The following is a 230,191-nucleotide window of genomic DNA, read 5'->3' on the forward strand; positions in this document are numbered from 1 at the left end:
CCAGAACCACGCGGGCTTTGTCCCGATGGCCGTCCAGAATGGCGTCTACGTGGGCAGTGCCGGTGAGGGGAAAATCTCCTGGGCTCCCCGCAAGGACTATGCGGAGGCCGCCGCGGTGGTCCTGACCACGCCGGGCCATGAGGGCAAGATCTACGAGCTGGCCGGTGACGAGGCTCTGACTCTGACAGACCTAGCAGCAGAAATTTCCCGCCAGAGTGGAAAAACGGTCACCTATAAAAATCTGCCTCAGGGCGAGTATGCGAATGCGCTCAAGGACGCGGGCCTGCCGGAAGGTTTGGCTGATGCGCTCGCGGGCTGGGATGCTGGCGCTGAGCAGGGGGCCTTGTACGACGATAGCCGTACGCTCTCGAAACTCCTTGGCCGCCCGACGACACCGTTGGCGGACGTGGTAAAAGACACACTTCAATAACCATGAGCACACACACATTTACCAACACGGGGGCCGGTCCGAAACCGGCCTCCGCCCCTGCCAAGCCCATCGCGCCGGGCACGCGTATCGGCCACGTCCACCTCAAGGTGGCTGACCTCGATCGTTCGCTGGCTTTTTACCAGGGCGTGCTCGGCTTCGAGCTGACGCAGCGTTTTGGCGCGCAGGCAGCGTTTCTGTCAGCGGGTGGTTACCACCACCACATCGGCTTGAATACCTGGGAGAGCGGCGGGGGACGCCCGCCAGAGCCGGATCGGACCGGCCTCTATCATTTGGCGATCCTGTACCCGAGTCCTGCGGCCCTCGCTGATGCCCTGCGCCGTCTGGCTGAGGCAGGGATCGAGCTGGACGGTGCCTCGGACCACGGCGTCAGCCTGGCCCTGTATCTGCGTGATCCGGATGGCAATGGCGTGGAGCTGTACTGGGACCGGCCGATGGAGGAATGGCCCCGGACCGCGAATGGCGAGCTGGATATGTATACGCGCCCGCTGGATTTTCGTCTGCTTTTAGACACAGACAGCGGCTCTTGAGCCGCTTGGGGACGCCACTGAGAATGGGGTCGAAACCCTGCCGGGGGTGAATTGCGGCGGATGGGGGGATATTTATGCGGGACGACTGCCTGAAGATTCCTCTTTGCAAAACGATGATTTGCTGGCATCCTCCGACATTTAACCCATTGACCCCCGGTGCAAATCGCGCATTTTTGTGCGAAATATTCTACTTATTAGTCCCGTGACGTCCGCAGACGATTTTGTACTCCAACTCCTCCAAGACAGAGCTCTCGTAACCAGCGAGGACGTGGCCACAGCACGTGAGCAGGTTGAGGCTAGCGATGAAGGCTCCGTGAGCCCTGACTCGCAGACGCTCGATTTGCTCATCCAGAAGGGCTACGTCACACCTCAGCAGATCGTTGAGGCGATGGCTGACGAGTTCAGCATGGAGGTTGTCGACTTGAACGATATCCGCGTCTCCCATGAGGCGCTGGAAAAAGTGGACCGCCAGATGGCGACCCGCTACAAGGTTTTCCCCATCGAGGTGGACGGCTCCCAGCTGGAGCTGGCGACGGCTGACCCGCTCGACGTGGACTCCATTGATAGCATCAGTCACGTCATCAAGATGACGGTAAATGCCCGGCTGGCTCCGCTGGAGGACATCGAGCATGCCATCCAGCAGTACTATGAGAGCCCGCACGCCGAGGACCTTGGCGAGATGGAGGGCATCTTTAGTGACATGGGTGAAGATGGCGAGATCACCATCGATCTGCCCACCGGCGACGAGCAGGGGGTCAAGGAAGAGGAAGCGCCCATCATCCGCTACGTGCACATGCTGATCACCGAGGCGATCAAGCGCCGTGCGTCCGATATTCACCTTGAGCCGCTTGAGAAGCGTTTCCGTGTGCGCTACCGCATCGACGGGGTGCTCCAGGAGGTGGAAAACCCGCCCAAGCGTCTCCAGCCCTCGATTCTTTCGCGTCTTAAGCTGATGTCCAACATCTCGATCGCCGAGAAGCGTGTCCCGCAGGACGGTCGTATCCAGATGAAGGCCAGCGCTAAGGAGATCGACCTTCGCGTGTCCTCCCTGCCGACCGTGTACGGTGAGTCCATTGTCATGCGTATTCTTGACAAGGAGGGGCTGAACCTCGGTCTGCCACAGTTGGGATTCTTCAGTGACGACCAGGAGCGCTTCGAGCGGCTCGTGGCCATGCCGGACGGCATTTTCCTCGTTACCGGTCCGACCGGCTCGGGTAAGTCAACGACCCTTTATTCCGCCCTGAACTACGTCAACCACCCTGACCGCAAGATCATCACGGTGGAGGACCCGGTCGAGTACCAGATGACGGGTATTAACCAGGTGCAGGTGCGCAAGGATGTGGGGATGACCTTCTCCGCTGCCCTGCGCTCCATGCTGCGTCAGGCTCCGAACATCATCATGGTTGGTGAGATTCGTGACCTTGAGACGGCTGAAATCGCCGTTAACGCCTCGCTGACCGGTCACATGGTGTTCAGTACGCTTCACACCAATGACGCCCCGAGCGCCGTTACCCGTCTGGTCGATATCGGGGTCAAGCCGTTCCTCGTTTCCGCTTCGCTGCGTGGGGTGCTTGCCCAGCGCCTCGTGCGCCGGATTTGCCCGGCCTGTAAGAAGCCGACCATGCTGGAGCCGAAGGAAATCGCCTCCATGGGCATGAACCCGGCCCAAGCCAGCGACGCTACGTTCTACAAGGGCGAGGGTTGCCCCAAGTGCCACGGCACGGGGTACAAGGGCCGCTTTGGTATTTTTGAGATTTTCAACGTCTCCGAAGAGATTCAGCAGATGATCTACGAAGGCCGTACGCTGGTCGAGCTGCGCAGTAAGGCGCGCGAAGCCGGTATGCGCACGATGCGTGAGGACGGCTTCCGCAAGGTCTCTGCCGGTATGACCACCCTCGACGAGGTCCTGCACGTCACTGTCGGCGACGCACCCTGATCCTTTTTACTCTAGCGATACCCCGCAACAATCACCGCTCCATGGGCTACGAAATGAACGATCTGCTCAACCTCATGGTGGAGGAGGGCGCTTCCGACCTGCATCTGCAGGTGGGCCAGCCGCCGACTCTCCGCACGGGTGGGGCTATGGTGCCCGTTGACGGGCCGGATCTTCAGCCCGACGACACCGAGGAGCTCATGCGGGCTATCACCTCTGACGATCACCAGCAAAAGGTGAAAACCAGCGGTGGGGCGGACTTCGGCTTTTCCTTTCAGGACGAATCACGCTTCCGCGTCTCCGTGCTCAAGAGCAAGGGCAACTACGGTATGGTCCTGCGCCAGATCCCCAGCAAGTTCATGGGGCTGCGTGAGATCGGCCTGCCCGATAAAATCAAGGAGCTGCTCACCCGCCCGCGCGGGCTGATCCTGGTCACCGGGCCTACGGGCTCGGGTAAGTCCACCACGCTCGCCTCGATGGTCAACTGGATCAACGAGAACCGGGACGGGCACATCATCACGGTGGAGGACCCGATCGAGTACTACCACGACCACAAAAAGAGCCTCGTGACCCAGCGTGAGGTCGGGGTCGATGTGGCGAGCTTTGCCCAGGCGATCCGCGGCGCTCTGCGCCAGGACCCGGATGTAATCCTGGTTGGGGAAATGCGGGACCTTGAGACGATCGAGGCCGCCGTCTCAGCCGCTGAGACCGGACACCTGGTGTTCGGGACCCTGCACACCACCGGCGCTGCGCGCACGGTGGACCGTATCGTTGACGCTTTCCCGGCCGACACCAAGGACCAGATCCGCACGCAGTTGGCCTCTACATTGGTTGCCGTGGTTTCGCAGGTGCTGTGCCGTCGCGTAGGCGGCGGTCTTGTCGCCAGCTACGAGATCATGCTCACGACCGATTCTATTTCCGCCCTCATTCGAGAAAATAAAACTTATCGCATCATGTCCGACATTCAGACCGGGGGCAGTCAGGGGATGATCACCCTCGATGCGCACCTGCTGAGCCTGTATAACCGCGGCCTGATCACAGCCGAGACCTGCATGGAGAAATCTCAGTTGCCTGCCGAGATGCGAAAAAGTATTCAATCTATCCGGAACCCCGGAGTTGCCAGTTAGCCACCCAAGATGTTCGAAGACCACAACGACACCATCCACGAAATCCTGCGCCAGAGCGAACAGCTCGACGCCGCGCAGCTCGAGGAAATCAACAATGCCCACCTGGCCACCGGTAAGTCGCTGGCCGAGGCGGTCATCGACTCCGGCCTGATCGAGCGCGCCGAGCTGCTCGAAATGATCGCCGACTACCTCCAGTACGAGTACCTGCCGGTGCCGCCGCAGTCGATCCCCGAGGATGTGGCTCGCCTGGTCAAGCCCGCAGTCGCCCGTATGTACGCGGTGGTACCGATCCGGGCCGATGAGCAGTTGGTCGATTTGTTGGCTAAGGACCCCTTTAACAACAACATCATCGACGACCTTACCTTCTCGCTGAGTAAGGACATCAACCTCGTCGTGACGGACCCCGAGTACCTCGACAACCTGCTCGTGGGGACTTATGGGGACGAAGATTCCTCGATCGACGACCTGTTGGAGGAGATCGCCGGTAATGAAACGGACTCGGACGAAGAGGAAGACCTCAGTGAGTCGGCCCTGGCCACGATGGCCAATGAGACGCCGATCATTCGCTTTGTGAATCTGGTGCTTCAGCAGGCCATTCGCGACAAGGCTTCGGACATCCACTTTGAGCCCTTCGAGGACCAGTTCCGCATCCGCTATCGTATTGACGGTGCGCTCTACGAGATGGCCCCTCCGCCCAAGAGCCTGGCTACCCCGGTTATTTCGCGTATCAAGGTTCTTTCGAACCTCAACATCGCCGAGCGTCGTATCCCGCAGGACGGTCGTATCAAGATGACCATCGCCGGGCGCCCGGTGGACCTGCGTGTCTCCACACTGCCCACGCAGTTTGGCGAGAGTGTGGTGCTTCGTGTGCTCGACAAGTCCGTGGTCAACCTCGACCTGGAGCAGCTCTCCATGCCCGAGGATGTCCTTTCGAATATCCGCGACCTGGTTGCCCGCCCGAACGGTATTTTCATCGTGACCGGCCCGACCGGCTCCGGTAAGACCACGACTCTGTACTCCGCTCTGCGCGAGGTAAACAAGACCGAGATCAAGATCCTGACCGCGGAGGACCCGGTCGAGTATGAGATCGACGGCATCATGCAGGTCGCGATCAACCACACCGTGGGGCTCACCTTTGCCGCCGCGCTGCGCTCCTTCCTGCGACAGGACCCGGACAAGATCATGGTCGGTGAGATTCGTGACCTTGAAACTGCGCAGATCGCCGTGCAGGCCTCGCTGACGGGGCACGTCGTGCTCAGCACGCTGCACACCAATGACGCTGCCGGTGCCGTTACCCGTATGATTGACATGGGCCTGGAGCCGTTCCTCATCTCGGCCTCGGTCGAAGGGGTGCTCGCTCAGCGCCTTGTGCGCCGCATTTGCCCGACTTGCCGTACCGCCTACGAGCCGGATCAGGAGCTGATCGAAGTGCTCGGCGCCGATCCTCTCGATATCGCCGACAAGCAGTTCTACTACGGACGCGGTTGCCCCGAGTGCAGCCAGACCGGCTACCGTGGCCGACAGGGCCTCTTTGAGATGCTTAGCGTGACCGACCAGATCCGCGAGCTTATCACCAACAAGGCTCCGACGCTCGTCCTGCGCCAGAAAGCTCTGGAGCAGGGCATGCGTACGCTGCGTGATGACGGTCTGCGTAACATCTTCGATGGTGCAACCACGATCGAGGAAGTGTTAAAGTATACCTAATGTTTCCCCCGGTTCGGAACAGTCTTTCCCATAAATGGGGGCTTGTTATCGGGCCATAAATGGCTTTTTATCCGAACTTTCGCTCGTTTCACCGTAACAGATTCTCCCACCTATCCCATGCCCAAATTCACCTATACCGCCATTGATGCCTCTGGTAAGCAGAAAACCGGCAAGATCGTCGCCAACAGTGAAGACGAAGCCAACAGTAAGCTGAGTGCAAGTGGCTTGATGGTGAGCAAGATAGCCGTCGCAGGTAGCGGTGGTGGTCCCGCAAAAAAGACCAAGGCTCCTTCTCGCTCATCCGGGGGTGCCAAGTCGAAGAAGAAAGCCTCCAGCTTCACCATCGGTAAGGCCATCAACACCGAAGGGTTGACCATTTTCACCCGCCAGCTGGCGACTCTGCTGCAGGCCGGTCTTCCGCTGCTGCGCAGCCTGGAAGTCATGATCCGTCAGGAGAAAAACGCGGCCTTCCGCGACATCCTCTCGCAGATCGCCGACAATGTCCGCTCCGGTAATAACCTTTCCGACGGCCTGGCTCAGCACCCGAAGATTTTTGAGCCCATTTACATCAACATGATCCGTGCCGGTGAGGCCGGTGGTGTGCTGGACGTGGTGCTCTCCCGTCTGGCCAAGTTCATGGAAAAGAACCTCAAGACGAAGAAGAAGGTCAAGTCCGCCATGGTCTATCCGGTCGTGGTTGTCTGCGTGGCCATCATTATCGTGGCTCTTCTGCTCATCTTTATCGTTCCTCGCTTCCAGAAGATCTTTTCGGACATGCTGGGTGGGGCCGAGCTGCCCAAGCTGACACAGATCGTTATTAATCTGAGTAACTTGATCACCCCGAAGAGCTTTGGTAGTGCCGGGATCATGATCGGTGTCATTATCGCCCTCATCATCGGTTTCCGGTTCCTGCTCAAGTCGGGGCCCGGTAGCCTGGCCAAGGACTGGCTGGCCCTGAAGACACCGAAGATCGGTGACCTCGCCAGCAAGGCAGCCGTCTCCCGCTTTACCCGTACGTTTGGGACACTCCTGTCCTCCGGTGTGCCGATCCTGCAGGCTCTCCAGATCACCCGTGACATTATCGGTAATGCCATCCTGAGCAAGGCGCTGGACCGTGTGCATGACCGTGTGCGCGACGGTGAGCCGCTGGCAGCCCCGCTGGAGCAGCAGCGTGTGTTCCCGACCATGGTCACCAGTATGATCGACGTCGGTGAGGAAACCGGTGAGCTTCCCGAGATGCTCAACCGTATCGCCGATAACTACGACGAAGACGTGGATAACGCCGTGAACAGTATTACCTCGATTATCGAGCCGATCATGATCGTTATGCTGGCTGTCATTGTCGGTACGATCGTTATCGCGCTGTTCCTGCCGATCATCGAGATCATCAAGCAGCTGACCAACTAAGACCCGCGGTCAGCTCAAACAACCTTTCATACAAAAGCCGCCCTGTAGACCGGGGCGGCTTTTTTCATCGAAAGAGCTAGAGCCTTAGCGAGGTTTATCGCGGAGTAGGGGCGGGTAGGTTAAACGCCGCCATCAGGCCGCTTCATATGAGCCCGGGTGCGCTTGCAATGAGTGTGGATGGGGAAGGGGGATGAGGTGCAATCCCAGCGGCTGGCCCGGCATGGCCTGCTCTACGCCTGATGAACACACGGGGCACCGCTCTGCACATGGACAGTCTTTACGCCTAACCGGGCGGCTTATCCATTAAGCGCCAGCTTGTAGAGGAGTGAGTGAGTTTCTTTATAAAAGAAAGGAAACGCCAAAACGTCTACGAAGCTCCGCCCCACCTTCAACCAAACGCCAGATGCGATTACGAGCGGATGGAGCGCTGGTTCCGCCCGTCGAGCAGGGTAGCCAGAATGTAGAGGACGACCCCGACCGTGATGCCGCAGTCAGCAATGTTGAAGGACGGATAGCGGTAGGAGCCGAAATGCAGGTCGATGAAGTCCACCACGTGCCCGTAGGCGAAGCGGTCGATCATGTTACCGATGATACCCCCGACGAGTAGGCCGAAGGCGATCTGCATGAGCGGGCGTTTGAGCCCGAGGACTGCCCGGTAGTGGAAAATCGCATACAGGGCGATGATACCGAGCACGCCCAGGATCACGGTGTAGCCCTCCATCATGCCCCAGGCTGCGCCTTCGTTGGTGATGTGGACCAGATAGAAGAATCCGGGGATCACCTCCACGGGCGGCAATACGGAACCGATGAAATAGGTGCCCACCGGCAGCCACTCCACGATCAGCAGCTTTGTCAGCTGATCAAGAATCAGCACGACCAGTGCGATCGTGAGGAGCAGTCGGTAGGGGTGCAGGCGGGTAGGCTTCATGGGGAGACGGCTTTAGTTGTCGCCGTCGTCGTCCGTGAAGCTCATGGCGTCGTCGCTGTCTTCATTGAGGACGCCCACGCGCTGGATCTTGCTGCGGCGCTGTTTCTCCAGTTCACGCTGGCCCTCCAGGGAGTAGCGGGTGAACGGGACAGCCATGAGGCGATCCTTGGCGATGGGTTCACCGGTGATCTCGCAGGTGCCGTAGGTGCCGTTGAAGATGCGCTGGATGGCCTCTTCGATCTCGTAGAGAGCTTCCTGCTCACTGGATACGAGGCTGAGGGCAAAGTCGCGGTCAAAGGTGTCGGTGCCGGCGTCGGCCATGTGCTGACCGTAGCCGGAGAGGTCGCCAGAGTCTTCCTTGTTGGAGCGCTTCAGCGTGTCGGCGGTGTGCAGCTGGAGGCCGTCGTTGACGTGGTCACGCAGTTCCTGAAGCGCCTTATAGTACTTCATGAACTTCTGGGGGACGTTGTCAGAGCTCTGGGCAGCGGCCTTCTCAGCCGGGTTAAAGCCGAGGATGTCGCTGAGGGAGGCGGCGGCGTGGTTGCGCGGTGCGGCCTGGACTTCCTCTTCGATGATCGGTTCGGCTTTCTTCTTCGGCTGGGCCTTGCTGGGGGCAGTCTGCTTGTCGTCACCGCCCTTGCGGTTCTTCAGCATCTCCTCGACATCCTCCATGGTGAAGACCACAGGGGTGTTCTTACCCTTGCGCTGCTTAAAGACAGACGGGGTCACCGTGCGCTTACGCGCGTTGAGCACGAGCTCCTTGGTCTTGGAGTCCATGACGTCGGTTTTGGTGCTATCTTTTTTGTTGTTCTCAGCCTGTTTCATCGTGGTCGAGGGCTTTGCTTTTTTCGTGCCAGTTGCCTTCTTGACGGCTTTTTTGCCGGATGAAGTTTTGGAGGTATCAGCGGCTTTTTTCGGGGCAGCCTTGGTTGCGGTTTTTTTGGCTACGGTCTTCTTCGCCGCAGTTTTCTTTACCGTCTTCTTTTGGGAATTTTTTTTGGCAGGCATGTCCGTATACGAGATTGGTGAGTGATTATTGTGAGAGGAGGGCGTCGCGGTCGCGCGGCGAGACTTCGCCGTACTCGCCCGCATCCACCAGTTCGGGGACCCAGCGCCAACTCCGCGGGCAGCGTACACCGCCCGCATGCTCGGCTGACAGGGTCAGGTCACCTTCGGCAGCTTCTAGGCTGACCTCGGAGACAATAAAAAGTTCCGCCAGGTGTTTTTCGTAACGCTGGAGGAGGGTAAAGGTAGCGTCTGACTTAGCCCCACGGATCACGACGCGTGCGTCGAGGGACTTGCCGATGGTTTTCTGCTCGCGCAGGCCTTCGAGCTGCTCGTTCACGCGGTTGCGGAACTCCAGCAGTTGCTCCAGTTCGGCGGCGACGGCATCCTCGTAGAGGGTGGAGTCGATGATGGGCCAATCCTGCAGGTGGATGCTGTCCTGGGCGAAATCGCCGTCTGCACTGGCGTAGCAGAGGGCCTCATCGCAGGTGAAGGTCAGCACCGGAGCCAGCAGGCGGGTCAGGGCCTTAAAGATCAGGTGGATGGCGGTCTGGGAAGAGCGGCGCTCCTTCCAATCGCGGCCGTAGGTGTAGAGGCGATCCTTGAGGATGTCGTGGTAGATGCGGGACAGGGTCACGCCGCAGAAGCGGTCCACGAGCTGGTACACGCGGTGGAACTCTGCCTGCTCAAAAGCCTCGGTGCAGGCGGCGATGAGGTCGGCGGTCTGCTTGAGGGCCCACTGGTCGAGCGGGTCGAGTTCGCCCTCGGGCACGGCGTCGTTAGCCGGGTCAAAGTCGCTCAGGTTGCCCAGCTGGAAGTACAGGGTGTTGCGGATCGAGCGGTAGGTGTTGGTGACGAGTTTGAAGTGCCCGTCGGAGAGGCGGATATCGCCGCGGTAGTCCTGCGAACAGACCCACAGGCGCATGATGTCCGCACCGTACTTCTCCACCCAGCCGTCCGAGCTCATGGCACCCTTGGACTTGGAAATCTTCTCGCCCTTACCGTCCACGATAAAGCCGTGGGTGATGATCTTCTCGTAGGGCGGTTGGCCCTGCGCGATCATGCCGGTCCACAGGGAGGACTGGAACCAGCCGCGATGCTGGTCGGAGCCTTCGAGGTAGAGGTCGGCGGGCCACTTGAGGTCGGGCGTGTTCTTGAGCACCGCGAGGTGCGAGCAGCCAGAGTCGATCCACACGTCGAGTGTGTCGGTGCCCTTCTTGAGCTTTTTACCGGCAAAGCCTTCGGGCAGCTCAACGCCTTCGAGGAGCTGCTCGGGGTCCTGCTCGAACCAGATGTTCGTCCCGTGCAGGGCGACCTTGGCGGCGATGGCGCGCACGACCTCGGCGTCGAGGAGGGCGTCGCCGTCCTCGGTGTAAAAGGCAGGGATGGGCACGCCCCAGGAACGCTGGCGGCTGATGCACCAGTCCGGACGCGTCTCCACGGCGCTGCGGATCCGATTCTCGCCGCGCTCGGGGATGAAGCCGACTGCGTCAAGGCCCTCAAGTACCTGCTGGCGCAGGCCGTTGTGGTCGAGGCTGACGAACCACTGGTCCATGGCGCGGAAGACCACGGGTGTCTTAGAGCGCCAGCAGTGCGGATACTGGTGCTTGAAGCGCTTGCACTGGAGCAGGGTGCCGTTGTCCCCGATGATGGCGAGCACGGCGTCGTTGGCCGGGCACTTGCCGTTTTGCTCCAGGACGCTGACGCCGACGAGGTTGGCGGGCACCTGCCCGTCGTCCACATAGCAGCCCTTGTCGTCCAGCGGGCAGTAAATTTCGAGGCCGTACTTGAGGCCGGAGAGGTAGTCCTCCAGGCCATGGCCGGGGGCGGTGTGGACGCAGCCCGTGCCCGCCTCGGTGGTGACGTAGTCAGCCAGCACGACAGGAGAGGCCCGGTCGATAAAGGGGTGGCGCGTCTGGACGCCGTCAAAGTCCTTGCCGGTATGGAGGTCGCCGGTGGTGGCGCCTTCCAGCTCGCAGTCCGCGATGAACTGCTCGGCCAGCGGCAGGGCGACGACATAGGTCTCGCCGTTGTGGGCGATCTGGGTGTACTGGAGGTCCGGGTGGACGGCTACGGCGAGGTTGGCCGGAAGGGTCCACGGGGTGGTCGTCCAGATGACGAAAGAGCTGTTCTCGGGCAGGCCGAACTTTTCCGGCTCGCTGACCCGGAATTTGACCCAGATCGAGGGGCTGACGTGGTCCTGATACTCGATTTCGGCCTCGGCCAGGGCGGTCTCGCAAGGGATGGACCAGTAGACGGGCTTCTTACTGCGGTAAACCAGGCCTTTTTCGACAAAAGTGGCGAATGTCTTGAGGATTTCGGCCTCGTAGGCGGGGTTCTTGGTCTTGTACTCGCGCTCCCAGTCGGCCTGGACGCCGAGGCGCTTGAACTGCTCGCGCTGGATGCCGATGTATTTTTCGGAAAATTTGGCGCACTCCTCGCGTAGCTCGGCGGGGGTGAGGTCCTTCTTCTGGGCGCGTAGCTCGCGGCTGACCTTGTGCTCGATCGGGAGGCCGTGGCAGTCCCAGCCGGGGAGGTACGGAGCCCGGAATCCGCGCATGGACTTGTAGCGTAAGATGAAGTCCTTCAGGATCTTATTGAGCGCGGTGCCGATGTGGACATCGCCATTGGTAAAGGGAGGGCCGTCGTGCAGCAGGTACAGGGGACCGTCGGCATTTTTGTCCTGGATCTTCTTGTAGAGGTCCAGTGATTCCCAGTGAGCGAGGCGTTCCGGTTCCCTTTTCACGAGGTTGCCCCTCATGGGAAATTGGGTCCGGGGGAGATTGAGCGTATCCTTCAAATTCATGACGCGGGGGGCGGCTGGCAAACCGCTCGGGAGGCCCGATGAAAAGCCGGGAAGTCTGTCCGAAACCCTCGTCGAGTCAAGCGCGGAAACAGCGGGTGGGTTTTCCGACGAATGGCGGCTGATCATCGGGGGGAGAATGGCAAATTGGGCGTCGAGATTTCGCGAAACAGGGCCTGACCCATTCAATCCGCAATCGGGCTTTACAGGCGGGATACGGTGCCAAAAAAACGGCGCCCCGCAGGGCGCCGTGTCGGTAAAAGTGCTGGTGTGTGAGGCTTATTCGAGGTGGAAGGCCGCCTCACCGTGCTCAGCCTGATCGAGTCCGCCCTGCATCTCCTCATCGGAGGCACGAAGCCCGGTCACGACCCGGCAGATCACTCCGATGATGACGGTCGCCACCGCGCTCCAGGCGATGACGGCTCCGAGGGCGATGAGCTGGACCTTGAGCTGGCCGAGCATGTCGACAACGCCCTGGCCGCTGAAGAGCTCCGTCCCGAGGAACGCTACGAGAATCGTGCCGATGATGCCGCCGACGCCGTGCACCGCGAAAACGTCGAGGCTATCGTCGATCTTGAGCCGCTCCTTGACCAGAACGCACATGTAGTAGCAGACGGACCCCGCGGCCATGCCGATGAGGACTGCGCCCAGCGGGCCGACATTCCCCGAGGCCGGGGTGATCGTCGCCAGTCCGGCCACCATCCCGGTGACGATGCCGACCAGACCGGGCTTACCCGTGGTTTTCCACTCGATCGCCATCCAGGTCAGGCTGCCCACGGCAGCCGAAATATGGGTGACGAGCATCGTCATGCCGGCGGAGCCATTAGCGGCCAGCTGGCTTCCGGCATTGAAGCCGAACCAGCCCACCCACAGCATGGAGGCGCCGATCATGACCATCCCCGGGTTATGGGGCGGGTGCAGGGACTTGGGGAAGCCGATGCGAGGGCCGACCATGATTGCCAGAATCAGCGCGGAGGTGCCTGCTGTGGCGTGGACGACGATCCCCCCTGCCAGGTCGATCACGCCCATCTGCTGGAGCCAGCCGCCGCCCCACACCCAGTGCGTTACCGGTGCGTAGACCAGGATCAGCCAAAGGGCGGTGAAAAGGATCACGGCGCTGAACTTCATGCGCTCGACAAACGCGCCCACGATCAGACCCGGTGTGATAATGGCGAAGGTCATCTGGAACATGATAAAAACCGTCTCGGGGAAGCTCCCGCTTGTATTATCAATGCCGATGCCCCGCAGGCCCAGGCGCGTGAGGTCGCCGATCCAGTCGTTCCCGCCGGAGAAGGCCAGCGAGTACAGGCCTACGATCCACAGGACAGAGGCGACACAGGCGATGGTAAAGCAGTGCATCAGCACAGAGAGGCTGTTCTTACTCTGGACGAGGCCAGAATAGAAAAGCGCCAGCCCCGGCAGGCTCATAAAAAGCACCAGAACTGTGGCGGTCAGCATCCATGCGGTGTCCCCGCTGTTGGTTAATATTTCCGGGCTGTCTGCGGCTCCGGCCCACTGGGGGAGGAGGGCCAGAGCGGCCAGCGTGAGTAGCTTCTTTACGGGTGAGTTAGGGTATAGGGCTTTCATGAAAAAAAGCCTAACGCTGTATGAGTTCCATTTATGACGCGCAAGCCGTTTTTTAGCTCCGTTGATGGACACTGGGCTCCAGCCATACACGACCACCGACGAGACGCGATCGGTGGTTTAAGCGCAGCCCGGACTCGGGCAACTTTTGCGGACGATCAGGGCTTAACCGGTCGCCGCATCCTTTTCGTACACCTTACGAAAGTGATGGCCCACGATGGCCAGGTTGACGGCCAGCGGCAGCAGGGCACGCCTCCTGAATATGACCCACGCCAGCAGCTTCCAGTACTGGAAACGTTCGCGGCCGAGTACGCCGAGGCGCACACAGGAGCGCAGGAAGGCCCGGAACTTGATGTAGTCGAGCGGCTGGGTAACGACGGGGGCCTTGTAGTTACTCAGGAAGGTTTTGACGCGCTTGTAGTAGGGCTTGGGCAGGTAGAGGCCCTTGAAGAGGTTGCGGTAGCCGTCGCGGAGCTTTTCGGGGTGCATCTTCGTCACGAAGTTGCTCACGGCCTTGGTGTTGTTGCCGAGGGAGTTGCCGAGCAGGCGGCCCTCCTCCTTCATGCGCTCGTACAGGGCGGTGCCGACGGGGGCCTGAAGAATGCCCACCATGGCCATGACGATCCCGCTGTGCTGGATAAAGTCGATCTGCCGCTGGAAGATGTTCTCATTATCCGAGTCGAAGCCCACGATAAACCCGCCCTGGACCTGGAGCCCGTGGCGCTGGATCTTATGAACGCAGGCCACGAGATCGCGCCCGACGTTCTGCTTTTTGTTGCAGTCGGCCAGGCCCTCCTCGGAGGGCGTCTCCAGCCCGATAAAGACCGTGTCGAATCCGGCGTGAGCCATCATGTCCATCAGCCCCTCATCGTCGGCCAGATTGATCGAGGCCTCGGTGTAGAAGGGGATGCCGGTTTTGTCCTGCTGCCACTCGATCAGGGCGGGCAACAGCTCGCGCTTGAGCATGCGCTTGTTGCCGATGAAGTTGTCGTCCACGAAAAAGACCGAGCCGCGCCAGCGGGAGGCGTAGATGGCGTCCAGCTCGCTGATGATCTGTGAGACAGACTTGAGGCGCGGGCGGTGGCCGAGCAGGGCAGTGACATTGCAGAAGTCGCAGTTAAAGGGGCACCCGCGCGAGAACTGGATGCTGAGCGAGGCGTAGTCGTTGACGCGTACGAGGTCCCAGCGGGGCACGGGGGTCTCGGCCAGCTCCGGGTAGCGGCTCCCCTCGGCGTAGATCCGCTGGGCGCAGCCAGCGGTGAAATCCTTTAAAAATGGAGCGAGGGTCAGCTCGCCTTCGTTCAGGATAAGGTGGTCCACCTCGGGGAACTTCTCTGGCTCGCAGGTGAACAGCGGGCCGCCCGCGATGACGGTCTTGCCCAGGCTTTTGGCAAGCTTGATCACGTGCTCGGTCGACTCCTGCTGGACCGTCATGGCACTGATCATGACGATGTCGGCTGCCTCCACGTCCTTCTGACGCAGGCGGCGCACATTCATGTCCACCAGCTTGAGCTGCCAGTCTTCGGGCAGCATGGCAGCTACCGTCAACAGCCCCAGCGGGGGGAACGACGATTTCTTTCCGACGAACTTCAGTGCGTGCTTGAAGCTCCAGAATGTGGCCGGAAACTCGGGGTATACCAGAAGCGCATTCATCCAACCATAGCATGTCCCAGAGGCGAGGCTATGAAAAGCGATGACGGCCTTTTTTGACTGATTAAAAGGGCCATTTATGGGGACTATAAACGGGCACGGGTGTCGTGTCGGAGGCTGTAAGCCCCCATTGTCCAGTGTGGTCACACACTGGAGTAGAGCCCCATTTATGCTGCTCCAGCCGGAGTGCCAGAGGGTGCAGTCCGCCTACAGCAAGTCGGCCAGGGAATTACCGAAGCTCTGGTTTTGGCGCGGGCCATTGCTGCGGTTATTACCGCCTCCGTGGCGCGGACCGTTACCACGATTGCCACCGCGCGGGCCGCCGCGATTATCGCGCGGAGCACCGGGCCGGTTGTCGCGGTTGTTCCCGCCACCTGCGCGCTGGTGCGGCTTGCCGCCCTCGCGCTGGGTACGCATGGACAGGGCGATGCGCTTGCGGGCGGTATCGACCTCCAGCACGGTGACGAGCACCTTCTGGTGGACCTTGACCACCTCGGCAGGGTCTTCGACAAACCGATCCGCCAACTGACTGACGTGGACGAGGCCGTCCTGGTGCACGCCAATGTCTACGAAAGCGCCGAAGGCGGCGACGTTGGTCACGATGCCGGGCAGCTGTAGCCCTTCCTTGAGGTCTGAAATTTCGTTAATGCCCTCGGCGAAGCTGAAGGACTCGAACTGCTCGCGCGGGTCGCGGCCGGGCTTGGAAAGCTCCTGCTGGATGTCCTGCAGGGTGGGGAGGCCGACCTCGTCGCTGATGTAGTTGTCGAGCACTACGCGGCGGCGGGCGGAGTCACTGGTGAGCAGCTCGGATACGCTGCAGCCTGCGTCGCTGGCCATACGCTCAACGAGCTCGTAACGCTCGGGGTGGACGGCGGAGCCGTCCAGCGGGTGCTCGCCATCGCGGATGCGCTGGAAGCCCGCGCACTGCTCGAAGCTCTTCGGGCCCATGCCGGAGACTTTCAGCAGCTCCTTGCGCGAGCGGAAGGGCCCGTTCTGCGTGCGGGCGGTGACGATGTTTTCCGCCAGGCGTGTATTCAGCCCGGAGACGTACTTGAGGAGCTGCTTGCTGGCGGTGTTGACCTCGACGCCGACGGAGTTCACACAACTGACGACCACGTCGTCGAGGCTGTCCTTGAGCTTGATCTGATCCACGTCGTGCTGGTACTGCCCGACGCCGATGCTCTTGGGGTCGAGCTTGACCAACTCGGCCAGCGGGTCCATCAGGCGGCGGCCGATGCTGACCGCGCCGCGCACGGTCACGTCCTTGTCCGGGAACTCCTCGCGCGCCACCTCGGAGGCCGAGTAGATGGAGGCACCGCTCTCGTTGACCATGACCACGGCGATGGAGCCGGGCAGGCCGCACTTGCGGACAAAGGCCTCTGTCTCGCGGCTGGCAGTGCCGTTACCGATGGCGACGGCCTCGATCTTAAACTGGTGGCAGAGGCCGAGCACGATGTCGCGGGCCTCGGCGTCCTTGTGGCCGCCCATGCCGGGGTAAATGACGGTGTCATGGAGCAGCTCGCCCTGCGGGCCGAGTACGACGGTCTTGCAACCGGTGCGGAAGCCCGGGTCGATGGCGAGCACACGCTTCTGGCCCAGCGGGGAGGCCAGCAGGAGCTCGCGCAGGTTCTCCATAAAGACACGGATCGCCTGCTCGTCGGCCTTTTTCTTGGAGGCCAGGCGCATGTCGGTCTCCATCGCGGGACCGAGGAGTCGCTTGAAGGAGTCCTCGACGGCGAGAGAAACCTGCTGCCCGGCCTCGCCCTGACCGGTGAGGAAGCGGCGCTTCATCAGGGAGCCGCCGCGCTCCTCGTCGATAGCGATGCGGAAGTACAAAAAGCCCTCGGTGGAGCCGCGGCGTACGGCCAGCAGGCGGTGGGAGGGGATCTCGGTCAGCGGCTCGGAGTAGTCGAAGTAATCTTTGTACTTCGCGCCCTTTTCCTCCATCTCAAACATCACCTTGCTGGTGAGGATGGACTCTTTTTCAAACACGGTGCGCATCTGGGCGCGCATCTCGGTGTCGTCGCTGAAGCGCTCGGCCAGGATGTCGCGCGCGCCCTTCAGGGCCTCCTCCGAGGTGGGGACGGCCTTGTCCTCCTCTTCGGACTCCACCACGAACTTCGCGGCTTCGTCGGCGACAGCGGCGTCCTGATTTTCCAGGATAAAGTCGGCCAGCGGGGTGAGGCCCTTTTCCTGCGCGATCATGGCGCGGGTGCGGCGCTTCGGGCGGTAGGGCTGGTAAATATCCTCCAGGCGCGAGACGGTCTCGGCGGCGTCGATCTGGGCGCGCAGGGTATCGGTCATGAGCTTGCGCTCGTCGAGCGACTTGATGATCGAGGTGCGGCGGGCGTCGAGAGCCTTCAGCTCATCGAGGCGGTCGCGGATAGACGTGATCTGGACCTCGTCGAGCTGGCCGGTGGCCTCCTTGCGGTAGCGGGCGATAAAGGGCACGGTGGCGCCTTCGTCGAGGAGTTTAGCCGTCGCGGTGATCTGACCGGGGGCGAGTTTGAGTTCTTCGGAAAGTTTGGAGAGGTGCGCTGTTTCCATGGGGAAAAGCCGAAGAATGAGGCATAAAGTTTCCGCCGTGGCAAAAGAAAATCCGCGTGAATTCTGTTCGTCGCTGTCTGAGAGCTGAGTGGCGGGTGGCTTGTCGCTTGACGCAGCGCTACGGGGCTGCTCCCATCGGGCATCATGCTGAAATTTTACGGTTACAAGGGCTGCGGTACCTGCCGCAAGGCGAAGAAATTCCTCGACGAAAACGGCGTCGCCTACGAGGAGATCGCTATCCGCGAGACCCCGCCGCAACGGGGCGAGTTCGAGACCATGCTCGGGGCCTATGATGGCGAGCTGAAGCGTCTCTTCAACACATCCGGCGGTGACTACAAGTCCATGAACATGAAGGACAAGCTGCCCGGCCTGTGTACGGAGGAAGCCTGCGAGCTGCTCGGCTCCAATGGTAATCTGGTCAAGCGCCCCTTCCTCATCGGCGATGGCGTGGCGCTGGTCGGCTTCAAGGAAGATGAATGGCGCGAGGCTCTGCTGAGCTAAGCGTGGTGCCGTGGGCGGGTGTGTCTTGTCCGCTCGTTTTGCTTACGCTTTATCCACCTCTTCGACGGTGCGTTTGAGTTTGGCGAGGAAAAGCTCCCCCTGTGGCTTTCCAACGGCCATGATCAGGCGAATAAGCCAGCGCACCGGAGTGGGGATCAGCGCGTCGGGGAACTCTATCTCCTGCTTGACGCGGATGCCCTGCCGCGTCCGCTTCAGGGTGAAGCGCAGGCGGGTGCCGTCGAGCCGGTCGTTCTCGGGGTCGGTGATGTGCCAGCCCAGGCTGGTGGGCGGATCGTAGTCGCTTAGGCGCTGTATGCACCACATCTCCTTACTGCCCATGCGGTAGCAGGCGCGGTAGGTGGCACCTTGCCCGGCTTTGGGGCCCTCGATGTGCTCGCAGTCGAGCAGCTTAGGGTTCCACTCACGCATCAGGTCCGGGTCTTCCAGAAAAACCCAGATAGCCTCCGGGCGGGCGCGGATGGTGATGGATTCCCGTAGCTTCACGGCAGTAGCCTAGACGGGGAGGATTCAGCCATACAAGCGGCAAACGAGGTGCGTTACCGCTTAAGATCCCTTTTCCATTTTAAACCGTAAAAAAATGGTGGGAGTAACAGGGCTCGAACCTGTGACCTCATCCATGTCAAGGATGCGCTCTAGCCAACTGAGCTATACCCCCACTAAAGGGAAACCAATGAACGAATAGATTTTATTTCCGCTGGCAAGGGCTTTTTTCAGAAAAATTCAGGCAAGCCTACGGCAGGGGAGGTGACGCAAGTGCCTTTGACAGGCGAAGGTGGGCACATGATGAACTTACAGGCAGAAACGGCTTCCCTCCGGGCGGAATTTTGCGCAACCTCACGGACATGCTGGAGGAGCTGCATATCCGCGATTTGGCCTTGATGGACGAGGCGGTGCTGGAGTTTGAGCCCGGCTATACCGCCGTGACGGGTGAGACCGGCGCCGGTAAGAGCGTGCTGCTCGGTGCGCTCTCTCTGCTGGCCGGTAACCGCGCGGACAAGACCGTGATCCGCCAGGGGCAGGAGGCCTGCGAAGTCGCCGCCACCCTGCACTTTGCCGAGCCGGAGCGCATCGACGTCGTCCTGGAGGAGCTGGGGCTGCCCGCCTGCGAGGATGGGGCACTCGTCCTGCGCCGGGTCATCCACCGGCAGCGCGCTGCCAAGATCCAGGTAAACGGCGCCATGGCCACGCTCGGGGCGCTTCAGGAGATCGGCGGGCACTGGATCGACTTCCATGGGCCCGGGGAGCCGCAAAAGCTTTTTAAAGGACGCCACCAGCTCGCCATGCTCGATGCCTTCGCAGGGCTCGCTGACGAGCTGGAGACCTACCGTGGCGGCTATGACGAGTGGCAGGCCCTGCTCGATCAGGCTGAGCAACTGCGCACTGCGGACCGGCTGGATGAGGACGAGCAGGAGTTTCTCTCGCGTCAGATTGCCCGCATCGATCAGGTGGAGGCGACGGAGGAGTCCATCGCCGCACTGGAGCGGGACTTTCAGCGACTGGATCGCGCCCAGGAGCTGGCCGAGCTGGCGGGGCAACTGGAGAGCGGTCTCTGTGGGGACGAGGGGGCTGTCGGCCTGCTCGGGGCCATGCAGCGGGCTGCCTATGAGCTGGCTCGTCTCGACCCGGAGTCTGCGGGGCTATCTGAGCGGCTGGAGGCGGCGATCATCGAGCTGCAGGACCTGGGCGGTGAATTTGCTCGACTGGCCGCCGAGGCCGACATCGACCCGGAAAGTGCCGAGGCGCTACAAGTCCGCATGACGGCCTGGCTGGAGATCAAGCGCAAGTATGGCCCCACCGTCGAGGAGGTGCTGGCCCGTCGCGAGGAGATGGCCGCAAGGCTGGAAGCGCAGTCCGACATCGAGGGCACGCTGGAAAAGCTCGCCGCCGAGGCTGCCGCGCTGGAGAAAAAACTTCGTACGCAGGCTGCCGGTTTGCTGAAAAAACGCGAAGCCGCGGCCAAGACTCTTGGCACCGAAGTGCGCGCCCTGCTCAAGCGCCTGGGCTTCAAAAAGGCGGGCTTCGAAATCGCCGTGCATGGCGGTAAGGCACTGGGGCCGGTGGGCGACTCGGACTGCGAGTATCTCTTTTCCGCGAACGCGGGGCAGGAACTGCTGCCGCTCAACCGTATCGCGTCCAGCGGGGAAACCGCCCGCGTCATGCTCGCGCTGAAGGCTGTGCTGGCCCGCGCCGACCATACGCCGCTGCTGGTCTTTGATGAGGTGGACGCCAACGTGGGCGGCGAGATCGGGGCCGAGGTAGGGCGCGAGCTGGCTTCGCTGGCCGGGGAGCATCAGGTGCTCTGCGTGACGCACCTGCCACAGGTGGCTGCGCAGGCGCGGCAGCACTACGTCGTCACCAAGGCGCAGGGTGACGACTCGACCGCTGTATCCATTTCCCCACTACACGCGGACCGCAAGGCCCGCGAAGAGGAGCTGGCCCGCATGCTCGGGGATCGCAGCTCGGCCTCCGCCCGCGAGCACGCCCGCTCGCTGCTGGGCTAGGGGATCGCCTACTCCAGGGTAGGCTCGGCGAGATTCGGGTTCTCGTTTATTTCCGCTTCGTCGACAGCCGGGTTTGTGTAGCCCTCGTCTATGTCCATCTGGTCCTGCTCCTGCTGGTTGTCATAGGCCATCGCGCGCTCATCTGCGGCAGCCTCTTGCGGAGTGGTCGGCTTACCGGTGCAGCCGATGAGCGTAAAGAGGCCGATGGCCGCGAGAAGAGTGATCAGGTTTTTCATAGCGGATGAAGGGAATGCACAGGTTTACCTCCGGCACACTGGCCGGATACAGGATACGAAAACAAGCTCTGGAAGCCTGGTCCGGCTTAGTTGCCGACGTCGTTTTGAATGCCCTGAGGGTTCGCGTCTGCCGGGGCGTTGACGCTACCGGAGCCTTGGTTCAGGGACTGCTGATAGGCTTCTGTGGATTTTTCCATCTCATGTACACGCTCTTCGGTCTGCGGTGTGTTTTGGCAGCCTGCGAAGAGGAGAAGGCCGGTGATGGAGAGGACAGAGAGAATGATTTTCATAGCGTATAGTTTATAAAAACTCATGCCGCTGGCAACCTAAATACACTGCCGCAGGACGTACCCCAGTGAGGTGCGTACACAGATGTGCGCTGCCTGCCTGGATGGACTATCGTTCGACTTCCTGCTCCATCATCTGATTTGTGCGGTTGGCCTGACCGGCATCGTAGGAGTCGGTCGAAGCGCTACCGCAGCCGGACAGCAGGAGTACGAACAGGAAGGGAAGGACGGTGAGAGCAATCTTCATGAGAATGAGTTTAGAGCCCATTCGCCTCGTGGCAATCTGAAGATGCGGCAGGTCAGGACTTGGTGGAGACGGTGGACTTTGCCTTGGGGGTGGGCAGCAGCATGCCGAGGCCGATCAGGGCGCACTGGCTGAGCCAGAAAATGAGCAGCCAGAAGAAGGCCTTGTCCATGAAGCCGTAGGAGTGCAGGCCGACGCCGAGCATATTCGTCCCGAACCACGAGGCAGCGGTCACGATATTCCCGAAAATAGCCAGCAGCATAAAGCCGCGCTCGCCGACGATGCGGCCCAGTCGGGCGTGCAGCATGAGCGCGCACCACAGTACGATGATGAGCGCGCCGTTTTCCTTCGGGTCCCAGCCCCAGAAGCGGCCCCAGCTCTGGTCGGCCCAGATGCCGCCAAGCATCGTCCCGACAAAGGAGAAGAGCAGCCCGAAGCAGGTGATGCCGTAAACCATCCGGTAGAGCGCTGCCTGGCTGTCTGCGGGGAGTCCCTTGGGCTGCGAGCGCACGGCGGGCTCCAGGGCGGCCCAGGCGCGCATCAGCACGTAGACGATGCCGAGCACCCCAGCGAGGAACGTGGCTGAGTAGCCGACGGTGATGATAACCACGTGCGTGGCCAGCCAGAAGTTCGAGTCGAGCACAGCCTGCATCATTTCCAGCGTATCCCCGCTGAGCGCGAGGTTGTGCGCGATGATGAGCGTGACAAAGCCGATGATCCCGGCGGCAAAGGTGCCGATACCGTTACGGAAATACCGCCGCAGGAAGACCGCCAGCAGCACCGAGAACCAGCCCACGAAGATGGCCGAGGAGTAGAGGTTCGTCACGGGTGGACGCCCCTGGATATACATACGCGCGCCCAGCCCGAAGGTGTGCACGAGAAAGGCCAGGACGAGTACCCAGTAGGCGCCGCTCTGGAGCGAGCGGGGCATCCACAGCCAGCTCACGGCCACCAGCAGAAAGACGAGCACGTAGAGGATGGTCGCCAGGTAGAAGGGCTCGAAAGTGTTGAAAAACTCCTCAAAGGCGACGCGCCCGGCGGGCGTATCAGGGGCCAGCTTTTCATGCAGGGCGTCCAGCGCTTCGTTGAAGCCCTCGGGGTTACCCTGCCGCCAGAGGACGGCGAGCTTACCGTAGTCCTCGACGATAGGATTTATTTGGCCGGTGCGAATGGTCAGCAGGAGCGCCTCACCGAGATTGAGCCAGTCGTTCTCCTCCTCACCGGCTTCTGTCATCGGCGGGACGATGCCCATGTCGCCGATACGCGAAAGCTGCAGATAGCGGTTGGTGAGGAAATTAAAGCGCTCCAGGTCGTCCTCGTTAAAGGACTCGCCGCGCTCACTGCGGGCAAAGGCCTCGCGGCCGGGGCCGACGATGCGCTCCCATGCGCCGTACTCGAGCAGGATCTGGTCGAGGTTACCGCCGGGCTGGAGCTCGCGCGAGAGCAGGTCGTAGCGGGTGAGCGCGTTGGTGAGCTTGACCAGTTGTTTTTCGTAGACGGTGCGCTTTTCGGGGTCGGGGTTGATCTGCGCGGACATCTCCTGGATGGTCTGGAAGTGCGGGCGCAACTCGTCGAAGCTGAAGCGCGTGCGGCTCTCCTGCTGCCAACCGAAAAGGCCGAGCACCTGCGGGTTGTCGATGCGGAAGACGGGCATCTTGTCTGCGGCGACGGGGTTAAAGGACAGCTCCATGAACCACGCGATGGCGCTGATCTTGCCGCCCCCATCGGGCAGGTGCACGCTCTGGCGTCCACTGAGGATGCGCAGGCTGTTGCGGGCCACTGAGTCCAGCGGCAGGATGCGCCCACCGGCTTGCACCGGCAGCTCGGCAAAACTCTGGACGTGGAAATCCGTATCGTAGGCGGGCGGCTTAAAACCACGCGCAACGATGAGCAGGCCGATGGCCAGACACAGCGCCGGGATGAGGATTGGGCCGCGCGCGCGCGCGCTGGCCGAGAGTTTCGGGCGCTTGAAGTTGGCGAGGCGTATCAGGAACTGGATACACATACCCAGTCCGACGAGGGCGACGGCGGCATAAGGGAGCAGCCAGCTCGGGTTGCGGACGACCTGGAGGACGGTGGTCGTGTTGTTGTTCCCGAAGGAGGCCTGGTAAAAGGTGTAGCCGCCGTGGCGCAGCGGGTGGTTCATGTAGATGAGCGCGGGCTGCGGGGCGATGCCGGGGGAGTGGATGAGCACGTCGCTGGCAAAGTTCTTGGGGATGTCGGTACCGGGGTACTTGTCGTGCGTGAAGTCGCGCAGCTCCAGCCAGAAGGGCAGGTAGGTCCGCGTGAAGCGCAGGGCGATCTCGTAGGTCTTGCCACCGGTCTCGACGGTTTGCACCGGGAAGCGCTCGTCGATGACATTCGAGACGAGCCACGTGCCCAGCGGACCTTCCGGCCCGTCTACCTCGACCAGTGCAGTGGCGGTGTTGACGGCGTCAGGGCTGTGGTCCATGGCCTTCTCCACGGCAAAGAGTCCCATGCGGGCGGCGGCTCCGCGGTTGGCGCGCGGGGTGGGGCCGTTGGGGTTCTGCATCTTGGTGCCCAGCCCGGAGTTGGGCATGAAGTCGATGATCTTCAGGCTAAGGCCGGACTCGGGCAGATCAATCACCGCCCCGTCCCTGAGCATGCTCTGCGGGATGCTGGTATACTCGTCGTAGTCGGGGTTTGAACGGTCGATCAGGACGAGTTCGTTTGAGAGGGAGTCGATGGCGTAGTTACTGCGTCCGCCCTCGTCGATGGCCATCTGGCTCTCGTGCTGGAGGTAGCTGACCAGAAAACCGCTCACCAGCAGCAGGACCACCCCGAGGTGGGTGATGGCTATCCCGGACTTTTTCCAGCTGGGCCGGTAGTAGCGGAAGTGCGCGCAGCACAGATTAATGATGAGCAGTATCCCCAGTGAAAAACCGCCCGGCATCGGGAGCTTGAACCAGCCGGACTGCCAGACGGCGAGGAAGCTCTCGAAGTAGCGGCGCTGGGTCTCGTGGATGCCGAAGTGGACCTGATCAAGCGTGCCAAAGATGACCAGAACGATGCTGAGCCCCAGCAGGACAACGGTTAACCAGAGCGAACTAAAAATACGGAACAGGGACTTCATGAGGCAGGAAAGCGAACGGAGCGCACGAATGCGAGAAAAGCGGGCGTCTGGGCCTGAACGAGAGCGGTATCGCCCATCATCTTAAAGAACCAGCTCGCACCACCATGGGTAATAATCGCCCCGGCAATGCTCTGGCCGGTCGGGCCGTCGAGGTGGACGTAAAAGCCCTGCTCACCGCTGGCGGTGGTAAAGGAGTGCTTGGCGCGCTCTTCATCGAGACGGGCCTGAGGCATGGCGCCGAGGCCGACTTGCCCGGCCCAGCGGTTTACGTTGGCGAGGTCGCCACCGACGTTACCGGGAAAGACCAGGACGCTGACCTCGGCCGATGTGCCGTTGGGGCCGGGGACTTTCCAGCTGCCTTTGCGCATGGTGCCGAGGGGCTGGGCCTCCCAGTCGGAGGGGGCGTCCCAGGTCGGCGTATCAAAGGCGGCGGCTTGCTCAGCCATGCCTGGGAGGGCCGTCATGCCCATCGAAGGGCCGGAGCCAGACGGGGAGGAGGCCGCAGGAGCCGTTGCCGCTGTGCCGCCGGGGGCGGTGCTCTGGGCGGCAGGCATCATGCTGGGCATGGCCGGTCGCTCCTCTTTGGGGATACGAGTGGTGGTGACTTGTTCGTCCGAACAGCCGCTAAACAGAAGCGCAAGTGAGAGCAGCGCGCCTGCCGTGCAGGGGAAAGGTCGCATGGCCGAACGATTTGCATATTGCGCCCCCGGTCAAGGCTAACCGGAGATAGCCAGTTTTGCTAATGGGGCTTATAAGTTTACATGGGACATTGAAAATAGGCGGGGCCGAGTCGTAGAGCTTGAAAGGCGGGTGCTCCATCGGTAGTGATGAACGGCGTGAGGAGGAGCTTGAGATGAAAGTACAGGTATTGCAGCACGTGCCGTTCGAGTGGATCGGCAGTATGGAGCCCTGGCTGCGTGAGCGCGGGGCCGAAATCACGACTGCGCGGCTCTACGAGGCCGTGGAGCTGCCGGACCCGGCTTCACTGGATCTGGTCATCGCCATGGGTGGGCCGATGAGCGTCAACGACGAGGCCGAGCACCCCTGGCTGGTGCCGGAAAAGGCGTTCCTGCGCGAAGTGATTAAGCGCGGGGTGCCGACGATCGGGGTATGCCTGGGGGGACAGCTCATCGCCAACGCGCACGGGGCAGCCGTCACCAAGAACCCGCACACAGAAATCGGTTGGTTTCCGGTTGAGGCTATGCCCGCCCCGAAGGGCACCTTTACCTTTCCCTTTAAGAAGGCAGTCTACCACTGGCACGGTGAGACCTTCGGGCTGCCGGAGGGAGCGAGCCTGCTGGCCTCGTCGAAGGGCTGCCGCAACCAGGCCTTTCAGATGGGCACAAACGTGATCGGGATGCAGTTCCACCTGGAGACGACACCCGAGACCGCCGCCCTGTTGATCGAAAACTGCGGTAACGAGATCGTGCCCGGCCCCTATGTGCAGAGCGCCGAGGAAATGCTCGCCGCAACGCCCGAGCAGTACGCCTCTATCAACGCGCTCTCAGGCAAGATCCTCGACTACGTGCTCGGTAATACCGGGGGCGAGAAAAAGCGCCCCGAGGACGTGCTGTATTTCTAGAGCAGCCTTGTACGACTGATTAAAACGAAAATGCCCTAGGCTCCGGCGGAGACGCCCATGCCGCTGAGCAGGTTCGAGAAGTAGGGGATGACCTGCTTCTTGCGGCTGACGATGCCCGGCAGCTCAAAGATGTGATGTGAGCTGCCCACCGGAGAGAAGGAAATCTGCTCGATGCAGGCCTCGTCACCCTCGACCAGCAGGAGCGAGTTCTGGGTGTTGATGTCTGTCACCAGCAGGCATGAGAAGGTGAGCCCCTCCTGCTGTTGGTATTCGCCCAGCGCCTTCTGGATTTCGGACGACTTATTCCAGAAGTTATTAAAGCCCAGCTCCTCGACCTGCGAGACCGAGTAGCGGATCTCGCCCTGCTCGTACTGCTTGCAGTCGGAGGTGACGACCTTTCCCGGTGATTCGCTGACTACGATCGAGCCGGCGGTAAAGATCAGGTTGGCGAGGTCCTCGGTGGAGAAGCCCGCGATCTCGGCCAGCCAGGGCAGCAGGTTGGCGTCGCGCTCGGTCGTGGTCGGGCTCTGGAGGTTGAGCGTGTCGGAAATAATCCCGCCCATGAGCACACCGGCTATTTCCGGTGAGGGGTCGATCCCGCGCCCGCGGAACAGCTCGGCAACGATGCTGCAGGTCGAGCCGATGATCTCGTTGCGGAAAAGGATGGGCTGCGCGGTCGGGGGATTACCGAGGCGGTGGTGGTCCACGATCTCGACGATGTTGACCTCGCCTGCACCGTTGACGGCCTGACCCAGCTCGTTGTGGTCCACGAGCACGAGGCGCGTGCTGACGGGCTTGAGCAGGTCGGTCTTGGAAAAGATACCCTCCAGGCGGCCGTTGTCGTCCACCACGCAGTAGAGCGGGGCGTTACTCTGGGCGATACGGCGGCGCACCACGCTGAGCTTTTCCTCGCGGTCAAAGGTGACGACGTTCTTGTCCACCAGCGGGCCGAGCTCGGTGGCGGTGCGGATGATCCACGAGGTGGTGGCCGAGTCAAAGCGGCTGACGATCAGGCCGATGCCTTTCTCCTTGGCCATCTCGATGACGTCCTCATCTACGTCCAGCCCGCCTGTGATGACAAGCAGCCGTACCCCGCTCTGGATGGAGCGCTGCTGGATGTCGTAGCGGTCCCCGACGATGATGATGCTCTGCTCGGGGTTGATGTCCTCGGTCTTGGTGAACTTGCCAAAGGAGCGCAGGTCCATGGCCGCGATACGCACGAAGAGATCCTCCACGCGGTCCGGGTCCACCTGGTTGATGACGTCGGCTTCGAGCGCTTCGATGATGTTCGTGATGCTGGTGTGAACGTGGCGCATCTTGCGCGGCTCAGCGGGCTTGGGGATAAAGAACTCGCCCAGGTCAAAGACCGAGACCACGCCCATGACATGCTCGTGATCATCGACGACGGGCAGGGCGCGGATGTCGTAGCGGTCGATCAGGTCGAGCGCCTCGGCACAGGTGGACTCGACATGAGTCTTGCGGATCTCGCGCCGCATGATGTCCTCCACGCGCGGGATGACATCGCCCACGTAGGTGGGCAGGGGGGTGTTGAATTTATTCAGGATCGCGTCGATGCGGGCATTACTGTTCCCGCAGCGCGCAGCCACGTATCCGGTTTCTCCGACCGCTTCCTTAAAGGCTGCGTAGGCGATGGCTGAGCAGATCGCATCCGCGTCGGGGTTTTTGTGGCCGATGATATAAGTGGTCGCTGACATGTGTATAAGAAATAACGATCCTGACAGTTTCCGGTATTTGGACGGTTTCGTCAATGCCCGGCCCATAAAAAGAGGCCCGGTAAAAACCGGGCCTCTGAAAGGGAGATTGTTTTGCTAAGCGAGTGCTTAGGCACCCGGTGAAGGCGGCTTGAGGATTTCCGTCGAGTTAGTGGTTGCGACTGCCTCAGTGATGCTGCTGGTGGAGGCGGTACCTTCAGCGGCACTGCCGGGGGTCAGCTTGTAGTCGTCATCGGTGAGGTTCGGGAACCATTCAACGTGGGCGTCCATGAAGGCGATGTGGCCACCGTTACCCTGCCAGGGTGAATCGGAGTCCCAGGTACCTGTTGTGGTGTCCAAGCCCTTTGTCCAGAGGAGCGGAGTGGTGGAGGCAGGAGCGTTAGAGCTCATGTTTACGACCACGGCATAGCCCATGGTGTACTCCGGCAGGGAGCCCCACTCGGTGGTTTCGGTAAAGGTTCCGTTGCGCTTGATACCGATGGCACGGGGAAGGGTGCCGTTGTAGTTGGAGAGGTATTCGTCCGAATCGATGAACCACAGGGAGGCGTCCGTAAGGTCGGCATGGTAGGCGAGCAGCTCGGCCCATTCCTTGACCGTGCTGGCTGTGGCGTAGTCAGCATCTTCGCCTTCAGCGGTTTGGCTGATGGTCTTGGTACGTGAGCCAGAGTTGGCGTAGTTATTGTAGGCCGTGGCGATCTGGCGCAGATTGCTCTGTGACTTCGTGCGGGCGGCACGGGTCTGCACCGAGCCCACAGTCGGGATAATAATGGCGGCGAGGATACCGATAATCGCGATAACGGTAAGCAACTCGATGAGTGTAAAGCCCTTACGGGTCAGGGTATGATTTTTGTAGGTCATGATTATTCGGGAGAGGTTTATCGTGGGTTGAGACGACGCCCGCAGGGCGGAGCGAGGGATAACGATCTTTGTATAATTAACCTATATCACCTCGGTGTCGCCTCTGGGTCAATTCTTTCTTGGAATGTGGTTTAAGCGGGATTTCTCTAGCCCTTGTAGGGCAGGGGAAAGCGTTCAGCCAGGGCGAGCACCTTGTCGCGGGCAGCGGTGATCTGGGCCTCGTCCTCCGGGGCATTCAGCACCATGGCGATAGCCTCGGCGATGACGGCCATCTCGGCCTCGCCCATGCCACGAGTGGTGACGGCGGGGGAGCCCAGGCGCAGACCCGAGGTGTAGTAGGGCTTGCGGGTGTCACCGGGCACGGAGCTGCGGGAGGTGGTGATGTTGGCCAGGTCGAGGGCACGCTGGGCCTTGAGGCCGGATAGCTCGGGGTGGCTCTTGCGGAAGTCCAGCACCATCAGATGGTTGTCGGTGCCGTTACTGCAAAGGTCGAAGCCCTTGTCCATCAGGCCCTTCGCAAGTGCAGCGGCGTTGAGGACGATCTGGTGCTGGTACTTCTTGAACTCCGGGGTGGCGGCGTCCTTGAAGCACACGGCCTTGGCGGCGATGATGTGCATGAGCGGGCCGCCCTGGTTCATCGGGAACACGGCCATGTCGATGGCCTTGGCGTGTTCGGCCTTGCACATGATGAGGCCGCCACGGGGGCCGCGCAGGGTCTTGTGCGTGGTCGTGGTGACAAAGTCGGCGTGCGGGACGGGGTTCGGGTGCTCACCGGCTGCGACGAGGCCCGCGATGTGGGCGATGTCGGCCATGAGCAGTGCGCCCACGGAGCGGGCGATTTCGCCCATTTTCTCAAAATCAATCGAGCGCGGGTAGGCCGAGGCACCGACGGTGATCATCTTCGGCTTTTCCTTGGCGGCCATCTCGGCCAGCTCTTCGTAGTCGATCTGGCCGTTTTCCGGGCTGACGCCGTAGTGGACGACCTCGTAGTTCTTACCCGAGAAGTTAACGGGGCTGCCGTGGGTGAGGTGGCCGCCGTCGGACAGGCGCATGGTCAGGATCTTGTCGCCATGGTTGAGCATGGCGGTGTAGACGGCGATGTTAGCCTGGCTGCCAGCATGGGGCTGGACATTGGCGTGGTCCGCGCCAAAGAGGGCCTTGGCCCGCTCGATGGCGAGCGTTTCGACTACGTCCACGTAGTCGCAGCCGCCGTAGTAGCGCTTGCCCGGGTAGCCCTCGGCATACTTGTTGGTCAGCACGCTGCCAGCGGCTTCCATGACGGCCGGGAGAGTGAAATTCTCCGAGGCGATCAACTCGATATGGGTCTGCTGACGGTGGCACTCCTGGCTGATGGCGTTGTAGATCTCAGGATCGTAGTCGGCCAGCGAAGCGGCATTGAGGGTCGAGGACTTGTTTTCGCTCATGGTAAAAGGTCACATCTAAGCGACAGACCGGGCCAGGAGTCAAGCGGGCAGGTGCTCACCGGGTGTTTTTTCCGGTCACGCGGACAGGGGCGTTGACCCTGTTATCAGGGCACAGCATCGCGAGGTCCGGTTGGACCTGCGTTAGTGGGGCAGAGGCCTATCCCGGGGGCGGAAGCACCGGGTGTAAAGGGCAAGCCGCTTTAGCGGCCGTTTTCCTGCTCGATGGCGGAGATTTTATCCAGGCGGACCTGGTGGCGGCCACCGTCATACGGCGTTTCCAGGAAGATCCGGGTAAACTTGGCGGCCTCGTAGGCGGTCTGGTACTTCTGCCCGAAGCAGATGATGTTGGCGTTGTTGTGGCGGCGGGAGAATTCGGCCCCGTCCTCATTCGAGACGACGGCGGCGCGGATGCCGCGTACCTTGTTGGCACTGATGGAGATACCGATGCCGGTCGTGCACACAAGCACGCCAAAGTCGGCCCGTCCGCCCGCGACATCCTCGGCCACGGCCTTACCGTAGTCGGGATAGTCCACGCGCTGGTGGTCGTAGGCGCCACGGTCAATGGCCTCGTGGCCCATGTCCTTAAGCACTTGCAGGACGGCGTTTTTCAAGTCAACGCCGCCATGGTCTGAACCGAGAGAGATTTTCATGTTAAGCTGGAGTCGGGTTTTTCAGCTCGTCGTAATGCTCTTTGAGAAAGGCCACGATAGACGGCACGGCCTCAACCATGCTGTCCCGGGCTGCCTCATAGGCGGGCAAGCTGCTGCCGAAAGGGTCGGGGATTTCCACCGCGGCGCCGCCGCCCATCAGCTCCCGAAACAGGTAGATGTGGGGGGTGGTCCTTTGGAACTGCATATCGATCAGGGAGCGGTGGGATTCGGTCATGCAAAAGATGGCCAGTGAGCGATCGATAATGGACTGAGTCATGCCCTGGCTTTGGTGAGAGGAAGCATCCAGGCCGACTTTTTTCAGAGCACGCACGGAGTTGACCGAGGCCGGTTCCCCCGAAAAGGCGGAAACCCCGGCAGAATCTACCACGATAGCGTTGAGAGGAGCTGCTTCGGCCTGAAGGGCGTGCGCGAGAAGCTTCTCGCCCATGGGGCTGCGGCAGATATTCGCCGTGCAGACGACGGTCACGTGGTTTCGGTCAGCCATGCGTGTTCAGAAAAGTGGCAGCAGACCCACCGCTTGTAAAGCGACAAACGTATCAGGGGCCTTCCGCTGCAGGAAAGAAGACTTACTCGCGGGCGAGCTGACGGTAGCCGATGTCGCGGCGCAGTTGCGCCCCCTCAAAGCTGACCTGATCGCACAGGGCGTAGGTGCGCTCAGCGGCCTCCTTGAGGGTCTTGCCGGTGCCGGTGATCCCGAGCACGCGCCCGCCACTGGTCACGATGGTGCCGTCGTCAAGCTGCTTGGTGCCGGCGTGGATGATCGCCGTGCCGGGCTCCACCTCAGACGGGAAGCTGATCGGCTTGCCCTTTTCATAGCCGCTGGGATAGCCCGCAGCCGCCATGACGACGACCATGGCGTAGCCGTCGCTGATCTTGACCTCAGCAGGCTTCAGGGTGCCCTTGGCGCAGTCGAGCATGATCTTGACCGGGTCATCCTGAAGCAGGGGCAGGAGCACCTGCGTCTCGGGGTCTCCGAAGCGCACGTTGAACTCGACCACCTTGGGCTGGCCCTTGACGATCATGATCCCGATGTAAAGGGTGCCCCGGAAGGTGATGCCGTCGGCGACAAGTCCGGCCAGTGTCGGCTCGATGATCTCCTTGACCACTTTTTCGTTGATCTCGGGGGTGACGACGGCGGCCGGGGCGTAGGCACCCATCCCGCCGGTGTTGAGGCCGGTGTCCCCCTCGCCGATGCGCTTGTGGTCCTGGCTGGGGGGCAGCATGACATAGTCCTGCCCGCTGACCATCAGCATGATGGAGGCCTCTTCGCCGTCCATAAACTCCTCGATCAGGATCTCGTGGCCGCTCTCGCCGAAGGTGTTGCGGATGAGCATGTCGTGTGCGGTGCGCTCGGCGTCTTCGAAATTCGCGGCGATGATCACGCCCTTACCTGCCGCCAGGCCGTCGGCCTTGATCACGATGGGGTAGGACTGGCCCTTGAGGTAGTCGAGGGCTTCGTTCAGGTCGGTGCAGCGCTTACCCATGGCGGTGGGGATATTGTGGCGCAGCAGAAAGTCCTTGGTGAAGGTCTTGCTAGCCTCCAGGCGGGCAGCGGCCTTGTTCGGGCCATAGGCGGGGATGCCGACCTCGGCCAGCGCGTCAACCGCACCCAGGCTCAGCGGGACCTCCGGGCCGACGATGACGAAGTCCACCTTTTCGTCCTGCGCCATCTTGACGGTGGCGGGGATATCCTCCACATCGAGGGGCAGGCAGCGGGCCTCGGCCTGCATGCCGCCGTTACCGGGGGCGGCGAAAACCTCGTCCACCAGCGGGCTGGCGAGACAGGACTTGAGCAGGGTGTGTTCACGCCCGCCGGAACCGATGATCATCACTTTCATATCAACAAAATAGCTGTGGGGTTATTTATGCTTCCCGCCATCGTGGTTATCGGCTTATCCCTTGTCTAGGCCGTTTCTCGAAAAACTCGGGTGAGCGGCGGAATGCTATTTTTTATAACTCACACGGAGGCACAGAGGCACGGAGATAATTATGTAAGCGTCATCCATGGAATACTTTTTCATCCTCCGTGCCCCCGTGCCTCTGTGTGAGCTAATCCCTTAAAAAACTAAAAACTCTCCAATCACTTTGAAAATCTACTTCATGGGAATCTGTGGCACCGCGATGGGTAACGTCGCGGTCCTGATGAAACGCCAGGGGCACGACGTGAGCGGCTCCGACACCGGCATCTATCCGCCGATGTCCGACCTGCTGGCCGGGGCGGAAATCGACGTGATGGAGGGCTTCGACCCGCAGCGGCTGGAGGAACTGGCCCCGGATACCGTTGTGATCGGTAACGCCATGAGCCGCGGCAACCCCGAGGTCGAGTGGCTGCTGGAGACGCGGAAGTTTCCCTTTGTCTCGCTGCCCGAGCTGGTTAGCCGCGAGATTCTCTCGGCGCGCCGGAACATCGTTATCTCCGGTACGCACGGCAAGACCACCACCACGAGCCTCGCTGCCTATTTACTGGAGAAGAACGCCGCCCGGCCCGGCTGGATGATCGGCGGAGTGCCGCGCGATTTGCCCAGCGGCTGCGAGCTGGGCGAGGCAGGCGGCCCCTTTGCTATTGAGGGCGACGAGTACGACTCAGCCTTTTTCGACAAACGCAGCAAGTTCATCCACTACCAGCCGCGTGTGCTCGTGATGAATAACCTTGAGTTCGACCACGGGGACATCTTCCGCGATCTGGAGGACATCGTGCGCAGCTTCCGGCACCTCACGCGCCTCGTGCCGCAGGGTGGGGCCATCCTCTACAACGCCGATGAGCCCACGCTGAGCAGTCTCATGCCCGTGCCGTGGACGCGCTGTATCTCGGTCGGGGTAGGGGAAAACGCCGACTGCCGGATCGCCGACTTTGAGGAGAGCCCGGAAGGCTCACGCTTCACCCTGTGCTGGCCCGGCGGGGCACGCACAGAGATCGCCTGGAGCCTGCCCGGTCTCTTTAATGCCCGCAACGCGGCCATGGCAGCCGTGTCCGCGGGGCTTATACTCGATCCGCTCAAGCCCGAGTCGATCGACCTTTCCGCGCTCAAGGATTTTCAGGGCGTTAAGCGGCGGCAAGAGGTGCGCCTCGACCGACCCGGCCTGACCGTGCTGGAAGACTTTGGACACCACCCGACGGCGATTGCGCAGACGCTTGTTTCCCTGCGGGCACGCTACCCGGAGTGGCGGCTGACCGCCTGCTTCGAGCCGCGCAGCAACACCGCCTGCACCTCACGCTTTCAGCAAGCCTTTACCGACGCTCTTGCCGGGGCCGACGAGGTGTTTCTCGCGCCCGTCCACCGGGCTGATCGCTATGCCGAGGAGGACCGGCTCGACACCGTCCGCATGGCTCGCGCGCTGGCCACCGGCGGCATCGCCGCCCATGCCTGTGATTCCTTTGACGCGCTGCTGGATTCACTCACCGCTGCCACCGTCAACGAAACCGCTCAGCCGCGCTGCGTGGTCATTTTCTCCAACGGTGCCTTTGGCGGTAAACTCCCGCTCTACCTGGCGCAGGTGTGAGTGCGTGACCGCATCGGACACTCCGACTGGAGCAGCATTTATGGGGCTCTGCCCCTGCGCTCACTGACAATGGCAATCCGCCTAAGCGTTTCGCGCCCTACCGGCGTGGGATAAGCGCAAGTGATGCCAAACGAAGTTCGTTTGAGCTGGGGTCAACCGCCGCAGCCCATGGCTCCAATCCTTGTGGAGCCATCAGTGATCCTGCCGCTCCGCGCGTTTAGAACAGGACGCTGATGTCGACAGCACCGAACCACTGGCCGCCGCTCTCACCGTCAAATTCGTTGGAGCGCCAGTTCATGGTAAAGGTGGTTAGGACGGGGCCGAGGCTCATGCCGACGCCACCGTTAAAGTCGCCCACCCAGTTCTTCATGCCGATGCTGGCACTGTTTGCGAAGGTGTTGCCCTGGAGGAAAATGTTGCGGCCCATGATGTACTGCTGGGTGCCGACGAAGCCATAAATACTCAGGTCCATCCCGTCACTCAGACGGGGGTCGCCGTCGTCCACCGGGTTGGCGTAGGTGCCAGCGGAGCGGATCAGCGAGGTGCCGTAGTCGTGGGGGATGTTGTAGCCGGCGCGCAGCATAAAGCCAGCGTTACCGTAGACGTACACGTTACCGGCGGTGAACCCGGCATTACCGACGAAGTCCGCGCCAAAGGTCCGCTTGGTTTCCTCTGTCAGCACAAAGCGCCAGTAGCGCTGCCAGGACAGATTGAAGGCAAATTCGTTGGCGAGCTGGTTGCTCCAGCCCATCGGCTCATGTCCGCCAAGGATGTCCTTGTGGATGAACTTCTGGGCAGCCTCGGCGCCGGAGTAAGAACCCACCACGCCGAAGGAAAGCTCGAACACGTCCATGCGGTTCTCGCCCTGTACGATAAAGGACGGGGCCAGGTAGAGCCAGCCCGCCCATGGGCGCTGCGTCGGCTGCGGGGTGGCGATGTCGATATTCTCGGGCGCGTACATGTTTTGCCCGATGTTGAAGCTCACCCGGTACAGATTATTTTCGTAATCCTCGGAAAAGGGAAGGGTGCTGACCAGGAACTGTGCCCAGCTGGGGAGCTTGGAGGAGAAGCGGTCCTGCGCCCAGTCTTCGCTGCTCAGGGGCGTATCCCACGTACGCACGTCAGCCAGCGTCCAAGCGACCTGCATGCCGTTGGTGTACCATTTATCGGTCCCGGCAAAGACGTCATTCTCCCACTTAAGGGTGAGGGTGTCACTTGAGGCAGCCTTGCCGTTCTTTATCAAGCTATCCTGAGCATTGGCAGTTACGGCCAGGCACAGGAATACAAAAGCAGCATACAGTTTTTTCATGGGAGTCAGACCAATCTAGCGAATTGTAACAATTTAGGTAACTTTATAGATGCCAAGCGGCTACAGGGATGGCAAACGTTTTTTGCAGTGCGTATAGCGGCAAAAAAACCTGTTATTTCTGTGTAAAATATTAAGCGCTTGGAACTCGAGACCAGCTTTATTCAGTCGATAAAACGTCGGATGTCAGAATGTCATTATTCAAATTTTTATTTTATTAATATACCGGACTGTCAAGCAATTGCTTTGGGTTGGCCTAAAAAAAGCGATCAGTTGGAGACCTCTGTTGGGCTCCATACGTGCGGGAAACTTAGGGTGGCATACGTGACAAAAACGACCCTTTCTGTGGATTTATGAGTTGAATCCCTTCATTATGCCCCTATTACGTTACTGCTTTGCGTGGAGAGGTGGCAGAGTGGCCGATCGTGCCTGACTCGAAATCAGGTGTACCGCAAGGTACCGAGGGTTCGAATCCCTCCCTCTCCGCCACTGTTGTGGACATGGTGATATTTAAAGGCTAGGCCTAAGGTATTTAATACCGTTCCCATCACTTCAGCCCCCACAACAGCGACTAACGCTCCCATGATTGAGCAGGATATCTATTCGAACCTGTCAGTGATCCCGATTGGAATCGACGGGCATCAATGGCACTCGGCCGAGCAATACTATCAGGCCGAGAAATTCACTGATGCGGCAATCATCGACAAAATCAAGGCGTGCGAGAACCCCTACCTGTGCGCAGCCCTCGGCCAAACCCGCAACTACCCCCTACGCGCAGACTGGGAGCAGGTGAAAGTCGCCACCATGGAACGCGCGATCCGGGCACGCTTCAAGCAGCACCCTGAGATGGCCGAACGCCTGAAGAGCAGCACTGGTCGGCTCTACGACCATATGGCTGCCGACGACTTCTGGGGCATCGGTGCTGATGGCCGAGGCGAAAACACCACCGGTAGCATCTTGATGCGGATTCGTGACGAGCTGAACCAGGGCTGATCAAAAGCACTCGCTCTGATCAGCTATCGGTCAGCCCCCTGCTACATCTGCAAGTTGATCTATATAATATAGATCAGCAAGGTCGGCCGCTACACCGTAAAAGAGCATAAAAAGAGCACAGCCGTTGGCGTGGCATTCTAGCGTGACGTGCAAACTCTCCCTGCGAGATAGAGGCCACATCAGCCAGGTTCGCAGTCCCGTAGGGGCAACGGCCTCATTCGGATCAAACGCCGAGCGCTTGTGGCTGGACGCATGGTAAGGAAATACGAACAGCTTTGGAGCGATTTATCCCTTCAGAGCAGGATGTAAATCCAAGAAAGCCCTTCGACAGGCTCAGGGCATTGCTTCGCCATCTACACTTCGTTCCGTTGACGCGTTTGATCCCTTCGGGCAGTTCCATGCAAGTGTTGCAAACTTCACGTTGTGGGCCTGCCATGAGCAAGCGCAGCGCGTCGAATGGCGGAGAGGGAGGGACTCGGATAATAATCCCTAACTCATTCATAGTTAATATACTTAGACTTTGATGGCCCCGGAGTCAAGGTATAATTAAGGTCTTTGAGTTGAGGCGAGTTGTACCCAGTGGCATGAGGGGTATGCTTATAATCTCGTCGATGCTCTGGCTAAGTCGTCAATTGGCCTAGCTTTCCGAGTCGAACGTTGCAGAACTTGCCAACAGCAACGGAGTTGTTGATCTCTAGAATCCATCCTATCATGGCTCTCTTAACCTCCCGATGCACGATGGTCGCGACCTTGGTCCCGTTTGTGAAATGAATAGTGACTTTTCTCGAATGCTCCTTTGTTTGCAGCCAATAGACGGATTCAGGCTGATTTATCGCCTTCTCAATGTAATAATGCTGTCGGCCTGCTTTATAGAAACGCATCCCTACCAGCGCCAGGAGAACCAACGACGCAGGTATCCAAATTCGCCCTTCGGGAAGAACGCATAGAAATGCGCTCAGCGTTACACTGGTTAAGAACGTACACAAATAAGCCCGGTTTTCTGCTCTAAACCTCCGCGTCATTGTCTGGAAAATATTATCCATTGTGAACTCACATTCTTACTCCCATGAGATGGTTTTCAACGTTTTTTGGCTGATGAGTGAGTCAGCTAAACCCTAGATGAAGGACAAAAGAGGAACCAGCGAACTAATGTAGCACCGATTAAAGACGGTAAATGTCATTTGGGTCCCAATGAAATAGCCTATCGTGATATTGAGGAAATTCCTCAGAATTATATCCGACGTTGCTTGATCCATCTGCATAATGCTCAGGAGCAAGAGAAGAATCAACAATCCGCCCACATAACATGCTACCCCTTTAAGCTTTCTGATTTCCATGTACTATCTGCTCTTTCGCTTGATGATCTGGACATATGAATAAACGTCGTCGGCCTCTTTCCATTCTTTTAGACCAATCGCTATCCTGACTTGGTTTCTAGTGGGCCATTCTTCATAAATTTCACCGGTCTTTCCTGCGTTTTTCCCACGGATGATCTGTACTATATCCCCCTTGTGAAATGGCCCCCCATTGCACTTTGCGCAAATACGGAAAAGGATATGTAACAACAGGCAGGTAACCATCGTTCCACCGCCCGCAGAAACAGGAATCAAGACAATGAGATGCCCCCATTGGGGATAGGCTGGATAGGCAAGGAGTATTGCAATTAGCAGAGCAGTACAAAGGAACAGCGCCGTCCACGCTACTTCAATGGCAAAGAATTTTTGGATAAGATTGGGCTTCCTGAGAGAAATGCCGGTCGTCTCAACACGTGAAAAGTTCGGCGGACGTGGTGGTTCCACCTTTTTGAATATGGCGATGTGCCTGCCTATTTTTTTGTCGCTCCACCAATCCTGCACTTCTGGAAACAGGCTCATGAGTTCATCCACCGTAGAATCCTCGTTGTTTTTTTGGGGAATAATTCGCCTTAGCAGGCTACCGCCTCTACCAAAGTAGGCCAACATTGCTCCGCTCAGGAGCCTTCCCCTTGATAGGACAAAGTGGTCCGGTAATATTGTGTCGGCAGAAAAGTGCTTACTGCCCCAATCCACTCCCGCTTGGGGGACTTCCGCGAATTCCAAGGTGAATCTTTTGTTTTTGTGGACGTTTCCAAATATGGCAAAAATATGTGTTTTATCTAAAACGCTTCTCCTGAAGGAGATTACATTTTTACAAGATGAAGAATCTCGCACAAATCCCAGGCTTTGCACGTAGGGATAAAAGCGTTCTTCCAAGCACGCTAACAAGCTCTTTTGGCTATTCACGGGGGACTACATATGCGTTTCTCAGAATCGTATGCATCAATGGTTTTTTTTGTGAAAACATAAATCCATTGGTTGGTATTTAACCGATTGGACTTCCACTGATATATCTATTTGCCGTTCTTTTTACCTATTTCTATTATTGCAAGAAAAAGGATTACGACAATCGAGATTCCAAATACTCCTAGAAAAATACTCCCAATCAGGTTTAATGTCTCACTGTGCGTGAAGTAGCTAACGACTAAAAGAAGTATGGATATTCCAAGGAGTGATCCAAGAATTTTTGGAACTAGACCCATTATAAGTTACCTTTTTATTTGAAAGATTCAATAAACCTTGAGCCTGTAAACATTGCGTCAAGCCCATAAAAAACAGACTGTCCATAGTTTAAACCAGTTCTTGCAAGATTTCCCGTAGCAAGATTAAGGGAACCGGCTGCGGTGTAAGCTTGACCTGTTATTGATTGCCAAGTTGTAAATGGTCCAACCGCTCTGACGGCTGTAAACGAATCGGCGGCAGTTGCGGGTATCTGCACGGCAGAATAATTGCCAGGATTCAAGCCCGTTCGAAGAGTGACCCCGATTCCACTGGCTGAAGCGTTAGCAACTGGTCCCGCATAATTCCCTGAACTACTTACAAGTCGCTGGGTCTGATTAATTGTTAAAGCCGTTGCATCATCCGTCAGGTGAACCAACCCTTGTGTGCGGGAAAGCGAACTTGCCATCGACCCCGCTCCAAAAGTTCCGACGACACTAATGCCGGTATCCAGAAGGTTAGCACTATTACGACTTAACCCGGCAGCCTGTAAACTCGTTGAGGTTAGCGTATCGGTTTGTTCTCCGCTGATAGCCTGACGAATGCCCGCCTGAAAAGTATCTAGTCCGTGCACTGCAACTGCTCCACCTGCAATAGCGCCAACGCCAGTCCAACTTGTAGCTGCCCCTAATGCTACACCAGCAGCCACCTCTACGGCGCCTCCAATAGCTTTCAGAACACCGAAGGTTTGATTCCAACTCCACAGGCCAAAGGGGTCCGTATTGGAAATCGGATTCCCGTCCGCATAGGCATACCAGTTCATGCCTCCCGAGAACCCAATCGGGTCGGGATTAATGAAGCGGCGCAGATGCGGGTTGTAATAGCGCGAGCGCATGAAAAGCAGGCCGGTATCATCAGTCATCACACCGAACTTGCCATTGTAGAGGAACGGGGTGTCGGTGGTACCCTCCCGCTTGGTCGTGATGCCATAAGGCGAGTATTCCACCCGGTCCGTTATCTCCAGTCCGTCATCGGCGACGATGGCAACAGTGCTGCCCCGGTTGTCGAAATGGTAGGTCTTGATTTCCTCGGCCTCGGATACTTCGTAAAGCAGGCCGGAGCCATAAACGTAGTAGGTGGTTCCTTCCGGTGTAGTCCGCATGAGCGTGCGGGAAAGCGCGGCATTGGCATCGACGACATAGGTTGTCGTTTCCCCCTGATAGGTACTGGCGATCCGGTTGCCTTCGGCGTCATACGTGTACACGTGACCATCGACTTCGGTCAGCCTGTTGCGGGCGTCGAAGGAATAGCTGACCAAGGTGTCATCCATGAGCGGCCCGCTGGTCATATTGCCATCGAGGTCGTAGGCCAGCGTGAGCCCGTTGAAAACTGAAATCCGGTTGTCCTGGTCGTAAGTGGCGCTGGCGGTCGGCAGATTGAGCGTTTCCGAGATGGGAGCCTTGAACTCGCCCGTGACTTGGCCCGCATCGTCATATTGCAGTATCGTCAGGGCAAACAGGTGGTCATTGGCCTTGCGTTCCTCCATTCGCGTAACGCGGTCGGCATCGTCATAGACGATATGGCGACTGGTCCCATTTGGAAGATCGACCTGCGCCAGGCGTCCGGTCAGGTCATAGGTGTACGTGGTGAGGCGGTTCTGCCAGTCTGTTACCGTCTTTAGCTGATTCCTTTCATTATAGGTATAGGTCACCGTTTTGTTGCCCGGATAGGTCAATGAAGTCAGGTTGCCGTTATCGTCATATCCGTAGCCAATGGTGTTGTCTTCGCTGTCGGTATAGCTGGTGATACGGTTCAGATCATCGAAAACACGTGTGATGGATGCTCCATTTTCAGTAACCGTTTCAACGTTCCCCTCACTATCCAGCGTGTAGCTGGTTGTAGCAACGGGGTCGGTCTTGGTATCCACGCGCCCGCGTTCGTCGTAGGAAAAGGTCGTGGTCTGGCCGGAAGGCTCCTCAATGCTCGCCAGCAATCCCCGGTCATTCCAGATTTGCGTGGTTGTCCGATTGGTCGGGGTCGCAGTCGTCAACAAGCGGTTGTTCGGATCGTAAGTGAACGAGAACGTCGCGTTGCGCCGATTGAGAATGCTGGTTTGATTGCCGTTTTCATCATACCCATAAGTAATAACCTTGTCGTTGGCATCTGTCAGCGTGGTGCGGTTGCCCCTGGCATCATACCCGTAGCCGGTGTCGTATTCCAGCGGGTTGATGCTGGCGGACACACGCCCGTTTGCGTCGAACTGTGTCTGCGCGGTTTCATCGAGTGGATTGGTCGCGGCAATGACCCGTCCGGCAGCATCATAGGTGAAGGTAGTGGTACGGTCCAGCGAATCGGTGGTCGTTTCCAGCCAGTCCCGCGAGTCATACGTGTTGGTAATGATGGCGGCTCCGGCGTCTGTAGTCGGGAGCGTCGTGGTCAACAGTTTTCCGCTGGCACTGTAGGTGTAGCTGGTGACGTTGCCGTTGGAGTCCTGTTCAGAGGCCAAGTTTCCACACCCGTCGTAGGTATTGACTGACGTTGTCGTGTCGGAATAGGTCGTGACAAGCATCTGGCGGCGATTGTTGTAAGTAAAGGTCGTCGTGAAGTTACGAGAGTTGGTATGAGACAGCAGATCGCCTCGGGCATTGTAGATGAAGGTTTCGAAATCATCATTGGGATAGTCGATCCGATTGATGTTTCCGTAAGCATCGTAGGAATACGTCGTGGTGTTGTCGTCAGCGTCCGTAACGGTTTCCAGGTTCCCGTTGGCATCGTAGGTATTGGTCTGGACGACGATGTTTTTGGCATCTGTCACGGTGAGCACCTGATCCTTGTCGTTGTAGGTGTAACTCATCGTGTTGCCCCGGAAATCCGTCGCGCTCTGGAGCCGAAACTCGCCGTCATAGATGTTGGAAGCAACGTTGGTTAAAGGATCAGTGGTTTCGGTCAAGTTGTTGTCCGCGTCGTAAAGGTAAGTCGTCGTTTCCTCCAGCGGGGAGGTACGTTCGACGATATGATCCTGCCCGTCATAGGTGCGCCAATCGGCTTGCCCGAGTGCGTTCTCAACGGACACGGCACGGCCCCGATCATCGTAATGATAGGCGATGTAGCCGCCTTGAGGGTCCACCTCCCAGTTCACGTAGCCGCTGTAGTAGAAATTCCAGGCCATGCTGGGATCGCCCTTATTCTTCTGGATGGAAACACGACTGCGGGCGTCATACTCGTTCTGAGCGATCACCCGGCTCAAGGGGTCACGCAACTCCGTCATCCGGTGCTCGGTATCATAGACATACACCCAATCGTGGGCATCGGCATCCGTGACCGTGACCAAGTCGTCATCCGTATAGGCGTAGTTCACTTCCCGGCCTGTGCTGTCAGAGACACGGGTAATCTTATCCCCGCTCCAAGTCAGCGAGAGTGTGCGGTTGTAGGCATCCGTGACGGTGGTGAGACGGTCATCGGCGTAGGTGAAGCTCAGGGTCTTGCCATACTGATCGCTGATGGTGGAAAGGCGGTTGTCAGCGTTGAACGTATAGGTATTGCCGTTGCGTTCAGTCAGGACGAACGGGTTTTCCCCATCCTTGGTCAGCGAAAGGGTGATCCCTGCGGGCGGAAGGTATTCGCCATCGGGCATCCGCACAAACTCGATGCTCTGTCCACCCATCGTGACAGAGGCGCTGTTGTAGGAAAGCTGATCCACGGCCCATTTGGCGGCAAGGCTGGCGGTCAGCCATTCTTTCGGCGTGGTATGGTCGGTGTATAAATCGACAACGGCGACCACAGCCGCCAGATACGGGGCGGCCTGGTAATGTGTGGTGCTGCCGAGGGAAGCTCGCGGAGCGCTGCGCTCGGTAATGTAGGCGTCGAGATTGTGGGTCCAGCCGTACCCCAGTCCCGCCGACATATCGTAGCGACGGTTGGAATTGTAGCTGCGGGAGAAAACAAGTCCCCGAGGCGCGGACTGCCCCAACTGCAAATCCACTTTGTCCAGCATATAGGCCCCGCTCGCCATATCCACGGGCTCGCGACTGCTATTCTGAGGCGTGGTGACAGGATCACTCACGTAGAAAATATCGGAGGAACCCGTGTCCAGGTAGCCAGACTCGTAGTAGAAATTATCGTAGTACAGGTCGTAGTCGAAATCCATGTCAATGGTGTTATAGCCACCATTGAGGCTGTTGATTTTCATGACGTTTCCGTCAGCCTTCATGATGGCGTAAGCGTAGCCGGTCCATTGGTTCAGCGTGATGGAAGCATCGGCGGGGATCAGGACAATTCCATCCGCACTGGTGACAGCCGTATTGATTTCCGAGGTAACGGAGGCCGGATAGCCCGCGCTTTGAAGCGTGCTCTGCAAGGAGCCGTTCCAATTGCTGCTGTCGATGCGGTAGATCGGAATATTCTGCTCGTTGGCGAGGTGAAGCACCTTGATGGTGGAAACGGCCTCATCGCCGGGAGTCTGCGATTGCTCCAAAATGCCATGCTCAAGGGCGCTGTCAAAAAGCGCAGTCACATGGTTGGAAGTGAGCCGGTCTGCCTCGTTGGTCTTAAAGGACTCGGGACCTGCGGCTTGGAGGAACATATCCACATAATAGCTCTCCTCCTGGGCGACCCTGCCAAAACGGTGAAACGCCATTGGGATAACCCCGAACTGGCTGTTCACGAATTCGTCGCTCATCCGTGTTTGTTCCATGAACGAGGCACCGGTGATATTGAGCAGTTCTGTCCGCACGCGCCAATCGGTCGCGTCAGCCCCGCCCTGAATATACCCCTGCAAGATGTCCTGCCGTTTACGGATCAGGCGCGGCCCGGCCCGGAAGCTGTAGGGAAAGGCATAGGCGTTGGTGTCGTCCTTGGCGTAGCGCGTGACCACGGGCGTACCCGTATCGTTCAAGCCGGTGTCGATAAAATTGCCCACCGCGTCGAATTCGCCGTGGGGTTGATTCACACTCAGGGCAATATCCACCGTTGCGCCAGAAACGCTGACACTGGCAAGGCTGGCTTCATCCAGGCAAAAGTTCGCCTGATTGCCATCGAACCACAGGGAGAGCTTCTGCCCCTGCAAGGAGTTAAGCCGGATGTCACTGTTGGTATAGCCTACGCTCGTGAACTGGCCGGTCGAGTAATTGTACTGGCCGATGGTCACAATCAGCTTGGGCGTCCATTGTGCCGGAATGGTGGTCCATGTCGTCGTCGTCAGCCACGGAAGGCTGGTCAGGTAATCAACACCTTGAGTGAGTGAATAATAGTCCAGAGACGGAACAGTCAGGGGGATGTTGCGCGAGCGGCCCATGATCTCCTCGAAGGACTTGCCGGGATGATTGGTTTTCAGCCATTGAAGCAGGTTCGAGGTATAGCCGGTGAGCTCCTGCCCGATGTTGGTTTCACTCAGTCCGGTAATGGTGCTTCCCGACGCCGTTCCACCCGCCGCTGTCAGCAGTGCGGCGCGGTTGTATTGCGTGGCGGCTTTCAGGTCAATCGCTGTGCCCACTGCCTCTTGAGGCTTAAAGCACGGGTCCAATTCGTAGGGAGTCCCGTCCACGGTGACTTCGACCCAGACGTGAGGCATATCCCAGTACAGCCCATAGCCGAAGGCACTCTCAAAGGCCGGATAACCCCGGAAGATGGAGAAATTGATGCGGTTGAGAATAAACCGCCAATCATAGACATCGGTGGGGTTATTGGGGTCCCAACCTGCCGGGATGCCATACTCCGCAACGAGTTGCGCATTTGTATATTGGTCGAAAGGAAGATCCGGCCCGCCATAAAGGGCCAGTCCCTGCCAGGCTTCAAGATCCCCGTCATACACCCTTCTCACGCCGTAGCGGTAGTTGGCGGTGTAGCCTGATTCGCGCAATAGCGCAATCATCAGCGAGGAAGTATCAAAGCAGTTCCCGCTGCCCTCCAGCAGTGTCAATGTCGCTCCTTTATACGAGCCCCAATAGTGCTCATACTCGATGCGGTTCAGGCAATAATCGTAAATTTTCAGGGCGTCATACTGCAACCCCTTGGCCAATTCCTGAATCTCGGGCGTGATCGCCTCGGGAGCAAAGCCGATTCCGTTCGAGGCCGGAGTGACCGATGCAAGCTGCATCTGCGGGCTGGCAAGAGCCGCCATCGCCTGAACTTCTTCCGGGGAAGGCGGGTTGATGAAGTGCCGTTCGACAAAATCTTTCAGACGGCCCTCCTTGTCGGTGATGGCCCAGGCCGGAGTTTCTGAGGCGTGACTGATGGCCTGGCCGCACAGGAGCAAACCAGCGGTAACGAATAGCTTGAAATTCATCTTGGCTCAATTTGAGGAGTTCAATCAACGAGGGTGATATTGCCTTCCTCATCCAAGGTGTAGGCGATGGCGTTCTGGTTGCCCGAGACGTTGGTCAAACGTCCGAGGGCGTCATACGTGTAAATGAGGGTCGCGTCGCTTTCGTCCTCGTTGGGATCGAGGCCCAGTTGTGACTCTTCAAGATTGTCGGTCAAGTCGCCATCCCCGTTGCCCTCCGGGTCCACTCCCAGATGGCCAAAAAAGTGCATCTGCCACGGGTCAGACAAACCGCTGCCGTCGGTATCCACGCGAATGAAGGGGTTAAAGCCCAAGTCCATCTGAATCCAGTTGGGGACGCCCGACTCTGAAAAGTCCGCAGACAGCAACTCGGATTCAATATCGTCCTCCATTTCGAGGCGGTAAAAAATCATCTGATTTACGTTGTTTTCAATGTCCACACCTTCGAGGCCGTCCTGCCCCTTGACCCCATACGGGAAGCGGGTCCAACTGCCGCTGGTCAGCGATTCACGCATTTGGACAAAATAATAGAGGTTTGGCTTTCCGTACCATTTCAGGGAGAAGGGGTACGTTGGGTTGGCCACGGCGTCGTAGGTCAGGCGCAGCCCCTCGTTGGGGTCGGTGGCGGTCTGGGCGCAGAGGGCGGCTCCGCTCAGCAGGGCCGCCAAACAGGAGAGACGAATCTTCATGGTTGGTAGAGATTAGCGGTTCTGGAGCGATTTACTCTCGGGCGACGGACTGAAATTGATGATCGTGTCCTGCGGTTGGGGAGGATTGGCCGCATCATAGCGGGCCTGTGCTTCTCTGATGGCTTCCGCCCGTTGATAGGCGACAATCATTTCCGGTTCATGCTGGGCATAATAGCTCAACATGGTGTCGATGAGCCCATAAGCGGAATCGTCCCCGGACATCTGATCTTCCAAGACGAGGTATTCGATGCCTTCACCGGAAAAGCTTTCTGCCCCTGGCACCCAAGGACCGGAATCCGTGCGCGTGCCCGCACCGGCAGACAGAAAAACCGAGTAATGGGCACTGTCGGTGACAAATTCGGCCAAGCCTTGGAAATACCGGAAATCCACGTTAGCATAGGCCACGTACTCCTTGCCCTCATATTGCCAGCGCAGTTCGCTGACCGGGCTCGGCCCCTCAAACACTGTGGCTGACAAAAAGGTCGAAAAACTCTCCTTGGCGTCTGCCGGTTGATGCAGTTGGGTGATTTCTGCTTCGGATAGCGCGGGAGAGGCTTTGGCTGTACTCGCTGCGGTAGTCCTTGCAGTCAGTGCAACTTGGCCGGAGCCAGGCACAACCCGGTTGAAAATCACCTTTCGGTCGCCCAAATCGGCCTCAAAGGACTCGATCACGGTGGCCGATTCCAGCGCGGACACTTTGGCCTGCCGCTGCTGCTCCTTTTCAGCCATTTGCTGGCGGACGATGGCGTCGGCCTCGGTGGGGGTGAGCGGGTTGGCAACGGTCTGTTCCTGCCCTGTGCAGGGAAGTGCTGCCATCGCGCATAAGAGAATAAGTAGAGATGTATAATTATTACTCATACACGTAAATAGCTAACACTTGATACGTCACACAAAGAAAGGAGTCTAGAGAATTCTTGGTAAATAATTTGTCACGATTGAGCAGTCGCAACACGACGGATTAACACCGTCTCGGGGTATCTGTCTCCGAAAATAAAAAGTCAACGATAAACCACACCGGTAGGGTCGCTCGTTTACGCCAATTTTGTTATCATCACTGGCTTATGCCCGGACGGCGCACACCACGTGGAGTAAGAAGCCCTTTTGCCATTGCACTTGGAAAGGTTGTCCGCGATTGCCGGGTCGAACGTGGCATTTCCTCGCAGGAACACCTGGCCGAGTTAAGCGGGCTCAGCAAAAACAACATCGGGTGTATTGAGCGCGGCGAAGTTGATACGACCTTGGATTCGTTGCGGCGCATTGCCAAGGCTTTCGGGGTGAATGCCTCAGATTTGTTGCGGATGGCAGGCTCATAAGTGGAAACTCAACGGCCACGCCTTATCCTAACGATTCTTCCACTCCCCCGAGACATCCAACAATCTCAGGGTATTCCTGCCGGCAGGAATACCCTTTGGGGGAAAGTAATTGGGCAAGGATGCACTACTCCCAGTGACATCCTTGCCCACCGCACGCGTAGCGGAGAAACGGGCGTCAACCGTTTCAAGGTCAGCAATGCCTAATTACTGTCGGGGCTGGACGTAATCACCTTCTGAAGGCGGTGTCTAGGAAATTCGTTCACGGGTATGATAGACGACCTTGCAAGACCATCACCAAGCACTCATCAAACGGCTGCGCGAACTGCGTGAGGACGCCGCCTTGACCCAAGAAACCGTCGCGGAACTGGCTGGAATCAGTTACAAGCACTACCAATCGCTGGAGGCAGGAAGAAAGCCGGATGTGCGCTTGACCACCCTGTGCATGATTGCCGCCGCCTACGGGCTGGAGCCTTGGGAATTGCTCTACTCGCAAAAGCCCGTCCTGTCTCCGAAATTCCAGCGGGGAACCCGGCATCTGAAGCGCAAACGCGCCAAGTCCGGCTCGTAGGCTGCGTGGGGCTTGGCCCCGTCCCTACTCCCGGCCCGGAAGCATATCTTTTTATTTGGTTCAGATTCCCCCTTAACGCTTCAAGCGGTAATTATAATGCCGTAGGCCAATTATCTGGAACAAGCTTCAAGCCGCCACGCCATCTCTCTCTGACTTCATTTTGGTACCAGTCCTCGTTTATGTCAGCATGCTCGGTTATTATTATTTGAAAATCAGGCGAGAGGTCTTGGACAGCTTTAAAGACCATTTCGAACATGCGCCGGAGTTCCTGCCGATCATCATCTTTCAGATCGTCTATTGAGCCGTCCCCGGTCGGTTCTGGTGGGAAATAAACCTGCGAAGGTTGATCTAAAAACAGGAATCTTGGTACTGGGCGAGACTGCCGTGAGAACCACTTGTGTAAAGCTAAATGACCAATCAAATGGTAACCTACCCAATTTTCACCGCTCCCCATCCTGCTCATGGGGATTAACCCACTGGGAGTTGCGGCCACGATGGTGAGTTTCTTCAACTGAAAGCGTAAGGGGTATTTGGAATGCTCTAAGTCTAGATGTTTGGCCCACTCGGACATTTCAATGCTCAACAAGGCTACGATTGAGTCTAGCTTATCCTGAATAACCTCAGCAGATAGCTCTTCTTCCAACTTAGATATTTGGTCGGATAATTGCTTTAACCTATCTTCTAATTCTTGTGTCCCTGGAAACTCAGGTACGCTTTCCAAAAATAAACTAATTCTTCCAATTACGTGGGATTTTTTTGCTGCATCATCCTTCAATAGCTGAAGCCTTTCATCGGCTTCCCTGACAGCATTCATTGCATCCCGATTCTCTTGTAGTTTTTGTTGAATAGAGATTAACTTTTCTTTGAGTTCCGATATGGCTTTCTCAACGTGGGGTGCGGTTCTGGACACCTGCTCAAGTTGAGCATTTATGCTCTCAAGCGAAGTCTGAATATCCTTTGCATCGAGTAATTCGCCTTCACTTTCTAAATTGTGAGAGCATAGCGGGCATTTGTGTATATGGCTGTCATCAAATATACCTATGCTTATAAGTCGTGCCTTATGCTCTTTTGCCTCTACTTTAAATCCGGCTTCGGCACTTTCCAATGACCGAGCTGCCGAAATCTGGTTTTGAATGTGTCTTTGCTCTGTGAGCAGTTGCTCACGCATCTCAGATAACCTATCGTATTCTTCAGATCCAGAATCTGGTTCTTCGATTTGCGCTATGGGTGTGGAAGCTATCTCTTTTAGCTTCTGAACTATCGATTCCCATTCGTCGCCTGTACTGGCATAGCTAAGGCCTACATCCCTGGCTTGAGACAATAGGCTGCCCGCTTTTCCTGTCCCAGTACCACGTATGGAGAGTATTTCGTTAACTTTCCTCTCTGCGGCTCTATGCTCAGCTCGCAATTCTCTGAGTTTTTCTTGTTTCCTGATGTAATCGTCCTCTACGGCTCCTAGAAAATAAGGTAGCGTATCCACTAAGCTTTGAGCTTTCCAATTGTCATCGCTCATATGGAACAGTTGATTCCTGCGTATGATTTCATCTTGAGGTTGAAAACATAGCATTAAACCGTGCCGAATATTGGCTGCCAGGGGTAAACGGGTCTGGCCTTCGGGAGGAATGTGCAGGTTCTCGGATATTCCAGTCCAGCCAGATGCAGTGGCAACCAGTCCTTTTGAATTAGTATTTTGTTTGAGAGAATCCAGGCGTGGGAATTCAACTTCGTGTCCCAAAGAAATATAACATTCTTCTGAAGAATCTGAACCTCGATTTGGACACTTCCGAGCAACAAAGGCTTGGCCCTCCGACAATTTCAACTTGATTCCAAACCACGCCACTGAATTGCGGATTATTCCATCGGGAACACGACATGTGCCACTTCCTAGGCAATAATCGACAATGTCTATTAGCGCCGATTTTCCTGTCTTCGACGCACCGGTAATCACGTTCACCCTGCCGGGTTCAAACGTTAAGACACGCGTTCTTCCATCGTGCGAATATAAGATGATGTTCAGTATTTGAATACTCATGGCCTAACTCCAAGCAAAGTAAATATAGTTTCTGGGTTGCCAGTGTGAGCGAACCAGCGACCAATAAATTCAGCTTTTTTTGCGCATTCCCTTACTTCATCGGATGTCTCTCTGAGGAACTTGTTGATGTTAGATTTTAGTGCTTCAATGATAATAATTTCGTTGTTCTCAATCGAGAATAGATTCTTTTGACCGCCAAACGATATGGCCTCTTTTGTGTGCGGGACAAGGGACCTACAACGAGAAGGGAAGCTGGCAACTATTAGCGGTTCTGAGTCAATCCATATAGGCATAGATGTTGTAATTACCTTTGGAATCGAAATCCTCGTTTTTTCGTGCAGCACCAGCGGAAGAATCAAAAATGCTTCTATCAGAGAAAGTGAATTTCTTGGACTGGATGCCTTGCTTGCAGCACCCCGAGCAGCATGCCATAACAAGACAGAGCAAAATGCGGGATTGAGCAGGTTCCGCTCTTCGTAGGGTCGATGAGTCCAAGAGTTCATCTCGCACCTCCTTCCAGCAAGTGGGCGAGGCGCTGTCTAAAGTCAGGATGCCAGCCTATTTTTAGTTCATTCGAAAGTATATGCAGGGAACCGCGCGTAATGAATGGTTCCGTTACATTGGGGCGTATCCGCGCATTCACATTTGCAATTTCAACCCAATCTAGCACCTCTTTTGCAGCCGTTTGTTTGTCTTCATCCGTTGCTTCGTGTCCAATTCGGTCCTCAATGCGTGAAAAGACGAGCTCCCATTCTTCGGTTAATGACTTCTCATATTGGCTTAAGTCACCCACAAACAATAGGTCTTGACGTTGCCATCGTGACCTTTGTTCAAAGGCTCGATAATAGTCACGGATTGCAGCAGCTATGCGCTTCTTATGGGTTGTTGCTAAATGTATCTGCTGAACAAATGGAAGAGATTGATGTGCTTCAGCAGTTTTTCCATCCAACTCATAATTTAGTAGGTCATCCGATATAGGAAGAGAGTCTTGCTTGAATTGGTCACGAAGATCAGACATCTGGGCTTCAATCTCTTCAGATAAAATACGGTCTTGAGAATTAATATTTTGCAGTTGGTGTAGAGCGCGTCGATACCACCAGCCTTCAAGATACTCCAAGAAAGTAGTTTGATGTTCTCTGGACGCAGCATGAAAAATCTCTTTTTTCAGCAGTGCATCTAGATCGTTAATCCCAGGTGAGTTATCTATTATTATGATACGATCGACTAGTTTTTTCCGGTCTTCGTAGGAGATTCCCAGATATGCTTTGTAAGCTTCAGCGTTGCTACTGCTCGTAGATGTTTGCGCAACATTATTCAACTTTGTAACTGCGGCATCTATGTCACGATCTTCTTGTTTTTGTTTCAAGTAAGCAGCGATGCTCCCGGAAGATGCCTGCTCAGTGGTTACTAAATAAAGGAAGGTGCTTTCCTGAACGACATTAGAATTTGATGCTGTAAGCCATACCCGAATGGTCTTCCACAGGTCAGGAGAGGCATCTGTTAGGTTGGCGCTCCGGTTCTTGTGCAGTTTAGTTTGCAGGAGTTCGGAAGCTGTGCCCTCTTTTTCAAACGCAACATCATCGAGTGCTTCAAGGGACACTGAAAAATCGCTTTCATTTCGAAGTCTTTGCAAGCTCCATAGTAACGCACATCTGACTTGGTATAAAAAACCAAGCGCTGAATCCGGCGCAGTAAAACTGGCTAAGCTATCTGACATTCGCAGTTCCTCTGAGAACCTTTAGGGGTTGATACCGTTTGCTGGAAGACTTTACTGCTGAACGCTAGTGTCGCTTCCATTTGGCTGATTAGCAGCACGTTGCCGAATGGAGAAAGTTAAGTCAACGATGATATAATACAATCGGAGTGAATAGACCTTTATTGCTATCGGTGCGGGTGAACATTTGACACGGCCTGTTCCGGCATATGCAGGTAAAGGCGCATTATCAGGCGAAGCGCAAAAGCCCGTGGGAAGCCCGCTGGTGGATCAATGGCAGGATGAAGACGCGGTTTTTCGGCTCAGAAAGGGAGCGGGACCGCTTCATTCGTGAGTTTACCCGGCAACTGACCGAACATGGGACCGATGTCTTTTCCATCGACAAGGCGCGGGTCCGGCGTTGGCAGGAAGCCGACGAACTGACCGACAGAGCCGACCCGGTGGAAATGGCCCGCCTATGGCTGCGTGTGCAGGGGGGAGGTCCCAAGCACACGCTCGATGAAGCCATTTCGGAATACCTGGAACACCTGCGCATGGCTGGCCGGACGCAGGCATACATCGGCCATGTGAAAACCCCCCTGCTCCGGTTCGCCGCCGAGCATGGCGCCCGGAGTGTGGACGAAATCAGTACCGTCCATATCAAGGGGTATCTGGGGCAACTGCCTTTCCAGCCCATTACCGTCCGGCACGAACGCACCCACCTCGCATCGGCCTTCAAATGGTTTTACCGGCAGGAATGGATTTCTCGCAATCCGGTGGACTCTGTGGCGGTGCCTACCGTCGTCCGTGAGGAGCCGGGCATCCTGACCGTGGAGGAAACCGAACGCCTTCTGAGGGCCAGTGAAGGCGTCGATCCGGCCATCTGCGGCCTGCTGGCCCTCGGGGCCTTCGCCGGGCTGCGTTCCTCGGCCATTGAACGCGTGCGCTGGGAGGAAATCAACTTTGCCAACCGGGGCATCCTCATCCCCGCCGACAAGGCCAAGAAGCGCCGCCGCCATTACATCGAGGGCTTGCCGGAGAACCTGTGGGCCTGGCTGGAGCGTACCCCGAAGGCGGCTTTCAGGATGACGCCCCGGCAGATCGCCAAGGCGCGGGAGCGGGCTTACGTGCGGGCCGGACTCCTTGTCACCAAAGCCGCCGCCCGCAAAAAGGGCATCCCGGCGAAGTTTCCCCCGAAGAACTGTCTGCGGCACAGTTTCGTCAGCTATCATGTGGCGCTCCACCGGGACCCCGGCAAAACCGCCCTGCTGGTCAGCCACCGCAACCAGAATATCCTCTGGCAGCATTACCTGGGGTTGGCCCACCAGCACGACGCCGAACGGTATTTTTCGATTCAGCCGGTTTCATAAAGGTGTTTTCCCCACTCTCAAAAGCCCTTCCGCAGGTGCGGAGGGGCTTTTTTGTGCCCCGGTGGAGACGGCCCGAAGGACAAATGGGTTCTGTCCTTCGGACTTTTTAAAGGTTTTTTTGAATGCCTGAATCCAGTGTTTATGCGGGTTTCGGGGATTTGGCGAAGGACAGAACGAAGGACAAAAGGACATTTCGCCAAGGGGGGCGTGAGTAACGACGACACGCAAACCCGAATTGAAGCCAAGCTCGATACCCTGAGCCGACAGGTGGCCACCCTGAGCGAGCTTGTCTCTTCCCAAAGCACTCCGGCAGCCAAATGCACCCTTACGGTGGAGGAACTGGCGCACCGCTGGAGCCTGTGCCCGGAGGCCGTCCGCCGCCTGGTGCGCGACAAGCAGTTGCGCCCGCTGCGGGATTTCCGGCCTTTCCGTTTCACCCTGAAGGAGATTCTCGATTTCGAGAACAATGACGCGCCCCGGATGCGGGGGCTCGGCTCAAAGCGGAAAGGGGGCCGTAAGTGAACCGCCGCAATGAAGAACACCGTCTCCAGGTGGCTCTGTTCAAGTGGGCGAAGTACGCCAGCGCCCGGCATCCGGGCCTGAAACTGATGTTCGCCATCCCCAACGGCGGTGCCCGCGACGCCATCACCGGGGCCATGCTGAAGGCCGAGGGCGTGAAGGCGGGCGTCCCGGACATCTTCCTGCCCCTGTCGGCGGGTGGCTTCCACGGCCTGTTCATCGAATTGAAGACGGATCGGGGCCACCCCACGCCCGAACAGCGCGAATGGCTGATGCGCCTGCGTCATCGCGGTTACGCCGCCGTCCTGTGCCGGGGCCTCGATGAGGCACTTGACACCATCACCCGGTATCTGGGCGGCCAGTTGTCGCCCGAGGACACCGGACACGACCGGTAATTCAACCACCAGTAACCATGCAAGAGAACACTGCAACGGGCCTGCCGCTCATTTCCGGCAAGGTCTCAAAACCCCAGCGGGTCGTGATCTACGGCCCCGAAGGCATCGGCAAGAGCACGCTCGCCGCCGCCTTCCCCGAACCGGTCTTCCTCGACACCGAGGGCGGCACCATCCACCTGAACGTCACCCGCTTCTCCCAGCCCGAGAATTGGGAGGACATTTTGGGCCTCATTACCCAACTTGGCCAGCGTGGGCACAACTTCCAGACACTGGTCATCGACACGGTGGACTGGCTGGAACGCCTGCTCATCGAGCACATCTGCCGCAAGGCCCACAAGGACGGGATCGAAGACTTCGGGTACGGCAAGGGGTACACTTATCTCTCGGAGGAGTTCTCTCGCTTTTTGCAGTCACTCGAAGGGCTCCGGGGCCAGGGGATGCACCTGGTCATGGTGGCGCACTCCACCATTCGGAAGTTTGAGCAGCCCGACGCTGGCGGGGCCTACGACCGCTACGAGTTGAAGCTCTCCAAGCAGTGCGCTCCCCTGCTCAAGGAATGGTGCGACCTACTCCTGTTTGTGAACTACTTCACGAAGGTCACGGAAACCGATGGGCGAAAGAAGGCGGTCGGCGGCAAGGAACGCCGGATCTACACCGCTCATTGCGCGGCCTTCGACGCGAAGAACCGACACGGCCTCGACGATGTGCTCCCGATGGAGTTCGCGTCCATCGCCCATGTCTTTTCGGCCACGGACACGCAACCCGCTGCCCAGTCGCCCACATCGTCGCCTGCGAAATCTGCGGAATCTGCGAAATCGACGCCTGCCGACACCGACAAGCCCGCCACCGGTCAGCAGATCAAGAACATCCAGGCCCTTTGGAAGACGCTTGATTACGGGCAGGAGCAGATGGCCAAGCTGTTTCAGTGGCTCGACGCCGAAGCGCTGGCCGGGGCGGAAAACTGGGATGATCTCACGATGGAGCAGGCTGCCCGCGCCATCGGCTTTCTCTCGAAAAAGGCTTCGGAAGGGGGTGCGTCGTGAAGCTCTACGAAACCCTTCCCGCCATCGAAGAACTGTGGTCGCAGGTAGAGGACATCCTTACCGGTGATCGCACTGAAGGCACTGATGGCCTGCCCGTCAATGCGGACACCGCGCTGGACTGGATCGAGGAAGCCCTCTCCCGGATCGAAGACGAACGCGACCGCAAGGCCCTCAACATCGCCGCTCTCATCAAGAATTTCCGGGCACAGGCCGAGGCACTGAAAACGGAGAAGATGCGTCTGCAACGCCGCCAGCAGGCGGCGGAAAAGACCGTTGAGCGCCTGACCCAGTACCTCGGGGATTTCCTGCCGGACGGCCTCAAGCTCTCCGACGCCCGTAGCGTCATCGGCTGGCGCAAATCCGAGTCGATCAACTGCTGGAGCGATCCGGGCCTGCTCCCGGTTGAGTTCCAGCGGATGAAGGTCGAGGCCGACCTCACCGCCATCAAAACCGCCCTCAAGGCCGGGCAGGAAGTGGCCGGGGCAGAACTTCAAATCAAACAGAACATTCAAATTCGCTGACGATGAAATACACTTCTCAAAACGCAGACAATCTGCCCCGCTTCGTGCCCAACGGCGATTATCTTGTCACTGTGGTCGAGGCTTCGGAGACCCTCTCGAAAGCCGGTGACGACATGATCAAGTTGAAGCTCGAAGTCGAGGGTCACGGCGTCCACCTCTACGACTACCTCGTTGCTGCCGAATCGAGCTTTTGGAAGATCGACACCTTCCGCAAAGCCATTGGGGACCGGGTGGTCGAGGGCGAGGAAGTCGAACTCACCGCTGCCGCTCTCGAAGGGCGTCAGGGCCATGCCCGGCTCCGCATCGAGGAGTACCAGGGCAAAAGGAGCAACAAGGTGGAACTGTGGATCACGGACCGTGTGCCGACTGCCACCCCCAAGGCAACCCAGCCCGCTCCAGCGCAGGCACAACCGGAGGACGACGATGTCCCGTTTTGACCTTCGCCCCTACCAGCAGGAGTTCCTGTCGGCGGTGCGCCGGGACTTCCGGGAGCATGACCACATCCTCGGGGTCGCGGCCACCGGGTCCGGCAAGACGATCCTGGCCTCGGATCTGATGCGTGATTGGAGCGGCAATTGCCTGTTCCTGGCCGACGCGCAGGAACTGGTCCGCCAGAACGCCGACAAGTATTTCGGGTACGCCGGGGAATTCGCCGGTATCGAAATGGCCGACTCCAAAGCCATCCTTGGGGACCGGGTTGTTGTAGCCACCACGCAGAGCATCTGCCGTCGCCTGGACAAATGGCCACGGGATTACTTCGGCCTGGTTATTGTCGATGAAGCCCACCGCAACACACTTGGGGCGATGGCGGCGCAGGTTCTCCTACACTTCGAGTCGGCCAAGGTGCTCGGGGTGACGGCCACGCCGTTTCGCTCTGACCGCCGCCAGTTGGGCAGCTTTTATGAGAAGATTTCCGTCGAGATCGGGCTGGCCCGCCTCATCAAGGAGGGCTGGCTCTCGCGCATCGTCATCAAGAGTGTGCCCCTGCCGGTGGACTTGTCGCAGGTGCGCACCACGGCGGGCGATTATAACGAGGGCGATCTGGGCGATGTTATTCAGCCGCACTTGCGTCAGGCAGCGCGGCTCATTGCCGAGCACGCTGCTGGCCGTCGCACGGTGGCCTTCCTGCCCCTGATTGCTAGCAGCCAAGCCTTCGTGAAGGCTTGCCGTGAGGAGGGCATCCGTGCCGTCCACGTGGACGGGAACGACCGCGAGGGGCTGCGGGCTTACGAGCGCGGGGAGTATGACCTTGTGTCCAACGCCTCCCTCCTGACGACCGGCTGGGATCATCCGCAGACCGATTGTGTCTTCATCCTGCGCCCGACGAAAAGCCTGTCCCTGTTTCAGCAGATGGTGGGACGCGGCACACGCATTGCCGAGGGGAAGGAAAACCTACTCCTGTTGGACCCCTTGTTCCTGAGCGACGACCATTCATTGATCCGCCCGGCCCGTTTGATTGCCCGTTCCGAATCCGAGTCGGATGAATTGAGCGAACGCCTCTCGGGTGGTGGCGAGGTCGATCTGCTGGAGGCAGAGGAAGAGGTGGAGGAAGTGCGCCAGTCTCGGTTGGAGGAACGCCTCGCACGGGCTTCCCGCCGCAAAGCCCGCACGGTGGACGCCATCGAGTTCTGCCTCAGCCTGCACGCGGTGGAACTGGCCGACTACGAGCCGGAGTTGCCTTGGGAAGGCAAGCCGCCGAGTGACCGTCAGTTGATGACACTGGCCAAGGCCGGGTTCGATACCGACTGCGTGAGCTGTCGGGGGCACGCCTCGAAGATCCTCGACCTTTTGTTCATGCGGCGCGAGCACGGCCTGGCCACCCCCAAGCAATTGAACTGGCTGCGGAAGTTTAACTATCCCGAGCCGGAACTGGCCACCTTCGAAGAGGCGCAGGTTTTCCTCGATGGGCAGTTCAACCGAAAGGCGATGTAATGGCATTTCGCTACACATCGAAGGGTATTCCCGAGGTGCCGGACGATTTCCGGCAGGTGGCCGAGGATGTGGTGGGACCGGTGGACTGGACCGATGAGCACTCGGGCTATTGCCAGTGCCCTGGTGCCCATAAGCATACGACGCCGAGCCGCGAACGCGACTGCCGGGTCTATCTCGATGCCGAGAACGGCTACGCCCCGACGATCCACTGTTTCCACGACAGTTGTAAGGAGGAAATCGCCGCTGCCAATTTCGCCCTGCGCTCCACTATTGGTAAAGCCGCGTTTCGGGCGGGCGATCATCATGACTTCTCCCGTCGTCAAAACGGTTTTGACAGCGGGAAAGACCCCTTCGAATCTTTCCTCAAGGCGTGTTTTAAGGCGGATGACATCCTTTCGCTTGCGCCGGGAACGTTGCCTGATGGGGAGACCCGCGCCATCCCCGAGCATGGCGGGATCAACGTCTTCACCCGTGATGAGTGGCTGGAACGGGCGGCGGCCAAGGGCGGCATCGAGCGCCTGTTCTCGACCCGCCACGGCCTCTACATCCGGATCAATCCCGTCTCCCCGAAATCCAATGGCACGGACAAGGATGTGACGGCGTTCCGGCATACCCTGATCGAGAGTGACCGCATTCCCAAGGCGGAACAGGAGCGTATCCTGCGCAACAGCGGCCTCCCCATTGCCGCCCTCATCGATTCAGGCGGCCACAGCATCCATGCCTGGGTGCGGGTGGAAGCGAAGACCCGCGACGAATACCACGCCCGGCGCGAGCGCCTGTGGCAGTCGCTCCCCGAGGGCTTTGTCATCGACAGCCAGAACCGGAACCCCTCGCGCTTTTCCCGCTGCCCCGGCGGGCGTCGCGGGGATGCCGTCCAGCGCTTGCTCGCCGTCAACCTCGGCCCGTCGTCCTTCGAGGCGTGGGAGAGTGAGGGTGACGGGCTGGGTCTGGCGGAACCCCTACGGGTGTCCCAACTCGGGGACTACGACACCGGCAACGATCCGAACAACGTGCTGGGCAATCGCTGGCTGTGCCGGGGCGGGAGCCTCATCATCGTCGGCCAGTCCGGCATCGGCAAGTCGTCCTTCTCCATGCAGCTTGCAGTCATGTGGGCGCTGGGCCTGCCGGTGTTTAACATCCGCCCCGTGCGTCCGCTCAAAAGCCTCATCATCCAGGCCGAGAACGACATTGGCGACTTGGCGGAGATGTACCAGGGGGTGCGTATCGGCATGGGCTTAAACGATGACCATCGTCCCTTGCTGGAGGAGAACATCATCTTTTACCGCGATACCATCCACAGCGGTGCGGACTTCGCCAAGACCGCCGATGTGCTCATCCAGCGCCACAAGCCGGATCTTGTCTGGGGCGACCCGCTGCTCAACTACATCGGGGACGATGCCAGCCAGCAGAAGGTGATTTCCGAATTCTGCGGGCGGCAACTCAACCCCATCTCAGAGCGCACCGGCATCATCTGGTGCTTCATGCACCATACGGGCAAGCCCCCGTCCGACTCGAAGGCCCGCAGCCATTGGACCGGCTCGGACTACGCTTACAGCGGCCTGGGCTCGTCGGCGCTGACGAACTGGGCGCGGGAAGTGGCCGTGCTCATGCGGGCCAAGACGCCCGATGGCCAGCCGCCGACCTTCCGCTTCGAGCTGTGCAAGCGCCGTCGCCGCGCCGGGATGACCGACACGCAGGGCAACTCCACCGAAGCCATCTTCGTTCGTCACGGGCAGACCGGTATCTGCTGGCGGCAGTGCCCGGAGCCGCAGCAAAACGAATCCGGCAGCAAGTATTCCATCGGCAAGCAATCGCCGCGAGGGGGCCGTCCCAAGGCCATCGAAAACACCCTCGTCGAGTTTGAGCGCCTGCGCGAACTCACCCGCGAATGGGAGGCGGAACTGTCGGCCAAGTATGAGATTTCCGCCTCCACCGTGCGCCGTCGCTGGCGCGAATATCAACAGGCCCAAGGGAAAGGACAGGGATGAAAGCCGAAACCCTCAGACAATATTTTGGCGATATGCCGCCATTAGACCATTACCCCCTGCGCGATTACCGCGAGTTTCGCTGGGAGGATTCGGAGGTCGTCGAGTACATCACCAGCCATCCGCAGTTCATGAAGAACCTCTTTTACCAGCTTCGCCAATCGGGCGCTCTCGTGTTCGATCAGGACAGCAAAACGTGGCACGGATTCCGGTATCAGAAAGGCTGCTGTCAAAACTCGTCGTCAAAACCTGACTCCATTTCTCCACCGCCGCCGTCAAAACCCAATACTCCCCCTAGGGGGGAGAGTATTGGGGGTGTTTCTGACGGCAGGCAAACCCCTAACCCCCTTTTGACAGCAGAGGAAGGTTTTGACAGCGGGAAAAAATCGAAAGCGGAGGTGCGCGATGAGCCGTGGTGATTACGCCGACCGTCAGCGCGAGCACAACGCTCAGTACAGCCAGGCATACGCCGAGTGGGTGGCCGGGCTCAGTCCGAAGCAGCGACGCCAGTTGCAAAAGCAGGGCTTGCTCCGGCCCGAGGTGGACAGCTTCGAGACCGGGAAAGCCAGCGACGTGTCGGAACTGCCCATTGCCGCCCCTGATCCCGAGCCGCAGCCGGAGCCGGAGACAGCCCTGCCCGTTTGCGAGGCCGATGCCGAGGAAGTCTGGGCCGCCCTCCGTCGCCTGATCGCGGAACTGTTGGCCGACCACAACCCCGCGCTCGCCGTCGAATGCCTGGCCCTGGTCAGCGGCGTCGGTTTCATGGGCGAGTCCATGACCGGGATTGCCAGACGCCACAGGGTCACGCGGGCGGCGGTCTCCAAGCGCTGCATCCAATTGACCGAACAACTGGACCTGTTGCCGTCACGAGCCATGAAGTCGTTGACAGCACGCCAATCGTATCGAACCGCACAACACAAAAATCATGACCATCGAGAACGCTTTGATCATGGACGGCGCGCCCGTCCGAGTGACTGAAACCGGGCTGTGCATCGACAGCGAACTGACCTTTGAGCAGTGGTGCGATGTGGGCCGCAAGGTGGGCCGTGTCGCCCGCACCTCGCTTTTCCTCGTGGGCGACTGGCTGATCTACGGGCAGAACCGCTGGAACAACGGCGAGCGTTTCGAGAAAATGCCCGAGGAGCAGCGCCAGCGTTACGTCGAGGCCATGCAGGAGACCGGCCTCGAACTTAAAACGTTGCTGGACGCCGCCTACGTCGCCCGGAATGTGCCCTACGAACAGCGCCGCGCCCATCTCACCTTCGAGCACCACAAAACCGTGGCCAAGGTCAAGGATGCCCACGAGCGCGAGGAATGGCTCAAGAAGGCGGACAAGCAGGGACTGAGCACCCGACGCCTGCGCAAGTCCATCATGATCGGCCATGTCGCCCGCGACCACGAGATGCGCAGCCAGGGCGCGTTCCAGCCCCGCGAAACGCACCTGCTGTGGATTCAGCGCATGGTGCAGTGGTGGGCCAAGGTGAAGGACGATCCGGCCCACGACGAAATGGGCCGGGAAGAACTGGAGGCCGTGCTCAAGGATTTTGAACCGGTCCTCGACATCATCGCCCAGATTCGCGAGCGGTCCCGAAACGCCGTCTCCTACCTCGAACCGGACGATAATGCGATTTGAGTAGCACGCAGTAGCATCCAGTCGATTCGTGGCGCCACGAATCGACCAGACACGACTCAATGCTACTCAAATCGTTTTTCAGGCCAATTCATGCCCGCAACATTGACACGCGATCCCCGGTACGCAGAGGGATCAACACCGATCAGGCCGGGGCTGGCCAAAGGAATCTTTTAGGGGCGAACACGGACGGCTGGGTCCCTCAGCAGACTGGTCCGTTTGAGAGACACCTCGATTTTTTCATTTCCCACAAATTTTCGCTCTCAATGACTTGCCCGTCCGCATGACGATTGGGGGATGGTTGAAAAACAGGTGGGAAATCAGGATGGGAAATTCCCAGGCATTATTCGTCAATTCCCCCTGTAGGGCGTTATGACTTCTCCGGTTCCGGGATGATGAGACCGCTGGCGATCATATCCTCAACGAGGGCTTCGGGCGGGCTGTCGCGGTGGGGTTTTCCGGTCTGCATCTTGCAGGCTCGGGCCGTGGCGACACAGTAGGCTTCCTCGCTGTCCTCCGGGTTCCAGCTATCTAGTCTCAGTTGGCGCATCAGGTCGGCGGCATCGGTGGCGGTGAAGCTCGCCCCATCGACGGTTTGGTAGGTGGTGGTTTTCATGGTTGTCTTGGTTGGGATTAAAAGTTCAGGCGGCCTCACGGGCGAGATGTTTCGCCCGCTTGGTATAGAAGCGTCTCAGGGCGACGGGGTTGGTCCGTTGGAAGAACCACTTGTGGCGGACCATTCCGACCTCTGCGTTGCTGGGGCGGACCCGGATGGTCTTTACGGTCTTGGCCGTCTCGTAGAACTCCATCAGGAGCCTGACCCAGTTGACGGCCTTCTCGGCGTTGAGGGTTCCGCTGTGGTGGCGGACTTCGATGGTGCGGTGGCGGAAATAGGCTTGGATGTTCAGCTTCATGAAACGGCTCGGGTAGAGTCTGCCGAGGTCTTCCATCGTGTCGCAGCGGTCGATGGCCTCGAAGGCTTGCTGGCAGCATTGGGCCTGCGTGCGTCCGTTGGCGAGATCCCCGAAGTGTCCGAGATTGGACTGGCAGTAGCAGTTTGTGCTTTTGCGGCGGCTTTGAGGCTGGAAGGTGTCGAAGACATCTTCGAACTTCACCCAGAGCTTCACCAGTTTGCGGGCGTGGTGGATGGTGAAGTCGTCCACGTTCATGTGGACATGGAAACCGGTCTGCTTGTTGACCTGTGCGCCTGCGGCGTCGAGAGCGTCGCAGACCTTGGCGATTTGCCGGAGCCCTTCCTCGCCCTGAAGGATGGGGCTGACGGCTTCCAGCCCGCAGGAGGAGTCGGTGACGACTTTCCACATGGGGCAGGTCCGGTGGTTGTAAGACTGGCGTTCGGTGCTGATCCCGGCGGCGTTCATGGCATCGACAGCGGCTTGCTGGCTGATTCCGGTGAATTCGAGTTCGACCCCGTATTGGCGTTGGCTGGCGGTAGATGTGTTAGTCATTACGTGTCAGTTGGTTATGTTTACACTCTACCAGAGTGAGCACGCAATTATAGGGTAATGTCCAACTTTCGGTCGTTCTGAGCGAACGCCTTACGGGACCGGGACAGATTTTTATGAAAATCCGCGACAGATTGCCGTGGGTGGCGGATATTATGAGCAGTGCATAACCGTTTAAGACATGCTCACAATAGTTTCATGCCACTTCGCAATTGGCACGTATATTGACTCATGGCATTGGCAATAGGCGTCCTTTCGTTGTCAGTATTCGGAGGGTAACAGCGCGGTGGTCACGGAACGGTCGGCTTCCGTGATGATCCAGATGGTGTTCCCCTCCACCGTGTAGGCGGACATCACGCGCCAACCTTCCTTCAAGGCTTCGTTGTTGGCCGTTTTGTCCTCCCGGCAGAGTTCTCCCCAATCGCCGTGCGCATGGCGTAGCAGGAGCGGAATCAGGTTCAGTTCCAGTTCCGCGACACCGGGAGTCATTAATAACGTCCCGAGCCGGAACTTTGGGTTTAGCGGTTCATCATTCGTCATCGTGTGTGTGGGTTAGGCTATCACTCTACCAGAGTGAGCACACGATCATAGGGTGATGTTCAACTATCGGTCGTTCACTCGGAACGCCTTGCGAAAGCGGCGAATATTCACGTCAGCGGTCTTCGTCATACGGGGTCTGAAACAGCACGGCCTCCCTCGCAGTAGTTTCGTGCCAGTTCACGATTGGCACGCATTTTGACTTCGCGCCGAAGGCATCTGTATCCGTGTTTCCAATACAAACAGGGAGACCGTTTTCTTCTAAAAAATTTGGCCTTATCGGGTAAGTCCTTCGATCAGAACGACCGAAAGATCATGAATACCCTGGACGTGATTTGTCACCATGTCAGAGTCTTTATAGAATCAGAAACCACTGGCATACAATGGATAGCAAACCAAACACTCCTGGCAGAGAGGCCATGCGTCAACAGATGAAGACTGCGTTGGACGCCATACACACGATTGCGGAAACCATCCGAGAGTTGGGGGAAGTTCCCTCGGGCGAACTCTACGCCCGCCTGATGGGGAAGATCGAACTGGGCGACTACGACCTGATTATCGACACCCTCAAACGCGCCGGTCTGGTGACGGAAAGCCCCGCCCATCTTTTGAAATGGAACCGCATCGAACGATAACCCTATGAAAACCAATATGAGCGATACAGCCGCCACATCCCAACCCCAAGATTCACGTCGCATTTTCATGCCCCTTTGCACGCGCAAGCCTTCGACATGGGCCGAGTGCCCGCGCCACCGTCACGACGAGTTGTCCCCCTTGCAGCGGGACTTGATCCGCACGCTACCGGTGAAAGGCACTGACGCCGCCAGCCCGATGGATGAGTTCTTGGAGGAAAATCCGCCTCTGGAATGCGTCGTCCTGATCACGGGCGGGCATGTTTTCTACGTCAACACCGAAGGCTACCGCTACGCCCGCTATGCCTTCCACATCCTCGCTTGAAGCCATGAGCATCGACCTGTCCCAAGTTCCCGAACCGATCATGGAAACCGTCCGGCTCTTCGCCGCCGTCGAAGGCGTCACACTCACCAAGCCGGAGGACTACGCACGCTATATTCTGGAAGACGAGGACGCGCTGGAAATCGTTCTGCCCTACATCGACCACGACTTTTGAATCACACGACTCATAACCAAACAACCCATATAAAACCATGAATAAACTATACTGGATCGTCTGCGAAGAAAACGACAACACCCTGTATGAAGGCCGCTTTCTCGGGCGTACGCGAGGAGCCGCCCTCAAGCACTTGAAGGAACAGCTTGGCCGGTCGAACCTGACCGGCCTTGTTTTTGCCATCACTGAGATCCCCGTCACGCTGATCCGCGAGATCGTCACGGAGATCATGGCGGGCAATACCGCCCCGGCTCACGTGAACGGGACCCGTTCAACGGCTCCTGCCGAACCGGAAAGCGATGACACCGAAGATGCTGCCCCGCTGCCGTCCGAGACGGTTACGGACACACCTTCCGGCCATGACTGGGCGGCGATCAAAGCCTGCTACATGGAAGGGCGCGGCCCCAAGGATGTCGCGGAACTGATGAACGTGCCGCTGAACACCTTAAAAGGACGCATCACCCGCGAAGGATGGGCGCGGGAACGCCGAGAGGCATGAAAGGACGGGGAACCGTCCCCATGCCCTCCCGCCGCCGAGGGCAGCCGGAGCCATTTCCGGCAAGTCCTGCGACGGATGATCGAAACCGCCTCTGACTGGCCGAGGAAACCGGACCGCCAGTTGGAGATCACGCCGCCCGGTCACGGCTGGCTCCTGCCGATCCTCTTGGAGGTGGAGAGCCGCTGTTGGGGCCGGTGGGAGCACTGGACGCGAACGATGGAAGCCGGACGCATCTTGGATGAACCGATCCCGCCCATTGCCTTTGAACCACTGTCCCCGCTACCGCGCAAGATGCACGAGAAGTCTCTCGACAGTATTTCACCAAGCGGCGGGTGGCAGGGCTGGGACAGTTGGCGATTGTTCGATTACTATCTGGACTGGTTGCTCTACGCTTTCGGGGACAGTCGCCAGAAAGAGCCGCCACCCGAGCCCGCGCCGGGAGCGTTCAGCCGACTCTATCAGGTATTCTGCCTCGAAGCCATGATTGCCTGGCCCTGCGACACCTTCGGAAAACTGATGGCCGAGAATCGCCACGGGCGCGGGGCCGGGTTCTTCCCCACGCCCGAGCATGTGGTTGGAATGATGGTGCAAATGATGTTCCCTGATGGCGAGGACTACCGCCTCAAAACCGTCTGCGACCCCTGCGTCGGCACCGGGCGCATGATCCTTCACGCCAGTAACTACTCCTACCGACTCTACGCTCAGGACATCAACCCGACCGTCATCAAAGCCTGCCTTGTGAACGGCTACTGCTTCGCCCCGTGGCTCGTCAGGCCGTTTCCCTTTCTTCGGGAGTTGCCCGCCGAGGACGTGAGCCAGCCGCTAACGGTCCCGGAAACTGCGCAGATTTCCCGCCCTGCACGGGTGGAAAAGCCAACTCAAATGATACTGCTTGACGGGATTTGACACCGTTGCCGCAGGCATGAGCAAAGCGGCAACGCCCAAGGCAAAGGGACTGGCGGACGGGATTGAAGTGTGGTGCAGCTTCGACAAGCTGGTTCCGATTGAGGATTTGAAACCCAACCCGCGCAATCCCAATACGCACCCGGCGCGGCAGGTTGAGCTTCTGGCGAAGAACGTCCGCTACTTCGGCTGGCGTCATCCCATCACGGTTTCGAATCGCTCCGGGTTCATCGTGGCGGGACATGGCCGGTTGGAGGCGGCCCGCGAGCTTGGCGTCCAACTGGTGCCGGTGGATTACCAGGACTTTGCCTCGGACAATGACGAGATGGCCGTGCTGGTGGCGGACAACCGCCTGGCGGAACTGGCCAGCCTCGATCTGAATTCGCTCGAAGGCATTATTGACGAATTGCGGGTGGCCGACTTCGACACCCTCCTGACCGGCTTTGACGAGACCGACCTGGCCAGCCTTTTGCAGGGAGATGACGCCGCGCCGGGCGACGATGATGACGATGACGAACTGGACAAAGGCGACGTGACGATTGTGCTCGGTCTGTACCGCTTCAAGTTGACGCAGGAAGACTACCTGGCGTGGATCGACCGCGTCAAGCAGGACGTGGGCTTCGACAAGCAGGCCGTCACCAAGGAACTGCGCCGGAGGCTCGGGGTTTGAACGCGCCGCGTTCTGGGACCAGGCATGATGAGCGCCTATTACAACGAGTATGATTCGGGGGCGGCGGCATGGCTAGGAGAGCTGATCAAGGACGGGCTGATTCCGCCCGGCGATGTGGACCAACGCAGTATCGAGTATGTATCGGCAGACGACCTTGAACCTTACCGCCAGTGCCACTTCTTTGCCGGAATCGGCGGATGGCCCCATGCGCTCAAACTCGCCGGATGGCCGGACGACAAACCCGTCTGGACCGGCAGTTGCCCGTGCCCCCCGTTCTCGTCGGCAAGCAAAGGACAGACGTGCCCTGGATGCGGTGGCAAATACTGTCTGTCGCATCCACTCGTCACAGCCGGATGGATATGTCTCGATTGCGGGGACCAATGGCGGGGTGATGATCGCCATTTACTCCCCGAGTTTCAGCGCCTCATCGGCCAGTGCGGCCCTTCAGTCGTATTTGGAGAGCAGGTTGCGAGCGCGGATGGTCGGCACTGGCTCTACTCTCTACGCGCTACGCTGGAAAAAATGGGATATGCCGTCGGGGCCGCCGATTTGTGCGCTGCGGGCGTCGGCGCTCCGCACATCCGCCAGCGGCTCTACTGGTGCGCTCACCATCTGCGATCTTCCCCTGTCGCCCTGGGCAACGCCATCGAGCCGGGACTGGAAGGATTCGGCGGGCATGGCGACGGAAGCCATCAACCCGGACGGGAGCAGGCGGACCCGGCTCGATCAGTTGCCCAGACTGGTGCAACTGGCGGGATGGTCGACACCGCGCTCGACGGACGACAGATGCGGGAAGCACTACACTCCGGGGTGCAATGGCAGGGATTTGTCGAAAGACACCATGCTGACAGCCTGCGACCGGCCTGTCCGACTGACGGATTCTGGAGAAATGTTGATTGGCTCTTGTGCCGGGATGCCAGGTGGCGGGCAGTTGAGCCCGGCTCATTCCCGCTGGCTCATGGGCTATCCGCCCGAGTGGGACGCCTGCGCGGTTACGGCAATGCCATCGTCCCGCAAGTCGCCTCGGCGTTCATTCAGGCATACGCGGAAGCCTTGAAAAGCTTGGATGGTTTTTGACAGCACGGTGAGGGACGAAAACATGAGCACCCAACTGGAATCCATCGACGCGGTTCAGCCCAGCACCTACAATCCGCGCAGTGCCGACGCGGAGCGTCTGGACCTGATCGAGTTATCCCTCCGCAAGCTCGGCTTTCTCGCGCCCATCTTTGCCGACAGCAACGGGGAAATCCTCTCCGGGCACCAGCGCCATCTGGTGGCCTCGCGCATGGGGGCGACGCAGATCCCGGTTTTCCGCACCAAGCCGATGCCGATTGCCCAGCGCAAGGCGCTCAACATCGTCTTCAACCGGGCCACAAACGATTTCGACTGGCACACCACGCCGGAGAAGGCCACCCGCGAACTGGCCGCGCTCGATGTTCATAAGCTCGCGGAGTCCATCCCGGACAAGGCGGTGGACTCCCCGGAGTTCATCCGTTGCCTGCGCCCGAGTCAGGTCAGCGTGAAGGAACTGTGCCGGGCCAACGCGAACCGCTGGCTCCAGTATGCCCGCAACCTTGCCCGCACCATGCATCGCCAGGGCATCCTCATGCCGCTGGTCTGCCGACGTGACGGCACCGTGGTCAACGGCATCGGACGGCTGGAAATGCTCGCGGAAAAGAAGTTTGAGACCGCGCCGGTAGTCTATGTCACTGATGAAGAGGCGGGGTTCGCCCACTCCATGATGAACCTGCTCTCGATGGACTTCGATGTGCGTACCCGTTACGCCGATTTGCTGCGCTACAATTCCTTCCGGCGCGCCCGTCGCGTGCGGGAGGAATTGGGCAACGGGTTTATCTTTACGGTCCACGGCTCGAAGCCCTGCCACAGCTTCGACATTTTTAATCCGAAGCAGCGGGCCGCCTGGGTGCGTGAGCACGGCACGAGCATCCTCGACTTTGGGGCCGGCCACTTGACCGAAACGAAAATGCTGCGTCGGGCGGGGCTGTCCGTCACTCCCTTCGAGCCCTACCACATCACCCGGTTGGAAATCGACAAGGCCCGCAGTCTCGAACTGGTGCGGGAGTTCTTGCAGGCTGTGGCCGATGGAACTGAGTGGACTTCGATCTTCCTGGCCAGCGTGCTCAACTCCGTGCCGTTCCAGTCCGACCGCGAGCACATCGCCGTTCTGTTAGCCGCCCTCTGCAAACCTTTCACCAAAGTGTACGCCTGCGCTTCCAGCGTGGGCGAAACCGGGTGGCGGCAGGTCAACGGCAAAGCCTTTCTCAACAAGTCGAACTCGGGCAACATCTCTTTTCGGCTCGACTACGAACCGGGCGTTCGCATCGGGGATTTTCAGGAAAAACCGAAGGTCCAGAAGTACCACACACAAAAAGAATTTTATCAGCTATGGACTCCCTTCTTCCGCTCCGTTAGTATCCGGGAGTTGAGCAACAATATCACCGCCAAATGCGAACACGCCCTCCCGGTCGATACCGACCGGCTCCGGGAAGCGGTTGAGTTCGAGTTCGATCTTCCCTATCCTGACGGCTCCCGCATGGGCCTGGTGGACGAAGCCAAAGAAGCCTTTTTCCGACGACTGAAAGTATCCCTATGATTTATTTACTGGACTTGAACTACACGCTGGTGGCGAATTCTCCCGAGCGGGGCACGCCGCCCGTGCGCCCTTTTACCCGCCAACTTGAGCAGGAGGAATACCGCCAATGGCTGGTGGACTTCCTCCGGCCTCACCGGGTCATCCTCATCACCGCCCGTCCGAATCGCTACCGCGAGGCGACGCTGGCCCGGATCAAGGAAAAGTGCCAGTGGGAACCGATGGACGCCTACTATGCGGAAATCTCCTCCTATCCGCACCTGATTAAGGAACACCTCTTGAAGACTCATATCTTCCCAAAGTACGGCAGCGAGGGTTCCGGTTACTTCGGGCTGGAAAGCAACCCCCGCACCCGCACCATGTACGCCCGCTATGGGATTGAGGCCATCCGGGTCTCCGATCACGAGTTGCTGGAGGACGCTTGACCTTGCCGATGGTGCAGGTTGTAATACATGGGAACTTCAGACCGTTGTCCAACGACTGAAACTATAAGCACGCGAGAATACATGGGGCGGCCACAGTGGCCGCCCCATTGTTTTCCCGGTAGGATTGACACCGGCCTGTCGGCATGAACGCCGACATCGAAGCCGACAACGGGATTACCACCGAAGCAAGCAACTGGGTCTTTGACGAGCACGTCGCCCCGCACTTCGACGAGCATGTCCGCAAGAGCGTCCCGGAATACGACCGGGTGCAGGAACTCGCCGCCACCTTCTCGGACTGGTTTACGCATCCCGATTGCACCGTGCTGGATTTTGGAGCGGCCACCGGCGAAACCCTGCGCCTTATCCGTGAGCGCCACCGCAAAGCTCTTACGCTGATCGGCTACGATAACTCGCAAGCCATGATCGCTCAGGCGGCCAACAAGGGCATTGAGGTCACGTTCACCGACCTTGAACGCCTTTCGGATATTCCGCCCTTCGCCTATGGCGTCGCGCTGTACACCCTGCAATTCCTGCGTCCGCAGGCCCGCCAGCAACTTGTGTATCAAATCGCCAATACGATTGAGCGCGGCGGCGGCCTGTTCGTGGTGGAAAAAGTGCTCGGGAGTTACCCCACCACGCAGGACATCATTCAGCAGCTTTATTGGGACATGAAGATAAGTAACGGACTGACCCCCGCCCAGGTCATCAACAAGGCCCACGCCCTGCGCGGGTGCATGTTCCCGAAGACGATTGCCGAAAACGAAGCCGAGTTTCGCGCCGCCGGTTTCTCGCAAATCGAACTTGTTTTCAAGGACCTCCAGTTCTGCGGCTGGCTCCTGATCCGCTGATCCCCGATGAGCATTAACAGCGAGGCGGCGGAAAAGGTTCTCCAGAAGGATTTGGAGAACGTCATCAAAAAGGTCGCCGGGGGCAAGACGCTGACCTCAGCGGAGCGGGCACGGGTCGAGGCATTGGCCGCTGGCTCCCAGGACTCGACGACTTACGCCAAGAACCTTGTCCAGCTTGCGGAAATCCTCGGGGTTACGCGCCGGACCCTGAGTTCCTGGCGGAAGATGGAAGGCGCGCCCGCCCCCCTGCCCAACGGCGAACACGAAGTGGCCCGCTGGCGCGAGTTCATACGCATCCGGGGCTTGAAGGGCTCGAACGACGTTGGCCACCCGACCGAGGCCCTGAAAGCCCGCCGACTGCTAGTGGACATCGAGGAACGCGAGCTTCGTCTGTCGATCAAGCGGGGCGATTACCTGCACCGCGAGGATGTGCGCCGTGCGGTGCTTGAAGGGTTGGCCCGTTTGTTCGCCATTTTGCACAAGCGTCTGGAGGACGAGTTGCCGCCGCTGTCCTGCGGCAAGGATGCGGTGGGCATCCGCGAGGAAAACGCCAGAGCCATCGATGAGGCCCGGCGTGAAGCCTATGAATTCTTTCAGGGCTGGACCGGCTCATGAACGCGGACATCGCCAGCATGTTCGCCGAGGGCGTGCGTCCCCCGGACCGCCGCCCCCCGTGGCAGTGGTGTGAGGACCACATCCCCGCGATTCCGTATTCGCCCATGCCGGGGCGGTTCCGCTCGGATAACTCTCCGTGGGTGCGAGAGGTGATGGAAGTCATCGTCGATCCCCGCGTGAAGCTGGTTTCGATTCTGGCCAGCGTCCAGTCCTCGAAAACCACTATCCCCGAACTGACCCTGTGCTATATCGTCAAGAACCTGCCGGGGCCGTGCCTGTGGCTGGACCAGACCGACGAAGACGCCAAAGACCAGTCCGAGTCACGCTTGCAGAAACTCTTTGAAGAGTGCGAACCGGTGAGGGATCTCTTTCCCCGCGACCGTCACAAGCGGCGCAACCACACGGTTCATTTCTCCAACGGCATGACGTTGTGGATATTAGGGGCGCACAACAAGACGAACCTTCAGCGTCGTTCCATCCGTTGGCTCTTCGGAGATGAAACCTGGCGTTGGCCTGCCGGGAACATGGCCGAAGCCGAGGCCCGTGTGACCGCATTCGGCTGGCTGGGTAAGTGCGTGTTCATGAGCCAAGGCGGCGAGGAAAACGACGACACCCACCGCAAGTTTGAGACGACCGACATGCGCGAGTGGACCTTTGCTTGCCCCCACTGCGGCAAGCGTCAGCCCTTCGCCTGGGAGAATGTCGAGTGGTCAAAGTCGGCTCGTGACGCGGAGGGGAACTGGGATTTTTCCGCCGTGCGCGATTCGACTATCCTGCGCTGCACGCACTGCAACCATTACTTCACCGACTCGGATGCCACCCGCCGTCAGTTGAACGCCACCGGCAAATACATCTGCACCAACACCAACGCCTCCCCGGAGAATGTCGGCTTTCATTGGAACGCGCTGTGCGCCATGAGTTGGGGGAAGCTGGCCGAACTCTACCTGCGGGCGAAAGCCGCCGCCCGGCAGGGCGACACCTCCTTGCTCCAGCAGTTTTACCAGAAGCGTCTCGCGCTTCCTTGGCGCGAATACGTCGAAGACTACAAGATGGAGATTGCCACCTGCGGCTACCGAAAAGGTGAGTCCTGGGAAGAAGAAGGCGGCATCACCCGGCAGGGGAAGGTGGTCGCGCCCCCGTTCGAGGGGGCGGTCATTCCGCTACGCATCCTTACGGTGGATTGCCAGATGGACCACCTGTTCGCTGTCGTGCGTTCGTGGAGCCCGAACGGTTCCTCCCGATTGGTCTGGAATGAACGTCTCTTGACCTTCGACGACATCGAACTCTTGCAGGAGCGGTATGAGATTCATCCGAACCTAGTGTTCGTCGATGCCGGGCACGCTACCTACGACGTGTACCGGCAGTGTTCGAAAAAAGGTTGGGTGGCGCTGATCGGGGACCGGCGTTTGACCTTTCCGCACAAAAGCAAAGAGAAGGGCGGCGTGCAGCGCTTTTACTCGCCCCGGCGCAAAGTCGTGCTCGGCACGCGGCAGTCTTGCTACGTCCATTACTGGTCGAACCTCAACATCAAGGACACGCTGGCCCGACTCCGGCGCAATCAGGACCCGGCCAAAGGCCCGACATGGGAAGTCCCCGACGACATCGACGAGGATTATCTTTCGCAGATGGAATCCGAGCACCGGGCCAAGGAAAAGAATACCTGGATGTGGAAACAAATCGGCAAACGCCCTAACCACTACTGGGACTGCGAATCCATGCAGGCTGCCGCCGCCACCATGCTCAAGATCATCGGGCGGGAGAGCGTTGTTGACACGCCTGCCAGCGGTAATGGCGGACGTGATTGATTACAGCATTGGCTTCACCGTGCCGGAAATCGAGGAGATTCTGGCGGTGCAGAAAGCGGAACTGAAAAAGACGCAGGCGGCCTACGCCAACGACGGTTCCAGCGTGAGCAAGCGCCGTCTGGATGAAATCCATGCCATCATCCGGGCCTGTCAGGACGCTCTCGTGAAGTTGGCCCCTGAGACCCATGCCCGTCCCAAACGTACCGCCATGCAATCTGGCGTCATCGGCCATTTGCCCAAGTAAGCAGGGCTGCCCTGCACCCCGGGATGCTTGTCGCATCTCACTTTGACAATACCTCGTGGCTGTGAATCTCTTTCAACGCATTACCCGGTTCTTTTCCTTCTCTCCCTATGAAGGGGCCAACACGTCACTGCGGCGCGGACGTGTGCCCGGCGCGGCTCCCGCTGACGCGAAAAAAGAACTGACTTCGGCTGTTCGACGCGAGCTGGTCCGGAAAAGCCGCTATTTGCACAAGAACTCCGGCTTCGTGCGGGAGATGGTCAGTGATATGGCCATTTACTCGGTGAGCGACGGGATCAAGCCGCAGGCGCAGACCGCAGACACGGCCTGGAACAAAGCAGCCGAAGAGCTTTTCGCCCGTTGGGCACAGCGGGCCGACATCACGGGCCGGTTCAGCTTTGAGCAGTGCCAGAGTTTGATTTGCCGGGGTGTCGATGTGGACGGCGAATATTTCGTCGTCAAGGTACGGGACCGTTTTGGGCGTCCGCGCATCCAACTCGTGGAATCCCACCGGATCGGGGATGCCACCCTGGGAACGGAAACCATTGATGGCATCGGCTTTGACCGCTTCGGGGCACCCGCCTTTTACCGTGTCCGACAGGATGACGACAGCACACGGGATGTTCCTGCGAGCGCGGTCATGCACGTCTTTGAGCCGGAGTCAGCCAGCGGTGCCCGCAGTGCCCCCACGCTCCAGCACTCGATCAACCATTTGCTCGATGAAATCGAACTGCTGGCGCTGGAAAAGCACGCGGTCAAAGACAACGCCGATATTTCCCGCGTGCTCAAAAGCGAAAGCGGCGAAATCGACGAGTCGGGTGATTTCATCGTCCAGGCCGATGCCGAGGCCGAAGACGGCAGCGATCCGCAACAGGTGCAGCGCATTGTCGGCGGCAAGGTCGTCTCCCTCAAACCCAACGAATCGCTGGAAAGCTATCAGTCGGATCGGCCCAGTCCGGTTTTTACCGGTTTCCTCGAACACTTGAAGCGCGATTCCGCTGCCGGGATGCTGCCCTACGAATTCGTGCTGGACTCGGCAAAAATCGGGGGGGCGGGGGTGCGCCTGGTCGTGGCCAAGGCCGACCGGCGTTTTTCATTCCGGCAGATGATCCTGATCCAGCGCTTCCTCAAACCGACGTGGGGCTACGTGATCGGGGACGCCATCGACCGGGGCGAACTGGAGCCGGTCAAGGGCTGGCACCGGGTGCGCTTCGTCACGCCCCGGCGCATCACCGTCGATGCCGGACGCGAGGCCCAGCAGAACCGGGCCGACGTGGAAACCGGCTTGAAAACGCTGGCGGAGCACTACGCCGAACTCGGACAGGACTTCGATGAGCAGTTGGAAATTCGTGCCCAGAACGCCCGGCGTATCCTCGATGCGTCTGAGAAGTACGGCGTGCCCGTCGAAATGCTTTACCGCCCGCAGGGCACACAGCTTACAGCGCTGGTTGACATGAGCGCACAGGCGTCACGCGAGGGTGAATGAGGCAGTCAGCCGGACTCATCCCCCGGAATGTGCAGGTTCGACTCCTGCCCCTCGCTCCCATTTTCCGTCATGCGCTTCGCCCATATCCTTCATGCCGTTTACCGCGAGCCTTGGAACATCACCACTTCCGGCTGGCTGAGTATTCACGAAATCCTCCAAGGCCACCTGTCGGGTGAGGTGCAGAACCTCGACCTGTCGGCCTTCGTCAACCCCCGGCCCGACCTCGAAATCGACTCTCAGGGTATCGGCCATGTCCACGTCACTGGCGTCCTCGGCAAAAACTTGAGCCAGATTGAACGCGCCTGCGGCAACACCGGCTACGAACAGATTAAAGCCGAGATTGCCGATGCGGTGGAATCCGGCGCGCGCGGGATTATGCTGCATGTGAACTCTCCCGGCGGCGCGGCCAGTGGCAACGTCGAGACCTCCCGCTTCGTGGCCGACTGCGGTGTGCCCACCGTGGCCTGGGTGGATGAACTGGCCGCATCCGCCGCCTATGCTATCGCTGCCGGAGCCAGTCGCATTGTCGCCGCGCCCTCCGCGCAGGTGGGCAGCATCGGCACGATCCTGCCGCTGGTGGATACGTCCGGCCAGTGGGAACAGCGCGGTTGGAAACCGGCCTACATCACGCACACGGGTGGCGATTTGAAAGACGCTACCTGGCCTCCGAATTTTTCCGAAGCGCACCGGGCACACCTTCAGGAAATGGTGGACGATTACTTCGGGCAGTTCCGAGAGCATGTCCTCGCCCACCGCGCTGTGCAGCAGTCGGCCATGCGCGGGCAAACCTTTTTGAGCGAACGGGCGAAAGCCGCCAACCTCATTGACCGCATCGGCTCCTACGCCGACGCCTATGAGGAAATCAATCAACGGGTGAATGCCTGATTCTCGCCATGCCTTCGATATACATGGCTTTTTTGCCATATGATGGATGCGGAACGGTCTCAACGTTGATTCCCAAAATACGTTTGCTACACCCTTGTTGAGCACGTTTCCCAACACAGACGATTCGCTGTGGTTGTAGAATATCGAGCACATCGAGTAGATATTGAAGCCCGGTCGTAATCTCGCCGTCATTGGGAGCACGGTTGCTGCGCGGGGTTCCTTTCTTGTGCGGATGAAAGGGGAAAATATTCCAAAACGCATCAAGTACGCCACTGTCGGCCTGCTCATTCCAAATGATTGTAGCAGTAGCTTCTGCCGTATCCCCAGCGGTGGAAATACGAGGGCGAAGTTTTAGCAAAAAGGGATGGTTGGATTGATTGATGATCCGTTCACTCGTGAAAGGAATACCTGTCTTTAGGCAGCCGAGGTACCCTGGAGCCTCCCCCACTAGAAGGTTTCCCGAGTACTTGTGATCAATCAACGCACGAAGGTAGTGCTCAAGGTTATTTTTTTGAAACGTAGATGTGTAGGGGTTATGTGCCCAGCCTCTTATGTGGGCTTGTGAAAGCTTATTCACGAAAGCGGCAATTATCTTACTCATTTTAGCATAGTCTCTATCTTCCTGAGTCTCGTAGTCAACTTTCTCACAGTTGACATCGGACCGTGGGGAAATGAACGACTTCCCCGCACCGGAAACCCTCGGAACGCTCGCGCTCGCCCGCGAGACCTACGGCAAACTCCTGGCCGCTTTCCACGAGAAGGACGGCCAGACCTCGCAACTGGAGGCCGACCTGGGAGCGGCCAACGAACTGGTGGACGAGAGCGCAACCGCTCTCGCTCAGGCGCAAACCGACCTGAAAGCGAAAGCCACCGAAACGGACCAGGCCAAGCGTGACCTCGCCACGGCCAAACAGACCATCCAGTCGCTGGAGACTCAGGTCGGCTCGCTCGAAACGACCGTCAGCGACCTGAAGACCGCCGCCAAGTCGGCGGAAGAAGAGGCCGCCGAAATCTGCGCCAGCGTCGGCGTCGATCCCCTCCAGATCAAGCCTGACGATACGCCTGAGCAGCCGGACCTGATGGCGCAGTACCGGGCCATCGAAGATCCCGGCCAGCGCACCGCTTTTTTCCGCAAACACAAAGATCAACTCCTTTCCCGCCGCTAAGCCATGCCCAACCAACTCAATAACATTCAGGACATCCGTATCGCGGATGTGTTTCTCGAAGCCTTTGTGGCGGCGCTCATGCCGCTGCGTGCTTTCTCCACCGACTTTTCCGCCGAGTTCACCGAACGGGGGAAGACGGTGCATGTGCCGCTTATCGGCGCTGCCGGTAAGTCCTACGACTTCAAGGGCAGCTACTCGCAGAACGCCGACAGTTCCGTGGATACCGTGCCCGTGCAACTGACTCAGCACAAGGTCCAATCGCTCCACCTTACCGACAAAGAATACTCCGAGGCGAGCGTCATCAGCCTCGAACGGCTGGCCAAGAGCAAGGCCCGCCAGCTCGCCCAGGACGTGTTGCAGGACATCTGGGGTGCGATCACGGAGGAAAACTACGGCGCTGCCGCTATCCCTGCGGTGACCGCGACCGCCTTCGATGCGGCCAAGGTTCTGAAGATGCGCGAAGCTTGCGCGGGCGTGAACATGCCCGTGACGGAACGTTCGCTCGTGCTGGACGACTCCTATTACTCCGCGCTGTTGGGCGACTCGAAAATCTCTCAGAGCTACCTCATTCAGGTCAGCCAGCCCGCCTTTCAGGAGGCTCGCATCCCGCGCGTCTACGGTTTCGACATCTTTGAAACGACCATCTTGCCCGAGAATGAAGAAAAGCTGGTCGGCTTCGCCGCTCACCCGCGTGGGCTGGCTATTGCCAACCGCTACCTGATGCCGCTCCGCCCCGAGTCCTACCTGGAGGCCGGTCCCGTCACCGATCCCGCCACTGGGATCACGCTGGGCTACCGTCGCTACTACGACAACGACTCGGGCAAGGAAATCGCCGCCTTCGAGTGCGTGTACGGCTTCACCCGCGCCATCAAGGAAGGCATCCTCCGCATCGTTAAACCCTAACCCTGCTAATTCTCATGACTGACGAAGAACTTCAATCGCTCGGGGCCAAGGCTGCCGCCATGCCCGATGGTCGTAACGAGCTTTCGCCCAAACCGCTGTGTGCGGTGACGGCGCAGGCCGTCGTCGATCCAGAGGGCCGCATCCGTGTTTATAATTCGGAGACAGGGGAGGTGGTCACGATCCGGCAGGTTGACGGAGCGGCCATCGCTGCCGCCAACGACATCGCTGGACTCAAGGCTGCCTTGCAGACCGTCCTCTCGGAGGCGGGTATCGCAGCTTTCGACTAAAACCTTGGTTTTGTTTACGGTTATCGCACAGGCCCCGGCGCCATGTCGGGGCTTGTTTTTATCCCATAAAACAGCCGTAGGCATCTTCGCAAAGAAGGCGTATCCACGCCTCCAGTGTTGGAACCGTCTTGCAGGGGTCGTAACGCTCCCACTGCCCGCTGGCACGCTTCCAATACACGCTCCACGTGCCCGTGCTTTTCACGAACGTGACCTTGGCGAATTCGCGCTCCGTGAATTCCTTGGGATCCCTCCAGTAGGGGCGTTTTTCGATCAGGACAATGCTCTGCCCCTTTATCCGGTAGATAACATCCACCTGGTCGCGCATCTCGACCGGGGGACGAACCGTTTCCAGTAAGCTTACGAGTTCTTGCTCTACCTTGGCGTGCTCAAATTCAGACAGGGCCATTCCCGTATCCTTGAGCATCGACAGCCCTTGACAAGCTCATGCTTCCATCACGCGCATCATAGGCCAGCGGAGTAATGTGGTATAACCGCCCGTCGTTCATGACTCGGAGTCTCCATCGGAAGCGGTGGAGCTATCATTGCATGAAGCTACTAGTGCAGTGACGAACTCTAGGGCAAAACTCCAAAACTGCATGGCATCGCGTTCAGTGCAATCGCGAAGCTTGTATATCTCCATATGGTTCGACTGGCTCACAACTATCAAAGGAATGTATTTTCCTATCGAACTCCGCTCTCTGAGTTTATTCATATAGAGATCAGGGCTTTGGGCGTAGTCGATTTGAGATAACTGGTTATTTGCATCCATCCATTTCTTTTGGTCCGTGTCGGGAACGACGCTTGGAGGACTGTAAATTGGAATTTGGTGTGCTATCGGATTTCTGAAGTCACAGATTTCCTTTAACCACGGATCAAACTTATCCAAGATTTCGACATACTTTGGATTGCGGCCCTTTAGGTTCTTCCGAAAGTCATTGTCTGATTTGGCGGGGAATAGATTGACGCAGCTCTGCTTGCGAGATTCTGAGGCATCTGGGACAACGTTATGGATATGCTGAGCAACCCATGCCATATTATCTATCGCCCCTCGAATACAAATATAAAAGTAATGGAGATAGATATTGATGTGGCAGTTTGCGATCCGATCCTTCGGCGAGTGGTCATGCGGTGAGTGAGCTCCTCTGATGTATATGAGGCACTCTTGAATATAAAGGAATCGTGGACGAAGTCCTTGCCTGATATGGCGCGACGCCATTTCACTCCGACAGGCCGTTTCTAACGATCCCAAAGCTCCATGCGCGCGCTGCTTAAGTTGGTCGACATCTGACTCGTTCATGGTGTGTGGTTCTTGATATTTCACCAGAATGCGAGGGTACTGTTGTTTTGACAAGCCCACTTGGGGATGACTCCCAAGCAATCCGACCAGTCCGAGGGCTTTGCCGAACTACTCGAAATCGCCGGTACCTATCTGAGTTGGAACGGGCACCCCTTCATGGCTCTGATCCGTACGCTTCAGCCGAAAGCGGAGGGCTTTGATCTCACCCCTGGTGACGACAACGCCGTGGGCGTCCGGGGTTTCGTCTCATCTTTTCCTGATAGACTGCCCGTGGTCGGAGATGGCTTCGAGGATGAGCAGGACACCCGTTACCGGGTGACACGCATCGTCCGCACGCCGGGCGATCTCACCATATACTTCGAATGCGAGGTGTCCTACGCATGAACGAGCACGAAGAAATCTTCGCCCGCCTTCGGGAGATCGAAAAGCGCCTGACCGTGCTTGAGGTGACGCTGTGGGGGCAGACCGGCGAGAACGGCCTGCGCTCGGACATCCGCGATCTCAAGGGAAAAATGGATACGCTTCTGCGTTTCTTCTGGGTGACGACGGCCATCCCGCCGCTGGTGGTGGCCGTGCTCGGGGTGCTGCGGTTCCTGGGCAAGCTGTAGGCGCGTTTTGACATTGCGCCAGCGGCATGAACAAAACGCTCCTTCTTGTCATTGTCGGCCTCTGCGCTCTGTGCGTGGGGGCCTGTGTTCACTCCCGTGCCTCCGGGCACGTAACTCGTGACGAGTTGCACGCCTTTGTCGAAGATGCCAAGGCTCACTACGGCGACAACGAACGCGACTGGCCTATCGAGGTCCGGGCCGAGTTCGTGAGTCTGTCCACCCGTTACTTCGAGGGGCGCTGATGGCCGAGGCGGCATCCAGTCGGTCCCTGCGTCAGTTCGACCAGGCCATGCGCGAATACCTGCGGTACAATCAGCGCGAGGCCGGTCCGCTGATCGAGAACCGGGCCAAGAAGGTGCAGTGGGAACTGTACCGGCAGTTCAAGTCCATTGCTCCGACCCGGGACAAGATCGAGCAGGAAGCCGCCGCCCGGGGCTACGCCATTCGTCGCCGTAAGGGCGCGGACGGCAAGTCCCTCTCCGTGAAACAGGAACTTGCTCTGCGCAAGCGCTCCATCCGATACCTGTCCGTGAGCTACCTGTTCCGCGCTTGGCGATCCAACCGCGACGGCCAGAACGCCCGGCACAATGCCACCTCACGGCGTAACCGCAAGATCGGTGAGGCGCTCATCCGCACGGCCAAGGGCCAGCGCCATCCCTCCGTGCGCATCAGCAGCTTCCTCGAAGGGGTGATGGTCCAGAACCGCCAGCGCGGCCTCGTGGACAAGGCGCTACGAGCCCAGTCCACCGACATGAAAACCTACATCCGGCGCAAACAGCAGGAAGCCCTCAAGCGGACGGTTGGCCGCATCTTCGTATGAAGCTCTCTGAAGTCATCCCTGCCGTCACGGCCCAGTTGCGCACCGATGCGTTCCTGAACGCACTGGAAATCATCGCCAACATTTCCGCCGACCACAACCGGCGTCTGGAGTCGGCCTTGAAGGAAAAGGGACTCTGCCTCATGCTGGTGCAATCTTCCGGTTCCACGCCGAAGGCCGACAGCCCCCGGCTTCTCCTGCATAACGAGGTGGTGGTGTCCGCCTTGGAAAATCCCACCCAGAACAAGACGGGCGAGAACGCCCTGCAAGTGGCCGAACGTGTGTTGAACGTACTCCATCAGGCCAGTTGGGCAACCGAGCACGGCCTGCGCCACGTCCTTCAGGTTGACACGCCCGCGTATGAAGCCGGTCCGCTCGACAGCGGACTCATCATTTACTTCTGCAATTTCCAGGTAAAAACCCTCCAGCCCTAAGACCATGCCCAATCCGAATCTTCTCCTCATCGGCAGCGGTGATTTCTCGATTATCACCGGCATCACGGCGGCCCCGGCCAATGAGGCCGAGTATGACGATGCCAATGCCATGTTCGGAAACCTGAAAGCGTTCTCGTTCCAGAATCAGGCCGAGACGAAAGAGCACTTCGGCAGCTACCGGAGCGTGAAAATCCTCGACCGGGTGTTCACCACGCAACTGCGGCTGGGCTACTTGCTCCAGTTGGAGGAAGTCGATGACCGGGCGGTGGAATCCCTCTTTTATGGCGCATCCGGCGAATTGACCGGCTCTAATCCCGACTACCGTGAGATCAACCCGTTCCAGCGACCGCAAAGCCTGACCGGCTTCGCCCGGTTGCGCGTCTGGGATGACAAGAACTCTCAGAGCCCGCGCCTGATGCACAAGGATTTTTGGTGCAATGTGCGCCTGAACAACCAGCCCGAAGTGGGCGACGAATGGTTCGGCTACGAAATGAAGGTGGATGTGCTCTCGCCGGTGGGGACAGTCTTTCTACGGCAGGACGCCTGAGCCATGAGTGAACTTAACGAACTGTTTGGCCCGTCCACGGTGCTTCCCCCCAGCGCTCCGCTCCATCTCGTGGAGCTGGCAGACAGCATCGCTTCGTTCCCCGAGGGTGAGCGTGTGCCCAGTATGCGTATCTGGTGCAATCCGGCCATGACAGGTATCTATCTGAACGGATTGGACGCCCGTGAACTGCAACTGCAAAACCTCGTACATCTGCGCTCCATTACCCTTTATGGCTGTCCACTGGAACGGTTCCCGGCTCTCACGCGCATGACCGAACTGACCTCAATCGAATGTCTCTATGGGGGCCGTTTTCGTTATATTTCCGACCTGAGTGCGCTGGTAAATCTTACGACGCTGCGCGTGGAGGAAGGTCTGCTCGAAGATGCCTATGGCATCAAACATTTGTCCGCCCTTCAAGACCTGAGTCTTGCCTACAATCATCTCGTTCGGATGCCGCCCTTGGATAACCTCGTGGCCTTGAAAAACCTGTCGGTCTCCGACAACCTGTTGACGGACTTACCCGAGCTGGGGGCGCAGCTCTTGCTGGAACAACTCGACTGTGACGGCAATCGGTTGACCGTCTTGCCCCCGTTGAACCACCTCTCTGCCCTGAGTGGTTTGTATTGCAGGAATAATCAACTGACCGAATTGCCCGAACTGAATGGGCTGGTTGCCCTGAAATACCTGTATTGCAATACGAACCAGTTGGCCTCGTTACCGTCTCTGGACGGCTTGAGCGAACTGTTTTACCTGCACTGCTACGAGAACGAATTGACGGTCCTGCCGGACTTAACCGGCTTGAGCAAGCTGCGTTACGTCCGGGCAGAGGACAACCAGTTGAGCGCCGAAGCCATCGACAATGCCCTCATTCAGTTGGCGGGGGCTGGCATGGCAACCAACGGCAGTTTTAATTACTCCGGCAATCCGGGCGCGCCCAACGAGCAGCGTTCCACGGACGCCACCACCGCTAAAACCATCCTGACCAGCCGTGGCTGGGCCATCACCATTTGACCATGACCGAAGAAATCCAGGAAGGAAACCTCCGCTTCAACCGGGCCAGTCGCCCCGAGAGCGGGAAATACGTCTGGCGCTGCATCCATGACGGCCAGCGCGTGCTCAACGTCTTTGAAACCAACGGGGAAACCGATTCGATCCATGAGATGGCGGACTTTGACACCCCGGAGGAACTGAAGGCGGGCATCGAAGCCCTTGGGCTCGAAAACCCGGTCGAAGATTACGACCCTGAACAAGCCGCCCGTTTGGAACGGCAACGGCGCAGAGCCGGTATTCAACAGGATTTAGACCATGAATAAACTCAATGAAGTTTTCGGCCCGGCCAAGACAGTCAGCCCGGCCTCGCAGACAAACGAGCTGGTTTACGAGGGGCGCTTGGGCTTCCCTTACATCGGCGTCGGGATGCCCCGGCTTACCGCCAGTCTCATGAATACCGTGCTCCATTCTTACGGCCCGGTCGATCCCCAGGCGAAGGTTCTCGCTTCGGAAGCTGGGTCATATGAAACGGAAAACGCGAGGCTCACTTTCAGCGGAAACACGATCACCATGATTCAGCCCAGTGGTGGGTCCTATGAGTATGAGGGAGAAGTCGGCAGTGCCAAGTTGCTACGCATCGACTACGACCTGGGCTTCACGCCACAGTCCCCCGAAGTCGCCCGGCTCTCGTTGATAACGGAAGATTCGGGTGTGATTGCGCACTGGTCTTACCTGCTGAACGATGACGAAAACACGGCTTCAACCATTGAGCTTTCAGAACGGTTCGGGACGCTTTGGGTAACCGTTAGTGTCACCGGGTCGGGTAGCCGGGATGAACGCGGAATTGCGCAACGATTGATTCGGGGGCTGCTGTTTGAATCCGTGGATTGTCCGGTTGATTTGGGTGACGACAGCCCGGTTAAGGCGATCTTCAACTGGACGCAAGCAGTCAGTGTTGATGTTACAGCGCTTAGCCGGGTCCTGGGGCTGGAAATGCTGCTGGCTGAACCGGTTATTGTTCAGGCAAGTGTCGTCTCGGAAAACGACGACTGATCGTGCCAACCCCAATTTCCCCCTGAGCACCTGACATATGAGCGAACTCAATAACCTTTTCGGCCCGGCCAAAACAATCAGTCCGGCCTCACAGGTCAACGAACTGCTTTTCGAGGGGCGCTTGGGTTCCCCTTATATCGGAGTCGGCCAGCTCCGGCTCACGGCTGATCGAATGGACGCTGTGCTGCAAAGCTACGGCCCTGCCAACCCGCAGGCCAAGATTATGGGCTCCGAGACAGGCGTGTATGAAACGGAGAATGCGAATGTCAGTTTTGGCGAAGATGCGATCACCCTTACCCAGCCCAGCGGGGAGCCGTATCGCTATTATCGCCCCAGTGGCAGCGCCAAGTTGTTGCGCATCGACTACGATCTGGGCTTTATGCCCCAAGCGCTCGAAATTGTCCGGCTTGCACTTTTGGTTGAAGAATCGGGTGTAGTTGCGGCTTGGACTTCCACACTCAGTAACCGTGACGGCATCAATAGTTTTCCTGAACGGATGGGGACCCTCTGGGCCACCATTGAGGTGACCGGGGCGGGCAATAAAAACGAGGAAGGCACCGCCCAACTGCTGATCCGGGGACTGTTGCTGGAGGCGGTCGAGTGCCCGGTGGATTTCGGTGACGACCAACAGGTTCAGCCCGTGATCAGCGGATTGATCGGGAATCCGCGTGTTGTTGGGCTTATTCGGAACATCGGGGTGGAAATGCTGCTGGACGAGCCGATCACAGTTCAGGCCGAAGTTATTTCCATTAAAGACGACTAACGGACGCGTTCACCCGCACACTTGGATGCGCTTCCGGCGGTCGTGACGAGTACTGGTTGACACCCTCATTTCGGTCATGGAAACACAAAACGCTGACAATTCGATCCTCAACGGTGGCTCGATCCTCAACGTCTGCCTTGTTGACGACAGCGAGGAAACCGTCACCGTCCGCCTGCTTAAAATCCGGGAGTTTCCTGATTACCTGCGCTTTGTTGATCAGGAGGAACGCCTGGCGGAATTCCTCTGCGACAAGCCCGAGGGCTGGGCTGACACGCTCACGGTGGACTCCCTCCTGGACATTTGCGAACAGGGCCACGGGATAAATTTCAAGAATGCCTGCCGCTGGGGCGAACGGCGGGCGCAGGTCAACGAAGCGCTCCTCCCCATCGCCGCCAGCGGGCAGAAAGTGCGGTCAGCCTTGCCGAGCTTTGCGCCGAGTGCGCCTGTCTCCTCGGAAAAGGCGTAAGCGAAGTTGCCGCTACGCTCTCCCTGCCGGAAGCCCTGCTTTTGATCCGACGCGATCAGGTCCGGCGCATGGAATCCCTGTGCTGGCACACCCAGTCCCGCGCTCTGGCTGCATCGGCCATCTGGAGCAAGACCGCCGGGCAGGCCCTCGGACGATTCGAGCGGGCATTGCGCACGGACACGGCCAACCCTTCGGCAACCAAACCCGCCGACCTGCACCGCCTCTACGGCGGTGCAGGCGTGCCCGTTCACCCCTTGCCGGATACTTGAGGGATTTCCGGTCAAGCCTGAGCTTGGCATAGCGGCGTGCATCCTTATTAGAACTGCGGATGGTCCGACGAAAAAACAAACCCCGCAAGAAGAAGAGCCTGCTGTCCCTGCCGTTCCGGTTCGGAAAGATCACGCTCGTGCTCGTTGTGCTGGCGGCGCTGGGTTTCGGTATCTGGTACAGCCAGCAGGATGATGAGACGCAGGAAGCGGTGAACCAGCGGGCGATTGCCGTGCTTGTCTGGGTGCGGGATCGCCGGGAAACCAACCGCAAGACTGACCGCTGGATCGAGTGGGTGATGGACCGCATCCCTGCTTCGCGCGGTATTGTGGTGGACGCGGATGCCCTCGGCGCTGACCGTTACACCCTGGCGGGCCTGCCGGTCGCTGACAAGCGCTTGCAGCTTTTAACCAACAGCGGCTATGTGGTGGGCTACGATGAGCAGATGGAAAATCCGGCCTGGGTTGCCTACAAGCTGACATACACGCCTGAGGGTGGGACGGAAGATCGCCCGGAGTCCTTTGAGACGGACATGCGCACGCGGGCGCGGGTGAGCCACAACGACTACACCGGCAGCGGATTCGACCGGGGACACATGGCTCCCAATCACGCGATCGGTGTCGTCTATGGCCCGCAGGCACAGATGGAGACCTTTCTGATGTCGAACGTCGTTCCGCAACAGCCGCAGCTCAACCAAGGCATCTGGCGGTTGCTGGAGCAGCAGGTTTCCCAGTCCTGGCTGCGCCGCTTTCACGAATTGTGGGTCATCACCGGGCCGGTTTACGAGAAGCCGGTGCGTCGTTTGGCCTCTGGCGTGGCCATCCCCAGCGGCTTTTTCAAAATTGTCGCGGACGTGACGGACCGGGATGAGTTGCGGGTGATCGCCGTCATCATCCCGCAGGGAGCCGGTGAGTCGGACGATTTCAGCCAATATCTGGTATCCGTGGACGAAGTGGAAGCTCTCACTGGTTTTGACTTTTTCAGCCTGCTGGATGATCCGGTTGAGACCCCGCTGGAAGAAACGGTTCCCGCCCGTTTGTGGTAAGCTGTTGTTGACACGCGCCCGGCCTGTAAATGGCCGATTCCCGTGTCAGTGTCCTGATTGATATTCGCTCCAAGCTTGCTGGCTTGGAACAGGCTACGGCGGGCTTTGGACGGCTGATCAAAGGGGTGGCCGGTTTCGCCGCCGCCTACCTGTCGGCTCGCACCGTCATTTCCGGTGCCCGCGACATCATCAAGCTGGGTGCGGACATGGACCACCTGCGCAGCCAGACGGGGGTGGCGGTCAAGGATTTGATCATCCTGCGCCAGGCGTTTGAGGACAACGGCATCAGCGCGGACAATTCCCGACTGGCGATCAACAAAATGCAGAAGTCCCTCATTGAGGCCGGAGAGGGAATGCAGGAGCCCTCCAAAGCCTTTGAATCCCTCAATCTTTCCTATGAGGACCTGTTGCAAAAAAGCCCCTCTGAGCAGTTCAGCGAGATCGGCAATGCGATCCGGAAGATCGAAGACCCGGCTGAGCGGGCGGCGGTTTCCATGCGGATTTTCGGGCGGGCGGGGGCCGAACTGCAAAGCCTGTTCGTCTCCGGCGACATCGACGATGTGACCCGTTCGCTCGGGGCTATGCCGGAGGTGCTGGAGCGCAACGCCCGGCAGTTCGAGCGCATCGACACACTGATGGGCCGCATCCCCAACAAATCGCGGCAACTCTTCGCCGGGATCGGGGACATGCTGGCGGACGAATTGCTGGGACCGCTGGAAACGCTCAATAACATCGATCTGACGGCGGCGGGTCAGCGCATCGGAGGCTTTCTCGATCTGGCACTGGAGTCGTTCCGCGACGGCACCTTTGCCCAGTTCATCGGCCTGTCCATCGAGGCTGGCTTTGAGCAGGGGACGGCGGCGGCCCAACGCATGATCGACGATGCGCTGTCCTGGCTGGGTGAGGATGGCGAAGGCTGGAAGGTGGTGCTCAACGGCGTCATGACCTTCGGCACCAAAGCGGCCACCAGCCTGATTGATCTGTTGGAAAAGCCGGTGGTGTGGATCTCCGCAGGCTTTCGCAAGATCGGGGAGGAAGCGCGGGTCATCTTTCAGGAAGCCGTGAACCTGCTGGGGCGCGCCTTTTCCGCTGTGCTCAACGCGATCACCGCTGGCTTTGAGAACCTGCTCAACGGCGTGATCGAACGGGTCAACGCCATCACCGCTGCCCTGCCGTTTACGGACGGCACCCAGATCGGGACGGTCAGCTTTGGCCGTGTCGATTGGGGCAACAACGCCGTCAAACCTGCGCGGGAGTTCAACGATCTCTTGGCTGAACAGCGCGAGGGCGTAGCGGAACTCTCCGACCTGATCCGGGATCAACTGAATGCCAACCTTGAAGCCAGCCGGGAAATTCTCGGCCTGTCCGCCGATGAGTCCGAGCGCGGCCTGAGCGCCACCGAGCGCCTGAACGCGCTGATCGAGGAACGCATCGCGCTGCGCGAGAGCGAAGCCACACTGGGTGTGGAATCGGCTGAGTTACCCGCCGACAATTTATCCGGCCAGATGGAAGCGCTGGAGTCCACCGCGACGGACACTTTCAGCAACATCGACAACGCCCTCAAATCGGGCCTGTCGAGCAGTATGGAGGGCTTAATTAGCCGCACGGAAACCTGGCAGGGAGCCCTCACCAATGTCACCGGCACGATTCGCGGGGCGCTCATCCAGTCTTTCACGCAGATGGCGACAAGCTGGATTGCCGAGCGCCTGCGCATGTTCGTCATGGGCGAGTCTTTAAAGCAGGCCGACACGTCCAGCACGGTCGTGCAGGAAGCGACCAAACAGACCGCGATGGGGCCCACCGCCATGCTCGCCTCCATCGGCTCGTGGGGGGCCGCCGCCATCATCGGGGCCGCCGTGCTGACCGCCGTGATGGCCTCGGTCGGCGGTTTTGCCGTAGGCGGTTATACGGGATTCGGGGGCAAATACGAACCGGCGGGCATCGTCCACCGGGGCGAGTTCGTCGTGCCCGCCGATGTAGTCGCCCGGCAGGGACCGGCTTACTTTGACAATCTCGTGGGGCAGTTGCGGGTCAACCGGCCCACGCTCCCGAGCCTGCCCGGCTTTGCCGAGGGCGGGCTGGCTGACACCGTATCCACAACGTCCACGCAATCGCAGACCGGTGGGCAAGTGAACATCGCCGTTACCGGCACCCGCAACGACCTGCGCCGTTTTCTCGAAACCACCGAAGGCGAAGCTGTCGTTCTCGACATCATGGGCCGCAACAAGCTCCGACTCGGCATCCCCGGATAACGCCATGCTCATTGATAACCATACCCTGATACCCTTCGCCCCTGACTGGCTGTTCGCCATCAACCACCGGCAGGCGCACCGCTCGTCGGTGGCCGAGAGTGTGACCGGACTGGAGGAACGGGCTGCGTGGTTCACCCAGCCGCGCCGCAGCGGCAACTACACCATTACCACGGACACTGCCGCCCGCACTTTTGAAGTCGAGTCCGTCTTGCGGGCCGCACTGGAGTCGGCCAAGGCCGCCGCCCCCCGCTGGGGACGCGAGCAGATCGTCGCCCAGTCAGCAGGGAACACAATCACGCTCGAACGCAGCGCGGGTAATTTCAGCGCCGGGCAATGGGCCGGAATCGCCCGGCCTCTGGGAGACATCACCGCTGCCGCCAAGATTGCTTCCGTCTCCGGCCCCGTGCTCACGCTGGAGGAAGCGCTCCCGTGTGAGGCGGGCGACATTCTTGTTCCCCTCGATCTGGGCCGTATCGAATCTGTGGATACAGAATTAATCGGAGGCAGCGGACGGGCCTTTGAAATCAGCGTCAAGGGGGCGACGCCGCTGGAAGCGGTCAGCGCAGAGTTTGTCTTCACGGAGACCGATACCAAAAGCAACTGGCTCTCAATTCTGGCGAACCTCTACTTCCTGTTCTTCATCGATACATCAGGCAGCATGGATGCGGACGTGCCCAACGTCACTGCCGCCGCCAACGATTTAAAAGTGCTCCTGCGCGATATGATCTACGGCGGCGATCAAGAGAAGGCCGACCACTTCGTGCGTGTCCAGAGCTGGTCAAGCGAGCGCTGGCTGGACCGTCTAGCTTATCACGTTTCCGGCGAGGAAGCCGCTCGCTACGTCTCACTGGCCTTCATCAACGAGGCCAGCAGTGGTTACCACCGAGTGCCCCGCGTCCCGGAGAACGAGCCCACCAGTTCGTTCTCCACCGACTACAACAACTTTCAGACGGAGTATGCCCGCCGTGAGTTTTCCCGCTGCAAGGTGTATTCGGTCGATCCGACAGCCAGCAGTTGGGAGGACGATAACGAAGCCTTCAATGCGCACCTGGCCGCTGCCGTCACGGGCGCGGGCAACTACGCCGACCTCGGTCCGGCGCTGTCCACGCAGTATGTCCTCTACGAGGTGGGCATCCCTTCGGGACGCACGGCGCAGACCTACCTTAACGACATTTTTACCCTCTTGGGCCTACGATGAACTACCTTGATATACCGGTCTTTCCGCTGGTGGCCGACTTGGGGGAGTCGGTGCGCCGGACGCTCAACTACGAGCCGGAAGTCACCGACATCGGCTTCGGGGCGCACCCCGCTATGCCAGTGCAGGCCAATACACAGGAGCGCCTGCAAATCGTCACGGTGGCACCAGACGCCGATGCCCTCGATGCGGTGGAGGCGTTCTTCGCGGCTCGGAGCGGGCGCTTCAAGGCGTTCTGGCTGGCGACCGGCGCGGAGGATGTGACGGTACTGAGTGCGTCGGTGTCAGCCACCATGTTCATCGAAGCGTCCATCTTCTCCGACTGGTCGCACCTGAAAGGAAAACACCTCGTGTTCTGTTCGTTGGACGGCCAGTGCCTGTTTCGGAAAGTCCTGCTCGTCGAAGCGACTGCCTTTGCCACGCGTTCTCAAGTCACGCTCGATGAAGCTTTGCCCGCGAACGCCGACTGCTGGCAGGTCTCACGCCTGCTCCTAGTACGCCTTTCCAGCGACGAGATCAAGTATGACTTCGAGGCCGATAACCACGCCCGCATCCGCTTCACCGGCATCGAACTGCCCGAGGAGTATACCGCCCCCAACGCGCTCGCCACCCGCCGTCCCGTCTATCTCTACCGCATCACCCGCCGTTACGGGGTGCGCGATATTTACTCGCTCCACCTCACGAGCCACGACACACCGGTCAACAGCGGCGTCACCTGGCACCCGGTCCCCATCGACCACAGCGGCCTGTCCGTCTCGACCGAGGGCGACACCGACAAGCTGAACCTCGAACTCTTCGCCTGGGAGGGGAATCCCTTCGAGGACTGGCTGCCCATCCATATCGGCCAGCCTACCAGTGTCGTCTTGAGCCTCGCCCACGTCGATGAAGCTACCGGCCTCGTGCTGGAGGCCCCGGTCATTCTGTTCCGGGGCATCATCGAATCCGTCACCCGGCAGGGCTACACCCTCAAGGCCAAGTCGGTCAGCCCGCTCTCCTACGGCGAAAAGCGTGTCCCGCGCTTCTTCCTCCAAACCCGTTGCAACTACCAACTCTTCGACGGTTCCACCTGCCGTGTGCCCTCGGCCACTTATCGGCTGAGTGGCACCATCGAGGCCATCGACACGGATGGCGGGAGTATCGACTTCGAGTCCGCCACCCTCGTGGACAAGGCCGCAGACTGGCTACCGGGCGGCTATATCGAAATCGGCACCGCCCCGCAGGTCGAGGTCCGTACCATCCGTTACGCAGAAATCCTCTCCGCGACTCGCCACCGGCTCTACCTGAACGCTTCCCTGCGCATTTCACAAACCGGGGACGCCTGTTCGGCCTGGCCCGGTTGCGACCGCACCCCCGATTGCTGCAAGCAGCGCTTTGACAACTTCGTCAATTACGGCGGGCACCCGTTCATCCCCTACGAAAACCCGACCCTCATGGCCATGCCCCTCGCCAACACGGCCTCCGGCGGCGGCAAGAAATGAAGCTGAGCCAGCTTCACCGCATTCATGGGGGCGATGCCCCCATCGGTGCTGCGCACCTGCCCCCTTTATCACTATGAAGCCATTCTTCAAGAATCCCGAGAGAGTTCGCCAGTTGGAAGCGGAAGCCCGGCGCTGGATCGGCACGCCCTTCGTGCCGTTCCAGGGTGTGTGCCAGGGAGGTTGCGATTGCGTGCATCTTGTGCATCAACTGGCCACCGCCTGCGGCTTTCCCCACGAGTTGAAGCCGCCGCGCTACACGCTGGACGCGACCGCTCACCGGGAGGATTCGCAACTTCGGGAGTATTTGGAGAGCATCTCCAACTGTGTCCGGTTGGATGATGGCACGCGCCTTATGCCCGGCGATCTGGTGACGTTCATCATGGGCCGTGCCCCACATCACCTCGGGATGCTGGTTACGCCACCGGTATTCATTCATTCGATACGCGGGTTGGGAACCACCTTCGGCCAGTTGGACGATCCGACCTATGCCCGGCGTCAAGACGCCGTTTACCGCCTGATGCAGTCATGAGCTTTTTGTTTCGCAGCACGCAGGCGGTACCCGCGCCGGTCCAGAGCCTGACCAACGTGCAGGCCGAGCGCGTCGCCACCAACGAAGAGGCCCGTCCGCTCCCGTGGGCGGCGGGCACCGTGCGCTTGAGCCTGACGTGGATCACGCCCGCCATTAATCCGCAGGCCATTCCCATCACCACCACCTATCAAAGTGGCAAGAATAGCACGTCCACCGCTACGGTGGGCTACACCTATCAGGCGGGGTTGGCCGGGGCGATTTGCAGCGGGCCAGTCGATACGCTTCACGCCATCTACATCGACACGGTGAAGGTCTGGGAAGGCCCCCTTACCGCTGTGGCCGGACAGTTCGCGTTCATCACGCTGCCCAATTACGGGCAGGCCCGGTTCTATTGGGGCAGTGACAGCCAGTTGGCCGATTCGCTGCTGGAACCGCTGGGCCATCCGGCCTACCGGGGGCAGTGCTATGTCGTCTTCGATCCGCTTATCTTTGGACGCGACCGAACGTCCGCCCCGCAGGTAGAGTTCGTGGTCTCGCGCCGCACGGTGATTCCGGGCTACGCCAACCCGGACCTTTCCGGGGATGTGTGCCCCATTCACGCCGCTATCGAACTGGCCACCCACCCGCGCTACGGCCTTGGCATCTACCTGTCCGACTTCGACGGCAGCGGCGAGGAAACGTCCGCCAAACTGGTGGAGGCTGACATGGGTATCTCGCCGCTCATCAACAACGCCCAATCCCTTCCGCAGTCCCTCGCGGAGATGCTGGGGTACTTCGACGGCTTCCTTTACCAGAAAAACGGCAAGTACCGCTTCGGTTCGGCCTCGCTGCCGGTGGACTTTTCCGGGGCTCCCATCATCGACACCGCCGACCAGACCGATTTTCCCGAAATCGACACGGACGCCTTTAGCCAGGTGAGCAGTGAGACACGCCTTGTCTATACCGACCGCGAGCGGGAGTTCAAAGAATCGGTCGCCATCCATCACGATGCTGCCGCGCATGCCCTCAACGGCACACAGGAACCGGTCACGTTTCAGCGGCGCTGGATCACCCGGCAAAGCGTGGCCAACGCCCAGGTCGCCAAAGCGGGACGCCGGGCCGCGCTGCCCGAGGTCGGCGGCAAGGTCATGGTGCATTACTCAAAGGGCATCGGGCTCAATCCCGGCGACCCGATCCGGCTGCGCCCCTTCCCGCAGGCAAACTACCTGCTCAACTGCCGGGTGACGGGCATTGCCCACAGGCGCAGCGACGATGCCGAACTGGAGCTTCAGTTCGTGCTCGATGTGGCGAACCAAGTCTCCGGCGTCACGCCCGCCCCCTACACGCCGCCCGAACAGCCGACCTACGACGCCGACCCGATGCCCTTCGAGGCTGTGTTCATCCTGCCCGCCGCTTTGTCTGGAGTAGCGGAACCAGAGTTGGCTCTCGCACACCTCGGGGTGCGGGCGCACAGCCTCATCACCGGCTACAACGTTTTTCATTCTGCCGACGACCTGAACTACGCCTTCCTCTCACAGGCACGGTTCTTCGCCGTCACCGGCACGCTGACGGCCGAGTTACCCGAAGACGGGGTAGATGCCGTGATCGACGCACACGCCGTTGACCGGGCCACGCTGGCCACGCAGACCCCGGAACAGGCCGATGCTGACGCCATGCTCCTGTTTCTCGGTGATGAACTTCTTTCCGTCGAAGGCTATGTGGTGAATGCGGACGGAACCGTGTCTCTGACCAACCTGCGGCGGGGGCGCTTCGGTACACTGGCGGCGGATCACGAGGCGGGGGAGCAGGCGTTTCTCATCCGCCGTGAGCACCTGCACGTGCTGCGCAAGGACGCCTTTGTTCAGGGCAGCACGCATTACTTTAAAAGCACCTCCTACACTATCGCCAAGGAACAGGACATCGCCACCGCCCCTGTAATACAATTGGAGATCCCTGAGCCCGAGCCGGAGGAACCGGAGGAGTGAGTTGACAACAGACGGTAGGCATGGACCCTATCATCACGGAAATGGCGGCAAGCGCCGTCGCAGGCGGACTCTTTCAGGGAGTCTCGGAAGTCTTCAAGCTCGGTCAGGGCTTCATCACCACGCTGCGCGACGTGGCGATTTCCAATAACGAACAGGCCCGCAAGAACGCGGAACTGGACAATGCGAACGCCAACGCCGCCTCCAAGCGCACCCAGCCCTGGCTCACCGCTACGCTGGCCATCATCGTGATCGTGGCGGCGTTCATATTGCCTTTCATCGCGGGTTGGATCGACATGCCGACCCAGATCGTCAGCGACGAGGAACCGTTCTCCATGCTCTGGGGCCTGATTACCTTCGGGGGCGGCAAGATCGTCACGCAGGCCCAGGGCTTCGTCCAGGGACCGGAGTTCTGGAGCACCGTCCGCATGGTCGCCGGTTTTGTCTTCGGCGTGAAGGCCGTCTCCACCGGCAGTCGGTTGTTTTGAACGGCTGCCGGTTACAATTCTGCAAATAGACGACCGCTTATTGGCTCATGGGCCAAGGAACGATGAAGCCCGAAAAAATCCTCTCGCCGGGCAAAAAAATGGCGTTTATCGGTGGGCTGAAACGCAGGTCTTTCAAGTGCTCACGTATGCGGTGAGTGCCCATTCCGTCAAGGATTTACGCGGAAGGGGATGGTGAAAACGGCAGGAGATTTACGCCCCGTTGAGATCGGGAAAACTCATCGTTGCAAACTTGTAACGTACTTCGACTAGTAAGTGTAGGTCCATTTCGGTGTCTCTTAGGTATAGTCCTGCGTATTGTTTTTCGGATTTCTGATTCGGAAAATCATGCGGGGGCTATGTACGGGACGACTTCGGCCAGAGGGCGGAGCCGTTTTCATGCATTGATAAATCAAAACCTTTACCGCACACGACTATGATACCGAATCTATCACTCGCATTTCTGATGGGGCAGAGCCCGATGGAGTTGTTCACGCACGGGGGGCCGATCATGTGGCCGATCCTCGCCTTGTCCTTCATCGCCGTGACGGTGGTGATCGAACGCACGCTGTTTTTGCTACGCGAGAACAAGCGCCGCCAGCCGGAAGTGGTGGAGCAAATCCTTGAGCAGATTGAGGCCAGGAACGTGGACAAGGCTGTCGAGTTGAGCGGCAGCACTCGCGACTACATCGCCCGCATCCTGCACTACGCGCTGACCAACCGCGAACACTCGCTCAACAATGCTTTCACCCGCGCCGCCGACAAGGAACTGACGCGCTTCCAGCAAGGCATGGCCGTGCTGGACACCTGCATCACGGCGGCCCCGCTGCTGGGCCTGCTGGGGACCATTGTCGGGATGATGGGAACCTTCGCCTCGCTCGGCGGGGGCGACATTTCCGGCAACACCGGGGCGATCACCGGGGGCGTGGGCGAGGCCCTCATCGCGACGGCCTGCGGCCTCGGGATCGCCTTGATCGGCCTGTTACCATACAACATCCTGAACGCCCGCATCGAGCAGGTGAAGCACGACATCACCGATGTGTACTCGGCGCTGGAACTGCTGATCAAGAAAAACAAGGGCAAGTCCAATGCCCCCCACGCGCACAATAGCGAGTCCGTGAGGGAACGGTTCCCCGAGGGCTTTGAGCCGCAGCCTGATCCGGCCTGAGTAGCCTCCCGCCATCCACCGTTCAACCCATAAGCCCCAGCCGCTGCTATGGACGAACCCGTTCAGGTCTTTGCCGCCTCTCCCCCGAAGCGCGCCCGCATTGAGATTATCCCGTTGATCGACGTGATTTTCTTCCTGCTGGCGACCTTCATCCTGTTCACCCTCTCGCTGCAAAAAAGCGGCGGGCTCCCGGTGTCGCTGCCAAAGGCCGATTCGGGCGAGGGGCGCATTGCCGAGGATGCTGTCACCGTCACCCTGACCAGGGAGGGCACGCTGGCCTGGGACAAGGAGCCGGTCACTCTCGATGAGTTCATTGCTCGCTTGCAGGCGTACAAGGCGATTGAGCCAGACCCGAAAATCCTGCTCAACGGCGACGAGGACGCCTCCTTTGTGCAGGCCCGCTATGTGATTGACGAAATCCGCAAGGCCGGGGTGAACAAGATTCTCTTCGAGACCAAGCTCAAGCCCAAATAACCGGACCCGCGCCACCCGTATCCACTTTTCGCTACACGCTACGCTATGACACCCGCTTTTTCAGAGCCGTCCAAAAAGAAAGCCCGCATCGAGATCATTCCGCTGATCGACGTGATCTTCTTTTTGCTGGCGACGTTCATCCTGTTCACGCTCTCGCTGGACAAGCTCCAGACGGTACCGGTGGACCTGCCGCAGGTTTCGCCCAACGCCAGCGCCGAAGCGCCCAAGGACGACGAGATCGTCGTCTTGCAGGTTTCCGAGGGCGGCACGGCCTACTGGAACCGTGAACTGATTGCAGCGGCGGAAATCCCGGCCCGCCTGACGAACTACAAGAACAGCGCCGAGGTGCCGACCGTGCTCATCTCCAGCGACACGCTGGCCCGCTACGGCGACGTGATTGGCGTGCTTGATCAGGTACGGCTGGCGGGCATCGAACGCATCTCCATCGAGACTATTGACCGGCCCGCTGGCCGCTGACCGCCATGAGACGCCTGTTTCCCTTTTTACGTTTCGATTTGATTCTGGCCGCCGTGTTGTCGCTGCTCATCCACAGCGGTATCGCGCTGGGCGGTGAGTGGCTGAAAGCCGCCCCGGCCCCGCCCGAGACGGAGCCAGAGTCCGACCCCATCGAGGTCATGATCCAGCCGGTGATCGAACCGGACGAGGTCGTCGTGACCGACATCGAAATGACTGAGAGCGCCGGGGCCGAGGAGTCCGCCGAACCGGCCCCGCCCATGCAGGCGGACATGCCCAGCGTGCAGATTGACTCGCCTTTCGTGCAGCAGATGCAGCCTCCGCCTCCGCAGGGCCTGAGCGCCGACGCCGCCGGGGCCATCCGCATCCCCACCACCACGACACGGGCGGGTCTGCAAAAGCGCAGTGCGCAGTTGTTTGACCTGTCCGACCTCGACCAGCCGCCCGTGCCGACTTTCCGCAGTCGCCCGGTCCACCCCTACGAACTGCGCCGCGACGGCATTGAGGGCAAGGTGCTGGTGGAGTTTTCCGTGGACAGTGGCGGGGACGTGATCGACGCGCACGCGGTCAAATCCAGCCGCCGCGAGTTTGAGAGCCCAGCCGTTCAGGCCGTGCTCAAGTGGAAGTTCCGGCCCGGCAAGAAGGGCGGTGTCCCGGTCGGCACGCAGCGCATCCAAGTGTGGATCAACTTCAACCTCAACTAGCTCGACGCCATGCACTTTCTTTTCCTCATACCGTTCAACCGCCTTTTCACCTTCGCCTGTATGTGCCTACTGGTCTTTCTGGCCGGGGTGACCGGGGCGCAGGCGCAGAATGACGCGGCCCCACCGGAGATTTCCGAAAAGGTCGGGCGGGCCATTACGAAGCTCGCTCCCATGATCGAGCAGAAGCAGTACCCGCAGATTCTGCAAACCGTCGAACCGCTGCTGGCTGGGGACGACTTGACGCCCTATGACCGGGCCGTGCTGCTCCAGATTCAGGCGCAGGTGCTGCTCAATCAGGGCAACCTGACCGCCGCCATCACGCCGATGGAGGGCTCGCTGAAACTCTCGGACCAACACGGCTTTTTCGACGAAGCCCTGACGCGGGAGTTTTTGTATTTCCTGTGCCAGCTTTACTATCAGCAGTCGGCGGAAGCAACGGACGCCACCACGCGCACCGCCGCGATGGACAAGGCTTACACCTACCTGCACCGCTGGCTCGACGCCCTGCCCAAGCGCACGGAGGAGAGCCAGATTTTTGCCGCCTCGCTCATTTACGCTCGGGCCACGCTGGATGAGGAGCACCCCGACATGGACCTGATCGCGGAGGCCGATACTGAGGCGCAGCAGGGACTCCTGCTCGAAGTGGAGCCGAAGGAACAGCTTTATATGCTCTTGCTGGCGACGGCGCAATTGAAGGGCGACTGGGCGAAAATGGCCGACTGGCTCGAACTCATGGTCAAACGCCGCCCGGACAACAAGACCTACTGGCAGCAGTTGCTTGGAGTGTACCTGACGCTGGCCGGGCAGAGCGAAAACGAAGCCCGCGTGAACGATTTGCAGTTGCGGGCCATTCTCGCCATCGAGCGGGCGCAGGCGCAGGGCTTCATGACCGAGCCCAAGGACTGGTTCAACCTCGTTGGGCTCTACCTGAACGTGAAACGCTTTGGTGAGGCCGCCACGCTCCTGCAAGCCTGCCTCGACGATGGGCGCATCGAGAGTTCCCGCCAGAACTGGGAACTGCTGGCTTCGGCCTGGCAACAGGCCCACGCGCCGGACAAGGCCGTGGCCGCACTGGAGCACGCCGTCGAGGTGTTTCCGCAGGAGGGGCAGCTTGAGTACCAGCTTGCGCAGACGCTCTACGCTCAGGGCAAACCGGCGCAGGCGTATCAACATCTTGAGGTCGCCGTGCGTAAGGGAAATCTCGATACAACCGGGCAGGCGTACCTTTTCCTCTGCTACCTGGACTACGACAAGGGCGACTTTGACCAGGCCGCGCAATGGCTCGTTGCCGCCCGCGAAAGCGGGGACGCCGCCGAGGACGAAATCGCCCGTCTGGAGGGCGCGATCAAGGACGCCCGCCAAACCGCTGTTCAATAACCCACACTTTTAAAATTCCATCCATGAACAAAGCATACTGGATCATCCCCCTTGTGGCCTTGCTGGGCTTCGGCTTTATGCAGCGGTCCTTTCAGCATGACTACGCCGTACAGCAGGCCATTGAAAAACAGGAGGCCGAGGCCGCCCGGCAGGCCGAGCTGGAGGCCCAGCGTCAGGCCCGTGAACGCGCCATGCAGGAAGCATTGGAAGCGCAGGCCCGCCGCAAGGCCGAACGCGAGGCTCGCGAGACCGAGCGCGAACGCGAACGCGAGGAGCGCCGCCTAGCCATCGAGGCCCGCGACGAAGCCTTCCGCGAACAGGAAAAACTCGCCCGGCAGGCCGACCGTCTGAAGAAGCAGATCGCCGCTCTCAACGAGGAACTGGCCCTCGCCAACGCCAGCGTCGAATCCCTTCAGAGTGAACTGGAGTTCCTGGGCAAGTTCGTCACGCAGGCCGAGGAAAACACCGAAGACATGACCGATCTGCTCAACCGCCTGAACGCCCAGCCGCTCCCGCCCGCCCCGACCGTGTCCCGGATGGACTGACCCTTTAATCCTCGACGCCCCTTTTGTCATGAAACGTTTTTACATCATTGTTCCCGTCCTGCTGCTGGCCACCTTTGGCGGGTTCTACTGGAATTACAGCCGCAATGCCGATGTCATTGCCGAGCAGAAGGCTGCTGCCGCCGCCCGTCAGGAAATGGAGGACGCCGCGAAAAAAGAAGCCGTCGCCCGAAAGGCCCGCGAAGATGCCGAGAAGCGTGCCGCCGAACGCGATGCCGCCGAACTCGCCAAGGAGGCAGAACGCAAGGCCGCCTGGGAGGCCGACAATGAAAAGATCGCCGCCGACACCGAACGCTATCGCCAGCAGTTGACGGAGAATCGCGAAGAGGTCGAACGCCTCGAAGCCGAACTGGCCGCCCGGCAGGAGCAACTGGACAAGGCCAAGGCGGACGCGTTCTCCCTGCGGCGCGAGATCGAACTGCGTAAGATCAGCCGCCGCAATGCCGAACTCGAACAGCAGCGCCTCCTGACGATGGTCGGGGATCGCTACGAAACCCTCCTGCTCACGCCGCGCACTCCCGCGCCCCAGCCCTGATGATGGCCCGCTAAACCGGGATACCACCGAGCGCCAATCCGCCATGGACACCTCCCGCCAAATCGACCGTTTTCGCCGGTCGCGAGGCTGTGCCCTGCACCCGCTCAACCTCCCGCCAGATTTTATCTTTCCTTTACATTCATCGTTATCATTTCACTTCCATGTTTTACTATGCCTGCTACGCCCTGCGCCGGATGCTAAAAAACCGGCGCCCACTTCCCTTTAAAATCCTGACGACGGCGTTCACGCTGTCGATGGCAGCTACCGGCCTGTCCGCCGAGGTCATCAACTACGCGACCTATCCGCAGTTGACGGAGGTCCCCGTTACGATCCCCGAAGGAGAAATGACCCTGGAGTCCGCCCTCAAGTCCATCGAGTCGCAGACTGAATTCCGTTTCATGTATCTGGCTTCGGATATTCCGGTCAGCGATCCGGTCAAGTTTACCGGGGACACGATCAGCCTCTCCGATATGCTGTTCAAAATCACTGAGGCAGCGGGCGTGGTCTTCACCCCGACCGGCAATGATAACATGATCGCCATCCGGATGCAGACCGCCGACGACGAGATCGACTACGGCGGGGCGATGGCCATGAACCTCGAAGACGGCCCGGGTGGCGAGGTTATCATGCTGGATAGCTTCGATGTGGACAGCCAGGAGTTCAAAAGCGGCAGCGACCAGCTTACGATGGAGCGAAAGGTCTCCACCGGCATGATGAACTTTCTCTCGCTGGAGGATATGTCGAAGTTCGGCGGATCGGACCTCTCCGAAGTTATCAACCGCATGGTCGGGGTCAATGTCGTGGAGGGGCGCTTCGCCGTGGTGCGCGGGCTGGGCGACCGCTACGTGAGCACGCTGGTCAACGGTCTGCCCATGCCCAGCCCGGACCCGATGCGCCAGGGGGTGCAGTTGGACCTTTTCCCCACCTCGATTATTGAAGAGGTGGTGGTACATAAGAACGCCCTGCCCAACATGCCCATGAACTCGGCCGCCGCCGCCTTTGATCTGCGCACCCGGCAGTTCAGCGAGGATTTTACCGCGTGGTTCGAGGCCGGCTACTCGGTCAACTCCAATGCAACGAATGACTACCTTCGTCTGGACAATGACGCCGCCTACAGCCTGTGGCCTTACAGCATTGACGGGTTCGATCCTATGCCCGGAAATTTTGGGCAACCCTACGACAAAGATAATGCCAACCAGGAGATCGGCATCAACTTCGGCGATACCCCCGTTACGCCGAGTTTCAAATTCGGCTTCTCGGATACCTTCGAAGTCCTCGATCACAGCAAGCTTAAGGTTGTTTTTGCCACCAGTTACGATACGGGAGCAACGACTGCGACCGGTTGGGAGCAGGAGAGAATAGCGACGGTTGGGTCCGGTATTTATAATAAAACGCTGGGGGCCTGGATTCCCGCCGCTGGTGTGCCCGGCTCTGTCTATTCCGATTCTCTGGAGGCTCGGGGGCTTTACTACGACCTGACCCGTTCGGACTACGAGGTTCTCTTCGGCGGCTTGGTGGGACTGGCCTTCCAAATCGATGAAGACGGTGACCACGAAATTTACTTTAATACCCTCTATTCCCAGAGCACGAATTCCCGCGCCCAGCGCCTGGCTAATGGCCACTATCCTGCCGGGCAGGCACAAGTGACCTATGATCTGATTTTCGGCCAGCCTGCGACCGGTCACTATCACCCGATAAACTATACGCCAGGGATGGCGGTTCCGGGGCAGATTAATACCGGGACCGTAGAGGGAGGGTATTTCCCGAACATCATCGGACTGGGTAACGGAGAACTTTATTATCTCAACGAGGATATTTCAATTTTCGAGGAGCGCAACCTGACCGCCTTTCAGTTGGGAGGTGATCACACCTTCGAGGAACTGGGTGGCCTGCGGGCGAACTGGGGGCTGACCATGAGTTCGACGACCAGTGATGTTTTCCAGAGCGTGCTGAACTATTTCACCGAGCCATCCACCGGCGAGTATGTCTGGGCGGATAGTACAGCGTTGGAATCTTCCGGTACTGCGAGTGAGCTTGCCATGGAGCAGACCTGGAGGGATCTGAGTGAGGACACCTACGGGGCTCGGCTAGACCTGGCCTACGACTTGCCCTTCTGGGGAGGACGTGAATGGACGCTGGAAGGCGGTGCTTTTTTCCAAGATGCCAAACGCACGGTCACGCAGGCAGACGTTTTCTATTCGGTGGACCAGGAAATCACCGGCACAACCTTGGAAGAGTATATCAACCAAGTCGTGGAGCACGGGGTGTACGGAATTGGGGCAGGGCAGGTCACCCCGCCGGTTAAGCCCTCCTGGGCGGATGTTTCGCGCACACAGACGGCAGGCTATCTCATGGGAACGTTCCCGCTGCTGGAGCAGCTCAGTTTCACGGGCGGGGCGCGGCTGGTTGACTTGCAGATGAGTGCCAAGGGCGGGTTCAATCTCATCAGCGGCATAGACCTTGAGGATCTGGTCAATTACGAGTACTACATTAGCTCCACCCAGCAGGTCAGCTTGGCCGACTACATCGGCTATCCGGACACGGGGGAGGGAAACATCCATAAGAACTATATCCTCCCTTCCGGGGTGATGACTTGGGACGTGACTGACGACTTCATCATTCGCGGTGGCGGCTCCATGACGGTGGTACTGCCCTCCATGCGTGAGCTTTCACCCTACTTCTCTCTCGACGACGACTTTAACTCTGTGCTGGGTAATCCCGGTCTGAAGCCCTCGGATGTTTACTCGGTCGATCTGCGCTTTGAGTACTACTTTAATGAAAGCGCTCTGGTCGCGTTGAACTTTTTCTACAAGTGGATTCAGAACCCTATCGAGAAAATAGCCTGGTATAACGACTACGAAGGGACTTTTTACACCTACTTTAACAACCCGGTCACTGCCACCACGCGGGGGGTGGAGTTCGAGTTCCGCACCGACCTGGATATTATCGACGACGAGCTGAGCAACTTCAACCTCGGCATCAACCTGGCTTACATCGACGCCCGCGTGCCCCTCTCCGAGTACACCCGGCTGGCCTATTACAATGCTGTTTCGAATCCGGGGATCGATGTGGACCAGGGGCCGGGGGCGGGGCCTTACGGCACCAACAACATTCCTGAGTACAACCGCATGCAAGACCAGCCGGAGTGGACGGTCAACGCCGACCTGACTTGGATAAACCCGGACTGGGGCAGTCGTCTGAGTCTTATCCTTTATGCCCAGAGCGATGTGCTCTCGTCGCTTGGAAGCCCCGTGCTCCCCACCTTAGACGAGTACTACCTGCCCTTCTACGAGCTGAAGTTCGTTTACGCGCAGGAGCTCTGGGACGGTTTTACCATGAAGTTCTCCGTCTCCAACATCACCGACACCGAGCGAGGCATGAAATACTCCAGCGAGGTCTTCTCCAGCCCTCCCACCTATCAGTCCTTTCACGTGGGCCAGACTTATGAGCTGAAGTTCAGCTACGAGTTCTGAGGGAGGGGACTACCTATGCCTGACTTCTCTACTAAACAACGCTCCCAGTTCCGGAGCATCACTCCACAAACTAAGCCATATCATGAAAAAGAACTTATTCCTCCTAAGCCTGATTAGCAGCGTCGCTGCCGGTTCGGCCTTCGGTATCACCGTCGTTGACGAAAATATACCTGGTATCATCAAGAACTCGGACAATTCATACTCTATCACTGGAGATGTGACTTTGTCTTATACAGGTGACGCTGACCATACCTATATTCTTGAGAATTATACCTTCGTAGCCAATGGCGGTTCGCTTACGATTGAGCCCGGAGTGATCATGCGTGGGCAGCCCGCCGTGTATGATGGTGAGGGTGAGGTTGTTTCCGAGCCGGGCAGCCTGGTCGTCAGCCGTGGCGGTCAGATTTGCGCCGACGGGACGGCTGAAAACCCGATTATCTTCACGACCGCCGCCAACACCAACCGTGAGCGCTGGTCCACGGGCCAGAGCTTCCTCGACGCCAATCCCGCCACTTTTCCGCTGCCGCCGATGTCGGGCTCGGGTGCCAACCAGGTGGACAACGTCAGCCTCTGGGGCGCGGTGACCCTCCTCGGTTACGCTCCCATCAATACCTCGAAATACGAGACCGGTACCTCTGGTGAATCCTATATTGAAGGCTTCGGCCCTCACTACGAGGATGAGCGCACTCTTTACGGTGGCCGCAACACGACCGACAGCAGCGGTGTCCTGCGTTATGTTTCCATTCGCCATACCAGTATAGCCTATGAACAGAATGAAGAACAGCAGGGGCTGACTCTGGGTGGCGTCGGTTCCGGCACGATCTTGCAGTACATTGATGTCTACTGTTCCGACTCGGACGGTATTGAGATCCTTGGCGGCACAGCGGAGTTGTCCCACCTTATGATCAGTTACGTGAATGACGATAGCCTCGCGCTAGACCAAGGCTACACGGGGACGATTCAATTCGCCTTCGTTCTGGGGAGCGATCTTGAACCTGATATTAGGAGTTATGCGACAGGTTTGTGGTCCGACAATCTTGGTGAATGGGAAGGCGATGATGATAACTCTGAGGAGGATTACAACGTCAGCGCGACAGGCGCCCCCTACGCCCATCCAGCTCTCTACAACCTGACATTCATGGGCCCGCGTGGCGGCTCTGCCACGCTGAGCAACATGATTCGTGCCCGTCAGAGCTTCGGTGGCGATGTGCGCAACTCGATCTTCATCAACGCCCCTGCCAGCCATGCCAGCTTCCGCATTGACGGCACGGCCACGGATAACACCACCAACCCTAGATCGACAATCGGCCTCATCGAGTGGGATTACCCGAGCGTGAATCCTCGCACTCAGGCTGAAGTTGGTACGCTGACCTTCGCCGGTACCATGTGGTACAACGTTTCCAACAACACCGCCGCTACCGTCGGTGTTGACAGTTGGGCCATCGATGTCCTCAACAACGGTTCCGCTCAGTTGGTCACCGGTTCCTATCTGAATCAGGTCGGCAACAATCCCTATGTCGGTGGTACGGACCAGACCACGACCAATGGTCTCAATCCCCGTCCGCAATTCTCCGTGCTCGTGGACGATGTCGCCTACGACGCCTGCGGCGTGCCGCCCTCCATCGAACCGGTGGAGTACATCGGTGCCTTCGACCCGGATACCGACAACTGGACGGCTGGTTGGACCGCCATGAGCCTGCGCGGCATCCTGGCGGATTGATTCATTCTAGATAAACCCGGACTGGGGCAGCCCGGTTGGCCAGTCTGCACGGAACACTATCCGCCCTTCTACGAACTGAAGTTCAGCTACGAGTTCTGAGGGAGGTTACCGGGCTGGAAGCTCGAATGTTAGGAATGCGTTACGAATTGAAAACCGACTAGTAAGTGGGGGTCGATTTCGGTGTCTCTCCTATGTAAGGCCGGATTATGCCCCGATCTTACCCACCGGGAGACGGTACTGCCGTTCCCCGTTCCCCCAGCAAAAAAATCAGGCACGGGGCGTCTCCCATGCCTGACTCTCTAAGAAACAATTCTCCCTTACCGGGAGAGCCATTCCATATAGCAAAGCCTAATACTATGAAAAAGAACTTGTTCCTTGCAAGCCTGATTGGCAGCGTCGCTGTCGGTTCGGCCTTCGGTGTTACCGTTGTTGACGATAACATCACGGGTATCACCCAAAACATGGACGGGACGTACTCCATCACCGGAGATGTGACCTTGTCGAATTCGGGAGATGCCACCTACATCCTGGACACCTACACCTTCGTCGCTGCCGGTGGTTCGCTTACCATCGAACCCGGCGTCATCGTGCGCGGCCAACCGGCGGTGTATGACGGTAATGGTGATATCGTTTCCGAGCCGGGCAGCCTGATCGTCAGCCGTGGCGGTCAGATTTGCGCGGACGGTACGGCTGAAAACCCGATTATCTTCACTACCGCCGCCAACACCAACCGCGAGCGCTGGTCCACAGGCCAGAGTTTCCTCGACGCCAACCCCGCCACTTCTCCGCTGCCGCCGATGTCCGGCTCGGGTGCTAACCAAGTGGACAACGTCAGCCTCTGGGGCGCGGTGACTATCCTCGGTTACGCTCCCATCAATACCGGCCAGGTTGACACCGGTATCGACGGGGAAGCCTATATTGAAGGCTTCGGTCCCGACTTCGAGGACGAACGCATCACCTACGGTGGTCGTAATCCGTCCGACAGCAGTGGCACCTTCCGTTATGTCTCCATCCGCCACACCGGCCAGACTTACCAGCAGGACGAAGAGCAGCAGGGGCTGACCCTGGGCGGCGTCGGTTCCGGCACGATCTTGCAGTTCCTCGACATCTACTGCACGGACGATGACGGTATTGAGATATTCGGTGGCACCGCTTGCCTTGATCACGTCATGATCAGCTACGCCACCGACGACGGTCTCGACCTCGACCAGGGCTATGCTGGTACCGTCCAGTTTGCCTTCGTGCTGGCCAGTTCGCTGGAGCCTGATATGGGCAGCAGTGCTACGGGTCTGTGGGCCGACAACCTCGGGGAATGGGACGGCGATGACGACATCACCGACGACGAGTTCAACATCAGCCCGACCGGCGCTCCCTTCACCCACCCGGCGCTCTACAACATGACCTTCATGGGTCCGCGTGGCGGCTCTGCCACGCTGAGCAACATGATTCGTGCCCGTCAGAGCTTCGGTGGCGATGTGCGCAACTCGATCTTCATTAATGCCCCTGCCAGCCAGACCAGCTTCCGGATTGACAACACGGCCACGGATAACACCACCAACCCTGTCGCCACAACCGGCATTATCGAGTGGGATTACCCGAGCGTGAATCCTCGCACCCAGGCTGAAGTCGGTACGCTGACCTTCGCCGGTACCATGTGGTACAACGTGGCCAACAACACCGCTGCCGGTATCGGTAACGATGCTTGGGCCATCGATGTGCTCAACAACGGTTCCGCTCCGCTGGTCACCGGTTCCTACCTGAATCAGGTCGGCAACAGCCCGACGATCACCGGCTTCTCCCAGACTGCGACCAATGGCCTCAACCCGCGGCCTGTCCTTCCCGCGGCGGTGGACGATGTCGCCTATGACGCCTGCGGCGTGCCCTGCACCATCGATCCGGTGATCTACATCGGCGCCTTCGAGCCGGGAGCAACCAACTGGACGGCCGGTTGGACCGCCATGAGCCTGCGCGGCATCCTCGCCGACTAAGTGACTTCTTGTACGCAGGCAAGAAAACAAACCCGGAAAGGATTCTGAATAACGATCTGATTCGCGCTCATTTCCGGTAAACCCCGGCAGGCGGAGGAAATCCCTCCGCCTGCCTCTGGGTTTATCCGCACCCGTAAATCTCAAAACAAACCCACTAAACAACAAGGTTACAAAATGAAAAACGCACATAAACTCATTCTCGCCGCCGCGGCTTTCGTCTTCGCCGGTTCTTTCGCCCAGGCTGAGGTCCTCGCCGGCTGGGGCTTTTCGACATCCTGGACTGGAACCAGTACGCCCCCGAGTCAACTTGCCAACAGCAGCATTGGCACACCCGGCGGTACGCTCAGTTTTCCTGAGTCCTGGTTCGGTTCGACGCTCGCCAATGCCGTGGGCACGAGTTCGTCCAATTATGACCCGGAGGAGTTGTTTCCCGGTTCCACCAGAAGCATTTATTTCCAGAATGTGGATTTGACGGGCCTGGGGGTACCGGACAGCGCCAATGACGCTAATGACAAGCCCTTCTACTTTACCCTGAATAATCCCGGGGCAGGGATGGCCTTTGAGGATATTACGCTGAGCTATTATGCGCAGATTACCTATGCGGCGGGGAATCCGGCCTACGGCAGCGCGACGATCACCTGGGCCTACAGCCTGACGGGGATTGACGGGGTTTATACCGACTTTGCCACCGACACAGTGGACGAGAACAACGTCTGGCAGACGTTCCTGTCGGGGTCCGATATTCTGGACGGGGGACAGGCTGAATCGCTCACGCTCCGTGCTATCGTCAATGGTCTGGATTTAAACGATGGAATCAATACAGGTGAATTAATACGCTTGGACAGCCTGACCATCAACGGCACGGTGGCCGAAGCCGTGCCCGAACCCTCGACCTACGCGCTGCTGGCCGGAACGCTTACCCTCGCGGGTGTGATTATTCGCCGTCGCCGTAACCGCGCCTAACTCATCAATCGACTACTGCGCTACTGTCTCAACCTGTTAAACGTGTCATGTGCTGGCGGGGCGGCTTTCGAGTCGCCTCGCTTTTTTGTGTGTAACGGCTTTGGCGCAACAATGACCGTACCTGTCAGGGAAGCCGTTTGCGCAGTTGCTCTCTTGCCTTGAGGATATGGTTCTTAATCGTGTGCGGCGAGATGCCCAGACGGTGGGCAATTTCGCGGTAACTCAGGCCCTCGAAGGCAAAGAGCCGGAAGACTTCCCGTTGCTGATCGGGAAGCGAAGCGACCTCCTGATGAACATCGCAGAGCAGTTCACGATTCTCCAGAAGCTGCGGGGTGCCGGGCGTATCCACGGCGACCTCGTAGCCGTTCAGGTCGCCGTGATCAAGCAGGCCACCGGTACGACGTTCTTCACGGCGAATAAGATTCTTGGCCTCGTTGCGGACGGCGCTGACCAGGTAGGCGTTTACGTCGGAACGCAACTGGATCTTCTGCCGGTTGCGCCAGAGCTTTTCAAAGAGGCGATTCACGACATCCTTCGCCAAGTCGTCACTGTGCACAATACTGCGGGCGACCCGCCGCAACGATTCAAGATGACGGCGGATAAGAAGCTTCAACGCCACCTGATCGCCCTGCTGAATGAGGGCAAATAACTCTTCGCTGGAGCGTTCGTCATTATACATGATCGCTGAGCTTATGACACGGGCACGGAAGGCCGGATTAAAACGGAATGGCGGAGCATTAATCTGACCATTTCCCCTCATACGATCAAGGATGATTTCCCTCGCAGGCGCTTTTAAATGCTAACGTTTTACGGGTTTGAAACAGTCGAAATGCAACGATACGGTATGTTTCTTTAGAAAAATGAAAAAAAGTGCATATCGGACTAGTAAGTGGGTACCAATTTTGGTGTCTCTATAGTGAAGGACTTATTAAATGGACCTATACGACAACGACTTGGACTTTCTGGACCTGTGTATCCGGGTGCTTTCCGACAAGGCGACGGACGAGGACAAGCAGACGCTCAACCGCCTGATGGCGGTGCCGGGCAGGCGCGATTTTTTCCTGGATGTCAAGAATGCCTGGGAAGTCAGAAAAGCCCCGCCTTATAACGAACGCTATGAAGCCGAGGTCGATGCGGCGTACAGGGAAGTGTGTGAACGGGTCGGGCTCGATCCCGACCTTGGAGCAGAGGAACCGGCGCTCGTTCCCGGATCGCAGGAGCAGGTCAGTCCCGCTCATCTGGTCGAATTCGACATCGGCAAGCCGACCGGCTCGCGTTGGAGCCGCGTGATGCGTAACCGCGCCGTGGCCGTCACGCTGACAGCCGCCGCCGCCTGTTTCGCCCTTAGTGCGATTGTTTCCTCTCTCTGGTTGGAACGGCCTCAGCCGGACGCCCTTGTGGCCGGACTGCCGCAGGAAATTCTCGTCACCGGCAGCGGGCAGCAGTCCAGCTTTACCCTGCCTGACGGAACGAAAGTCCGTCTCAATGCCGCGAGCAAGCTGGTCGTGGCAGACGATTTCGGAGACGGAGAACGGCGCGTGGAATTGATCGGGGAAGGTTTCTTTGAAGTTACGCATGACACCGAACGCCCCTTTACCGTAGAGGCACGCGGCATTGAAACCCGCGTACTGGGAACGCGCTTCAACGTGCGCGGCTATCCCGAGGACAGCGAAACGGAGATTACGCTCGCACAGGGGCGGGTCGAAGTACGCTCCGGCGAGAACGACGGCGTACCGACCGTCCTTTCGCCCGGTCAGCAGTACGATTACGACTGGGCGACGCACAGGCAAAACGTCCAGCCGGTCAACCTCGATCATGCCCTGGCCTGGATGCAGAACCGCATCAGCTTCGACAAGGAGCCGCTGCCACAGGCGCTACGTGAGCTTGGCCGCCACTATGGGGTGGACTTCCAACTGATGTCCCCGGAACTGGACAGCCAGACCCTTTCCATTTCCTTTAACGACGCATCGCTGACCAACGTTCTCGACGGGTTGGAATTGACCGGACGCCTACAGTTCGAGCGCCACACCGAGAACGGCAAGCTGATGCGAATAGAAGTTTTTTCCGTCAAATAAACGGGTGGTAAAATGACTGACGCCTCTGGAATTGGGATGTTATTGGTATTTTTTATACTATAAAGTATTAATAAAAATGATAAACGCCATCTCCGAAACGGCTGCGCCGCCGCAGCCCTCCGTCTCACCGATACCCGATCCCGAAGTCCTCGAACTGCCCAAGGGTATCGAAGTGGTTCTGCGCGACTATGCCAAACGGGTCATGCGGATTTACTACTTCCGCAAAATGAAGGAAGACCGAAGCGGACCGCTCATCTTCTTTCATGCGCACACGCCGACAACGCCCTACGTGTTTGATGCCTGCTGGTGTTTCAGAACCCAGCAGACGCTCACCTCCCTGGGCGAATGCCACCTGTCCGACCGCGACAGGCTGGACAAGGTTCTCTACAGCACCGTCGTCGCGGGCTGATAGGAGCCTTTGATCTGTCGATTCCTTTATTACTCCCTCCGAAGATCGCTCCCGGTCTTCCCACGTGGGTCCTGCCCGGCACCCATTTTTATGTTTCAACTACTCCCATGCCATTACGTTTGCGTCGCTTCACGCGGCCAGAGATCTTGTCGTCGATACGCCCCGACCTGCTGCGCCGTTTTCTCGTACCCTATCAATCCTTTTTTCATGAGCAGGCATTTGACCTGTCCTGCCTGGATGAAAACGCCGGAGCCGAAGCACTGGCGAGTTTGTCGGGTGTCCTCCTGAATCCAGCGCAGGAATTCCCGCACGCGCTCGTGGACGCGCTATTTTGCATCCATGAGGTGGCGGTGCCGGAGAACGCCGACCTGCTGGAAATCACCGCCGCCAGCGAGAGAATAGCCCTTGAGCCGGAATCGACCCTGCTGGAGGTGGCTCTGGCAATTTGGATGGCCGTACCGGAGGCCCTGAAATGGATGCACCGGCGACAGTCCACCACGCGCTTGCGCTCATTCGAGTATTTCAGTTCGGAGGACGGCGTATCGACCGATTTTTCCCTGAACGAAGAACGTATCCGGCAGTTGGAGCACAGCCTGGCCCTTTACTTCGAAAAGCGTGACCGGGGATACGGCTGCCAGATTCACCATTACCCGCAGGAGCACGAGCACTGGTTCCTCATCAGTCACGGCGAACGTTACAAGCGAAAAACGACGTGGGAAAAGGGCAAGCTGGGTACGATTGGGTTTCGGCCCGAGAAATACGACCTCGTTATCTACGACTCTCTGACGGAGGAACTGAGGATCAACGCGAAAACCGACGCCCAGCGGGAGCATTACCGCAAGCAGTTCGGGTTTTATCTCTTTGGCCGCGAAAATCATTTCCCCGGTCGCAACAAGTACACGCTGGCCCCGTTGCTGCGGGACGGGGAAGCGGCGCTGTTTTCCGGCGACATCCCCGAGATCGAATCGGTTCGGCTGGTGGAATTGAGCTATTACCTGGATGATGACAGCCCCGAGGTACGCACGCACAAGGCCAATGATGTCTTTGCCGCGTTGGCCCGGCACCGGCAAGAGATACCGAAGAATATAAGACCGCTGAAAGCCACTTTTCGCCTGACCTTTCGCGGGCATGACAGACCGCGAACTGTAACCATCAAGCCCTCCAACGTGGCGCTCTATACGCGAGACGGCGACGAGCGGATCATCCAGGACTGGCTGAATCGGCGGGAATTCATCATCCCGGACAAAGTAAAAGGACATGAACAGTTCGAACATATTCTGGAAGTCTGTTGAGGCCATTGGGCAAGGGGCGCGGGAGGCTGCGCTCAAGCGCTATCTGAGTGAAGCCTATGGCCTGATACGACCCTACCTGATGCCTTGCCCCAATTTGGCCTCCCAAATCGCCTGCCCGCGAACGCTGGAAGGCCACGGTTGCCAGTACCGGATCGTTGAGGAACCGGAGCCGGATGGCACCCATGCCGCCGTCTGCGATCAGCATCATTGTCCGACAAGATTCCATACCCGCGAGGAACTGGTGCGCTATACCGTCAATCCGCAGCTCATCATTCCGGCCATCGCCCGTTGCCTGGGCCTGCATCCGCAGATCGGCCCGATGGCGGACGACGCCTGGCAAATCGGCCATATACCGGGCTCCGCGATGATCGTGCCGGTACTGTTCACTCGGGTTAAGGAGGAAATTTCCATGAGGCGGGTGCTCCAGTCGCTCATCCTCAAAGGGAGCCGCCGCTTTGTGCTGGTGACGCCTTCGGTCCGTTATCTCGGAAATCCCTGTTCGCCCTTGCACGCCCAGATCAACGGCCAAACCCTGCCCCTGGATGAAGTGACGGAAATGAACGGCCATGAGCCGGTCCTAACTGTCGCGGGGCGCGTGCGCTGGAAAAAGCTCAAGGAAACCATCGGAGGGCCAGCGGTATTGGGGGTGACTTTCCCGACGCCCGCCAACGCCGCCTGGCACGATCTCACCCTCGTGTTCAGGGACGGGCACACCGTGGTGGCGTCCATAGGCCACATCAAGGCGGCCTACACCTTTCAGGATATGGGAATGGTCAACCGGAAAAATCTGGCCCCCGACGAACAGTGGCAGTTGCTCTACCAATTTGCGGAGGAAATGGGGGTATTCACGTGGTCCAGCCAATACGCCGATCACCGCAACAAGAAACGGAAAGGACGTTTGGCGGCTCGTCTCAAAGCGTTCTTCGGCATTCCGGGCAGTCCCTTTTCATTCCGCCAGGAAGACGGAGGATGGGAGACTGTCTTCAACATCCGCATCGCCTGATGCTAAGGCGACAAGTTACAATTCGTTTTTTATTCAATAACGTATAAATAAGAGTGAAAGAAATCATGAATATAGAGAATGAACTGAAGCGTATCGAAAAGTCCGAGAGAAATCTGGCCATGCAGAAAAAGAAGCTGCTCGGGCTCAAGAAAAGAAAGAAGGCCAACCAAGCCAAGCTCGCCACCATCGTCAAGTTGAGCGAGTTCGATACGCCGAAGGAACTTGTCGAGGCTCTGATTGAGAAGTATGATATTCAACTGAACGGTCGCCGGGCTTTAAACGGCCATACGTCCCCCAGCCGCCGCTCGCGGACGAAAGTCACGCCTGAGTTGCGCGACCTGATCAAGGCCAAGTTGAAAGACCAGTCGGTGAACCGGGTGTCGAAGGAACTGCAAATCAGCTACCCGGTCATCTCCAAGATCGCCAGAGGCCAGTACGATCAACTCTAGCTGCGGGGCAGGAGGCGGGATAAATGCGTCCCGCCTCCCGCCATTGACCGAGCGACTCGAAGGGTTTCTCTATGCCCTCAGTCCGATTCCGCCAGTGTGGCGGCAAGCCGGGTGATCTGCTGCGTCGTTGCAACAGACAGTTTCGTGTATGCCTGATTCAACTTCTTGAACGGGGCGGAAAGCTCGGGCTCCACGCCCTTGCCTTTGCCTGTCTGATAGCCGACATAGAGGTAGTAGGCCATTTGGATACTTTGAAAATCGGAAGCCAGAGCGTTGCTGGCGGTGGCCAGGGCAGGAATGGCTCCGGCCCGAAAGCGTCGGCTTTTGCCTTCCTTTTGGGCGCCTTCGAGCACGACAATCATGCTCCGCAAAGCCAGTGGCTCGTTGAAGTCAATGTTCAGTCCGCTGCCCGATCTTGCAGCAAAACCTTTTTCAAAGGATGCCGCTTCCTGATAGAAGGCCGCGTACTGATGGCCGAGGCTTACCGTCCAGTCTTCGGCAGCTGACACCGGCGTTATGGACAGCAGGAGGATGATAACCAGTAGAATATTTCGTTTCATGGCGATTCGTTGTTGGAACACATGGTTTTTCCATGGGATGGAAAGGCATTCGATGGCTGTTGCCTTGGGAGCGATTCAAAGACCGCACGGTGAGTGCGGCCCGTTCGGTAGCGTGTTTTTAGATCGTTGCGGAACGGGCCATATCCCATGTCCCGTTCCGCAGCAATGGTTTCAGTTGTCCCCAACGATCTTAATCATCTCAGTGGAGATGAAATTACTCCGGTTGCGATTCACCGTGTCCGCCATCTGGTCGATCTTGTCGAGCAAGTGCGTCGGCAGGCTGATGGAGATTTGCGTCTTACCCGGCGCACGTCTCGTCTTATTCGACTTATTAGTACGAATTGGTTTTTTAGATCTTCTTTTATACATAATGGATACCGCTATTTGGATTCGGATTCTGATGCAAGGATAGTTTTAGCATTAGCTATTTTATTTCTTTATTGCTTGGATATATGTCGAAGTAACGTTCGGCATTTTCCTTGGTGGCTATGCCTAGGTAATGTCGAAACATGACATCCTGATTCCGGTGGCTTATAATGAGGGCCGTTTTGCCCGGATTTCGATGCAGGGCAACATGGTATGTGACGAAGCTGTGACGAAAACAGTTTTTCGGCGGGCATTTGGGTTTGGACTCCACCGGCGGCAAGCCCTCGGCTTCCCGCTGGCGTTTTCCGCGGGCGATGTCGTCGGCCTCGATCAGCAGGCCCGCCCGTTTCAACGCCTCGCTGCGACGGTGCAGGTATTGCCGCTGGGTCATGGCAAAGGCTTCCTTCGGGGTGCGTTCCAGCCATGCCCACAGGTTGTCGGGCAAATCCTCGATCCACTGGCGGCGGCGCTTCTTCGTTTTCTCGGCGGGGGTGTGGATGCCGCGCTGTTCAAAGTCCAATTCGGCGTAGTCGAGCCGGGAGATGGCAGAGGAGCGCATCCCAGCGAACAGGCCCAGAGCCAACAGGCCGCACACCCCCGGATCAACGTGCTCGTTAGCCCGCAGGAGGCGTTCGGCTTCCTCGACGCTCAGGATGCCCGGCTCCGGGGCGATCACCGGCGGCGTGCGCACCTTGCGCACCGGGTTCTCCATCGCCCATTCCTGTTCGATCCACCATGAATAGGCTCCCTTGAGGTCACGCCGGTAGTGTCGCTTCGTTACCGCCTGATAGGGGAGGTTCAGGACGTAGTCCGCGATCACCTGATGCGTGATTTCATGCACGTGGCGGTCGCCGCGCAGCGACGAGGAAAAATCCTCCAGATGCCGTTTGATGTGCTTGCGGTACTCCGGGTCGCGTTCGATGCCCGCCAGGTGTTTCAGGTAGGCCGGGATGGCCTCGGACAGTTTCCGGGGCCGCAGGACCGGGCGGTTCGAGGCCAGCCAGAAACGCACGACCTCCACCGGGTCCGCCTCAGGAGCCAGCCGCGTGGCCTCCTGCCACCGGCGCATTTTGGCGGCGTCGAAGCCCAGCAGCAAGTCACGCCCGTTGCGCTCCAACTGCTCCGAGAAGTTCTCCACGAACTTCTCACGTTCGTTCTCGGTGGCGAAGAACCGGCATTTCAGCCGTCCCCCCACATACCACCGCGCTTCATATTTTTTAACTCTCTCGGGACGGTAGTGCCGTTTGATTTCCATCTCACTCTAACTCTAGCAGAGCGAGCGGACAATCATAGGTCTAAGTGTCTTATTTTTAACGCTTTCTCAACTCCTCAACGTGTAGGTTCCAAAAGCCCATGACGGTGCTTAGTATGGTATCGAAAGAGATTTCCTTCCCGTGATCTATGATAACGATTAACGGTCGTTGATAGGCATCACTGAACGCCGAAGAAAAGCCGTTTTGTTTGCGTGTTTCCACTTTTACCTTGGGGTTGAAGTGTTTACTGCCGTTAGCCAACAGTCTGGCGTATTCCAAACACTGGGCTTCACATCCATGCTTTGGGTATCGCTCTAGGAACTTGCCTTTGTCAAAAGCTTCCTGATGAGCCCATTCGTACATATGATACGCCAGTATGATAGCTACAAGCGCATGCCTTGGGCATCCATTGCGGGATAGGAAGTCCTGGTAGGCAGGGAATGCCAATTGGTCGTAAAAATCTATGGCATTCCTAATTCCGAGAAGTGAGCTGGGTTCTCCGTCAGGTGTTGTATGGGGGGACATGCTGAAAACTGTGAGTTATTGCTTATTACTGGAGCAATACCCAACTTTCAATTTTCTCACGATCCCCCCAAAGGAATCAGCTTGATCATGGGAATCCTCAGTTTGGCGAACAGAAAAAATATTCCACTGTCAGCACGGACACCGAGCCAAAGCCGGAGCCAAGCCGAATCGGTGCTTATGATTTCCCTCTTTTTCGACCAGAGACAGGTTCTTCTACTTTTGGGGTATTAGTTCCTGACACTGGGCTTGGGCATCGATTAGGGCAATGGCTGCTTCTGCGTGGCGGGTGGCCTGTTTCAGATTCACGGCCCTCTGAATTGAAATTTCGACATCGGGGCGGAACCGATCCAACCGTTTCAGTCTGTGGAAATTACGTAATCCGAGTGTTATCCATTCCCCATACCGTAAAGATCATAGATCGTATAATTCGCTGGGCGATTTTCCCTGAATAGCGTTACATAGAAGTATGGCCTCGAAAAAAAAAGCAAAGAAGAAGTTTCAGCCTCTACCCCCGGTGAAGCTTACCCCGGAACAGACGCAGTTATTCCAAAAGCAAGATTTCATCGGCTTAAAATATGATCACGTTGCCCACATTCGCCGACTCAGAAAGCACACTCCAGAGCAGGAGAAAGCACTGATGGAGCATGACGAGGACGAAAGGTTAATCAGAGATCATCCAGAGGATGCGCTCACAGAAGCATACAATGCCATCGACAGGGGTTCGACCCTTCTTCTCAAGTTGATACGTGCACGATCGTTGAGGCACGACTATCCGCACAAACAAGAGCGTAGCGGCTACTACAGTCGTGATCGGGCGTTTGATTGCTTGTCCTCCAGAATCGACTACTTGAATCGTCAACTCGTTCGATTGGCTGAAGAAAATGTTCCACGGGCTTGCCCTGAGCTATGGTATCAGGCGAAAGCGCTCACGGAAGCGACCATGCGGCTCGCACTCGTTCACCCTGAGCAGTTTCGCACCGCTGCCGAAACCTCGCTAACCATGCCTTCCGTTCGTGCCCGAAATCCGGAATATACTGCGGACGCTTCTACAATAGCAGAAGCTATCCATCTTGGCGAAAAGCATCCAGCCCCAGATATTTCGGACAATCGCTCCAGGGCCGGAGCCTATTCCCACCTCCTTGTTGCCCGAATTTTTGATGACATACACCGGTACCGCAAGGAGTATGAATTTGAAGTGCAAACCCTAGAAATGCTACAAGGATTTTATGAGACTGCGGATGAATACGAGGGCGTTACAATCGCTCAGTTCATTGGCCACTCCATGCACCCAAGCCGTGTGGAGATTATCCTGCGTTGCGCGGATCTTCCCGACTGGTTCGATGATCCAGACTCATGGTGGAAGCAGGGAATACTGCCTCTTGTTCGGAAGGAATTTGATTTGTTGGCTAACGACCCCAATCGCAATCCAGGTCTATGGCAGGAATTGAGCAACGGAGGTGAACGCGAGGGGGATAAGGATGCCCGACGGTACTTAGAGAAACTCTGTCGCAACAAATTTTCTCAGTTGCGTAAGCACTGCCCGTAAAAGCTCTTCCTATGGGCAGGCAGGCCATGGGCATGTTCTATAGACCCGAAAGTTACGGCTATCTGAGCTTCCCGCAGAACAGTACAGCGGTATGCTCTCATACATGAACCGCACACCTTCGATATGGCTGTTTTTCGGCCATCACTTCAATTGATCACGCCCATGGATACATCCCTCACATTTGCAGCTTACTGTTTTGTTTTTGCATCTATCGGTCCTGTCGTTGCGTTTGCCCTCGGTGTCCGGGCAATTCGTAGTGCAAAATCGCCCGCCGAACGAAAAGCCATCTTGCGGATGTTCGAAGTTCTTGTGTCTTCGCTCCCCATTTGGGGGCGGGGGCGTCAGCAAAGACACACGATGTCCAAAAGCAATGAACGAGTTGGCGAATGAGGCAAATGCCCATGCGCTCATCAGGCACGAGGCCTTCTTTTATCGCGGTCTTTCTCTTTCCTTCCTTCTCAACCTTCCCAATCCCAGTCGTCGTGGATCCTTATCGCTGATTGATGTATTGTGAAAGATCGTCGGCAGGTATCACCTGTTCAGTCGGGAATTCCATTTCTTTAAAAAACTGCATTGGTACAATTTCACTGGTTACAAGTAGAGGAGTCAGTTGGATGCTCTCTGTCGGAATATCGGTGATCCTTGAAAGAGAGTTTAAATGCTGTCTAATCCAATCGACTCGTCGAAGGTGACGACCGAGAGAATCCTTCACTTTCTTATTTCCACGAAAATCCTCAAGCCGCTGAAGCACCTCCCGAATGGTTAGTGCCGGGAGAAGGCGTTTGCATTCAGCTGCAAAAACTCTTCCAGTGGATGGGTTCCAGGCTAAAACGTCTATATCACCAAGCCCCAAGCTTTTTGAAGCCCCTATTTCGGTCATTTCTATTTCAAATCTAGATTCAAGACCATGATCATTAAATATATTGCGAATGCGCTCTGCAAAATCATGCCCACGCCGATTCACCTCGTGCCCAAGATATGAACGCATATTTGCAGATGAGAAAAAGCGTTCGGGGAAGTTCGCGCTTTCGATATTTCCCAACAAATAGGATAAGCTTTTCTCAATGAATGGTGCAGAAATAACCCAAGTGCGTGGTGATATGGCTACTTGGACCAAAGGCCGAGCTAGGAGAGATAAATGTCTGCGAAAACGCCATGGATAGACATCTTCTTTCTTACAATTGGGTGGAAGGTTCTCATCCCATGCTGGACGGATTGGAAGGGTTAGTCGCACAAGAAACGCCTCAGCCTCTGAGGTGGAGAACTCGCAGCCCTCTTGAAGAATTTTGAGCATCTCTCGCTCCTTAACTAGCCGGCATGGTACACCCGATTTAATAGCAAAATCCCTAAAGACATCCATAATCTTAAGTATTTTCTCGATTGAAACCCCAAACTCAGGCTCAAAGGCAGCATTTAGTTTTGATATCCTACAGTCTATGGCCTTTGACTGATCGTCCGAAAATACTTCTGGTGCCTCAAAGTATTGTTCATAAGCTTTTGCGGCCTTATTTGAGTCGTTGTCTGATCGGTGTGACAAATATTTAAAGAATGTCTCGTTATAAAAACTATTATCTACATCAATCTCACCGTTGGGATAGATGGTGATTTCTGGTTTCATAACGCCGAATGCTATGGCATCACGATGATGTGCAAGTTCTATTAATAACTTAACTTCAGAAAGTAATAGTGCATGATCTGCTCTGAAAAAAGCCTCTTTCGCATCATCTAGACAAGCGTATTGTGCCGTTTCTATTAGAATTCGGTTTGCGAGATGAGCTATAGACTGTTGACTTCGACGATTTCGTAATACTTCCCTGGTATTGTCATGATCATTATGTAGAGCGAATACTGATCGCGTAGTCATGTGCCAAACAGTTTGATCGCGACTAATTTCGTCGATTGCCCGAAAGCACGCTTGAACAAGATAAGTTCTATCGAATCTCTCAAGCCGCTTCTCTAGTCGCTCCCAGACCTTCTCAACTATTTTTTGGAGAAAGGTCCTACAACTCTCTTGACCAATGATTTGATTCCCTTCAGCAGGCCGGCCGACTAAATCGGCAAGGCCAAGTGTTGCCAAGTTCGTGTCCTCGTCGGCAACGAAAAGCGGATGTGGTTTATGCTCAGCCTTATAAAAATGCTCTATTTCATGCATTTCCACTACGTGAAAGTAACGTGTGTCGTCATTTCGAACGACTTCATGAGTCATGCATGAAATGGCTTCTTCTGAATCCCGTCTCCCAGATAGATGAGCGGCTCCTCTAAAAATTGACGCTACGATTTTTTGTTCAGCGATATTTTTAGGTGCGTTAAATTGTAAGAGAAATCCCTCTGGGATTGTAAGTGTAATGCGGCTCTTTTGCTGATCTGTCTTAATTGAAATTTCCTCTGGTTCGGAAGGTAGAGTGTTGGCATCTCCATATGACCATTGCTCAAAATTCGGCAAGACCAAGTGTACTTCGATATCCCGCCTACGGATTTCCGGCCACTCTCGCTCCACGACTGCGACCAGATGGTCTGTCCATTGGAGCACGCAATCCCAAAGCTGATATAGCAGATCTCGTAGTTCTGGACGATCGGGGCGATATTCTGCAACAACCCACCACACGGCGCAACCACGCTTTGTACAACCAACCAAGCGTTCTTGAGCCTCATTAATCGCACCATAAATCGGGGCGTGGTTATCTTCTAGGAAAAAGGTTCGTGAATTCTGTCTGACGATTCGGGAAAAACTATCGCTACCTGGCCTTTCAATACAGTGCTCGTCAAGCTTTTGGGCTTCCAATACACGAATTAATTGAGAATGGGCGCAGTCGATATAGATGATTTTACGAATTTCTTGAATGTCCAATTGTTTAGGCACTAAACGGAATTCGGAATTCCTCCAGAATGAAAACAGATTGAGCAATCCTGCTGGGTTTACTAGTTCCACACCAAGGCTCTCGCAATGGTCTTTATGTTTTCCGAGTTTCCATAATTGTACCGCAGTGCATCCAGCACCCGTTAAGGCCATCCAATCCCGTAAGGTAGCGCTATAAACCCTCCATTTCGGACTCCAATGATTCCACTTTAGTTCACACGACCTTCCATAGCCTGCGATGCAAATGAGAACCATTCCTCCGTTGAAGTGAGGAAGTTTTTCGAGCTTATTAGCACAAGACTGTATGTAATTTTGGAATTTTTCTTGCTCTACCTTTGAGAATGTATCGACTCCAGAAAAATTGTTTATCGCACCTTGTATGGATGGTGTATATGTTAGCATGACAACCGGCATTCCAACGTCAAACAGACCAAAACATGGCATCAAATGTGGCGTTCCCTCCTCCGCCTCTGGTGGAGTGAACTCAATTGGATTAATTCCAAGTCGGCTAGCAACGTCATTAACGAAAACATCTGCACTTTCAGCCCGATAGAATATATCAGCAAATCCTGCTATAAATTTTAGCCGTTCAACCATATAGCGAACTACTGTCCTAGAAAGCGTACTAGGCTCAATAACCAAAATGCCTTTCTCCACCCGAAGAAGCGGATGCCGTTCCAATGTCGAGGCCCACAATGTCTCTAGATTAATGTTTGTAAGCAGAGGTTTGCTTAAAATGAAATCGTCAAGGAGGGCTTCCGGAGCCCCTAATTCCTTGAGGTCTTGATGAGTAAAGATAATGCTTTTGATTCTTGACTCCAAAACCTTCCTACTCGGGATTATAAGCCTCTGCGCATGATTTCCGCTTCCCTCATCGTAGCGTTGCAAGCCTGCTTTCTCTGCTAACGCATCTGCTATTTTGAGTATGGCTATGACTCTATCTATCGTCTCTTGAAATGTTGGAGCATCGGGTTTCTTCCCATAAAAATCAAGGAGCCGTTCTACCAGAAAGGCTCCGTCACTGAAATTTCCTTGGAATATTCGAAAACTTCCATACCTAGAGTTGGCACACCCAATGAACTGATCTTCTACCGGATCTTCCAAGTGCGCCGCAGTAGAACTTGCCATAAGCCTAACCCATTCGGATAAGTCTTTGAACTTTGGCATTGCGCTGCCACGACAGCATGTGACGACTAGATGCGTAAGTATTTCAATACGTATGGTATTTGCTTGAAGCTCAGGAATTAGTCCGAGCGCACCAACCAATCGTGCTGCTGCGGGAAGAGAGAAGCGCTGAAGCTTCATGACTAACTTGGGATGCGTTTCAATTATTTGCGATATCGGAATCATACGATCTTTTAGTCTAGAATCTCCCTTAATAGTACTAATACATAAACGCCACAAGTTTCTTGATTTAAACGAGTTTGATTGGCGAATGACAGGGTTCACGTGTGGATACTGTGGGTCTGGCTAGAGTGTAATCGTGGCTGGAGAACATCATCATATTTTGCTGCTAAATGCGCTCAGCGCGTGCCTTGAGGGCCATGGCGAGGAGTTGCTCGCCGTTTTTCAGGAGGTTTTCGCGTAGCATCTCCTTACTGTGGTGTAGATTTTGATTTCCCCCCTGCCCATGAGATGGTCACGTTCCATTTACTTCCAATTGGTGGCGGCCAGATTCTGCGTGTCACTGAACAGAATAGTTTTCTGCCCTTTAGCAGTACTAGATGAATGATATTCGATGATCTGTTGCGCAGGATAAAAGCAGCCTGAAGGGGGCTCGGTTAAGCCTCAGTTAAGGCAATTCGGGCGATTTTAGTAGTACTGAGTAGTATTTAGTCGTATTAAATACTTCAACAAATGCTCATATTAAGGCGTTGTTGATTCGTAACTTACTGAAAATTCGAGGCTTCCACGCCGGGCACTGAAAAGTCAGTGGCGGAGAGGGAGGGATTCGAACCCTCGGTGCAGTTTCCCGCACACATCCTTTCCAGGGATGCACAATCGGCCACTCTGTCACCTCTCCTTTTTGAAGAAACGGGGAGTCAGCCAGCAGGTCGGGGGGGAGTCAATCCCAAAGCATGTATTTTGTCGAAGTTCACCTCTGCCGCTTGAGTGAGGTATAAAATGGCCTTATGATCGGCTTGTATCTTGCTCAAGATGCACAAAATTTTTAATTAGGTTTGATTCCGGGGGGACTGCTCCCTAGGCAAGTAAGGGTTTTTTATGAGTTCGGAGGCTTCATACGGCTACAACAGCAAAATTGAGGGGGAAGTTGTCGTGTCCAGACTGGACGCGGTGATCAACTGGGTACGCAAGAATTCGGTATGGCCGATGCCTATGGGGCTGGCCTGCTGCGCCATTGAGTTCATGGGTACCGCCGCCTCGCGATTTGATATTAGTCGCTTCGGCATGGAGGTGACACGTTTCTCTCCGCGCCAGGCAGACTGCATGCTGGTCGCCGGCACGGTCACTTATAAGATGGCTGAAGTTGTGCGCCGCATTTACGACCAGATGCCCGAGCCCAAGTGGGTTGTGGCGATGGGCGCGTGCGCTTCCTCCGGCGGGATGTACCGCTCCTACGCCACTCTGCAAGGGGTGGACCGGATTGTACCGGTGGACGTTTACATCAGCGGTTGCCCTCCGCGCCCGGAAGCCCTGCTGGACGGCCTCATGAAGCTTCAGGATAAAATCATGCACGAGCATTCGGTCTCGAACCTGCTCAAGCGTGACATGCACCCGGCCCCCCAGGCCACTGCACCTACGGCTGCTCACTAATGACGCAAGATACTCTTCTTCAGGACCTGCTCAAACGCTTTGACTACGCGACTGAGCGCTCGAGCGCAGACGCGCCGGCTATTAATGTGCCGGCGGATAAATACGTCGAAACTTGCCGCCAACTGCGCGACGAGATGCATTTCGACCTGCTGACCGACTCCACCGGTGTTGACTGGGGGCAGGAAGCCAGCCCGCGCTTCAGTGTGCTGGCCCAGCTGTTCTCCACCCGTGACAAGCGCTACGTGCGCGTCCAGACCGAGTGTGAGGGCGACGAAAATCCCGTGGCTCCGACCCTGACCGGACTTTTTGGCATCGCCAACTGGATGGAGCGCGAGACGTACGATTTGCTGGGTATCCGCTTCAGCGGGCACCCGGACATGCGCCGCATCCTCATGTGGGACAGCTACCCGTACCACCCGCTGCGCAAGGAGTTTCCGCTGGCGGGCATCGAGGTGGAACTCCCGGCCGCTGATGTGACCGAGGCTACCGGCGGAACCAAGGTTATCGCCGCGCCGATGGCGGGTGGGCCTTTCCACTCTCCGCAGACCGGTGAAATGTCTGACCGCGAGCCGCGTGCCGCTGACCAGAGCTGGAACGAAAAGAAGGAGAAGCCCTCCGAGAGCTGAAGACACCATGCCGACTCAAATCAAAGAACTTTCCGTGGGCGACGCCGCCCGCCGTGCCGCCGACCACGAGGACGAGCTGCAGGGCGAAACCATGAGCCTGAACATGGGTCCCTCGCACCCGGCCACGCACGGGGTGCTGCGGCTGAGGCTCGAGCTGGACGGCGACTACATCCTCAAGTGCGACCCGGTCATCGGCTATCTGCATCGCGGGGATGAAAAGATCGCCGAGAACATGACCTACAACCAGTTCGTACCCTATACGGACCGGTTGGACTATCTCGCTCCGCTGGCCAACAACGTTTGCTACGCCATGGCGGTTGAGAAACTCGCCGGGCTCCAGATGCCGCCGCGCTGTGAGACGATCCGCCTCATCTGCTGCGAGCTGGCCCGCCTGTCCTCCCACCTGCTGGGTGTCGGGGTGTACGGGATGGACTGTGGCGCGATGACGGTCTTCCTTTATACTTATACGCAGCGCGAAAAGCTCTACACGCTCTTTGAAGAGCTGACCGGCGCGCGCTTCACCACCAGCTACACCCGTATCGGTGGGCTTGCCCGGGATATCCCCGACGGCTGGCTGGGCCGCGTGAACGACTTCCTCAATCAGCTCGGGCCGGCTATCGACGAGGTTGATAACCTGCTGACCCGCAACAAGATATTTCTCGACCGCACGAAGGACATCGCGCCGATCTCCAAGGAAGACGCGATCAGCTACGGCTTTACCGGGGCCAACCTGCGCGCCTCCGGGGTGGACGTGGACCTGCGCCGCGACTGCCCGTACCTCGGGTACGAAAACTACGAGTTTGAGACCCCGATCGGCTCCGTCGGTGACTGTTACGACCGCTACCTCGTCCGCATGGAAGAGATGCGTGAGAGCGTGAAGATCGTTCGCCAGGCCATCGACAAGATGCCCGACGGTCTCTGGTACGCCGAAGAGGCCAAGAAGATTTTCAAGCCGCAGAAGGACAAGGTGCTCACCAGCATGGAAGAGCTCATCCAGAACTTCATGATCGTGACCGAAGGGCCGCAGATCCCGGCTGGAGAAGTCTATTTTGAAACGGAAAACCCGAAGGGGGCTCTCGGCTTCTACATCGTCTCCAAGGGCGGTGGCGTGCCGTTCCGCCTGCGCATCCGCGGCGGCAGCTTCTGCTCGCTGAGCATCCTTCCCAAACTCCTGCCCGGCATGATGATGTCGGACATCCCCGTCGTCCTGGGCTCCTTTGACTTCGTCATGGGCGAGTGCGACCGCTAATTTCTGATTTGTGACCATGGACCTGGCTCCCGAAACCCTTAAAAAGATCGAATCGCTCTTTCCGAAGTACCCGGACAAGCGCAGCCTGACGCTGCCCCTGTGCCATCTGGTGCAGGAAGACCAGGGCTACCTCTCGGACGAGGCCATGAAGTGGATCGCCGCCAAGCTCGAGATCGAGCCCATGAAGGTGCTCGAAGTGGTGAGCTTCTACCCGATGTTCCGCCGCAAGCCCATCGGCAAGGTGCATATCAAGGTCTGCCGCACGCTTTCCTGCGCCCTCAATGGTGCCTACAAGGTCTGCGAACAGCTCGAGGACGCGCTCGCCTGCAAGCGCGGAGCCACCTCCGAAGACGGCAACTACACGATCGAGTTTGTCGAGTGTATCGCTGACTGCGGTAAGGGCCCGGTCGTCCAGGTCGATGATCGTCTTTACGAGAACTGCACGCCCGATCAACTCGAGGACTTGATCGCCCGCATCAAGGAAGCCGCTTCCGCCGAGCCCGGCGCCGCCTGCAAGGCCGCGCCCGAGCCCGGTACGCCCGCCTACAAAGGCTAGGGGACACCAACCTGTAACCACGGATAGATTTTTTCAGACAAGATCATGGCCATTCAGGAACGCCGAATTATTTACAAGCACGTCGATGAGCCGGGCTACACCGCCGATATCGACTGCTACATGCGTCACGGCGGTTACGACGTGCTCAAGAAAGCGCTCCAGGCCAAGCCCGAGGACCTGTGCAAGGAAGTTTTCGACTCGGGGCTGACCGGACGGGGTGGGGCAGGGTTCCCCACCGGCATGAAGTGGAAGTTCCTCGACCGCAAGTCCGGCAAGCCCATCTACCTCGTCTGCAACGCTGACGAATCCGAGCCGGGCACCTTCAAGGACCGCCAGATCATTTATCAGGACCCGCACCAGCTGATCGAGGGCATGATGATATCGGCCTTTGCCACGCAGTGTAAGCAGGCATTCATCTACATCCGCGGTGAGTTTATCAACGGCGCCCGCATCCTTGAAAACGCCATTGAGGAGGCCCGTGAAAAGGGCTTCGTCGGCGAGGACATCGGCGGCTCAGGCTACTCCTGCGACATCGTGGTGCACCGCGGAGCCGGGGCCTACATCTGTGGTGAGGAAACCGGCCTGATCGAGTCTCTCGAAGGCAAGCGCGGCTACCCGCGCATCAAGCCCCCGTATTTCCCGGCTGTGCTCGGCCTGTACCAGTGCCCGACCATCGTGAATAACGTGGAGACCCTTTCGCAGGTGAAGCACGTCATTGAGATGGGCGGCGCCGAGTTCGCCAAGATCGGTGTCAAAGGCGACACCGGCACGCATATTTTCGGCGTCAGCGGCCATGTGCAAAAGCCCGGCTACTACGAAGTCGAGGCCGGTTCGGCCACCTTCGGCGAGCTTTTGTACGACCTGTGCGGCGGACCGCTGCCGGGCCGCAAGTTCAAGGCCCTGATCCCCGGTGGTTCCTCCACCAAGATTCTCCGCTTTGGCGAGCGTTTCACCGGTAAGCATCCGAACACCGGTGAGGAGTTTGACTGGGGCGTTGAGGACATCCCGCTGGACGCCGTCAGCCTGCGCTGCTGCGGTACCTTTATGGGAACCGGCGGCGCCATCGTGATGGACGACTCCACCGACATGATGGAGGTCATCGCCAATCTCATGGCTTTCTATGGTCACGAGAGCTGCGGCCAGTGCACGCCCTGCCGCGAGGGCTCCCTGTGGCTGAACAAGATGACGACCCGCATGACCTGCGGCCAAGCCCGCCCCGAGGACGTCGATCTGATGAAAAACATCGCCGACCAGATCGAAGGCCGGACCATTTGCGCCCACGGTGAAGCCGTTGCCTGGCCGACGCAGAGCCACTATAACAAGTTTAAGGACGAGTATCTGGACAAGATCGCCCACCAGGGCAACGGCCGCTACAACCCGAACGGATACCCGCTCATCTAAGCGCTATACTTTTCCCATGTCAGAGAACGGACAGCCCAAAACGGTAGCCATCAACATCGATGGCAAAGACTTCGAGGTTCCCGAGGGGATGAACCTGGTGGACGCCTGCGAGAGCGTAGGCGTGGAGATCCCGCACTACTGCTACCATTCGCACCTCTCGGTCGCTGGTAACTGCCGTATGTGCCTGGTCGAGATGGGGATGCCGATGCGCGACCGCGCCACCGGTGAGCCCATCATGGACGACGACACCGGCCAGCAGAAGATCGGCTGGATGCCCAAGCCCGCCATCGCCTGCGCCAGCAAGGCCACTCCCGGTGTCCACATCAAGACCCAGAGTGAGCTGACCAAGAGCTGCCGCGAGGGTGTGATGGAGTTCCTTTTGGCGAATCACCCGCTGGATTGCCCGATTTGCGACCAGGCCGGTGAATGCCGTCTGCAGGAGTTTGCCACTGACTATGGGCGCGGATTCAGCCGCTACCACGAGGAGAAAAACGTCAAGCCCAAGCGCACCGTGCTGGGGCCGCGTGTCACCCTCGACGACGAGCGCTGCATCCTGTGCTCGCGTTGTGTGCGTTTCTGCTCCGAGATCGACAAGAATCCGGTCCTGGGCTTCACCGAGCGCGGCAGCCACTCCACACTGACCTGCTATCCCGGCACCCAGCTCGACAGCAACTACTCGCTCAACACCGTGGACATCTGCCCGGTGGGCGCGCTGACCAGCACGGACTTCCGCTTCAAGATGCGCGTGTGGTTCCTCAAGCCGACCAAGTCCATCTGCACCGAGAGCAGCGCGGGCGTGAATACCGAGGTTTGGAGCCGTGAGGGTAAGCTTTACCGCGTGACGCCGCGCCGCAACGACGAGGTCAACGACTCCTGGATGACCGACTCTGGCCGCGCGCTTTACAAGCTCGTCGAGCGTGAAGACCGCATGCAGCGCTTCCGGATCGACGGCCAGGTGGCCTCGCTGGGTAACGCCGTGCTGCGCGCCCGAGAGCTGATCCAGCTCGGTCCGGTGGCCTATGTCGCCTCCGGCCACCTCAGCGTTGAAGAGCAGGCCATGCTCCGCAAGCTGGTGGAGAAGGAGCCCGGCTCCGTGACTTTCGTCAGCCACACCGAGGAGGGGGATGGCCGCCTCATCACCAATGACCGTACGCCCAATGTGCGTGGCGGTCTCGTGACGGGCTTGATCAACGAGCTGCCGGTGGCCTCTCTGGATAAGCTGCGCGGTCAGCTCGAAGCCGGTGAGCTCAAGACCATCGTCAGCTACGGTGAGGATCTGGTGGCTGCGGGTCTTCCGCCCGAGTTGCTGAAAAAGGCGAACGTGGTTTACCTCGGTACGCACCGTAATGCCACGACCGACCTTGCGCGGGTGCTCCTCCCGACGCTGACCGTCTTTGAAAAGACCGGCAGCTTTATCAACCAGCAGTTCCGCCTGCAGAAGTTTTACCAGGCAGTTCCCGGCCCCGCCGGTCTTCTGCCCGACGTCTATGTGCTCGACGCCCTGCTGGCCGAGTGCGCCGGAGGCACTCCCTGCCATCCCACGATGGAGCAGATCTGGGACTACCTGCATGAGAACGTCGAACTGCTCAAGGACGTATACTTTAACAAGATCCCCGAAACCGGCCTGCTGCTGGACGGGTCTGCCTATCAGGGGCTGCCGTTCTGCGAAGGTGCCAGCTGGCACTACGAGCCGCAGGGTGAAGCTGTCGCTACCTCGAAATTCTAAGTCATGGACTGGATCGATATTTTACTGAAAGTCGTTTACGCCGTCCTCGTGGTCGTCGTCACGATGACGATCGCGGGCTACTCCGTCATGGCGGAGCGCAAGATCGCCAGTTGGATTCAGGGTCGTATCGGCCCGAACCGTGCCCGTATCCCCGGCATTGCGGACATTCCCGTGCTCGGTAAGATGCTGGTGCAGCTCGGTATCTTCCAGCTCCCGGCCGACGGCCTGAAGTTCCTCTTCAAGGAGGAGCCCGTCCCGGCGCACGTGAAGAAGGTGTACTACAACATCGCCCCGTGCCTGTCATTGGTTCCGGCACTGGTGGTGCTCGTGGTGCTGCCGTTTGGTGTTTACTATGTGGACGGTCAGGCGCAGCCGCTCGTCCTCGCCAACCTCGACATCGGCATCCTCTTCATCCTGGCGATCAGCTCGCTCGGGGTGTACGGGATCGTGCTCGGTGCCTGGGCCGGTAACAACAAGTACTCCTTCTTCGGCGGGGTGCGCTCCAGTGCGCAGATGATTTCCTACGAGCTGGCGATGGGGATGGCGATTCTGCCCGTCTTCATGTGGGCCAACGGCCCAACCGGCAGCCTCGGTGACCTCACGCTCTTTAACGTGGTGGAAGCTCAGAAGGACCTTTGGCTGGTTTTCTGGATGCCGCTTCCGGCCTTCATTTACCTGACCGCTCTTTTCGCTGAAACGAACCGTCTGCCCTTCGACATGCCCGAAACCGAGACCGAGCTGGTCGGCGGTTTCCACACCGAGTACGGCGGCTTCAAGTTCGGTCTGTACTTCACCGGTGAATACGCGCACATGGTCATCGGCTCGGCTATCTTCACTCTGCTGTTCTTCGGCGGGTGGCAGTTCCTGCCGACCTTCGGGGTCCTGCCGGACTGGGTTGCCAACCCCTGGGCCTCTTGGGGCTGGATTGGCGCCGTCATCAGCGTGATTTTCTTTATCGTCAAAATGTATTCGCTGATGGTCTTCTTCATCTGGATCCGCTGGACGCTGCCGCGCTTCCGCTACGACCAGGTCATGACCATCGGCTGGAAGTACCTCGTGCCCATGGCCCTGGCCTGCATCATCTTCTACGCGATATTCATCGCCGCTTGGGATACTTTCTGGACCATTGAGAATATCCCCGCCGTCATCGACCAGGCCGCTCCCTAACCACCCAGGAACTTCTCACTGCCATGTCAAAAGTCGTCGAACGCAAACCGCTTACTTTCCTCGAGAAGACTTACCTGCCGCAGATCATCGGCGGGCTGAAGATCACGTTGAAAAACTTCTTCCGCCCCAAGGTCACGCTGCAGTACCCCGAGGAGCGCCCGCCGATCCCGGTCGGCTACCGTGGCGTGCCCACGCTGGTGCGCGACCCCAATGGGCGCGAGAAGTGCGTCTCGTGCCAGTTGTGCGAGTTCGTCTGCCCGCCCAAGGCCATCCGCATCACCCCCGGTGAGATCCCCGAGGCCGAAACCGAGCGCGCCCACGTGGAAAAGGGCCCGGAGGACTTCGAGATCAACATGTTGCGCTGTATTTACTGCGGCATGTGCGAGGAAGTCTGCCCGGAGGAGGCGATCTTCCTGCAGGACATTTACTCCGTCGTGGGCACCTCGCGCGAGGAGTTCGTCAACCACAAGGACAAGCTCTACGAGCTGGGTGGCACACTGCCCGACCAGCACTACAAGTGGGACAAGAAAAAAACCGCCGAGGAACGCGCTGCTGCCGGTGGCCATCATTAAACCTTATTAACTGACACTGAAGGGATTTTGACTTGAAAGGGCCAAGCCGATACTGAGACTTTTACCGCTTTGCCGGCTTCCAGCTGGCAGGCGACTGGGACGCATACGCTATGCAAGACTTCTTCTTTTATCTGTTTTCCGCGCTGACGGTACTCTCCGCCTTTTTGGTGGTGGTCAGCCCGAATGCGGTCAACAGCGCCGTGTTCATGATCGTTAGCTTCGTGGGGACAGCTGCCATGTTCCTGCTGCTGGACGCCTTCTTTCTGGCGATTCTCCAGGTGCTTGTTTACGCGGGCGCGGTCATGGTTCTGTTTCTGTTCATCATCATGCTGCTCGACGTCGAGCGCAGCAGTAAGGTGCGCCCGGACGTACTGACGGTAGCCGCCTCCTCGGTCGCTACGCTGCTGCTGATCTTCGGCATGGTTTACCTTTTCCTGACCGGGAACGACGCTTCCGGCCCCGCGCTGGCGGCTGTGCCTGAGGTACCCGGTGGTGCCAGCCCGATGGAGTTTGCCACGGCGGCGCGTTCCTTCGGCTACGGTCTGTTTACCAAGTACATGCTGCCGTTCCAGGTGGCTGGCTTTCTCCTGCTGGTGGCCATGATCGGTGTCATCGTGCTGAGCAAGCGTACCGCCGGGACCCGTGCAGGTGCTCCCGACGCCAGTGAAATTCGTGAATCGGAAGTGAGGGAATCATGAGCGGGATTGGTCTGAACGCATACCTTTTCGTGGCGGGGCTGCTGTTTGCCCTCGGATTTTTCGGGGTGCTGCTGCGCCGCAACACGCTGGTCATCTATATGTGCATGGAGCTGATGCTCAACGCCGTGAACCTCGCCCTGGTGGCGTTCTCGCGTTTTAACCGCACGATGGACGGCAACATTTTCGTCTTTTTCATCATCACGGTGGCAGCGGCTGAGGTCGCTGTCGGGCTGGCGATCATCGTCGCCCTCTACCGCAAACGCCGGACCGTTCAGGTCGAGGAACTCAACGCCCTCAGCAACTAGATGAACCCTCTGCAACTGCTCGCGATTATTTTGCTCACCCCGCTGGTTTCAGCGGGTGTCATCTGCCTGTTTCTGCGGCGTGGAGGCTACTGGGCCTCGGCCGTATCCGTGGTGGCGGCCTTCGTCATCATGGTGCTCAGCTTTGTCTTCCTGATCCAGTGGGACGGGCAGACGCTGACCGGCTCGCTGACCTGGCTCCAGCTGGGGCAGGACTACAGCTTTGACCTGGGCTTTCTCTTTAACCACGAGGCGGCCACCATGCTGGCGGTCGTCGCCTTTGTCGGGTTCTGGATCCACGTCTTCAGCGTGGGGTACATGGACGACGACAAGGACAAGGGCCGCTTCTTCGGCGGGTTGTCGATCTTCATGTTCTCGATGCTCGGCATCGTGCTCTCGGACAACCTGTTCATGGTCTTCGTCTTCTGGGAGCTGGTCGGCTTCAGCTCGTACATGCTGATCGCCCACTACTGGGACAAGGACTTTGCCGCCGCCGCCTCGAAGAAGGCCTTTATCGTGAATCGCATCGGGGACTTTGGCTTCCTCGTTGGTATAGCCTGGGCCTACCACTACTACGGCACGGCCGACATTTCCCAGATCACCGCACAGATCGCCAGTGGGCAGAGTGGGGCGGTCACGGGCATCGGCCTGCTGCTGATGTGCGGCTTTATCGGTAAGAGCGCTCAGTTCCCGCTGCAAGTGTGGCTGACGGACGCCATGGCTGGCCCGACGCCGGTCTCTGCGCTCATCCACGCCGCTACGATGGTTGCCGCCGGTATCTATTTCATGGTCCGCGTGTTCTTCCTGCTCACGCCTTTCGCGCTGGAGTGGATCCTGTGGTCTGGCGCGATCATGACCGTTTTTGCCGGTTTCTGCGCTCTGGGCCAGAACGACATCAAGAAGACCCTCGCGTACTCGACGCTGGCCCACCTCGGCTACATGGCCACGGCCATCGGTCTGGGCTTCCCGGGGCTGGCCATCATGCACATGGCCATGCACGCCTGCTTCAAGGCCACGCTGTTCCTCTGCTCCGGCTCAGTCATCCACGCCTGCCACCACGAGCAGGATATGTTCAAGATGGGTGGCCTCTGGAAGAAGATGCCCGTCACCTTTATCGCTTTCCTCGTCGCCACGCTGTCAATCTCCGCGGTTCCTTTCACCGCCGGTTACTACAGTAAGGACACGATCATCGCCGGGGCCTGGGGCAAGTTTGCCGCCGGTCACGGAGACGCCTACGCGTGGGCCTTTGGGCTCACGATGCTGGGTGCGCTGCTGACCGCCCTGTACATGGGCCGCATGCTCTTCGTCGTGTTCTTCGGCAAGCCCAACTCCGAAAAGGCCTCCCACGCGCACGAAAGCAGCCCGTGGATGTCGGTGCCGCTCGTCGTGCTCGGTTGGGTCCTCTCGCTGGGTGCAGGCTGGTTCGTGTACCACTGGGGCTGGGCTGATGGCGTGATGAACGCCCTCGTCCCTGCCGACGTGGCGCAGTTCATGATCGAGGGCTACTCGCACGCCGCTCCCGGCTGGGAAGGCGCGCACCACCTCTTCGAGGAGTCCGGTGCGCACTGGGTCGAGTACCTGAGCATCGGCTGCATCATTGGTGGCTTCCTGTTCACCTTCTTCTTCTACGGTCGCGGTCCTGCGCAGGATCGCCTCCAGGTCAAGGCTCCTGGGCTCTACCATGTGTTCGAGCGCCACGGCTGGTTTGACGATATTTACGATTTCTATGTCACCCACATCCAGCAGCGTTTCGCTGACTTTGTAGCGTTCATCGACACGGCCGTCATCGGCGGTCTGGTCGTGCGCGGTTCCGGCGCGGTCGCCGGGCTGGTCGGGATGGTTTCACGCTCGCTCCATGTGGGCAGCATTCACGGTTATGTTTATTGGTTTATCGCCGGCGTTCTTCTCTTTGGCGCCTTTGCTCTGGGACTGCTACGATGACGGACTTTAATTCCTTGCTGCTAATCCTCGCCATCGTGATTCCGCTGGCGGCTGCGGTGCTTCTGCTTTTTACGCAGAAGAGCTGTGACTGCATGGCGAAGCTCATCGCCGGGATCGGTTTTCTGGCCCCGACCGCCATCGCGCTATGGCTCTGGGGTAACTTTGGTGACGCCGCCCATAACGCCGCCGGCTACGCCTACCTGAGCCAGTTTGACCTCGGGATGAAGGAAACGCTCGGCATCAGCCTCTATCTGGGGCTGAACGGCATCTCCGCGCCGCTGTTTCTGCTCTCCGGGATCGTCGGCCTGGCCGCCGGTTGGCACGCCATCAACTCGAAGGCCGAGCGCCTGCCGCAGTACCTGCTGCTCCTGCTCGTCATGCAGGGTGGTCTGATGGGCGTCTTTGCCTCGGTGGACATCTTCTTCTTCTACTTCTTCCACGAACTCGCTCTCATCCCGACCTTTATCATGATCGGCATCTGGGGCGGGGCAGGGCGCCGCTCGGCCGCGATGGAGATGACGATCTACCTGACGCTGGGGGCAATGCTCTCGCTGCTCGGCCTGATCTACATCTACAAGGCCACCGACTGGACCGGCTTTGACCTGATCGCCCTGCGCGAATACGTCGCCGCCAATGACATCTCCGACGTCATCCAGCACAACATCTTCGGCCTGCTGCTGTTCGGCTTCGGGATTCTGGTTTCGCTCTTTCCGTTCCACTCGTGGGCGCCACGCGGTTATGCCGCCGCCCCGACCGCGAACGCCATGCTGCACGCCGGGGTGCTGAAAAAGTTCGGCCTCTACGGTCTGGTGCAGATCGCTGTGCCGCTGATGCCGGTGGGCGCGCTGGAGTGGAATCCGCTGCTGATCTGGCTGGCGCTGGGTAACATCCTGTTCATCGGGCTGGTAACCATCGCCCAGCGCGACCTCAAGCTCATGGTCGGGTACAGCTCGGTCATGCACATGGGCTACATCTTCCTCGGTATCGCCACTCTGTCCGTGGCAGGTGTCGGTGGTGCGGTCATCCTGATGTTTGCGCACGGTCTGTCCGTGGCGCTGATGTTCCTGCTGTCCACCGCCGTTTACCAGCGTACCGGTACCTACGATATGCGCGATATGGGCGGCCTCGGGATGAAGACCCCGATTCTGGCCGGATTCTTTGTGGCTGCGACGATGGCGAGCGTTGGCCTGCCGGGCTTCGCCAACTTCTGGGGCGAGTTCACGATCTTCATGGCCCTTTGGCAAAGCCACGCCTGGGCCGTTGCTCCGGCAGTGATCGGGATCATTATTTCTGCCATCTACGGGCTGCGCGCCTCGGCTGCGATCTTTATGGGACCGCAATCGGAGGCCTTCAAGGCAGCCTCTGCGGGTAAGACCATTACCGACATCACGCGGGCCGAGCGTATCCCCGCGATCATCCTTATCCTCGGGCTGGTGCTGGTCGGCTTCTGGCCGCGCTCCATCTCCAACTCGATCGACAACCAACTGATGGACGACGCCGTCTATCAGCCCCGCGTCCTTTCCACGGCCCACACTCCGGCGGCTCCTGCTACGACTGCCGCTGGCCATGAACACGAAGAGCCGGCATCATGAACAAGGAACTTCTGACACAGCTCTCCGAGCAGTTTGTATCGACTAACCAGTGGTGTGTCCTCTGGCCGGAAATCGCCATGGCGCTACTGGCTGTGCTGGTGCTGCTGATTGACCTTTTCGCCACGCGCCTGCGTGACCGCGCGGTGCCCTTCGCGGCCATCGCCGGGCAGATCGTGATCTTTGTCATCCTGCTTGGGCAGATGAGTGGCGGAGCCGGTGACGGGCAGATGTTCTTCGGCGGGATGATCCTGCCGACCACGCTCTCCGGCGTGATGCGGGTGTTTTTCCTGCTGGCCTCCATCCTGGTCTCCTGGCTGGGCGTGATCTATCTGCGCAAGCAGACGCTGCCTCGCATGGAGTTCTATTGCCTGACACTGATGGTGACGGCGGGTATGATGCTGCTGGGACAGAGCTCGAACTTTGTCATGCTCTTCGTCGCTCTGGAAACGGTGACGATTGGCTTCTACGTACTGGTCAGCTACGGGCGTAACAGCATCTTCTCGCTCGAAGGCGGCCTCAAGTACCTCGTCCTCGGGGGTACGAGCACGGCTATTTTGCTGTTCGGTATCGTGCTGCTCTACGGGGTGGCCGGTGATCCGAGCCTGCCTATGCACAGTGGCGATTCACTGAATTTCCTCGCACTGGAGCAGTTCCTCGCCGCTAATCCGGACAACATGCTGGCCAAGATTGGCGTGGTCATGGTCCTGTGCGGTATCTGCTTCAAGATAGGTGCTGTTCCTTTCCAGATCTGGATCCCCGACGTCTATCAGGGTGCTCCGACCCCGGTAACGGCTTTCCTCGCCGTTTCCTCGAAGGCCGCTGGTTTCATCGTCCTGATCAACCTGATTACGGGGCCCTTCGGCCCGATGCAGGGCATGATCGTGCCGCTGCTGTCGGCCATCGCCGTCGTGACGATCCTCTTCGGCAACTTTACCGCGCTGGGCCAGCGCAACGTCAAGCGCGTGATGGGCCTGTCCGGGATCGCGCATGCTGGCTACCTGCTGCTGGGCGTGATCGCTCTGGCGCAGGGCGTCGAGCTGGGCGCTTGGGCCGTGATCTTCTACCTTTTCACCTACCTGTTCGGTTCGTTCGCGGTCTTCGGCGTGATGTCTCACGTTGCCGGGCCTGATGACGAAAATCAGCAGATCGACCACTACGTGCATCTCGCCCGCCGTAATCCCTTCCTCGCAGGCGTACTGGCCGTGGGGCTGGGCTCGCTGGCCGGGATTCCGCCGCTGGCCGGTTTCATCGGGAAGGTTTTCCTCTTTGTGGTGGCCTACCAGGCCGACCTCTACCTGCTGCTGGCCGTGGCCATCATCGGGGTGGTCATCTCGATCTACTACTACTTCGGATGGATGCGTGAAGCGTTCTTCCAGGAGCAGAGCTGGCCCGAGGACAAGGAAGACGAAACGCCCGCGATCAAGGTTTGCCTTCCGCACAAGGTGGCGCTGGCCGCACTGGCCATCATCACCGTGCTGCTTGGCGTCTATCAGGGTGGCTTTGGCGGCGGCTTCTAGCCGAGTTGCACCCGGTGGCAATGATGGGCTCTGACCCATCGCTCACTGCGTTCGCTGCCCTTTCATATTGCTGGTCGAGGCATCAAAACTGGACCGTCTCTTGGTCCCGGCGCGAAGCGCCGAGAATAAAGTTTTTTGGGAAGAGCTCGAGAAACCTTTTGTTCACAAAAGGGTTTCTCGCATTTACTGCCATCTTCTTCATCTCAAAAAGATGGAAAGAACCATCTGAGTGCCAAGGAGTTTGACAAAGGGGCCAGGGGTGCGCACGGTTAGCCACGCATGAGCGAAGAAGGACCGATTGTTACCGTTATTGACCCGGAAATGGGTAATCTGCGCAGCGTTTGCCGCGCGTGGGAGCATGCCGGTGCACGTATCCGGCTGGCGGCGACACCCGATGGGGTAGAGGAGTCCGCAGCGATTATTTTTCCCGGTCAGGGGGCGATCCCGCACTGTATGGCCCGCCTGGAGCAGACCGGCTGGGCGCAGACCCTGCGCGACTGGATTGCCCAGGACAGGCCCTTTTTCGGCATTTGCCTCGGCATGCAGACCCTTTTTGAGCACTCCGAGGAGGGCGACACCAAGGGGCTGGGCATCTTTCCCGGCCGCGTAAAGCGTTTTGTCCTCGGGCCGGAGTACAAGATCCCGCACATGGGCTGGAATGCCGTGAGCTTCTGCGGTGAGAACCCGCCGCTGGTGGACGGTATCGACCGCGCGCGCGACCAGTTTTACTTTGTCCACAGCTATCATGTGATCACCGATGAGCGTGATCTGGTCTGGGGCGAAACCGTGTACGGATACCCCTTTACCAGTGCCATTGCGCACGGAAAGTGCTTCGCTACGCAATTTCACCCGGAAAAAAGTCAGGCCAAAGGCTTGCAAATTTATACGAACTTCGTGAAATCCCTCTAAGGAGGGGTATTAATTCCCCTACGTTATCAACCTTGATCTAACTTCAGGACCTCTCATGGAAGACTCCGCCACTATTCGAATCGCTAATGAAAATTATACCTTCCCCCTCATGGAGGGCAGCGAAGGCGAAAAAGCGATCGACACTCGCACCCTGCGCTCGAAGAGCGGTTACATCACCTACGATGAGGGCTACGGCAACACCGGTTCGTGCGAAAGCGCGATCACATTTATCGACGGCGAAAAGGGCATCCTTCGCTATCGTGGTTACCCGATCGAGCAGCTTGCCGAAAGCTCCACCTTCATCGAGGCCGCATATCTGATTATTTACGGCGAGCTGCCCCAGCGTAAGCAGATGACCGAGTTCTCCGGTCGCGTCCTGCGCAATGCCCGTATCGACGTGGGCATGCACCGCATCTTTGAAGGCTTCCCGCACAGCTCCCACCCGATGGCCATGCTCTCGGCCATGCTGAACTCCCTGGGCTGCTACTATCCGGAGATGGCCACGAACAACCGTGAGCGCGACCTGGAGTACTTTGATGAGGCGGCCTCGCTGCTGCTCTCAAAGGTCCGCACCCTCTCGGCCATGACCTACCGCATGAAGAACGGCCTGCCCTTCGTCTACCCGAAGCACAGCATGGGCTACTGCCAGAACTTCCTGCACATGCTTTTCTCCGAGCCCTACCATGACTACGTCCCGCACGACGATGTGGTCAAGGCGCTCGACCTGATCCTGCTCCTCCACGCCGATCACGAGCAGAACTGTAGCACCTCGACCGTTCGCATGGTCGCCAGTGGTGGTGCCAACCTCTTTGCCTCGGTCTCGGCGGGAGTCTGTGCCCTGTGGGGTCCGCTCCATGGCGGTGCCAACATGGCCGTGGTCAGCATGCTTCAGAAGATCCACGACGCCGGGGACGACGGCAGCCGCTTCATCGAGGCCGCCAAGCGCGGCGAGGCCCGCCTGATGGGCTTTGGTCACCGTGTCTACAAGAACTACGACCCGCGCGCCCGCATCCTCGGTAAGACCTGTGAAAAGGTGCTCGCTGCCCTCAAGCAGAACAACCCGCTGCTGGACATCGCCCGCCGCCTCGAAGAGAAGGCCCTGAGCGACCCGTACTTTGTCGACCGCAAGCTGTACCCGAACGTCGACTTCTACAGCGGCATCATCCTCGCCGCTATCGGCCTGCCGCTCGACATGTTCACGGTCATCTTCTCCATCGGTCGTATGCCTGGCTGGATCGCCAACTGGAAGGAAATCGCCGAAGGGGGTGGCCGTATCCACCGTCCGCGTCAGATCTACGTCGGTAAGAACCAGCGCGACTACGTCCTGATGAAGGACCGCGCCAAGAATCTGGCCCCGGCTGAAGGCCCGCAGATCACCGAGTAAGATCCCGGCCAACTGCTTTAAACAAAAACGCCGCCCGATGTGGGCGGCGTTTTTTCGTATCCGTCAATGACTACGCGAGTAGCTTTCTTTATTCGTCGGAGGAGGGCGGGGCCTTGGCGTCCTTTTTCGCGTCAACGACCAGATCGTCCATCGTCAGGCCGGTCAGCTCGCGGATGTTCTTAAAGAGGACCCACATGGCAGCGATCATGAGGGGGAGGGTGAGGACCGTCATGACGACCCAGGTGATCCAGGTCTGCGTCCCCAGCTCGGCGTTAAAGGCGGCCTGATCGATATTGGGGTCGGTTTTGACGACCATACGCGTGACGGTGAAGTTGACCGCCGCGCTGACCAGAAACGACGAGGCAAAGATCCAGGTGCAGCGCACCAGCACGCGCTCAAAGGCGCTCTTCTTCTCCGGGCTGTCAAGGTGCGACTCCAGCTTCTGCGTGTCCATGATCGAGGGGTTGAGCAGAAACATCTTGATGACGGGCTTCCGGGTCTTGAGGGAGGAGACGACGGCCACCCCGATGATGAGCGGGAGCAGGGTCTCCTTGATCGCGAAGACCAGCGGGCTGAGCTTGAGCAGGCCGATGCCACCGGTCAGCAGCACGCTGATAAAGCCGAGGATGGACAGGCCGTTGACCTTTTTACGCTTCTTCAGGTCGTAGAGAAAGTAGCCGATCGGAAAGAGTAGGGCGACGATCAGGACCTGACTCTCCGTGAGGAATGAGAACCATTTGTCGCCCTTGGTCAGGAAGAGGATCGGGGCGGCCAGGTTAAAGGCGAGGTTCAGCCAGAGGTTTTCCCGGGGTTCGGAGCTTGGCTTTGGTGTAGACTCTTGGCGGCTGTTGTTCATTTTGGGACCTACACTCTGCCACCCACTCATGAACGCAAGCCCTATCCGCTGTCTGATCACCGCTGGCCCGACCCGGGAGTTTTTCGATCCCGTGCGCTACATCAGTAATCCCTCCAGCGGTAAGATGGGCTACGCGCTGGCCGCTGCCGCGCGTGCGGCAGGCTGGCAGGTGGAGCTGATCAGCGGGCCGGTCGCGCTGCGCCCCCCGGAGGGAGTGGAGGTCATCCCCGTCATTACTGGTCGCGAAATGCTTGCCGCCGTAAAGGGGCGCTTCCCCGCCTGCGACATCCTGATCAAGGTGGCGGCGGTCTGCGATATGCGCCCGAAGCATTACTCGCACAACAAGGTGAAAAAAGACGCCATCACCCTGACGGTAGAGTTTGAGCCGGTGGAGGATATTTTAAAAACCGTGGCGGCTACGAAACGGCCGGATCAGGTCGTGGTCGGATTCGCGGCTGAGACGCAGGACGTGGAGGCCTACGCCCGCCGCAAGCTGGAGGAGAAGAACCTCGACTGGATCGTGGCCAATCAAGTCGGTGGCCCCGAGAGTGCCTTTGAGTCCGACCGCAATGCCGTGCAGCTGATCGGCAGCGGGGGCGAGGCGCTGGACTTCGGCCCCGGTTCGAAAACCGATGTCGCCCACCAGTTGATCGGCTACCTCAAAGCTTTTCACTTCGCCCCGTAACTTTCCCCTATGCCCGACAAAAGCACGCACCTGGACCGCATTCTGGGCCGTATCGATGCCCTCGACTCGGATAACCTGGCCACGCTCGTGAGGCGTCTTGTCCGTGAGCGCACGCTGCTGGAGACGGTTTTTAACACCATTCAGGAGGGCATCCTCGTGGTGGATAAGGAGGGGCGCGTCGAGTACGCCAACGCAGCCGCCGGGAACCTGATCGGCCTGAAGGAGAAAGACCTCGGCCAGGTCGTGCTCTGGAAGGTCATGCCGGATCTGGGGCAGATACTGGACCTCGACAGTGAGGTCAGCCCGGCGATGATGCCCGCCTCTTCACGCGAACTGGAGATCACCTACCCGGAGCCGCGATTCGTCCGGCTGTACGTTGTGCCCTTCGAGACCGAGGAGGACGAGGAGACGCGCCAGCTGCGCTACGCGATCATCATCTCCGACATCACCGAGGAGAAAACCTCGACCGAGGAGCGCATTGCCAACGAGCGCATCTCGTCGATCTTCGACCTCGCCGCCGGGGTGGCCCACGAGCTGGGGAACCCCCTCAACTCGATCAACATTCACCTCCAGCTCATGCGCCGCCAGCTCGCGCGCGTACGCAGCGAACCGGCTACGGACAAGATCAAGTCCTCACTGGAGGCCTGTACGAATGAGGTGCAGCGGCTGGACGGGATCATTACGCACTTTCTCCAGGCGATCCGGCCCCAGCCACCGGATTTGCGCGAGGTGGACCTGCTGCAGATTCTGGAGGAGGTCCTTACGCTGCAGGGGCCCGAGTTGCAGAACCTCAACGTCAGCGTCGCTGTCGAGGTCCGCGATGACCTGCCCCCCGTGATGGGCGACCCCGAGCAGATCAAACAGGTGTTTTTCAACATCACGAAAAACGCCATGGAGGCGATGGATGTCGGCGGCGACCTCACCATCACCGCGCACAGTGACGATGATTTCGTGACGCTCGTCTTTGCCGATACCGGAGTGGGCATCTCCCAGCAGGACCTGCCGCGTGTCTTCCAGCCCTACTACACGAGCAAGTCCACCGGCCACGGTCTGGGGATGATGGTCGTCCAGCGCATCATGCGCGACCATGGTGGCCAGATCGGGATCGACAGTAAGCCCGGCACCGGCACCGTGATCAGCCTGCGCTTCCCGCAGCGTCACCGCCGCATGCGTATGCTGGAGAGCCGGTAATTTTTGGGAACAAACAGCCTGCCTTTCATCGCGGGACAAAAAGTCACTCTGATGGGCGGTTTAGAGTGGTTTTGCTGGAGCGGCTTGCCGTAGAGTAGCGGTTATGCCCGAGAGCATCCTGATCGTTGATGACGAGAAGCACACCCGCGAGGGCTTGGCCGCCGCCCTGGAGGACGACTATGATGTCTATCAGGCGCGTGATGCGGACGAGGCCTTCCGGCTGCTCGACGAGGAGCCCTTTGACGTGGTGCTGACGGACCTGCGCATGGCGGGTAAGTCTGGCCTCAAGGTGATCGACCACGCCCTGCAGCTGCCGCAGCGACCGGTCTGTATCATGATGACCGCCTACGGTAATGTGCAGACCGCGGTGGAGGCGATGAAGCACGGGGCCTTCGATTTTCTGACCAAGCCGCTCAACCTCGAAAAGCTTGAAATTCTGATCAAGCGTGCCATCCAGTCGCGCAAGCTCGAAAGCGAGAACAAGGAGCTGCACCAGCGACTGGACCGCAAGTTCAGCTTCGAGGGGATCGTCGGTAATTCGGCTGCGCTGAACCGTGTACTTGACCAGGTGCGGCAGGTTGCCCCTTCGCGGGCCACTGTCATGCTCACGGGTGAAACCGGCACGGGTAAGGAGCTGGTCGCCCAGATGGTTCACCAGAACAGCGACCGCTCACGAGGCCCGTTTGTGCCGGTACACTGCGCGGCCATTCCGGCCAACCTGTTGGAGAGCGAGCTGTTCGGGCACGAGAAGGGAGCCTTTACGGGCGCTGCCGAGCGGCGCATCGGGCGCTTTGAGGCGGCCGATGGCGGGACGCTCTTTCTGGATGAAATCGGTGAGATCGACGCCCCCACGCAGGTCAAGCTCCTGCGCTTCCTGGAGACGCGCTCGTTTGAGCGCTTGGGGAGCCTCAAGGCGATTCAGGTCGATGTGCGCCTGGTCTGCGCCACTAACCGCGACCTCAAGGAACTGGTCGATAAAGGCGAGTTCCGCGAAGACCTTTACTACCGGCTGAATGTCGTCCCCATCCGCCTGCCCGCGCTGCGCGAGCGCCCGGATGACATCCCGCTATTGTTGAGCCACTTCATGACGGTCTTTTCCGAGGAGAATGCCACCCCACCGGTCCAGCTCACCGCAGGGGCGCTGGAGGTGCTCCAGCGTTATAACTGGCCGGGTAACATCCGCGAGCTGCGTAATTTCTGCGAAAACACCGTGGTGATGAAGCGGGGTGGGGAAGTGACCGAGTACGATCTGGATGCCCGTTTCTATCAGTCAGGAGAGCCTGTACGCAGTGCGCCTGCGTCCGGGGCTGCCGCCCGCACGGAGCCTGCCCTGTCCAATCCGCTCTCCAAGGAGGAAAACGAAAAGCGGCTCCTGCGTAATGCCCTGATTGAGGCCCGTGGGAACCGTACCCGCGCCGCCGAGCTGATGGGAATCAGCCGCCGGACGCTTCACCGAAAACTTGCTCAATGGCCGGAACTGGATGTCCAGGGCTGATGTCGGTAAAGACCCTAAAAAGATTGAATGCGGGGAATGCCCCCCTCTATACTCAGCGCCCATTCTCATGAAATCTACGTTACTCTCTCTGCTAGCGGTTACCACAGCTGCTTTAACTATCCACGCCGAAGAAATTGAGGTGGTCGGTTCCGACTTGCTCAGCGATGCGGTGGTCCAGCCGTTGCAAGACTTTGCCGAGACCAACAAGCTCGATGTAAACATCGACCTGTATGGCAGTATCCCTGCCATGTCGCAGCTGCACAACGATGATGCGCAACTGGCCTTCGTCGCCCGCCCTGACGGCGAAAAGTTTGAAATGAGCGGTTACAAGGCGATACCGTTCGCCTATCAGGTGGCTTTCATCGTGGTAAACAGCAACAACCCGCTGACGGAGCTGTCCCTGCCGCAGCTGGGGGGCATCTTTGGCAGTGGAGCCGAGCAGTACTATGGCCGCTGGGGTGAGCTGGGGGTTGCCGGTAATCTCGCCGCCCGCTCCATCCAGCCTATTGTTGTCGAGGTCCCGGGCTCGGTGACCCGTGAGATGTTCAAGTCCATGGCCCTGAAGGATGGTAACTTTAAGTCCAACATGGTTACGGTGGAGGATTTCAGTAAGGACCCGAATGCTATCCTCAGTGATAGCGGCGCGATCGGTGTTTTTCCCTTCATGCCCAAAGGTAACAACCTGAAGGCGATTTCGGTTTCCACGGGTGAGAAGGACTCATTCGCTTATGGGCCCAGCCGCGATAACGTCTATTACGACTCTTATCCGCTGCGTTTGCCGTTTTATCTCGTCTATAAAACAGAAAATTTTGAAGAAATTAGCAAAATTCTCCGTTTTATGCTCAGTGAGGAGATGTCTAAGTCGTTGGAATCCAATGGGTTTATGCCTCTTCCAGAAAATGTTCGAAAACGTGCTATTCTGGAACTTGACATTGGCTCCTGAAATCCCCAATTTACTGCACTTTCAACGCTAAGCGAGCGTAGCTCAGTTGGTAGAGCACTACCTTGCCAAGGTAGATGTCGAGAGTTCGAACCTCTTCGCTCGCTCCACTTTTTAATCCCTCGGAAGTCATTTTCCGGGGGATTTTTTTGTGCCCGCTAGAGTGGTGGAGGCGGGGAGTGAATGAGGCTGGAGTATCGGCACTTTCTTGGGCGCAGACGTATTTGGATGTTGGGAATGACTTATGAGTTGATGGCCGCGTGAGGGACCGTCACACTGTTTCGATTGGGTGAAGGAAGTATTATTCACGATCTGACTCTGGTCGTCCTGTGTGCGGCAGTAGTCACGGTTATTTTCTATAAGCTGAGGCTGCCTGTCATCCTTGGTTATCTGCTGGTGGGCGTGCTCGTGGGGCCGTACACGCCGGAGCTGCCGACCTTGCACAACTCGGGTGCGATCGAGGAGCTGAGCCAGCTCGGGGTGATCTTCCTGATGTTCTTTATCGGGCTGGAGTTCGATATTGAGCGACTGCGGCGGGTCTTCTGGCCGGCGTTTATCGCGGCGGTCCTCCAGTCGATCATCGTATTTATCATCGGTATCCTCTGTGCGCCGCTGGTGGGCTACTCGCCGCTGGAGGGGATATTTCTCGGTGCGCTGCTGACGAACTCAGCCTCGCTGTTGTGTATTAAAATCCTCAAGGACAAGGGACGCCTCAAGCATGCCGATGCTCACATGGCGGTGGGCATCCTCGTTTTTGAGGACATGGTGGCGATCCTGCTGCTGGTGGTGCTCGGTGAGCTCGGGGGGGCTGAGAGCTTCCAGATTAGCGCGCTGTACCGGGTGGTCTTCCTGCTGGGGGTGTTTGCGGCAGGGGTATATATTTTGGGGCGCGTGCTGGCTCCTTGGCTCAGCCGCCAGCTAAAAGGCTCTAACTCGGGCGAGATCATCACCCTGGTGTCGGTCGCACTGGCGCTCGGCTTGGCCGAGTTGGCGCAGCTGTCGCGTTTTTCGATCTCGCTGGGAGCGTTTCTGGCCGGGGCGATTATGGCCCAGACGCAGATCGTCGGGGACATTCAGCGCATCACTGACCCCTTCCGGAACCTGTTTTGCGCGATCTTCTTTGTCACGATCGGGATGCTGATCGACCCGAGCTGGCTGCTGTCGAACTGGCTGGCGGTGGTCTTTATCGCCGTGCTGGTGGTCGTCGGTAAGCTCATCACGTGCTGGCTGGGGCTGTTTGTTGGTGGGCAGAGCGCGGAGACGGGCTTCCGTGCCTCGATCTCAAAGGCCAGCATCGGTGAGTTCGGCTTTATTATCGCAGCGATGGGGACGGCGACCGGAGCCACAGGCGAGAGCCTGCCGAGTATGGCGGTGGGGCTTGCGCTGGTCACGTACATGATCATCCCTGTGCTAAATGCCAACCCGGCTCGCCTGTTTGGCTGGATCGCGGAGAAGACGCCTGATCAGGTGCGAGTCGCCGGACGTATCTACGAAAAGATGCTCGATGCCATCGCGAGGCGGGTGGGGCGTATTACATTTTTCCGGCTGGCGCGGCGACCGCTGCTTCAGATTCTGGCAAACTTCTTCCTGCTCAACGCCATTCTGATCGTGGCCTATGTCGGGGCCAAGTACTGCGTGCGTGTGCCCAGCCTGGCCGAGCACATGAAGTGGGTGCACGTCGGCGTCTGGCTACTGGCGGCGGCACTGTGTCTGCCTTTCCTCTCCTCTGTCATCCGCAATCTCGATGTCCTGATCCAGCTGGTGACCTCCACCGTGTTTGGCAGCAGCCGTAATCCGCAACTGCTCAGCGGCCGCATGGCCAATCTGGTGCACACGATCGTGCTTTCGCTCATGATCGTGCTGTTTGGCGGGGTTTTCCTGTCAGCAGCTTCTCCGTTTTTCCCCTCGGGGGTGACGCTGGGGATGTTTATCGTGGTCGGCTGTATCGCGCTGGCGATTTTCTGGAAGTCGATCATCAACATCAACAGCCGGATGGAGTACCTCTTCCTGCAGAGCTTTCAGGAGCAGAATGTCGAGAACGAGGAGCAACTCCGCCAGGCCACGCTGCGCGAGCTATCGCATGTGCATCGCTGGCAGATCGAGGTGGAGACGGTCACCATCGCCGATGACTCGATCGCCTGCGGCATGCTGCTGCGTGAGATGCATCTGCGTAAAAAGACCGGTGCCTCCATCGTGGCCATCAGCCGTGGAGGCAGGACGCATTACGATCCTTCGCCAGAGGTGCCGATCTTTGCCGGGGATAACCTCGTCCTGATCGGCTCCAAGGAGCAGCTCGAGAACGCCCGGCGGACCCTGGCGACGCGCTCGCCGAACCAGCGTGCCGAGGAGAAGCCCTTCCGCATCGAGCGTGTCTTTGTGCGCGCAGACGCTTTTCTGGCCGGTCAGACGCTGGCTGGCTGCGATGTGCGCCATCGCTTCCGGATCAGCGTGCTCGGTATCCAGCGCGGTAAAAAGCGCATCGCGCCGCCCCCGCCGGACGAGATCATCCATGTCGGGGACATCCTGCTTGTCGTCGGTAACGACGAGACGATCGACGCCTTTAAGCTCTCTCTCGAAGCCGATGCCGAGCCTCTGCCGGAGGAGCCGCCCGAGGACGAGGATGAGCTGGCCGCTGATGAAACCGAACCGGAAGCGGACGCCTCTGGCGACGGGGATGGGCCGGAGCCCAAGCAGCCGTAGGGTGAGCCTCCCGCGCAGATATGGGCTCCACTCGGATCTTTTCGCTAGCAGGGCTATGTTATATCAGTGTGATTAGCTCAGTGAATTTTAAATATTCACACTATTCGAAAAAATTATTGTAAAGGCGCGAGGTTTTAGGCTTAACAATCGGGCAAGCTACTGCCACATTAGCTGCCTTTATGAACACGCTTGCCGAGAGTCAGACTGAGAGTGCCGCCCGCCTGGATGCGGCCCATGCCTGGCATCCGTTTACCCAGATGAGCGAGCATCTGGCGCATCCGCGGCTTTTCATCGAGCGCGGGGAGGGCTGCTGGCTCTACGACACGGACGGTAACCGCTACCTCGACAGCAACGCCTCCATCTGGACCAATGTCCACGGCCACAACGACCCGGAGCTAAACGCCGCCCTCATCGAGCAGGTCAACAAGATCGCCCACAGCACGACGCTCGGGCTCGCGCACCCGACCGGGGCCGCCCTGAGCGAGAAGCTCGTCTCTATCGCTCCTGACAACCTCTCGCGTGTCTTTTACAGCGATAACGGCTCCAATGCGGTTGAGATCGCCCTGAAACTTTCCTTCCAGTACTGGCAGCTGACCGGTAAGCCCGAGAAAACCGGCGTCATCGCCCTGACCAGCGCCTACCATGGCGATACCTTTGGCACGATGTCGGTGGGCGACAGTGGCGGCTTCCACAGCCGGTTCGCGCCCTGGTGTTTCCCGGTGGAGCGCATCCCCACGCCGGTTAGCGACGAGGCAGCCGGGGTGATTCACTCCGAGGACATGAGTGCCAGCCTGAAGCGGCTGGATGAGATTTTAGACGAAAAAGCCAGCACCACCGCCTGCCTGATCATGGAGCCCTGGGTACAGGGATCGGCGGGTCTGCGCCTGCAGCCGCGCGGATTCCTGCGCGAGGTGGCCGACCGCTGCCGCCGGGCCGGGGTACACCTGATCCTCGACGAGGTTTTTGTGGGCTTCGGGCGTGTCGGGCCGATGCTTATCTGCCGTGAAGAAGGCGTTGAGCCAGACTTCCTCTGCCTGGCCAAGGGCCTGACTGCCGGTTATCTGCCGCTGGCTGCGACTCTCACCACCGAGGCTGTTTTCGAGGCCTTCCTCGGGCGTTTCGAGGAGTACAAGGCCTTTTACCATGGCCATACCTTTACCGGCAACCCGCTCGGGGCCGTCGTCGCCCTCAAGAGCATCGAAAAGCTTGAAGCGCGTATGGCTGACGGTCGCCACGCCGAGACGTTGGCCGCCTTTGAGGCTGCTGTGAAGCAGTACGGCGCGGACTCGGAGCTGTACCCGGTCGTGCGCCAGCGGGGCATGCTGGCCGCGCTGGAGCTGCCGGAGCATCCGATCGAGCAGCGCACCGGCCTGAAGGTCGCGCTGGAGGCCCGTAAGCACGGGCTGATCTGCCGGGCCCTCGGGGACACACTGCTGGTGGTGCCGCCTCTGGTGATCTCGCCCGAGGAGATCGACTTTCTCTTTAAACAACTGACCCGCGCGACGCAAATCGTGCTCAACGACTCCGCCTCGGCCTGAGGCTCAATGACTGAGAACATGACCACACTCGAAGAACTCAAGGAAATCTATAACCTTCCGTTGACGACGCTGATCCTGCGGGCTCAGGAAGTCCACCACCGCTACCAGGACCCCTCCGGCGTCCAGCTGTGCACGCTGAAGTCCATCAAGACCGGTAAGTGCTCCGAAGACTGCAAGTACTGCCCGCAGTCCGCGCACAACGACACGGGCATCGAGCCCGAGAAGCTGCTCGATACCGACCGCGTCATGATCGACGCTCGGATGGCCAAGGCCGACGGTGCCACGCGCTTCTGCATGGGCGCTGCCTGGCGCAAGGTCTACACCGACAGCCAGTTTCAGAATATCCTGGAGACCGTCTCGGCGGTCAAGGCGCTCGACCTCGAGGTCTGCTGCACCCTCGGGATGCTGGACGTTAACCAGGCTCAGCGCCTGAAGGAAGCCGGCTGCGACGTGTATAATCACAACATCGACAGCTCGCGCGAATTTTACAGCAAGATCATCACCACCCGCACCTTTGACGACCGCCTGAACACGATCAAGAACGTGCGCGAGGCCGGGATGGAAGTCTGTTGTGGCGGCATTCTCGGGATGGGAGAGAGCGTTGAGGACCGCCTCAATATGCTCCTGGAGCTGGCCAATATGGACCCCCCGCCGGACTCTGTGCCGATCAACGCTCTGGTCGCCGTCAAGGGCACCCCGCTGGAGGACCAGCCCTTTGTGGACAGCATCGAGTTCGTCCGCACCATTGCCACGGCCCGCATCGCCATGCCGTACTCCATCGTGCGCCTCTCCGCCGGCCGCAGCCAGATGTCCGACGAGATGCACGCCCTGTGCTACCTCGCCGGTGCCAACAGCATCTTCCTCGGTGACCGCCTGCTCGTGACCGAGAACCCGCGCCAGCACGAGGACCGCAAGCTCCTCGACAAGCTCGGCCTGCACGACATGCACCCGGACTCCGCCCGCGAGATTCATGCCCGCGCCAAGGCCGATATGGCCGAAGACGAAGCCTGCAAGGCCGTCAAGGCTGAGGCAGCTTCCGCTGAGCCCGCACTCTCGTAACTAAAGGAAGCCAAACATGGCCGTCATCGTCATCACCGGTAACGATACTGGCGTGGGTAAAACCCGCGTCACCGCTGCGCTGGCCCGGGAGCTTTCCCGGGAGGGCGGGGCGGTGCAGATCGTGAAGCCGGTGGAGACGGGGATCGCCCCCGGTGGACATGGCGATGCCGAGATCGCGTTGAGCCACGCCACGGGTAAGGCCGAGGCGCACACGCTCTTCCGCTTTTTGGAGCCGATGTCGCCCCCTGACGCCGCCGCGCGTGAGGGGCAGACGCTGACGCTGGAGGCGATGCTGGACCGCTACGCGAAGCTCCCGCCTGCCGCCTGGCGGCTGGTGGAGGGCGCGGGCGGTATCGCCTCGCCGCTCGATGCCGAGGGCAGAGACGTGTGTGATCTGGCTGCCGCCCTGCAGGCGGACCTGATGATCCTCGTCGTCGAGGACCGCCTAGGCGCCATCTGTCAGGCCCGCATGGTGCATGCCTATGCGGCCCGTGCAGGTGTCCCGGTCTGGCTCTGGTTGAATGAAATCCGGCCTCAGTCGGAAATCATCCGCCAGTCCAATCGCGACGCGGTCAAGGCCTTTAACCTGCCCCTGTGTGCCCTGCTGAGGCCGGACGCATCGGAGCCCGAATGGCTGGAGCGGCCATGGCTGGCGACGCACGCAGTGTGAACACGCCAGCGGCACTGTCCGCACGCCTGAGTGGGGCGATGGAGGAGCGCCATGCACAGGGCCTGGAGCGTACGCTGCGCGTACGCCGTGCCGATGAGCCGTTTCTCGATCTCGCCAACAACGACTACCTACGCCTGTCGCAGCATCCGGATGTCAAGGCTGCTGCGATCGCGGCGACGGAACGCTGGGGCTGCTCCTCGGCAGCTTCACCGCTGATCACGGGCTACACAGAGGCGCACGAGTCGCTGCTTGAGACCCTTAAGCAGTGGTGTGGGTTTCGCCACGGGCTGCTCTGGAATACAGGCTTTGCGGCTAACTCAGCCGTGCTCAGTGGCCTGCCGCGTCGGGGGGATCTCGTCCTCGCCGACCGGTTGATCCACAACAGCATGGTCAACGGCCTGCTCGCCTCCGGGGCACGTTTGCAGCGCTATCGCCACCTCGACCTGGACCATCTAGGTGAGCTGCTGGAGCAAAACGCAGGTAAGTACGAGACGCTCTTTGTTGTATCGGAAACCGTCTACAGCATGGACGGGGACTATCCAGAACTGCAGGCGATGGCTGCACTGAAAGAGCGCTACGGCTTTATCTGGGTGCTGGATGAGGCTCACGCCTTGGGCTGGTACGGTGAGGGCGGTAGCGGGCTGATTGAGGCGGCCGGTGTCTCGGCTGCGGTCGATGTCATGGTCGGTACACTCGGCAAGGGCCTCGGCTCGATGGGGGCGTTCACGCTCTTCCATGACGAGATCCTGAAACGCTACCTGATCAATCACTCCGGTGAGTTTATCTACTCGACCTATCTGCCGCCGTCCTGCGCGGCTGCGGCGGAGAAGGCTGTGGAACTGCTGCGGGGCGACCCAGCCGAGCGCCCACGGCTGCACACGATGGCAGGAGCTTTTCGTGAGATGCTTGAGCAAGGAACTCGCGCTGGCGAGGCAGTTGCCGCGTTCGCAGACTCTCCGATTGTGCCTGTGCGGGTCGCCGATCCCGTCGCTGCTGCTGAGGCTCTGCTCCAGCAGGGGATTCGTGTCGGTGCGATCCGCCCGCCGACGGTTCCTGCGGGCGAAGGCCGCCTGCGCATTTCCCTCAACGCCCTGCTCTCTGAGCCCGAACTCCAGCGGGTGGCTGCGGCCATTAACGCTCTACGCGCATGAAAATACTCTGGATAGGGGGATGGGGCTGCTCGGCTGCCTCTACGCTGCAGGTGGCACAGCAGGTGTGCCCAGCGGCTGAGCATGAGATTGTCCTGCCAGTATCTGGGTGTATCGGAAAAATTGATACGTTCTCCGCTGATGCGGTTGTGGCCTACTCGACGGGAGCGTTTCTGCTGAGTGGGGCTCCACAGGTTTTTCTTACGGCAAAGCGCGTCGTGCTTGTTTCTCCCTTTTGTGATTTTCGGGCCGAGTCGGGCCGAGGCGGTAAGACGCCGACCAGTAAGCTGCGCTTTTTGATCAAGTGGCTGCGTCGCGATCCGCTCGCCGCACTCCAGGATTTTTATCAACGAGCTGGACTGGGTGAGCCGCCGACTGAGTTGCCCTATACCCAGGAGGACCTCGTCTGGGGGATTGAGCAGCTGGCGACGGTTGCCCAGCCCGTGCAGACCGACTGTGGTGCAGCGATGGGGCACCTGACAGCGCTTGTCGGTGGCGGTGATCCGCTGCTGGATGCCGAGCTGCTTCGGGGGGATTTTCCGGGGCTGCAGATCGTGCAGGGGGCTGGACACGCGCTAACCGATTTCAGGAAGGAGCTGGCGGATGCGCTTCGGTGAAAAAGCCAGCGAGTACGCCACGCACGCCTTTGTGCAGCGTGATCTGGTGGAGTGGGGGAGCCAATGGCTGCCCGATCTGCTCACTGGAAAGGACGTGCTGGAGCTCGGTGCCGGACCCGGGTTACTAACCCGCGAACTCCTTGCTCGCCGGGGTAATGTGTGGGCAACGGATTTGGCCCCCGCTATGGTGAAGACCGGTAGCATCCAGTGGCCGCAGGCTCACTGGCAGGTGATGGATGCTTGGCAGGCGCAGGGAGCGTACGACTTTATTGCTTCATCCGCTCTTATGCAGTGGGCGCCTGATCCTGTGGCGGTACTGATGCGACAGGCGCAGGCTCTGCGCTCTGGAGGGCGGATGTTTCACCTGCTTTTTATCGATCCGACGCTATGCGAGTTCCGACAGCTGGCCCCGCAGTGGAACCCGTTTACATGGCGCACGCAGGAGCAGTGGGAGCAGGCCTGTGATCAGGCCGGGCTGGAGCTGTGTCGGAGCGAGTCGGTCTCGCACCGCATTATTTTTTCGAGCGCTCGGGAGCTGCTGCGCTTCTTCCAGCGGACAGGGGCTGTCGGCGGGAAGCGCGCACGTCCCGGAGAGCTAAGGCGTTTCCTGCGGGTGTACGCGGAGCGCTTCGCTGAAGCTGAAGGCGTGGTCAGTACCTGGAGCTTTTTATGCCTCGAAGCGCGGAAGCCGTGAATGCATCAATCGGGTGGTTTTCTGTATTCAGGATCCACTACGCTCACGGTCGCGCATGATCTCATCGGTGATGAATGAGAAAGCCTCATCCACCTCGTCGCAGTAGCGGAAGAAATCGAGAGAAGAGCGGTCCAGGGTGTTGAAGCGGACAAGCGTCTCAAAGTTGATGAGCTCTTTCCAGTACTCGCTGCCAAAGAGCACGATGGGGATATAGCGCGTGGCCTTGCGCGTCTTCATCAGCGTGTAGATCTCGAAAAACTCGTCCAGCGTGCCGATGCCACCGGGGAAAATGACCAGCGCGCGGGCAAAGTACATGAGCCAGAACTTACGCATCGGGAAGGTCTCGAAGTGCAGGGAGAGGCCGGGCGTGATGTATGGGTTCGGGTGCTGCTCGGTCGGGATTCGGATGTTTATGCCGATGGTTGGCTCGCCGGCCTGGCTCGCGCCTTTATTGGCAGCCTCCATGATGCCGGGGCCGCCGCCCGTGGTGATAAAGTGCTGATCGCGAGTGGAGAAGTGTGTGCGGGACCAGTGGGCGAGCTTGCCGGAGAGCGACTCCGCCGCCTCATAGAAGCGCGACATGTAGTGGGCATGACTGGCGCGGTCGAGTTCGTCCCACTCCTCCTGATCCTTCATCATGACCCCCTTAAAGTCACGGTGAAGCCGGTCCATCTCGGACTGCGTAGAGTCCTGTGGCTTTATGCGGGCAGAGCCGAAAAAAACGATGGTGTTATGGATGCCGTTTTTAGCGAAGAGCTCGGCTGGTTCACGCAGTTCCTTCTGAAGCTGGTCGAGGTGCTTCTGGAGATTTTTATCGATGGTAGCAGGCATACGAAGACTTATTACGAATAGTACGGGGCAGGGGGGTAAATGTTCCCTCTATCGATACCAGATACTGGATAATGACGTGGTCGTATGGAAGGAAAACTACATCTGTTTCTATAGATGAAGACCGGTTTACCTGACGAATAAAAAAGCCCCGGCAAATGCCGGGGCTTGAAAGTCGTTCAGAGTTAAATCTTCAGCGCTCGCTCAACCTCCTGTCGGAGAGATGACTTCACCGGGGTTCGGTGTGACGTTGGGACCACCCTGAGTGTTGTTGCTATTGGAGTCGGGGCTGTCGCCGGAGTTTTCAGTGCCGCCAGCATCGCCTTCGCCGCCAGCTTCACCAGATTCACCGCTGGGGTCGCCACCTTCTTCGCCACCGGTGTCGCCACCTTCTTCGCCACCGGTGTTGCCGTCATCCGCGACAGGATTGCTTTCCGGTTCGCTGATGTCCTGCTGGGTATTCTCAAGATCCTGCAGGTCGCTCATGATCTCAGGGCTGATCGGCTCCGGAGAGGAAACGCTTTCGATGTCAATCGTGCCGGTTTCTTCGTTAATGGTACCCTCGATGGTGATTTCCTGACCGTCGGCCAGCTCACCGGAAGTACCTTCGCCAGCGGGGCCGGCTTCGAAGGTCACAGTACCTTCACCCTTGGAGAAGGTGACGGTGTAGACGACCACGCCGTCAACCACTGCGCTGGAAACCTTGGCGCCGAAGGTCGTACCGCGGATACCGGCCGAGCCGATCGGGGTGCCGACCACATACTCGGAGGCGAGTGTGAGGTGCTTGGTTTCACCGGCGATGCTACCGTTCTTGAGCTTCAGGTCAGTGCGGGACTGGCTCGGGTCTTCGGTCAGAGTCAGGTACGAGCCCTTGGAGGGGTCGAAGGCAGCCTGCTCGACTTTGTTAAAGACGACTTCTGATTCAGGCCCGATACGGACTGAGGAGCCATTGGAAAGAATAACGACGGCGGTCGATTTTTCACCCGTTTTGACGCTTGTGCCATCCTTGAACACATCGCCTCGCTTCAGGGGGACTTCTTGGCCGGATTTAAGGACCAGCTTCACATCGTCACCTTTGACGAGGAAAGCCTTAATGGTGCCCTTTTTCAACTCTTCGGCATGTAGAGAGAGAGAGAGAAAGGTTGCCGCGAACGCGGTTAGGCAGATGAGTTTCTTAATCATGGTGCAGGTAGATGATTGGTTTTCGAATTATAGTGCCCCACACTACCCTGTAGCCTAGATGCTGGCAAGCAAAATAACCCAACCGAAACCCAATAGGGAATAGGCTTCAGCGGCGATTGGGGGGCGAAAATCAGGCAACGAGCAAAGGTCTGCCTTGATTATCGACGAAGCGATTTTTGTTTAGCAGTACGAAATCCATTAAAGGCCATATCGCTATTAAAACCATCATGGCGAGGATGCAGAACAGGGCTAGGATTAGATTTCCTTCCTTGTAGGCTGCCCATCCATAGCCGATACCAGCTGCGCAGCAGACCAGTGTGCTCAGCAGTTGCAGGGTCCCGCTGATCATACGCCCGACATAGTAGCGGTGTACGCCAAAGCTGCCGAGGGTGACGCACAGAGCCAGTGCGGTCGCATGGTCTTTGGGGCTTGTTAGCCTGGGAGGGAGAGCAGGTTCTGACATCTTTTAGTGTGCCTCTTGTTTTTAGACTCGTTTTCGGGAGGAAAGTTTTCAAACATAAAGCCACAGCTATGCAGGTTCTTGGTATAGACGTTGGAGGATCGGGAATCAAAGGCAGCCCGGTGGATACAAACACGGGTGAAATGCTGGGGGAACGCTTCCGGATCGCCACCCCCAAGCCAGCTACGCTGGAGGCGGTGGTCGATACGATCGGCCAGATCGCTGAGCACTTCGAGTGGAAGGGGCCAGTCGGCTGTGGCTTCCCGTGCGTCATGCGCAAGGGCATCGCCTACACCGCCGCCAATCTGGATAAATCCCTGATCGGCGCTGATCTGGCTAAAGCCGTAAGTGACCGAGTCGGGAGCCCAGCCGTCGTGATCAATGATGCCGATGCTGCCGGCTTGGCTGTGATGCGATTTGGCGTGGGTAAGGATGAGAAGGGCCTCGCCATGGTCATCACCATCGGGACCGGTATCGGCAGCGCTTTGTTTTACGAGGGGAAGTTGATCCCCAACTCAGAACTCGGGCACGTAACCCTGAACCTGAAAAAAGAAGGCAAGGCTCAGGATGCTGAAACACTGGTAGCGGACTCTGCCCGCAAGCGTGACGACCTGAGCTGGAAGGAGTGGTCGGTCCGCTTCACCGAGTACCTCAAAAATATGGAACTGGTCATGAACCCGGACGTGTTCATCCTCGGAGGTGGGGCGGCCAAGAAGAAAGACAAGTTCCTCAAGCACCTGAAGGTGGATACTCCGGTTAAGGTCGCCACTCTGGAGAATCGTGCGGGCATCATTGGTGCCGCGATGGCCTCGCGCGAATTCGGTCAGTAGGGGCGCAAGTCTGCCAGACGGCAGCGGTACGTCGTGCCCGGGGCCTGCTCTAGAGCATGGACTTTTCGCCCTTTTTACGGGCGCGCTGATTGATGCGCCGTATGACTGAAGGGCCGTAAATTTCACGCAGCTTCTGCTTGCGCAGGGAGACGGCCAGATCAAAGGCTTTCTTTTCCCCGTACTTGCGGATCGAGAACGAGGTGCATTTCTGCTGACCGGGCTTGGGCCGCCAGCTGACCGAGTAGCATTCGCTTACCCGCCCCTGGGCATCTTTTTTGCGCGTGCGGCTGACCCCGAGGATGCCGGTAGTATTCCGGCTGTCCCGGTAGACCATGCGGCGTTCCCGGGGTTTACTGGGGATCTTCTCCAGATTGGAGTAAAGCTCGTCGCGGTAGGAGAGGGCAGCTTGCCAGGCCTCATCGCGTCCGCCGCATTTTCTGTCGCTGAAGAGGCGGGAGTAGGTCTTACCGTTGCGGTAGCCCCGCACGAACCAGCCGTGCGTAGAGCCGGAGTCGATCCGGCTGATGCCTTTTTCGTTCTGCTGCTCAGCCATTTTTCAGAAAGAAGTTCGTTACGGGTTCAAAGGATTAATCGTGCTAAGGTTTTGGATTAGGAATAGAATATCTAATTGACCCAGAAAATCAACTGATAGTTGGGATAATTGCCAAACTGAATAAAGATTCCTTTATCCATGCGCCTTTGGGCCGTGGCAAATACCCGTTGATAGGCCTGATCGTAGGTCTTTGGCAGGGCTTGCCTGGTGTGTCCTGCCTAACTTTAGGTCTGGCGTGGCGCCATTTTGTTCCTTGTCACCTGACTGGGGAGCCAGGTGATGGGAGCCCGGCGGGGGATTAATGCTCCACCCAGATCTTTTTCGCGTCGCTGATGCCGACCTGCTGAGCCGGGCGGCCAGATATCTCAAGCTTTAGGATGCCGGTGGGGCTGCGTCCCTCTGACACCGATACGACTGTACCGGGCAGGAGCCCTAATTGACGGCAAAAGCCCAGGAAATCCGGCTGCTGGTCAGCGATGTGGGCCACTTTGGCCTTTTGGCCAGGAGGTAGCAGCGATAGCTGCGACATGTGGCGGGCGTGCAGGTGGCCCTCTCGGGTGGGGATCGGATCCCCGTGCGGGTCGAACCGCGGCTCCCCGAGAAAAGTATCAAGATGCTCAAGCAGCCGCTCGGAAACGGCGTGCTCGAGGGCTTCGGCCTCTTCATGGACCTCACTCCAGTCCATCTTCAGCACCTCGACCAGAAAGTACTCCAGCAGGCGATGGCGACGCACCATGCCGATGCCCAGTTTGTGCCCCTCCTCAGTGAGGCGAACCGTTTGATCATTTCCCACCTCGACCAGCTTGGCCTCGGACAGCCCGTTTATGATGGAGGATGCCGTGGCGGGGGCTACCTCAAGGCTATTGGCGATTTGATCCACAGTGAGCGCGCCGCCTGTGTGTTTTTCGGCCAGTAGGTAAATGTTACGGATGGTGGTCTCAACCGTTCTGCTTGGCATAGTGAAACTTGGTAGGCCAGGAGTGCCTGAATTGCAAAGTGAATCCCCACAAAAACCTCTAACAGCAGGGTTTACGTGAGTTATCACGCTCTACTTTATAAGCCTGATTGGATAATTATTTATAGTTGTAGTTGTGATATACGTGTGACGGAAAATTTTCAAAAGTCATTTTATAAGTCGTTGTTATTCTGGTGTGTAGGGTGTCTTGTTTGTGATTTCAAGCTTGCCTCTACTTCGGCATATCCATAGTCTTAGTGCATAGAATTAGGGTGTATTCCTGCAAGTTGCCTCGCTCTCAAGGCTTTGCGACCATCCTGTTTTTATTCCCCTCATGAAAACCTTATTCCAGCGGCTGACAGGCCGGCCATCGAAGCTGATGGCCCTCCTGGAGTCTACCGAGGTGCTGCCTCCTGCCCATGAGAATGCATGGATCGGGGTGGATCTGGATGGTACTTTAGCCCGTTTCAAGAGCTGGAAAGGCCTCCGCCACGTGGGTCGGCCGATCCCGATGATGCGGATGCGTATCCAGCGCTGGCTTGCTGCCGGGTATAAGGTCAAAATTGTAACGGCCCGGGCATCCTTGCCCGAGTCTCACCCTCCGATTCTCAAATGGTTGCGTAAGCACAAAATCGGAGAACTGGAAATCACGAACCGTGTCGATATGGACATGGTGGAACTCTGGGATGATCGCGCCGTCCATGTGCGGCGTAACACCGGGCAGCTCACGCGCAGTCCCTCAGTGATGGCGCGTCCGCGCGCGCCCTTACTCGAAGAGGCCTTTCCGCATGAGAATCGCCCCCGGTTGTCCTTTATGGATTCCTAACATATTCCCTGTATGATTCAGATTGTCAGAAATAAAATCAGCGCGCCCGGCATCTTGCTTTCTATTGCTGTGGCCATCGCTTTTCTGATTGGTGCAGTTATCAGCCACAAAGCGCAAGCGGATGAGCATCCGCAAGCTGTCGATGCCATCGCTGTCGAGCTGGACCAGTGATTACCTGGCTTGGCTCTGATTTAGCCTGCGTCATCAGGTTAACAGAGCCTTGATCAAAAGCCGGGTGCAGCTGCATCTGCGAACTGCCGGCAGAATACCAACAAAGCCATTAGGCTTGATCGGGAGCCTCCGCTCCTACGGCTGAGACGATTTGCTCATGCCAACGTCCATTACTGGCGATGATCCCCTGATTGTGCCGCAAAGTACGACCTGCGCCGAAGTCCAGTTTCTTGCCGTCAATATCCGTGACCGTGCCACCTGCTTCCTCGACGATGAGAGCCCCGGCAGCGTGGTCCCAGATTTTCTCCTCGTAGCCGGGGCGTGTCGGCAGGCGCAGGTAGATGTCGGCTTCCCCGCGTGCGACAGCAGCGTATTTACATTGGCTGTCCATCCGTAGGGATGGGAGAGAGAGGCCCAGATGCTTTGAGACCGCCGCTGCCCAGTCATGCCGGGAGTGGCCACTCTCGACAGATTCGCAGAGCCGGGCATCTTTGGGTGAGGCTGTCGCCGAGACCTTGACGGAGGTATAGTCTTCGCCTTCGAGGGTATAAATCCGTACCCCCGCTCCGCGGCAGGCGGCCACGATGCAGCCCGTCTGGCCTGAGGGGCCGGGGAGGGCTGGGCAGCCCAGCACGCCGAGTACGGGCTGGCCGTTTTCGATCAGGGCCAGAGCGATGGCGTACTGGTCCTGACGTAAAAAGCCCTGAGTGCCATCAATTGGGTCGAGGGTCCAAAAGGCTCCCTCGGGGCCTCCGGTATAGTTACCACGGTCGATGGCGTCTAAAATCGCAGTCTGGCTGAATCCCGGTACGATGCGCTCGACTTCCTGCTCGATGCGCTGGGCCAGAGCGGCCGTATCCGGGGACCGGAGGCTGTCCGCATCCTCTTCGGCAACGGCGGGCGTGTCCGGGTCTCCCGCTTTAAGCTTTTCCAGGATAAGAGCTTGTGCTCCATAGTCGGCGACTGTGACCGGCGATTTGTCGGCTTTGGACTGGGTATCTGTGGCGCTCAGTGTCTCGCGCACATGCTCACATAAAAATGCAGCTTGTCGGACAGCATCGATTGCCAAGGAGAGGCGAAAGTGTTTAAATTTATCCATGTACGGGAATTTTATAAACGATTGTATCTTCTAGCTATGGCTTGAATTTGGGGTCGTATGCCATAAAATAAGGTATATACCCCCACTAAATATTTACGCTTTTTTACCGATACATACCTTTGGTTTTGAAACGCAAAAACACTGAGGTCCGTTTTGGGCCTGCTACGCTAGGTCTGCTGGTCGCCGGGATTATCTTTGCGGTCGGGTGCATCGTCGTGGCCTATGTGTATTACCAGGGGCGTAGTGCGCAACTCTCAAGTATTCGGGCCGACCTTGAGCGCCTGGCGCGCCTGGCAGCCGCACAGATCGACGGTGATAAGCACGAGCAGTTGCATTCTCCGCAGCAGCAGGGGAGTTTTGTTCATGAGCTCTTACTGGAGCCCATCATCGCTTTTCATAATGCGGCACCGGATATTGAGCGTGTGTATACCATGGTGCCGACGGAGGGGGGAGGCTACGACATCGTCCTGGACTCTTCCCAGAAGATGCAGCGGCTGACGCATAAGCCCTACCAGCTCAAAGTGGTGCCGATGATGGAGCACTTCGCGGGTAACTACTCTCCCGCAGACCGTGAAGCCATTGAGGACATTAACAATGAGGGTGCCTACTCTACGACCAAGCCCTATACGGATCGCTTCGGCACGTCTATGACAGGCCTGGCACCGATTTTTAATTCGCAGGGCGAGAGCGTTGCACTGGCCTGTGTCGATCTGCCCGTCGAGGCATATGATGAGCGGATGGGGGCCGAAGGCGGCGTAGCGGTTGGCGGCATTATTCTGTCCCTGATTCTCAGCGCATTCATCGGTGGTATTGCCGCCTGGATTCAGTTTGTGCTGATCAAGGCCGAAGCGGTCAAGAATCAGGCTCGCCGCCATTCTTTGCAGACCCTTGAGGAGCTGGAGTATAACCAGAAGCTGCTCAAGTCCATCGCGGAGATGAACCGCGTGATCCTGAGCGAGTCTAACCTCGATGTCGCCATCAATGAAGCTCTGCGCCTGGTCGGGAAAACCTCCGGTGTGGACCGTGTCTACCTGATGGAGCATGAGCCACCGGGGCTTCCTCCTTCGCAGGCGATTGCAGGCGAGTCCTACGAGTGGGTGCGCAGCGGGATCGTTTCCCACATGCAGGACGATACGTTCACGCGCTTCTCCTACAGCTCCCTTAAGCTTGAGCATTGGTACGCGGGCTTTCTGGAGGGGCGTGATGTTCTGGGCTCTCAGACAGGGGCCAATCCCGCCGAGTCGCAGTTCCTGGCTGCCTACGGTATCCGCTCACTGTTTTGCTGCCCGATCGTTTTCGACAAGACCTGCTGGGGCTTCATGGCGCTGGAAGACTGCCGGGTGAACCGCTTCTGGACCGAGGAGCAGCGGGCGATTATCGGTGCTTCTGCCCGAAACCTCGGAGCGGCCATCAAGCGTAACCTCGAAGAGGTCGCACGACGGGTCGCCGATGAGCGCTTTCGTGCGATCTTCCAGTTGTCACCCATCGGCATGGTCGTGCAGGACATGGACGGTGTTTTCCAGAATGCCAACCAAAGCTTTACGAACATTCTCGGGTATCCCGAGGGTGGTTTAGTCGGCCACTCCTACCGCGACGTCGTGCCTGCGGATAAGATGGATGAGGTCGACCGGGAGCGCGCTCGCCTGCGAGCAGAGGGACGCTATGGCCCGCTGCAAACGGAGCTCGTCCGCAAGGATGGGGAGCGTGTCTTCGTGACGATCCAGAGTATGCGCATCCAGACCGGTGATGGTGAGCCTCAGACCGTGGCCTTGATCCAGGATGTCACCGAGCGTATCAAGCATGAAGAGCAGATGCGCAAGGCTCTGGCCGATGCCGACGCTGCCAATCGCGCGAAGAGCGAATTTCTCGCGACCATGAGCCACGAAATCCGGACTCCCATGAATGGCGTCGTGGGGATGACGGGGCTGCTTTTGGAATCGGACCTCACGGCGCAGCAGCGCGACTATGTCGAAACGATTCAGCTCAGTGGTGAGTCGCTGTTGGCGATCATCAGCGACATTCTCGACTTCTCCAAGATCGAGGCCGGGCGCATGGACTTCGAGCAGGCCCCATTCAACATTCGCGACTGTGTGGAGGGTACGCTGGAGCTGCTGGGCCCCAAGGCCGCTGAAAAAGGCCTGCGGATGGCCTATGAGCTGGCAGAGGGGATGCCCGAGACCTTCCTCGGCGACGCCACACGTATTCGCCAGGTGCTCTTCAATCTGGTCGGTAATGCCGTAAAGTTTACCGAAGAGGGAGAGGTCTCCATCCACGTCAGTTCGACCCTCAATGACGAAGGGTATCACGACCTTTCGCTCGATGTGCACGATACCGGGATCGGTATCTCGCAGGAGCAGATGGGGCGGCTCTTCAAATCGTTCAGCCAGCTGGATACGTCCTCCACACGTCGTCATGGCGGGACCGGTCTGGGGCTCGTGATCAGCCAGAAGCTGCTTGAGCGCATGGGCGGACGAATCTGGGTCGATAGCGTTGTCGAGGAGGGGACGGTCTTCCATGTCTATATGCCGCTCAAAGTTGCGCCGGTTGCCCTGCCGGTGGCCGCTGGTCCCGATACTGATGCCCTCAAGGGCAAGACGGCGCTGATCATCGAAAGCCACAAACTTTCGCGTGAATACTATACCCGGCAGCTTGCCCAGCTCGGGATGATCGTCGAGGCTTTCACGTGCGCGCCCGAATGCTTGGCCTGGTCCAAACTGAACGGAAAAGCCGACCTGGCACTGATTGCCCAGGATCTGGAGAAGTACGATGTGTGCCAGTTGGCTGGGGAGTTGAACCACATTTACGAGAATAAGCTCTGCCTCGTCTTGCTGCGTGCCAATAACACGCGCCTGGGCTCGGACTACAATGAGTTGTTCAAGCTGGCGCTGGCGCCGGTGTATCGGTTGACGACATTGTCTAAGCACCTGGCCGATGCTGTCAGGCTGACGACCTTACCGGTATCAACAGGCCTCAAACCCAAGAGCGCTCCCAGTGCTGCAAGTGCGGACCCGGATACGGAGGGGACTCCCCGGCTAAACATCCTGATGGCAGAGGACAATAAGGTGAACCAGAAGGTCACGGGCCTCTTGCTGAAGAAGATGGGCTTTTCGGCGGACATCGCCAACAACGGGCTCGAAGTGCTGGAGGCCATGCGCGAGCGGCACTACGATGTCATCCTCATGGATATGCACATGCCCGAAATGGACGGGCTGGAGGCGACCCGCAGCATCCGGGAGCAGTTCCCGCGTGAGAGCCAACCCTACATTATTGCCCTCACGGCTAGCGCGTTTCAGGACTTCAAGCAGGAGTGCCACGAGGCGGGCGTGAACGCCTTTCTGACCAAGCCTCTGCGCTCCAATGAGCTTCAGAAGCATTTGGATCGATTGGAGGCAGGGCAGAGCCTCAAGACGTCAGATCCTTCTCAGTCTTGAGCGGGCACAGCTTTTTGACGCAGCGCCCGAAGACGACGACCTCCTCGCCCTCAAACTGAAACTCAGGCGGCTGCTCGATCTTGTCCAGGACTTCGGGGGTCTCGCCGGGCAGCACAAAGACTTGGTTGCACTCCCGACAGATAAAGTGCGGGTGGTGCCCGCCATCGGGGTTCGGGAGCTCGTAGCGTACCGGCTGCCCCGGGAAGTTGACCCGGATCAGCAGGTTCTCCTTGATCATCTCAGCAAGGTTCCGAAAAACCGTGCGCTGGCCCAGCCCCGGGCAGTCTTCACGCGCAGAGCTGAGGATGTCATCCAGGCTCAGGGGACGCTGGGCCTGCTCGAGGGTGCTGATAATCGCATCTCGCTGTTTGGTTTTCCTTTTTCCGTGCATGCTTGATGGCGTTATGCCTTCACCTTAGGCAAATAAAACTATCTGCAAAGCTCATTTTTCATATTGACAGTCCTGTGCCAAAAAGTGTTTTTTGCCTCCATGCTACGCAAATTCTGTTTACTATCCGTTTTGGCCGCGTCGCTGGCGGCCACGAGCGTACAAGCGGATATTACACCTGCTCCGGGTTATTCTGTATCGACCGTGCTCACCGGGCACACCTTTACCGCTTACGATGCCTACGAGAGCTCGGGCTCAGCCTATGTCTATGGCTGGACCGGTGGCGGCCTCAAGCAGTACTCGGTCAGTAGCGGCAGTCAGATCAACGATCTGGGCACTCCCTCGGACGGCTATACTAACAACGCAAACGTATCAGTCCAGTGGGTCGAGTACGGTGTGGACGGCTCCGTGTACGTCGGTTTCTACAACGGTGGCGGTACCGATATGCGCATCTACAAGGTCAACTCCTCCACGGGTACTTGGCAGAATCTGACGAGCGTGAACAGCAACTACAGCATGGCTTATTACGGCACCGAAGCCTTCATCATGGCTGGGGATTCGATTTACCTGCTCGATACCGATAGCGGTGCGACAACGCTTTTCGCCTCGGTGGGCGGTTACTCCTCCCAGATTGCCTTTGCTGATTCCGGTCTGGTGTTCTGCACTTCCGGTGTGAGCGGTGGCGATGCGCTGATCAACTTCAGCACCGCCCAGCTCGACAGCTTTCTGGCCGACACTTCCGGCTGGTCCGCGCTGGACCTGAGCAATGCAGACATACTCGACGGTACGCTCGACGGCTGGGGTGGGGGAACCACGGTAGACGCCGATGGAAATATTTACTTCACCGCCAACGACTACTACGGCGACGGCAGCACCTCGGTTGAAGAATACGCAGGCGACTCCATCGCAGAGGGTAGCGGCTGGTCCTCCATTGTTATGCTCTACGCAGTCGGAGAAGATTTATATTATACACTCTATAATCAGGATGGTATTTCCGTACTGACTCCGGGCGTCCCCGAGCCATCGACCTATGCGTTGCTGGGCGGTGTCGCCATGCTGCTCTTTACACTTTACCGCCGCCGTAAAGTAGGTTGAGGGAATAAGACCTATGGTGGTTTGGAAACGAATAAGTGTGTCGGCCCTGTTGCTGTCGGCACTAATGTCCCCGCTGGTTTACGGCGGGGACTATTCGCTTGGTATGGACGACCCGGACAATACCTACGACGCCCCGGTGCCCGGCTTTGTCGGTCCCGCCGGGGAGGGTAAGGTGCCCCTGGAGGACGAGAACGGAAACACGGCTATCAACTTCGGTAACTACGTGAACCCGATCTTCACCGGGTGGGTCTCTGCATATACAGAGGATGACGAAGTAGCTTCTGGATACGAGTACAGCCCGAATATGACTAATCTCAGCTCTGACTGGTGGTATGTCTCTGAGGCGTACGGCCCCGTCACCGCAGACAACATCAATGATGTCTGCTCGCTGGGAGACTGGACCGGCAGTAATGATAATGCCGAGCCGGGGCATGTCACCCTTTACTTCTCAAAAGAGGTGCGTGATGTGCCGGGCGCGGACTTCGTTGTTTTCGAAAATGCGATTCTTTCAGATACACCTATTACGGATCCGGATGCTGGAAATACCGGTGAAGGGGTAGGGGGTGTCTACGCTGAGCTCGCCTATGTCGAAGTTTCCTCCGACGGGGTAAACTTCGCGCGTTTCCCTTCCATTTCCCAGACCGAGTTGCCTCCCGATACTGCCTATTTAGGCCCGTACGCATCACTTGATCCGACCGGCGTCTATAACCTCGCCGGTAAGCACGTGAACAACCAGGGGGACTGCTGGGGTACACCTTTTGACCTCTCAACTCTGAGCGGAGAGGACAATGTCGTGAATGGCTTGGTTGACCTGAACAGCATCCGTTATGTTCGCATTGTGGACATCGTCGGTAACGGCAATCAGCTCGATTCAGAGGATAACCCCATTTATGATCCATTTCTGACGGGGTATTGGGGCGCTGGCGGCTTTGACCTAGATGCCATTGGTGCCATTGGTCAGGCACGGAGTTTTTCTGACTGGAGCAATGGGCAGGGATATGCCCGTGATGGCGACGACGACGGCGATGGCGTCAGTAACCTGCTCGAATACGCTTTCGACATGGACCCCGAAGTCCCCGATGTCTCTGGGCTACCTCGCTTGATGATGGTGGACGGACATCCGAAGATTAGTTTCTCGCGCGACATCCGTAATGGTGACATTATTTACATCGTGGAAGCTACCGACAGCCTGACCGACCCCGACTGGCACGAAGTTGCCAGGGCTGAAGCTTTCTCCGATCCGGTTGTCTCCGATACGGGAATTCTCGTGTCGTCTGTATCTACTGAGTCTCGTCACACGCAGGCCAATCTCGATGTCTGGCAGGAAGTCAGCTTCACAGATATGGCCGTTGATTCCATCCGTTTCTATCGCGTACGGGTGGAGACCGTTGACGAATAATGAAGACACAAAAGCATCGTCCCGCATTTTCACTGATCGAATTACTGGCGGCCAGTGCCATGCTGGCTATCTTAGCGACTATAGTCGTTAATGTCGTGGGCAGCGTCCGCCAACGCGCCATGACCTCGAAGTCCATGTCTAACATCCGTGAGCTGGTGACGGCTAACTACGCCTGTGTGGCTGAGACCGGACGCTTTGCCAAGGCCGAGAATTCTTCGGATACCGTACGCTGGCATGGTAAGCGGCTCAGCGCCAATAACTGGGTCGGCTACGATGGGTACCTGACACAGTACCTCGGGCAGGATCGCTCGGTACGGAAGTGCCCGGTCATGGAGCAGATTCTCGAAGAGAACGAGGGGGCGCAGTTTGACAAGGGGACCGGTGGCTACGGCTACAATGCTTTCTACCTCGGGAACGATCCTGCTAAAATGTCTACCACATCAAGCTCGAGCAGCGCGAGTAACGGCCCCCCTGGACCTGGTGCTGTTAAAGAGACAACGTCGGCAGAGACGATCCCCAATAATCCCAACTCGCTGATCGATCCGGCCAATACTGTGATGTTTACCTCCAGTGCACTGGTCAGAGATGGTGGAGTGGTGGAGACCTACCTTTCTGCTCCTTATTACAGCCTGGATAACGGGGAGCTGGATCAGGCCCTGACACCGACCGTGCATTTCCGTTTTAACGGCAAGGCGCTGGTGGCCTGGTGCGACGGGCACGTCACGCTGGAGGAGCCGAATGACTCCGATACCAGCCACAACGTCTATGGCGACAGCAACGGCAAGTACACCGTTGGCTGGTTTGGGCCGACCGATAACAACGGCTACTGGAACCCGCACTACAAGCTCGGTAGACCTTACTAAACCAGCGGTTGGAGAGGGTGCGCGCTTTGGCGCATGTGCCAGCTTCCGTTTATTCGGTGGGGCTTTTCTCCAACTCCGCTATTTCCTCGCTATGGCTTTTATGGCGTGCGCATAGGCCGCTGGCCCTAAATATTTAGAAAAAGAACTTGCCCCGGGCAGCCCCGGAGCGTTTTCCCTTAAAGATGGCTGAACAACCTGCTGCCAGACCTGTTATCCTCACTTGTGCGCAACCCACCGGTACGCTCCATCTCGGTAATTACCTGGGGGCTGTCAAGAACTGGGTGCGTTTCCAGGATGACTACGAGTGTTACTTTGGGATCGTGGACATGCACTCGATCACGGTGCCGTATGTCCCGGCCGATTTGCGCAATAACACGCTCGATCTGCTCGCGACCTATATCGCCTGTGGGCTGGAGCCGGAGCGCTGCCACCTCTTTCTGCAGTCGCACGTCACCGGCCATGCCGAGTTGACCTGGGTGCTCGGCTGCCTCACGCCGCTAGGCCGCCTGGAGCGCATGACGCAGTTCAAGGACAAGTCCCGCAAGCAGCAGGACGCTGGCAGCTCAGGCTTTATCGGTAGCGGGCTGCTCTACTACCCGGTCCTGATGGCCGCGGACATCCTGCTCTACAACGCCGACCGCGTGCCCGTGGGCGAGGACCAGAAGCAGCACTTGGAGATCACCCGCGACATCGCCCAGAAGTTTAACGAGACCTACTCGCCGACCTTTAAGGTGCCTGAGGTAGACATCCCCAAGTCAGGGGCGCGCATCATGTCGCTCCAGTCGCCGGAGTCCAAGATGTCGAAATCCGATACGAACCAGAACGGCACCCTCTACCTGACCGATGATGCCAAAACGATTCGCAAGAAGATCGGCAGCGCCGTGACGGACTCGGGCAGCGAGATCCGCGCCGGTGCGGACAAGCCCGGCATCACCAACCTGCTGCATATCTTTTCCGCGGCTTCCGGCCAGCCGATCGAGGTCATTGAGCGTGATTTCGCCGGTAAGACCTACGCCGACCTCAAGGGTGCAGTCGCTGAGTCTGTCGTCGAAATGCTCACGCCCGTGCGCGAGCGCTACGAGGCCATCCGCAACGACAAGGACTACCTCCTGGGCGTGCTCAAGGACGGCAGTGCTGCCGCCCAGAAGCGCGCCTACAAGACACTTTCCAAAGTCTGGCGCAAGGCAGGCTTCGTCGAGGTCCCGCGCTAAGTCCTTTTCATCGCACTTTACCCGAGCGCAGAGCCAGAAAGGTTCTGCGCTCTTTTTGTCTCTGGACACCGTGCTGGGCTACGGTATCCGGCCGGGAAATACCGTTGCTTATGCATGAGCAGGGGTGGGGTGGGCTAAACTTAAATCGGATACCTTTGGATATTTGCGTTTGACGGTTTCGTTCGGCCCTGCTCTATCTTTTTCGTATTCTGGCTGTTGCGCACCTTGTATGCCGCAGCGACATTCTCTCACCCGCTAATCGCAGCCCTTATGTCAAAGCCGGACCTTCCCAGCGAGTCCCAGTCCCAGGACAAAATCCAGTTCAAGCAGTACAAGATGCTGCTTCAGGCCGGGCAGTTAACCACGCCCGAGTCTTTCCAGACTTTTTGGAAGATCGTCAAAACTACGGCCAAGAAGTTCGACATCGGCATCAAGATGTCCCCGAACGCTTTCGAGAGCCAGGTGCGCGAGATCCTGTTTTTCGACACGGCAGATTTCGACCTGTACAAGAACCACTTTATCGTGCGCCTGCGCACGCCCTATAAAAACGGCTGGGCCTGCTCCACGCCGGAGCTGACGGTCAAGTTCCGCCACCCGGAGTTCGAGGAGGCGGCCAAGATCAATGTCCTGCCCAAGACCTCGGTCGGCGTGGCCCGCATCAAGTTCAAAGAGGAGTTCCTCCCGCTGCGCGAGACGCTCGGAGGCATGCGCCCGATCTACTCCCACAACTGCATCCTGGCCATGCCGCGGGTAGACCTGGCGCTGACCGTGCAGACCCTTCGAACCTATTTCCCGGACATCAAGCGCGCCAAGGCCGACAAGGACGCGCCCGTCATTATGGTCAACGATAACCCGGTGACGGAGATTCAGGACAACATCGGGAAGCTCGACTTCGGGCACGGCGTCAAGGCCAAGACCACGGTCTCCATCTGGCGCAACCGCCAGAGCGGGCAGTCGATCTGCGGCGAGTACGCCTTCCAGATCAAGTTCGATGACGAGAAAGACGTCCACCCCGAGGGGCTGGCGCGTGCCGACGCTTTTTACAAGCAGCTACAGCTCGACGCCTACGCCTGGGTCACCCTGAACACCACCAAGACCTCGCTGGTCTATGAATTCGAAAAGAACACCAGTGCCACCCACTGAAAGACTTGGCTGGCTGAAGATCTTCGCCGCCTTTTTCCGCATCGGGCTGACCAGCTTCGGGGGCGGGCTCGTCGCCTACGTGCGCGAGGAGGTCGTCACCGCCAAAGAGTGGATGACCGACGAGGAGTTTCTGGCCGCGCTTGAGATCGGGCAGACCCTGCCAGGGCTCAACGCCGTCAACGTCTCCATCATCTGCGGGCGTCGGCTCGGAGGGCCGCTGGGCTCTGTGGCCGCTGCACTCGGGATCATCATCCCCGGGGCCGCCATTCTGGTCGGGCTGGGCTACCTTTACATCCACTTTGAGAAAAACCCCGAGGTCAAGGCGCTGCTGGCCGGGGTGGCTGCGGCTGCCGTCGGCCTGCTCTTGCAGGTGACCCTGAAGATCGGGGCCAAGCAGTTCCTGAAGCCGGTGGACCTGCTGTTCGTGATCATCACTTTTGTCCTCACGGGCATTCTGCATATTTCGCTGATCATCGTCCTGTTCGTGGTAGCGCCCTTCGCCATCATGTATTACCGGCCACGAGCCCATAAAAAGGCATGAAGAACGACCTCGTCCATCTGGCGAACGTCTTCGCCGTTCTTTCGCTTTCGGCTATAGGTGGAGGGAGCGCAGTGCTTCCCGACATGCAGCATCAGGCGGTGGCGGTGAACCACTGGGTCACGCCGCAGGCCTTTGGGATTATTTACAGTCTCGGGCAGATGGCGCCGGGCCCGAACCTCTCCCTGGTGGGGTTGATCGGCCTGAAAGCCGCCGGCCCACTGGGCATCGTGGTGGCGTTACTGGCGTTCTACACGCCCTCGTCGTTCCTGACCTATGGGGCGAGTGTCGTTTGGGACTATTTCAAAGACAACCCCTGGCGGGCAGCCGTCCAGAAGGGCTTGGCCCCGGTCACGATCGGCCTCATGCTGGGCGGTGTCTACTCCATCGGCAAGACCAGCACCTTTAACCTCCGCGAGACGCTGGAGCACAACGCGGTCACCATTGGGATCACGCTGGCGGTGTGTGCCATCCTCTTCCTGCGCAAGATCAACCCGGCGCTGCTCATCCTCATCGCCGGAGGGATCGGCTGGTTTCTGCTGCGGCACTAAGACCGTTTGAATCATCTTTTTCCGGGGTCGCCCCACTTAGGGGTAAGAGCATACCTGTTCTATGGGAATTACAGATGGCATTTATCCTGAAAATCCCAAGGGGTGATCCGCAGGATCACAGGTGCACGACTTTGTCCTGTCGGGGCCGCGAACGCAGTGAGCGATGGGGCAGAGCCCCATGAGTGTCCTGTGCGGACACGCACCTGCCACTAGGGTCTTGTCAGCCGGAAGTTTATCATACAAGCTGTGCCTCAGCTTTAGCTTATGGAGGACCTCAACAATTTCCGGCTACAGAAGATCAGTATGATTGTCGCCGACGTCCTTCTCGTCCTGTTGGGCGTGATATTCGCCTTTAGCGGCGAGGGCCCCATGGCTCCCATGCAGTTTTTCTGGGTGGTCGTCTGTATCGGGCTCGGGGGCGTTTTGGCGTTCATTCCGTTCTTCCTTGAGTTTAAAATCCGGGCGAACCTGGCCGAGTACGATCGCAGTCAGGCGAACCTCGAAAACGCAGAGCGCATCGAGCGTGTGCTGGCTGAGATCCACGAGGTCGCAGCCACCATTGCCCGCCAGACGGATCGCTCGGAAGAGGCGCTGGCCAAAACATCCGAGGCCGTCGAGCGTCTGGAGAAGCACCAGCCCACGGACGGCTCAGACAGCGAGGAGACCAAGGCCCTGACTGCTTCCGTCGAGGCGCTGCGCAAGGATGTGGCAACGGCTCTCGACAGCGTCGCCTCTGCGGATGACACCGCCGCCCTCGTCGGCGGCATCGAGGTTTCCCTCACCGCGCTGGCTGGTCAGCTTGAGCACATCCAGTATCAGCTTGCCCGTGACGCAGCGGGGCGTACTGCGCCCGCGAAGGACCTCCTGCCTGATGTTGACGAAGAACTGGACGAAGTGGTCGAGCCCTCCGTCTCCGAAGTGGAGGATGCGAATTTGGAAAAGGCTTCTGAGGATGAGGTGGACGGCTTGATCATGCCCGAAGAGGACCTTCCCGAAAAGCCGGTTAAGCTCGAGCCCGGAGACACGCTCCCGGACGGGGTAGGGGAAGACGAGACGGTTAAGCCGGAAGAGGGGCTGCTCGCCGAGGATCACATTGCGGTTGCCGAGCCTGGTTCTGCTGAGGAAGCCCTCGAAGGTGCCGAGGACGTATCCGAAGATTTCGAAGAAAAGGACGAAGCGCTCGACGCAGTCGTCCATGAGGCGGCGGTACTGGAGGCCGAGGCCGACCAGCAAGCCGCTGCTGAGGCCCAGAAAGGCTTTGTCGCAGGCGATAACCTCCCGGATGAAGTCGGGGAGGACGAAGACGTCGAGCCCGAGAAGGGCCTGCTCGCCGAGGACCATATACCCGTGGCTGAGCCCGGCTCCGCTGAGGAGGCACTTGAGGGTGCCGAGGACGTTCCCGAAGATTTCAAGGAAAAGGAAGAGGCGCTGGATGCCGCTGTACGAGTGGCCGAAGAGGAATCCGAGCCCGAGGACGATGGCCCCATCTTTACGGATGCTCGCCCGGTGGCAGAAGAGCCTTCGCAGCCCAATCTGATGGATGACCTGCCGCCTCCGCGCCAGAAGCCCCGCAAGAGCCCCAAAGGCTCCACGGTGCTTATCGCCCAGGTGCTAATCGGCATCGGTAACAAGCCCTACATCCGCGGAAACGGCCCGGGGCTGTCTCCCAATGAAGGGGTACCGATGGAGTTTCTGGAAATCGGTAAATGGCAGTGGACCGCTCCCGAGGGTGATGAGCCCATCTCCTGCCAGATTTACAAGAACGACGAAACGCCTGCCGACGGTGAGCCGATTGAGCTGGAGCCGGGGCAGCGCCGCACCGTTTCGCCCGTTTTTAAGCGCTGATCAAGACTGCTTCCGGGGTTGTTCGACCACGCCTTGCGCGCAGTGATTGTGCCATCTTTATGACGTTCCTCCACGTGGAGGAACACGGATCTGTTTTCGCCTGTCCCAGTGAAAATAGCTAATCCCATGTGCTGGTCTTGGGCGTGGCATTAGGGACTTTTTATTATTGAGCCCGATTGGGCTTATTATTAGTATTTCAAATGTACCCAATTAGGCCGGTGCGTAATTAGCCGATCCGTCTCGGATTGGCTGCCTGATGGCAAATTAGTGTTGCTATACATTTCAGTTTTTGTGGATTAGTTTTTTTAATTTTACGACAGACCGCAACTAACTTAATCATGAGTACTGCCACAGAATCCCAACCGAAAACCGAAAACGCCGCTCTGCTTGCGTGGGTCGACAAGATGGTCGAGCTCTGCAAGCCTGCTAAGGTGAAATGGTGCGATGGCTCCCAGGAAGAAGCCGACGCCCTCTTCGCCGAACAGGTCGAAGCCGGCACCTGTATCCGCCTCAACGACGAGAAGCGCCCCAACAGCTATCTGTTCCGCTCTGACCCCCGCGACGTCGCTCGCGTCGAGTCCCGCACCTTTATCTGCTCCGTGAGCAAGGATGACGCTGGTCCTACCAATAACTGGGAAGACCCGGCCAAGATGCGTGCCAAGATGTTGGACCTTTACGACGGCTGCATGAAGGGCCGCACGATGTACGTGATCCCCTTCAGCATGGGTCCCGTTGGCGGCCCGATCTCCCAGATCGGTGTTGAGCTGACCGACTCGGCCTACGTTGTCGTTAACATGCGCATCATGGCCCGTATCGGCCAGAAGGTCCTCGACGTCCTCGGTAAGGACGGCTTCTTCGTCCCCTGCATGCACTCCGTTGGTCAGCCCCTGGCTGATGGCGAGAAGAGCTCTGCATGGCCCTGCGACCCGGAAAACACTTACATCACCCACTTCCCCGAAAGCCGCGAAATCATGTCCTACGGCTCCGGTTACGGCGGTAACGCCCTGCTCGGTAAGAAGTGCTTCGCCCTGCGTATCGCCTCCACCATGGCTCGCGACGAAGGCTGGATGGCTGAGCACATGCTCATCCTCGGCGTGGAAGAGCCCAGCGGCGAAAAGACCTACGTCAGCGCTGCGTTCCCGAGTGCCTGTGGTAAGACCAACTTCGCGATGGTCATTCCTCCGCAGGAAATGGACGGCTACAAGGTCACCTGCGTGGGTGACGACATCGCCTGGATCAAGCCCGACGCCAATGGCAAGCTCCGCGCTATCAACCCGGAAGCTGGTTTCTTCGGCGTGGCCCCCGGTACTTCCTACGACACCAACCCGAGCGCCATGGACTCTTGCTCCAAGGACACCATCTTCACCAACGTCGCTCTGACCGACGACGGCGATGTCTGGTGGGAAGGTATGACCGAGGAAGCCCCCGCGCACCTCATCGACTGGCAGGGTAATGACTGGACCCCCGACTGTGGCCGTCCGTCCTCGCACCCGAACAGCCGCTTCACCGCTCCGGCCCGTAACTGCCCCGTCATCGACTCCGACTGGGAGCGCCTCGACGGTGTGGAAATCAAGGCTATGGTCTTCGGTGGCCGCCGCATGAGCGACATCCCGCTCGTCTTCCAGAGCTTCACCTGGAGCCACGGTGTCTACCTCGGCGCCACGATGGGCTCCGAGCGCACCGCCGCTGCCGAAGGTAAGGCCGGTGAACTCCGCCGTGACCCGATGGCCATGCTGCCCTTCTGCGGTTACCACATGGGTGACTACTTCCGCCACTGGCTGAAGATGGCCAAGGGCCTCGCCGAAACCCCGCGTATCTTCCACGTCAACTGGTTCCGTCGCAACGCTGACGGCAAGTGGCTGTGGCCGGGCTTTGGCCAGAACATGCGCGTCCTGAAGTGGATCGTCGAGCGTGCCAACGGCCGCGGCTTCGCCAAGGAAAGCCCGATCGGCTGGATGCCCCGCTACTCGGACCTCGACTGGCGCGGCCTGGACTTCTCTGAAGAGCAGTGGACCGAGCTGATGGGCTTCGACCGCGAAAAGATGAAGCTCCAGACCCTGCAGCACGAAGAGCTCTTCCTGCAGCTGTTCGACCACCTGCCCAAGGAGCTGATCTTCGAGCGCGAGCTGCTGATCTCCCGCCTCTAAGATTTCGCGATCTGGAAAACACCTTACGAAACGCCCGGCAGTTTGCCGGGCGTTTTTTTTGTGGGAGGCTCGGACCTCTTCCGGCGTGGATGTTATTTTTTCTGTTATTTGTCGTGCCTGGGCATCTTCACGAAACTTTTACCGTATTTGCGGTTTAACTTTATGAACCTAATTCGTTATACACTGTCTCCATGCCCATGACCCGATCGATTTCTCTCGCCCTCGCCGCCCTTGCGGCTCCCCTCATTGTTTCTGCCGCCGAAGAGCGTATCCTCGATTCTCAACTCACCGCCGTGACCGTTTTTGCGGATCGCGCCGAGCTTGTCCGCGAGGCAAAGCTCGAGCTCGACACCGGCACCCACACGCTCATTTTTGCAGACCTGCCGGCCCGCACCGATGCTGGCAGCCTTCAGGTGGACGGCACCGGTGGCTTCACCCTGCAGGACGTGCGCTTTGAGACGCGCCAGCTCACCGATCTGCCCGAGGGCAAACTCAAGGAGCTGACCGACGAGCTCGAAAAGGCCCAGACGCAGGCCACCGCGCTCGACATGACGGCGACTCGCCTCAAGGACCGGCGGACGGCGCTTGAAGCGATTATCGGCCGCGTCACCACGACCCCGAAGGACGGCAGCGAGCCTGCCCCGATGGATGCCGTGGCGTGGACCGAGATGCTGACTTTTTATAACACACAGCTGGAGAAAATCGACGAGACCAAGCTCGCTAATGATGCCTCGCAGCGCGAGGTGAACGAGCAAATCTCGCAGCTCCGGCGCGAGATCGCCCAGCTCAACGCCAGCGCCCGCAAGCAGAGCAACACCGCCAAGGTCGTTGTCTCCATGGATCAGCCGGGAGCCGTTTCTATTGACCTGACGAGTATCGTCTATGGTCCGCGCTGGTCGCCGAGCTACGACATCCGCGCCAACACCGACTCGAAGCAGGTCACCATCGCCGGGTACGGCAGCGTCACTCAGAGCACGGGCGAGGACTGGACGGACGTGCAGCTCAGCCTCTCCACTGCGCAGCCGCAGATCGGCGGCCGCGAGCCCGAGCTGCACCCGTGGTTCGTGCAGGAGTTTAAGCCGATGCCCGTCGCAGCCGGTCGTCTCTACGAGGCCAAGGCCGCTGCTCCGCAGAGCAACGCTATGCGCCAGATGATGGAGTCCGACTCCTTTGCCGATGCCGAGGTGGCTTCCGCTCCCGAGCCTATGCGTGTGGCCGAGGCGACGGTGCAGAGTGGGGCGACCGCCGTGGTGTATCAGATTCCCAATACGGCCTCGATCCCGAGCGATAACCAGCCGGTGCGCGTGTCGATCACCACACAGACCTTCCCGGGGCAGTACCGCTACTCGGCCGTCCCGAAGCTTTCGCCGCACGTTTACCTGAAGACCAAGGTTACCAACACCAGCGACTACGCCTTCCTGCCCGGCCCGAGTAATATCTACCTCGACGGCAGCTTCGTCGGTAACGCCCAGGTGGACCTCGTGCCGCCGGGGCAGGAGTTCTGGACCTGGCTCGGCATCGACCAGGGCGTGAAGGTCGAGCGCAAGCTTCTTGAGCGCAAGGAGGGCACCGCCGGAATCTTTGGCGGCAGCAAGACCATGACCTACCGCTACGAGTTTGAGCTCAAGAACAACAAGCAGAGCCAGATCGAGCTTGTCGTGTGGGACCAGCTCCCCGTCTCTCAGAACGAGGACATCAAGGTCAAGCTGATCAAGCCCGACTACTCTGAGGACACCGACACGCTGAAGATGAACTCGCAGAAGTACATCGAGTGGCTCTACACGCTCAATCCCGGTCAGGAGGTCAAGACCCCCTTCGAGTTCAGCATCACCTGGCCCGAGGATATGCAGGTCTCCGGCCTGTAAAGGTGAGGCCATCGTTACCCGAGTGGTGGATCATCACTCGGATAACGATAACACAAAGCGGCAGAGGGCCACCGAGCGGTAGGGCATCTGGGCTGCGCTTCTGGTGAGCCCTTCATCTTCCGAGCGTTCCTAAGCTTCGGAGGGGCTGGGCCTGCCGCCTGCCAAGATGCAGGGCATGTACGGGAGCTTGCTACTGCTCAGTCTGGCCGTGCGTTTCCAGCTGCTGCCGCGCAGGCATGAAGTCGGAAAGATACTTGTCGCTCTTATTGTCGGGTCGCGTGAAGATGTAAAACTTATAACGATGATAAGAATTGTTTATTAAACCCTTGACCGGGGGGCTGATATCATCCATTGACTTCTACACCCCTTTGCGATGAGTGACACCCCCGACCACCTTTCCTCACGCGCACGCCACCAGGATTTGCTGCGCGCCTACTGGCATAAAAACCTGCTGCTGATGGGCGGCTGCCTGACCGCCTGGGCCCTGGCCGGACTGGGCTGCGGCGTGCTCTGGGCCGACTGGCTCAACCGCTGGAACCTGCCCGGCACCGGCTACCCGCTGGGCTTTTGGTTCGCCCATCAGGGAGCAATCATCAGCTTCGTCCTCATCATCTTTATCTATGCGCTGATCATGAACCGGCTCGACAAGCGGCATCATCAGCAGCTGGCCCGGATCAACGGGGAAGGAGGCGCACGATGAGCGTTCAGGCCTGGACCTTTCTTTTCGTAGGGCTGACCTTTACCCTGTACCTGGGCATCGCCTGGTGGGCGCGCGTGGCCGACACCAAGGGCTTTTACGTGGCCGGGCGCGGCGTGCCTGCGGCTGCCAACGGCATGGCCACGGCAGCGGACTGGATGAGCGCCGCCTCCTACATCTCGATGGCCGGGCTTATCTCGACCATGGGCTACGCGGGCGGTGTTTACCTGATGGGGTGGACCGGCGGCTTCGTGCTGCTGGCGCTGCTGTTGGCCCCCTACCTGCGCAAGTTCGGCCACTTCACCGTGCCGGACTTCGTGGGCGACCGCTTCTCGACCCGGCGTCTGGTCGGCGTGCAAAACCCGACCCTCGGCCAGCGCATCGCGGGGAACCCCGCCCGGCTGACCGCCGTGCTGTGCGCGCTCTTCGTCAGCTTCACCTACGTAGCCGGACAAATGCGCGGGGTGGGGGTGGTCTTCAGCCGCTTCCTCGACGTGGACATCAACGTCGGGGTCGTCATCGGCATGGTCATCGTTTTCATCTACGCCACCCTGGGCGGGATGAAGGGTATCACCTGGACGCAGGTGGCGCAGTACTGGGTGCTGATCACGGCTTTCATCGTGCCCACGATCGCGATCTCCATCAAGCTCACGGGGGACTTCCTGCCGCAGGCCGGGCTGGGCGGCGAGCTGAGTGGACAGGGTATCTACCTGCTTGAAAAGCTGAACCAGATCCAGAGCGAACTGGGCTTCGGCAGTTATACGGAGCCCTTCATGGGCAGTTGGGACAAGGCCAACGTCTTTCTGGTCGCGCTCGCCCTCATGGCCGGAACCGCCGGGCTGCCGCACGTCATCGTGCGGTTTTACACCGTAAAGAGCCCCCGGGCGGCACGCTGGAGCGGCTTCTGGGCGCTGCTGTTCATCGCCTTCCTTTATCTGACGGCCCCGGCCATCGCCGGCTTTGCCCGCTACTACATGCTCGTCTCCCTCAACGGCACCCAATCGACCGAGCTCCCTCAGTGGTTCCAGAGCTGGGAAAAAACCGGGCTCGTGATGTGGTTCGATGATGGCGACGACCACGTCGTCTACAGCGCCGGAGCGGACAACGAAATCTTCCGCCGGGGCAACCTCGGCGAGTCCGAGCTGCTCACCCTCGTTCGCGATCACCAGAAATGGGTCGATACCGGCGGCGCTGGGGGCATGGATGCGCGCCCCTTCCTGCGCGAGCACGGCCTGAGCGGCCCGGACCAGGACATCATCGTGCTGGCCACCCCGGAGATGGCGGAGCTTTCGGGCTGGATCATCGCTTTTGTGGCGGCAGGAGGGCTAGCCGCCGCGCTCTCCACGGCCAGCGGCCTACTGCTGGTCATCTCCTCCTCCGTGGCGCACGATTTATACTACCGCGTGGTCAACCCCGAGGCGACGGAGAAAAAACGCCTGCTGGTGGGCCGAAGCATCATCGGCCTGGCCGTAGTGGTGGCGGGCATCTGCGGCATCTATCCGCCGGGCTTCGTCAGTCAGGTCGTGGCCTTTGCCTTTGGGCTGGCCGCAGCCAGCTTCTTCCCGGTCATCCTGCTGGGCATTTTCAGCAAGCGCGTGGGCACCGTCCCAGCCATCTGCGGGATGCTGGCGGGACTTGTATTCACTTTGTACTACATCATCGGCACGGTCTTCTTCGGGATGGACAAGTGGACGCTCGGCCTGAGTGAGCAGGGCATCAGCCCGCAGGGGATCGGCGCCATCGGCATGGTGGTGAATTTCGCCGTCACACTCATCCTGACGCCGCTCACCCGCCCCCCCACGCAGGAAGTGCAGGACATGGTGGACTCCGTGCGCGAGCCCGAGGGCATGAGCCCCGCTGTGCTCGTGGACGACGCCCCCGAGCACTGAGCAGGTTTTATACGGCCACAACGCACACGAATCAGACTCGACGTGCCCACTCTTGAGGGGCGCTCGGCTCGGATGCTTTGCTCAGCGTTTGTTGGCACGATGCGCAGTATCGAAAGCGCAGGCTTCGACTGGAGCAGCAATGGTCGGAGCCGTCTTTGGGCGGCGTAGGGGGCCGACATACCGCCTGCGCCCACAATCCCAAAACCGCCTGATTTTGCGTGTTCAAGCCGGGACATATGAGTAGTAAGTTATTGAAACTAAGTCTCATATCAATAAATCAAGATGTTTTGATGATTCGACTTGCCAGCCGGTGTCGCTCGTGATGTATTGGCGGCAGTATGAGCAAAAGTTTCATCTTCTCCTCTGAATCCGTTGGCGAGGGCCACCCCGATAAAGTCGCCGATTACATCTCTGACAGCATCCTCGACGCCTGCCTCTCGGGCGACCCCAAGAGCCGCGTGGCCTGCGAAACGCTCGTTAAGAGTAACTGTGTTTTCGTCGCCGGTGAAATCACCACGAAGTCCAAGTTCAACTACGAGGACGTCGTCCGCCAGGCCATCCGTGACATCGGCTACATTAACAGCCGCGACGATGCCGTTTTCCACGCCGACGAGGTGTTTATCACCAACTGCCTGACCTCCCAGTCCCCCGATATCAAGCAGGGTGTGGACGCCGCTGCTGCCGAGGGTAAGGACACCGCCGAGCAGGGTGCCGGTGACCAGGGGATCATGTTTGGCTACGCCTGCAACCAGACCGAAGAGCTGATGCCTGCACCGATCATGTACGCCCACCGCCTGCTGCGCGAGATGGCCGTCCAGCGTAAGGATGTCGGCGTCGAGTGGCTGCGCCCGGACGTGAAGAGCCAGGTCGCCGTCGAGTACGTCGATGGCCAGATCAAGGACATCCGTAACGTCGTCATCTCCACGCAGCACACTGAGGACGTCAAGCACAGCACGATCCGCGAGTTCTGCATCGAGGAAGTGATCAAGAAGGTCCTCCCGGCTGAGCTGCTGACCGACAAGACCGAGTTTCTGATCAACCCGACGGGTAAGTTTGTCGTGGGTGGCCCGCAGGGCGACTCAGGCCTGACCGGCCGCAAGATCATCGTCGATACCTACGGTGGCTGGGCCCGCCACGGTGGTGGTGCCTTCTCCGGTAAGGACCCCTCAAAGGTTGACCGCTCCGCTGCGTACTTCTGCCGCTGGGTCGCCAAGAACATCGTGGCCGCCGGTCTCGCCGACGAGTGCGAGCTGCAGGTCGCCTACGCCATTGGCTATCCTTACCCGACCAGCATCCACGTGGACACCTTTGGCTCGGCCAAGGACGGCCTCTCCGACGCTGAGATCTCCGCCGCCGCCCAGAAGGTCTTCTCCTTCAAGCCCGCAGAGATCGTCGGCCAGCTCGACCTGCTGCGTCCGATCTATCGCCAGTCCACCAACTACGGCCACTTCGCCAAGGCGGACCTGCCCTGGGAAGATATCTCCAAGGCTGCCGAACTGAAGGCCGCCGTCTGCGTAAACGCCTGAACCTTAGCATAACGACTTAAACCATTTAATTCATGTCTACCGAAACTCTCACCACCGTTGATTATAAGGTGAAGGATATCTCCCTGGCCGACTTCGGTCGCAAGGAGGTCGAGATCGCCCAGTTTGAAATGCCCGGCCTCGTGGCCACCCGCGAGAAGTACGCCGCCGAAAAGCCGCTGGCAGGCGTCCGCATCATGGGCTCGCTGCACATGACGATCCAGACCGCCGTTCTGATCGAGACCCTGCAGGCTCTCGGTGCTGACGTGCGCTGGTGCTCTTGCAACATCTTCTCCACGCAGGACCACGCCGCCGCCTATGTGGCCAAGAACCTGAACATCCCGGTCTTCGCCTGGAAGGGCGAAACGCTGGAGGAATACTGGTGGTGCACCTATCAGGCGCTGACCTGGCCGGACGGCTCAGGCCCGCAGCTCATCGTCGATGACGGTGGTGACGCCACACTGCTCATCCACAAGGGCTACGAGCTGGAGAATGGCTCCGACTGGGTCGAGGGTGAAGCCTCCAGCCACGAGGAAAAGGTCATCAAGGATCTGCTCAAGAAGGTCAAGGCCGAGGCCCCGACCCGCTGGCACGAAGTGGTCAAGGAGTGGAAGGGCGTTTCCGAGGAAACCACGACTGGTGTGCACCGTCTGTACGAGATGCAGAAGAAGGGCACGCTGCTCGTCCCCGCCATCAACGTTAACGACTCGGTCACCAAGTCCAAGTTTGATAATCTTTACGGCTGCCGTGAGTCCCTCGTGGACGGCATCAAGCGCGCCACCGACGTGATGATCTCCGGTAAGGTCGGGGTCGTCTGCGGCTACGGCGACGTGGGTAAGGGCTGCGCCCAGGCCCTGCGCGCTCAGGGTGCGAATGTGGTTGTCACCGAGGTAGACCCGATCTGCGCCCTGCAGGCTGCCATGGAGGGCTTCCGCGTCCTCACCGTCGAGGACACCCTCGGCTTTGGCGACATCTACGTCACCACCACCGGTAACTGCGACATCATCACGGCCGAGCACATGTCCAAGATGAAGGACCAGGCCATCGTCTGTAACATCGGTCACTTTGACAACGAGATCCAGGTCGACGCCGCTACGAAGCTGCCCGGCGTGGAGATCGAGGAGATTAAGCCCGACAACATGGGCGCGGTGGACAAGTTCACCTTCGCCGACGGACACAGCGTTTACCTGCTGGCCAAGGGCCGCCTGGTCAACCTCGGCTGCGCCACCGGTCACCCGTCCTTCGTCATGTCCAACAGCTTTACCAACCAGGTGCTGGCCCAGGTCGAGCTGTGGAAGAACGTCGGCACCTACAAGCCCGGCGTCTACATCCTGCCGAAGAAGCTGGACGAGGAAGTCGCCCGCCTGCACCTGCAGAAGATCGGCTGCAAGCTGACCAAGCTCTCGCAGAAGCAGGCCGACTACATCGGCGTCGGTGTCGACGGCCCGTACAAGTCCGACCACTACCGCTACTAGGCGAGAAGGACGATTGCTGGTCCAGCCGGACCCCTTCACCCTCGATGCAAAGCATCGTTTCATTTCGAAAGCGCGTTCCATCAGGGGCGCGCTTTTTTCGTGCCCGGTTTCTTTGGGGAGACGAAATGCAGATTTATCGCGGGGTCGGGGAGGGCGTAGGGAAGATTCGCTATTGATGGATGCTCGTTTGGGCCTCACGCTTATCGTTTATGCATGGGCGGTGCGCTGCCGCCCGTCGTACACGTGCTATGAGCATTACCCACGATTTTGATTTCGATCCCACCTATGGCTATACGCTGGAAGCCATGCTAAAGATCCGCGCGCCGGAGCCGCCTCAGGATTTTCTCCCCTTTTGGGAGAAGACCTACGAAGAGGCGCTCGCGCTTCCTCTCAACATGGAGAAGCGCGTTGTCCCCGGCGCCAAGCGTGGCTGGAATCTGTACGAGATCTACTACGACTCCTGGGAGGGCGTACGAATCGGCGGGTGGCTGCTGGAGCCCGCGGAGGGGCCTGTGACGGGAGCTATTGTCATGGGCCATGGATACGGCGGACGCGAGGAGCCCGAGTACGAGTGGCTCATGCCACAGATGGCGGCTATCTTTCCCTGTGCGCGTGGGTTCCACCTCTCCGCCTGCGAGGGCATCCCGAGTGTGGCTGCCGAGCATGTTGTGCATCGGATCGAGAGCCGCGAGGACTACGTGATCCGGGGCTGCGCGGCCGATCTGTGGCTGGCGGCGTCGGCGGTGCTGGAGCTGTATCCGCAGGCTCGTGACAACCTGCTCTATGTGGGCGGGAGCTTCGGCGGAGGTATGGGCGCACTCATGCTCAGCGTGGACAAGCGTTTCCGCCGGGCGTATCTGAATATCCCGACGTTCGGGAATCATCCGTTACGCATTACCCTGCCGTGCGTCGGTAGTGGGGCAGCGGTGCGCAGCTACTATCTGGACGGGCACCCCGAGGTGCTGGATGTACTGGCCTACTATGACTCAGCGGTCGCAGCCGGTTTCATCGAGATTCCGGTATATGTAGCAGCGGCGCTCTTTGACCCTGCCGTGCCGCCTCCCGGCCAGTTCGCTGTTTATAATATGCTCTCCCACCACAAGGAGTTGTTCCTGCGGCAGGCCGACCACTTTGAGCTGGAGGGTAACCAATACGACAATGCCTGCGTGCGGACGCGTGTGCGCCGCTTTTTTATGGACTGAGCACCTGTCTGAGAAATGCCGTCATCGGCTTGCGGTAGGGGATGACTTGGCATAGCATTGTGTTTTACAAACTTTCCAGTCATGAACGACACTTCCGATTATCCCTGTATCAGCTCTATGGATACGTTTACCGCGATTCGTGAACGCCGCTCGGTTAAAAAATATGACCCGGCGCATGTTATGCCGCAGCATGATCTTGATCAGCTGCTGGAGCTCGCCGTGCTCTCGCCGACGTCTTTCAACATCCAGAATTGGCGCTTTGTGGTCGTGCGCGACAAGGCCATCCGCGCAAAGCTGCAGGAAGCCGCCTGGAATCAATCCCAGGTGACGGAAGCCTCCGCACTGATCATGGTCTGCGCTAATCTCAACTCATGGGGCGAAGAGGCGAGCCGCTACTGGGCGACGGCACCGGAGGAAACCCGCTCCATGCTGGTGGGCATGATCCATAAGTTTTACGGGCAGGACCTCCAGCTCCAGCGTGATGAGGCCCTGCGCTCAGCCGGGATGGCTGCGCAGACGATCATGCTCGCCGCCAAGGCCTTGGGCTACGACACCTGCCCGATGATCGGCTTTGATATGAAGCGGGTCTCCGAGCTGATCAAGCTCCCCGAAAACCACATCGTGGGCATGATGATCACCGTCGGTAAAGCCCTTGAGCCCGCACGTCCGCGCGGTGGCCAGCTCCCTCTTGACGAGGTTGTTTTCGAGGACACCTTCTAGCATTTAAGCGGCCCGCAAAGCCGTGATGAAAGCAAGCCTGTGAATGCAGGCTTGCTTTTTTTTGCTTATAAACCCTATTAAGTGAGTAGGTTATACACCTCACTTGGCACGCAGATTGCGTTCAGGATTAGGTTCTCACGATCCCCACCTACTCACATGAAAGCTATTCTAATAAGCCTCTTGCTGTGCTTCGGCATCGCTGGACCCTTACTGTCTCAAGATAATTCCTCCTCCGACACGCCTGATGATATCGGCCATGATGAGCCGCCCGAGCGTAGCGATGCCTATAAGCGCGCTCACATGAATGCGCAGGACTATGTGGACCAGAAGCTCGACGCCCGCAAGCTGCTCGATCACATGTCGAACTTTGCCTCCGACACGCGCAGCCCCCGTGCCACGCTGGAGAGCTTCTTTTACCTGATCGACAGCTACTACACACTGATCAGTGCCGACGGGGTGACGTGGGATAATCAGGATGACCTGGATAATATCGCGCTGGAGCTGGCCGACCTCTTTGACATGGACGATGTCCCCGTCAATTTCCAGGCCGACGCCGCGATCGAGGCTTCCGTCTACCTGGCCGAGTATCTCTCCCGCCGTGAGATGCCCCCGCTCAATGAGATCCCTAATCAGGATGAAATGGCGGCCGCTATGAAAGCGGGGAAACTCCCCGTCTACCGCATACCGGGGACACCGATCGAGATCGCTCGGATCAACCACGGAGATCTGGAGGGACACTACCTGTTTGTGAACACCCTCCTCACGGATGCCAAGAGCCTCTATGATCAGGCGGAGAATTATCCGTATCTCAGCGATCAGTTTCAGGGCTTTTATGAGCTATACTTTCTGACGCCGGGGCCGATGATCCCGGCCAGCTACATCCGTAATCTGCCGCACTGGATGACGATCGACATCTACGAGCAGACTATCTGGCAGTGGACGTTTACTCTGTTCGGCTTTGCGATGCTGATCGGCATCGTCTACCTGCTGGGGCGCCTGATCAAGCGGGTATGCCGGAGCTGGGAGCCGCTGGCGCTAAATACCGCGCATCTGTCTTTGCCGGTGGTTACGATTATCCTGACCAAGGTCTTGATCTACCTGCTCGACGAGCAGATCTACCTGACCGGCGAGGCCTGGAAGTTCATTATCATGCTTTCAGACATCATCGTCCTCATCGCGACGATCATCATCATTATCGTGCTGGGAAGTATCGCAGCCTCCGCAGTTACGAAGTCCAGCCAGTTGCAGTCGCGCCGCATCGACCAGTACCTGATCCGTCTGGGCATACGTATCCTGAGCATTGTTATTGCGATTGGCGTGATGGTGCAGGGCTTGCAGCGACTTGGTTTTTCCGGGGCGACGCTGCTGGCCGGGGCCAGTGTGTCCGGTCTTGCCGTGGCTTTGGCGGCCCAGAGTACGCTGAAAAATATCCTCGGCAGCATCATGATCGTGCTGGATAAGCCCTTCGTCATCGGCAATCGCGTGAAGATCAAGAGCTTCGACGGGGTGGTGGAGGAGATCGGTCTGCGCTCGACGCGCCTGCGCACGCTCGACGGCCATCTTGTATCCATCCCCAACGACGAACTCTCCTGCACGGACATCGAAAACGTCAGCAGCCGCCCGTACATCAAGCGCGTCTTTAATGTCTCCCTGACCTACGGCACGCCACCGGAGAAAATTTACGAGGCGATTGAGATCGTTAACGCCATCCTCGCCCTGCCGGCTGATAAAGCCGCTGAGGCTCCCGGCCGAGCGACACCTGTGCCGACGGACAGCGCGGATACCGAAGAGGCGCAGCCGCTCGACGCGAACACGACTCCTGTGGAAGGCGAGTCACATGCCGATGAGGCTCCAGGCACGCAGCCCAGTAACGAGCCCATCCACAATCCGGACTTTCCGCCACGTGTGTTTTTCAACGAGCTGATGGCGGACTCGCTCAACCTCATCGTCATGTACTGGTACTTCCCGGCGGAGTACTGGGAGTATCTGGAGCATGCCACCTGGGTAAACTCCGAGCTGGTCCGCCGGTTTAATGCAGCGGGCATCGACTTCGCCTTCCCCACGCAGACCGTGATGCTGGAAAACGTCAGCGAGGCTGGGGGCGCTGGAGAAGGCGAGGGGGCGGCACCGCCTGCCCAGCCGGAGACGGTTTAGGAGTGGAGCAGGATCAGGAGTTCTTTTTACGGGCGGATTTCTTCGGGCGCTTTTTCTTCGGTTTGGGGATGACCCCAAAGCGCGGGTCTTCCTCCAGGATACGCTCCACGATACGCCCGGCTATCGTCTCGAAGCGGTCGTCCTCGGCGTGGAGCAGGAGCCACTTCGGGAGGACAGGGTGGTTCGTGAGCATGGGAAATTCTGCCATCACTGCGGCGTGCTGCTCGCGCTCGGCGGGGACGAGAAAGCCGTTCCAGGGGTCTTCGCCCTCGGCCAGCACAGCCACGAGCTTGCCGCGATAGTAGCAGCCCAGGCACCCAAACATATGCCTGCGCTCGTAGCCGGGACGCTCGCTCAGCGGCTCGACCAGGTACTCGTAGGGGTGGCGTTTGGGCATGAGATAAGTCTGTGGCTCGCTTTGACTTGTGGCAAGCCTGTGCGATGGCTGTGCTTTGACCCTTGACCAGCGCGCCTGTTGCGCAGACAAATCTCCGGCATGTTTGTGGATGAAGTGACGATTCGCCTAAAGGCTGGAGACGGTGGCAACGGCTGCATGAGCTTCCGGCGCGTGGCGCATAACCCCAAGGGTGGCCCTGACGGCGGTAACGGTGGTCGCGGCGGCGACGTTATCCTCGTGTGCGATCCGAACACCGCGGACTTCACCGACTACAAGTTCAAGCCCCATGCGACGGCCAAGAACGGCATACCCGGTAAAGGCTCGAATATGGACGGCGCCAACGGCCCGACGCTCAAGCTGAAGATGCCTCCCGGCACCGTGGTCATCGATACCGAGACCGGTAACACCGTGCTCGAACTGGTCGAGTACGGCCAGGAGGTCGTCCTGCTCAAGGGCGGCAAGGGTGGCATGGGGAACACGACCTTTAAGTCATCCGTCAATCAGGCTCCCCGTAAGTACACCCCCGGCCAGCCGGGAGAGGAGGGTACCTATAAGCTCATTCTGAAGTCCATCGCGGACGTCGGTCTGGTCGGCTTCCCGAATGCGGGCAAGTCCAGCCTCATCGGCCTGCTCACCGGGGCCGAGCCGAAGACCGGCAGCTATCCCTTTACGACGCTTCAGCCGACGGTCGGCGTGGTCGAGTATCCCGAGACCTACGAGCGCCTGACCATGGCCGACATCCCCGGACTGATCGAGGGCGCACACGAGAACCGTGGCCTCGGGCACCGTTTCCTGCGCCACATCGAGCGTTGCAGCCTGCTCCTCATCCTCATCGACATGGCCGGGACGGATGGCCGCAAGCCCGTTGACGACTACAAGCAGCTGGTCGAGGAGCTGCGCCTCTACGATGAGGCCATGCTCGAAAAACCGATTGTGGTCGTGGCGAACAAGATGGACGAGCCCGACTCCCCGAAGAACCTCACCGCCTTCAAGCGCAAGGTCCGCCAGCCCGTGCACAAGCTCTCCTGCCTGAGCGAGGAGGGCCTGCCCGAACTAAAGGAGCTCCTGCGCGAACGTATCCTGCTGGAGAAGTAGGCTTGTTTTGCGGGGCTGCGCGCCCCGCCCCTGCGGCAGGCAGAGCCTGCACTTTCGATGCTACGCATCGTGTCAGCGTTTGTTGAAAGCAGATACTCTGCTTTCAACAAACGCTGAGGCACGGCATCAAAACTGGGTCGGCGTATTGATAGTTCTCCATTCGTTAATGCACAAATCTGGAGCCTGGTGCTTTTTCTTGGTGGTGAGACCGTGTCAGGTGCGACCTCAATGTCGGTCCAGCGTTTGGGCAAAGCCCGGACGCTGGACCGAAAGTGCAGGCTTGCCTGCCGCGGGGAGTGGGGGCGCGTAGCCCCCACAAACGATTCTCCGCATCATCCTCCTCACGCACGGCGGGTGCGGATCATCTCGCGGTTGGCACCACCGGGAGGGACCATCGGCAGCACCTGTTGCTCGACGCAGGTGGGTGCGTTGATGAGGACCGGCCCGGGACGTGCAAAGGCATCGGCCAGTGCGGCGTCGATGTCCGGCTCGTTGGCCAGGTCAACCGCATCCATGCCCATGGCGCGTGCCATCATGGCGAAGTCCGGACCGCGCTCGAACTTCGAGGCGATCAGGCGCTTGCCGAAGAACAGTGTCTGCTGCTGGTGGACGAGCCCCAGTGACTGGTTGTTCATGATGATGATCTTCAGGTTCGCGCCAGCCTCGGCGGCGGTGACCATCTCCTGATTATTCATCAGAAAACTGCCGTCGCCGCTGATGCAGACCACGGGGCACTCCGGCTCGGACAGGGCCGCGCCCAAGGCTGCGGGCAACCCGAATCCCATCGTGCCCAGTCCGCCACTGGTCAGCCACTGGCGGGGTCGGCAGAAGGGGAAGCTCTGGGCGGTCCACATCTGGTGCTGGCCGACGTCGGTGGCGACGATGGCGTCGCGCCCGGCATGGCGGGCGATAGCCTGGATCAGCCCATAGTGGGTGGACGGGTCGTCCGCGCCGGGCATCTCCATCGGGTGCTCGGCCTTCAGGGTGGCGATGCGGGTGTTCCAGTCCGCGCGTTGGCGGGCAGGTATTGTTTTCAGCAACTGCTCCAGAAATCGGCCCACGTCGCTGCGGACCGACAGGGTGGGCTGGCGGATTTTACCCAGCTCGGATGTGTCGATATCAACGTGGATGACGCTCGCTCCGGGGCAGAACTCCGCGACCTTGCCGGTCGCGCGGTCGTCGAAGCGCGCGCCCAGCGCGATCAGCAGGTCGCACTCCTCCAGAGCGAGGTTCGTGTACGGGGCGGCGTGCATGCCCAGCATCCCCAGTGACTGCGGGTGATCGGTGGGCAGGGCCCCCAGTGCCATCAGGGTGCTGACAGCGGGCAGATGCGAACGCTCCGCCAGCTCGCGGGCCAGCTCTCTGGACTCACTGTGAATGATGCCTCCGCCCAGATAGAGGATGGGGCGCTCGGCGGCCTCGATCATAGCTATGGCCTCGGTGATCGCATCGTTGTCGGGCTCGATAGGGGCGTCGGCGATGCCGGGCTCGGGCCACTCCTCGAACTCGATCGTGGCCTGCTGGACGTCCTTGGGGATGTCGATCCAGACCGGGCCGGGGCGGCCGCTGGCGGCGATGCGGAAGGCCTCCGGGATGACGTGCAGCAGCTCCTCTGTCGATTGGACCAGGACGTTGTGCTTGGTCACGGGCAGGCTCATCCCGAAGACATCGACCTCCTGAAAGGCGTCGGTGCCGATGAGCGGGCTGGCAACCTGACCGGTGATGCAGACCACGGGGATCGAGTCCAGCTTGGCGTCCGCGATGGCGGTGAGGATGTTTGTCGCGCCCGGGCCGCTGGTGGCGAAGCACACGGCGGGGCGCCCGGTGGTGCGGGCCAGGCCCTGCGCGATGAAGCCCGCCCCCTGCTCATGACGGGAGAGGACGTGGCGGATCACCGGCCGGCGGGCCAGCGCGTCGTACAGGGGCAGGTTAGCCCCTCCGGGGATACCCGCGATGGTGCGGATCCCCTGGCGTTCCAGCAGGCGGATGACGAGGTCGGCTCCGGTCATTTTCATAATAGCTTCTGTCGGTGGTTTTTTGTTTTTCCCCCGGAAGCGTTCGACGCGGATTTTTTAAATGAAAAACCCCTGTCGAACGCATTCGGCAGGGGTTTCAGTAAAGTCTCTAAAGTTCTTTGCTAGGCCCGTGCGGATGCGGTCGAGGTCACGAGGACTACGACTACGCTTACGAGCACGATTACGCTGTTGAACTTCATTGTTGCGGCTTTTGAACACCCGCAGTGCCCATTTGTCAAAGCGAAAAATGCAGGCAAAGGGGGTGATGCTGACGGCCGGGCGAGTGAACGCCCGGCTATGCGGTGTAGCCAGTGAGCTGGATCTTTAGCTCGCGGGCACGGGCGAGGACATCGGGTTTATCGAGGAGGATCGTGTTGGCGGCCTCGACGGCGACGTGGCGGATGTTGGCCACGCGCAGGCTCTCCAGCGTCTTCAGGCCGAAGACCGGCACGTCGAAGCGGTAGTCCTGACCGGGCTTGACGGTTTTGACAAAAAGCGGATCGCGCGCCTCGAACTGACCGGCCCGGCGCAGCATCTGGTCCGTGCCCTCAAAGCCCTCCACCGCCAGCACGGTACCACGGCTGACGACGACCCCCTGGCCGATGTCCAGCCGGGCGACCTCTTTCGCGATACGGATGCCGTGCTCAAGCGTGCGCGGGTCGATCTTGTCGCGCCCGCCGGTCATCACGCCGGTATCGGCGAGCTGGTCCTCCAGAAAGGCGCGGGCGTCGAGCTGGCAGACGCCGATTTTTTCAATCTCGGCTGCGAGGGCTCCAAAGATCGACTCGGCGTTGCGCTCCTTGAGAGAGGCGAGGATGGCCACGGCCTTCAGGTCTGGGTGCAGCCCCTTGAAGAGGCGGCGCGGGGTGATCTGCCCGGCCATGATGGCGTAGCCGGCGCCGAACTTTTTCAGGGCCTTGAGCATGTGGCCGACCTGACCGACCTTGATCAGGGCGCGCTCGGACTCGGGAAAGTCTTCGTAGAAGTCGGTCGAGGTTTCGCCATGAAAGGCGACCAGCCGCACCGGTACACCGGCGGCGCGTGCTTTCTCGGCCAGCAGGATCGGGTAGCGCCCCTTACCGGCGACAATAGCCAGCGGCCGGGTCGGGTCGAAGCCAGACGGCAGGAAAGGGCTCTGTGCGGTGGCGCTCAATTGCGGATGAGGAAATCGTTTTTGGCGGCAGTCTGAGAGGAAATCTTGACGATGCGCATCTGGGCCTGCCAGCTGTCTCCCTCCGGCAGGAAGAATACGAGCTGGTAGTTGTTTTTCGCTACGTCAGTGATGGCACGCGTTTTTTCCTCATCGGTCAGGCTAAGGGTGCGAATCCTTTCACTCTGCGTTCCGAGGTTGATGCGACTCAGGTCAAGCGCCTGCCTACTCTGCAGGATGATGCTGCGCCCGGCGGAGCGGTTCATGCGCAGGTTACCGTCGAGCAGGATGAGCTCGGGGGGAGCACTGTCTAGGGAGACGGTCATCGCGCTGGTGCGCCCGGTCAGTGTGCACTGCGGCAGCTCCAGCGTGAGCGAGGAGGTGGCGCGGGGAGTGACCTGTGCCAGGGCGAAGCCGCCGCGCTCAAGCTTGATCACGAGCTGACTGCGGCCCTGCTCGATGTTGTCGGTGCTCTGGGCGGACCCATCGGAGGGAGCCTGTTTGAACTCCTTCACCACGAGGGTGGTGTCCGGGCTCAGGACGAGTGCCATGCGATTGGAGAAAACGAGGCAGGAGAGCCCGCTGGAGCCGCTGACGATGGTTTTACCCTCGGGGGTAAACGACTCGTGCTTGGCCAGTGAACGTCCGTCGGCGGTCAGGTTCCCGGAGAGGCCCTTGACGAAGCAAATACCTGTGCGCATATCGTCGGCCCGTAGCCCTACGCAAAATGCGAAGATCCCGAGCAGGCAGCAGATGCGGGCGAGGCGGCTCATTTCACAACCAGATTGACGATTTTACCCGGTACGTAAATCTCTTTCACCACGGACTTGCCCTCCATCTGGGCGGCAACGCGCTCCAGACCCTTGGCCTGTGCGAGGATGTCGTCCTTGGCGGTGTCCTTGGGGACGTTCAGCTCGCCGCGCAGCTTGCCGTTGACCTGTACGATGATCTTCACCGTGTCGTCCACGAGCAGCGACTCGTCGCAGACGGGCCACGGCGCGGAGGAGACGCTCCCTGCCTCGCCGCCGAGGCGCTCCCAGAGCTCCTCGCAGATGTGCGGGGCCAGCGGAGCGAGCAGCTGGACAAAGGTCTTGGCGGTCTCGCGGTTCATGCGCCCGGCCTTCGAGATGGCGTTGAGGCAGATCATGAGCTGCGAGATGGCGGTGTTAAAGCTCAGCGCGGTGTAGTCGGCGGTGACCTTCTTGATCGTCTCGTGCAGGACGCGCAGGGTCTCGGGGGACTCGGGCGCATCGTCCACGCGCTCGGCGACAGAGCCGTCCTCGGCGAGGACTTCGCGCCAGAGCTTACGCAGGAATCGGATCATGCCCTCGATGCCCTTGGTGTTCCAGGGCTTCTTCGCCTCCAGCGGTCCTAGGAACATCAGGTACAGGCGCAGGGTGTCCGCGCCGTACTCGCCGATGATGTCGTCCGGGTTGACCACGTTGCCGCGGCTCTTGGACATCTTTTCGCCGTCTTCGCCCAGGATGATGCCCTGGTGGAAAAGCTCGGTGAAGGGCTCGGGCGTCTTCAGAACGCCCTCGTCATAGAGGAAGCGGTGCCAGAAGCGCGCGTAGAGCAGGTGGAGCACAGCGTGCTCCGCGCCGCCGACGTAGAGGTCCGGCATGCCCCAGTAGCTTTCCAGCTTCGGGTCGATGGGGGCCTCGGCGTTCTTCGGGTCGATGTAGCGCAGGTAGTACCAGCACGAGCCCGCCCACTGCGGCATGGTGTTGGTCTCGCGCAGACCCTCGATGAGGCCGGATGTATCGGAAATCTCACTACGCTGCTTGATCTCGCCCGTCGCCGGGTCGAGAGCGACCTCCAGCCATTCGGGGATGTTGGCCAGCGGGCTCTGCCCATCGGGTGAGGGCTGGTAGCTCTCGGTCTCGGGCAGCGTGAGGGGGAGGGCGGTCTCGGGCAGCGGCACGGCGAACCATTGCCGCCCCTCCATCGTGCAGGTGACGGGCTCAGCGGGCAGCACGTCCTTGAAGGCGGCTCCGGCCTTGACTGTGGCGTAGTCCTCTTCAGAGACCCAGACGATGGGGAAGGGCTCGCCCCAGTAGCGCTGGCGCGAGAACAGCCAGTCGCGCAGCTTGAAGTTGACCGTGGCCTTGCCGCGGTTGTCGGCGGCGAGTTTGGCGATGATGGCCTTTTTACCTTCGTCGGAGGGCGTGCCGTCGAACTCGCCGGAGTTCATCATCTTGCCGGAGGCGACAAAGGGCAGCTCGGCGTCAGCGTCGCCGCTATCAATGACCTGAATGATCTCCAACCCGAACTCCTTCGCAAAGGCGTAGTCGCGCTCGTCGTGAGCGGGGACGGCCATGATCGCGCCGGTGCCGTAGCTCATGAGCACGTAGTCGGCGACCCAGACGGGGATCTTTGCGCCGTTGACCGGGTTGATGGCGTAGGCGCCGGTGAAGACGCCGGTCTTTTCCTTGGAGAGCTCGGCGCGCTCCAAGTCGGACTTGTTGGCGGCCTTCTGGATGTAGGCGGCGACGGCCTCGCGTTTGTCGTCGGCGGTGATCTTGGCCACGAGCGGGTGCTCGGGGGCGACGACCATATAGGTCGCTCCGAAAAGGGTGTCCGGGCGGGTGGTGAAGACGGTCAGCTTGTCGTCAAAGCCGTCCAGCCCGAAGACGACCTCGGCGCCCTCGCTGCGGCCGATCCAGTTCGCCTGAAGGCGCTTGGTGGAGTCGGGCCAGTTGACGTCCTTAAGGCCGTCGAGGAGCTTGTCGGCGTAGGCGGTGATGCGCAGGACCCACTGGCGCAGGGGGCGGCGCTCGACCGGGAAGTCCCCACGCTCGCTGCGCGGACCCTCGGGGGTGTTGAGCACTTCCTCGTTGGCGAGCACGGTGCCCAGATCCGGGCAGAACCAGACGGGCTTCTCGTCCACGTAGGCGAGGCCCTTCTTAAAGAGTTTGAGGAATATCCACTGCGTCCAGCGGAAGTAGTGCGGGTCAGTGGTGTTGACCTCGCGGTCCCAGTCGTAGGTCAGGCCGATGGCGCGCAGCTGCTCCTTGAAGCGGGCGATGTTGCGCTTGGTGACGACGGCGGGCTGCTCGCCGGTCTTGATCGCGTACTGCTCGGTGGGCAGGCCAAAGGCGTCCCAGCCCATGGGGTGGAGGACGTTGTGGCCCTGCGCCTTCTTAAAGCGCTTGAGGGCGTCGGTGGCGGTGTAGCCCTCGGGGTGGCCGATGTGGAGGCCCGCGCCGGAGGGGTACGGGAACATGTCCAGGACGTACCAGGTGGGCTTGTCCTCGAAGTCCTTCGCGTAAAAAGTTTTGTTGTCCGCCCAGAAGTCCTGCCAGTGGCCCTCAATCTGGGTAAAGTCGTAGCTGTCGCAACGTGTCGCCATGTCTTTTGAAAACGGCAAGAAATAGCGGCTTTCGGGCCTGGGGGTCAAGCCCATGTCGGTTTGGCCGTGACAGAGCGGGTAAATCGGATAGGGGTAGGGCATGCGACCGCGCGCCCCCGTCCTTTTCTCTCTGTTGATCCTGTGCCTGTGCACGCAGATGCTGTCCGCCGTTGGCCCGCGCTTTGCCACGACACGGACTTCGCGGGGAGTTTCCGAGTCGGTGGACGATATCGAGCCGGGTTTTCAGCGTCTGTTGGACGCGGTGGTGCGGCTGGATGTGTGGGAGACGACCTTTGACCAGGGGGCCAAGCGCACCCGGCACGGTGTCGGCTCAGGCGTTATCATGACCCCTGAGGGGCACATCCTGACCAACGCTCACGTCGTCAACCCCTACGCCGAGCGCATCATGATCACGCTCAACAACCTCGAGCGCGTCGATGCCGAGCTGATCGGCTGGGACCACTGGACCGACCTGGCGGTGGTCAAGATCAAGCCGGAGCTGCTCAAGTCGCGCGGCCTGTCCTTTGACTACGCCGAGTTTGGCGACTCGGATGATCTGGTGCCGGGGCAGACCGTTTACGCCGTCGGCACGCCCAACGGCCTCTCCCGTACCGTGACGCGCGGAATTATCTCGAATACCGACCGCTACTTCGAGGGCTCGACCGTGGGCCGTGGCTACGAGACCGGACACTTTAACACCTGGCTCCAGACCGATGCCGCCATCAACCCCGGTAACAGTGGGGGGCCGCTTGTCCTGCCGAACGGGCACGTGGTCGGCATCAATACCCGCGGCTACCTGGGCGCTGAGAATCTGGGCTTCGCGGTGCCCTCGGACATCGCACGCAGTGTGCTGGACGGCCTGATCCAGGACGGCTCTATCACCCGCAGCTACATCGGCCTGCGTCCCGGCCCCATGCAGGACCTGGAGAACTTTTATGAGATCGAGAGTAACCGCGGCATGCTCGTGCAGAGTGTGGACCCCGGCTCCCCCGTGGCTCGTAGCGGCTTGCGGCCCGGTGACATCGTCCTGCAGATCGACGGGCAGAATGTGGACGGGCGCTTCCCCGAGCAACTCCCGCCGATCCAGAACTTTATCGCCAGCCGCGCACCCGGTGAAACCGTCGAGCTAAAGGTGCGGCGCGGCTTCCAGACGATCACGATGCCCGTCACGACTGAGCCGCTGGAGAGCCGTATCGGTGAGGAAACAGCGCTGGAAGGCTGGGGCCTGGGGGTGCAGAAAATCAGCCGCACGATTGCCCGCGAGGAGAATCTCGACACGACTGACAGCTTTCTGGTGGTGGGCGCGCAGCCGGCGTTTCCGGCCTTCGAGGCAGGTATTCGCCCCGGCGACGTCATTACCAAGGTCAACCGCCAGACGCTGCACTCCCTCGCCGAGCTGGAGGCCATCTACAAGGCCTACGAAGCCGACCCGCAGAAAACCCTCATGGAGATCGACCGTAACCACCAGGTTCGCTTCATGGTGCTGAAACCCTGAGGCAGGCAGGACAGAGTCCTGCACCTGTGATCCTTCGGATCACTAATGCCGCCGCTAACGCGACGGCATGGGCAACGAAGCATGCCGCCTGCTCAAACGAATTTCGTACGTTTGCGGAGGTACTCCCCCGTATGTCCTGCACCTGTGGCACCGGCATTATCTTTAAGCATTGAACCCGGCGGGTGGGGCGGCTTGACTGTGGGGCCTATGTCCCACACCAAGCGCAAGTCTCTCCTCTGTCTGTCTATCCTGTTCATGCTGTTGCCTGTTGCCCGTGTCGTGGCGCAGGAGGCTCCGTCCCCGGCGGTGACGGCCCCGGAGGTCTTGCCGGAGAACTTCGAGTCTCAGTTTGACGAGCGGATCAAGAGCGTGGTGGCAGTGGAGCTGTTTGTGCAGAACGAGATCGACCGCGATCCGGTGGGGGCGATCGGGGTGGTCTTCGATGCTGAGGGGCGGATCATCCTGATGGACAACACGATCCCCTCGTGGCTGCCGCCGGAGCGCTTCAAGGACATCCGTGTGCGCCCGCTCGGGCAGGATGTGGAGGGCTTCAAGGGGCGCTACCTGGGGCAGGATTATTTGTCCGGTAACCACTTTATCCAGCTTGAGGAGGGGCGGGACCAGTTCACGCCGATCACGGAGTGGGGCAAGGCCGACCCCAAGACCGGGCAGTTCCTGTGGGGGATCGGGGTCATGAGCAAGCCGTGGCACTTCATGCCGTACTTTTTATGTAGCCGCCTCTCGGCGGTGGAGAAGCTCCCGTGGGAAATGGGCTTCGGCGTCCGCGCCATGACGACGCCCGGCGCGCCGGTGTTTGACGCTCAGGGCCGCTTCGCTGGTTGGGGCGCTCGCCCCAGCACGGAGGAAAAACTGCTCATCCTCGATGGCTCGACCCAGCGTCCGGTTGGGTTGCAGGACCTGCGCGAGAGTAATGCGTATCTCTCGGTGGAGCGTTTCTATGAGTTTATCCAGCGTGTTCCCTCAAGCCCGATGGGTGATCCGCGCCCGTGGCTGGGAGCTACCGGGATGCAGCCGCTTTCGCGCGAGGTCGCGCAGTTCCTCGGGCTGGAGGGGCAGGGCGCTGTGGTCCTGAGCGATATCATCGAGGCCAGCCCGGCGGACAAGGCCGGACTCGAGAGCAAGGACGTGATCGTGAAGATCGACGGTGAGCCGCTGCCGAAGCTCCGCCCCGATGTCATCATGCCGCGCTATGTCGATACCGAGCTGATGCGCCGCCAGATCGGCGACAAGGTCACGCTGACCGTTATCCGTGGTGATGAGGAAAAGGATATCGAGGTCGAGATGGGTAAGCAGCCCAAAGTCCTCAAAGAGGCCGAGCGCGAGTACTACGCGGACCTCGGGCTGGGCATCCGCGAGTTTCTGCTTTTGGACGGTGTCGCCCGGCGTGAACTGCGCACGGGCGTCGGTGGCGTGGTGGCGGACTTTATCAAGCCCAACAGCAAGGCCAGCTCCGCCGGGGTACAGCCGGGAGACTGGATCAAGGAGATCGACGGCACCGAGATCAACAGCTTCGCCCAGGCCAAGCAGGTCCTCTCCAATATCGAAAGCGATAATGGCCGCAGTGAGGCCGTCTTTCTGGTGGAGCGCAACAACGAGACAAAAGTCCTGCGTCTCAAGCTAAACTAGCCCGACCTTTCTGCCGCGAACTGATACCTGAATAACGGGCAACGGAATCATTTTAACCGAATAACCGAATATCCATGTTTACGGGAATAGTAGAAGAAACCGGTGAGGTCATTTCCTTCACCGAGGGTAAAGAATCCTGGCGTCTGGTCATCCGCGCCAAGCTGGTGCTGGACGACCTCAAGATCGGGGACAGCCTGGCCTGCAACGGCTGCTGCCTGACCATCGTGGAAATCGATGGCGACACGCTGCGCTTTGACCTGCTCGGTCAGACCGTGCGCCTGACGTCCTTTGCGGACCTCGGCCCCGGCTCCCTGATCAACCTTGAGCGCAGTCTCGCCGCCAACGCCCGCCTCGGCGGCCACTTTGTGCAGGGGCATATCGACGAGACCGGCACCATCACCGTGCTCGAAGAGCGCGGCAAGGACATCTACATCCGTGTCAAAATCCCCGAAGGCACCGGCAAGTATCTCGCTCCCAAGGGCAGCATCTCCATTGACGGGATCTCGCTCACCGTGGCCGAGCTGCACGATGACGGCTTTGCGGTGTGGATCATCCCGCACACCCGCGAGGTGACCAATCTCCAGCAGAAAAACGCCGGGGACCGCGTGAATCTTGAATTTGACATGCTGGCCAAGTATCTGGAGCGCCTGCTGAACAAGGAGTAGGCGCGGCTGTTCCCTGTGAGCCTGCGTGGTGAGCCGTCCCTGGGCCGAAAGCGAGTTTTGGCTTTTGAAACGGGGCGGCTTGCGCTAAACCTTTCCTCAACCTATGCGCACCGAACTGCTGGCCGTCGTCGATGAACTCAAGCGCCTCCGCGAGGAGGGCTTGAGCAGTGTGCCCGTCAGTGAGGAGGCGCTTGCTTCGCTGCGCTCTGCCGTGGCTGAGCGTCAGGCCGAGGCAGGGCCTGCTCAGGCTCCCGCTTCGCGTGGCGCTGCCAGCGGGGCAGGGGAGGATGCCTTTTCGGGGGGGACTACGGTCTCGACTCCGGCTCAGGCCCCCAACGACCGCCGCCCGTACTCCGAGCCGGTGCGAGACTCTGGCGAGCGTGCCACCGGGATCGTGCTGCCCGGCTCCGAGCCTCCGGCCGAGAAAAAACAAGCCGCTCCGGCTAAACCGGCGGCTCCCGCCCGTGCGGCCTCGGCTCCCGGCCTGCCGGACTTTGTGAAGCCTATTCCCGCCCCCGAGCCGTTTACGCTCCCGGATGGGGATAAACAGGCCCGCTGGGACTGGCTCAAGGACAAGGTCATGAGCGATCCGGTCTGCAATGAGCACGTCAAGCCGGGGAAAAAGCTCGTGCTCGGCGTCGGCAGTCTGGATGCGGAAATCTTTTTCTGTGGGGAAGCCCCCGGCGCGGACGAGGAGGTCCAGGGCGAACCTTTCGTCGGCAAGGCCGGTGAGCTGCTGACCAAGATCATCGGTGCGATGGGCCTCAAGCGTGAGCAGGTCTACATCGGCAACATCATGAACTGGCGGCCTGAGCACGATAAGCCCTACGGTAACCGCAAGCCGGTCGAGGTCGAGATGGCCTACTGCCTGCCTCACCTCAAGGCGCAGATCGAGATCGTGCAGCCGAAGGTGATCGTCGCCCTCGGATCGACTGCGGTGGACGGGCTGTTCGGCTTTGGCGCGGGCAAGGGGATGCGCCGCATCCGCGGCCAGTGGTGCGAGTTTGAGAGCATCCCGACCATCATTACCTTCCACCCCTCCTACCTGCTCCATCAGGGTACGATGAGGGTCAAGCGCGAGGTCTGGGAGGACATGCTCGCCGTGATGGAAAAGACCGGCCTGCCCATCTCTGACAAACAGCGCGGCTACTTTACCTGAGCGTGAGCGCCATGTGCCCTGCCGTGTATGAGGCCAAGTCCGGGGTATAAATAAGGTTTTATAAAGCGTCCGGGCTGCTTGCCATTGCGGGTTTTTTCGTCTCTTTGCGAGAACATGCTATCATTTTTGCGCACGCAGCGGCGGCCCCGTCTTGTTTCGGGCCTGCTCCTGCTTTCCCCGTTTCTGGCCAATCCACTCTCAGCCTCGGAGTCGAGCGACATCCAGTCGATCATCGACACGTATTATTACGGGACCTATGCGGGGCAGATTCCCGGCATGAACGTCGGCGTGTGGGATAATGGCGCATCCGTCTACGCGAACAGCTACGGCTACGGCGACCTGGATCTGGGCGCGTCGGGGACGATCGGCCCGAACCCGGTGCCCATGAAGTACACCGACCAGATGCGGATCGCCAGCCTGACCAAGACCTTTACCGTGACGCGCATCCTCCAGCTCGCCGCCGATGGCTTGATCAGCCTCGACGACCCGATCACCGCGTTTGACGGGGTGGGGGGCATTTCGCTGGCTAACCTCAACTACGATACCAGCGCGTTTGGCGATATGAGCCAGATCACGGTCCGGGACCTGGCGCGCATGACCAGCAGCCTGGCCGACTACTCGAACTCGCCGGGGATGATCGCTGGCCTGCAGGAGAGCCTGACCACCGTCTACACCGAGTCGGAGCTGCTGGACTTCGCGCGCGGCCTGCCTGCGACACCGTCCACCTGGACCTACTCCAACACCAACACACTCCTGCTGGGCATGATCGTCGAGGCGGTGACGGGTAACACCCTCGGCGAGGAGTTGCAGAGCCACGTCATCGAGCCTGCCGGCCTGTCCTCAAACACTTACTACCCGACGGATATTTCTTTCACCGGCGACCACGCGAATGGTTACGCCGCCGATGGTGAGGAAATGTTTGAGGATGTAACCGATACCAGCCCGTCCATTGCTGCCGGGGCCGGGGCGATGATCTCGACTTTTGAGGATATGCAGATCTGGGCCGAGGTCTTGGCTACCGGCGTATTACCGGATGGGACCTCGCTCTACGGCGAGGGTAACGAGTACATGCAGGCCCTGCGGCTGGAGATGGTCGCCGCCGACGGTTCCGGGCCCGAGTACGATTTCTACGGGCTGGGTATCGGTGAGATCGAGGAATGGCTCGGCCACAGTGGTGAGTTTCTCGGCTACCAGCACATCATCATGGTCGACCCCGAGACGGGCCGCATGGTCGTTATCATGATCAACACTGCGGATCTCGAAGAGGGCGCGCACCTACCGACCGATTTGTTCAGAGACATCGCGCAGTACTACGCGAATGTCCCCGAGCCCTCCACCTGGGCCCTGATCGCGGCCACCGGTGTGGCGGTGGTTCTGCTCAAACGCCGCCGGAGGCGTTAGCTGGTTGGCGATCGCCTGTTTGATGTCAGAATTGACTTATTTGTATTATTAATTCATGCCATTCTTATGAACAGACGATATATCGCTATATTGGCTATAGGGATTGTGGGGGCGATGGTTGGAGTATCTTATGCGGTCAGTTCATCAGGGACTGCTGCCTCGGAGCCCGCCCCGATGGCTGCTTGTAATCCGTACGGAGTCTGTCGTGCCTGTTCAAACTGCTCCTCATGCAAGAACTGCTCGAAGAATGGTGGCTCCTGCTCGGTCTGTCGCAGAAATAGTACAGATACCGGCAGCTCCCATGCGCATTAGTGTTTGATCCGCAGTGAGGCAGGATCTGTCGGCCTCCGCTCAGGATTTTTATTGCTTAGGGGGGAGGAGAGGTCCATAAACACCCCTTTTTCAGCACGATGAATCCGGTCCTAAAACTCCTCCTGGAAGGCGAACCCCTCAGCACTGAGCAGATGGGCGAAGTCCTCGGCATGTCCGAGGTCGAAGTCGCTGTCGAGCTGGAGAAGCTGAAGGAAGAGGGCGTCCTGCTGGGCTGGCGTCCGATCATCAACCCGGACTTCGACGAGGACGTCGTGCGTGCCGTGATCGAGGTCAAGATCAGCCCCGAGCGCGAGGGCGGCTTTGACCGGTTGGCCGAGCGGATCAGCAAGTTTGACCGCGTCGAGACCTGCTATCTGATGTCCGGCGCCTACGACCTGATGCTCGTCATCCATGCCGAGAACCTGAAGCGTATCGCCTCCTTTGTCTTCGAAAAGCTGGCTACGCTGGAGGGTGTCGTCTCGACGGCTACCCACTTTATGCTCAAGGCTTACAAGGAGCAGGGCTACCTCATCGCGCGAGCCGCAGCCCCTGAAGATAAACCCTCGGTCAGCCCGTAGGCCGGTGCCCGTGCACCGTATCCATCATAAGGCTGCCCGCAACGGCGGCCTTTTTTGTTTAAAAGCACCCTCCACTCTCCGCTAACTCCTGACTTGAGCCGCTCCGCAATCCCGCTTTCATAAAACCACCTAACGATCATGTACGACCCTCAGCAATTCGTGGCCAAGCACGTGGCCGGGCTTCCCCGCTCGGGCATCCGTGACTTTTTCGCCATCGTCTCCCAGATGAAGGACGCGATCTCGCTCGGTATCGGCGAGCCGGACTTCATTACGCCCTGGCATATCCGTGAGGCCGCTATCTACGCCCTGGAACGGGGCAAGACCTCGTACACCGATAACCGCGGGCTGCTCAAGCTGCGGCAGGTGCTGGCCGACTACATCGGGAAAAACTTCGGCATGGGCTATAAGCCTGAGAATGAGATCCTCGTCACCGTCGGGGTGTCCGAGGCGCTCGACATCGCACTGCGGGCCGTGATCAACCCCGGCGACAAGGTCCTCTACCACGAGCCCTGCTACGTCTCCTACCACCCGAGCGTGAGCCTCGTACACGGGCAGGCCATCCCGATTGCCACCTCGGCGGCGGATGACTTCGCGCTCGACCCGGACAAGGTGATCGAGGCGTGGGAGCCGGGCGTCAAGGTGCTGATCCTGAACTTTCCGACTAACCCGACCGGCGGCGTGACCGATCGCACCAAGCTCGAAAAGCTGGCCAAGTTCGTCATCGAAAAGGACATCCTCGTGATCAGTGACGAGGTCTACGCCGAGCTGACCTACGAGGGCACGCATACCTCCATCGCCAGCCTGCCCGGTATGCAGGAGCGTACGATCTTCCTGCACGGTTTTTCCAAGGCCTGGGCCATGACGGGCTTCCGGCTCGGCTTCGCATGCGGCCCGGCCCCGCTGGTCGAGGCCATGATGAAGGTCCACCAGTACGCCATGATGTGCGCCCCCATCCTCAGCCAGGAGGCCGGGGTCGAGGCTATCGTCAACGGTGCGCAGAGCGTGGCCAAAATGAAGGAGCAGTACCAGCGCCGCCGCGACTACATCACCCGCCGCTTCAACGAGATCGGCCTGAAGTGCCACGTTCCCAAGGGCACTTTCTACGCCTTTCCGGCGCTCCCGAAGGGCTTCCAGGGCAAGTCGATGGACTTCTGCCAGGGCCTGCTCAACGCCGAGAAGGTCGCTGTCGTCCCCGGCACGGCCTTTGGCCCCAGCGGCGAGGGCTTCTTCCGCGCCAGCTTCTCCAACAGCTACGAGCAACTCATCGCCGCCACCGAAGCCATCGAGCGGTATGTCGGGAGTTTGAAGCTGTAGTTTTTTATTAACCACAGAGGGCACAGAGAGGGATCTATGCAGCATGGGTTCTTACCGTGTTTCATCTGCGTACATCCGTGGCTAAATAAGAAAAACAATTCCTTTGCGTTCTTTGCGCCCTTTGCGGTTAAATCACCCATTACAGACTTATGAACCTTGAACGTAGCGTGGCCCTCGTCGGCCGTCCCAATGTCGGCAAGAGCCGGATCTTTAATCGGCTCGTCGGGCGGCGCGTGGCCATCGTTCACGATATGCCGGGCGTTACCCGCGACCTCGCCACCGAGATGGTTGCGGAGGGCGGTTACATGCTCATGGACACCGGCGGCATCGGCATCAAGCCCGAGATGACCCCGGAGATGATCCATGCGGCGACCGAGGAGCAGGCAGACTTCGCCATCCAGGCCGCCACCCTGGTGCTCTTTGTCGTGGATGCCTCCGAGGGGATGACCACGGTGGACGAGGACCTGGCCAACCAGCTGCGCCGGTACAACAAGCCGACCATCCTGGTGATGAACAAGATGGACCGCCAGGGCTCAAGCACGCACCAGCTGGAGTTCACGCCGCTCGGGTTCAAGCCCGCCTGCGGGGTTTCCGCCGAGCACGGCACGGGTTTTGACCGCCTGAAGGACGCGATCCTCAAGATACTCGGGCCCAAGCCCAAGACCGACGAGTCGGAGAAAAATGAGCCGCGCCGCACGCGCATCTGCCTCGCCGGTAAGCCCAACGTCGGCAAGTCCTCCCTCGGGAACCGCCTGCTCAACTCCGATCGCCTGATCGTGAGCGAGGTGGCCGGGACCACCCGCGACTCCATCGAGGCCGATCTGGACTACACGGCCGAGGACGGCAAGGTGATGCACTTCCGGTTGGTGGACACCGCCGGGCTCAAGCCCAAGCGTAAGCTTGGCTCGTCGCTGGATTATTTTTCGACCATCCGCTCGGAGGAGGCGATCCGCCGCTCCGACATCGTATTTCTCGTGCTCGACGCCATGACCGGCGTGACCAAGCACGACAAGAAGCTGGCCGGGGAAATACTGGAGGCGGGCGTCGGGCTCGTCATGGTCGTGAACAAGTGGGACTACGCGCGCGATGCCTTCCGGCGTGACCCCCCGAAGGGCTACGAGACCGAGTCGGACTTTCGCAAGGTCTTCATCGAGGCCGTCCGCAAGGAGCTGTTTTTCCTGCCTGACTCGCCCGTGATCTTTACCTCCGCGCTGGAAAACTTCCGGGTCGGGGACATCCTCAAGCAGGCTGCTGTCGTGCACAAGACGCTCGCCCGCGATCTGCCCACCGGTCCGATGAACCGCCTGCTCAAGGAGCTGTTCGAGCGTCGCGCCCCGCGTCTGGTCGGCGGCAAACGCTTCAAGATCTACTACGCGGTGCAGACCGGTCACCGGCCGTTCCGCATCCGCCTGTTCTGCAACTCGGAGGAGCGCTTTGACGACAATTACCGCCGCTACCTGGAGTCGAGCTTCCAGAAGGAGTTCCAGCTCAGCGGCTGTCCGATCCGCTTCGAGCTCGTCGGTAAGCCCGACTCTAACCGCAAGGAGCTCTCCATCACCGAGTACCGCCGCCAGGGCCACCGCAAGCCCCGCCGCAAGAAGAAGCAGTAGGCCTGTGATGCTAGCGCATCGCTGATGGCTTAGCCAAGGAGGAGCCATGCCGGGGTGTACTGTGTGCTATTGATGCTGTTGCCCACGCGACGTATTTCTTTGCGTTCTTTGCGCCCTTTGCGGTTAATTTAATCATGTCATCTTTGCCCCGAGTCGCCTTTATGGGTTCCGACGCGATTGCCGTGCCGGTGCTTAAATACCTGGCTGTGGAAGCGGCGGACAAGGTCGCGGTGGCGGGGGTGTTCAGCCAGCCGGACCGCCCGAAGGGGCGCGGTAAAAAACTCCAGCCCAACCCGCTCGCTGCCGCCGCGCAGGAGCTGGGGCTGCCGCTGCTGCAGCCGGAGAAGCCCGGAGCCGCCGAGGCCGAGTGGCTGGAGGCTCAGGGCGTGGAGCTGGTCCTCGTCATGGCCTACGGGCACATCCTGCGTAAGCGTCTGCTGGCCGCGCCTGCGCTGGGGTACGTGAATTTTCACGCCTCGCTCCTGCCGAAGTATCGGGGCGCCTCACCGGTGGAGTCCGCGGTCGCCAGCGGCGAGGCCGAGACGGGCGTCAGCCTCATGCGCATCGTCCCCAAGATGGATGCCGGGCCCGTGCTCGACATGGAGGCCGTCACGATCGATCCGCTGGATACCGGAGCCTCTGTGCGCGAAAAACTTTCCGCCGCCACTGTGCCGCTGCTGGCCCGCAACCTCGATGCGCTGCTGGCCGGTACCGCTGACTTCAAAGATCAGGACGAAGCCGCCGCCACCTACTGCCGCAAGCTGGAGAAAGCCGACGGGCAGCTCGACTTTACCGCATCTGCCGCTGCGCTCGCCGCCCGCATCAACGGGCTCGACCCGTGGCCCGGCTGTTTCTGCGAAGTGGGGGAGACGCGGATTAAAGTCCGTCAGGCGCTGGTGCTCGATGGCGCAGCCTCATCGAATGCTCCCGGCGAAGTGCTAGCCGCCTCCAAGGACGGGGTGGACGTCGCCACCGGTGAGGGCGTGCTGCGCATCACCGAGCTGCAGCGCCCCGGAGGTAAAATGCACCCGGCCCGCGATTTCCTGAGCGGCTTTGACCTGCCCGCTGGCACTCGCCTGAGTGGCGACGAGATGCGGCCGCTGATTTTGCAAGGCCCCCGGTAAGTAGCGTCTGCACGTACAGTCGGGGTAGCGGCCTTTTGGGCCGCGTAGGGGGACTTGTCCCCCTCAATGCCACCGGGTGCAACCCGGCAAGGCGCAGAGAGATTAAGCTCCCTGCGCCCGCGGTATAACTACTGTATCGGTCGGGCACTACAGTGCCCGGTTACTATGCTAGATAAACAGGTTGGTGCCGGTATCGCCGGAGGCCCCGAGGAACTCGGCCACGCCACCCAGCTCGACGCCGTCGATCAGCTCCTCAGCGCGGATGCCCATGGCGTCCATCGACATGGTGCAGGCCACCAGCCGCACCCCCGCCTTCTTGGCCTCTTCCATCAGACCGGGCAGGTTGGGGAGGTTCTTGGCCTTCATGCGGTCCTTCATCATTTTCGTGCCCATGCCTGCCATGTGCATCTGCGAGAGGGGGAGCTTGTTGGCGCCGCGCGGAAGCATCCAGCCAAACATTTTGTCCATGAAGCTCTTACCCTCAACGGCAGGGGCGGCGTCCTTGCGCAGGACGTTGAGGCCCCAGAAGGTGAAGAATATCGTGGCCTTACCGCCCATGGCGACCGCGCCGTTGGCGATGATAAATGAGGCCATGGCCTTGTCCAGGTCACCGGAGAAGCACACCAGTGTGGCGCCTTTGCGCGGGCCGGAGGTGCTGGCGCCATTGCGGGCAGGTGCGCCAGAGGGCCGCCAGCCAGCGGGCAGCACGTCGGTGGAGAGCCGGAGGCGACCCACGACGAGTCCCTTCTCCTTGGCTACATCGAGGCACTCGTAGCCGTTGGCGCGGCAGAAGGCGGGCAGGTCGTTCTTAAACCCGGCGTCGGAGGCGGTGACCTCCAGTATCTGCCCGGGCTTGAGAGCAGTGGCCGCTTCCTTGACGCGCAGGATGGGGCCGGGGCAGGCCATGCCGGTGGCGTCGAGCTTCACGACCTCGCCACCGGAGGCTTCCTGTTTCACCGACGGGGCCGGGGCAGAGCCACAGCAAGAAGGGCCGGAAGGTGCTTGTTCCGGAGCGGTAGGGTCAAAAGAGTCCGTCTCCTTACCGACCTGCTGGAAGGTGGCCTCGACCTTGGCACCGCCGACATGCGAATACACCTCGAAGCCCTTCTGAGCGAGCACACGAGCCGCGAAGTAGCTGGTCTTGCCCAGGGCACAGATCGTGACCACGGGGCGGGTCTTGTCGAGCTCGCTGAGGCGACCGCGCAGCTGCGGGAAGGGGATATTGACCGCGCCGGGGAAGGGCTTGAGGGCGACCATCTCGGCCGGGCGTACGTCCACGAGCTGGGCGTTGTCAGGTGTATCCGAAAGTGAATACAGGGGCTTGACGAAGCCTGAGCGGATGTTGCCGGCGGAGAAGGCCGCGACATTGACTGGGTCCTTGGCTGAGCCAAAGGGCGGGGCGTAGGCCAGCTCCAGGTGCTCGAGGTCGCTTACGGTGAGCTTGCCCTTGATGGCGGTGGCGAGCACGTCGAGGCGTTTGTCCACACCGTCGGGGCCAAAGGCCTGCCCGCCGAGGATGCGGCCGTCGGCCTCGTCCCAGATGAGCTTGAGGGTGAGGTGGGTGGCACCCGGATAGTACCCGGCGTGGTTGAAGTCGCTCACGATGGTCTTGCCGTATTTGACACCGGCCTGCTGGAGGCGCTTCTCCGTGTAGCCGGTGACGCCGGCGGCGACATCGAAGACGCGCACGATGGAGGTGCCGATGGAGCCGGGATAGGGCTGGGCCTGGCCCCCGAGCATAATGTGGTCGGCGGCGGTGCGGCCCTGGCGATTGGCGGGGCCACCGAGGGCGATGGCGACGGGCCCGCCGATGATCGGGTCGGTCGTCTCGGAGGCATCACCGATGGCGTAAATGTCCGGGTCAGAGCTCTGCATGTAGCCGTTGGCGACGATGTGGCCGCGCTGCCCCAGCTCCAGACCGGCGGCCTTGGCGAGGGCGTTCTCGGGGCGCACGCCGATGGAGAGGATGACCATGTCCGTTTCGAGTTTCTGGCCGGACTTGAGCTTGGCGCGGAGGCCGTCGCCGACCTTTTCAAAGCCGTCAATGCCGTCCCCGAGGACGAGCTGGACACCGTTTTCGCGGAGCTCCTCCTGCACGGCCTGGACCATGTCCTTATCCATCTGTGGCAGGACCTGGTCAACGAGCTCGACCAGCGAGACATTCTTGCCGAGGTGGACGAGCTGCTCGGCCATTTCGAGACCGATGAAGCCCGCGCCGATGATGGCCACGTGGCGAGCATCGGAGGCGGCCTCCTTGATGCGGTCCATGTCCTGAAGGTTGCGCAGCGTGTAGATGCCGGGCAGGTCGATGCCGGGCAGCGGCGGGGTGAGCGGGGAGGCGCCGGGGGAGAGGATCAGCTTGTCGTAGGCGAGGTCTTCCTCGGCGCCGGTTTCGACACTGCGCACATGGACGGTGTGGGCCTCGCAGTCGATGGCGGTGGCCTCGGTGCGGTTGCGCACGTCGAGGCGGAGCATGCTCTTGAGCGACTCGGGGGTCTGCACGGCGAGCTTGCTGCGGTCCTGAATCTCGCCACCGATGTGGTAGGGCAGGCCGCAGTTGGCGAAGGATACGTCCGGGCCGCGCTCGATCAGGATGATCTCGGCGTCCTCGTTCAGGCGACGGGCACGGGCAGCGGCGGATGCGCCACCGGCTACGCCACCGATGATGACGATGCGAAGTTTTTGCGTAGAGGGGGATTGGGCAGTTTCACTCATGGCTATTATTCGATTGGTATTTTAAAGGGTTGTTTGAGCCTGACAGGCTTCTTAGTGAGTGGCGCTTGCTTTGCTGTCGGCGGCCTCAGGCTGCGCCGTTCCGAGCGTACACTGGAAGCTGTGGCAAAAGGCTTTGATGTTATCGCAGTCGAGCGAGTAGCAGACGCGTGGGCCGCAGCTCTGGGCGGTCAGTAGCCCGGCCTCGCGCATGGCGCGCAGATGTTGGGAGACCGTGGCCTGGGCCAGCGGAAGGGCCTCGACGATCTGGCCGCAGGAGGCCTGGCCGTGCTCCTGCAGAAAGGTCAGGATCGAGATCCGTGCCGGATGCGAAAGCGCGCGGGCGAAGTCCGCCAGGGCAACCTGCTCGGGGGTGAAGATGTCGTGATTCGGAAAAGGCATGATAGGTAAATCGTATATCGTAAATTTACGATAAATGGAAAAACGTCAAGACGGACAGCAAATTTTTTCATGAAATATGCGAAGCCGGGCGCAGGGCTAAGTGCTAACCCGCTTACTCCATGTCGGGTAGGGCTTTGGTCAGAGCGCTTCGATCTCGGCCTTGATGTCGGCGGGTTTGCCGAAGTACAGGGCGCTGGTCACGATCATGTCGACACCGGTGGCAGCGTAGTCGGCGCAGTTATCGAGGTTGACGCCGCCCGCGATGGAGACTTTGACGCCGGGGCACTCGGTATGGACGGTCTCGGCGACCTGCCGGGTGTCCGCGAGGCTGAGCTTGTCGAGCTGGACGAGATCAACGCCGCCGCGCGCCAGCTCCAGCGCACTCTCGACGTCGTGCGCCTCGGCAGCGATGAGCTTTTCGCCAAGCTGCGTCTTGAGGGCGGAAACTTTTTTCAGAAATTCACTACGTCCGCCGATGAAGCGCAGGTGCTCGTCGAAGACCAGTACGCTCTCGGAGAGGCCGAGGCGGTGGGGGAAGGCGCCCCCGGCGAGAATGCCCTTGATGGTGAGCTTGCGGGCAAAGGGGATGCTCTTGCGTGTGGTGACGACGACGAGCTGCGGATTTACGGCGTGGACCTTATCCACCATCGTGCGTGTGCGGGTGGCTACTCCCGAGGCATGCTCAAGCAGGTTACCGGTGACACGCCAGGCAGCATGCACGGCGGCGGCCGGGCCCCGTGCCTCCAGGATGCAGGTGCCCGCATCAGCCTGCGTGCCAGTGGGCAGGCTTATGGTCACGGCCAGCCCGAGCTTTTCGAGGATGCGTCGTGCCTCCTCGGTGGCGCAGATCGTCGTGGGCTGGCGCGTGATGTAGCGGAGCCGTCCGGGCTGTTCGCCGATCTCAAGCAGGGTGGAGGTCAGGTCGAGGTAGGGGAGGTCCTCGCGTATTAACTGATCAATGTCTTCGTCGCTGAAGTAAAGCATGGCTGAGCCCGCATGCTTAGCGAATGCACTGCGCCAAGGCGAGCGATATCCGCTGCTGGGCTTGCACAGCCCGGAAAAGCAAACAGCACTTACGCCTTTGACCAGTCGAGCATGCGCTTGATCGGGTCGTAGGCCTTGGAGCGGACGGACTCCTCCATGGTGATCTCGGGGGAGAGGTCGCGCAGGCAGTTGCGGAGCTTTTCCACCGTGTTCATCTTCATGTAGCGGCAGTCATTGCAGGCACAGGTCTCGGTGGGCCCGGCAATGAAGATCTTACCGGGGATCTCGCGGCGCAGGCGGTTGAGCATGCCGGTCTCGGTGGCGACGATGATCTCGCGCGAGGGATGCGTCTTGCAGAAGCCGATCATCTTCTCGGTGCTGCAAACTTCGTCGGCCATATCGCGGACGGCCTCGACACACTCGGGGTGGGCGACGACGGGTGCGCCGGGATACTGCGCCTTGACCTTCTCCAGCGCGCGGGCAGTGAAGAGGACGTGGGCGTAGCAGCTACCCGGCCACAGGCGCATCTTGCGGCCCGTCTGGCGGGCGACCCATTGGCCGAGGTTCTGGTCGGGGACGAAAAGAATTTCCTTATCTTCGGGGATCTGCTCGACGATTTTGACGGCATTACCGGAGGTGCAGATGACGTCGGAGAGCGCCTTGACCGCAGCTGAACAGTTGATATACGCGACGACGTAGAGGTCCGGGTTGGCCGCGCGGTAAGCAGCGAGCTTGTCCGCCGGGCACGAGTCGGAAAGGGAGCAGCCGGCCTCCAGCTCGGGGAGGAGCACGGTCTTGGAGGGGTTGACGATCTTCGCGGTCTCAGCCATGAAGTGCACGCCACAGAAGACGATGACGTCGGCGTCGGTTTCGGCGGCGTTGTAGGCCAGTCCGAGAGAGTCGCCCACGTAGTCACCCACGCGCTGGATGGCGTCGATCTGATAGTTGTGAACCAGGATGACGGCGTTGCGCTCTTTTTTGAGCGCGAGGATTTCCTCCTGAATCGCGCTGAGGGGCTCTTCGGGGCCGTTCAGCGAAGGGAGGGTCAAGGGTTCGAAGTCAAGCGTCTCGCTCATAAGAAAGGATGAGTAAAGGTGCTTCAGGGCCGGTACGCAGTCAAGTGCCGGGTCAGATAAGCGACTAAAGCAGGTGGCTTTACTTGGCAGCGCGTTCGCAGACGCCGGTGTCGGCGCGGAACAGGCAGTGCGCGGTGACTTGCAGTCGCTGTGAATCGGGCTTCATGTTGAGCTTATCACAGACCGTTTTCCCGTACCACTCCATGAAAGGCGCATCGACCTCGAAAATCTTACCACAATCTTCGCAGATGACCTGCGCCTGAAAGGTGCGGGCCTGGCGGTTGGAGTGGTAGTACTTGTTGTCGTGGCCGACGTCGATCTCGCGGATCAGGCCGCTCTCGGTCAGGATGGGCAGGGAGCGGTAAACCGTGGCACGCGAGACGGAGTCGTCAAGCTGGCGGGAACGGTCCAGCAGGTCCTCTGCCGTAAAGTGGTCATTGAGCTCGAAGGCGGCGTCAAAGATCGCCATGCGCTGATTTGTCACACGCAAGCCCTTGCTGACCAGGAACTTCTTAAAAGTATCCCGGGGGTTTTCGATTTCTACGGATTGCTCGCTTAACGCCGTCATCTTTTTTAAATGAGACTAAATTGACACAAGCGGGAAGGGGGGTCAAACGGGAATTAACTCGGGGAGTGTTTTTTTCTAAAAATGAGTGGCTTAAGCGTGTACGGGGTTCGTCGATTTAAGGGGTTTTTCAACGTCCAGATCATGCCGCAGACCGCTATGCATCATGATTTTGGGAGTTGACACTCATAATTATCACAGGCTTGATTGCTAATTACGTGGCCGTGTGCTATCCCTAGTGCTTCGGCTTCTTTTAACCTAATCAAAAATCAAACAAAGATCGCGATGAAATTGTCACTCACTCTGCTGAAGTCTCTCTGGGTCCCCGGGGTACTGTCAGCTGCTCTATTCCTCACAGGTTGTGAATCCACCAAGACCGTCGAAGGTCCTGATGCTTCCGCCGGCCCCGAAGGTAACGTCCACGGCTACTCTCAGGTCGAAGGCAAGGCTGTCCAGACCAAGGCCGACAGCACCAAGGCCGCCGACAAGTCTGTTATTTACGAAGACGACCTCGTCGTTGTCAGCAAGCAGTACCTCTCCGGTTCGATGGCTGGCAGCCCGTTCACGTATAAGATCAACGTCAAGGCCAAGCAGCCCGTCACCAATGTTGAGGTGAGCGAAATGCTGCCGGCTGAGATCAAGTACCAGAGCTCCGACCCGAAGGCCAGCCTCGACCAGTTCGGGATGCCCAGCTGGGATCTGCCCGCCATGAAGGCCGGCGACTCCAAGGACATCACCGTGACCGTGGTTCCCTCCAAGATCGGTAACTTCGAAGTTTGCAGCGTTGTCCGCGCCGATCCGATGCTCTGCCTGCCGATCTTCGTGGGTAAGCCCGAAATCACCCTGGCCAAGGTTGGCCCGGCTACCGTTGAACTCGGCAAGGACGCCACCTGGACGATCACCGCCAAGAACACCGGTAACGCCTACGCCGACAATGTCGTGATCACCGACAAGCTTCCCGCTGGTTGGACCGCCAAGAGCCCGATCTCCAAGAACGTTGGCTCCCTCGATCCCGGCCAGAGCGCCACGATGACTGTCGTCGCCACCGCCGACAAGCCCGGCAAGTTCGTCAACACCGCCACCTCGACCTTTGCACAGGGTGAGCCGGTTGTTGCTACCGCTCCGGTCCTCGTCCAGCAGTCCAGCCTGACCATCACCAAGAAGGGCCCGGCTACCGGCTACATCTTCTCTGACGTGCCGTACACCATCACCGTCACCAACGACGGCGACACCACCCTGAACAACATCGTGGTTACTGACACGCTGCCGGACGACTTCGTGATCGAAGGCCAGCTCAAGAGCGCTACCGTCAAGGACAAGGATACCGGCGGCAAGACCATCGTTCCTTCCATGGACCCGACCCGCAACGTGTGGGGCTACTGGCGTCCGGGCGGCAACCCGCAGACCGACGACTCGGCTGACGAGATCGACTGGACCATCGACAGCCTCGCTCCGGGTGCTTCCAAGACCTTCACGGTCAATGGTTACGCCACCCGCCCGATGACCACCACCAACACCGCTACCGCCACCACCGGTTCCATCCAGGAAACCGCTTCGGCCAGCACGGTTTGGAAGGCTGTCCCGGGTATCCACAGCAGCATCCGCGACTCGATCGACCCGATCCAGATCGGCCAGGAAACCACCTACACGCTGAACGCTCTGAATCAGTCCTCGTATGAAACCTTCGCTGTCACCAGCCAGAAGGTCATCATCCCGAGCCAGCTGAAGATCGTTTCGGTCAGCGCCGGCGGTGTCATCTCCGGTCAGACTGTCACCTTCCCGCAGGTCTCCCTGGCCCCGGGTAAGGAAGTCACCCGCTCGATCACGGTCCAGGCTGTTAGCGCCGGTACGGTCACCACTAAGGTGGAAACCATGACCAGCTTCCGTGACGATCCGGTCCTCGACCAGGAATCGACCACGATCTACTAAGATCTGAGTCAACCCTAGCTTTCGAGAGCCCGCAGCACACGCTGCGGGCTCTTTTTTGTCTGCATCTTAGATGCTGCACATCAGGCGTTACCTGCCGAACTCATGTCTGTAGATGCAACGCGCGGAATAGAGTTGAAGGACGCGCCCGGCTTTCGCCATGGTGGGATATGGCTGAGCCTTCCGCGCATATCGTCGACGTCCTGCCCTTCGGGGGGCCGGAAAAGCCGTTGGCGTACGCGGTGCCCGCGAAGCTCAAGGGATACGTCGGACCGGGGGCGTTGGTACGCGTGCCGCTGCTGAACCGCTCGCGCCTCGGTCTGGTATGCGAAGGGCTGACGGAGGAGATCGACCCCAAGCGGTTGAAGTTCGTCCATGATGCGCTCTACGATGATCCGGTGGTGACGCCGGATTTGCTGCGGCTGGCGCAGTGGCTCGCCCGCTACTACGCGGCCAGTCTGGAGAGTGTGCTGGAGACGATCGTACCGGCTCCGGTGCGTGCCATCATGGCCCCTAAGACGACACGCCTGCTTGCCCTGGCACAGCGTCCTGCGCCGGAGGAGATGGATGCGCTGGCCCGCCGGGCTCCGCGCCAGGCCGAGTTGGTAAAGTTTCTTGAACAGCAGTCCGGTCCCGTGCCGCGCGGACTGCTCATCAGCCGCCTCAAGTTGACGCCCGGCTCTTGCGATGCCCTGGTTAAAAAGGGTATCCTGAAAGAAGTGCTGCAGGATGAGGCCCGCGAGGCTTACACGGATGAGTTGGCCGAGGATGAGGCGCTGCCGACGCAGGAGGTCACGCTGACCGAGGAGCAGGCGGCTGCCGTGGCGGACGTTGAGCAGAGCCTGGAGGCGCGCGAGTTTCGCCCGCATCTGATTCATGGTGTGACCGGCTCGGGTAAGACCGAGGTGTACCTGCGCGCGCTTGAGCGTGTGGTGGACGAGGGCGGCAGTGTGATTTTTCTGGTGCCGGAGGTGGCGCTGACCCCGCAGACTGTCGGGAGGCTGCGTTCACGCCTGAGTAAGCGCGGACAAAAGGTCGTGGTCTGGCACAGTCACCTGAGTGCAGGCGAGCGGGCCGACGGCTGGATGGCGATGGCGCGCGGCGAGGCAAGGGTAGTGGTCGGGGCACGCTCGGCGATTTTTGCTCCGTTGAAAGACCTGCGTTTGATCATCGTAGACGAGGAGCACGAGCCGGCCTACAAGCAGGCTGAGAGCCCGCGCTATCATGGGCGCGATGTGGCCGTGTACCGGGCGATGCTCTGCAAGGCCGTCTGCCTGCTGGGCTCAGCTACACCTGCGCTGGAATCGCTTTATAATGTCGAGCTCAAGAGCTACCGGCTCAACCGCTTGAGCAGACGCGTGGACGACCGACAGCTGCCGACCGTGCATCTGGTGGACATGAAGCGCGAGAAGCTCAGCTCACACGGGGCGGCCACGATCTCAAATATGCTCGCAGACAAGCTGCTGGACCGCTTCGAGAAGCAGGAACAGTCGATTCTCTTTCTCAATCGTCGAGGCTACTCCACGCGGATGATCTGCCCGGAGTGCGGCTATGTGGCGGAGTGCCCGCACTGCAGCGTGACACTGACCTATCACCGCTCCGATAATCGCCTGAAGTGCCATGTATGCGGCTATCAGGAGCGGCCGACGCCGCGCTGCCCCAAGTGTGGCTGCTCGAAGTACCGGGGCGTGGGATTCGGGACGCAGCGGATCGAGGAGACCGTTCAGAAGATTATCCCACGGGCTCGTATCATGCGTCTGGATACAGATACGATGAGCAAGAAGCATCTGTTCCGGAAAATTCTTTCTGATTTTCGCACCGGTAAGATCGATATCCTCGTCGGCACACAAATGCTGGCCAAGGGGCTGGACTTCCCGAATGTCACGCTGGTGGGCATGGTGGATGCCGACATCGCACTGCACGTGCCGGACTTTCGTGCGGCCGAGCGGACCTTCCAGCTGCTCGTGCAGGTGGCCGGGCGTGCCGGGCGCGGCGACAAGGCCGGGGAGGTCATCGTGCAGACCTTTATGCCGCATAGCCCGCCCATCCAGTACGCGCGGCGTTCGGACTTTGAGGGCTTCCTCGAGGAGGAGCTGGAGCAGCGCCGGGAGTTTCACTACCCGCCGTTTCGGCATCTGGTGCGGCACCTGTTTCGGGGGCGCAACCCGGAAAAGGTCGGCTTCTTTGCCGAGCAGTGGTCCCGCCGCCTGGAGGAGCATCTGGAGAAGCTTGATCACAACGTGGAGATTCGCGGGCCGGTCGCCGCGCCGCTGGAGAAGGTCAAGGACACCTACCGCTTCCACCTGTGGTACTTCGTGGGCAACGTCTCGAAAATCCTCCCCGACATCGTCGCGCTGAGGAAAGACTTTCCTATGGACGAAGATATCGTCGATGTGCTCGACGTGGACCCGGTGGATCTGGTCTAGGCAGGACATAGTCCTGCACCTGTGATCCTTTGGATCACTCTGGCATTTTCAGGAGAAAATGCCATGAAGCGTGGCAACGAGCTCACAAGTATCAATGGTGAGCCCCAGATTTGATGTCCTGCTCATTTTCGTAATCGCTTACACGATGCGCAGCATCGAAAGTGCAGGGTCCGGCTGGACCAGCAATCAGCCTGCCGCGGGTGCGGGGCGCGTAGCCCCGCAAAAGCTCACGCCTGGTCCAGTCGCTCGCGGACCTCGGACTGGCTGAGGCCGTCGATCTGGAAAACCTTACTCGGGCTGGTGTCGCCGGAGAGCAGGTGTATCGAGGATTCGGATACGTCTAGCCACTTGGCCAGCAGCTTGGTCACAGCCTTGTTGGCCTTACCGCGTTCGGGTGGGGCCTGCGTCTTTATCTTGAAGGCCTCGCCCAGCCAGCCTGCCGCGGCATCGCGGGAGGAGGAGGGGACGACCTTTACGGCCAGGCGGCTGGATGGCGCAGGGGAGGGCACGGGATCAGTCGAGCCCGAAGGTTGCCTTCAGACCGGCGGCGAGCTCCTTGCGCTCCTCGGGGGTGAGCTTGGCTTCGGGGTGCATGGGCAGGTAGCTTTCGAGGGGCATCCAGCCCTCCTCGACAGCTTCGGCAGATTCATCGACGCCGTGCCCGTAGTTTTTCTCGTTGATGTTAAAGTCTGAGCGACCCTCCTCGACATGGTGGGCGATCCAGGCAGAGACGGGGTAGATCTTCGCGTACCAGGGCCAGACGGTTTCGTTACTGTGGCAGTCGGCGCAGGCACGGGTGAAAAGCTCTTTGGTGCGGGGGGAGTTCCAGTTCGGTTCGTTTTCGACCGGGGGATTTGTCTTATTGACGGGGATAAACTGGATGCCGATGAAAACGAGAACGACGACGAAGAATAGATTACGCAGGGCCTTTTTCATGGAGAACATTGTCCAGCTCAGGGGCATTTAGGCAAGAACGGGTTACCTGTTCGGGGAAAATAAGTCGTTGATTGAGACTGTGTTTCAAAACAAAGCGCTCGGCGCGAGGCGTTTTTAAGTCTGTGTTTTCAGGGGGCGCAGCGTGTTTTTACCGTTGCCAAACGGGCGGTGGCGGCATGCTTTGGAGCGCTATGTTTCAGACTCTGCCCGGTTTTCGTGAGTTTTACCCGGAGGATTGCGCGATCCGCAATTACATCTTTGGCGTGTGGCGTGAGACGGCGCTGCGCTTCGCCTTCCAGGAGTTCGACGGCCCGCTGCTGGAGCCGCTGGAGCTGATCACGGCCAAGAGCGGCGACGAGATCGTCAGCCAGCTCTTTAACTTTGAGGACAAGGGCGGGCGTGCGGTGACCCTGCGCCCCGAGCTGACCCCGACGCTGGCCCGACTGGTCGGCGCCAAGGCCGGCAGCATCAAGCGTCCGGTCAAGTGGTTCGGGATCGCCGAGAATTTCCGCTACGAAAAGCCTCAGAAGGGCCGGCTGCGCTCGCACTACCAGCTCAACGCCGACATCCTGGGTGAGTCTTCTCCCGCGGCCGACGCCGAGGCCATCGCGCTGCTCATCTCGACGCTGTGCGCCTTTGGGCTGAGCGAAAAGGAATTTGTCCTGCGCCTGAGCGACCGCGACCTGTGGCTGCTCCTGCTGGAGCAACACGGGCTGACGGGCGATGTCGCCACCGGCGCGCTCAACGTCATCGACAAGATGGAGCGCGAGTCGCCGGAGTCCCTGCTCAAGATGATGCAGGGTAAGGGTGTGCCCGCTGCCGAGGCCGTGCTGGCTGACGCTCAGAAGCTCGTGGCCTGCACTTCACTCGAAGCGGTCGAAGCGTTTTTCGCGGACCGCGGGGGCGACGTCAAAAGCGGTGACCGTGTCTCGGCCCGTCTGGACCAGTGGCGCGAGTTGCTGGCTCATCTCGATGCGATGGGATTCGCCGGGTTTATCCGGGTGGACCTCGGGATCGTGCGCGGGCTGGCCTACTACACGGGGTTTGTTTTTGAGGCCTTCCAGACGGTGGGTAAGGGCCGCGCGCTGGCCGGTGGTGGTCGCTATGACCACCTCGTCGAAAAGCTCGGCGGCCAGCCGATGCCAGCCGTTGGCTTTGGCATGGGGGATGTGACCCTGCGTGACCTTCTGGAGGATCGTAAGCTGCTGCCCGACCCCAAGCCCGAGCTCGACGGCTACGTCGTGGTGGGCAGTGGCGAGGCCGAGCGCCGCGCCGCGCTGCGCGATGTGGCGGCTCTGCGTAAGCAGGGCTTCAAGATCGACCACCCGCTCAAGCAGCAGGGCTTTGGGAAGCAGTTCAAGACCGCCGGTGCCTCCGGGGCACGCTTTGCGCTGATTTACGGCGAGGAGGAAGTCGCTCAGCACAAACTCAAGCTCCGCAACCTCGCCAGTGGCGAGGAGGGCCTCGTCGACTTCCCCGAGATGGTGAAGCAGATGGGGGCGTAGGACGTTGGCGCTTCAGCCTGTCGCAACAGGCGCCATGCAGGGTCCATGCTTCAGGTGATAGTATATTATCATCTGTTGTCGTGGGAACCATTTGTATACGTTGTCTAGATGATTTTCCTTATTCCTTCTCAGGTGTAGAGTGGGTTGAGCTTGGCGTAATTAGTCTTTCGGATTCGCTAAAAAGCCCGATGGATTTTTTTACAAAAAATGCTACACTATGAATTAAGCCTGTAACTGCCCCATCCCATGACCCTTAAAAAACTTATCCTGCTTTTGCTGCTCGCTGGCGTGAGTTACGCCTTCTACGGCTACGTGACGACTCAGTTCAGCCAGCCTGCGATTGCCTACAAGCGCTATGTCTCGGCTCTACTTGCAGGGGACAGCTCGCGGGTGCAGGATGTGATCGGCTCGGATCAGGCGCAGCAGGCCTTTGCCCTGCATGATGCCCGGATGGATAATCTGGCGGGTGAGCCACGCCTGACCTGGTACGAGTTTTTGCGGCGGCAGGACTCCGTGGACGGGAATACCGTACAGCTCGTTGTGCTCTGCCACATCCGCGTCGACCCCGCCGGGAAGGATACCTATATCGGCTCCGAGGATCGACGGGAGCGCCACTATGTGACGCTGGTAAAGGAAGACTCATCCTGGAAGGTCGCCAAGTTCGAGGATTCCTCGACCGCTGCTCATACCGCTACGGTGCTGAAGCGACGCTGATTTTGACCCTGTTTACACCGTCAGAAGGCGTGTTTTTACCCCATAGCGGATAACGGCGTAATATTAGTTTTTTTCACAAGCAGCGGTTGGCAGGCTGATTGCCTGTGCTAATGCTACGAATCTGCTCCGAATCGGGCAGGGGAGGGGGATAAAGTCGCTCCCAAGGAGAGGTTTTTCGCGGTCGTATGGGTCTGTGCCGCATCAGCATTAGAGCACGTCGGAATTGGGCTCTAGATAGAATTGAGACCCATTCGCATTGCTAATGCTGCGCATTGATAAGCTAAACTGATTTTATGCAAGGAGTGTTCTTATATTAAGCATTCATGCTTTACTACGGTTGCATCGACTGGGTGTGTCGTTCAAGTTTCAGCATAAGCAAAGGTTATGGGATTCGCCCATGACCAGTCGCGACAACCATGAGTGCTGCCAAGAAAGTAATTCTCCCTTCGCTGGTCAAAAAATACCTGATGGCTGGATCAGGCATTATACTGGTGTTATTCGTCCTCGGACACATGCTGGGTAATCTCCAGTTCTTCGGTCCCCCGGAGATGATTAACGCCTATGCCTACCACCTGCATCACCTGCCCGGAGCCCCGGTCACCCTGTGGCTGATCCGTGCCTTCCTGCTTGCGTGTGTGGTCGTCCACATCGCCATGGCAGTTCTGCTGGTGAAGGAAAACCGGGAAGCCCGCCCCCAAAACTACGCGAAGCAGGGCTTCCGCGAATCCGACTACGCTGCGCGTACGATGCCGATGAGCGGGCTGATTATTCTGGCCTTCATCGTCTTCCACATCCTGCAGTACACCGTGCGCGTCGTGCCGGAGCACTATAACGCCACCATCGGGCAGGCCCCGGTGGAAGTCGCCCACATGCAACTGGAGTACTTTGATGTGTTCGCAATGATGGTAAAGGGCTTCTCCAGCCCGATCGTCTCGATCTTCTACATCATCGCAGTTGGTCTGCTGTGCGTGCACCTGACCCACGGGGTTTCGAGCATGTTCCAGTCCCTGGGCGTTCGTAACGAACTGTGGCGCGGCCGCCTGAAGTGCCTCGCCTCGGCCTACGGGTTGTTCGTTTTCATCGGCTTCGCGTCGATCCCGGCTTCCGTGCTGTTCTTCGGCCACGGCAAGACCTACCTCGCCGAAAAGGAAGCCGAATGGGCCGCAGCCCCGGCAGCCGAAGTCTCCGTCAATGACGCCCCCGGCGCCAACACGCAGTTCGTAACTTTGAACGAAGGACGCTAAGCATGAACCTCGACTCAAAAACTCCCGAAGGCCCGCTGAGCGAAAAGTGGACCAATCACAAGGGGCACAACCTGAAGCTGGTCAACCCGGCCAACCGCCGCAAGTACCACGTGATCGTGGTTGGCTCCGGTCTCGCCGGTGGTGCCGCTGCCGCCTCGCTGGGTGAGCAGGGCTACCAGGTTTCCTGCTTCTGCTATCAGGACAGCCCGCGCCGCGCGCACTCGATCGCCGCTCAGGGCGGGATCAATGCTGCCAAGAATTACCAGAACGACGGTGACAGCGTTTACCGCCTCTTCTACGACACGATCAAGGGCGGTGACTACCGCTCCCGTGAAGCGAACGTCTACCGCCTGGCTGAAGTCAGCAACAACATCATCGACCAGATGGTGGCGCAGGGCGTTCCCTTTGCCCGTGAATACGGTGGCATGCTCGACAACCGCTCCTTCGGTGGCGCGCAGGTCTCCCGTACGTTCTACGCCCGTGGCCAGACCGGCCAGCAGCTCCTGCTCGGTGCATACCAGCAGCTGAGCCGCCAGATCGGCCTGGGGCAGGTGAAGATGTACAACCGCCACGAAATGCTGGACCTCGTCCTCGTCGACGGCCACGCCAAGGGCATCATCACCCGTAACATGGTCAACGGCAAGATTGAGCGCTGGGCCGCCGACTGTGTCGTTCTCTGCACGGGTGGTTACGGTAACACCTTCTTCCTTTCGACCAACGCTCAGGGCTGTAACGTCACCGCTGCCTACCGTGCCTACAAGCGCGGCGCCGGTTTCGCCAACCCTTGCTACACGCAGATTCACCCGACCTGTATCCCGGTCCACGGTGACCAGCAGAGCAAGCTGACCCTGATGTCCGAGTCGCTCCGTAATGACGGCCGCATCTGGGTGCCCAAGAGCAAGGAAGCCGCTGAAAAGATCCGCAAGGGCGAGCTCGATCCGGGCAGCCTCTCTGAGGACGAACGCGACTACTACCTGGAGCGCAAGTACCCGAGCTTCGGTAACCTCGCCCCGCGCGACATCTCCTCGCGCTCGGCCAAGGAAGCCTGTGACGACGGTCGCGGGATCGCCCCCGGCAGTGGCCTGGGCGTGTTCCTGGACTTCCGCGATGCCATCAACCGCCTGGGTGAAAACGTCATCGCCGAGCGTTACGGCAACCTCTTCGAAATGTACAACCGCATCACAGCGGCCAACCCGTACAAGACGCCGATGATGATCTACCCGGCCGTCCACTACACGATGGGTGGTCTCTGGGTGGACTACAACCTGGAGAGCAACATCCCCGGCCTGTTCGTCGGTGGTGAGGCTAACTTCTCCGACCACGGTGCCAACCGCCTCGGTGCCTCCGCCCTCATGCAGGGGCTGGCCGACGGTTACTTCGTGCTGCCCTACACGGTGGGTGACTACCTGGGCCGCTGCGGTATCCACTCCGCCGGTACGGTCAAGAGCGACGCTCCCGGCTTTGCCGAAGCTGAAGACGAGGTTAAGGCCAAGATCAGCCGCCTGCTCAGCATCAAGGGTAAGGAAAGCCCGCGCAGCCTGCACAAGCGCCTCGGCGACATCATGTGGCAGTACTGCGGGATGGCCCGCGACGAGGCCGGCCTCAAGAAGGCGATCGAGATCATCCCCGAGCTTCGCAAGGAGTTCTGGGAGAACGTCAAGGTCGTCGGTGGCGAAGCCGAGCTCAACCAGGAGCTGGAACGCGCCGGTCGCATCGCCGACTTCCTGGAGTTTGGCGAGCTTATGTGCCGCGACGCGCTCATGCGCGACGAGTCCTGCGGTGGTCACTTCCGCTCGGAGCACCAGAGCCCCGAGGGTGAGGCTGTCCGTAACGACGACGACTTCGCGTTTGTCGGTGTGTGGGAATATCAGGGTGACGACAAGGCACCTGTCCTTCACAAGGAAGAGCTCGTCTACGAGGAAGTGAAGTTCACGACCCGTTCGTACAAGTAAGGCCATTAATCATTAGCAAAGTTTTACTATGGATCTGCACCTTAGAGTCTGGAGACAGAAAGACAGCGAGACGCCCGGCAAGTTCGCCAACTACGAACTGAAGGACGTGAGCGAAGACTCCTCGTTCCTGGAGATGCTCGACATTCTGAACGAGCAACTCGTCGCAAAGGGCGAAGAGCCGGTGGCCTTTGACCACGACTGCCGCGAAGGTATCTGCGGGATGTGCTCGCTCGTTATCAACGGCATGGCCCACGGTCCCGAGCGGGCCACCACGGTCTGCCAGCTGCACATGCGGCACTATCACGACGGCGACACCATCACGATCGAGCCGTGGCGTGCGAAGCCCTTCCCGGTCATCAAGGACCTGATCGTGGACCGCACGGCCTTTGACACGATCATCCAGGCGGGTGGCTTTATCACCGCCCGTACCGGTAGCCCTCAGGACGCCAACGAGATTCCGATCGCCAAGCCCATCGCCGACAAGGCCATGGACGCGGCGGCCTGCATCGGCTGTGGTGCCTGTGTGGCAGCTTGCCCGAATGGCGCGGCTATGCTCTTCACCTCGGCCAAGTGCTCGCAGCTGAACCTGCTCCCGCAGGGGCAGCCCGAGAAGGACCGCCGCTCACTCGCCATGGTCAAGGCCATGGACGAGCAGGGCTTCGGTAACTGCACGAACTACGGTGAGTGTCAGGCCGTCTGCCCGAAGGGAATCACGCTCGACTTCATCGCTCAGATGAACCGCGACTACGCGGTCGCGCGTGTCCGCCACTTCTTCGGCGCCGCGATGTAAGGTTCTTTCAAACCTTTACCCCAAACCAAGTGACGTCGGTTCGCCTTTGTGCGGCCGACGTCATTTGTTTTTTAGGGGGGTAGGGAAGGGATAAAACAAGAAAGGCCGGAAAGAACGGAAAGGGGCGAGCGCCCAGACTTTCGTTCTTTCCGGCCTTCCTGTATCGGACCTGTTCACCTGAACAGACCCCAAAGCGGGGAGCGCTCGGCTCGCGGTTACTTTGTTACCGGCTTAGCTGTCGGCACCGTTGGCGCCGAGCTTCATCTGCATGGTGCCGGGGGAGCTTCTCATGCCGCCGGCTTCCTTCAGGAAGTACTTGATGTAGGCATTCTTGCGCAGGCGTTCGATCCAGCGTTGCTGGGCCTGGCGGGCGAGCTGGGCGGTGATCTCCTGCTCGATGTCGCCGCGGACTTTCTCCAGCTCCTTGATGCCGGCCTCGCGCTTGTCCTTGACCTTGAGGATGTAAATGTAGTCTTCGACCTGAATGGGCTGGGAGTATCCGCCCTTATCGAGGGCAAAGGCCTGGTCTGCGAGTTGGGGGATGAGGTCGGCGCGGTTGATCCAGCCCCAGTCGCCGCCTTCGTCGCGCTGGTCATCCTGGCTGTAGGTCTTGGCCAGCTCGGCGAAGTCCTCGCCAGCTTCGAGCTTTTGGATGATTTCGTTAGCGGTCTGCTGGAGCAGGTCGGGATTTTCCCCGGCGATGGGCACGAGCATGATCATGCTCAGGTCCACGCCCTCCTCCTCAAAGTAGCGGCTCTTGTTCTTCTGGTAGTACTCTTCGATTTTCTTGGGGCTGACTGCGGTCTGGGAGGGCAAGGACTGCATGCGCATGTAGGAGACGATGATGTCGTCCTTGAGCTGATCGCGGAAGTCCATCTCGCTTTTTCCCTGAATCCGGAGGAAGTCGAGGAAGGCCGAGCGGTCACCGTTAAATTCCTTGGTGATGTAGTCGTCGTACTCCTTCTGGAGGTAGGTGTCCGGGATGTGGGCGCCCTTGTCGTAAAAGTCGCGGATGATGAGGATGCGGTCGACGAGGTTCTGGAGGATTTCGCGGGTGACGATGGCGATGTTCTTGTCGAACTCAAAGCGCGTGCGCGAGTTCATGCGGATCTGGGGGATGAGTGGGGTGACTTCCTTGCGCAGCTCCTCCAGCGTGATGATCTTGTCCTCGACCTGAGCGGCGATCCCGTTGGTAAACTTGAGGTCCCACTGGTTTTTCTGGGAGGCTTGGGGGTTCGCCAGTTGCGCGTGCAGCCCGTATGATGCGACCATGAGACCGGCGCAAAGGGTGAGGGTGGAAAACTTCATCATGCGGATAAAAAAAATCAGGCCGGACAGGCTCAGGCCGGTGTCCGGTTTTGGGTGGTTTTTAGAAAAGTCTGAATTTCGTTCAACTTAGCTAGCGGTTTTTTCGCGGTCAAGCGGGGAAACCGGTTACCGATCTGTAGATAAGACCCCTCACGGGCGTTGGCCAGACGGCATTTTAGGCGGTTTCCTTCTGTTTCGACGAGGCTGATGCCATTTCGTTCAGCCAGAGCGCGAATTTCCGTCATTTTTATGAGGCACTTGACGGCTTCGGGCCATGGGCCGAAGCGGTCCTTCATCTCGGCGGCGGCCTCGGTGATCTGCTCCAGGTTTGAGGCGAGGGCCAGACGGCGGTAAAAATCGATGCGCAGACGGGCTTCACCGATATAGGCGACGGGGATGAAGGCCTCGACGGTTTCGCCGCGTTTGTCGGAGAGCTCATCGGCCTTGAGGGCGTGGAAGCGGTCGGGAGTCTCCTGCAGGGGCTCCTCGCCCTCGCGGTACTCACCCACCAGCACGAAGTCCAGCCGGACGTTGGCGCGGATGAGGGCCGCGGTGCTGTCTCCCTTGAGGCGGGCCACGCTCTGGCGCAGCAGCTGGCAGTACAGGTCGAAGCCCACTCCGGCGATGTGGCCGCTCTGTTGGGCTCCGAGGATATTACCGGCGCCGCGTAGCTCCAGGTCGCGCATGGCGATGCGGAATCCGGCCCCGAGCTGGTTAAACTGCCGGATCGCTCCGAGGCGCTTGCGGGCCACGTCGAGCAGGCGGGTGTGGCGGTGCAGCAGCAGGTAGGCGAAGGCCTGGCGGTTGAAGCGTCCGACGCGCCCACGCAGCTGATAAAGCTGGGACAGCCCAAAGCGGTCCGCGCCCTCGATGATGATGGTGTTGCAGTTGGGGATATCGAGGCCGGACTCGATGATTGTCGTGCAGACCAGCACGTCGAACTCCCCGGCCACGAAGCGCGTCATGATCTCCTCCAGCTCGCCGGGCTCCATCTGCCCATGGCCGACGGCGACGCGCAGGTCGGGCACCATCTCCTGTAGGCGCAGGGAGACAGCCTCGATGGTCTGGACACGGTTGTGCAGGTAAAAGACCTGGCCACCGCGCTTGATCTCGAACTCGACCGCTTCCTTGATCAGCTTGGGCTCGTAGGCCTTGACGATGGTCTGGATGGGCAGGCGGTCGCGCGGGGGCGTCTCGATCACGCTCATCTCGCGGGCGCCGACCAGCGCAAAGTAAAGGGTGCGCGGGATGGGGGTGGCGCTCATGCTGAGCACGTCGATGTCGTGCCGCATGATCTTGAGCTTTTCCTTCTGGCGCACGCCGAAGCGGTGCTCCTCGTCGATGATGAGCAGCCCCAGATCGCGGAATTTAACGGCCTTGCCGATGAGGCTGTGGGTGCCGACCACGATGTCGATGTCACCCTGCTTGAGCTGGCGGCGCACCTCGGTCTGCTGCCGGGCGGTGCGGAATCCGCTGAGCATCTCCACCGTGATCGGGTAGTCGGCGAAGCGCTCCTTAAAGTTGTTAAACATCTGCTGGCACAGGACCGTGGTCGGGAGCATGACGGCGACCTGCTTGCCGTCGAGGACGGCCTTCATGGCGGCGCGCAGGGCGACCTCGGTCTTCCCGAAGCCGACGTCGCCGCAGATGAGGCGGTCCATCGGCTGAGGCTTTTCCATGTCGGCCTTGGTCTGGTCGATGGCGGTGAGCTGGTCCGGTGTCTCGCGGAAGGGGAAGGCATCCTCAAAGGAGTGCTGCCAGGGCTGGTCGGAAGAAAAGGCGTAGCCGGGGCGTGCGTTTCGCTCGGCCTGGAGGGAGAGAAGCTGGGCGGCGAGGTCGAGGGTGGCGCGCTCGGCGGCGCGGCGGGTTTTGTCCCAGGCGTTACTGCCAAGACGGCCGAGCTTGGGGGCGCGCTTGCTCAGGCCGACGTAGCGGCTGAGCAGGTGGCTCTCGTGCAGGCGTACGTGCAGGGTGATGCCCTCGTCGAACTCCAGCGAGATGACCTCCTCCTGCTTCTTGCCGGTGTCGAGACGCTGGAGGCCGCGAAAGATGCAGACGCCGTGCTGGAGGTGGACGAGGTAGTCGCCGTTGGCGAGCTCGGAAAAGTCGAGCATCTGGTCCACCTGCTGGCGCTCGGGGAGCTTACGGCGGCGCCGGCTGACGTAGAGCCGCTGGCGGCCTGCGACCTCGGACTCGGTGGCGTAGACGACCTTTTGCGCCCCGTCGTCGAGTCGGAAGCCCTCGGGCAGGTTACCGCGCAGGAAGTCTGCCTTGAGCGTTTTGGCGCCGGGGATCTCGCCAAGAATTTCGCGCAGGCGCGTCTCCTCGCCCTCGGTGCGGCAGACGAAGTGGAGCTGGTGCCCGTCAGCCTGCCAGGTGGCGAGCTGCTTCAGGAATTTCTCGCGGGACTCGTTCCCGGCGGCGACGCGGACGATCCCGAGCTTGTCGGTGTCGGCAAAGGTGCGGTAGTTCTCCAGTGACTCCGTGACCACGGTGCGGCTCTGTGTCTGCTCCGGGAAGAGGCGCTGCGCGCTCTCGACATCGGTCAGGCCGACCCAGTGGTCGGGCTTGTCGGTGCGGCGATTGATCACCGTCTGGAAGTTCCGCGCAGGGGCGGCGATGTTTTCCGGGATCTGGAAAAGGTCGGTAAAGGACGACTCGAGCTTGTCGGGCTGGCGAAGGACCCAGCGGACATTGTCCGGGAGATAGTCTAGGACAGTGGCCTTGCGCTTGCCCTCCAGCCCGGCTTGGGCGGAGGCGATTATGAGCTGATCGACAGTGTCCTCGGAACGCTGCGTGGTCGGATCGTAGGTGCGGATGGACTCGATTTCGTCGCCGAAGAAGTCGATGCGCAGCGGGGCTGAGGCGTTTAGCGGGTAAACATCGATCAGGCCGCCGCGGACGGCGTACTGCCCGGGGGTTTCGCAGACCGCCTCGGCGTCGTAGCCGAGCTCGGTGGCGAGTCGCTCGGAGAGGGCGGTGAGGGAGGTACGCTGGCCGGGCTTGAGCTTAAGCTGGCCCCGGCTCATGGTCTTGGGGTCGGGGCAGGACTGAAGCAGGCTGGCCGGTGTCCCTGCAAGGACGACCGGTGAGAGGGCATTTGCCTCCCGCAGGGCGGTGAGGGCGGCGATGGTGTCGCAGCGCAGCTCGAAGGCGCGCGGATCGTCGTCCTCCAGGCTGCCCAGATCGGGCAGGCGCTCGATACGGGGGAGCGGGCGGCCACTCCACCCGGCAAAGAGCTCCAGAGCGTCCGTCCAGGATTCGAGGGACTTCCAGTCGTGAGCCAGCAGAACGGTAGCCGGAGCTGGCTCCTCGCAGAGGAGCTCCTCGGTCAGGGCGGGTACGGCGGCATCGGCCGCGCCGGTAATCAGCAGGGAATGAAAAGACTCAGGCAGACATACCGGCTTCATTCAGCGATGGGCGCGGGCAGCCAGGTCACGGGCTTGTCACCAGCGGTAAGCACGAGCAGTTGTGGTGTTTCCCGGTAGGAGGGGTTCTTACCCTCGGTATCAAAAACGAGCAGCACACGGTGGTCACCCTCGTCGAGAGAGGGGGTCTCGCCGTTCGTCAGCTCGACCGGTTTGCCGTCCACGGCGGCGTAGGCGAGCAGTCTGCTGGTTTGGACCTTAAGGGGGGCCTTGCTGTCCAGATAGATGTCGGCCACGGCGGCGATATAGGCGGGCTCGTTTTTCACGGGGTCGGCGGCCTTGCGCCAGTCTTCGCCCTTGACCAGCGTGACGAAGCGGTCGCGGATCACAATCTGGTGCTGGTCATCGCTGAGGGGGTGCCACTTACCCAGGGGGCTGTCGTTGAGGGGGGTGAGCGGGGCGTCCAGCTCGCTGAGGGGGATCAACTTCTCGAAATCAAAATCAGCCTTCACAATGGGGCCGACTGCGGCGACGCCATCGCGGGAGCCCGGGGCGCTGGTGGTGTCGGGCGCATCGAGGTAGACCGCGTAGAGGCGGCCAGCTTTATCGCCCTGGATGAAGTCGATCTGCGCGGCGGCAAAGACCGGGCCGTCGCGGTCGGCGGGCTCGCTGCTGAGCTGGAGGGCCGGGAAGTCGAACTGGGTGGATTTACCGTCGGCAAGGGCCGGGAGGCTAACCTCGCGCAGGCCGTCCTTGTAGAGGCGGGGCAGGCGCAGGGTGACGCTGATGTCGCTCAGGGGCTGGGTGCCAGCATTGTCGAGCGAGAGGGACCAGCCCTCGGTGGCCGTACGCTCCAGCGTAGCCGTGAGGCCGGGGAATTTACTCTGGGTGTGGCCTTCCTTGGCGAAGCCGGGGCCGTTGGAGGACCAGTCGATCTGGCTGGGCACGGGCTGGGAGGCCGGGAAGGGGAGATTGACGAGCCAGGTGTCGGCGTCTGAGCCGGGCTGGACATCCAGCACCTGACCGTCGAGCTGGACCTTTTCGGGCTTGGGGCCTTTCAGGCGCAGGGTCAAGGGGATGGGATCTCCGGCAAAGGCGGCAGTGGGGCGCGTGATCTCAAACTGGTCCTTGTGGCCGGGGACGGGCGTGATCTGAGTCTGCGAAGCCTGGAGCATGTAGGAGGCGAGCTGGGTCTGGTCGCAGTACCAGAAGTCATCGCGCCCGGTGTATTGGCTCAGAACTTCCTTGAACTTGACCAGCTCCTCGGCGGGCTGCCAGGCGTGGACGCCTACGTTGATCGCGTGCGACTTTTTGCGGTAGGGCTCGGGGTTGGAGAGGATTTTGTCCATCTGCTTGTGGAACTTGTCCGCCTCGATCTTGCGGTCGCCGGGTCGCACCTGATTCGCGGTGGAGGCATAGCCCTCGGGCATTTCGGCATTGTTGAGGACAAAGCCCTCGTAGACGTTTTGGTGGTAGCCGCTGCGGATCCAGGCCTCGGTGATGCGGTCGATGGCGAGCGGATCGTCGCGATCCTGATAGCGCCCGTAGGGGAAGGCGAAGGAGGTCAGCGGGCGGTCCACATCGCTCTCACGCTCAATGCGGTTGAAGAGGATTTCGTAGAAAAGGGCGTTGGCGTTGAGGGTAGGCAGGAAGTAGTGCGTGACGGTGTGCCCGGCGACGCTGCAGCCCTCGGTGTTCAGCTGCTGCGCGAACTCGGCTTGCCCCTTACGGCCCCAGGAGCCGTTGAGGTAAAAACTGCCCTGCATGCCAATCTCGGCCATGGCCTTGTGCATGTTGAGGGAGTTGGCGTTGTTGTCGTCCCAGCGAGCGGTAAAGGCCCACTCTTTGTCCTCGTAGACTGGGGCTATCTCGACCTTGACGGGGGAGCCGGTTATGACGAGCTGCTCCTCAAAGACCGGGATGCCCAGCTTGTTGACGGGTGTCGGCGCGGGCGCATCAGCAGCTCTAGCGGCGATGGGCAGCCCGAGGGCAGCGGTGGACAGACTGAGGCAAAAGAGCCGACGAACTGAGTCGCGGGAGGTAAACATGGGAGTAACGGTTTAAGTATGGTTGGCGCCGTCGGAGGCAAAACCTGCATTTATATATCAAGTGCTGCCGATGGCAAGCATCCAGCCAAGCCCTTCTCAAATCCTCCGGAAAGCGGATTCAAGACATGTCTTTTATAAAATAGAGCGTCTTGGGCGCGCTTAGCGCTGGGCGAATGCCTCAAGGGCTTCGCGGGCGGCGTTTTCCTCGGCGTCCTTTTTCGAGCGGCCCTGGCCCATGCCGCAGACCTTACCGCCCACGCGCAGCTCCATGATAAAGGTGAGGGCATGGTCGGGCCCCTCGCTGTGGACGAGGTCGTACTCGATCGTGGTGTCGGGGCTGTTACCCTGGATAAGCTCCTGCAGGCGACCCTTGGGGTTGTCCTCGCGGAGCAGCCTCTCGGTGCGGGCGCGGATGTCGCCGTACCAGGGGAGGACCGTGCGCCGGGCGGTCTGGAAATCACTGTCGAGATAGACCGCCGCCACCACGGCCTCCAGGGCGTCCTCCAGGCTGGAGTTGCGCTCTCGGCCACCGGCCTTTTCCTCCTGCTCGCTCAGGCGGAGGACTTCGCTCAGATGCAGGTCGCGGGCGATGTCGGCCAGGTGCTGACCCTTGGCCAGGGCGGAGCGGGCCCTCGCGAGGTGCCCCTCGCGTTCACCGGGGAAAAGTTTAAACAATTGCTCGGCCAGAATGAGCGCCAGCACCGAGTCCCCGAGGAACTCCATGCGCTGGTTATGCCAGCTGGTGCCGTCGGCCAGCAGCGAGGGATGCGTCAACGCACGCTCCAGCAGCGAGGTATCCCGAAAGGCGTACCCGATGCGTTCCTGAAAGGCGTGGAGATCGTCGGACATGAATAGGTGATACGGTGCAGGGATTACAGAAGCAAAATCACGATAGATACGGCAAGCACAACTGACACGCCTACCCAGGCGATTTTCAGAATAAGACTTATCGAGGAATTTAGCAGATAGTATGTGAACATATAAAATCCACACAGTATCCATGTTACTCCTAGGATGATGTCAACGGGGTGGTGTTTTTTCCAGTATTCTTCTCCTCCCATGATCCAGCTGCCGATAATTGCCGTGAGGGTGAGAAAAATAAACGTCAAGCAAGATATGGAGTTCAGCAGTGACCAGAAACCCTGAGGAGGACTGTCGGATGGGCGGGCTTCACAGAGGAGTCGATCATCATCTTCATGGTGGTATTCGTCTGCCTCATCATACTCGTTGTTCTCTTCTATGAGTACCCTGGGGCTTCGTAAAAGCTTGTTGATCAATAGGGCAAGTATGCCAGTGCCAATTCCAACCAATAGGAAAGGAGGTTTCCACCGCCAATCCGGTCGGATAAAATGGTACATGGATACGAGAAAAATGAAGCCGAATGCAGCCAGCCAGAGCTTTGCCATGCCTTTAAGGCCGTATCGTTTCCCGTTACGATCCCGGGCCAAAGAAAACACAAGAAACACGAGCCCCATCGGGACGAGCGTAATCAGTGCAAAAAGCAAGTAGCTGCTATAGTTGTCTTCATCCATTCAACCTTACTTCAGGTCGAAGCGTTTGATGAACTCCTTGGCGAACTTCTTGTAGGCGTGGGAGCCGGCGCCGAGGCGCTCGTACTCGAAGATCGACTGGCCAAAGCTGGGGGCCTCGGAGAGGCGGACGGTGCGCGGGATGCAGGTGTCGAAGACCAGGTCGCCGAGGTGCTCCTTGACCTCCTGTACGACCTGGCGCGAGAGGTTGGTGCGCTTATCGTACATGGTCATGACGACGCCACCGACGGCGAGGCCGGGGTTGACGCCCGCGCTGGTGAGCTGCTCGACCACGTTCATGATCTGGCCGAGACCCTCCATGGCGAGGTACTCGCACTGGAGCGCGACCAGTAGGTAGTCGGCAGCGGCGAGGCCGTTCATGGAGATCATGCCCAGGGCGGGCGGGCAGTCCAGGATGATGGCCCGGTACTTGCCGGACTCACGCAGAGGCTTTAAAACATCGCGCAGGCGGATGAGGTAGTCCTCCTGCTGGCCCAGCTCGATCTCGATGGCGGCGAGGTCCACCTCGGAGCCGATGAGAAAGAGGTTCTTCTGGCGGGTCTCGATAACGCGCTCCTCGGCCGCGCCGTCTCCGTGCAGGGCACCGTAGAGGCTGGAGCCGGGGGTCTTCTCAAAGCCCAGGGCGCTGGTGGCATTGGCCTGCGGGTCGAGGTCGATGAGGAGGGTGGGGACTTTACGCTCGGCCAGGGCCCAGCCGAGGTTGATGGCGGTGGTGGTCTTGCCGACGCCGCCTTTTTGGTTGGCGATAGAAAATACGGTGCAGCTCATAGTGAGGAGGGGCGGTTAGG

At 59.3% G+C, this 230,191-nt stretch carries 207 protein-coding genes and 5 tRNA genes (1 of these 212 running past the window's edge); 146 read left to right on the plus strand and 66 right to left on the minus strand.

Translation table 11 applies throughout. From position 1 onward, the window contains the following. From K0V07_RS09475 to K0V07_RS09500, 6 genes are all read left to right on the plus strand, one after another. Positions 1–430, plus strand: partial view of an SDR family oxidoreductase gene (locus K0V07_RS09475; protein ID WP_220621146.1) — the 3' portion only. It extends 416 nt beyond the left edge of the window; the window shows 430 of its 846 coding nt (coding positions 417–846); its start codon lies beyond the left edge, outside the window; its stop codon occupies positions 428–430. Positions 431–432: 2 nt separating this feature from the next. Continuing rightward, on the plus strand, positions 433–978 hold the full coding sequence (locus K0V07_RS09480) for a VOC family protein (RefSeq protein ID WP_220621147.1): 546 nt from the start codon (positions 433–435) through the stop codon (positions 976–978). 202 nt (positions 979–1,180) lie between these two features. Continuing rightward, positions 1,181–2,914 carry an ATPase, T2SS/T4P/T4SS family gene (locus K0V07_RS09485; RefSeq protein WP_220621148.1) on the plus strand — a complete coding sequence of 578 codons (1,734 nt, stop codon included), beginning with the start codon at positions 1,181–1,183 and terminating at the stop codon, positions 2,912–2,914. 41 nt (positions 2,915–2,955) lie between these two features. Further along, positions 2,956–4,038, plus strand: coding sequence for a type IV pilus twitching motility protein PilT (locus K0V07_RS09490; RefSeq protein ID WP_220621149.1), 1,083 nt, complete (start codon positions 2,956–2,958; stop codon positions 4,036–4,038). Positions 4,039–4,047: 9 nt separating this feature from the next. Then, the gene (gene gspE / locus K0V07_RS09495; RefSeq protein ID WP_220621150.1) at positions 4,048–5,742 is read left to right on the plus strand and encodes a type II secretion system ATPase GspE; all 1,695 of its coding nucleotides are present in this window, start codon (positions 4,048–4,050) and stop codon (positions 5,740–5,742) included. A gap of 117 nt (positions 5,743–5,859) precedes the next feature. Beyond that, positions 5,860–7,149, plus strand: a complete 1,290-nt coding sequence (locus K0V07_RS09500; protein ID WP_220621151.1) for a type II secretion system F family protein — start codon at positions 5,860–5,862, stop codon at positions 7,147–7,149. Positions 7,150–7,558: 409 nt separating this feature from the next. Here K0V07_RS09500 and lspA read toward each other — a convergent pair whose 3' ends face one another. The 6 genes from lspA to K0V07_RS09530 all read right to left on the minus strand — a co-directional run bounded on the left by lspA (position 7,559) and on the right by K0V07_RS09530 (position 17,666). Beyond that, complete coding sequence (gene lspA, locus K0V07_RS09505; RefSeq protein ID WP_220621152.1) at positions 7,559–8,077, minus strand: signal peptidase II; 519 nt, start codon at positions 8,075–8,077, stop codon at positions 7,559–7,561. Between the two features lie 12 nt (positions 8,078–8,089). Continuing rightward, positions 8,090–9,085, minus strand: coding sequence for a TraR/DksA C4-type zinc finger protein (locus K0V07_RS09510; protein ID WP_220621153.1), 996 nt, complete (start codon positions 9,083–9,085; stop codon positions 8,090–8,092). Between the two features lie 25 nt (positions 9,086–9,110). Then, positions 9,111–11,828: an isoleucine--tRNA ligase gene (ileS, locus tag K0V07_RS09515; RefSeq protein ID WP_255567936.1), complete on the minus strand. Its 2,718-nt coding sequence runs from the start codon at positions 11,826–11,828 to the stop codon at positions 9,111–9,113. Between the two features lie 336 nt (positions 11,829–12,164). Continuing rightward, complete coding sequence (locus tag K0V07_RS09520; RefSeq protein ID WP_345778175.1) at positions 12,165–13,343, minus strand: ammonium transporter; 1,179 nt, start codon at positions 13,341–13,343, stop codon at positions 12,165–12,167. 291 nt (positions 13,344–13,634) lie between these two features. Then, complete coding sequence (locus K0V07_RS09525) at positions 13,635–15,122, minus strand: B12-binding domain-containing radical SAM protein (RefSeq protein WP_220621156.1); 1,488 nt, start codon at positions 15,120–15,122, stop codon at positions 13,635–13,637. Positions 15,123–15,326: 204 nt separating this feature from the next. Then, the gene (locus K0V07_RS09530; RefSeq protein WP_220621157.1) at positions 15,327–17,666 is read right to left on the minus strand and encodes a Tex family protein; all 2,340 of its coding nucleotides are present in this window, start codon (positions 17,664–17,666) and stop codon (positions 15,327–15,329) included. A 144-nt stretch (positions 17,667–17,810) separates the two neighbouring features. On the opposite strand from K0V07_RS09530, the gene K0V07_RS09535 reads away from it, so the two are divergent. Next, positions 17,811–18,167 carry an arsenate reductase family protein gene (locus K0V07_RS09535; RefSeq protein ID WP_220621158.1) on the plus strand — a complete coding sequence of 119 codons (357 nt, stop codon included), beginning with the start codon at positions 17,811–17,813 and terminating at the stop codon, positions 18,165–18,167. A gap of 42 nt (positions 18,168–18,209) precedes the next feature. Here K0V07_RS09535 and K0V07_RS09540 read toward each other — a convergent pair whose 3' ends face one another. After that, entirely contained in the window at positions 18,210–18,671 is a 462-nt protein-coding gene (locus K0V07_RS09540; protein WP_220621159.1) for an SRPBCC family protein, read from the minus strand. A 95-nt stretch (positions 18,672–18,766) separates the two neighbouring features. After that, positions 18,767–18,843, minus strand: a tRNA-Val gene (locus K0V07_RS09545). Positions 18,844–19,012: 169 nt separating this feature from the next. On the opposite strand from K0V07_RS09545, the gene recN reads away from it, so the two are divergent. Next, a complete protein-coding gene (recN, locus tag K0V07_RS09550) occupies positions 19,013–20,689 on the plus strand; it encodes a DNA repair protein RecN (protein WP_255567937.1) in 1,677 nt (558 codons plus the stop codon). Between the two features lie 8 nt (positions 20,690–20,697). On the opposite strand, the gene K0V07_RS09555 is transcribed toward recN, so the two are convergent. The 5 genes from K0V07_RS09555 to K0V07_RS09575 all read right to left on the minus strand — a co-directional run bounded on the left by K0V07_RS09555 (position 20,698) and on the right by K0V07_RS09575 (position 25,230). Next, positions 20,698–20,925, minus strand: a complete 228-nt coding sequence (locus K0V07_RS09555) for a hypothetical protein (protein WP_220621160.1) — start codon at positions 20,923–20,925, stop codon at positions 20,698–20,700. A gap of 86 nt (positions 20,926–21,011) precedes the next feature. Further along, complete coding sequence (locus K0V07_RS09560; protein WP_220621161.1) at positions 21,012–21,215, minus strand: hypothetical protein; 204 nt, start codon at positions 21,213–21,215, stop codon at positions 21,012–21,014. 106 nt (positions 21,216–21,321) lie between these two features. Beyond that, entirely contained in the window at positions 21,322–21,459 is a 138-nt protein-coding gene (locus K0V07_RS09565; RefSeq protein WP_220621162.1) for a hypothetical protein, read from the minus strand. Positions 21,460–21,511: 52 nt separating this feature from the next. Then, positions 21,512–24,550 carry a cytochrome c biogenesis protein CcsA gene (gene ccsA / locus K0V07_RS16605; protein WP_220621163.1) on the minus strand — a complete coding sequence of 1,013 codons (3,039 nt, stop codon included), beginning with the start codon at positions 24,548–24,550 and terminating at the stop codon, positions 21,512–21,514. Next, entirely contained in the window at positions 24,547–25,230 is a 684-nt protein-coding gene (locus K0V07_RS09575) for a hypothetical protein (RefSeq protein ID WP_220621164.1), read from the minus strand. Before K0V07_RS09575 ends, ccsA begins: the two co-directional genes overlap by 4 nt. A gap of 173 nt (positions 25,231–25,403) precedes the next feature. Here K0V07_RS09575 and K0V07_RS09580 point away from each other — a divergent pair, with 173 nt between their 5' ends. Next, positions 25,404–26,132, plus strand: coding sequence for a type 1 glutamine amidotransferase (locus K0V07_RS09580; RefSeq protein ID WP_220621165.1), 729 nt, complete (start codon positions 25,404–25,406; stop codon positions 26,130–26,132). Between the two features lie 35 nt (positions 26,133–26,167). On the opposite strand, the gene K0V07_RS09585 is transcribed toward K0V07_RS09580, so the two are convergent. From K0V07_RS09585 to purD, 6 genes are all read right to left on the minus strand, one after another. Further along, positions 26,168–27,847 (minus strand): putative manganese-dependent inorganic diphosphatase, encoded by a 1,680-nt coding sequence (locus K0V07_RS09585; RefSeq protein ID WP_220621166.1) that lies wholly within the window; start codon positions 27,845–27,847, stop codon positions 26,168–26,170. Positions 27,848–27,973: 126 nt separating this feature from the next. Further along, complete coding sequence (locus tag K0V07_RS16610; protein WP_286653015.1) at positions 27,974–28,723, minus strand: prepilin-type N-terminal cleavage/methylation domain-containing protein; 750 nt, start codon at positions 28,721–28,723, stop codon at positions 27,974–27,976. A gap of 146 nt (positions 28,724–28,869) precedes the next feature. Further along, positions 28,870–30,147 (minus strand): serine hydroxymethyltransferase, encoded by a 1,278-nt coding sequence (glyA, locus tag K0V07_RS09595; protein ID WP_220621167.1) that lies wholly within the window; start codon positions 30,145–30,147, stop codon positions 28,870–28,872. Between the two features lie 200 nt (positions 30,148–30,347). Next, positions 30,348–30,797, minus strand: a complete 450-nt coding sequence (gene rpiB / locus K0V07_RS09600; protein ID WP_220621168.1) for a ribose 5-phosphate isomerase B — start codon at positions 30,795–30,797, stop codon at positions 30,348–30,350. 1 nt (position 30,798) lies between these two features. Beyond that, positions 30,799–31,302, minus strand: coding sequence for a low molecular weight protein arginine phosphatase (locus K0V07_RS09605; protein WP_220621169.1), 504 nt, complete (start codon positions 31,300–31,302; stop codon positions 30,799–30,801). 82 nt (positions 31,303–31,384) lie between these two features. After that, positions 31,385–32,656: a phosphoribosylamine--glycine ligase gene (gene purD / locus K0V07_RS09610; protein WP_220621170.1), complete on the minus strand. Its 1,272-nt coding sequence runs from the start codon at positions 32,654–32,656 to the stop codon at positions 31,385–31,387. 247 nt (positions 32,657–32,903) lie between these two features. Here purD and K0V07_RS09615 point away from each other — a divergent pair, with 247 nt between their 5' ends. After that, positions 32,904–34,319 (plus strand): Mur ligase family protein, encoded by a 1,416-nt coding sequence (locus K0V07_RS09615; RefSeq protein ID WP_220621171.1) that lies wholly within the window; start codon positions 32,904–32,906, stop codon positions 34,317–34,319. 217 nt (positions 34,320–34,536) lie between these two features. Here K0V07_RS09615 and K0V07_RS09620 read toward each other — a convergent pair whose 3' ends face one another. Beyond that, positions 34,537–35,628, minus strand: coding sequence for a lipid A deacylase LpxR family protein (locus K0V07_RS09620; RefSeq protein WP_220621172.1), 1,092 nt, complete (start codon positions 35,626–35,628; stop codon positions 34,537–34,539). Between the two features lie 398 nt (positions 35,629–36,026). Between K0V07_RS09620 and K0V07_RS09625 the strand changes: the two genes are divergently transcribed. After that, a tRNA-Ser gene (locus K0V07_RS09625) sits at positions 36,027–36,114 on the plus strand. 93 nt (positions 36,115–36,207) lie between these two features. Then, positions 36,208–36,618: an NADAR family protein gene (locus K0V07_RS09630; protein ID WP_220621173.1), complete on the plus strand. Its 411-nt coding sequence runs from the start codon at positions 36,208–36,210 to the stop codon at positions 36,616–36,618. A 1,340-nt stretch (positions 36,619–37,958) separates the two neighbouring features. On the opposite strand, the gene K0V07_RS09635 is transcribed toward K0V07_RS09630, so the two are convergent. The 4 genes from K0V07_RS09635 to K0V07_RS09650 all read right to left on the minus strand — a co-directional run bounded on the left by K0V07_RS09635 (position 37,959) and on the right by K0V07_RS09650 (position 46,958). Continuing rightward, complete coding sequence (locus K0V07_RS09635) at positions 37,959–38,879, minus strand: KOW motif-containing protein (protein ID WP_220621174.1); 921 nt, start codon at positions 38,877–38,879, stop codon at positions 37,959–37,961. 310 nt (positions 38,880–39,189) lie between these two features. Then, positions 39,190–45,414: an RHS repeat-associated core domain-containing protein gene (locus K0V07_RS09640; protein ID WP_220621175.1), complete on the minus strand. Its 6,225-nt coding sequence runs from the start codon at positions 45,412–45,414 to the stop codon at positions 39,190–39,192. A 20-nt stretch (positions 45,415–45,434) separates the two neighbouring features. Beyond that, on the minus strand, positions 45,435–46,100 hold the full coding sequence (locus tag K0V07_RS09645; protein ID WP_220621176.1) for a hypothetical protein: 666 nt from the start codon (positions 46,098–46,100) through the stop codon (positions 45,435–45,437). 12 nt (positions 46,101–46,112) lie between these two features. Beyond that, entirely contained in the window at positions 46,113–46,958 is an 846-nt protein-coding gene (locus tag K0V07_RS09650; protein ID WP_220621177.1) for a hypothetical protein, read from the minus strand. A gap of 203 nt (positions 46,959–47,161) precedes the next feature. On the opposite strand from K0V07_RS09650, the gene K0V07_RS09655 reads away from it, so the two are divergent. Together K0V07_RS09655 and K0V07_RS09660 are read left to right on the plus strand one after the other, a co-directional pair. Further along, positions 47,162–47,413, plus strand: a complete 252-nt coding sequence (locus K0V07_RS09655) for a helix-turn-helix transcriptional regulator (protein WP_220621178.1) — start codon at positions 47,162–47,164, stop codon at positions 47,411–47,413. Positions 47,414–47,693: 280 nt separating this feature from the next. Continuing rightward, complete coding sequence (locus K0V07_RS09660; RefSeq protein ID WP_220621179.1) at positions 47,694–47,981, plus strand: helix-turn-helix transcriptional regulator; 288 nt, start codon at positions 47,694–47,696, stop codon at positions 47,979–47,981. Between the two features lie 91 nt (positions 47,982–48,072). Here the strand turns inward: K0V07_RS09660 and K0V07_RS09665 are convergent, their stop codons facing one another. The 3 genes from K0V07_RS09665 to K0V07_RS09675 are packed head-to-tail and all read right to left on the minus strand — an operon-like array spanning position 48,073 to position 51,730. Then, the gene (locus tag K0V07_RS09665; protein WP_220621180.1) at positions 48,073–50,013 is read right to left on the minus strand and encodes a DUF3732 domain-containing protein; all 1,941 of its coding nucleotides are present in this window, start codon (positions 50,011–50,013) and stop codon (positions 48,073–48,075) included. Further along, on the minus strand, positions 50,010–50,516 hold the full coding sequence (locus K0V07_RS09670) for a three component ABC system middle component (protein WP_220621181.1): 507 nt from the start codon (positions 50,514–50,516) through the stop codon (positions 50,010–50,012). The genes K0V07_RS09665 and K0V07_RS09670 overlap by 4 nt, the downstream gene beginning before the upstream one ends. Beyond that, on the minus strand, positions 50,513–51,730 hold the full coding sequence (locus K0V07_RS09675; RefSeq protein ID WP_220621182.1) for an ABC-three component system protein: 1,218 nt from the start codon (positions 51,728–51,730) through the stop codon (positions 50,513–50,515). Before K0V07_RS09675 ends, K0V07_RS09670 begins: the two co-directional genes overlap by 4 nt. A gap of 206 nt (positions 51,731–51,936) precedes the next feature. On the opposite strand from K0V07_RS09675, the gene K0V07_RS09680 reads away from it, so the two are divergent. The 11 genes from K0V07_RS09680 to K0V07_RS09730 all read left to right on the plus strand — a co-directional run bounded on the left by K0V07_RS09680 (position 51,937) and on the right by K0V07_RS09730 (position 61,104). Then, positions 51,937–53,076 carry a hypothetical protein gene (locus K0V07_RS09680; protein WP_220621183.1) on the plus strand — a complete coding sequence of 380 codons (1,140 nt, stop codon included), beginning with the start codon at positions 51,937–51,939 and terminating at the stop codon, positions 53,074–53,076. A 207-nt stretch (positions 53,077–53,283) separates the two neighbouring features. Continuing rightward, the gene (locus K0V07_RS09685; protein ID WP_220621184.1) at positions 53,284–53,598 is read left to right on the plus strand and encodes a helix-turn-helix domain-containing protein; all 315 of its coding nucleotides are present in this window, start codon (positions 53,284–53,286) and stop codon (positions 53,596–53,598) included. Then, positions 53,595–53,990: a VRR-NUC domain-containing protein gene (locus tag K0V07_RS09690; RefSeq protein WP_220621185.1), complete on the plus strand. Its 396-nt coding sequence runs from the start codon at positions 53,595–53,597 to the stop codon at positions 53,988–53,990. Before K0V07_RS09685 ends, K0V07_RS09690 begins: the two co-directional genes overlap by 4 nt. A 17-nt stretch (positions 53,991–54,007) precedes the next feature. Next, the gene (locus K0V07_RS09695) at positions 54,008–55,033 is read left to right on the plus strand and encodes an ATP-binding protein (protein WP_220621186.1); all 1,026 of its coding nucleotides are present in this window, start codon (positions 54,008–54,010) and stop codon (positions 55,031–55,033) included. Then, a complete protein-coding gene (locus tag K0V07_RS09700; protein ID WP_220621187.1) occupies positions 55,030–55,554 on the plus strand; it encodes a siphovirus Gp157 family protein in 525 nt (174 codons plus the stop codon). The genes K0V07_RS09695 and K0V07_RS09700 overlap by 4 nt, the downstream gene beginning before the upstream one ends. A 2-nt stretch (positions 55,555–55,556) precedes the next feature. Next, the gene (locus tag K0V07_RS09705) at positions 55,557–55,991 is read left to right on the plus strand and encodes a DUF669 domain-containing protein (protein ID WP_220621188.1); all 435 of its coding nucleotides are present in this window, start codon (positions 55,557–55,559) and stop codon (positions 55,989–55,991) included. Continuing rightward, a complete protein-coding gene (locus K0V07_RS09710) occupies positions 55,978–57,486 on the plus strand; it encodes a DEAD/DEAH box helicase (RefSeq protein WP_220621189.1) in 1,509 nt (502 codons plus the stop codon). Before K0V07_RS09705 ends, K0V07_RS09710 begins: the two co-directional genes overlap by 14 nt. After that, positions 57,486–59,474 (plus strand): AAA family ATPase, encoded by a 1,989-nt coding sequence (locus K0V07_RS09715; protein ID WP_220621190.1) that lies wholly within the window; start codon positions 57,486–57,488, stop codon positions 59,472–59,474. Before K0V07_RS09710 ends, K0V07_RS09715 begins: the two co-directional genes overlap by 1 nt. Then, positions 59,471–59,890: a hypothetical protein gene (locus K0V07_RS09720; protein ID WP_220621191.1), complete on the plus strand. Its 420-nt coding sequence runs from the start codon at positions 59,471–59,473 to the stop codon at positions 59,888–59,890. Before K0V07_RS09715 ends, K0V07_RS09720 begins: the two co-directional genes overlap by 4 nt. Next, on the plus strand, positions 59,877–60,449 hold the full coding sequence (locus K0V07_RS09725) for a hypothetical protein (RefSeq protein WP_220621192.1): 573 nt from the start codon (positions 59,877–59,879) through the stop codon (positions 60,447–60,449). The genes K0V07_RS09720 and K0V07_RS09725 overlap by 14 nt, the downstream gene beginning before the upstream one ends. Then, positions 60,397–61,104 (plus strand): hypothetical protein, encoded by a 708-nt coding sequence (locus tag K0V07_RS09730; protein ID WP_220621193.1) that lies wholly within the window; start codon positions 60,397–60,399, stop codon positions 61,102–61,104. The genes K0V07_RS09725 and K0V07_RS09730 overlap by 53 nt, the downstream gene beginning before the upstream one ends. Positions 61,105–61,471: 367 nt before the next feature. Here the strand turns inward: K0V07_RS09730 and K0V07_RS09735 are convergent, their stop codons facing one another. From K0V07_RS09735 to K0V07_RS09745, 3 genes are all read right to left on the minus strand, one after another. Next, the gene (locus tag K0V07_RS09735) at positions 61,472–61,717 is read right to left on the minus strand and encodes a hypothetical protein (protein WP_220621194.1); all 246 of its coding nucleotides are present in this window, start codon (positions 61,715–61,717) and stop codon (positions 61,472–61,474) included. A 25-nt stretch (positions 61,718–61,742) separates the two neighbouring features. Continuing rightward, entirely contained in the window at positions 61,743–62,567 is an 825-nt protein-coding gene (locus K0V07_RS09740; RefSeq protein WP_220621195.1) for an amidoligase family protein, read from the minus strand. Positions 62,568–62,825: 258 nt separating this feature from the next. Next, positions 62,826–63,104 (minus strand): hypothetical protein, encoded by a 279-nt coding sequence (locus K0V07_RS09745; protein ID WP_220621196.1) that lies wholly within the window; start codon positions 63,102–63,104, stop codon positions 62,826–62,828. Between the two features lie 428 nt (positions 63,105–63,532). On the opposite strand from K0V07_RS09745, the gene K0V07_RS09750 reads away from it, so the two are divergent. The 16 genes from K0V07_RS09750 to K0V07_RS09825 all read left to right on the plus strand — a co-directional run bounded on the left by K0V07_RS09750 (position 63,533) and on the right by K0V07_RS09825 (position 75,218). Beyond that, complete coding sequence (locus K0V07_RS09750; protein ID WP_220621197.1) at positions 63,533–63,736, plus strand: hypothetical protein; 204 nt, start codon at positions 63,533–63,535, stop codon at positions 63,734–63,736. Between the two features lie 67 nt (positions 63,737–63,803). Further along, complete coding sequence (locus tag K0V07_RS09755) at positions 63,804–64,058, plus strand: hypothetical protein (RefSeq protein ID WP_220621198.1); 255 nt, start codon at positions 63,804–63,806, stop codon at positions 64,056–64,058. Further along, the gene (locus K0V07_RS09760) at positions 64,036–64,230 is read left to right on the plus strand and encodes a hypothetical protein (protein WP_220621199.1); all 195 of its coding nucleotides are present in this window, start codon (positions 64,036–64,038) and stop codon (positions 64,228–64,230) included. Before K0V07_RS09755 ends, K0V07_RS09760 begins: the two co-directional genes overlap by 23 nt. A gap of 37 nt (positions 64,231–64,267) precedes the next feature. Further along, positions 64,268–64,729: a hypothetical protein gene (locus tag K0V07_RS09765; protein ID WP_220621200.1), complete on the plus strand. Its 462-nt coding sequence runs from the start codon at positions 64,268–64,270 to the stop codon at positions 64,727–64,729. 75 nt (positions 64,730–64,804) lie between these two features. Further along, positions 64,805–65,635, plus strand: a complete 831-nt coding sequence (locus K0V07_RS09770) for an N-6 DNA methylase (protein WP_220621201.1) — start codon at positions 64,805–64,807, stop codon at positions 65,633–65,635. Between the two features lie 16 nt (positions 65,636–65,651). Next, positions 65,652–66,302: a ParB/Srx family N-terminal domain-containing protein gene (locus K0V07_RS09775; protein WP_220621202.1), complete on the plus strand. Its 651-nt coding sequence runs from the start codon at positions 65,652–65,654 to the stop codon at positions 66,300–66,302. A 24-nt stretch (positions 66,303–66,326) separates the two neighbouring features. Beyond that, positions 66,327–67,379, plus strand: coding sequence for a hypothetical protein (locus K0V07_RS09780; protein WP_220621203.1), 1,053 nt, complete (start codon positions 66,327–66,329; stop codon positions 67,377–67,379). A 22-nt stretch (positions 67,380–67,401) separates the two neighbouring features. After that, positions 67,402–68,916, plus strand: coding sequence for a ParB N-terminal domain-containing protein (locus K0V07_RS09785; RefSeq protein ID WP_220621204.1), 1,515 nt, complete (start codon positions 67,402–67,404; stop codon positions 68,914–68,916). Continuing rightward, on the plus strand, positions 68,913–69,338 hold the full coding sequence (locus K0V07_RS09790) for a hypothetical protein (protein WP_220621205.1): 426 nt from the start codon (positions 68,913–68,915) through the stop codon (positions 69,336–69,338). Before K0V07_RS09785 ends, K0V07_RS09790 begins: the two co-directional genes overlap by 4 nt. Before the next feature lie 143 nt (positions 69,339–69,481). After that, the gene (locus K0V07_RS09795) at positions 69,482–70,186 is read left to right on the plus strand and encodes a methyltransferase domain-containing protein (RefSeq protein WP_220621206.1); all 705 of its coding nucleotides are present in this window, start codon (positions 69,482–69,484) and stop codon (positions 70,184–70,186) included. A gap of 6 nt (positions 70,187–70,192) precedes the next feature. After that, complete coding sequence (locus K0V07_RS09800; protein WP_220621207.1) at positions 70,193–70,801, plus strand: hypothetical protein; 609 nt, start codon at positions 70,193–70,195, stop codon at positions 70,799–70,801. Then, the gene (locus K0V07_RS09805) at positions 70,798–72,606 is read left to right on the plus strand and encodes a terminase gpA endonuclease subunit (RefSeq protein ID WP_220621208.1); all 1,809 of its coding nucleotides are present in this window, start codon (positions 70,798–70,800) and stop codon (positions 72,604–72,606) included. The genes K0V07_RS09800 and K0V07_RS09805 overlap by 4 nt, the downstream gene beginning before the upstream one ends. Then, positions 72,590–72,850, plus strand: a complete 261-nt coding sequence (locus tag K0V07_RS09810) for a hypothetical protein (protein WP_220621209.1) — start codon at positions 72,590–72,592, stop codon at positions 72,848–72,850. The genes K0V07_RS09805 and K0V07_RS09810 overlap by 17 nt, the downstream gene beginning before the upstream one ends. Before the next feature lie 55 nt (positions 72,851–72,905). After that, positions 72,906–74,333, plus strand: coding sequence for a phage portal protein (locus tag K0V07_RS09815; protein WP_220621210.1), 1,428 nt, complete (start codon positions 72,906–72,908; stop codon positions 74,331–74,333). Continuing rightward, positions 74,320–74,389, plus strand: a tRNA-OTHER gene (locus tag K0V07_RS09820). Before K0V07_RS09815 ends, K0V07_RS09820 begins: the two co-directional genes overlap by 14 nt. Before the next feature lie 13 nt (positions 74,390–74,402). Next, entirely contained in the window at positions 74,403–75,218 is an 816-nt protein-coding gene (locus K0V07_RS09825; protein WP_220621211.1) for a S49 family peptidase, read from the plus strand. Here K0V07_RS09825 and K0V07_RS09830 read toward each other — a convergent pair. After that, positions 75,196–75,819, minus strand: coding sequence for a uracil-DNA glycosylase (locus K0V07_RS09830; protein WP_220621212.1), 624 nt, complete (start codon positions 75,817–75,819; stop codon positions 75,196–75,198). The genes K0V07_RS09825 and K0V07_RS09830 overlap by 23 nt on opposite strands. Before the next feature lie 70 nt (positions 75,820–75,889). On the opposite strand from K0V07_RS09830, the gene K0V07_RS09835 reads away from it, so the two are divergent. The 3 genes from K0V07_RS09835 to K0V07_RS09845 are packed head-to-tail and all read left to right on the plus strand — an operon-like array spanning position 75,890 to position 77,574. Then, positions 75,890–76,384: a hypothetical protein gene (locus K0V07_RS09835; protein WP_220621213.1), complete on the plus strand. Its 495-nt coding sequence runs from the start codon at positions 75,890–75,892 to the stop codon at positions 76,382–76,384. A gap of 3 nt (positions 76,385–76,387) precedes the next feature. Further along, positions 76,388–77,287 carry a hypothetical protein gene (locus K0V07_RS09840; RefSeq protein ID WP_220621214.1) on the plus strand — a complete coding sequence of 300 codons (900 nt, stop codon included), beginning with the start codon at positions 76,388–76,390 and terminating at the stop codon, positions 77,285–77,287. A gap of 14 nt (positions 77,288–77,301) precedes the next feature. Then, positions 77,302–77,574 carry a hypothetical protein gene (locus K0V07_RS09845; protein WP_220621215.1) on the plus strand — a complete coding sequence of 91 codons (273 nt, stop codon included), beginning with the start codon at positions 77,302–77,304 and terminating at the stop codon, positions 77,572–77,574. Positions 77,575–77,632: 58 nt separating this feature from the next. On the opposite strand, the gene K0V07_RS09850 is transcribed toward K0V07_RS09845, so the two are convergent. After that, positions 77,633–77,980, minus strand: coding sequence for a DUF3024 domain-containing protein (locus K0V07_RS09850; RefSeq protein WP_220621216.1), 348 nt, complete (start codon positions 77,978–77,980; stop codon positions 77,633–77,635). A gap of 96 nt (positions 77,981–78,076) precedes the next feature. Next, on the minus strand, positions 78,077–78,871 hold the full coding sequence (locus K0V07_RS09855; protein WP_220621217.1) for a hypothetical protein: 795 nt from the start codon (positions 78,869–78,871) through the stop codon (positions 78,077–78,079). A 66-nt stretch (positions 78,872–78,937) separates the two neighbouring features. Here K0V07_RS09855 and K0V07_RS09860 point away from each other — a divergent pair, with 66 nt between their 5' ends. From K0V07_RS09860 to K0V07_RS10005, 30 genes are all read left to right on the plus strand, one after another. Beyond that, positions 78,938–79,255, plus strand: coding sequence for a hypothetical protein (locus K0V07_RS09860; protein ID WP_220621218.1), 318 nt, complete (start codon positions 78,938–78,940; stop codon positions 79,253–79,255). Then, the gene (locus K0V07_RS09865; protein ID WP_220621219.1) at positions 79,252–79,479 is read left to right on the plus strand and encodes a hypothetical protein; all 228 of its coding nucleotides are present in this window, start codon (positions 79,252–79,254) and stop codon (positions 79,477–79,479) included. The genes K0V07_RS09860 and K0V07_RS09865 overlap by 4 nt, the downstream gene beginning before the upstream one ends. A gap of 26 nt (positions 79,480–79,505) precedes the next feature. Beyond that, complete coding sequence (locus K0V07_RS09870) at positions 79,506–79,721, plus strand: hypothetical protein (RefSeq protein WP_220621220.1); 216 nt, start codon at positions 79,506–79,508, stop codon at positions 79,719–79,721. Then, positions 79,721–80,299 carry a hypothetical protein gene (locus K0V07_RS09875; protein ID WP_220621221.1) on the plus strand — a complete coding sequence of 193 codons (579 nt, stop codon included), beginning with the start codon at positions 79,721–79,723 and terminating at the stop codon, positions 80,297–80,299. Before K0V07_RS09870 ends, K0V07_RS09875 begins: the two co-directional genes overlap by 1 nt. Then, a complete protein-coding gene (locus K0V07_RS09880) occupies positions 80,296–80,730 on the plus strand; it encodes a hypothetical protein (RefSeq protein WP_220621222.1) in 435 nt (144 codons plus the stop codon). Before K0V07_RS09875 ends, K0V07_RS09880 begins: the two co-directional genes overlap by 4 nt. 4 nt (positions 80,731–80,734) lie before the next feature. After that, entirely contained in the window at positions 80,735–81,277 is a 543-nt protein-coding gene (locus K0V07_RS09885) for a hypothetical protein (RefSeq protein ID WP_220621223.1), read from the plus strand. Between the two features lie 3 nt (positions 81,278–81,280). Then, complete coding sequence (locus K0V07_RS09890; RefSeq protein WP_220621224.1) at positions 81,281–82,288, plus strand: leucine-rich repeat domain-containing protein; 1,008 nt, start codon at positions 81,281–81,283, stop codon at positions 82,286–82,288. A gap of 2 nt (positions 82,289–82,290) precedes the next feature. After that, on the plus strand, positions 82,291–82,590 hold the full coding sequence (locus K0V07_RS09895; RefSeq protein WP_220621225.1) for a hypothetical protein: 300 nt from the start codon (positions 82,291–82,293) through the stop codon (positions 82,588–82,590). Continuing rightward, positions 82,583–83,320 (plus strand): hypothetical protein, encoded by a 738-nt coding sequence (locus tag K0V07_RS09900; RefSeq protein WP_220621226.1) that lies wholly within the window; start codon positions 82,583–82,585, stop codon positions 83,318–83,320. The genes K0V07_RS09895 and K0V07_RS09900 overlap by 8 nt, the downstream gene beginning before the upstream one ends. 37 nt (positions 83,321–83,357) lie before the next feature. Continuing rightward, positions 83,358–84,083 carry a hypothetical protein gene (locus tag K0V07_RS09905; RefSeq protein ID WP_220621227.1) on the plus strand — a complete coding sequence of 242 codons (726 nt, stop codon included), beginning with the start codon at positions 83,358–83,360 and terminating at the stop codon, positions 84,081–84,083. A gap of 76 nt (positions 84,084–84,159) precedes the next feature. After that, the gene (locus tag K0V07_RS09910; RefSeq protein ID WP_220621228.1) at positions 84,160–84,549 is read left to right on the plus strand and encodes a hypothetical protein; all 390 of its coding nucleotides are present in this window, start codon (positions 84,160–84,162) and stop codon (positions 84,547–84,549) included. Between the two features lie 41 nt (positions 84,550–84,590). After that, a complete protein-coding gene (locus K0V07_RS09915; protein WP_220621229.1) occupies positions 84,591–84,818 on the plus strand; it encodes a hypothetical protein in 228 nt (75 codons plus the stop codon). 59 nt (positions 84,819–84,877) lie between these two features. Then, a complete protein-coding gene (locus K0V07_RS09920; protein ID WP_220621230.1) occupies positions 84,878–85,861 on the plus strand; it encodes a DNA/RNA non-specific endonuclease in 984 nt (327 codons plus the stop codon). A 29-nt stretch (positions 85,862–85,890) separates the two neighbouring features. Continuing rightward, positions 85,891–88,113 carry a hypothetical protein gene (locus K0V07_RS09925; RefSeq protein ID WP_220621231.1) on the plus strand — a complete coding sequence of 741 codons (2,223 nt, stop codon included), beginning with the start codon at positions 85,891–85,893 and terminating at the stop codon, positions 88,111–88,113. A gap of 4 nt (positions 88,114–88,117) precedes the next feature. Further along, a complete protein-coding gene (locus tag K0V07_RS09930; protein WP_220621232.1) occupies positions 88,118–89,311 on the plus strand; it encodes a hypothetical protein in 1,194 nt (397 codons plus the stop codon). Continuing rightward, entirely contained in the window at positions 89,308–90,786 is a 1,479-nt protein-coding gene (locus tag K0V07_RS09935) for a phage BR0599 family protein (RefSeq protein WP_220621233.1), read from the plus strand. Before K0V07_RS09930 ends, K0V07_RS09935 begins: the two co-directional genes overlap by 4 nt. Positions 90,787–90,859: 73 nt before the next feature. Next, on the plus strand, positions 90,860–91,315 hold the full coding sequence (locus K0V07_RS09940) for a hypothetical protein (protein ID WP_220621234.1): 456 nt from the start codon (positions 90,860–90,862) through the stop codon (positions 91,313–91,315). Continuing rightward, positions 91,312–93,279: a hypothetical protein gene (locus tag K0V07_RS09945; RefSeq protein WP_220621235.1), complete on the plus strand. Its 1,968-nt coding sequence runs from the start codon at positions 91,312–91,314 to the stop codon at positions 93,277–93,279. The genes K0V07_RS09940 and K0V07_RS09945 overlap by 4 nt, the downstream gene beginning before the upstream one ends. A 20-nt stretch (positions 93,280–93,299) precedes the next feature. Beyond that, positions 93,300–93,764 (plus strand): hypothetical protein, encoded by a 465-nt coding sequence (locus K0V07_RS09950; RefSeq protein WP_220621236.1) that lies wholly within the window; start codon positions 93,300–93,302, stop codon positions 93,762–93,764. A 433-nt stretch (positions 93,765–94,197) separates the two neighbouring features. Further along, positions 94,198–94,929 carry a MotA/TolQ/ExbB proton channel family protein gene (locus tag K0V07_RS09955; protein WP_220621237.1) on the plus strand — a complete coding sequence of 244 codons (732 nt, stop codon included), beginning with the start codon at positions 94,198–94,200 and terminating at the stop codon, positions 94,927–94,929. A 48-nt stretch (positions 94,930–94,977) separates the two neighbouring features. Continuing rightward, positions 94,978–95,403, plus strand: coding sequence for a biopolymer transporter ExbD (locus tag K0V07_RS09960; RefSeq protein WP_220621238.1), 426 nt, complete (start codon positions 94,978–94,980; stop codon positions 95,401–95,403). A 45-nt stretch (positions 95,404–95,448) separates the two neighbouring features. After that, entirely contained in the window at positions 95,449–95,880 is a 432-nt protein-coding gene (locus K0V07_RS09965; RefSeq protein ID WP_220621239.1) for a biopolymer transporter ExbD, read from the plus strand. A gap of 5 nt (positions 95,881–95,885) precedes the next feature. Beyond that, positions 95,886–96,581, plus strand: coding sequence for an energy transducer TonB (locus K0V07_RS09970; RefSeq protein WP_220621240.1), 696 nt, complete (start codon positions 95,886–95,888; stop codon positions 96,579–96,581). Positions 96,582–96,590: 9 nt separating this feature from the next. Further along, positions 96,591–97,958 carry a hypothetical protein gene (locus tag K0V07_RS09975; RefSeq protein ID WP_220621241.1) on the plus strand — a complete coding sequence of 456 codons (1,368 nt, stop codon included), beginning with the start codon at positions 96,591–96,593 and terminating at the stop codon, positions 97,956–97,958. A gap of 23 nt (positions 97,959–97,981) precedes the next feature. After that, on the plus strand, positions 97,982–98,503 hold the full coding sequence (locus K0V07_RS09980; RefSeq protein WP_220621242.1) for a hypothetical protein: 522 nt from the start codon (positions 97,982–97,984) through the stop codon (positions 98,501–98,503). Positions 98,504–98,531: 28 nt separating this feature from the next. Then, positions 98,532–99,056, plus strand: coding sequence for a hypothetical protein (locus K0V07_RS09985; protein ID WP_220621243.1), 525 nt, complete (start codon positions 98,532–98,534; stop codon positions 99,054–99,056). Between the two features lie 161 nt (positions 99,057–99,217). Then, positions 99,218–102,529, plus strand: coding sequence for a TonB-dependent receptor (locus tag K0V07_RS09990; protein ID WP_220621244.1), 3,312 nt, complete (start codon positions 99,218–99,220; stop codon positions 102,527–102,529). A gap of 82 nt (positions 102,530–102,611) precedes the next feature. Further along, positions 102,612–104,249 carry a hypothetical protein gene (locus tag K0V07_RS09995; RefSeq protein WP_220621245.1) on the plus strand — a complete coding sequence of 546 codons (1,638 nt, stop codon included), beginning with the start codon at positions 102,612–102,614 and terminating at the stop codon, positions 104,247–104,249. Between the two features lie 356 nt (positions 104,250–104,605). Next, the gene (locus K0V07_RS10000; RefSeq protein WP_220621246.1) at positions 104,606–106,237 is read left to right on the plus strand and encodes a hypothetical protein; all 1,632 of its coding nucleotides are present in this window, start codon (positions 104,606–104,608) and stop codon (positions 106,235–106,237) included. A gap of 174 nt (positions 106,238–106,411) precedes the next feature. After that, entirely contained in the window at positions 106,412–107,200 is a 789-nt protein-coding gene (locus tag K0V07_RS10005) for a PEP-CTERM sorting domain-containing protein (RefSeq protein ID WP_220621247.1), read from the plus strand. Between the two features lie 124 nt (positions 107,201–107,324). Here K0V07_RS10005 and K0V07_RS10010 read toward each other — a convergent pair whose 3' ends face one another. Further along, complete coding sequence (locus K0V07_RS10010) at positions 107,325–107,879, minus strand: sigma-70 family RNA polymerase sigma factor (RefSeq protein ID WP_220621248.1); 555 nt, start codon at positions 107,877–107,879, stop codon at positions 107,325–107,327. Positions 107,880–108,132: 253 nt separating this feature from the next. Here K0V07_RS10010 and K0V07_RS10015 point away from each other — a divergent pair, with 253 nt between their 5' ends. From K0V07_RS10015 to K0V07_RS10035, 5 genes are all read left to right on the plus strand, one after another. Further along, positions 108,133–109,275, plus strand: coding sequence for a FecR domain-containing protein (locus K0V07_RS10015; protein WP_220621249.1), 1,143 nt, complete (start codon positions 108,133–108,135; stop codon positions 109,273–109,275). Positions 109,276–109,351: 76 nt separating this feature from the next. Further along, positions 109,352–109,684 carry a hypothetical protein gene (locus K0V07_RS10020; protein WP_220621250.1) on the plus strand — a complete coding sequence of 111 codons (333 nt, stop codon included), beginning with the start codon at positions 109,352–109,354 and terminating at the stop codon, positions 109,682–109,684. Positions 109,685–109,791: 107 nt separating this feature from the next. Further along, positions 109,792–110,976: a hypothetical protein gene (locus tag K0V07_RS10025; RefSeq protein WP_220621251.1), complete on the plus strand. Its 1,185-nt coding sequence runs from the start codon at positions 109,792–109,794 to the stop codon at positions 110,974–110,976. Continuing rightward, on the plus strand, positions 110,942–111,979 hold the full coding sequence (locus K0V07_RS10030) for a hypothetical protein (protein ID WP_220621252.1): 1,038 nt from the start codon (positions 110,942–110,944) through the stop codon (positions 111,977–111,979). Before K0V07_RS10025 ends, K0V07_RS10030 begins: the two co-directional genes overlap by 35 nt. A 65-nt stretch (positions 111,980–112,044) precedes the next feature. Beyond that, positions 112,045–112,428: a hypothetical protein gene (locus tag K0V07_RS10035; protein ID WP_220621253.1), complete on the plus strand. Its 384-nt coding sequence runs from the start codon at positions 112,045–112,047 to the stop codon at positions 112,426–112,428. 77 nt (positions 112,429–112,505) lie between these two features. Here the strand turns inward: K0V07_RS10035 and K0V07_RS10040 are convergent, their stop codons facing one another. The 4 genes from K0V07_RS10040 to K0V07_RS10055 all read right to left on the minus strand — a co-directional run bounded on the left by K0V07_RS10040 (position 112,506) and on the right by K0V07_RS10055 (position 115,132). Beyond that, positions 112,506–112,988 carry a hypothetical protein gene (locus K0V07_RS10040; RefSeq protein WP_220621254.1) on the minus strand — a complete coding sequence of 161 codons (483 nt, stop codon included), beginning with the start codon at positions 112,986–112,988 and terminating at the stop codon, positions 112,506–112,508. Between the two features lie 171 nt (positions 112,989–113,159). Then, complete coding sequence (locus tag K0V07_RS10045; protein WP_220621255.1) at positions 113,160–113,357, minus strand: type II toxin-antitoxin system HicB family antitoxin; 198 nt, start codon at positions 113,355–113,357, stop codon at positions 113,160–113,162. A gap of 55 nt (positions 113,358–113,412) precedes the next feature. Continuing rightward, the gene (locus tag K0V07_RS10050) at positions 113,413–114,549 is read right to left on the minus strand and encodes a hypothetical protein (RefSeq protein ID WP_220621256.1); all 1,137 of its coding nucleotides are present in this window, start codon (positions 114,547–114,549) and stop codon (positions 113,413–113,415) included. A gap of 115 nt (positions 114,550–114,664) precedes the next feature. Continuing rightward, positions 114,665–115,132, minus strand: coding sequence for a hypothetical protein (locus K0V07_RS10055; protein WP_220621257.1), 468 nt, complete (start codon positions 115,130–115,132; stop codon positions 114,665–114,667). Positions 115,133–115,598: 466 nt separating this feature from the next. On the opposite strand from K0V07_RS10055, the gene K0V07_RS10060 reads away from it, so the two are divergent. Beyond that, positions 115,599–116,678, plus strand: a complete 1,080-nt coding sequence (locus tag K0V07_RS10060; RefSeq protein ID WP_220621258.1) for a hypothetical protein — start codon at positions 115,599–115,601, stop codon at positions 116,676–116,678. Positions 116,679–116,840: 162 nt separating this feature from the next. Next, positions 116,841–117,068, plus strand: a complete 228-nt coding sequence (locus K0V07_RS10065; RefSeq protein ID WP_220621259.1) for a hypothetical protein — start codon at positions 116,841–116,843, stop codon at positions 117,066–117,068. A gap of 100 nt (positions 117,069–117,168) precedes the next feature. Here the strand turns inward: K0V07_RS10065 and K0V07_RS10070 are convergent, their stop codons facing one another. After that, positions 117,169–120,840 carry a hypothetical protein gene (locus K0V07_RS10070; RefSeq protein ID WP_220621260.1) on the minus strand — a complete coding sequence of 1,224 codons (3,672 nt, stop codon included), beginning with the start codon at positions 120,838–120,840 and terminating at the stop codon, positions 117,169–117,171. Positions 120,841–121,468: 628 nt separating this feature from the next. Next, a tRNA-Ser gene (locus K0V07_RS10075) sits at positions 121,469–121,558 on the minus strand. Positions 121,559–121,758: 200 nt separating this feature from the next. Here K0V07_RS10075 and nuoB point away from each other — a divergent pair. From nuoB to K0V07_RS10150, 15 genes are all read left to right on the plus strand, one after another. Beyond that, entirely contained in the window at positions 121,759–122,310 is a 552-nt protein-coding gene (gene nuoB, locus K0V07_RS10080) for an NADH-quinone oxidoreductase subunit NuoB (protein ID WP_220621261.1), read from the plus strand. Then, the gene (locus K0V07_RS10085; protein WP_220621262.1) at positions 122,310–122,936 is read left to right on the plus strand and encodes an NADH-quinone oxidoreductase subunit C; all 627 of its coding nucleotides are present in this window, start codon (positions 122,310–122,312) and stop codon (positions 122,934–122,936) included. Before nuoB ends, K0V07_RS10085 begins: the two co-directional genes overlap by 1 nt. A 7-nt stretch (positions 122,937–122,943) precedes the next feature. Then, the gene (gene nuoD / locus K0V07_RS10090) at positions 122,944–124,185 is read left to right on the plus strand and encodes an NADH dehydrogenase (quinone) subunit D (protein WP_220621263.1); all 1,242 of its coding nucleotides are present in this window, start codon (positions 122,944–122,946) and stop codon (positions 124,183–124,185) included. A 16-nt stretch (positions 124,186–124,201) separates the two neighbouring features. After that, positions 124,202–124,741 (plus strand): NAD(P)H-dependent oxidoreductase subunit E, encoded by a 540-nt coding sequence (locus K0V07_RS10095; RefSeq protein WP_220621264.1) that lies wholly within the window; start codon positions 124,202–124,204, stop codon positions 124,739–124,741. Positions 124,742–124,786: 45 nt separating this feature from the next. Next, positions 124,787–126,142: an NADH-quinone oxidoreductase subunit NuoF gene (nuoF, locus tag K0V07_RS10100; protein ID WP_220621265.1), complete on the plus strand. Its 1,356-nt coding sequence runs from the start codon at positions 124,787–124,789 to the stop codon at positions 126,140–126,142. A 16-nt stretch (positions 126,143–126,158) separates the two neighbouring features. After that, positions 126,159–127,868, plus strand: coding sequence for a 2Fe-2S iron-sulfur cluster-binding protein (locus tag K0V07_RS10105; RefSeq protein WP_220621266.1), 1,710 nt, complete (start codon positions 126,159–126,161; stop codon positions 127,866–127,868). Positions 127,869–127,871: 3 nt separating this feature from the next. Beyond that, entirely contained in the window at positions 127,872–129,035 is a 1,164-nt protein-coding gene (locus tag K0V07_RS10110; RefSeq protein ID WP_220621267.1) for a complex I subunit 1 family protein, read from the plus strand. A gap of 23 nt (positions 129,036–129,058) precedes the next feature. Beyond that, positions 129,059–129,607, plus strand: coding sequence for an NADH-quinone oxidoreductase subunit I (locus tag K0V07_RS10115; protein ID WP_220621268.1), 549 nt, complete (start codon positions 129,059–129,061; stop codon positions 129,605–129,607). A gap of 110 nt (positions 129,608–129,717) precedes the next feature. Next, the gene (locus tag K0V07_RS10120) at positions 129,718–130,305 is read left to right on the plus strand and encodes an NADH-quinone oxidoreductase subunit J (RefSeq protein WP_220621269.1); all 588 of its coding nucleotides are present in this window, start codon (positions 129,718–129,720) and stop codon (positions 130,303–130,305) included. Then, positions 130,302–130,610 carry an NADH-quinone oxidoreductase subunit NuoK gene (gene nuoK, locus K0V07_RS10125; RefSeq protein WP_220621270.1) on the plus strand — a complete coding sequence of 103 codons (309 nt, stop codon included), beginning with the start codon at positions 130,302–130,304 and terminating at the stop codon, positions 130,608–130,610. The genes K0V07_RS10120 and nuoK overlap by 4 nt, the downstream gene beginning before the upstream one ends. Continuing rightward, entirely contained in the window at positions 130,611–132,548 is a 1,938-nt protein-coding gene (gene nuoL, locus K0V07_RS10130; protein WP_220621271.1) for an NADH-quinone oxidoreductase subunit L, read from the plus strand. Beyond that, on the plus strand, positions 132,545–134,140 hold the full coding sequence (locus K0V07_RS10135) for an NADH-quinone oxidoreductase subunit M (protein WP_220621272.1): 1,596 nt from the start codon (positions 132,545–132,547) through the stop codon (positions 134,138–134,140). The genes nuoL and K0V07_RS10135 overlap by 4 nt, the downstream gene beginning before the upstream one ends. Further along, on the plus strand, positions 134,137–135,657 hold the full coding sequence (locus K0V07_RS10140) for an NADH-quinone oxidoreductase subunit N (protein ID WP_220621273.1): 1,521 nt from the start codon (positions 134,137–134,139) through the stop codon (positions 135,655–135,657). The genes K0V07_RS10135 and K0V07_RS10140 overlap by 4 nt, the downstream gene beginning before the upstream one ends. A 279-nt stretch (positions 135,658–135,936) precedes the next feature. Then, positions 135,937–136,566 (plus strand): imidazole glycerol phosphate synthase subunit HisH, encoded by a 630-nt coding sequence (hisH, locus tag K0V07_RS10145; protein ID WP_220621274.1) that lies wholly within the window; start codon positions 135,937–135,939, stop codon positions 136,564–136,566. Between the two features lie 55 nt (positions 136,567–136,621). Further along, a complete protein-coding gene (locus K0V07_RS10150; protein WP_220621275.1) occupies positions 136,622–137,950 on the plus strand; it encodes a citrate synthase in 1,329 nt (442 codons plus the stop codon). A gap of 88 nt (positions 137,951–138,038) precedes the next feature. Here the strand turns inward: K0V07_RS10150 and K0V07_RS10155 are convergent, their stop codons facing one another. Further along, the gene (locus K0V07_RS10155) at positions 138,039–138,806 is read right to left on the minus strand and encodes a VC0807 family protein (protein WP_220621276.1); all 768 of its coding nucleotides are present in this window, start codon (positions 138,804–138,806) and stop codon (positions 138,039–138,041) included. Between the two features lie 28 nt (positions 138,807–138,834). Between K0V07_RS10155 and K0V07_RS10160 the strand changes: the two genes are divergently transcribed. The 12 genes from K0V07_RS10160 to K0V07_RS10215 all read left to right on the plus strand — a co-directional run bounded on the left by K0V07_RS10160 (position 138,835) and on the right by K0V07_RS10215 (position 151,543). After that, positions 138,835–139,491 (plus strand): phosphopantothenoylcysteine decarboxylase, encoded by a 657-nt coding sequence (locus K0V07_RS10160; protein WP_220621277.1) that lies wholly within the window; start codon positions 138,835–138,837, stop codon positions 139,489–139,491. Positions 139,492–139,500: 9 nt separating this feature from the next. After that, positions 139,501–140,682, plus strand: a complete 1,182-nt coding sequence (locus tag K0V07_RS10165; protein ID WP_220621278.1) for an ATP-binding protein — start codon at positions 139,501–139,503, stop codon at positions 140,680–140,682. Between the two features lie 103 nt (positions 140,683–140,785). Continuing rightward, entirely contained in the window at positions 140,786–142,177 is a 1,392-nt protein-coding gene (locus tag K0V07_RS10170; protein WP_220621279.1) for a sigma-54 dependent transcriptional regulator, read from the plus strand. A 67-nt stretch (positions 142,178–142,244) separates the two neighbouring features. Then, positions 142,245–143,120 carry a substrate-binding domain-containing protein gene (locus K0V07_RS10175; RefSeq protein WP_220621280.1) on the plus strand — a complete coding sequence of 292 codons (876 nt, stop codon included), beginning with the start codon at positions 142,245–142,247 and terminating at the stop codon, positions 143,118–143,120. Positions 143,121–143,151: 31 nt separating this feature from the next. Further along, positions 143,152–143,227, plus strand: a tRNA-Gly gene (locus K0V07_RS10180). A gap of 175 nt (positions 143,228–143,402) precedes the next feature. Then, positions 143,403–145,817, plus strand: a complete 2,415-nt coding sequence (locus tag K0V07_RS10185; protein WP_220621281.1) for a cation:proton antiporter — start codon at positions 143,403–143,405, stop codon at positions 145,815–145,817. A gap of 179 nt (positions 145,818–145,996) precedes the next feature. Continuing rightward, entirely contained in the window at positions 145,997–147,355 is a 1,359-nt protein-coding gene (gene bioA / locus K0V07_RS10190; protein WP_220621282.1) for an adenosylmethionine--8-amino-7-oxononanoate transaminase, read from the plus strand. Between the two features lie 6 nt (positions 147,356–147,361). Then, positions 147,362–148,414 carry a biotin synthase BioB gene (gene bioB / locus K0V07_RS10195; protein WP_345778156.1) on the plus strand — a complete coding sequence of 351 codons (1,053 nt, stop codon included), beginning with the start codon at positions 147,362–147,364 and terminating at the stop codon, positions 148,412–148,414. Between the two features lie 16 nt (positions 148,415–148,430). Then, the gene (bioD, locus tag K0V07_RS10200; protein ID WP_220621284.1) at positions 148,431–149,084 is read left to right on the plus strand and encodes a dethiobiotin synthase; all 654 of its coding nucleotides are present in this window, start codon (positions 148,431–148,433) and stop codon (positions 149,082–149,084) included. Beyond that, positions 149,060–150,235 (plus strand): 8-amino-7-oxononanoate synthase, encoded by a 1,176-nt coding sequence (locus K0V07_RS10205; RefSeq protein WP_220621285.1) that lies wholly within the window; start codon positions 149,060–149,062, stop codon positions 150,233–150,235. The genes bioD and K0V07_RS10205 overlap by 25 nt, the downstream gene beginning before the upstream one ends. Next, positions 150,232–150,849: a hypothetical protein gene (locus tag K0V07_RS10210; RefSeq protein ID WP_220621286.1), complete on the plus strand. Its 618-nt coding sequence runs from the start codon at positions 150,232–150,234 to the stop codon at positions 150,847–150,849. The genes K0V07_RS10205 and K0V07_RS10210 overlap by 4 nt, the downstream gene beginning before the upstream one ends. Beyond that, a complete protein-coding gene (locus K0V07_RS10215; protein WP_220621287.1) occupies positions 150,836–151,543 on the plus strand; it encodes a class I SAM-dependent methyltransferase in 708 nt (235 codons plus the stop codon). Before K0V07_RS10210 ends, K0V07_RS10215 begins: the two co-directional genes overlap by 14 nt. A 27-nt stretch (positions 151,544–151,570) precedes the next feature. On the opposite strand, the gene K0V07_RS10220 is transcribed toward K0V07_RS10215, so the two are convergent. The 3 genes from K0V07_RS10220 to K0V07_RS10230 form a co-directional block, all read right to left on the minus strand. Then, positions 151,571–152,374 (minus strand): LOG family protein, encoded by an 804-nt coding sequence (locus K0V07_RS10220; RefSeq protein WP_220621288.1) that lies wholly within the window; start codon positions 152,372–152,374, stop codon positions 151,571–151,573. Positions 152,375–152,575: 201 nt separating this feature from the next. Beyond that, complete coding sequence (locus K0V07_RS10225) at positions 152,576–153,553, minus strand: FecR domain-containing protein (RefSeq protein ID WP_220621289.1); 978 nt, start codon at positions 153,551–153,553, stop codon at positions 152,576–152,578. Positions 153,554–153,683: 130 nt separating this feature from the next. Beyond that, positions 153,684–154,016, minus strand: coding sequence for a TM2 domain-containing protein (locus tag K0V07_RS10230; RefSeq protein ID WP_220621290.1), 333 nt, complete (start codon positions 154,014–154,016; stop codon positions 153,684–153,686). Between the two features lie 68 nt (positions 154,017–154,084). Between K0V07_RS10230 and K0V07_RS10235 the strand changes: the two genes are divergently transcribed. Further along, a complete protein-coding gene (locus tag K0V07_RS10235; RefSeq protein WP_220621291.1) occupies positions 154,085–154,843 on the plus strand; it encodes a polyphosphate--glucose phosphotransferase in 759 nt (252 codons plus the stop codon). Between the two features lie 49 nt (positions 154,844–154,892). Here the strand turns inward: K0V07_RS10235 and K0V07_RS10240 are convergent, their stop codons facing one another. After that, positions 154,893–155,396 (minus strand): hypothetical protein, encoded by a 504-nt coding sequence (locus K0V07_RS10240; RefSeq protein WP_220621292.1) that lies wholly within the window; start codon positions 155,394–155,396, stop codon positions 154,893–154,895. Positions 155,397–155,694: 298 nt separating this feature from the next. Then, positions 155,695–156,354, minus strand: coding sequence for a metal-dependent transcriptional regulator (locus tag K0V07_RS10245; protein WP_220621293.1), 660 nt, complete (start codon positions 156,352–156,354; stop codon positions 155,695–155,697). 331 nt (positions 156,355–156,685) lie between these two features. On the opposite strand from K0V07_RS10245, the gene K0V07_RS10250 reads away from it, so the two are divergent. Next, positions 156,686–157,177 carry a hypothetical protein gene (locus K0V07_RS10250; RefSeq protein WP_220621294.1) on the plus strand — a complete coding sequence of 164 codons (492 nt, stop codon included), beginning with the start codon at positions 156,686–156,688 and terminating at the stop codon, positions 157,175–157,177. 12 nt (positions 157,178–157,189) lie between these two features. Beyond that, the gene (locus K0V07_RS10255; RefSeq protein WP_220621295.1) at positions 157,190–157,348 is read left to right on the plus strand and encodes a hypothetical protein; all 159 of its coding nucleotides are present in this window, start codon (positions 157,190–157,192) and stop codon (positions 157,346–157,348) included. 109 nt (positions 157,349–157,457) lie between these two features. On the opposite strand, the gene K0V07_RS10260 is transcribed toward K0V07_RS10255, so the two are convergent. Continuing rightward, positions 157,458–158,447 (minus strand): 3'(2'),5'-bisphosphate nucleotidase, encoded by a 990-nt coding sequence (locus tag K0V07_RS10260; protein ID WP_220621296.1) that lies wholly within the window; start codon positions 158,445–158,447, stop codon positions 157,458–157,460. Between the two features lie 125 nt (positions 158,448–158,572). On the opposite strand from K0V07_RS10260, the gene K0V07_RS10265 reads away from it, so the two are divergent. Beyond that, positions 158,573–161,878 (plus strand): ATP-binding protein, encoded by a 3,306-nt coding sequence (locus K0V07_RS10265; RefSeq protein ID WP_220621297.1) that lies wholly within the window; start codon positions 158,573–158,575, stop codon positions 161,876–161,878. On the opposite strand, the gene K0V07_RS10270 is transcribed toward K0V07_RS10265, so the two are convergent. After that, positions 161,850–162,269, minus strand: coding sequence for a Fur family transcriptional regulator (locus K0V07_RS10270; RefSeq protein WP_220621298.1), 420 nt, complete (start codon positions 162,267–162,269; stop codon positions 161,850–161,852). The two genes, K0V07_RS10265 and K0V07_RS10270, sit on opposite strands and share 29 nt — an antisense overlap. A 99-nt stretch (positions 162,270–162,368) precedes the next feature. Between K0V07_RS10270 and K0V07_RS10275 the strand changes: the two genes are divergently transcribed. From K0V07_RS10275 to K0V07_RS10355, 17 genes are all read left to right on the plus strand, one after another. Next, positions 162,369–163,361 (plus strand): PEP-CTERM sorting domain-containing protein, encoded by a 993-nt coding sequence (locus tag K0V07_RS10275; RefSeq protein ID WP_220621299.1) that lies wholly within the window; start codon positions 162,369–162,371, stop codon positions 163,359–163,361. Between the two features lie 64 nt (positions 163,362–163,425). After that, positions 163,426–164,760, plus strand: a complete 1,335-nt coding sequence (locus K0V07_RS10280) for a hypothetical protein (protein WP_220621300.1) — start codon at positions 163,426–163,428, stop codon at positions 164,758–164,760. Next, complete coding sequence (locus K0V07_RS10285) at positions 164,760–165,623, plus strand: type II secretion system protein (RefSeq protein WP_220621301.1); 864 nt, start codon at positions 164,760–164,762, stop codon at positions 165,621–165,623. The genes K0V07_RS10280 and K0V07_RS10285 overlap by 1 nt, the downstream gene beginning before the upstream one ends. 182 nt (positions 165,624–165,805) lie before the next feature. Next, complete coding sequence (gene trpS / locus K0V07_RS10290) at positions 165,806–166,834, plus strand: tryptophan--tRNA ligase (RefSeq protein WP_220621302.1); 1,029 nt, start codon at positions 165,806–165,808, stop codon at positions 166,832–166,834. A gap of 270 nt (positions 166,835–167,104) precedes the next feature. After that, a complete protein-coding gene (locus tag K0V07_RS10295) occupies positions 167,105–167,977 on the plus strand; it encodes a hypothetical protein (RefSeq protein ID WP_220621303.1) in 873 nt (290 codons plus the stop codon). Further along, positions 167,964–168,518, plus strand: a complete 555-nt coding sequence (locus tag K0V07_RS10300) for a chromate transporter (protein ID WP_220621304.1) — start codon at positions 167,964–167,966, stop codon at positions 168,516–168,518. Before K0V07_RS10295 ends, K0V07_RS10300 begins: the two co-directional genes overlap by 14 nt. Continuing rightward, on the plus strand, positions 168,515–169,066 hold the full coding sequence (locus K0V07_RS10305; RefSeq protein ID WP_220621305.1) for a chromate transporter: 552 nt from the start codon (positions 168,515–168,517) through the stop codon (positions 169,064–169,066). Before K0V07_RS10300 ends, K0V07_RS10305 begins: the two co-directional genes overlap by 4 nt. Positions 169,067–169,330: 264 nt before the next feature. Further along, complete coding sequence (locus K0V07_RS10310) at positions 169,331–170,911, plus strand: hypothetical protein (RefSeq protein WP_220621306.1); 1,581 nt, start codon at positions 169,331–169,333, stop codon at positions 170,909–170,911. Between the two features lie 338 nt (positions 170,912–171,249). Continuing rightward, a complete protein-coding gene (locus tag K0V07_RS10315) occupies positions 171,250–173,058 on the plus strand; it encodes a phosphoenolpyruvate carboxykinase (GTP) (RefSeq protein ID WP_220621307.1) in 1,809 nt (602 codons plus the stop codon). A gap of 191 nt (positions 173,059–173,249) precedes the next feature. Continuing rightward, positions 173,250–174,923: a mucoidy inhibitor MuiA family protein gene (locus K0V07_RS10320; RefSeq protein WP_220621308.1), complete on the plus strand. Its 1,674-nt coding sequence runs from the start codon at positions 173,250–173,252 to the stop codon at positions 174,921–174,923. 373 nt (positions 174,924–175,296) lie between these two features. Then, on the plus strand, positions 175,297–175,623 hold the full coding sequence (locus tag K0V07_RS10325; protein ID WP_220621309.1) for a DUF4212 domain-containing protein: 327 nt from the start codon (positions 175,297–175,299) through the stop codon (positions 175,621–175,623). After that, entirely contained in the window at positions 175,620–177,509 is a 1,890-nt protein-coding gene (locus tag K0V07_RS10330; RefSeq protein ID WP_220621310.1) for a sodium:solute symporter family protein, read from the plus strand. The genes K0V07_RS10325 and K0V07_RS10330 overlap by 4 nt, the downstream gene beginning before the upstream one ends. Positions 177,510–177,847: 338 nt before the next feature. Beyond that, positions 177,848–179,035: a methionine adenosyltransferase gene (metK, locus tag K0V07_RS10335; RefSeq protein ID WP_220621311.1), complete on the plus strand. Its 1,188-nt coding sequence runs from the start codon at positions 177,848–177,850 to the stop codon at positions 179,033–179,035. Positions 179,036–179,067: 32 nt separating this feature from the next. Beyond that, complete coding sequence (ahcY, locus tag K0V07_RS10340) at positions 179,068–180,507, plus strand: adenosylhomocysteinase (RefSeq protein ID WP_220621312.1); 1,440 nt, start codon at positions 179,068–179,070, stop codon at positions 180,505–180,507. A 248-nt stretch (positions 180,508–180,755) separates the two neighbouring features. After that, entirely contained in the window at positions 180,756–181,709 is a 954-nt protein-coding gene (locus tag K0V07_RS10345; RefSeq protein WP_220621313.1) for an acetylxylan esterase, read from the plus strand. Positions 181,710–181,826: 117 nt separating this feature from the next. Next, complete coding sequence (locus K0V07_RS10350; RefSeq protein ID WP_220624089.1) at positions 181,827–182,429, plus strand: nitroreductase family protein; 603 nt, start codon at positions 181,827–181,829, stop codon at positions 182,427–182,429. Positions 182,430–182,585: 156 nt separating this feature from the next. After that, positions 182,586–184,583, plus strand: coding sequence for a mechanosensitive ion channel family protein (locus K0V07_RS10355; RefSeq protein ID WP_220621314.1), 1,998 nt, complete (start codon positions 182,586–182,588; stop codon positions 184,581–184,583). Between the two features lie 13 nt (positions 184,584–184,596). On the opposite strand, the gene K0V07_RS10360 is transcribed toward K0V07_RS10355, so the two are convergent. Beyond that, positions 184,597–184,980 (minus strand): hypothetical protein, encoded by a 384-nt coding sequence (locus K0V07_RS10360; protein WP_220621315.1) that lies wholly within the window; start codon positions 184,978–184,980, stop codon positions 184,597–184,599. Between the two features lie 99 nt (positions 184,981–185,079). Between K0V07_RS10360 and obgE the strand changes: the two genes are divergently transcribed. Beyond that, the gene (gene obgE, locus K0V07_RS10365) at positions 185,080–186,075 is read left to right on the plus strand and encodes a GTPase ObgE (protein WP_220621316.1); all 996 of its coding nucleotides are present in this window, start codon (positions 185,080–185,082) and stop codon (positions 186,073–186,075) included. A 341-nt stretch (positions 186,076–186,416) separates the two neighbouring features. Here the strand turns inward: obgE and ilvB are convergent, their stop codons facing one another. From ilvB to leuS, 4 genes are all read right to left on the minus strand, one after another. After that, positions 186,417–188,090 (minus strand): acetolactate synthase large subunit, encoded by a 1,674-nt coding sequence (ilvB, locus tag K0V07_RS10370; RefSeq protein WP_220621317.1) that lies wholly within the window; start codon positions 188,088–188,090, stop codon positions 186,417–186,419. Positions 188,091–188,385: 295 nt separating this feature from the next. Continuing rightward, on the minus strand, positions 188,386–189,243 hold the full coding sequence (gene lpxI, locus K0V07_RS10375; protein WP_220621318.1) for a UDP-2,3-diacylglucosamine diphosphatase LpxI: 858 nt from the start codon (positions 189,241–189,243) through the stop codon (positions 188,386–188,388). Continuing rightward, positions 189,240–190,013: a hypothetical protein gene (locus K0V07_RS10380; protein WP_220621319.1), complete on the minus strand. Its 774-nt coding sequence runs from the start codon at positions 190,011–190,013 to the stop codon at positions 189,240–189,242. The genes lpxI and K0V07_RS10380 overlap by 4 nt, the downstream gene beginning before the upstream one ends. Continuing rightward, on the minus strand, positions 190,010–192,592 hold the full coding sequence (gene leuS / locus K0V07_RS10385) for a leucine--tRNA ligase (RefSeq protein WP_220621320.1): 2,583 nt from the start codon (positions 192,590–192,592) through the stop codon (positions 190,010–190,012). Before leuS ends, K0V07_RS10380 begins: the two co-directional genes overlap by 4 nt. Before the next feature lie 100 nt (positions 192,593–192,692). Here leuS and K0V07_RS10390 point away from each other — a divergent pair, with 100 nt between their 5' ends. From K0V07_RS10390 to fmt, 9 genes are all read left to right on the plus strand, one after another. After that, positions 192,693–194,087: a trypsin-like peptidase domain-containing protein gene (locus K0V07_RS10390; protein WP_220621321.1), complete on the plus strand. Its 1,395-nt coding sequence runs from the start codon at positions 192,693–192,695 to the stop codon at positions 194,085–194,087. A gap of 207 nt (positions 194,088–194,294) precedes the next feature. Then, positions 194,295–195,734 carry a PDZ domain-containing protein gene (locus K0V07_RS10395; RefSeq protein ID WP_220621322.1) on the plus strand — a complete coding sequence of 480 codons (1,440 nt, stop codon included), beginning with the start codon at positions 194,295–194,297 and terminating at the stop codon, positions 195,732–195,734. A 74-nt stretch (positions 195,735–195,808) separates the two neighbouring features. Then, positions 195,809–196,399 carry a riboflavin synthase gene (locus K0V07_RS10400; RefSeq protein WP_220621323.1) on the plus strand — a complete coding sequence of 197 codons (591 nt, stop codon included), beginning with the start codon at positions 195,809–195,811 and terminating at the stop codon, positions 196,397–196,399. Positions 196,400–196,502: 103 nt separating this feature from the next. Then, the gene (locus K0V07_RS10405; protein ID WP_220621324.1) at positions 196,503–197,558 is read left to right on the plus strand and encodes a uracil-DNA glycosylase family protein; all 1,056 of its coding nucleotides are present in this window, start codon (positions 196,503–196,505) and stop codon (positions 197,556–197,558) included. A gap of 114 nt (positions 197,559–197,672) precedes the next feature. Then, positions 197,673–198,959, plus strand: a complete 1,287-nt coding sequence (locus tag K0V07_RS10410) for a serine hydrolase domain-containing protein (RefSeq protein WP_220624090.1) — start codon at positions 197,673–197,675, stop codon at positions 198,957–198,959. Between the two features lie 410 nt (positions 198,960–199,369). After that, positions 199,370–199,849 carry an Lrp/AsnC family transcriptional regulator gene (locus tag K0V07_RS10415; RefSeq protein ID WP_220621325.1) on the plus strand — a complete coding sequence of 160 codons (480 nt, stop codon included), beginning with the start codon at positions 199,370–199,372 and terminating at the stop codon, positions 199,847–199,849. A 138-nt stretch (positions 199,850–199,987) separates the two neighbouring features. Continuing rightward, positions 199,988–201,163 (plus strand): aminotransferase class I/II-fold pyridoxal phosphate-dependent enzyme, encoded by a 1,176-nt coding sequence (locus K0V07_RS10420; protein ID WP_220621326.1) that lies wholly within the window; start codon positions 199,988–199,990, stop codon positions 201,161–201,163. Positions 201,164–201,312: 149 nt separating this feature from the next. Continuing rightward, positions 201,313–202,773: a ribosome biogenesis GTPase Der gene (der, locus tag K0V07_RS10425; protein ID WP_220621327.1), complete on the plus strand. Its 1,461-nt coding sequence runs from the start codon at positions 201,313–201,315 to the stop codon at positions 202,771–202,773. A 134-nt stretch (positions 202,774–202,907) separates the two neighbouring features. Continuing rightward, positions 202,908–203,897 carry a methionyl-tRNA formyltransferase gene (fmt, locus tag K0V07_RS10430; protein WP_220621328.1) on the plus strand — a complete coding sequence of 330 codons (990 nt, stop codon included), beginning with the start codon at positions 202,908–202,910 and terminating at the stop codon, positions 203,895–203,897. A gap of 168 nt (positions 203,898–204,065) precedes the next feature. Here the strand turns inward: fmt and K0V07_RS10435 are convergent, their stop codons facing one another. From K0V07_RS10435 to K0V07_RS10455, 5 genes are all read right to left on the minus strand, one after another. After that, a complete protein-coding gene (locus K0V07_RS10435) occupies positions 204,066–206,612 on the minus strand; it encodes an FAD-dependent oxidoreductase (RefSeq protein WP_220621329.1) in 2,547 nt (848 codons plus the stop codon). 51 nt (positions 206,613–206,663) lie between these two features. Then, positions 206,664–207,011, minus strand: a complete 348-nt coding sequence (locus K0V07_RS10440) for a winged helix-turn-helix domain-containing protein (protein ID WP_220621330.1) — start codon at positions 207,009–207,011, stop codon at positions 206,664–206,666. A 138-nt stretch (positions 207,012–207,149) separates the two neighbouring features. Continuing rightward, the gene (gene modD, locus K0V07_RS10445; protein WP_220621331.1) at positions 207,150–207,995 is read right to left on the minus strand and encodes a ModD protein; all 846 of its coding nucleotides are present in this window, start codon (positions 207,993–207,995) and stop codon (positions 207,150–207,152) included. 89 nt (positions 207,996–208,084) lie between these two features. Next, a complete protein-coding gene (nadA, locus tag K0V07_RS10450; protein ID WP_220621332.1) occupies positions 208,085–209,071 on the minus strand; it encodes a quinolinate synthase NadA in 987 nt (328 codons plus the stop codon). Positions 209,072–209,150: 79 nt separating this feature from the next. Further along, entirely contained in the window at positions 209,151–209,639 is a 489-nt protein-coding gene (locus tag K0V07_RS10455; protein WP_220621333.1) for a transcriptional repressor, read from the minus strand. A 282-nt stretch (positions 209,640–209,921) separates the two neighbouring features. Here K0V07_RS10455 and K0V07_RS10460 point away from each other — a divergent pair, with 282 nt between their 5' ends. Both K0V07_RS10460 and priA read left to right on the plus strand, forming a co-directional pair. Then, positions 209,922–211,565, plus strand: coding sequence for a DUF11 domain-containing protein (locus K0V07_RS10460; RefSeq protein ID WP_220621334.1), 1,644 nt, complete (start codon positions 209,922–209,924; stop codon positions 211,563–211,565). 167 nt (positions 211,566–211,732) lie between these two features. Beyond that, positions 211,733–213,988: a primosomal protein N' gene (gene priA / locus K0V07_RS10465; protein WP_220621335.1), complete on the plus strand. Its 2,256-nt coding sequence runs from the start codon at positions 211,733–211,735 to the stop codon at positions 213,986–213,988. Between the two features lie 227 nt (positions 213,989–214,215). On the opposite strand, the gene K0V07_RS10470 is transcribed toward priA, so the two are convergent. Further along, a complete protein-coding gene (locus tag K0V07_RS10470) occupies positions 214,216–214,497 on the minus strand; it encodes a DUF167 domain-containing protein (protein WP_220621336.1) in 282 nt (93 codons plus the stop codon). A 4-nt stretch (positions 214,498–214,501) separates the two neighbouring features. Beyond that, on the minus strand, positions 214,502–214,951 hold the full coding sequence (locus K0V07_RS10475; RefSeq protein WP_220621337.1) for a heme-binding domain-containing protein: 450 nt from the start codon (positions 214,949–214,951) through the stop codon (positions 214,502–214,504). A 164-nt stretch (positions 214,952–215,115) separates the two neighbouring features. Here K0V07_RS10475 and hisS point away from each other — a divergent pair, with 164 nt between their 5' ends. The 5 genes from hisS to K0V07_RS10500 all read left to right on the plus strand — a co-directional run bounded on the left by hisS (position 215,116) and on the right by K0V07_RS10500 (position 221,129). Further along, complete coding sequence (gene hisS / locus K0V07_RS10480; protein WP_220621338.1) at positions 215,116–216,429, plus strand: histidine--tRNA ligase; 1,314 nt, start codon at positions 215,116–215,118, stop codon at positions 216,427–216,429. A gap of 246 nt (positions 216,430–216,675) precedes the next feature. Beyond that, positions 216,676–217,143: an IseA DL-endopeptidase inhibitor family protein gene (locus K0V07_RS10485; RefSeq protein ID WP_220621339.1), complete on the plus strand. Its 468-nt coding sequence runs from the start codon at positions 216,676–216,678 to the stop codon at positions 217,141–217,143. Positions 217,144–217,559: 416 nt separating this feature from the next. Next, complete coding sequence (locus K0V07_RS10490) at positions 217,560–218,387, plus strand: succinate dehydrogenase cytochrome b subunit (protein ID WP_220621340.1); 828 nt, start codon at positions 217,560–217,562, stop codon at positions 218,385–218,387. A gap of 2 nt (positions 218,388–218,389) precedes the next feature. Further along, positions 218,390–220,339 carry a fumarate reductase/succinate dehydrogenase flavoprotein subunit gene (locus K0V07_RS10495; RefSeq protein ID WP_220621341.1) on the plus strand — a complete coding sequence of 650 codons (1,950 nt, stop codon included), beginning with the start codon at positions 218,390–218,392 and terminating at the stop codon, positions 220,337–220,339. Between the two features lie 28 nt (positions 220,340–220,367). Beyond that, positions 220,368–221,129: a succinate dehydrogenase/fumarate reductase iron-sulfur subunit gene (locus tag K0V07_RS10500; protein WP_220621342.1), complete on the plus strand. Its 762-nt coding sequence runs from the start codon at positions 220,368–220,370 to the stop codon at positions 221,127–221,129. 231 nt (positions 221,130–221,360) lie between these two features. Here K0V07_RS10500 and K0V07_RS10505 read toward each other — a convergent pair whose 3' ends face one another. The 6 genes from K0V07_RS10505 to K0V07_RS10530 all read right to left on the minus strand — a co-directional run bounded on the left by K0V07_RS10505 (position 221,361) and on the right by K0V07_RS10530 (position 230,171). Continuing rightward, entirely contained in the window at positions 221,361–222,440 is a 1,080-nt protein-coding gene (locus K0V07_RS10505) for a peptidyl-prolyl cis-trans isomerase (protein ID WP_220621343.1), read from the minus strand. Between the two features lie 29 nt (positions 222,441–222,469). Next, positions 222,470–225,847, minus strand: coding sequence for a transcription-repair coupling factor (gene mfd / locus K0V07_RS10510; RefSeq protein WP_220621344.1), 3,378 nt, complete (start codon positions 225,845–225,847; stop codon positions 222,470–222,472). Further along, positions 225,844–227,853: a polysaccharide deacetylase family protein gene (locus K0V07_RS10515; protein ID WP_220621345.1), complete on the minus strand. Its 2,010-nt coding sequence runs from the start codon at positions 227,851–227,853 to the stop codon at positions 225,844–225,846. Before K0V07_RS10515 ends, mfd begins: the two co-directional genes overlap by 4 nt. 159 nt (positions 227,854–228,012) lie before the next feature. Beyond that, positions 228,013–228,702 carry a ribonuclease III gene (gene rnc, locus K0V07_RS10520; protein WP_220621346.1) on the minus strand — a complete coding sequence of 230 codons (690 nt, stop codon included), beginning with the start codon at positions 228,700–228,702 and terminating at the stop codon, positions 228,013–228,015. Positions 228,703–228,725: 23 nt separating this feature from the next. Next, positions 228,726–229,385, minus strand: a complete 660-nt coding sequence (locus K0V07_RS10525; protein ID WP_220621347.1) for a hypothetical protein — start codon at positions 229,383–229,385, stop codon at positions 228,726–228,728. Between the two features lie 6 nt (positions 229,386–229,391). Further along, on the minus strand, positions 229,392–230,171 hold the full coding sequence (locus K0V07_RS10530) for a ParA family protein (protein ID WP_220621348.1): 780 nt from the start codon (positions 230,169–230,171) through the stop codon (positions 229,392–229,394). Between the last annotated feature and the right edge of the window lie 20 nt (positions 230,172–230,191).

It is taken from the genome of Ruficoccus sp. ZRK36 (genome assembly GCF_019603315.1).
In the GTDB taxonomy this organism is placed as follows: domain Bacteria; phylum Verrucomicrobiota; class Verrucomicrobiia; order Opitutales; family Cerasicoccaceae; genus Ruficoccus.

What these genes read in the sequence shown, in the direction of transcription:
- K0V07_RS09480 (WP_220621147.1), top strand. Translation starts at nt 433, where the DNA reads ATGAGCACACACACATTTACCAACACGGGGGCCGGTCCGAAACCGGCC.
- K0V07_RS09490 (WP_220621149.1), top strand. Translation starts at nt 2,956, where the DNA reads ATGGGCTACGAAATGAACGATCTGCTCAACCTCATGGTGGAGGAGGGC.
- gspE (WP_220621150.1), top strand. Translation starts at nt 4,048, where the DNA reads ATGTTCGAAGACCACAACGACACCATCCACGAAATCCTGCGCCAGAGC.
- K0V07_RS09500 (WP_220621151.1), top strand. Translation starts at nt 5,860, where the DNA reads ATGCCCAAATTCACCTATACCGCCATTGATGCCTCTGGTAAGCAGAAA.
- lspA (WP_220621152.1), bottom strand. Translation starts at nt 8,077, where the DNA reads ATGAAGCCTACCCGCCTGCACCCCTACCGACTGCTCCTCACGATCGCA.
- K0V07_RS09510 (WP_220621153.1), bottom strand. Translation starts at nt 9,085, where the DNA reads ATGCCTGCCAAAAAAAATTCCCAAAAGAAGACGGTAAAGAAAACTGCG.
- K0V07_RS09520 (WP_345778175.1), bottom strand. Translation starts at nt 13,343, where the DNA reads ATGCTGACCGCCACAGTTCTGGTGCTTTTTATGAGCCTGCCGGGGCTG.
- K0V07_RS09525 (WP_220621156.1), bottom strand. Translation starts at nt 15,122, where the DNA reads ATGAATGCGCTTCTGGTATACCCCGAGTTTCCGGCCACATTCTGGAGC.
- K0V07_RS09530 (WP_220621157.1), bottom strand. Translation starts at nt 17,666, where the DNA reads ATGGAAACAGCGCACCTCTCCAAACTTTCCGAAGAACTCAAACTCGCC.
- K0V07_RS09535 (WP_220621158.1), top strand. Translation starts at nt 17,811, where the DNA reads ATGCTGAAATTTTACGGTTACAAGGGCTGCGGTACCTGCCGCAAGGCG.
- K0V07_RS09555 (WP_220621160.1), bottom strand. Translation starts at nt 20,925, where the DNA reads ATGAAAAACCTGATCACTCTTCTCGCGGCCATCGGCCTCTTTACGCTC.
- K0V07_RS09560 (WP_220621161.1), bottom strand. Translation starts at nt 21,215, where the DNA reads ATGAAAATCATTCTCTCTGTCCTCTCCATCACCGGCCTTCTCCTCTTC.
- K0V07_RS09565 (WP_220621162.1), bottom strand. Translation starts at nt 21,459, where the DNA reads ATGAAGATTGCTCTCACCGTCCTTCCCTTCCTGTTCGTACTCCTGCTG.
- ccsA (WP_220621163.1), bottom strand. Translation starts at nt 24,550, where the DNA reads ATGAAGTCCCTGTTCCGTATTTTTAGTTCGCTCTGGTTAACCGTTGTC.
- K0V07_RS09575 (WP_220621164.1), bottom strand. Translation starts at nt 25,230, where the DNA reads ATGCGACCTTTCCCCTGCACGGCAGGCGCGCTGCTCTCACTTGCGCTT.
- K0V07_RS09580 (WP_220621165.1), top strand. Translation starts at nt 25,404, where the DNA reads ATGAAAGTACAGGTATTGCAGCACGTGCCGTTCGAGTGGATCGGCAGT.
- K0V07_RS09585 (WP_220621166.1), bottom strand. Translation starts at nt 27,847, where the DNA reads ATGTCAGCGACCACTTATATCATCGGCCACAAAAACCCCGACGCGGAT.
- K0V07_RS16610 (WP_286653015.1), bottom strand. Translation starts at nt 28,723, where the DNA reads ATGACCTACAAAAATCATACCCTGACCCGTAAGGGCTTTACACTCATC.
- glyA (WP_220621167.1), bottom strand. Translation starts at nt 30,147, where the DNA reads ATGAGCGAAAACAAGTCCTCGACCCTCAATGCCGCTTCGCTGGCCGAC.
- rpiB (WP_220621168.1), bottom strand. Translation starts at nt 30,797, where the DNA reads ATGAAAATCTCTCTCGGTTCAGACCATGGCGGCGTTGACTTGAAAAAC.
- K0V07_RS09605 (WP_220621169.1), bottom strand. Translation starts at nt 31,302, where the DNA reads ATGGCTGACCGAAACCACGTGACCGTCGTCTGCACGGCGAATATCTGC.
- purD (WP_220621170.1), bottom strand. Translation starts at nt 32,656, where the DNA reads ATGAAAGTGATGATCATCGGTTCCGGCGGGCGTGAACACACCCTGCTC.
- K0V07_RS09620 (WP_220621172.1), bottom strand. Translation starts at nt 35,628, where the DNA reads ATGAAAAAACTGTATGCTGCTTTTGTATTCCTGTGCCTGGCCGTAACT.
- K0V07_RS09630 (WP_220621173.1), top strand. Translation starts at nt 36,208, where the DNA reads ATGATTGAGCAGGATATCTATTCGAACCTGTCAGTGATCCCGATTGGA.
- K0V07_RS09640 (WP_220621175.1), bottom strand. Translation starts at nt 45,414, where the DNA reads ATGAATTTCAAGCTATTCGTTACCGCTGGTTTGCTCCTGTGCGGCCAG.
- K0V07_RS09645 (WP_220621176.1), bottom strand. Translation starts at nt 46,100, where the DNA reads ATGAAGATTCGTCTCTCCTGTTTGGCGGCCCTGCTGAGCGGAGCCGCC.
- K0V07_RS09650 (WP_220621177.1), bottom strand. Translation starts at nt 46,958, where the DNA reads ATGAGTAATAATTATACATCTCTACTTATTCTCTTATGCGCGATGGCA.
- K0V07_RS09655 (WP_220621178.1), top strand. Translation starts at nt 47,162, where the DNA reads ATGCCCGGACGGCGCACACCACGTGGAGTAAGAAGCCCTTTTGCCATT.
- K0V07_RS09665 (WP_220621180.1), bottom strand. Translation starts at nt 50,013, where the DNA reads ATGAGTATTCAAATACTGAACATCATCTTATATTCGCACGATGGAAGA.
- K0V07_RS09670 (WP_220621181.1), bottom strand. Translation starts at nt 50,516, where the DNA reads ATGAACTCTTGGACTCATCGACCCTACGAAGAGCGGAACCTGCTCAAT.
- K0V07_RS09675 (WP_220621182.1), bottom strand. Translation starts at nt 51,730, where the DNA reads ATGTCAGATAGCTTAGCCAGTTTTACTGCGCCGGATTCAGCGCTTGGT.
- K0V07_RS09680 (WP_220621183.1), top strand. Translation starts at nt 51,937, where the DNA reads ATGCAGGTAAAGGCGCATTATCAGGCGAAGCGCAAAAGCCCGTGGGAA.
- K0V07_RS09695 (WP_220621186.1), top strand. Translation starts at nt 54,008, where the DNA reads ATGCAAGAGAACACTGCAACGGGCCTGCCGCTCATTTCCGGCAAGGTC.
- K0V07_RS09705 (WP_220621188.1), top strand. Translation starts at nt 55,557, where the DNA reads ATGAAATACACTTCTCAAAACGCAGACAATCTGCCCCGCTTCGTGCCC.
- K0V07_RS09710 (WP_220621189.1), top strand. Translation starts at nt 55,978, where the DNA reads ATGTCCCGTTTTGACCTTCGCCCCTACCAGCAGGAGTTCCTGTCGGCG.
- K0V07_RS09715 (WP_220621190.1), top strand. Translation starts at nt 57,486, where the DNA reads ATGGCATTTCGCTACACATCGAAGGGTATTCCCGAGGTGCCGGACGAT.
- K0V07_RS09720 (WP_220621191.1), top strand. Translation starts at nt 59,471, where the DNA reads ATGAAAGCCGAAACCCTCAGACAATATTTTGGCGATATGCCGCCATTA.
- K0V07_RS09725 (WP_220621192.1), top strand. Translation starts at nt 59,877, where the DNA reads ATGAGCCGTGGTGATTACGCCGACCGTCAGCGCGAGCACAACGCTCAG.
- K0V07_RS09730 (WP_220621193.1), top strand. Translation starts at nt 60,397, where the DNA reads ATGACCATCGAGAACGCTTTGATCATGGACGGCGCGCCCGTCCGAGTG.
- K0V07_RS09735 (WP_220621194.1), bottom strand. Translation starts at nt 61,717, where the DNA reads ATGAAAACCACCACCTACCAAACCGTCGATGGGGCGAGCTTCACCGCC.
- K0V07_RS09740 (WP_220621195.1), bottom strand. Translation starts at nt 62,567, where the DNA reads ATGACTAACACATCTACCGCCAGCCAACGCCAATACGGGGTCGAACTC.
- K0V07_RS09745 (WP_220621196.1), bottom strand. Translation starts at nt 63,104, where the DNA reads ATGACGAATGATGAACCGCTAAACCCAAAGTTCCGGCTCGGGACGTTA.
- K0V07_RS09750 (WP_220621197.1), top strand. Translation starts at nt 63,533, where the DNA reads ATGAAGACTGCGTTGGACGCCATACACACGATTGCGGAAACCATCCGA.
- K0V07_RS09755 (WP_220621198.1), top strand. Translation starts at nt 63,804, where the DNA reads ATGCCCCTTTGCACGCGCAAGCCTTCGACATGGGCCGAGTGCCCGCGC.
- K0V07_RS09760 (WP_220621199.1), top strand. Translation starts at nt 64,036, where the DNA reads ATGCCTTCCACATCCTCGCTTGAAGCCATGAGCATCGACCTGTCCCAA.
- K0V07_RS09765 (WP_220621200.1), top strand. Translation starts at nt 64,268, where the DNA reads ATGAATAAACTATACTGGATCGTCTGCGAAGAAAACGACAACACCCTG.
- K0V07_RS09770 (WP_220621201.1), top strand. Translation starts at nt 64,805, where the DNA reads ATGATCGAAACCGCCTCTGACTGGCCGAGGAAACCGGACCGCCAGTTG.
- K0V07_RS09775 (WP_220621202.1), top strand. Translation starts at nt 65,652, where the DNA reads ATGAGCAAAGCGGCAACGCCCAAGGCAAAGGGACTGGCGGACGGGATT.
- K0V07_RS09780 (WP_220621203.1), top strand. Translation starts at nt 66,327, where the DNA reads ATGATGAGCGCCTATTACAACGAGTATGATTCGGGGGCGGCGGCATGG.
- K0V07_RS09785 (WP_220621204.1), top strand. Translation starts at nt 67,402, where the DNA reads ATGAGCACCCAACTGGAATCCATCGACGCGGTTCAGCCCAGCACCTAC.
- K0V07_RS09790 (WP_220621205.1), top strand. Translation starts at nt 68,913, where the DNA reads ATGATTTATTTACTGGACTTGAACTACACGCTGGTGGCGAATTCTCCC.
- K0V07_RS09795 (WP_220621206.1), top strand. Translation starts at nt 69,482, where the DNA reads ATGAACGCCGACATCGAAGCCGACAACGGGATTACCACCGAAGCAAGC.
- K0V07_RS09800 (WP_220621207.1), top strand. Translation starts at nt 70,193, where the DNA reads ATGAGCATTAACAGCGAGGCGGCGGAAAAGGTTCTCCAGAAGGATTTG.
- K0V07_RS09805 (WP_220621208.1), top strand. Translation starts at nt 70,798, where the DNA reads ATGAACGCGGACATCGCCAGCATGTTCGCCGAGGGCGTGCGTCCCCCG.
- K0V07_RS09810 (WP_220621209.1), top strand. Translation starts at nt 72,590, where the DNA reads ATGGCGGACGTGATTGATTACAGCATTGGCTTCACCGTGCCGGAAATC.
- K0V07_RS09825 (WP_220621211.1), top strand. Translation starts at nt 74,403, where the DNA reads ATGCGCTTCGCCCATATCCTTCATGCCGTTTACCGCGAGCCTTGGAAC.
- K0V07_RS09830 (WP_220621212.1), bottom strand. Translation starts at nt 75,819, where the DNA reads ATGAGTAAGATAATTGCCGCTTTCGTGAATAAGCTTTCACAAGCCCAC.
- K0V07_RS09835 (WP_220621213.1), top strand. Translation starts at nt 75,890, where the DNA reads ATGAACGACTTCCCCGCACCGGAAACCCTCGGAACGCTCGCGCTCGCC.
- K0V07_RS09840 (WP_220621214.1), top strand. Translation starts at nt 76,388, where the DNA reads ATGCCCAACCAACTCAATAACATTCAGGACATCCGTATCGCGGATGTG.
- K0V07_RS09845 (WP_220621215.1), top strand. Translation starts at nt 77,302, where the DNA reads ATGACTGACGAAGAACTTCAATCGCTCGGGGCCAAGGCTGCCGCCATG.
- K0V07_RS09850 (WP_220621216.1), bottom strand. Translation starts at nt 77,980, where the DNA reads ATGGCCCTGTCTGAATTTGAGCACGCCAAGGTAGAGCAAGAACTCGTA.
- K0V07_RS09855 (WP_220621217.1), bottom strand. Translation starts at nt 78,871, where the DNA reads ATGAACGAGTCAGATGTCGACCAACTTAAGCAGCGCGCGCATGGAGCT.
- K0V07_RS09860 (WP_220621218.1), top strand. Translation starts at nt 78,938, where the DNA reads ATGACTCCCAAGCAATCCGACCAGTCCGAGGGCTTTGCCGAACTACTC.
- K0V07_RS09865 (WP_220621219.1), top strand. Translation starts at nt 79,252, where the DNA reads ATGAACGAGCACGAAGAAATCTTCGCCCGCCTTCGGGAGATCGAAAAG.
- K0V07_RS09870 (WP_220621220.1), top strand. Translation starts at nt 79,506, where the DNA reads ATGAACAAAACGCTCCTTCTTGTCATTGTCGGCCTCTGCGCTCTGTGC.
- K0V07_RS09875 (WP_220621221.1), top strand. Translation starts at nt 79,721, where the DNA reads ATGGCCGAGGCGGCATCCAGTCGGTCCCTGCGTCAGTTCGACCAGGCC.
- K0V07_RS09880 (WP_220621222.1), top strand. Translation starts at nt 80,296, where the DNA reads ATGAAGCTCTCTGAAGTCATCCCTGCCGTCACGGCCCAGTTGCGCACC.
- K0V07_RS09885 (WP_220621223.1), top strand. Translation starts at nt 80,735, where the DNA reads ATGCCCAATCCGAATCTTCTCCTCATCGGCAGCGGTGATTTCTCGATT.
- K0V07_RS09890 (WP_220621224.1), top strand. Translation starts at nt 81,281, where the DNA reads ATGAGTGAACTTAACGAACTGTTTGGCCCGTCCACGGTGCTTCCCCCC.
- K0V07_RS09895 (WP_220621225.1), top strand. Translation starts at nt 82,291, where the DNA reads ATGACCGAAGAAATCCAGGAAGGAAACCTCCGCTTCAACCGGGCCAGT.
- K0V07_RS09900 (WP_220621226.1), top strand. Translation starts at nt 82,583, where the DNA reads ATGAATAAACTCAATGAAGTTTTCGGCCCGGCCAAGACAGTCAGCCCG.
- K0V07_RS09905 (WP_220621227.1), top strand. Translation starts at nt 83,358, where the DNA reads ATGAGCGAACTCAATAACCTTTTCGGCCCGGCCAAAACAATCAGTCCG.
- K0V07_RS09910 (WP_220621228.1), top strand. Translation starts at nt 84,160, where the DNA reads ATGGAAACACAAAACGCTGACAATTCGATCCTCAACGGTGGCTCGATC.
- K0V07_RS09920 (WP_220621230.1), top strand. Translation starts at nt 84,878, where the DNA reads ATGGTCCGACGAAAAAACAAACCCCGCAAGAAGAAGAGCCTGCTGTCC.
- K0V07_RS09925 (WP_220621231.1), top strand. Translation starts at nt 85,891, where the DNA reads ATGGCCGATTCCCGTGTCAGTGTCCTGATTGATATTCGCTCCAAGCTT.
- K0V07_RS09930 (WP_220621232.1), top strand. Translation starts at nt 88,118, where the DNA reads ATGCTCATTGATAACCATACCCTGATACCCTTCGCCCCTGACTGGCTG.
- K0V07_RS09935 (WP_220621233.1), top strand. Translation starts at nt 89,308, where the DNA reads ATGAACTACCTTGATATACCGGTCTTTCCGCTGGTGGCCGACTTGGGG.
- K0V07_RS09940 (WP_220621234.1), top strand. Translation starts at nt 90,860, where the DNA reads ATGAAGCCATTCTTCAAGAATCCCGAGAGAGTTCGCCAGTTGGAAGCG.
- K0V07_RS09945 (WP_220621235.1), top strand. Translation starts at nt 91,312, where the DNA reads ATGAGCTTTTTGTTTCGCAGCACGCAGGCGGTACCCGCGCCGGTCCAG.
- K0V07_RS09950 (WP_220621236.1), top strand. Translation starts at nt 93,300, where the DNA reads ATGGACCCTATCATCACGGAAATGGCGGCAAGCGCCGTCGCAGGCGGA.
- K0V07_RS09955 (WP_220621237.1), top strand. Translation starts at nt 94,198, where the DNA reads ATGATACCGAATCTATCACTCGCATTTCTGATGGGGCAGAGCCCGATG.
- K0V07_RS09960 (WP_220621238.1), top strand. Translation starts at nt 94,978, where the DNA reads ATGGACGAACCCGTTCAGGTCTTTGCCGCCTCTCCCCCGAAGCGCGCC.
- K0V07_RS09965 (WP_220621239.1), top strand. Translation starts at nt 95,449, where the DNA reads ATGACACCCGCTTTTTCAGAGCCGTCCAAAAAGAAAGCCCGCATCGAG.
- K0V07_RS09970 (WP_220621240.1), top strand. Translation starts at nt 95,886, where the DNA reads ATGAGACGCCTGTTTCCCTTTTTACGTTTCGATTTGATTCTGGCCGCC.
- K0V07_RS09975 (WP_220621241.1), top strand. Translation starts at nt 96,591, where the DNA reads ATGCACTTTCTTTTCCTCATACCGTTCAACCGCCTTTTCACCTTCGCC.
- K0V07_RS09980 (WP_220621242.1), top strand. Translation starts at nt 97,982, where the DNA reads ATGAACAAAGCATACTGGATCATCCCCCTTGTGGCCTTGCTGGGCTTC.
- K0V07_RS09985 (WP_220621243.1), top strand. Translation starts at nt 98,532, where the DNA reads ATGAAACGTTTTTACATCATTGTTCCCGTCCTGCTGCTGGCCACCTTT.
- K0V07_RS09990 (WP_220621244.1), top strand. Translation starts at nt 99,218, where the DNA reads ATGTTTTACTATGCCTGCTACGCCCTGCGCCGGATGCTAAAAAACCGG.
- K0V07_RS09995 (WP_220621245.1), top strand. Translation starts at nt 102,612, where the DNA reads ATGAAAAAGAACTTATTCCTCCTAAGCCTGATTAGCAGCGTCGCTGCC.
- K0V07_RS10000 (WP_220621246.1), top strand. Translation starts at nt 104,606, where the DNA reads ATGAAAAAGAACTTGTTCCTTGCAAGCCTGATTGGCAGCGTCGCTGTC.
- K0V07_RS10005 (WP_220621247.1), top strand. Translation starts at nt 106,412, where the DNA reads ATGAAAAACGCACATAAACTCATTCTCGCCGCCGCGGCTTTCGTCTTC.
- K0V07_RS10010 (WP_220621248.1), bottom strand. Translation starts at nt 107,879, where the DNA reads ATGTATAATGACGAACGCTCCAGCGAAGAGTTATTTGCCCTCATTCAG.
- K0V07_RS10015 (WP_220621249.1), top strand. Translation starts at nt 108,133, where the DNA reads ATGGACCTATACGACAACGACTTGGACTTTCTGGACCTGTGTATCCGG.
- K0V07_RS10020 (WP_220621250.1), top strand. Translation starts at nt 109,352, where the DNA reads ATGATAAACGCCATCTCCGAAACGGCTGCGCCGCCGCAGCCCTCCGTC.
- K0V07_RS10025 (WP_220621251.1), top strand. Translation starts at nt 109,792, where the DNA reads ATGCCATTACGTTTGCGTCGCTTCACGCGGCCAGAGATCTTGTCGTCG.
- K0V07_RS10030 (WP_220621252.1), top strand. Translation starts at nt 110,942, where the DNA reads ATGAACAGTTCGAACATATTCTGGAAGTCTGTTGAGGCCATTGGGCAA.
- K0V07_RS10035 (WP_220621253.1), top strand. Translation starts at nt 112,045, where the DNA reads ATGAATATAGAGAATGAACTGAAGCGTATCGAAAAGTCCGAGAGAAAT.
- K0V07_RS10040 (WP_220621254.1), bottom strand. Translation starts at nt 112,988, where the DNA reads ATGAAACGAAATATTCTACTGGTTATCATCCTCCTGCTGTCCATAACG.
- K0V07_RS10045 (WP_220621255.1), bottom strand. Translation starts at nt 113,357, where the DNA reads ATGTATAAAAGAAGATCTAAAAAACCAATTCGTACTAATAAGTCGAAT.
- K0V07_RS10055 (WP_220621257.1), bottom strand. Translation starts at nt 115,132, where the DNA reads ATGTCCCCCCATACAACACCTGACGGAGAACCCAGCTCACTTCTCGGA.
- K0V07_RS10060 (WP_220621258.1), top strand. Translation starts at nt 115,599, where the DNA reads ATGGCCTCGAAAAAAAAAGCAAAGAAGAAGTTTCAGCCTCTACCCCCG.
- K0V07_RS10065 (WP_220621259.1), top strand. Translation starts at nt 116,841, where the DNA reads ATGGATACATCCCTCACATTTGCAGCTTACTGTTTTGTTTTTGCATCT.
- K0V07_RS10070 (WP_220621260.1), bottom strand. Translation starts at nt 120,840, where the DNA reads ATGAAGCTTCAGCGCTTCTCTCTTCCCGCAGCAGCACGATTGGTTGGT.
- nuoB (WP_220621261.1), top strand. Translation starts at nt 121,759, where the DNA reads ATGAGTTCGGAGGCTTCATACGGCTACAACAGCAAAATTGAGGGGGAA.
- K0V07_RS10085 (WP_220621262.1), top strand. Translation starts at nt 122,310, where the DNA reads ATGACGCAAGATACTCTTCTTCAGGACCTGCTCAAACGCTTTGACTAC.
- nuoD (WP_220621263.1), top strand. Translation starts at nt 122,944, where the DNA reads ATGCCGACTCAAATCAAAGAACTTTCCGTGGGCGACGCCGCCCGCCGT.
- K0V07_RS10095 (WP_220621264.1), top strand. Translation starts at nt 124,202, where the DNA reads ATGGACCTGGCTCCCGAAACCCTTAAAAAGATCGAATCGCTCTTTCCG.
- nuoF (WP_220621265.1), top strand. Translation starts at nt 124,787, where the DNA reads ATGGCCATTCAGGAACGCCGAATTATTTACAAGCACGTCGATGAGCCG.
- K0V07_RS10105 (WP_220621266.1), top strand. Translation starts at nt 126,159, where the DNA reads ATGTCAGAGAACGGACAGCCCAAAACGGTAGCCATCAACATCGATGGC.
- K0V07_RS10110 (WP_220621267.1), top strand. Translation starts at nt 127,872, where the DNA reads ATGGACTGGATCGATATTTTACTGAAAGTCGTTTACGCCGTCCTCGTG.
- K0V07_RS10115 (WP_220621268.1), top strand. Translation starts at nt 129,059, where the DNA reads ATGTCAAAAGTCGTCGAACGCAAACCGCTTACTTTCCTCGAGAAGACT.
- K0V07_RS10120 (WP_220621269.1), top strand. Translation starts at nt 129,718, where the DNA reads ATGCAAGACTTCTTCTTTTATCTGTTTTCCGCGCTGACGGTACTCTCC.
- nuoK (WP_220621270.1), top strand. Translation starts at nt 130,302, where the DNA reads ATGAGCGGGATTGGTCTGAACGCATACCTTTTCGTGGCGGGGCTGCTG.
- nuoL (WP_220621271.1), top strand. Translation starts at nt 130,611, where the DNA reads ATGAACCCTCTGCAACTGCTCGCGATTATTTTGCTCACCCCGCTGGTT.
- K0V07_RS10135 (WP_220621272.1), top strand. Translation starts at nt 132,545, where the DNA reads ATGACGGACTTTAATTCCTTGCTGCTAATCCTCGCCATCGTGATTCCG.
- K0V07_RS10140 (WP_220621273.1), top strand. Translation starts at nt 134,137, where the DNA reads ATGAACAAGGAACTTCTGACACAGCTCTCCGAGCAGTTTGTATCGACT.
- hisH (WP_220621274.1), top strand. Translation starts at nt 135,937, where the DNA reads ATGAGCGAAGAAGGACCGATTGTTACCGTTATTGACCCGGAAATGGGT.
- K0V07_RS10150 (WP_220621275.1), top strand. Translation starts at nt 136,622, where the DNA reads ATGGAAGACTCCGCCACTATTCGAATCGCTAATGAAAATTATACCTTC.
- K0V07_RS10155 (WP_220621276.1), bottom strand. Translation starts at nt 138,806, where the DNA reads ATGAACAACAGCCGCCAAGAGTCTACACCAAAGCCAAGCTCCGAACCC.
- K0V07_RS10160 (WP_220621277.1), top strand. Translation starts at nt 138,835, where the DNA reads ATGAACGCAAGCCCTATCCGCTGTCTGATCACCGCTGGCCCGACCCGG.
- K0V07_RS10165 (WP_220621278.1), top strand. Translation starts at nt 139,501, where the DNA reads ATGCCCGACAAAAGCACGCACCTGGACCGCATTCTGGGCCGTATCGAT.
- K0V07_RS10170 (WP_220621279.1), top strand. Translation starts at nt 140,786, where the DNA reads ATGCCCGAGAGCATCCTGATCGTTGATGACGAGAAGCACACCCGCGAG.
- K0V07_RS10175 (WP_220621280.1), top strand. Translation starts at nt 142,245, where the DNA reads ATGAAATCTACGTTACTCTCTCTGCTAGCGGTTACCACAGCTGCTTTA.
- bioA (WP_220621282.1), top strand. Translation starts at nt 145,997, where the DNA reads ATGAACACGCTTGCCGAGAGTCAGACTGAGAGTGCCGCCCGCCTGGAT.
- bioB (WP_345778156.1), top strand. Translation starts at nt 147,362, where the DNA reads ATGACTGAGAACATGACCACACTCGAAGAACTCAAGGAAATCTATAAC.
- bioD (WP_220621284.1), top strand. Translation starts at nt 148,431, where the DNA reads ATGGCCGTCATCGTCATCACCGGTAACGATACTGGCGTGGGTAAAACC.
- K0V07_RS10205 (WP_220621285.1), top strand. Translation starts at nt 149,060, where the DNA reads ATGGCTGGCGACGCACGCAGTGTGAACACGCCAGCGGCACTGTCCGCA.
- K0V07_RS10210 (WP_220621286.1), top strand. Translation starts at nt 150,232, where the DNA reads ATGAAAATACTCTGGATAGGGGGATGGGGCTGCTCGGCTGCCTCTACG.
- K0V07_RS10215 (WP_220621287.1), top strand. Translation starts at nt 150,836, where the DNA reads ATGCGCTTCGGTGAAAAAGCCAGCGAGTACGCCACGCACGCCTTTGTG.
- K0V07_RS10220 (WP_220621288.1), bottom strand. Translation starts at nt 152,374, where the DNA reads ATGCCTGCTACCATCGATAAAAATCTCCAGAAGCACCTCGACCAGCTT.
- K0V07_RS10225 (WP_220621289.1), bottom strand. Translation starts at nt 153,553, where the DNA reads ATGATTAAGAAACTCATCTGCCTAACCGCGTTCGCGGCAACCTTTCTC.
- K0V07_RS10230 (WP_220621290.1), bottom strand. Translation starts at nt 154,016, where the DNA reads ATGTCAGAACCTGCTCTCCCTCCCAGGCTAACAAGCCCCAAAGACCAT.
- K0V07_RS10235 (WP_220621291.1), top strand. Translation starts at nt 154,085, where the DNA reads ATGCAGGTTCTTGGTATAGACGTTGGAGGATCGGGAATCAAAGGCAGC.
- K0V07_RS10240 (WP_220621292.1), bottom strand. Translation starts at nt 155,396, where the DNA reads ATGGCTGAGCAGCAGAACGAAAAAGGCATCAGCCGGATCGACTCCGGC.
- K0V07_RS10245 (WP_220621293.1), bottom strand. Translation starts at nt 156,354, where the DNA reads ATGCCAAGCAGAACGGTTGAGACCACCATCCGTAACATTTACCTACTG.
- K0V07_RS10250 (WP_220621294.1), top strand. Translation starts at nt 156,686, where the DNA reads ATGAAAACCTTATTCCAGCGGCTGACAGGCCGGCCATCGAAGCTGATG.
- K0V07_RS10255 (WP_220621295.1), top strand. Translation starts at nt 157,190, where the DNA reads ATGATTCAGATTGTCAGAAATAAAATCAGCGCGCCCGGCATCTTGCTT.
- K0V07_RS10260 (WP_220621296.1), bottom strand. Translation starts at nt 158,447, where the DNA reads ATGGATAAATTTAAACACTTTCGCCTCTCCTTGGCAATCGATGCTGTC.
- K0V07_RS10270 (WP_220621298.1), bottom strand. Translation starts at nt 162,269, where the DNA reads ATGCACGGAAAAAGGAAAACCAAACAGCGAGATGCGATTATCAGCACC.
- K0V07_RS10275 (WP_220621299.1), top strand. Translation starts at nt 162,369, where the DNA reads ATGCTACGCAAATTCTGTTTACTATCCGTTTTGGCCGCGTCGCTGGCG.
- K0V07_RS10280 (WP_220621300.1), top strand. Translation starts at nt 163,426, where the DNA reads ATGTCCCCGCTGGTTTACGGCGGGGACTATTCGCTTGGTATGGACGAC.
- K0V07_RS10285 (WP_220621301.1), top strand. Translation starts at nt 164,760, where the DNA reads ATGAAGACACAAAAGCATCGTCCCGCATTTTCACTGATCGAATTACTG.
- trpS (WP_220621302.1), top strand. Translation starts at nt 165,806, where the DNA reads ATGGCTGAACAACCTGCTGCCAGACCTGTTATCCTCACTTGTGCGCAA.
- K0V07_RS10295 (WP_220621303.1), top strand. Translation starts at nt 167,105, where the DNA reads ATGTCAAAGCCGGACCTTCCCAGCGAGTCCCAGTCCCAGGACAAAATC.
- K0V07_RS10305 (WP_220621305.1), top strand. Translation starts at nt 168,515, where the DNA reads ATGAAGAACGACCTCGTCCATCTGGCGAACGTCTTCGCCGTTCTTTCG.
- K0V07_RS10310 (WP_220621306.1), top strand. Translation starts at nt 169,331, where the DNA reads ATGGAGGACCTCAACAATTTCCGGCTACAGAAGATCAGTATGATTGTC.
- K0V07_RS10315 (WP_220621307.1), top strand. Translation starts at nt 171,250, where the DNA reads ATGAGTACTGCCACAGAATCCCAACCGAAAACCGAAAACGCCGCTCTG.
- K0V07_RS10320 (WP_220621308.1), top strand. Translation starts at nt 173,250, where the DNA reads ATGCCCATGACCCGATCGATTTCTCTCGCCCTCGCCGCCCTTGCGGCT.
- K0V07_RS10325 (WP_220621309.1), top strand. Translation starts at nt 175,297, where the DNA reads ATGAGTGACACCCCCGACCACCTTTCCTCACGCGCACGCCACCAGGAT.
- K0V07_RS10330 (WP_220621310.1), top strand. Translation starts at nt 175,620, where the DNA reads ATGAGCGTTCAGGCCTGGACCTTTCTTTTCGTAGGGCTGACCTTTACC.
- metK (WP_220621311.1), top strand. Translation starts at nt 177,848, where the DNA reads ATGAGCAAAAGTTTCATCTTCTCCTCTGAATCCGTTGGCGAGGGCCAC.
- ahcY (WP_220621312.1), top strand. Translation starts at nt 179,068, where the DNA reads ATGTCTACCGAAACTCTCACCACCGTTGATTATAAGGTGAAGGATATC.
- K0V07_RS10345 (WP_220621313.1), top strand. Translation starts at nt 180,756, where the DNA reads ATGAGCATTACCCACGATTTTGATTTCGATCCCACCTATGGCTATACG.
- K0V07_RS10350 (WP_220624089.1), top strand. Translation starts at nt 181,827, where the DNA reads ATGGATACGTTTACCGCGATTCGTGAACGCCGCTCGGTTAAAAAATAT.
- K0V07_RS10355 (WP_220621314.1), top strand. Translation starts at nt 182,586, where the DNA reads ATGAAAGCTATTCTAATAAGCCTCTTGCTGTGCTTCGGCATCGCTGGA.
- K0V07_RS10360 (WP_220621315.1), bottom strand. Translation starts at nt 184,980, where the DNA reads ATGCCCAAACGCCACCCCTACGAGTACCTGGTCGAGCCGCTGAGCGAG.
- obgE (WP_220621316.1), top strand. Translation starts at nt 185,080, where the DNA reads ATGTTTGTGGATGAAGTGACGATTCGCCTAAAGGCTGGAGACGGTGGC.
- ilvB (WP_220621317.1), bottom strand. Translation starts at nt 188,090, where the DNA reads ATGAAAATGACCGGAGCCGACCTCGTCATCCGCCTGCTGGAACGCCAG.
- K0V07_RS10380 (WP_220621319.1), bottom strand. Translation starts at nt 190,013, where the DNA reads ATGAGCCGCCTCGCCCGCATCTGCTGCCTGCTCGGGATCTTCGCATTT.
- leuS (WP_220621320.1), bottom strand. Translation starts at nt 192,592, where the DNA reads ATGGCGACACGTTGCGACAGCTACGACTTTACCCAGATTGAGGGCCAC.
- K0V07_RS10390 (WP_220621321.1), top strand. Translation starts at nt 192,693, where the DNA reads ATGCGACCGCGCGCCCCCGTCCTTTTCTCTCTGTTGATCCTGTGCCTG.
- K0V07_RS10395 (WP_220621322.1), top strand. Translation starts at nt 194,295, where the DNA reads ATGTCCCACACCAAGCGCAAGTCTCTCCTCTGTCTGTCTATCCTGTTC.
- K0V07_RS10400 (WP_220621323.1), top strand. Translation starts at nt 195,809, where the DNA reads ATGTTTACGGGAATAGTAGAAGAAACCGGTGAGGTCATTTCCTTCACC.
- K0V07_RS10405 (WP_220621324.1), top strand. Translation starts at nt 196,503, where the DNA reads ATGCGCACCGAACTGCTGGCCGTCGTCGATGAACTCAAGCGCCTCCGC.
- K0V07_RS10410 (WP_220624090.1), top strand. Translation starts at nt 197,673, where the DNA reads ATGCTATCATTTTTGCGCACGCAGCGGCGGCCCCGTCTTGTTTCGGGC.
- K0V07_RS10415 (WP_220621325.1), top strand. Translation starts at nt 199,370, where the DNA reads ATGAATCCGGTCCTAAAACTCCTCCTGGAAGGCGAACCCCTCAGCACT.
- K0V07_RS10420 (WP_220621326.1), top strand. Translation starts at nt 199,988, where the DNA reads ATGTACGACCCTCAGCAATTCGTGGCCAAGCACGTGGCCGGGCTTCCC.
- der (WP_220621327.1), top strand. Translation starts at nt 201,313, where the DNA reads ATGAACCTTGAACGTAGCGTGGCCCTCGTCGGCCGTCCCAATGTCGGC.
- fmt (WP_220621328.1), top strand. Translation starts at nt 202,908, where the DNA reads ATGTCATCTTTGCCCCGAGTCGCCTTTATGGGTTCCGACGCGATTGCC.
- K0V07_RS10435 (WP_220621329.1), bottom strand. Translation starts at nt 206,612, where the DNA reads ATGAGTGAAACTGCCCAATCCCCCTCTACGCAAAAACTTCGCATCGTC.
- K0V07_RS10440 (WP_220621330.1), bottom strand. Translation starts at nt 207,011, where the DNA reads ATGCCTTTTCCGAATCACGACATCTTCACCCCCGAGCAGGTTGCCCTG.
- modD (WP_220621331.1), bottom strand. Translation starts at nt 207,995, where the DNA reads ATGCTTTACTTCAGCGACGAAGACATTGATCAGTTAATACGCGAGGAC.
- nadA (WP_220621332.1), bottom strand. Translation starts at nt 209,071, where the DNA reads ATGAGCGAGACGCTTGACTTCGAACCCTTGACCCTCCCTTCGCTGAAC.
- K0V07_RS10455 (WP_220621333.1), bottom strand. Translation starts at nt 209,639, where the DNA reads ATGACGGCGTTAAGCGAGCAATCCGTAGAAATCGAAAACCCCCGGGAT.
- K0V07_RS10460 (WP_220621334.1), top strand. Translation starts at nt 209,922, where the DNA reads ATGAAATTGTCACTCACTCTGCTGAAGTCTCTCTGGGTCCCCGGGGTA.
- priA (WP_220621335.1), top strand. Translation starts at nt 211,733, where the DNA reads ATGGCTGAGCCTTCCGCGCATATCGTCGACGTCCTGCCCTTCGGGGGG.
- K0V07_RS10475 (WP_220621337.1), bottom strand. Translation starts at nt 214,951, where the DNA reads ATGCCCCTGAGCTGGACAATGTTCTCCATGAAAAAGGCCCTGCGTAAT.
- hisS (WP_220621338.1), top strand. Translation starts at nt 215,116, where the DNA reads ATGTTTCAGACTCTGCCCGGTTTTCGTGAGTTTTACCCGGAGGATTGC.
- K0V07_RS10485 (WP_220621339.1), top strand. Translation starts at nt 216,676, where the DNA reads ATGACCCTTAAAAAACTTATCCTGCTTTTGCTGCTCGCTGGCGTGAGT.
- K0V07_RS10490 (WP_220621340.1), top strand. Translation starts at nt 217,560, where the DNA reads ATGAGTGCTGCCAAGAAAGTAATTCTCCCTTCGCTGGTCAAAAAATAC.
- K0V07_RS10495 (WP_220621341.1), top strand. Translation starts at nt 218,390, where the DNA reads ATGAACCTCGACTCAAAAACTCCCGAAGGCCCGCTGAGCGAAAAGTGG.
- K0V07_RS10500 (WP_220621342.1), top strand. Translation starts at nt 220,368, where the DNA reads ATGGATCTGCACCTTAGAGTCTGGAGACAGAAAGACAGCGAGACGCCC.
- K0V07_RS10505 (WP_220621343.1), bottom strand. Translation starts at nt 222,440, where the DNA reads ATGATGAAGTTTTCCACCCTCACCCTTTGCGCCGGTCTCATGGTCGCA.
- mfd (WP_220621344.1), bottom strand. Translation starts at nt 225,847, where the DNA reads ATGAAGCCGGTATGTCTGCCTGAGTCTTTTCATTCCCTGCTGATTACC.
- K0V07_RS10515 (WP_220621345.1), bottom strand. Translation starts at nt 227,853, where the DNA reads ATGTTTACCTCCCGCGACTCAGTTCGTCGGCTCTTTTGCCTCAGTCTG.
- rnc (WP_220621346.1), bottom strand. Translation starts at nt 228,702, where the DNA reads ATGTCCGACGATCTCCACGCCTTTCAGGAACGCATCGGGTACGCCTTT.
- K0V07_RS10525 (WP_220621347.1), bottom strand. Translation starts at nt 229,385, where the DNA reads ATGGATGAAGACAACTATAGCAGCTACTTGCTTTTTGCACTGATTACG.
- K0V07_RS10530 (WP_220621348.1), bottom strand. Translation starts at nt 230,171, where the DNA reads ATGAGCTGCACCGTATTTTCTATCGCCAACCAAAAAGGCGGCGTCGGC.